Below are 230686 nucleotides of genomic sequence, written 5' to 3'. Positions count from 1 at the left end.
GCATCTATTCCGAGGTCGGTACTGGCGCTCAGATATTGCAGGATCTGGGTGTCGGCAAGCTGCGCCACCTCGGCCCGCCACTGAAATACGCAGGTTTGACCGGCTACGATCTGGAAGTGATTGAAAATATTCCGTTTCCCGGCTGACCGACAAAAGTACCGCGGGCACGCCCCACGGCCTGCGCTCGGCAGCCGCATGGGTTTACCGTAAAAACACCCGATGAAGGCATTTTGACAGGGCAAAACGCTTGCAGAAAGTTTGGAATACCATAATATGACATTCCATAAACACACGAATTGGTCAGGCGCGCCCGGCAAGGGACAGCACTAATAACAGCACCTGACCTGTACCAGGTTTCAAGGCCCATTGGACCTACTGCTCCCGATTACGCGGGCAAGAAAAGCCCGCTCAAAACACAACAAATGAGGGCGTGAAAATGGTGTTGAACAAACGTGCAGCAGCAGTTCTGGCGGCCGGCGTGCTGGCTCTCTCGAGTGTCGCCGCGAGCGCCGCCGAGAGCGTCAATTTCGTGAGCTGGGGCGGTTCCACCCAGGACTTCCAGAAACAAGCCTGGGCAGCTCCGTTCAGCAAGGCCAGCGGCATCACCGTCGTGCAGGACGGTCCCACCGACTACGGCAAACTCAAGGCCATGGTCGAAAGCGGTAACGTTCAGTGGGACGTTGTCGATGTCGAAGCCGACTTTGCCCTGCGTGCCGCCAGCGAAGGCCTGCTGGAGCCTCTTGACTTCAACACCATCAAACGCGACGAGATCGACAAGCGCTTTGTCACCGACCACGGTGCCGGTTCGTTCTTCTTCTCCTTCGTGCTCGGCTACAACGAAAGCAAAGTGGGCGCCAAACCACCCGTCGACTGGGCCGCCATGTTCGACACCAAAACCTACCCCGGCAAACGCTCGCTGTATAAGTGGCCAAGCCCTGGCGTGCTTGAGCTGGCCCTGCTGGCCGACGGCGTGGCCCCCGACAAGCTCTACCCGCTGGACCTCGACCGCGCCTTCAAGAAACTCGACACCATCAAGAAGGACATCGTCTGGTGGGGCGGCGGCGCGCAGTCTCAACAACTGCTGGCCTCTGGCGAAGTGTCGATGGGCCAGATGTGGAACGGCCGGGTCTATGCCCTGCAACAGGACGGCGCACCGGTGGGTGTGAGCTGGAAACAAAACCTGGTCATGGCTGATTTTCTGGTCGTGCCAAAAGGCGCAAAAAACAAGGATGCCGCGATGAAGTTCATCGCCAATGCAACCAGTGCCAAAGGCCAGGCAGACTTCTCCAACCTCAGTGCCTATGCCCCGGTAAACACTCAGAGCGTTGCACGCCTGGACTCAACACTGGCACCTAACCTGCCGACCGCCCATGTTGCCGATCAAATCACTCTCGACTTCGCATACTGGGCCAAGAATGGCGCGGACATTGCGACACGGTGGAACGAATGGCTGGTCAAGTAAAAATGACAGCGGTCGCGCCTCGTCAACCCATCCCGGCCGGTGGTGCTCCGCGCACCGCCGGCGCGGCACACGACAAGGCGACGAGCATGCAGCGATCTCCTTCCCTCGCTCAGCGCTGGCGTGGCAGCCGCAATCTGCTTCCGGCGCTGATCTTTCTCGGACTGTTTTTCTTCGCTCCGCTGATCGGCCTGCTGCTGCGCGGCGTGCTTGAGCCGGTGCCGGGCCTTGGCAACTACGAACAACTGTTCGCCAACTCGGCCTACTCGCGGGTGCTGCTCAATACCTTTTCCGTCGCCGGTCTGGTGACCTTGTTCAGCCTGCTGCTGGGCTTCCCGCTGGCCTGGGTCATCACGCTGGTGCCGCGTGGCTGGGGACGCTGGATTCTGAACATTGTGCTGTTGTCGATGTGGACCAGTCTGCTGGCACGCACCTACTCGTGGCTGGTGCTGTTGCAGGCGTCCGGAGTGGTCAACAAGGCGCTGATGGCGATGGGCATTATCGATCAGCCACTGGAAATGGTGCACAACCTGACCGGTGTGGTGATCGGCATGAGCTACATCATGATTCCGTTCATTGTCCTGCCGTTGCAGGCGACCATGCAGGCCATCGATCCGATGGTGTTGCAGGCCGGCTCGATCTGCGGTGCCAGCCCATGGACCAACTTCTTCAGGGTATTCCTGCCGCTGTGCCGTCCGGGACTGTTTTCCGGGGGCCTGATGGTGTTTGTCATGTCGCTCGGTTACTACGTTACCCCGGCGCTGCTGGGTGGCGCGCAGAACATGATGCTGCCCGAATTCATCGTCCAGCAGGTGCAGTCGTTCCTCAACTGGGGGCTGGCCAGTGCCGCCGCTGCGTTGCTGGTGCTGATTACGCTGGTGCTGTTCTACTTCTACCTGAAGCTCCAGCCGGAATCCCCGGTCGGTGCCAGTAACGCGAGGTAAACCGCCATGCTCCTGACACCCAATGCCATGAGCCCCGGCCTGCGTACGGGTCTGTACCTGACCACTGGCCTGATCGCGCTGTTTCTGTTGCTGCCGATCCTGTTCATCGTCCTGCTGTCATTCGGTTCATCGCAGTGGCTGGTATTTCCGCCTCCCGGCTGGACACTGAAGTGGTATCAGCAGTTTTTCTCCAACCCGGACTGGATGGCGGCCGCCATGTCGAGCTTCAAGGTCGCGATTCTGACCACCATTGCCTCGGTGGCGCTGGGCCTGCCCACCGCTTTCGCGCTGGTGCGCGGCCGGTTCCCCGGGCGCGATTTTCTGTACGGCGTCTTCACCTTGCCGATGATCGTGCCGCTGGTGATTATCGCTGTTGCCGTGTACGCCCTGTTTCTCAAACTCGGTTACACCGGCACATTGTTTTCCTTCGTCGTCAGCCATGTGATCGTCGCCTTGCCGTTCACCATCATCTCGATCATCAACTCGCTGAAACTGTTCGACCAGTCCATTGAAGATGCCGCGGTGATCTGTGGCGCGTCACGCTTGCAGGCGATCTACAAAGTGACCTTTCCCGGCATCCGTCCGGGCATGATGGCCGGCGCGCTGTTCGCGTTTCTGGTCTCGTGGGATGAAGTGGTGCTGAGCGTGATGATGGCCAGCCCGACCCTGCAAACCCTTCCCGTAAAAATGTGGACCACCCTGCGTCAGGACCTGACGCCGGTCATCGCTGTTGCCTCAACGCTGCTGATCGCCCTGTCGGTGCTGATCATGTTCATCGCCGCGACCCTGCGTCGCCGCAACGAAGCCAGGAGTACTTCATGAGTGCCGTGATCAAAGACCCCACCCATCAGGATCAGAAAACGCTGGTCAGCCTGTGCAACCTGAACAAGCACTACGGTGACTTCGCCGCTGTCGACAACATTTCCCTGGATATTCAGGACGGCGAATTCCTGACCTTTCTCGGCTCCAGTGGCTCGGGCAAAAGCACCACGTTGTCAATGCTCGCCGGTTTCGAGACGCCCAGCTCGGGCGAGATCCTGGTCAGCGGCAAATCGCTGGTCAATGTGCCTCCGCACAAGCGCGACATCGGCATGGTGTTTCAACGCTACTCGCTGTTTCCGCACCTGTCGGTACGCGACAACATTGCTTTTCCGCTGGCGATCCGCAAATTGCCTGCGGCCGAGCGCGAGAAGAAAGTCGATGCGATGCTCAAGCTCGTCCAGCTGGAAGAATTTGCTCACCGCCGCCCTTCACAACTGTCCGGTGGCCAGCAGCAACGAGTCGCCATTGCCAGAGCGCTGGTCTACGAGCCACGCATCCTGCTGATGGACGAGCCGCTGGGCGCACTGGACAAGAAGCTGCGTGAAGACCTGCAGGACGAACTGCGTCAGTTGCATCGTCGGCTGGGCATCACCATCGTCTATGTGACCCACGATCAGGAAGAAGCCATGCGCCTGTCCCAGCGCATCGCGATTTTCAGCCACGGCAAAATCGTCGGTCTGGGTTCGGGTTATGACCTGTATCAGGACCCGCCAAATGCCTTCGTTGCGTCGTTTCTCGGCAACTCGAACTTCCTCAGGCTCAAGGCACAGGGCAACGCAGTAGCAACGTTTGAAGGCCTTGCGCTGGCGATTCGCCTGACCCCGGGCCTGAAGACCGATCAGGACGTTCTGCTCATGGTTCGCCCGGAGAAAGCACAGGCGCTGAGCGTTGAACAAGCTGCTGACATACCACTTGAAGCAGGCTGGAACGAAGTGAGTGCCAAGGTCACTGAGGTGCTTTTTCTCGGCGAGAGCCAGACCTGTTCGGTGGTCACCACAGGCGGCACTGCCATGACTGTCAAAGCGCTTTCAGCGACCGGCATGCTGCTCCGGGCTGGCGACCCGGTGCGGGTGCGCTGGGCCGCTGCCGACGCGTGTATCTACACCGAATGGATGGACAGCGACCTGAACAAGGCAGCGGGGGCGCACTGACGCAGGTAGGCACGCGTCAGTGGTTCGCCGGTGACGGATGCAAAGCGAGGTAGTCACGCAGAAACTCCACCGTGACGCGGACCTTGGCCGAACTCATCAGCGGTGAGGTATGAACCGCCCAGATGTCCGCGTCCTGGCGGTATTCCGGCAGCACCTGAATCAACCGGCCTTCGGCCAGATCAGTACGTACATCCCAAAGCGAACGCAGCAACACGCCGCGCCCGTCCAGGCACCACTGGCGGGCGATTTCGCCGTGGTTGCTGGAAAGGCTGCCGGTCACCTTGACGGTTTCAGCGCCTTGCGGCCCGTTGAGATGCCAGATGCCGAACGGCCGGTCGCGCTCCTTGATCACCAGGCAATCATGGTTGGCCAGCTCACCGATGCTCAGTGGCGCCCCGTGATGTTTCAGGTAAGCGGGGCTTGCGCACAACACGCGCCAGTTACTGGCCAGGTGCTTTGCACGCAGATGCGGGGCAATTTCGTTGCCGACGCGGATGTCCAGGTCGACGCCCTCCTCGATCAGGTCGACCAGCCGGTCCTGAATATCCAGACGTATATCCAGCTTCGGATAAAGCGCCGCCAGCTCTGACAAGGCAGGCGCTACGAAACGGCGACCGAAGCCCTGGCTGCTGACCACTCGCAGCAAGCCGCTGGGCTCGCCGTGCAGCGCAGCAACTTCATCGCCCATCTGCTGCACCGACTCCAGAATGCCCTTGGCCCACTCATAGACTCGCTCGCCGTCTTCAGTGATCGATACTTGCCGCGTTGAGCGGTGCAACAGCACCACGCCCATATTCTGCTCCAGCAGTTTGACCCGCTTGCTGACATAAGCAGCGGACATGCCCAGCTCATTGGCGGCACCCACGAAGCTCGAGCGTCGAGCAACGTGGATGAACACGTTCAGGTCATCAAGATTTGGATAATTCACGATTCGTGTTTTCTCAATCCATTAATCAACTGATTATCTTTATATCGTGTGCTTATAGCATGGATGGCCTGTGTGACTCATCCCTGACAAACCGCCCGACAAGAGTGCCCGACATGAACAACAAGAAACTGCGTATTGCTGCCATCGCCGGTGACGGCATCGGCCTTGAAGTACTGCCCGAAGGCGTACGTGTGGTTCAGGCTGCCGCCGCGAAGCACGGTCTGGAGCTGGAGTTCGAATACTTCGAATGGGCCAGCTGCGATTACTACCTGAAGCACGGCAAGATGATGCCGGACGACTGGTTTGAACAGCTCAAAGGCTTCGACTCGATCTTTTTCGGTGCCGTGGGCTGGCCGGAAAAAGTGCCAGACCACATCTCCCTCTGGGGCTCATTGCTCAAGTTTCGCCGCGAGTTCGATCAGTACGCCAACATCCGTCCGGTGCGCCTGTTTCCCGGCGTGCCCTGCCCCCTGGCCAATCGCGAACCGGGCGACATTGATTTCATCGTGGTGCGGGAAAACACCGAAGGTGAATACTCGTCGCTGGGCGGGATCATGTTTGAAAACACCGAAAACGAGTTCGTGTTGCAGGAATCTGTGTTCACCCGTCGCGGTGTGGACCGTATTCTCAGGTTCGCTTTCGAGATGGCCAGCAAACGCGAGCGCAAGCACGTGACTTCCGCGACCAAATCCAACGGCATGGCGATCAGCATGCCCTATTGGGACAAGCGCACCGAGGCGATGGCCAGTCAGTACCCGGACATCAGCTGGGACAAGCAACACATCGATATTCTGTGCGCGCGCTTCGTGCTGCAACCCGAGCGCTTCGACGTGGTGGTGGCATCCAACCTGTTCGGCGACATCCTCAGCGACCTCGGCCCGGCGTGTGCTGGCACCATCGGCATTGCGCCGTCGGCCAACCTCAACCCGGAGCGTAATTTCCCCTCGCTGTTCGAACCGGTGCACGGCTCGGCACCCGACATCTTCGGCAAGAACATCGCCAACCCGATTGCGATGATCTGGTCCGGCGCGCTGATGCTGGAATTCCTCGGCCAGGGCGATGAACGCTTCACAGCAGCTCATGACGAGATCATCACCGCTATCGAGCAAGTGATTGCCAGTGGCGACGTCACACCGGACCTGGGCGGTAAGCATTCGACCCAGGAAGTGGGTGCAGCGATTGCCGGACGGGTATCTGCCGCGCAGTAACTGCCGACGTTACCTCATCCGGCTTGCGGCGGTCTGGCCTGTTCTTCCAGCAACTCCACGAAGCGGGTCAGGCTGCGCGATACGGTGCCTCGACGCCAGATCAGCCAGGTGCGCAGGTAACGAAACTTTTCGGACAACGGCCAGACACTGACTGTGGCACAACCGGGCATGCTTTCCAGCATGCTGCGTGGCATCAGCGCCAACCCGGCACCGGCGCTGACGCAGGCGAGCATGCCGTGGTAAGACTCCATTTCGTGGATCTTGCCCGGTACTGCGGCGTCCTCGGTAAACCAGCGTTCGAAGTGGTGCCGGTACGAGCAGTTGGCACGAAACGCGTAGATGCTTTCACCGCTCACATCCCGCCCGCGCTTGACCGGCGCATGGTTGAGTGGCGCGATGATGACCATTTCCTCTTCGAATACCGGCACACCCTCGAGTGATGGATGCAGCACCGGCCCGTCGACAAACGCGGCAACCAGGCGCCCGGCAAGCACACCGTCGATCATGGTGCCGGACGGCCCGGTGGACAGGTCCAGTTCGACCTTGGCGTTTTGCTGGTTGTAGACCGCCAGCAACGCAGGAATCCTCACGGCCGCCGTGCTTTCCAGCGAGCCCAGTGAAAAAGGCCCTTGTGGTTCTTCGCCAGAAACCGCCAGCCGCGCTTCCTGTACCAGGTCCAGTATGCGCCGCGTGTAATCGAGAAAATTCCAGCCGGCAGGCGACAGTCGCAAACGGTGTTTTTCGCGAATGAACAGGTCTACGCCCAGATCCTGCTCCAGCTGTTTGATACGCGTCGTCAGGTTCGAGGGCACGCGATGAATATGCTGCGCAGCGGCGCTGATGCTGCCGTGTTCAGCCACCGCCTTGAACATCTCCAGCTGAACCAGATCCATTTCATTCTCCAATCATGAACGATACGCTCATTATTATTCAGTTTTAGAAAGCATTGCACACCTATATTCTGGTCCCACTTCCCACCTCAACAGGATGGCGCAATGACTACTGTCACCAGCAACACCCACGCAATCTCGATCAACCCTGCCACCGGCGAGCAGATCGGCCACTATGCCTTCGAATCCGCCGCTGCGCTGGATCAAAGCCTGTCGCGCGCGGCGGCCGGTTTTGCCGGCTGGAAGCGCACGCCGGTTCAGCAACGTGCGCAACTGATCATCGCCATGGGTCAGGCCCTGCGTGATGACGTCGACAACATTGCACGCATGATCAGTCAGGAAATGGGCAAGCCCGTCGCTCAGGCCCGAGGCGAGGTCGAAAAATGCGCGCAGCTGTGCGACTGGTACGCGGCACAAGGCCCGGCAATGCTGGTGGCCGAAGCAACTCAGGTCGAGAATGACAAGGCGCGGATCGAGTACCGTCCGCTGGGCCCGATTCTCGCAGTGATGCCATGGAATTTCCCGATCTGGCAAGTCTTGCGCGGCGCAATTCCAACATTACTGGCGGGTAATACCTACGTGCTCAAGCATGCACCCAACGTTATGGGTTGCGCTTACCTGATGCTGGAAGCTTTCAAGCGTGCCGGTTTTCCGGAGGGCGTGTTTGAAGTCATCAACGTTACCGCCGAGGGCGTCTCGAAGGCCATTGCCGATCCGCGCATTGCAGCCGTCACGCTGACCGGCAGTGTTCGCGCGGGCCAGGCCATTGGTGCTCAGGCCGGTGCGGCACTGAAGAAGTGCGTGTTGGAGCTGGGCGGTTCCGATCCGTTCATCGTGCTCAATGACGCGGACCTGGATCAGGCTGTGAAAGCAGCTGTCATCGGTCGTTTCCAGAACACCGGGCAGGTCTGTGCGGCGGCCAAGCGTTTGATCATCGAGCAAGGTGTGGTCGAGGAATTCACGCGCAGGTTCGTTGAGCAGACTCGCCAGTTGGTGATCGGCGATCCGTTGTCCAGCGAGACCTACATTGGTCCAATGGCACGCTTTGATCTGCGCGATGAACTGGATGCTCAGGTTCAGGACACTCTTGCCGAAGGCGCGACGCTGTTGCTGGGCGGCAAGAAGGCTGATGGCCAGGGCAACTACTACGAGCCGACCGTACTGAGCGACGTGACCGACCAGATGACTTCCTTCAGGCAGGAGCTGTTCGGCCCGGTAGCATCGATCATTACCGCCCGCGACGCGCAGCACGCTCTGGAGCTGGCCAATGACAGCGAATTCGGCCTGACCGCGACGATCTACACACGTGATCTGCAGTTGGCAGAACGCATGACCGAAGAACTGGAAACCGGCGGTGTGTTCATCAACGGCTACAGCGCTTCAGACCCACGCGTGACGTTTGGCGGCGTGAAGAAAAGCGGCTTTGGCCGTGAGCTCTCGCACTTCGGTGTACGCGAGTTCTGCAATGCACAGACCGTGTGGCGGGATCGTCACTGAGGGTTCAGCAGGTACACAGCCGTTACGGGAGTGACCGGGGCGACCATCCGCGTTGCTCGCGAAGGCCGCTGAATGTCTGCTGATCAGTCAGTCCGCCTTCGCGAGCAAGCTCGCTCCCACGGAGGCGGTGTGTGCTTGCTCATGACAAGGCTGGTGCAGCCGCTGACTATTTGCGGAGCAGTCAGTCCGACTTCGCGAGCAAGCTCGCTCCCACGGAGGCGGTGTGTGCTTGCTCATGAAAAGGCTGGTGCCGCCGCTGACTATTTGCGGAGCAGTCAGTCCGCTTTCGCGAGCAAGCTCGCTCCCACGGAGGCGGTGTGTGCTTGCTCATGAAAAGGCTGGTGCCGCCGCTGACTATTTGCGGAGCAGTCAGTCCGCTTTCGCGAGCAAGCTTGCTCCCACGGGAACGATGAGTGTGCTTGTGTGGGAGTGAGCTTGCTCACGAAGAGGCCTTTACGGCCAGTGGAGATCGTCAGGGCCAGACATCGCGATCATTCGTCGCCCGTTTCCACAATCGCAGGCTCACCAATCGTATAGAAATGCCCGCCCGCCACGTAATGAAGGCTGCGCCATTTCGGGTCGGCCTTTTCGAATTCCCAGTGCCCGTCGTTGAACACACGGGTGTCAGCCCAGGCGCCGATGACCTCGCCAATGAACAGGTCGTAGGTCTGTTGATTGTGCGGCTCCGGGATGACCTTGCAGATCAGCCAGGCAGAGCAACCGACAACCAGCGGCGTGACATGATCTTCAATCAGAAACAGGTCGACATTGGCTTTATCAAGCTTGTCCGGGGTGAAGACCTTGCTCTGGGTGCCGACGTCGAAGGTCATCTGCAATTGATCCAGATTGGGCACCTGCAACGCAAAATAACCACTCTTCTCCACCAGCTCGCGGGTTTTGGTCATCTTGTCGATCACCAGTGTCACCTTGGGCGGCGAGAAATCCAGCGCGCAGGCCCATGCGGCAGACATGACGTTGTGAGTGCCTTCATGACTGGAGGACACCAGCACAGTCGGGCCGTGATTGAGCAGACGGTAGGCTTTTTCCAGCTCGACAGGACGAATGTGATTGTCCACTTGAAACCCTCGAAAACATGATTCGTACCGCTACCGGCAGAGCAGCGAAATAAGGCATTCTGCTTACGCCAGCCGTACTGCATGGTGTGGCTGCACGCGAACCCTCTCACGACTCATAAGGCATCGGATTGAGCAGCATAGACAGCCAGAACCCCAAAGTGTTCGCCCTGGTACTGGCGGCAGGCCGAAGCAGGCGTTTTGGTGGCGATAAACGACAGGCTGCATTGCCCTGTGGACATACCTTGCTGACCGCAAGTCTTGAAAACGCTGGAAGAGAATTCAGCAATGTAGGGCTGGTACTGCGTACCGACGATGACGCTGAAGCACTGGCTATTCCCGCACACGTAACAATCATCCGTAGCGAACATGCCGACCTGGGCATGGGCCACAGTCTCGCCAGCGGCATTGCCGCCGTAATGGACTCCGCTGCCGAAGCCGTCGCCATTCTGCTTGCAGACATGCCCTGGATAACGCCGCAGACCCTGCGCGAACTGGCCGCACTGGCCAGTCCTCAGCGCATTGCGGTGCCAATGCATGGCGGCCAGCGCGGCCATCCGGTGATCATTGGTCGGCAGTTCTGGCCGGCACTGCTGACGCTGAAAGGCGATCAGGGCGCTAAAGCCTTGATCATGAACAACCCGGAGGTGTGTGACGTACTGAATTGCGATGACCCTGGCATTCTGCGCGACGCCGACACACCGTCAGCGCTGGCGCAAGCCTGTGCGCAACACCTCAAACCTCGGCACGACTGACACCGTTGGCCACGCGCAGGATGTCAGCCATCACCGCAATGGCGATTTCGGACGGCGTCTTGCTGCCCAGGTTCAGGCCGATGGGGGCATGGATTCTCTCCAGCACCCTGGCATCCAGCCCGCCGATCCGGCCCAGACGCTCCAGACGTTTGCTGCTGGTGCGCATCGAGCCCATCGCGCCTATGTAGAACGCATCGGTGCGTACGGCTTCGAGCATGCTCAGATCGTCCAGTTTCGGATCATGGGTCAACGCCAGTACCGCCGTCGAACTGTGACAGCCACCTTCGGCAATGAACACCGCAGGTAATACACCGCGGACCTCGACACCCGGCATCGAAAACCCTGAGGTGACCTCGACACGCGGGTCACAGACGATGACTTCATAGCCCATCGCGACGGCAAAACTGGCGCAGAACTCCGCCACCGGCGATAGCCCGGCAAGCAGCACGCGATACACCGCCCCCATACGAATGCTGATGCGTTCGCCGTCCACCTGCACCCGCGCCTCGCCCATCGTTGCAGGCCCGATTTCTCTCTGCCCACCGCCCAACTGCACGTGCCTGCTGATCAGCTCACGTCCAGCGAGCGCCTGCTCGATAGCCCCCAGATGTGCATCCGCTTGCGGGCTAGGTGCAATGAACTCGATCAACACATCCAGCACACCACCGCACGGCAAGGCCCGCGTTGGCACAAAACCGCCGTCGCCGTAGCGGACCACCTGATTAACCGGCTGAAACTGCCCTGCAGCGACCCGCTCGAGAAAGTCCTCCTCCACACAGCCGCCAGACAGGGAACCGCGGTGCTCACCGCTGCTCAACGCCACCAGCATCGCCCCGGGCCCGCGCGGGGCCGAGCCGAATGTGGAGAGAACCGTGCACAGCCAGACGGCTTTGCCGCCAGCCAGCCAGTCACGAGCCTGTTGCACTACCTGCAAATCGAGCTGTTTCATTGCTACAACCCCGCCATCAGTTTTTCCTTGCTGATCGGCAGGCTGCGCACCCGTTTGCCGGTCGCGTGATACACCGCATTGGCCACGGCAGCTGCAAGCCCGGTCACACCGATTTCGCCGATGCCACGCGCACCGAACTCACCCAGGTTGTAGTCCGGATAATCGAGCAGCAAGACGTCGATATCCGGCTGATCCGCATGCACCGGCACTACGTACTCGGCATAGTTGTTATTGACCGGCATGCCACTGCGCGGGTCATATTCACCGGCCTCGAACAACGCCATACCAATTCCCATCACGATTGCGCCTTCCACCTGATTGCGTGCTGCCAGCGGGTTGATGACCTTGCCCACATCGATGGCGCTGACTACTCGAGACACGCGCAGGCTGGAAACTCCAGGATCCCAGCGCACCTCGACGAAATGCACACCGAACGAGCGGAAGGAATACTTGCCCGCCTCAGGCATGCCACTTTGAAAATTACCCTCAGCGCGCGACAGGCGCTGCCCCTTCAGCACATCGACAAAGCTGGCGCGCTGTTCGCCGATCACCAGTTGCCCGTTTTCGACCTTGATCGACTCGGCGTCCTGCCCGGCGAACACCGCATCCTTGCTGACAGCGTACTGACGCAGCTTCTGCAACGCTTCACGCGTGGCCCCGGCAATCGCCGGCATTACGCTGGCCGTCACCCATGAACCACCGGAAACAGGGCCGGCCGGGAATGACGAACTGCCCAGCTCTACTTCAACACGCTCAACGGGAATGCCGGTCAGCTGGCTGACGGTCTGCGCCACGATGGTGTACGTGCCGGTGCCGATGTCCTGCAAGCCACACTGGGCCAGCGCCGTACCGTCAGAACGCAGAATGACCCGCGCATCGGTGGGCACCTGATAGGCTTCCCAGTTGCAGGCGCCCATGCCGTAACCAATGATTTCATCGCCTTCGCGCATTGAGCCGATATCGGCCTTGCGCGCGTGCCAGCCGAATCGCTCGGCGGCTTTGTCGATGGCTTCCGGCAAGTGATTGCTGGACCACGGCAAGCCGACGCTCTGATCCTTGTCGGCCAGGTTCAGCTTGCGAAATGCCAGCGGGTCCATGCCACTGGCCAACGCCATCTCATCAATGGCCGACTCCAGCGCAAACAGGCCCGGTGCCGCACCCGGCGCGCGCATGGAGGTCGGCGTACCCCGGTTGATAGAGCTGATCTTGTGGCTGACCAGCACGTTGTCGCAGGCATACAGGCTTTTGGTCACGCCACCGCAGTTTTCGGTGTAATCATCCAGCATCGACGTGTTGTTGAACGACTCGTGACGGATCGACACCAGCTTGCCGCTGGCATCGGTGGCCAGACGCAAGCGCTGGCGGGTCTCCGGACGATGGCCCACGGTGGTAAACATCTGCGCGCGTGGCAACACCAGTTGCACCGGGCGACCAGTAACCCTGGCCGCGGCGCAGGCTGCCACGGAGTGCGGCCACGGCCACAGCTTGCCGCCAAAGCCCGAGCCTATGAACGGTGCGCGCACTTCAACGCGATCAGGCGAAAGGTCGAAAACGTTGGCCAGCAGGTTGCGGTGGTTGACCACGCCCTGAGTGCTCTCGTAGACAAACAGCTTGCCGTCCTGCCACCACGCGGTGCTGGCGTGCATCTCCATCGGGTTATGCACTTCAACCGGCGTGGTGTAAGTCTGATCGACTTTGACTTTTGCACTGTCAAACGCACTGTCCGGCTTACCCCGGTTGTGCCCGGCACCGCCATCACGGGCACCGTTGACACGCATGCCTTGGTCAAGGTCCTTGACCGCCGGGCGCTCGTCATACTCGACCGTCACTCGGTAGGCAGCCGCCCTCGCCTGCTCGAAGCTCTCGGCAACCACCAGCGCCACAAACTGCCCGGGGTAATAGATACGGTCATCTTCGAACGGCAGGCGGTGCTCGTCCGCCTTGCTCGCCGAAAGCATTTTGGCAAAGCTCAGCTTGGTGTTCGGGGTACGGTGCAAAGCAGGAAAATTGCCATGATGGAAGATGTCGATCACGCCAGGCATCGCCTTGGCCTGCTGATCCTGCACGGCAACCACGCGCCCGTTGGCAATCGTGCTGTAGACGCCATAGGCATACAGCATCTTGACCATCGGGTGGTCAGCGGCATAGCGCGCCTGACCGCTGACTTTCTTGCCGCCGTCGATACGACGCTGCGGCACACCAATGATGTTTTCGCTCATGAGAGATTCCTACGCCGTGAGATCACGAAGATTGCGGACAATGACCTGCTGACCCAGCGGGATCTTGAAGGCGTTATGTTCATAGGCCCGTGAGCCCTTCATGGCCAGCGCTGCGACCCGCGCAAAGGTGTCCATGTCGGCACGCTGACCGATCAATGCGCGTTCAGCCTCCACGGCCCGCCATGGCTTGGTGCCCACGCCACCCAGCGCTATGCGCGCATCGGTAATACGTTTGCCGTCCATCACCAGAATCACCGCACTGGACGCCAGGGCAAACTGGTAAGAGGTACGGTCGCGCAGCTTGAGATAAGAAGAACGACCGCCTGCCAGCGGTGCGTCGAGGGTCACATGGGTGATGAGCTCATGGGGCGCCAGGGCATGTTCGCGCTGCGGCGTATCACCGGGCAGCAGATGAAAGTCGGCAAAAGGAATGTCCCGCGAGCCATTGGCGCCCTGAACGGTAACCTGCCCGCCGATGGCCGCCATGCCGACGCACATGTCCGAAGGATGCGTAGCAATGCAGTGCTCGCTGGTGCCCAGCACGGCATGCACACTGCGGTTCATGCCGCCGATAGCCGCACAACCGGAGCCCGGCTGGCGCTTGTTACAGGCTGAAATACCATCGCGAAAATACGGGCAGCGCACCCGCTGCATGACATTGCCAGCGGTGGTGGCCTTATTGCGCAACTGGGTCGAAGCACCTGCCAGAATCGCTTCAGACAACACCGGATAGCGCTGCTGCACCAGTGGATGCCTGGCCAGATCAGTGTTGCTCACCAGCGCGCCGATGCGCAGACGCCCATCGGGCAGCGACTCGACCTGTTTCAACGCCAGATGATTGATGTCCACCAGTTGCTGCGGTTGCATCACATCCAGCTTGACCAGATCAAGCAACGTGGTGCCACCTGCCAGATAGAAGCGCTGCCCCTCACCCGACGCAGTGCTGAATGCCTGCGCGGGCGATGCAGCCCGAGCGTAATCGAACGTTCGCATCAGGCAGCGCCTCCCATCTTCGAACGCGCAGACTGCACGGCCGAGAGAATGTTCTTGTAGGCACCGCAGCGGCAGATATTGCCGCTCATGGCTTCTCTGACGCTGGCGTCATCGGAAGGGATGTTCGGGTCCTGGAGAATCGCGACCGCGCTCATTATCTGTCCAGACGTGCAATAACCGCATTGATAGGCATCGTGTTCCCAGAAGGCTTCCTGTACCGGGTGCAGCTTGCCGTTCTCGGCCAGGCCTTCGATGGTGGTGATGCTGTCGCCCTGATGCTGGACGGCAATGGACAGGCAGGAATTGATCGCCACGCCATTGACCAACAGCGTGCAAGCACCGCACTGGCCATGGTCGCAGCCTTTTTTGGTGCCAGTCAGTTGCAGGCGGTCACGCAGCACGTCGAGCAGAACGGCGTTGGCCGGAACGTTCAGGGTATGAACCTGGCCATTGACCTTCAACTGGATGCGCTGCTCGCCCGCTGCAGGCGCGTCACTGTCTTCGATTACAGGAGCCACCGGGGCTGCCTGCAGCATGCCGTCGGAGGGTATCCAGGTAGACAGCGTGGCCGCAGCAATGCCGGAAGCACCGAACTTCAAAAAGTTTCGGCGCGAAGGCTGCACGGCACTGCTGTCCACAGCAGAATCCTTGTGCTTTTTGGGTTCACTCATCAGGGTCACTCGGTAATAGCCGACGCTGCTGTAAAGCGCCGGGCGTTATTGTCTGGTCAGCCGCCTGGGCGTACTCCTGCTCAACGGCGTGCTGCCTTGATCTTTCATCGGGCTTTCATGGGTGATCAGAGCCAAAACGCTATCACCGGTTAAGTGTTTAACTGGCCAGCGCTGGTAAAGTTCCAACTGTTTGACGGGCGTCTGTATCCGGAGATTGCAGCCACCACACACCACAGTCGTGTATTGACACTAGCAGGTGGTCGGGATGCTGATTAGCCAGGCAAATCCACACACCCTTGTGAAACTGGCTCATGAATGCCGTGCGGCAGTTAAAAATGTGCGCGGGCGACGGGGTCCGGCGGATTGCCACATTCTGGCAAGCGGCTAAAGACCCGCGCATAAACGACGATATAGAGGGGGGCAGGCTGTGAAGCGTCTAAATCAAGGCATTCGCGCCCGATTTGATGATGGCATCTCGCAACCGAGGTGCACATTATGCGAAAATGCCGCGTCTTTGCCGGTATGCCACCGTGGGAATGTCGCAGCACGCGTGCATTAAATTGCACATCAGGCGTGCCTCCATGCCCCGATGCGGCGTCTCAGACTCCGTGAACAGGCTGACCAGGTGTGTTTTCTGGAGGATGCCGAGGGGTGATATTCCCGGGCGTCGCCGCACACCAACAGAGCAAATGTCACTCATGACGCTGAATCCAATGATGATAAGAAGTCAGCGCAGCAGGACATAAATTGAGGTCTCGAGCGGTATTATATTGGCCTTGTATGTCCACCTCTAGTCCCTGTGGGTGCGAGCGTTTGTCGCAGGCTTCGATGCATGTGACAGGCCGTTTCTTCAGGAGTAGTCGGCGGATGGCGTTTATCAGATGGATGACAGAATGTTTAAAAAAGTGAACACGGCCCTGCTGGGTCTGGCCATTTCCATGGGCCTGATGCCCGTGCAGGCGGCTGAAACCAAGAAAGTCGACGTATTGCTCGTCGGCGGCGGCATCATGAGTGCAACGCTTGCGGTCTGGCTCAACGAGCTGGAGCCGAGCTGGTCGATGGAAATGGTCGAGCGCCTCGATGGCGTGGCCGAAGAAAGCTCCAACGGCTGGAACAACGCTGGTACCGGCCACTCGGCCCTGGCCGAGCTGAACTACACCCCGGAAGACAAGAACGGCAACGTTGACATCTCCAAGGCCATCGAGATCAACGAAGCGTTCCAGATTTCCCGTCAGTTCTGGTCGTGGCAGGTCAAGACCGGCGTTTTGAAGAACCCGCGTTCGTTCATCAACTCCACGCCGCACATGAGCTTTGTGTGGGGCGACAACAACATCCAGTTCCTGCGCAAGCGTTACGCAGCATTGCAGGCCAGCCCGTTGTTCAGCGGCATGCAGTACTCCGAAGACCACGAGCAGATCAAGAAGTGGGTCCCGTTGATGATGGAAGGTCGTGACCCGGCGCAGAAGCTGGCTGTGACCTGGAGCCCGATCGGCACCGACGTCAACTTCGGCGAGATCACCCGCCAGTTCGTCGCCAATCTGAAAGCCAAGCAGAATTTCAATCTGCAGTTGTCGAGCGAAGTCGAAGACATCAATCACAACGACGACGGCACCTGGCGCGTCAAGTACAAGAACCTGAAAGACGGTACTGTTACCGAGACCGACACCAAGTTCCTGTTCATCGGCGCTGGCGGTGCTGCCCTGCACCTGCTGCAGGAATCCGGTATTCCTGAAGCCAAGGAATACGGCGGCTTCCCGGTCGGCGGTTCGTGGCTTGTCACCGACAACCAGACTCTGGCCATGCAGCACATGGGCAAGGCCTACGGTATCGCGTCGACTGGCGCGCCACCCATGTCGGTTCCGCACCTGGACACCCGTGTTCTGGATGGCAAGCGCGTAATCCTGTTTGGCCCGTTCGCAACGTTCTCGACCAAGTTCCTGAAAAACGGCTCCTACTTCGACCTGCTGACCAGCACCACCACGCATAACGTGTGGCCGATGACTCGCGTTGGTATCGAACAGTACCCGCTGATCGAATACCTCGCCGGTCAGGTGATGATGTCTGACGACGATCGCTTCGCTGCCCTGCAGCAGTACTTCCCGAACGCCAAGAAAGAAGACTGGCGCCTGATGCAAGCCGGTCAGCGCGTACAGATCATCAAGCGTGACGAAGAAAAAGGCGGCGTTCTGAAGCTGGGTACCGAAATCGTTGCTTCCAAGGACGGCTCCATCGCCGGTCTGCTGGGCGCATCGCCAGGTGCTTCGACTGCAGCGCCGATCATGCTGGGCGTGCTTGAGAAAGTCTTCAAGGACAAGGTAGCGACTCCGGAATGGCAGGCAAAACTGCACCAGATCGTGCCTAGCTACGGCACCAAGCTGAACAACAACCCGGATCGCGTTGCCGAGGAATGGGCTTACACAGCCGAAGTCCTGCAGCTGACTCCACCGCCGCCGGTGAACAAGACAGGTAATGCTCCAACACCTGCACCTGCTGCCCAGCCAGCGAAAAGCAATCCAGCCAGTGACATGGCGCTCTAAGGCTTTCACAGCTTGAAGCAAAGCCCCGCCAGACATTGTCTGGCGGGGCTTTTTTGTAATTGGCACCTGCTGGCCGAAAAAACAGTTAAAACCACGCATCCTCTTGGCACCTGTTATGGTGGCAAGCTTCCTACACTCTCTGGCTTGCATCAGCAGGGCTGCCTTATTCAGGTCTCCACGCCGCACCTTCGCGGCAACCTCGCATTTCTTGCGCTGTCCACCCGGGCCGCTGGCCGTTCAAAGTCTTGTTGCGGCTGACAAAAACCTGTCCGAATCGCTCTTTGTGCCTGACGACTGCATGTCGTACCAAGGCGGCGGCAGGCTGTTTCCGGTTGAAATACCCTATGGAGTTCACGCAAATGATCGAGCCCATTCTGGATGCAAGTCCTGATGCAGCGCTTGAAGCTGCGCTCGCCGAGTGTGCCAGTGAACCAATTCGGGTCCCCGGCGCAATTCAGCCCCATGGCGTATTACTCAGCGTTGCAGGCAACCCGCTGTGTATCGAGCAAGTCAGCGCCAACTGCGCAAACGAGCTTGGGCTGGACAGCGAAGCGTTGCTGGGCAGGCCTCTGTCAGTGCTGTTATCGCCCGAGCAGGCGACGATTATCGAAAACGCGTACCACCACCCTGCTATCCCACACATTGATCCGATACGACTGACGCTGGGAAGCGCTCACTACAGTGCTTCGCTGCACCGTACCGATGACGTGCTGATTATCGAACTGGAACCCTTCGTCGAAGCCGACCACGAACAGTCCAGAATCATTACCCGTGTGTTGCGCAACCTGCAGGCAGCGACCACGCTGGAAACGCTGTTCGATATCAGTGTTCACGAGATTCAGGCACTTACCGGTTATGACCGGGTGATGATTTACCGGTTCGAGCCCGAGGGGCATGGCAAAGTCGTTGCCCAGGCGTTGACCGGGCTACTACCCAGTTACAGTGGTTTGAACTTCCCAGGCTCGGATATTCCTGCCCAGGCGCGAGAGCTGTATCGTTTGAACTGGATTCGGGTGATTCCGGATGCAACCTACGTTCCGGCCCCCCTGATACCGACACTGCGACCGGCAACAGGTCAGCCACTCGATCTGGGCTTCTCGACGCTGCGTAGCGTGTCCCCTGTTCACTGCGAATACCTCAAGAACATGGGCGTGCGCTCATCGATGAGCATCTCGCTGCTGGACGGCGGCGAACTCTGGGGCCTCATTGCCTGCGGGCATCCTGAACCGCTGCTGGTGCCCAGAGAGCTGCGCGATGCCTGTGCAATGATCGGGCAACTGTTGTCGGTGAAAATTTCCGCAATTGTCGCAGCGGATATCCGGCGCGAACGGGAAGAGAAAGTTGCCCTGCTCGGGCAACTGGCAGATGCAATGAGTCGTGCCGACCATGACATCCTCGACGGGCTGGTGAGCCGACCCGAGCTGCTTCAGTCCTTGACGCTGGCAGACGGCGCCGCGGTTCTGATTGACGACCGGGTTCACCTGTTCGGCGTGTGCCCTGCCACCGAGCAGGTGCAAGCGCTGTACCTCTGGATTCGGGACACAGGCCTGGCACGCCAGCAGTCGGCGCAGCGCGCGACAGGCTTGCAGGGGCTGGGCGTTTTTCATACCAACGCCATGCACAAGGAGTATCCCGAAAGCGCCGCCTATAGAGACGTCGCGAGCGGCGTCATAGCCTTTACATTGCCCAAGCCGATTGATAACGCGGTCATGTGGTTTCGTGCCCAACTCACCTCGACAATGAACTGGAGCGGTAACCCGGCCCATCATGTGAGTACCAGCCCGGAGGGCTCCGCACCCCATCGCCTGCACCCAAGACAGTCTTTCGACGTATGGGAACAGCAGGTAACAGGCATCGCCAGCCCCTGGTCGCGGGGCGATCTTTATGGTGCCGAAGACATACGCCGCTCAGCGCTGGAGAACGACCTTGAGCGCCAGGTCCAGCGCGAAAAGGAGGCGGTGCGTTTGCGCGATGAACTGGTCGCGGTGGTGTCCCATGACCTGCGCAACCCGATGTCGATCATCATCATGCAGTGCGGCATGATGCAGCGATGGGCAGTCGGCGATACGCACGCTGAAAACCGCAACATCCGACGCGCACTGGGCACCATCGAGAAAGCGACAACCCGCATGAACAGTCTTCTTGAAGACTTGCTCGATACCGCACAGATAGAAGCGGGCCGTTATCAGCTTTCGCGCTTGCCGCTGGGTGTCACCAGCCTGCTTGAAGAGGCGTGCAGCCTTCTGGTCATGCTGACTACTGAAAAGAATATCGAGCTCAATTGCACCGCCGCGCAGGGCCTGGTCATCAATGCGGATCCGGAGCGAATCTTTCAGGTGCTTTCCAATCTGGTCAGTAACGCCATCAAGTTCACCCCCAAAGGTGGCCGAATCAACATCGATGCGGTCGCCAGTGAAAACGAAGTCCTGTTCAAGGTCAGTGATGACGGGATAGGTATTCCGGCGGAGCACTTGCCCTATATTTTCCAGCGTTACTGGTCTGTCAAGGAAGGCAACCCGCGAGGCAACGGCCTGGGTCTTTATATATGCCAGGGTATTATTACCGCCCACGGTGGGCGCTTGTGGGCCGAAAGCTCACTCGATTCGGGAAGTGTATTTTCCTTCACGCTGCCTATGCATCAGGGGCAGGATATCGTTGGCGAGGCGACGTTTTTAAAACAGAGCGGCACGACTCATCGACTGGCGCAATCGATCTCCAGCAAACTGGAGCGCCAGCAACTGGAAGATCGCCTGACCCGCGCGGGGCTGCTGAACGAACTGAACCATCGGGTCAAAAACACCCTGGCAACCGTTCAGGCCATCGCCTCTCTCACGGTCAACAGCTCTGCCTCACTGGAGTCCTTTCGCAAAAGCTTCGATGCACGTCTGTTTGCACTGAGCCAGGCGCATGATGCCCTGGCCCGGGCAGAGTGGATATCCACTGAACTGGTCGACCTGATCGAGCAGCTTCAAGCGGTAAACGCGGGGGCGCACAAGATCAGCTTCACAGGCGATCCGGTCACTCTGGAGCCGCGTTTTTCATTGACGCTCTCAATGGTTCTGCACGAACTGATGACTAACGCGGTGCAGCATGGTGCACTTTCATCAGCAGCAGGCCAGGTGACGGTGATCTCCACCCTGGACGCCGGGCACAATCCTCCCACGCTGAAGATCGAATGGAAGGAAACGGGCGGCGCGCCCGTTGCCGCAAGCACAGTGAAGGGCTTTGGCTTTCGCTTGATACGCCGCAGTATCGAGCGGGAACTCAAAGGCAAGGCCGACATTCGGTTCGCCGGCACAGGCATCATCTGGTCGATGCTGATCCCGTGGCCAGACAAACCGGAAAGCAGCTTATGAGTTCAGAATCAGACGACCAGACCTCGCTCCCCAAAGTGCTGCTGGTCGAGGACGAAACAATGCTCGCAATGCTCATGGAAATGATGCTTGAGGACCTGGGGTTCGCTACCGCTTACCACGCCAGTTCGCTTGGCGAAGGCATTGAATACGCGCGCAACGGCGACTACGACCTGGCCATTCTGGATATCAATATCATCGGCGGTAACTCATTCGCGATCGCAGCGGCCATTGCCCATCGCGGCATACCTTTCATGTTTTGCTCCGGGTATGGGCGACTGGGCATTCCCGAGGTATGGGTTGACCGGCGCTGCGTCGCCAAACCGTTCAGTGCAGAGCAGTTGAATGAGGCCTTGAGCGAACTGCTTCAGGCCTGACCAGGTCCGCTCTCAATCAGCCTGTTATCGGCTGGCGAAGGTTTACGCTCGCGGTAAGTCGCCACCACCACCAGCACCAGCAACACCGCGAGCAACACGGCGGACGACCCTACCGTGCCGAAATCAAGCCCGCCCTTCTCGTAGGGCTTGGTCAGCACATCGCCCAACGTCGCCCCGAATGGCCTCGTCAACACAAAGGCGATCCAGAAAAGCATGATCGAGGACAGTCTGGTGGTGAAATGCAGGACAACGACCAACGCTATCGCAGAACCGATCAGCACCGCACCTCCGGCAAAGCCGAGCCCCGAGTCGTCGGCCAGGTAATCGCCGAGCGCTGTGCCCAGCGTGTTGGAGATGAGAATCGCGAACCAGTAAAAAAGCTCACCTTTCAGCGTCGAGACTCTGTCTACCGACAACGATTTCTCGCTGACATACCACGCGCAAAAAATGGCCATCAGCAGGGTAATCAGAATTGCAGAACCCGTTGCGTAGCCAAGCCCGAGTGTCCGGTCCATGAAGTCCGACATCGTGGTGCCTGCGGTACTGGTGGAAAGAATGACCAACCAGTAAAGCATCGGGTGATAACGTTTTGCGGCGAGCTGTGTCACGAGCGTGGCTACAAACAGGCTTATCAGTATCAGAGAGCTGATCGCATACCCGACATCAAGCGTCATCGACAATAAGTCGCCCGCCGTTTCGCCAAGTGTGGTCGCGCAGATCTTCATGATCCAGAACGCCAGGGTTATCTGGGGCAGTTTGTTCATTGTGTCTACCTGGATGATCAATGGAGGCGTGTTTCGCAGAGCGCGAATGTCGCCATGATCAGGCTCCAGATGTTTGAAATGTGTGAGGCCGAAATGAAAAACTGATTGAAGCAGGCAGGGATTCGCATAAAAAACAGGCCGGGTTGCCCCAGCCTGTTCACATCACGAAGCGATCGTGGTTTCCTCTGGGCCCGGCCACTCGCTGTCCGGCACATCATAGATGTCGCCGTTCTCGACGCCGTCGATCTCGTACTGGGTCAGGTAGTCCCTGAGGTGATCGGAGAAGCGGTCAACGCGCGTTTCCTGCTTGCCCTCCTCGATCAGACCGGGAATCAGCAACGCCAGAGCGCCCACGCCGGCTGCGGCAATACCAAGGCTGCCAGCGAGCAGTGGCAAGGCACGGACCACGCTGCCCGTCAGTTGCAGAACGCCCGCAGCGCCTTCAGCTGCAGACGCCAGACCTGCCATAGCGCCGAGAGATCCGGCAGTGATGCTCATGCCACCGGCAACCAGCTCGCCTCTTCTGATCGACTTCACTCCATCAAAGATGCCGTAAGCACCCGCAGCCACACCGGCAAGTCCACCGAGCCCCTTCGCAGCGTTTTCCAGTTTCGACAGGTTAGTCGTGATGTCCTTGTAAACGTCCGGCTCCAGTACGTCCTTGATGTCCTTGAACATGGTCGTGACGTTCTTGATGCCGCCCTCGACCAGCAACGTTGCGCTTTGTACCGAACCGGTAGTGATGTCGACGATTTGCCGATCAGTCAGGGCCCCCGCGCCATTTGCGCCTTTGGCGATGGTGATACCGGCCATGAACAGGCCGCTGACACCATGCAGGACTCCGGCACCGGAAGCGGCCTTTATCGACGAGTTATCGCTGAACAGGCCCAGCTCGGAAATGGACTTGGTGCCCTGACGCAGCAAATCCCAATTGCCCCTGAAAACGCCAAGAATCTGGTCAGACGTAGCGGGTTTGCCATCGGCATTCATCAGCAGTTCGGGGTTGCTCTTGCTGATCTCGTCGATCAGTGCCTTGACCTTCTCCTCATCCAGCGCTTCACTGCCTTCCTTGCCGAACGCTTTTTTCAGGTCCTCGAAGCTGGCATCGTTGAAGACGTTCTCCTGAGCAATCGCGGTGTAGTTCTCTGTCAGCTTGTCGTCGTATTTACCCGTGAACTCTGGGTTCAGCGCGGCGTTGTACATCGCCACTTCCATGCTGAACTGGCTGGTCGCCACTTCAAAGCTTTCAGTTTTCAACAGCTCTTTGAGGCGCTCACCGGACACCAGCGATTTTTCATAGAAGGCCTCGAAATCCTTGTTATGCGAGGATTTCTGCACTGCTTCCTGAATTTCGCCCGGTTTGCTGAAACCCAGCGCGCCCTGAACGCTTTGCGCCGAGCTGTAGAACTGAGCAAGCGCTGTCTGCTGGTCGGTCTTGCCATCCTTGGTATTGGCGTCCCACAGCTTGTCCAGCGCAGCACCGGTCTTGATATCGTTGTCGTAAGTACTTTGCAGCGCGCGCTTGAGCCCGTCGCTGCCCTCCAGCACCTTGTTTGCCTCGCTGGTGGCATTCTCGTTATAGAACTTGACTACTGCGGCATCCTTTTCAAGCATCGCTACATGTTTGTTGACATCATCGAGGAGCTTCTGCGCATCGGGATGACTGCGTACATTGTTGGCGATCTGGACCTTGGATTTGTCGTCCTTCCACATCCCGGCACCGCTGCCCTGCACGATCAGACTCTGTGCAGCCTTGAGTTCCTGAAGTACGGCAGCCTTCTGCTCTGCGCTGTAATTTTGCGGGTTATCGAACACATCCTTGTTGAGCGGGTCGGTGTTGACCTTGTCCAGCAGATTGCCTTCGGCAACGGCTTCCAGCAATGTACCTACCGCCCCGACGTCCTTCGGCGAAGCCGTCTTGATGAAGGCCTGAATGTCACCGCGGCTGGCCTTGCCATCTGTGCCCTGCTCCAGGGGACTCTTCGCATTGTCGAGCAACGCAAAGGCACCGGGTTGCGACCAGAAGTCCAACGCCTCCTTGACCTCATCACTCAACTGAGGGTTTTTCTCTTTGTAGGCTGTCAGTGCTTCAGCGTTGAAATCCGAAGAGCCGGTCTTGCCTTTGATCGCGTCATAATTTTCGTCGATGATCGCCGCATATCTGGCGATCTGCTTTGAAGCCTCATCGGCGTCAGGGTTGGCCTTGAGAAAGTCCTTGTAACTACCGATCTCCTCGGTCTTTTTCAGCTCGGGCAGCGCGGCGAAGCCCAGCTTGCCAAAATCCTGCAACCGTCCGGCCTCGGTGCCATGCTTTGCCTCGGCGCCCTTGGTGAAGCCATCAATGCTGCTGTTGAACACCTGGCCACCTGACTGAGCCTCGCCCTTCTCGTTGTACAGGGTCACCCGGTCAAGCACCTGGGCCGCACGAAACGCGGCATTGGCATCTTTTTCGAAATCGCCGACCCGCTCCTTGAGCATGTCCTTGACGCCGCTCTGGTTGCCCAGATTCTTCAACAACGGATTAGCGTCGATGATCTCTTCGGCCGAACGCTTGTCATCCTTGGGCAACTCCCACAAAAAACCGAGTTTCTCGGCCTGTTCACGTGCTTCCTTGTTGTCACCCGCTGATGACACATTGGTCATCTCGCCCTTGAGGCTTGCAAACCCGTCCTTGCCAAAGTCCTGCAGGCGACCGGCTTCAGTACCGTTCTTCGCCTCGCCACTCTTGGTGAAACCGTTAATGCTACCGTTCGCTACATCGCTACCGACAATCCGCACGCCGTTGCCATCGAACTGTTCGATGTGAGCCAGCACCTGGGTCGCGCGATAGGCTGCGTCGGCATCGCGCTCGAAATCGCCGACCTGCTCCTTGAGCATGTCCTTGACGTCACTCTGGTTACCCAGATTTTTCAACAACGGGTCACTGTCGATTATGGCCTGCGCGTCGCGCTCGTCACCTTTCGGTCGCTCCCACTGAATGCCCAGTTTCTCGGCCTGCTCACGGATGGCAGGGTCGTCAGCCGGGGATCGCACCTCATGCAGTTTGCCTTTCAGACTGGAAAAACCGAACTTGCCGAAATCCTTCAAACGACCAGCTTCGCTGCCATGCTTCGCGTCGCTGCTGCTGGTATACCCGTCGATGCGATTATTGCCGATGTCGTTGCTGGCCAGACGGTTACCATTGGCGTCAAAGGTCTCAATGTGTTCAAGCAGTTGCACAGCCCGGAATGCGGCGCTCGCATCCTTGGTGTAATCGCCCACCTGAGCGATCAGGTTCTCTTTGGCTTCGCCACGGTCGCCTCGTCCGCCCAGACTTTTGAGCAACGGGTTGTCGTCAATGATTTCCTGTGCAGAGCGCTTGTCATCTGAAGGTAACTCCCACTGGATACCGGCATCCCTGGACTGCTGCACGGCCTGCTCCCAGGCCTTGGCGTCTACCGGGTCTTTTGGCTTTTCAGTGGTGATTTTGCTGACGGAGGTCATTGTCTTTATCCTTCCATTGGTCACCAGAAAAATCACAGCGACAACTGCTGCCCGCGCAAAAGAGCGAGCTGCGCCATGAGTCAGACTGGTGCGAGCTGGGCCTGACTAAAAGGCAGAGGCACGGGACCTGATCAAAGACCAGGCATCCGCTATCACACGCGATTAAATCGAACTTGCGTTAAGAAGGGATGACACAGACCGGAAAGTTACCTCGAACAGTTATCTCAGCGACCTCATTACGCAACGCGTTACGGGTAACAAGACGGTTTACTTCTGATGACACGCTGACAAGCCATACAGCTTGAAGGCAGGGTCAATACAGCACATTGCCGGTTTTTCGCATGAATATCTCAACCGTCCAGGGCCCGAAGTCGTCGAACTCACCGAGACGCTTTATGAGGGTTGTAGAAAATTATCGCTCAGTCGACAGACGGTACTCGGGTTGACCGGCAAATGATGTCCATTACTACGGGCGTGGTTTATGCATGGCTAACTAAACGGTCACATCAGCTAATTAAGATTCAGCGTCCCACCCGAACAGGCGCGTCAAGCTCACCGAGCTGACGTTACGGGATGTAAGCAGATCAAAAAAACCGTTTACAGATCAATACCTCATGCTCCTGCAAGGTGCGGTAGCACGGCTGTTACTTCTGATACAGGTCTAAGCATGGATTTTGAAACAGGCGGCCCGGGTACAACGGTCGATATCAGAACACGTGACGCTCTCCAGGGGCAGGAAGCTATCCGCTTCGGCTCTTTTGTGCTGCACCCGCAGCAGCAGCTGTTGTTCAGGCACTCGCAGCCGGTACCGCTGGGCAGTCGCGCCATGTCTCTGCTGGTGGCATTCGCAACACGCCCCGGCGAACTGCTGGAAAAGGCCGAATTGCTGGCACTGGCCTGGCCAAAGGCAGTGGTGGAAGAATGCAACCTGCGCGCGCAGATCGTGACGTTGCGCAGAGCGCTGGAAGAGCAGGACGATTTCACTTATATCGTCACCGTGCCAGGCAGGGGTTATCGATTCAGCGCACCGGTGAGCGTGCAACCAGCAACCGCTCCTGCACTACCTGCACCTGCAAAGGACACATTTGCTGCGGCACCGGCGATAAAGCGCCAGGTGCTTGGCCGTGACGCGCTGATCCGGCAGCTGCATGAACTGACGCTGGAGCGTCGCTTGCTGACCTTGACAGGTCCTGGCGGCGTGGGCAAGACCACCGTGGCGCTGGCGCTGGCTGATAGCCTGGCTGCACATGCCTCGTTGAGCACCGCGTTCGTCGACCTTACACCGGTCAGCTGCGCTCAGCCTGTCGTGGGCAGGATTGCCTTCGCCCTGGGTTTAAGCACTGAAAACGAACAGCCGCTGCGTGACATCCCGCCCTCACTGGCAAAGCGGCCGCAATTGCTGGTACTGGACAACTGCGAGCATGTACTTGATGAAACCGCCTCTGCCGTAGAAACATTATTGGCCAATGCCCCACTGTGCTGCGTAGTGGTCACCAGCCGTGAGCCCTTACGCGTACAAGGCGAATGGGTGCATGAACTCAGCCCCCTGCAAGTACCGGACGAAAACCAGACTATCAGCGCCGAGACTGCCATTGCCTACTCGGGTGTGGAACTGTTTGTCACACGTGCCCGAGAGCAGGACCCCGCATTTGTGTTGACTGACAGCGATACCGGAGCGGTCGCAGCCATCTGCCGCAAACTGGACGGCAATCCGTTGGCAATCGAGCTGGCCGCTGCACGCGTCAGGACATTCGGCATTGCCGATCTGGTCGGGCTGCTGGACGGGAGTTTTCGCTTGCAGATGACCGGACTGCGCACCGCGTTACCGCGTCAGCGTTCGCTAAGCGCCACGCTGGACTGGACCTACGGCATGCTCACCGGGCACGAGCAGGCACTCCTGCGTCAACTGTCCATTTTCAATGGCTCGTTCACGCTTGATGGCGTCATGGCAATCGTCAATATCGGCTTGCCGGATGTACGCATGACGCTACCGATGCTGGAAAGCCTGCTCGAAAAATCCCTGCTCGGAACCTTTGACCACAGCCAGGGCAAGCGCTTTCGACTGTTGGAAACCACGCGTCTGTATGCTCATGACAAGCTCGTTCAGCTCGATGATGTGCCGCGTTTGTGCCGCGCCCACGCCCAGTGGGCACTGCGCCTGCTCAACCAGGCCAGAATCGATCTCGATCAGCTGACACAAGACGTCTGGACCCAACGCTACGCCGCAGAGATCGACACCATTCGCGCAGCACTGACCTGGGCCTTTTCGGCCGCGGGTGATCGACAACTTGGTGTAGAACTGACCCTGAGCAGCTCACCCCTGTGGCTCAGGCTGTCGCTGGTGCGCGAGTACCAGGACTGGGTCAGCCTCGGTACACCGCGTCACGTCGAAGAAAAGGCGCAGATGGATCGTCGTCAGCGTATGCGCTTGTTGACCATGTCCGGCAGTATTTTGATGCTTACCTACGGCGCCGGGCAGAAAATGCGCGAGGTCTGGCAACAGGTCAGTGAGGATGCCGAAGTGCTCAACGACTCCGAGTATCGCCTGCGCGCTTTGTGGGGCCAATGGAACGACCACACCTGTAGCAACAGGCACCGCGAGGCTCAAGAGGTAGCCTTGCGATTCCTCGCGCTGGGCAAGGATTACAGAATCGCCGACTGCCAGTTGCTGGGCAGGCGAATGCGCGCCACCAGCGCGTTTTACATGGGCGATATGAAAACCGCCGGGCAGGCGATCGAAGAAGCTCTGGGCGCTTCAAGGTCTGCTTCGTCACATATCATCGACATGCATTTCGACCAGCGAATTGCCGCACAATCATTGCGTGCCCAGGTACAGTTGCTGGTTGGCAATACCGGCCAGGCGATGGTTGCCCTGGACACCAACGTGAAGCAGGCCATTGCCCTGAGTCACCCCGCAACGCTCTGGTATACCCTGGCCATCAGTGCGATACCCGCAACGCTGATTGCAGGCACGCTGCACAAGACACGTCACTTTCTGGATGTGCTTAAAAAAAGCAGCGAACGGCAACCGCTGCATATCTGGCGTCAGTTGACCAGTTGCTACGAGAGTATCCTGCTGATCCGTGAAGGCAACCCGGCAGCAGGCGTGCCATTGCTGGGAGAAGCCCTTCAACAGCTGCGCAACCATGTGGAAACGCCGCTGTGTTCGATGCTGCACACCGAGTACGTATCAGGTCTGGCCGCACTGCGGCTTGAACCCCTTGCGCTGGAAACGCTGGATGAAATTCACATCAACGCTGTTGAACACCATGATCGTTGGTATTTGCCGGAGATCATGAGAGTCAAGGCACAGCTGATGCTCAGTCAGCCACACACTCATGCGCTGGAAGAGGTACGCAAGATGCTGACCCAGGCGCTGGACATCGCTCGGCAGGACGGTACACATTTCTGGGCCTGGCGCATCAACGCAGACCTCAACCGCCTGAAAATCGCGCCCGGTACACCAGCCCCTCGCCATTGCCCGGCGGTACATTGAAATACGGCGTCAGGCGTCAGATCAGCCGCTGCGCCACCAGCGCATCGGCCACTGCCTGAAACGTATTTTCCGGCACCGGATCACCAGCTACGCTGCGCCGGGCGATCATTTCGGCGAGACTTGCGTCGGGCCAGCGGGCAATGCCCAGCGACAAGGCCTCTGCCAGCAAGGTGCTCGAATCCTGTGACGAGGCACGACAGACCACTATCGGCACCGGTGTCTCACCGCGCACATAGCGTACGCCCACCACCCAACCTCCGCTGTCGCCAATCATCAAGGAGGCGCGCCCCAACCCAAGCTTTGTGGCCAGTGCCTGCATTTCGCGACGCTGACGCTGGCGTTCGCGCTTGATCATGGGGTCGCCATCAATATCTTTGCGCTCGCGTTTCTGCTCGCTATGGCTCATTTTCATTTCACGGCCGAACAGCCAGCGTTGCATCAGCACGTCTACCGCGCCGACCAGCAGAAACGCTGCAAGCACGGTGAATACCAGTGGTTTGAGGACCAGATAGAACGTCGACTCGATACAGCCTTCGCCGCATCGCGATGACTCCATCAGGGCCTGAAGCGCCTGGCGGCCGACGACGTAGAATGCCAGTGCCAGTAACACAACCTTGACCAGTCCCTTCAAAAACTCGATCAGGTTGCGCACGGCGAAAATGCGCTTGAAACCCTCGGTCGGGTTGATACGTTTGATATCCGGCTGAATCGGCTCGATCGAAAACACCACGCCGCGCATGGTCACGATGTTGGTCAGGATCACCGCGCCGACAGTCACGGCTACCACTGGCACTGTAATGCCGATGACAATCTGCTCGGCGTGATCGAGCAGCCGTGGCCAGACCTCTGCAAACGGCTCGATATAGATCAGTGCGCTCAGATCTATCAGTGCCTCGACCTGCGCACGTGCCTTGGGCAGCAGCACCGAGATGCACAAGGTACACAGCAGGATGACCATGCCCGACACCAGGTCCTGGCTCTTGGCAACCTGCCCCTTCTTGCGAGCGTCGCGCAGCTTCTTGTCCGAGGCCGGCTGGCTTTTTTCCTCGCTCGACTCACTCATCCCGGGCCCTCGCTGGCCAGCGTTTTCAGAACCTCGACCGTTCCTCGAAATTGCGCCAGCTGGTCAATCATGACCGGAATCAGAAACCCGATATAAACCACCATCAACACCGCAAAAAACAGGTTCTTGACCGGCAATGAAAGGTCAAAAATATGCAGGCTGGGTGCCATGCGCGACAGGTACGCGAGCATTAGATCAGTGATCAGCATCGCAATCAGCAAGGGCGCGACCATCAGCACACCAATGCGCATCACCTGGTCGAGAATGGCCAGAATGGAGGTCAGGGCAGCGCTGCTGAACAACGGCGTGAACTCGGTGACTGGCCAGAGCTGATAGCTGTGGTAGTAACCATCGACCATCAGAATAAAGCCGCCCGACATGAAAAACAGTGTAATGAGCATGACGGTCAGCAGCGTGGCCATCACGCTCGCTTCCCCCTGCCCCAAAGGGTCGACCAGCTGCTCCATGGTCGAACCCCGTTGCAGGTCGATCAGTTCGCCAGCCACCTCGGCAGCCCAGAACGGTATGCCGAACAACAGGCCGATCAGCAGCCCGATCAGCAACTCCTTGATCATCAGCCCCGCGAGGAAAAAACCGCTGTGCTCGGGCATAGAAGTGAACGCCGAGAACACCGGCAAGATCATCGGCACCGAGATCGCCACTGCCACGCAGCCACGAATCATGCCGGTCAGGCCCAGACGATTGAATGCCGGGGTAATGATCACCACACCCATCGCCCGCGAAGCTGCCAGCGATGCGGAACTGATCACCGGATAAGCGATTTCGATGAACGCATTGGTCAGATCAGCGCCCATGACGACTCATCGGGTCCACAAGGGAAAGTTGTCCAGCACCTGATTGCCCAGCTCTGCCACCTGCCCGGCCAGCAACGGCCCGACAAACACGATCACCAGCAATACCGCTACCAGCTTGACCACTTGCGGCAGTGTCTGGTCCTGGATCTGGGTCAGTGCCTGTAACAGGCCCACACTGAGGCCGACGACAATGGCCACGATCAACGCCGGAGCGGAGAGCAGCAAGACAGTCATCAGCGCCTTGTTCATCAGCGAGAGAAAAACATCCTGGCCCACGGCGTCAGCCTCCGTAGCTCAGGATCAGACCGTGCATCAGTCTTGACCAGCCACTGAGCGCCACAAACAGAAAAATCTTCAACGGGATTGAAATCAAGGTGGGCGAGACCATCGACATGCCCATCGCCATGAGCACATTGGAGACCAACAGGTCGACGACCAGAAACGGGATATAGAGCAGAAAACCGATCTCGAAGGCACGGGTCAGTTCAGAACTGACGAACGCCGGAATCAGCACGACAAGATCGTCATCGCGCAGATCGGCTCGCGCCTCGGGCGACCATATGGTTTCGGTGGCCTGGACGAAAAAACCGCGTTCGCTTTCATTGGCGAACTTCGAAAGGTGCGCCTGTAATGGCGGGCGCAAGGCGCTGCCGAGTTCCTCCAGTTGCTGGACATTCTGCAGGCTCAGATCGCGGCCTTGCACCTCCCGGTACATGTCGCCGATCAGCGGCGTGGTCACGTACACCGACAGAATCAGCGCAATGCCGTAAAGCACCAGATTGGGCGGCGTCTGCTGCACGCCCAGCGCATTGCGGATCAGAAACAGCACCACGGATATCTTCATGAATCCCGTCAGCGTCACGACGGCCAGAGGAATCAAACCGATAGTAGCGACGACCAGAATGATTTCGATCAGGTTCGGCTGGTAACCGTTCATGAGGCAGTGAAACCCAGCAGTCGCACACCCAGACCGTCGCCGATACTCACCAACTCGCCACGGCCTATACGGCGGCCATTGACCATCAGGTCCACCTCATCGTGCCTCGAACCGGCCAGCGGCAACAGGCTGCCCGGCGCCATCTCGCGAAGTTGCGCCAGCGTCAGTTCAACGCTGCCCAGTTGGCAGACCAGCGTAAGCGGCAGCTCATCCAGCGAAGTATCCAGATCGGAACCGTCGGTCATTTCACTCATCGAATCGTTCCTGTTGAAAGTGTGGGAAACATAATGGGGACTGACGGTGCGCAGAGGACCCAGCCATTCGAGGGTTTCACCCTGGTGCCTGGCAACCGTCTGGTAGCGCTTGCCCAGCCGCAGCAGCACCTGCGTGTCGGCCAGGGTGTCGAGCATGACCACATCGCCCGGCACCAGACTGTGCAGCTCTGTGGTGGTTAATGGCGCCTGTCCGGCCTCGACACTCAACGTGAGCACCAATGCATCAAGCGGCTGCGGTCTTGTAACGGCGTTACGGTCGAGCAGCGCGATGACGTGCCGGGCGCTGTCAGCATTCAAATGTATTTCCAGCGTCTGTGCCTGCCCCTCATCAGGCCGCACTTCCAACGCGAGCCTGAGTGGATTTTCGAGCGGATGTGCAGGCCACGGGAGCACCTGAACAGGCTCGCCCGATAATGCTTCCAGAGGCTCGATCCAGCTCAGCCAGGCCTGCTCCAGTAACAAGGTGTCGGTCTGGGTATCGACTGACGCACCTGGCAGCCAGCCCAGCCCTGACAGCTCGAAAAGACGCGACGGAACGACAAGTTCGAGGTAGACCTGTCCGAACCTGATGGCCACCCTCACCGGTCGGCGACACTCGCCACCTGCGCTGGCCAAGCTCACGTGCATGGGGCGCTGCCCAAGAACGATCCGCCACGGTGCTGTCTGGCGATGCAACAGGTTATGCAAACTCAGCAGATCAGCATCGAACCGGGCAAGCCGGCTTCGGACTGAACCAATACCTGGAGGCGAAGGCATTGGCTGTACGCACACCGTCATCGCTCGTCTCCAGGTGGGGATCCTTTGACGGGCAGGTCTGCCTGATCGGCCTCATCGCGCTGCTCACTGGCCCGCGCATCGTTGCGCATGCGCTGTTCGACGAGGTTCTGCCAGGCTCGGGACTTTTTCAGCTGTTCAAGGTGCGCCTGCCTGAGCCGCTTGCGTGCCTGCTCTTCAGTCTCAAGGTTCAACACCGCATTATCGGCATCGGCCTGCAATGCCTTGCGTTCGTCATGCAGTTGCTTCAAGCGCTCCTGAACGACCTTCCACTCGCTGACCGACAGGCCCTCGCTGAGCTGGCCGACCGCCTGCTCGGCCTCCTGAGCCAGTTGTTCCCGGTGCAGGCGTAACTTTTCCCGAGCCTGATCCAGCTCGGTGTGGCTATCACGGCAGCGCTCCCGTTGAGCGCCAAGATGAGCGGCAGCGCGCTGCTCACGCAACAGACGCAAGGCTTGCAGGCTATACAGGTCGGCCTTCTTCATCGTTTTTTTCCATAGCAAAGACCAATCGGCGTCGAGTCGTAGAGTGAAGCAGGAGCCGAATCGAAAAACGGGCTCATGCCAGCACCTTGCGCAGGCGGGCCAGAGTTTGCGCAAGGCTGTCATGTTCGGAGGGCGGCTGACGCAGAAATGCCTCAATCAGCGAATGGCGGGCAATTGCCTCGTCGGCTATCGGGTCACTGCCAGCCGCGTACTCACCCACCTGAATCAACAGTTCGATTTCCTGACGACGGGCAATCAACTCACGCAGCCGTGATGCCAGTTGCCTGTGTTCGGCAGTCGCAATGTGGTCCATCAAGCGGCTGCGACTGCGTAAAACATCGATTGCCGGAAAGTGATCCCGCTGCGCCAGTTCGGCGCTCAGCACGATATGGCCATCAAGGATTGAGCGAGTCTCCTCGGCCACCGGGTCCATGGCCGCATCACCTTCGGTCAACACGGTATAAAGAGCCGTGATGCTGCCCTGCGGGCCAGGGCCGGCGCGCTCCAGCAGGCGCGGCAATGCCGAGAAAAAAGAAGGCGGATAACCGCGCCGGGTCGGCGGCTCCCCCACTGCCAGACCAATTTCGCGCTGGGCACGGGCAAAACGGGTCAGGCTGTCCATCAACAAGAGCACATTGCGCCCCTGATCACGGTGATACTCAGCCAGAGTGGTCGCTACGTAAGCCGCCCTGACCCGCTCGGCGGCAGGCCGGTCAGAGGTGGCAACCACCGCCACGGTACGTGCCCGGGCCGTGGCATCGAGTTGCCCTTCAAGCAGTTCGCGTACTTCACGGCCACGCTCGCCAATCAGCCCGATGACGATCACGTCGGCATCGCTATTGCGAACGATACTCGCCAACAAGGAAGACTTGCCCACCCCCGGCTCGCCAAAAATACCCATGCGTTGCCCCTGGCCAAGGGTCAGCAGGCTGTCGATAGCTCGTATGCCCAATGACAGTGGCTTGACGATTCGCTGGCGGCTGAAGGGCGCCGGAGGTTCTGCATGCAATGGATAATGCTGCATCCCGAGCGTGGCAGTCGGCGCAGGTCCGTCGAGAAACTCGCCCATAGGGCTGATCACACGACCCAGCAAGGCATCGCCAACCTGCACGCCGAGCGCCTGGCCTGTGGCGATGATCTGGGTGCGCGTCGAAAGGCCCTCCATCGAGCCGATAGGCGACAGGATCGCGTCATCTTCATCGAAGCCGATAACTTCCGCCGACAGCTCTCGGCCGTTACCCGGATCGCGCAGCACACATAACTCTCCAATGCCTACGCCGGCGACGCTGGCGCGCAGCAACACGCCACGAATACTGCGCAGCGTCCCACGCATGGGCCTGGGCTGGGCGAATTGCAAGCGCAAACCGAGGTTGGGCAGCAGCGTCGTCAGGGCCTCAGTCATCGCGAATCACCTTCTGCCAGCGGCAACAGCGCACGGCGCAGATTATCCAGCTGGGCCTCCAGCCCGAGCTCCACGGACCCCGCCGGGCCATCCAGCCGCGCCTGCCCTGCATCAAGCTGATCATCGCCTTCGATACTCAGCGAATGCAGGGGCAGCGGCGCGTGGGCCAGGTGCTGGCGCAGACCTTCGACTTCAGCGCCGGGCACATGCAGAGTCAACGCCTGATCCTGACGAAACGCTGCCAACGCGTGCGCAGTACAGCGCAACAGCCGCTCGCGCTCGTCAATCTCTCCCAGTACCTGTCGGGCGATACCCAGTGCCAGTTCAGCCAGCGAGGTTTCCAGCCCGGCAAGGTAGCGGTCGACATCGACGCTGGTCTGTGCCAGCAATGCAGCGGCCCGTTCGGCGCCCTCCTGTCTGGCATGCTCGAAGCCTTCGGCGCGAGCCTGTTCGAGCCATTGCGCGCTGTTTTCCCGCACGCAACGTGCCTCTTCATGTGCGGCTTCGATGAAGGCAAATCCGTCGATCCAGCGAGCGGCGTCCGCAGCACGCAACACCCGGGAGCCTGGTCGTGTTGGCAGATCACTCATGGCTGCTGATCTCCGTCAGGTGTCGAGCAACGGTTTGCACCACCGTCACCTGTTTTGCATCATCTTGTGCAGCGTGCACAGGTTCAGCCAGCCGCAGCCGCAACCAGGCCTGCAGTTGTGCAGGACAGGACTGCAGCCAGGCGGCCACACAGGCAGCGCCATCGCGATCGATGGCCTGGAGCAACTCGGCAGGTGCACGCAATAGATTGGCCGCACCGGCCAGATGCCGATGAGTGAGGGCCAGCGAGAATGTGTCGTTACCCAGCAGACGACGGTACTCGCTGACCACTTCGCCACGAATTTCCTGACTCAGCGTTGCCGCGTGCCAGACCGCACCACACAGGCGTGGCAAATGCGAAAAATCGCTTTCGCTCAGCAGCAGTACAGCCAGATCCTGTTCCGCAGGCAGGTCCAGCTGCGCCAGCGGCTGTAGCTTGAAATGTCCGGTCAGCAATTGTTCAAGGCGTGCGGTAAAGCGCGGTGAAGCGCGTAACGCTGCAAGTCGGGCCGCATCAACGTCACGTTCAAGGCATTCGGCCAGACAGCGCTCGCGGACAAAGACCAAGGGACGTTCGGCCAGTGCGTGCCACTGGCTGGTCAGCGCCGTGTTCATGACGCTTCACTCAACACGTATGAGCCCTCGCCCCGGCGTCGCTGCCAGAACTGTCGGCCCAGCAGTCCGGCAAGCACCAACGCAACCAGCAGCAGAGTGCCAAACAGCCAGCGTGCCGCTGGCAGGTCATCTTCAAGCATCCACAGGCCCAGAAAACTGCCCAACTGCGGCTGGGCACTGGCCTTGTCGGGAATGACTGCTTTGATCGCCGTGACTGAAACACCGTCGTAGCCCAGACCGGAGATACCGTTGGCAACCAGCGTCTTGATCTGCGGGATCAGCACATTGATGTCGGTTCGCGGGTCAAAACGGACCAGCACCGATGCCGAGGACGGCGAAATCACCCGTTTGAGTAAATCATTGTCAGGCAGCACGACATGCACCCGCGCGGACAGAATGCCATCGATCTGCGAAACGGTATGGGACAGCTCCTCGCTCAGCGCATACACCATCTGCGCGCGCTCCTGCACCGGCGAGGACACCAGGCCATTGCCTTTGAAAATCTCTCCCATATTGGAAAAGCTCTGCCCTGGCAGGCCTGCGTCGTCCAACGCCGCCATCGCCTGGGCAAAGCGCTTTTCGTCGACCATCACCTTGAGCTGACCGTTGTCCTGAACCTTGCGTGACGCCGGGATGCCATCACGCAACAGCACCGCCAGCATGGCGTTGGCCTCACGCTCGCCGAGGTTGGTGTAAAGATCGATATCGCAGGCCTGCAACAGGCTGGCAAGCGTTGCCACTATCAACAGGCGCAAAACACGGCGGCGTTTGGACATGGTTCATTGACCTTTTAGAAGGGTGTTGGCAGAACCGGATATCTGGGTTGCCCCGCGTACCACCATCTGGGTTTCGATGGAGTAATCGAACATCCGTCCAAGCGACTGGACGATGCGATCGACCTGCGGCTCACCTACCTTGCCCGGCGCCTGAGCAGCGCTGCTGGCTGGGCTCGGAGCATGATTGGCGGACTGCAGCGCATTACCCTGGGTCAGCGCATCGGCCCGCTCTGAGAACTGCCGCGAGCGGTCAATAAAACCATCCAGTCGCTCCATCAGGTTGCTACCGATCTGATGCGGGCTGGCGCCCTGCGGCATGCCTTTGGAAGTCTCGGCCATGTGTTCGAAGAGGTTCTGGGAAGCCTGCGGAACCCCGCCTCCTCCCGGCGAAGGCAAGGCAGCCGCCGCCGGTGATGCAGCTGGATTGACGGTCATGGTCGGAACCTATTCAGAGTCGTCGTCAGATTGGGCTTCGTTGAGCATTTCCTGAGCGCGCGGCATGATAATGAACTGCCCGCCAATGGTGACCGCCTGGGTAATCAGGGCATCGTTGAACTCACTGTCGCTGGCAGCCTGCTCGGCGTTTTCGACGGCGGCGTTGAAGCGCGATTCCTGACTGGAAACATTGATGTCTACATTGCTGTCTACGGCGTTGATGGACATGGGTAGTGCTCCTTCTTCGGTTTACTGACGGTCGGTAGCGACTTGAGTGACGACACCGCCACGAAACACCCGCACGCCGCGTTCACGCACTACAGGCGCGATTTCGGCGGCAGGTTGACGATCCACATGGTGCTGAATCTGCGCCAGCCAGGCTGGCGGCCCTGAAACAAAAAGGCTGTCGCTATCGGGGCTGACGCGGCTGGACATCGGCTGGCCGGACACTTCCAGCCGCGCCATATAACGCTGCAACTCTTCAAGCCGCGGCCCTTGCAGGTCGAACACACGGGTGGCGACCTCATCGGCACCGGCGATGTGCAGTACGTTGCCGTCGAAGTACCAGCTCAGTTGATTCGCATCGCACAAGCGGGTGAGAAACTCACCGGCATCCTCGCCACGTACCGTGCCTCTTGCGTTGCCCCGGACCTTCTCGGAAAACACCACGATCAGGCCAAGGTGCTGACCGAACTCAGTCAGCGCACCGCGAATATCCTGGTCGACCAGCACGTAGGCGTAAGGCTCTGAGAACCAGTCTGGCTGACGTTCCGAGGCGGCCTTAAGCACACCGGATAACAGGCACAGCAGGATCAGCATCAGCAATTTTGAAACTGGCGGGTCAGCCCTGAAGTGCTTCATGACGCCCTCCGTGACAATGCGACGGCCGCTGGCAGACAGGCTTCAGAAAACGGTCGCTATTCAGCGCAGGGGCTATAAAATGGCGCTCGTCCTCAAAGGCTGTCGATGGCTGAAACGCCTCGCCCCGCCCCCTTTCACAAGAGCCCTGCCCATGCCACCTCGTTCCGTCCCCACGTTGTTGTTGCTCGGCTGCCTGAGTCTGGCGGCGTGTTCGACTCAGCCCAAATCCGACGCCAGCTACGAGCGCTTCATGCAACTGGCCGCCGACCTGGAGAAACGCGGCGACTCGACGACGGCAGCGTCGTTCTACCAGCGCGCCACGCAGCAGCCCGAAGCGGGTGTCGAGGCGTGGCGCAAACTCGGTGCAGCCCTGCTCGTCAGCAACGACACGCGTGGCGCAGAGCGTGCTTATCAACGGGCGCTTGAGCTGAAAGCCGACGACCCGGATGCGCTGCTGGGCCTGGGTACTGCGCAGTTGCGTCAGGGCAAGCTGGAACGCGCAATCGCTGCGCTGACCCAGGCCGCCAATGCGTTGCAGCAGCCACAGGCCTGGAACCGTCTGGGCATCGCGCACATTCTGAGTGGTCAGGCCGACGCCGCTCAAAGCGCCTTCGGCACCAGCCTGCGCCTGGCCCCGAACGACCTCGACACCCGATGTAATCTGGCTCTGGCATACGCTCTGGGCGATGACGACCAAAAGGCCCTGGAGACCATCCGCAGCGTCAGCCAGTCGCCCCTTGCGCAACCCCGGCATCAACGCAACCAGCTGCTGGTCATGGTCCTGGCCGGAAAAGAGAAAGATCTCAAAAACATGACCTTCGACGACATCCCCAAGGCCGAACGCGGCAAGCTGATCGCCGAAGCCCGGCGCGTCAAGGCCATACCGGACCGCACCGAGCAGGCTCGTGAACTGGGGCTGATTGACGCTAACTGAGGTCATCGGGCCTCCTGTGTGTCGGTGCTGGCCTGTTGCTCCGCCTGACGCCGACGCAGCTCTTCGCGGTCATACCCGTCGATGTAAACCTGCGCGGCGCGCCCGACCGGTGCAGCCATGACAGGCCCGGTGTTACGGCCGTGCATGACATCTGCGCGCTGCTCGACCATTTGCAGCAGAATCAGGTTGCTGGCACAGCCCGGCGGCAACAACGGCTGAAAATCCTCACCTACTCCGATCTCGTCCTGTGCAGCTGGTTGCACACAGGCCTGGGGCACCAGCTCCACACGGCCATCGGCACGGGTGATCGCCGCATAATCCGGTGAATAGCTCACTGGGTCGAGGTGGGTCTTGCAGCCTGCCAGCAGACATAAAAGCATCAGAACCGGCGGGCGTGACATAGCGCAGATAAGGTTCATGGCCATTCCCTTTCAGTTCATGTAAAAGCCGAATGCGCCACCACTGCGCGGACCTGCCGACGCGGTACTGGCGGCGCGCTGTTTGTCCAGCGGCGTCGCCACCACGCGATCCTTGACCGGCTCGACCAGATATGGAGTGATCAGAATCACCAGTTCGGTTTCGTTGCGCTGAAAGCGCTTGGAGCGGAACAGATTGCCCAGAATCGGCATGTCGCCCAGCATCGGCACCTTGTCCATGTCCTGGCTGCTTTCACGCTGGAACAGCCCGGCGATGGCAAACGTCTGACCACTGCCGACTTCCACACGAGTGTCGGCACGTCGTACCCTGAACGACGGCACCTGATAGCCGTTAACGTCCAGTGTGGTGGTACTCATCAGGCTGCTGACCTCGGGACGCACCTGCAACGCAATGCGCCCGTTGGGCAGCAGCGTCGGGCTGAACAGCAACGACACGCCGTAAGGCTTGTATTCGATACCGACCACTTCACGGTTGACCGGCACCGGCACCGCCACTTCACCGCCAGCCAGAAAGCTCGCAGTCTGCCCGGTCATGGCGGTAATGTTCGGCTCGGCCAGAACTTCGAGCACACCGTTGCTTTGCAGCGCCTCCAGCATCGCGTCGATGTTGACATTGCCCGACGCAAGCCCGGCGCTGATCACGTTCGACGCGCCGCCCGCTGCATCGGCGGCCAAAGCGCCCCCCGTCAGCAGACCGAATGAAAAAGTGCCGTTATTGAACAAGGCATTCCAGTTCACGCCATAGCGCAACAGCTCGGAGCGCGAGACTTCGGCGAAACGCACGCGGATATTCACCTGGGCCGACCCTGCGTAAGTGGCACTGTTTACCGTCGACTGAAAGTTCTGCCCCTCGGTGCTCAGCAAGGCATTAAGATCGGTTGCTTCACCGACATCCTGCACGGAGCCACTGGCAATCACCCGGCTGCCGGAGGCATTGATCCGCGCCTGACTCTGCGGGTGCAACGCCTTGAGCGGGCGTGTCACAGCAGCAGTGCCGCTGCTTACCGCCAGACTCAACGCAGCGGTCTCCCGGCCCCCACTGTCCAGGGCAATCAGACTGGTCTGCCCTGCGGCCTTGCCGAACACGTAGATGACGCCGGGTGACACCACCTGCAAGTCGGCAATACCCGGCTCGGCCACCATCACCGAGTCCACGGGGGCTGAAAAATGCAGAACGCGGCCTTCACCGATGGCCAGATCGACTGTGCCTTTGGCTCCTTTGGCAATGTTTTCGGCAAACGAACCTGTGGCCATGAGCAACGCGCCCACACCCACGAGAAACATCCGGATTACGCTTACTGAGGTCATGAGGCAGTCGCCAGAGGAGTGGCAGCACCGGCCCTGGATGCCGGGCGTGCAAGGACATCGGTCAGGCTGACAGTGCCGACCGCTTGAAGGTTGTATTCACTGGCTAGCTCGCGAAAAGACAGAACCGCCAGTTGCAGCTCGCCGCGCACGATGAGACGGCGCATGCACCGACGCAGCTCCGAATGCACAAGCAACACCGTCGAATCATGTTCCGGCAGCATGTCGCACAGGCGACGCAGCTGTACCAGTACGGTCCGGCCGATGTCATCGGGCAGCGAATCACGACTCTTTTCCTGGCGAGCCAGCGTGGCGCGCAGTTGTTCTTCGAGCGCAGGTGCCAGTACAAAGGCGCTGATCACCCGGTTGCGATCGGCATACTGATGACTGATCTGCCGCGCAAGTCCTGCGCGCAGATGCTCGGTCAGTCTGCCCGCGTCAGATTCAATACTGCCCCACTCCACCATCGACTCCAGCAGGCCGCGACGATTGCGTATCGATACCCCTTCAGAGACCAGCAAACGCAAGGCCTCTGCGATACGCTGCAGCGGTAGAATGCGCAGCACTTCCTTGATCAGCTCACCGTACTTACCCTCAAGCTGTTCCAGCATCAGGCGGGTTTCCTGAATACCCAGAAAGTCGGCGGCATAACGGCGCAACATACGGTCCAGTACTTCGCGCAACACTTCATCGGCGAACAGAAAACCAATACCGGCATCCTGCAAACGTTCCGCATGCTCACGCCCTGCCCAGCGGCCGGGACGGGAACCGATCGGCGAAGGCGCTTCAAAGATTTCGACAGAAACCAGTTGTGCATGCACCGGATCGTCCTGCAGCAGAAGCGCCTTGCCGCTGAATTCGCCCTCACTGACGGGTACACCTTCAAGCTCGACCTGAAAGCCATCGACTGGCAGGCTGCGGTCCAGATAAACCTCGGGCAGCGGCACCTCGACACCCAGATCGATGCGAATGTCGTGACACAACGCTTCGATACGCTGACGCAGGGGCTGCAACGGGGCGGCCTCAGCCAGTCCGGTTCCGATACTCAACAGCACCTGGCTATCGCGTGGCCGCTCGGCGCTTTCCAAGGCATCTTCCGCAGCATCGTTCGAAGCCCCGGAAGCGCCAGAGGAAGCACCGGGCTCGGCCATCGTTTCATACTCTGGCAGCTCGTCCTTGACCAGTGACCGGGCAGCACGACGATCCCGGCGCCAGAGCACAAACGCACTGCCGCCCAGTACGGCGGCCAGACCGACAAACACCAGCAATGGAAACCCCGGCAGCATGCCTACGCCCAGCAGGATCAGCGCAGTCAGACCCAGCGCACGATGGCTGGCGCTCAGTTGCCTGACAATCTCGGTGCCCAGGTCACGCTCTTCGCCGTCGCTGTTGACGCGGGTCACCACGGTCCCTGCGGCTACAGAAATCAACAGTGCCGGGATCTGCGCGATGAGGCCGTCACCGACGGTCAGTAACGAATAGACATGCGCGGCTTCGGCGAACGGCATACCGCGCTGGACCATGCCGATCATCATGCCGCCCAGCAGGTTGACGAACAGAATCACCAACCCGGCAATGGCATCACCCTTGACGAACTTCATGGCGCCGTCCATGGCTCCGAACATCTGGCTTTCACGCTCCAGGCGTGAACGACGACGTCTGGCCTCGAACTGGTCGATGTCACCGTTGCGCAAGTCGTTATCAATGCTCATCTGCTTGCCGGGCATCGCATCCAGGGTGAAACGCGCAGCGACTTCGGCGACCCGCTCAGCGCCTTTGGTAATGACCACGAACTGGGCAACCGTAATGATCAGAAATACGACCAGCCCCACAACGACCTGACCGGCAATCACGAAATCACCGAACGCCTTGACGATATGACCGGCATTGCCGTCCAGCAGAATCAGGCGAGTGGTGGTGATCGAGAGCGACAAACGAAACAGCGTGCTGAGCAGGATCAGCGGCGGCAGCGCGGAAAACTCCACCGAGTGGTTGATGTAGAACGCGACGATGAGAATCAGCAGGCTCAGGGCGATGTTGACTCCGATCAGCGCGTCCACCAGATAGGTCGGCATCGGGATGATCATCATCGCGATAGCCATCAGCATGAAAGCAACGATGATCACATCTGTGCGTTTAGACGCAGTTACCGCCAGGCGATTCAGGGCATTCATGAGGGTCATTGCGCAGCCCTCCGTGCTTCCAGGTAGCGTCTGAAGCATTGCCGCGCGTCGTCCTTGCGGCCGGCCTTCCACAACGCGCGGCTACGCAACAGAAGCAGCGCGGCGCTCTCGCCTTGCTGCTCGACCAGCCTGTCCAGTGCCGCAATGGCCCGGTCGGTGTCTCCGCTGTCGGTGAACGCCAGCACCAGGCTGTGCAGCAGCGCGCTGTTCGTGGGTGCCAGCTGTACTGCAATCAGCAACATCACCAGCGCACGTTGTGGCTGGCCGCTGCGCCGGTACAGATCACCCATACCGTGGAGCAACTCTATGCATTCGCGATCCTGACTGATGCTCACGACTGCACCTCGGCGCGTTGCTGTTCCAATAGCAGCCGCATGTCGATCTCTTCACGAATCACGTCTTCGGCGAGCTCGCGGATCTCCGGCTCGGCGTCCAGTGCCGGTAATACTTCGTCCAGCACATAGCGCAGTACTTGTAGCGAACGCGCCGTACCAAAAAGCTGCGCATTGACACCAGAAGCCTGCCCGGTCTGCTCCAGCTCGCCACGCAACGAACGACGAACCTTGCGCTCGCGCTGATCAAGCAGCGCTTCGAAACGGGTTCCCTGACGCGGCTGCGCCGGAGCAACGCGCTCGACTGCGGGCAAAGAATCGGCTGAAGGCGGCGCTACGGGCCGCAGATCGACTTTCATAAAGTGAAGGCAAACCTTTCATCACCGCGCACAAGACGGACCTGATTGCCCTCAATGCTCTCCAGCCTCCAGTTGTCAGGTAACAGTGCGCCGGGATAAACACGCTTGCCATGCTCATCGATCACGTAGGGATTGCGACCAAACCACACCGCCTGAAAACGCACGCGAGGTGCCGCAATCGCCGCGCTTGCCTGCACGTTGGGCGTCAAGACAATATGCTGGCCAAACCGAGTGTCAAAGGCCTGTTGAATCTGCAGCCAGCTGCTTTTTTGGGCAGCGGGAAAAGCGCCCTCGACACTGAGCTGCCCGCCCTGTTCCTCAACCCGCAATTGCGTGAGCCTGGCGTCCTGCAACGCGCCCTCGAGCCAGCTTCTAGCCTGGCTAAGTGTAGGGGCGTTCTTGCCGGGCACTGACGAACCAGGGACGGGATCTGCAATGGAGTGCCGGGCCGACTCGGCAGGTGCACGAAAGGCAAATGCAGTGGCACATGTCACCAGCAACAAAAGTGCAGCCAGTGCTGGCCATTTAAGCAGCACCAGGCGGCGGGACACAGAGGGGATGGCTCGGGCACTTCGTGTGCTGCGCAAGCACAACCTGCTCTGTCCGACCAGCAACTCGACAGGCAAGGAGATTCGTTGACCGTGGCCGACGTTGACAACCCGACGTTGGCCAAGGCTATCGAAAACCGTCACATCGCCGCCCAAGGCTTCTATTGCGACGTATTCAACGGAGAATCGCAGACGAACATGTTGCTCGGCCACATCAGCATCGCCCAGCACAAGGTCGGCCGGGGCGGCACTGCCAATCACATAGACAGGATTGTCCAGGAGCAGCGAAACGCCCTGATGCAAACCATGAAGAATTTCGAGCCGGGCTACGCCGCTTTCTTGCACAGAAGCGTCGGGCGTTCCGCTCAATGAGATCAAGGCTGTCATGATCGAGTCACCACCGTGTGATCTACCGGAAACGGCATGTCAAAGCCGGGCAAAACTGTCGATCGGAAGAATTTCGATGCGCAGTGAATGCAGGCAGCTGTAGCGCTGCCTGCATGACAACGTCAGTTCTGTGGACGTTGCTTGGTAGCATCCAGCTCTGCTTTCTTGGCAGTGGAGATTTCAGTGATCTTGGCCGATTTCTCGATAGCCATATCAAAGGTCGCCGACATTTTTTCGATTGCTGCGTCTGAATTGCCGGAGCTTACGGGTGGAGTCGAACTCATGTTGTTTCTCCTTGCTTCGAGTAGGGATCTATCTGCGGATTAACAACCGGCTCAAGAACAGGTCAATGTGCCATTACACAACAGCGATGCAGAGACACTACGCTATTTGCCGCGTTGCCAATTAATAGTAATCAGCGAAACTTGTTCGATGCTGTGAAACGTTGTGAAATCAGATTTCACAACAAATTAATACCGCAAACCAACAGTGATATCAAAGTGATATTTATTTCTGGTTTATTTCTGGTGATATTAATTTTTTATGTACCACGAGACGGGGCTCCAACGTTTACGGGGTGTTCGCCAGGGCCTTTATTATTTATCGACGCGTGTGAATTGTTGTGAAAAGAGATTACCGATCCGCCACTTCACTTGTCGGAATGATAGTGTCGGCCCATAAGCCCTGTTCTTTTGATTTGAAAACGAGACGCCGTTCAAACTATTCACGCGAATAAAGAGTTCGTCGTTGAACACAGGGTTTCGTTTGCCTCGCGGCACTCAGTTATTGAGTCGCCTGTTCCACGTCCAGCGGTTAACAACAGGAGTTATATGCTATGTCGACGTCCACGATCAGCCCGGCGCCTGGCCCTCTTCCGCCCCCCGCACCGGGCGCGAATGCCCGAACGCGATTCAACCAGGTGCTGCAGACCAGCAACCGCAATGGCGGCCAATACCGGCCGGCGGGCGCAGACGAAAAGGCACCTGCGCTGGGCAGTTACGCATCGATAGAAAAGCCCGGCACTGTGGCGGCTGACACCGTGCGCTACGTCACCCAGGAAGGCGATCAGGTACTGGTAAGCAAATCCACCAGCCCGGAGCTCTACCGTCAGGTCGTCGAAGACCAACCCCGAGTGGCAGGCTTCAGGGCCAGTGTGGCTGCTGGCTACTCCCCGGCCAAGGCTGATACTGCCGCGCCAGCGACGCTGAGCGGCTATGCCCGTATCGGAGCACCGGACGAAATGGGGCCGGGGCTGATTCGCTATGAAGCCGCCGATGGCAGCAAGGTCATCGTTTCGCAGCAACAGAACCCGGAACTCTTCAAACAGGTGGCGTCGGATTTCAAATCGCTATCCGGCGTAGGCAGCAGTCAGCGGGAAGGCTACAGGGTGGCAGGTGCGGACGAAAAGCCGCCGGAAAACATTGCAGGCTTTGCAGTGGTCGGCCCGGTGGATGAAGTCGGGCCAGGCGTGATGCGTTATGTCGACCGTGACGGCAATAAAATCGTCGTGGCCAAGAGCGACAATCCTGAGCTGTACAGTGCGGCCAAAGACGCTTTCAATACCCTGACCGGGCTGAACACGAGCGAAGCGCAAGGTTATCGCAGGGCGGGTGACAACGAAGTATGGCCACCCGTATTCGGCACCACCGTCGGCCCGTTGAATGAGGTCGGCCCGGACACTATCCGTTACGAGCACAACGGAGAGAAGGTCGTGGTCACCCGTGACGACAATCCGAAGTTGTTCGATTATCTGGCAGCGCTGCAAACCATAGTGTCGGACCCGCAAAAAAGAACTGCGATGGAAACCGCAGTCAACGAAGGGCAGATTCTTGCTGACCGCAACACCCCCATTCCCAGCTTGAACGACATTACACAGTTCACTTGGGTGTCTGGCCAGGAAGGAAGCCAGATCAGCTATCAGAATCAGAGCGGTGAACGGATTGTCGTCACTGAAGCCTTGACCCCTGAACTATTCGACAAAGTAACCACCCTCCATGACGCCTGGAACAAGATCAACAGCAGCCGGGAAGAAGGTTACACGTTGGCTGGGCCTCATGACTTTTTGAAGAATCAGGACATAACCATCGGTTCACCGGACGAATTGGGCGCGGGTCTGATTCGTTTCGAGAACAGCGATGGCAAGTTCATCGTCTCCAGGGATGCCAGCCCGCAGTTGTACGATGATGTGGTGGAGAAATGGAATGAGCTGGGCACCGGCAATATTGGTGAAACCCGCAGTCGGCATAACCTGCCGCCCGTGGCAGAGCTGGATCTGATGGGGCAGAAAACCGGCGTGAAAGCCGATAAGGATGATGAGAATTCCGAAGAGCTGAATGTCGGCGAACTGGCGACCAAGGAACTGCTCGACCAATACCGCGACGGTGTGAACAAAGGGGATATTGCCAAGGATGACCCACGCGCAAAACTGGTCAGGGCAATCGAGGCGCAGGCTGCTTATGACAACGGTCGCGGCCTGACCGGTTATGAAGAGGCCAAAGGCGCCTTCGGCGGCACCTGGCGCGAATTCGACAGCAAACAGACCCAACTCAGTTCGGCCGACATGCACGACATCATTGATGGCGGCAAGCTGCAAGAACAACTGACCACACTGTTCTCTGATCCGACCGTGCAGCAGGACTACCAGAGCAAGATGACCGATGCACTGGGCAAAGTGCCCAACAAGGACGAAATCAAGCAGAAGCTGCTCGACCTCACCGCCAATCCCGATTACGTACTTTACCTCAAGGACCTGAAAAAGCAGGGCCTTGGCCAGGAGGCGCAGAAAGACCTGAGCGACACCCTGTCCTCACTTGCGCTGGTCGATCCAGAAGGTGCCAGCAAGGCGGCACAGTCTATTCAGGCCGATGGTTTGACCAGCGATCTCAACGATCTGGTCGCCGACCCGTCGAAGATAAGCGACGAGAATAACGCCCTCGCCACCAAGGACCTGTTCGGCCTGCTCAAGGCAGAGCTCAAGGGCTTTCTGGTCGATATGCCGCGCTTCCTGCAGCCCACCTTCGAGAAATTCCTTCAGGAAGGTGTCGTGGGCAACGCCAAGCCGGCAGACATCGCCAAGGCGCTCAAGGAGGTCGGTGATGCCTATCAGAAAAACGGCAAGGTCAGCGAAGCAGACATCAAGACAGCCCTTTCCAAACCCTACATACCGGTCGCTGATCGCGGCAAACTGGGCGAAATTTTCAATACGCTCAATAGCAAAGGCGTCATGGGCTCCGTTGCAGCAGGCGTGTCGCTGTTCTCGGCGATTTATCAACTGGTCGGCAACGGCGGCAAACTGGGCGAGACACCGATTCAGCGCCTGGGTATTGCCAAGGACTTCCTGAGCTTTGCCGGCGGTGCCAGCCATTTCGTACGCCTGGCTGATCAGGTTGGCGACCTGATGGGCAAAGGCGGCCTGGTGGACATGCTGGGGCTGGACAAGACGTTACCGGAGATCTGGGGCAAGGAAAGCTTTGGCAAGGCCAAGGAAGTCAGGGTCAGCGGCATTTCCGCAAGCAAACTGAGCGAGATCCGCACCGCACTGGATGCGACTGATGAATATCGGCTCAATTCGACGCTGGGCGACATGGCTGGCGGTGCAGAAGCGGAACGCCAGGCCATGGGCGGCATCACCCAGCGGCTGGATGATGCCGTGCAGGCTTCAGGGGCCAAGCTGCCCTCTGGAACTGCCAATAAAATCGCAGGCTCGGTCGTCAAAGTGCTGGGGCCTGCAACGGATCTGGCTGGTGGTTTTGCCGATATCGTACTGGGTGCATTCACCATCAAGGACGGCGTGAAGTCAGGTGACAAGCTGGCTCAGGCCGCAGGCGGCCTGCAAATTGCCGGCGGTGCCTTCGGCGCGTCAGCCGGCGTACTGGGAACCGCGGCGCTGGTGGGTGCAGGCGGCGCGGCGGCCACCGCGCTGGCCGGGCCATTCTTCCTCGTCGGCGTTGTGATTGCTGTCGTCGGCGGGATCATTGGCTATTTCGTCGACCATAACAAAAAGCAGAAAGCATCCGAAAAGGAAAACGACTGGTATCGCGATCTGGCGGCAGACGGTTTGCTGCAGTCCGACTGGGGCGACAAGGTCGAATATGCACACTACTCGATCCACCACTATCGCGAACGCGAAGCGCCTGAAGACGACAGCCTGTTCCGCTTCCAGAGTGCCGAGTGGAAGCATTTCGACGAAACGCCGCAGGAAGGCGGCTCTTCCACCAACCGCCTTGATGACACGTTACACGTGGAATACGGCGAGCCACACAAATCGCCGGATCAACAGAAGCGTGACGAATTGAGAGAAGCACCGCGCTGGAGCGGCTCGAAGGTCTGAGCCATTCATGCATGTTCGACAAGCCGCCGTTCAGGCGGCTTTTCGGTTGATCAGGGAGCGCCGAACAGCATTGTCCAGTACACACCGTAATCCGCGTTGGTAGCCGTCGCGTAGGCCGCGCCGACCTCGGTAAACATCGGGTTCATCAGGTTGGCGCAATGTCCCGGGCTGGCCAGCCAGCTGGCCATTGCCTTGCTGACGGTGCTCTGCCCTGCTGCGATGTTTTCACCGATCTGCCGTCCGCCGTAACCCGCTGCACGGGCGCGATCTGCCGGTGAGTCGTTATCAAAGCCGCGATGCGTGAAGTAATTCTCACTGGCCATCGACTGGCTGTGCCCCTGTGCAGCCATTTCCAGGGTCGTGTTCCAGCTCAGCGGTCTGGCCGAAGGAAACGGCTGCTTGCCACACATGCGCGGCTTGGCACGCGCGGCATTGACCTGCGCCAGAAGTATGCGGCCCGCCGAACGTGCATCTTCCAGGCTTTCGTCGATCAACGGTTTTGCCAATACCACACGCCAATCGCCCCGCTCGCGAGTGATACCGATGTCGGCGTATTGCGGGTCAAGCAAAGCGCCGCAATAGCGTTTTTCGAGCATGCCGAACGCTTCACCGGCGCTCTGCGCGCCAGCAAGTCGTATGGTCCGGACGGTGACCGCCTGATAACCGGATGCCTTGAGCGCATCGCGTGAACTTCCAGCGAAATTGATCGGCAACGCTACGCTGGCGTTGAGCGTCAGCGCTCTGGAGATTTTTGTCATCCGTGCTTCGCAGCGCTGAGGTTGCCCACGAAAATCGTTGATGGCCTGGACCAGCTGTCGCTCGTCACTGGCACTGGCATGGCTGGCGTACATGGGCAGCAGAGGCACGAAGTACAGGCACATGCGCCAGAAATAACGGTGCGATTCAGGCATGAAGACAGACTCGAAAAGTAAAAGGCATGCCATGAATTTCAAGGCCCGAATAAGACCCTGAAAAAACCTCTTGGTTCATGCTGCATTTTCAAATGCAGGGGTTATTCAAATACCTGTTCGGGCAAAAAACACCGCTGATCCGGGCCTTTTGCGATCACGTTGAATTTACCCTCGCCCTGACGATCTTCCCTTACACACCTCTTGTACCTGCCGAGAAAGGATTCTTTCACCATGGCCACTCCTCCCGAAACTCCATCGCTGCGCCGGGCAATCACGGCGCCGATGCTGACACTGTTCATCCTCGGTGACGTGCTGGGGGCTGGCGTCTATGCGTTGGCAGGCACTATCGCCGGACGTGTCGGCGGAGCCATCTGGGCACCCCTGCTGATTGCCCTGTGCTTCGCCTTGCTGACCGCTGCGTCCTATGCGGAACTGGTGACCAAATACCCTCGTGCGGGCGGTGCAGCGGTGTATGCCGAAAAAGCCTTCGGCAAACCGCTGCTGTCGTTTCTGGTCGGCTTTTCCATGGTGGCGGCAGGCGTCACCAGTGCTGCCGGGCTGGCAGTCGCGTTTGCCGGCGACTACTTCCAGGCGTTGGTAAGCTGGCCCGCGCAGTGGGTATGTGTGGGTTTTCTGGTGATTGTCGCGCTGTTGAATGCGCGTGGCATCAAGGAGTCGTTGTCGGCCAATCTGGTCATGACCCTGATTGAGTTGAGCGGGCTGGCGATGGTGATTGCGGCCGCAGTCTGGTTCGTCAGTCAGGGCAATGGTGTGCCGCAACGTGTATTCGAACTGGACACGAACTCACCGGCCACCGCGATTCTTGCCGCATCGTTGCTGGCATTTTATTCATTTGTGGGCTTCGAGACGTCTGCCAACCTGGCCGAAGAGATCAAGGATGTGCGCAGGGTTTATCCACGGGCGCTGTTTGGTGCCTTGCTTATTGCAGGCGTGGTTTACATGCTGGTCGGCGTGGGCGCGGCCATGGTGCTGCCCGTCGAACAGTTGAAGGCTTCGCAGGCCCCGTTGATGGACGTGGTCAGTGCGTCGGGGCTGGGGATACCTGCCCCATGGTTCGCGGTGATCGCGCTGATTGCGGTTGCCAATGGCGCACTGCTGACCATGATCATGGCCAGCAGACTGACCTTCGGGATGGCTCGTGAAGGGCTGTTGCCCGCTGTGATGGGCTCGGTTCTGCCTCAACGGCGCACACCCGGCGTGGCCATTTTCGCAACCACAGTGGTTGCCATCGCACTGTCGTTTACCAGCACCCTGACTACGCTCGCTGAAACCGTGGTGCTGTTGCTGCTGTTCGTGTTTCTCAGCGTCAATATTGCGGTTCTGGTGCTCAAGCGCGACAAGGTCGACGCCGGCCATTTTCAGGTTCACTGGGTGATTCCGGTATTGGCGATCCTTTCCTGCCTGCTTTTGCTGACCCAGCAAGGCCCTGAAACCTGGCTGCGTGCCGGCATGATGCTCGCTGTCGGAGCCGCGCTTTATGGGCTCACCCGGCTAGGCAGCTCAGTGCTGGTTTCACACCCGCGCTGAACGGCATTTGTGATGCATGCCACGCGCGTGATTCAGGCTCTACTTCAGTGTGTAACGACAATGTCTGAAATCGAATTGCGCCACCGCTCTTCGATTCTCGCGTCGTCTGCTCGATAGCCAAGAGCGATAACCAGCGGTATGACGGCACCACGTGGCAGCTTGAGAAGTTTGGCAACTTTCGCGCCTGAAAACCCTTCCATCGGGCACGTATCGATGCCCTTCGCAGCTGCGCCAAGCATGATGGTTTGAGCTGCAAAGATGGCATTGCGTGCCGCCCATTGCCGACCGCCGATATGGCCGATGGGGAGTAGCGAGAGGGTCGGTCGGATCAGCGCTGCAAGCGCAACAATCGGCGACCACAAGAAAGAAGATCCCACTCCGAGAACCTTCTGAAACATACCTATCTGTTTGCGGTAGTAGGCCTTCGAATCTGTTCCCAACACAGACGAACTTTCAACGTGGTCAAGTCGTGCGTTGGCTGTACGCAACCCCAGCGCAGGACTCGCCACGATCACGATGAGCTCGGCCGCTGATGCCGCAGCTTTCTGGCCGTTACAAGCAACCGCCAAATTCGCTCTGAGCCCAGGATCGCGAACCCAGTGCAGTTGATAAGGCTGCATGTTCCCGCTGGAGGGGGCTTCGACACTGCGCAGGCGTCCCTCCACTACCTGTCTCTGCTGAGAAACTCGACCAGAGCGGGCACCGGGAAAGGCCTGGGGCTTTTTCTGGTGCGGCGCATCTGCGAACGATTTCGGTGGACGCTGACCCTGGAGTCGATGCCGACGCTAGGCACCAGAGCGGAGCTGGATTTCCGGACTCGGCTAGTGCAGTACCGGTAAATTCGACAGCAAGCCTCTATAACTTCAGCGTCATGAATGGCATGAGAAACATCATGAGATTAACGGTGCGACACTATTAATAAGCACGCTAAGTTAAATTTTTTTCACAGGCAAAAAAACAGCCTTACCGTCATAAAAAAAATAGACATTATTCACGTGGCCAACAACCTGCTATTCAGCAACTTTAATGCAGTTATTTGTAGCCACCCCATCATTAAGCCACGCAGAGAAAACATCATGAACCGAGTAACAGCAAAGTCCGCATTGAAAGCTCTCGTTGTGACAACCATTGCAATCATCGGCCTGCAGGGCACGGCATTTGCCGCCACCGGTATACAAACCGCACCAGCTGTCGATGGCAAACACGCGCTCGTGCAAGAGGCCGGCAAGACTGAAGCCACTCGCACCACATCTGCACCACTGCAAGTAGCGACGAGGCTGAAAAACGGCTTCCGTATCAACAACGCCTGTGACGATACCGGCCTCCCTTGCCCGCCTCGCGGCTAAAAGCACCGGTTAAAAACAGCCGCAAAGTAGTCACTTTGCGGCTGCACTGTTATAGAACAATACCGTTGTTACCTGTCCACTCTGCAAGTGATCAGCCCCCTGAACTCAGCCGCTACTTGCATCTCCATCCATGTCGCTCATGCCCTCGCGACTAAACAGCAATGCCATAACAGCGGCCAACAGGTTCAGCGACGTTTCAGTCGGTCGATGATCACCGCCAGCAACAGAATCGTGCCGCGAATCACGTATTGGTAGAACGTATCGATATTCTTCAGGTTCATTGCATTCTCGATGATCGCCAGAATCAACACACCAGCGATTACATGGCGGATCATGCCGATGCCGCCGCTCAGCGAAACACCGCCCAGTACGCAAGCCGAGATGATGGTCAGCTCGAAACCCTGACCGATCATTGGCTGCCCCGAGGTCATACGCGAAGCCAGAACCACGCCAGCCAGTGCCCCGACAAGCCCGTGAACCGCGAAGATGATGATCTTGGTGCGATCGACATGCACACCCGCCAGCAACGCAGCTTCCTGGTTGCCGCCGATGGCCATGGTGTTGCGCCCGTAGGTGGTGTAGTTAAGCAACCAGCCGAAGAATATGAAGCAGGCGATGGTGATCAGGATCGGCACTGGCACGCCATATATCTGGCCGTTGCCGAAGATGAAGAAATCCTCGTTGGAGACGCCGACGGCCTTGCCGTTGGAGAAGATATACGCAAGGCCGCGCACGATCTGCATGGTCGCCAGAGTCGTGATCAGGGCATTGATGCGCAGCTTGGCAATCACGATGCCATTGATCAGGCCAACCACCAGCCCCAGCGCTAGCGCGGCAGAAACACCGAGAAACACGCTGTCGGTGTCGCGGATAACAATCCCGGCGATCACCCCGGAACAGGCCAGCACCGAACCGACCGACAGGTCGAAGTGCCCGGACGCCAGGCAAAAGAGCATGGTGCAGGCAGCAATGCCTACAGTGGAAATCGCAAGGCCTAGCCCCCGCATGTTCAGCGGTGACATGAAGTTGTCGATGAACACGGCGCACAGCAGGAAGATTCCCACGGCAGCCAGGAGCATCACCCAGTCATCGGCAAAACGACGCAGGTTCATGCCCTGACGGGGAGCCTGCAGGCTGGATTCGGTAGACATATGCACCTCTTTCTTATTGTTCATGGTCAGGGGACCGGTTATCAGCTGCGCGTACGAGGCAGAGCCAATTGCAGGAGTCGCGATTCATCAGCCTCATCGCGGTTGAGTTCACCGGTGATCGCGCCTTCGCTCATCACCAGAATGCGGTCGGAAATACCCATGACTTCCATCAGGTCACTGGACACCACGATGACCGCAATCCCGTCGGCGGCCAGGTTGTGAATGATCTCGTAGATCTCGGACTTGGCACCGACGTCTATCCCGCGGGTGGGCTCGTCCAGCAACAGGACCTTCATCGGCATCGACAGCCAGCGACCGAGAATCGCCTTCTGCTGATTGCCGCCAGAGAGGAACATGATCTGTTGCTCGGGCGATGGTGTCTTGACGTTCATCGACTTGATCTGGCTGCGCGCGTTGTCGCGCTCCCAGCGGCCCTGGATCAGGCAGCCAAGATTTACATGCCGGGGCCGTGCACCGATGTTGATGTTCTCCGCGACGCTGGACAGCGGCACGATACCTTCCTTTTTGCGGTCCTCCGGGCAGAGCAGAATGCCCGCTTCGATCGAGTCACGCGGGGACTTGAGCGTCAATGGCTTGCCGTCCAGCTGCAACGTGCCTGCCGTGCTGCGTGTCAGACCCGACAGCAGACGGAACAGCTCGGTACGCCCGGCGCCCACCAGCCCGAAGAAACCCAGCACTTCGCCCTTCTCTACGGCAAAACTCACCGGTTCGTGCAGCCCCGGCCCCAGTAACCCGGTCACTCGCAGGCTAGGCCCTTGATGCTGACGCGGACGGTAGTTGTAGATGTCCTGAATATCCCGGCCGACCATGCAGGTCACCAGCCGGTCATGATCCAGATCGGCCATCTGCTCGAAGGTTTTTACAAACCGACCGTCCTTGAATACCGTTACGGCATCACAGACACGGAAGATTTCTTCCATGCGATGAGACACGTAAAGAATCACCCGCCCCTCGTCGCGCAGCCGCACGATGATCGCCATCAACCGGTCAATTTCACGTGCCGACAGGCTGCTGGTGGGTTCGTCAAAAGCGATGACGTGCGCATTGCGTGACATGGCCTTGGCGATTTCCACCAACTGCCGCTGGCCCAGTGAAAGATCACCCAGGCGAGTGCGCGGGTCGATTTCGTCAGCCAGGCCTTTGAGCAGCTCGCCTGCCCGACGGTACATCGCGCCACGATTGATCAAACCGAAACGATTGGGCATGTGCCCAAGCAGCAGGTTCTCGGCGACAGTCATTTCCGGGACCAGATGCAATTCCTGGTGAATCACCGCCACACCCGCCGCAATGCTCTCGGCGGTGGATTTGAACTGGTAGCTCTGCTCACCGATCTGCAAGGTGCCGCTATTGGGCTGATAAGAGCCGCCGAGGATTTTCAGCAGCGTGGATTTACCGGCACCGTTCTCGCCCATCAAGGCGTGAACACTGCCGGGGCGCGCTTCGAAACTGATATCCGAAAGCGCCTTTACGCCGGGGAAAACCTTGCCGATACCGTTGAAGCGCAAGGCACCGTTTATGGATGTTTGCTCGATAGCCTGTTGCATGAAACCAACCTCCTCGCACGTGTGAGGGGCCTGAAAATCAGGCCCCTCAGTCAACTCACTTCCACAGACCGATCTTGGTCAATACTTCCTGGAAGTTGGCGCGGGTGATCAGTGTCACATCGTCCATAGCGGTATATTTAGGCGGTTCGACGCCCTCGGTGACCCACTTATACATATACAGCGCGGTGTTGTAGCCTTCCTTGTCCGGGCTTGGCAGCATGGAGCCAAAGAAGCCACTCTCTTTTTTCTTCAGTTCATCAATGGCATCGGTGCCGTTGATGCCGATCCCGATAACGTTTTTCGCGCTGAAACCATTACTCGCCGTCGCGCGTACGCCACCCAGCACAGTGTTGTCGTTCATGCCGCCGATGATCAGGTTTTTCGCATCGCCCGGCAGTTTTGGCAGCGCCGAGTTGGTGGCATCCATGCTGCCTGGTACATCAAGGGTTTTCTGCGCGGTGAACAGGATGTGATCTTTTGGCAAACCGGCCTCTTCAAGCGCCTTCACCGAACCGTCAGTGCGTTTCTTGCCGGTGTCCAGCTCGTTGTAAGTGTTGATGATCGCGTAGGTGCCTTTCCACCCGCCCTCATCCCACTTGCGGTTCTTCGCTTCGGTGGCCATGGCGGCACCTTGCTTCTGGCCCACTTCAAAGGCTGCCATGCCCAGATATGGCACGTCCTCCATGAAGTTGCCTTTGGCGTCGACAAAACGATCGTCCACGGCCATGACTTTCAAACCGAGCGCCTTGGCCTTGGCCACGATTGCAGGGCCCAGAGAGACATCAGGCGGGCAGATCACAAAGCCCTTGGCACCGTTGGCGGCCAGGCTGTCGATAGCGGAAAGAGTCTTTTCACCGTCTGGCACGGCAATCTTGAGCACGGTAAAACCATGCTCCTTGCCTGCCTTTTCAGCAAATGCCCATTCGGTCTGGAACCAAGGCTCTTCAGCCTGCTTGACCAGAAAGCCGATTTTGACTTCATCAGCAGCGGAGGTGATGCCACTCATGCCCAGAATGGCGGTGGTGACGGCGGCACAGCACAGGGAACGAATCCCGTGACGACTCAACATAGCTAACTCCTTATTTTTATTGAATAGCTACAGCGTTCAGCGAGGTGGCGGTTGCAAACGCATAGGCGTTCGAGAACCGATTAAATAGTCATACCATATAATGAATGACCGCTATGTAACCGAATGTCACTCCTGCATTTCCCATCGCGACGCCGCTGCAGAAAAGGCGACAGCGCTGCACTTTTTTCAACCGCTGAAGCGCTGACACAGCGTTCCTTTGACGCCGACCTGCGCCATCAGCACCGCGCCATCGAACCGCCCATGAGCATCGGCAGGCGCTGCACTGGTGACATACAGCGTCTCCAGGTCAGGACCACCGAACACGCAACTGGTGGGATGGCTGACGGGCAGCTCGATAACCCGGTCGACACTGCCGTCGGGGGCAAAGCGGATCAGGCAACTGCCTGCCCAGCGCGCATTCCAGACATAACCTTCGGCATCCATTGCCGAGCCGTCGGGCGAACCCTGGCTCTGCTCGGCCGCCCATACCTGACGTGGTCCCAGCAAACCATCTTCCAGCACAGGGTATTGGTAGATCACTTCGTCGAGGGTATCGGCGCTGTACAGCACGCTGCCGTCGGTATTCCACAGCAGGGTATTGACGATGCCCTGCCCGTCCAGCAAACGCGTCACGCGGGCGTCGGGTTCAACCCGGAACAGCCCGCCTGAACGACGGACCAAAGGTACGTCTTTGCCTTCGGCATCGATATTGTTTTGCATGCTGCCCAGCCACAGGCGGCCGCGCGCGTCGCAACGGGCCTCGTTGGCGCGATTGCCAGGGGTCGGGTCTGCCACGCAGAACAACGCCAGTGAGGTTTTTTCGGATTTGAGGTCAAGGCGATACACACCGCTGGCCAGAGTCACCAGTGCGTCGCCCTGCTCGGTCGGTATAAACGCAGAGACCGGCTCGGGCATGCGCCATTGGCGATACTCCCCGGCAACCAGCCGACAAGCCAGAAAACCGGCAATGTCGACCCAGTACAAGGCCTGCTCTGCGGCGTCCCAGAAGGAGCCCTCGGCCAGCTTGAAACGGTGCTCGGAAACGGGCAACCAGTTCATGAAAAATGTCCTTTGTTATTGTTGTAAAGGCACTTTTTGGATGTTTGCGTCGCAGTCTTGTCCAACCTGCGTGCCCAGTCGACCTGTTTCGCAGGCACCCAGCGGATCGACCGCCACGGGCACCGCGCCTCAGTGAAGCTGGCACTACTAAATAGTATTACAATTTATTTTTCAAGTGGCATTTTATAGGCTATAAATCCATGCATCGGCTTTAATCCGATCAAATAGTCTTACCAATAACAATAAAAGCAGGCAGATCAGATGAAAACACATGCTCTCCTCAGCACCCTTGGACTGTCCTTGATGATCAGCACCTTGACTGCACAGGCCGCGGCACTCTCCAGCGAACACAGCACTTTCGGCCAACTGCCCGACGGCACTGCCGTCGAGAAATTCACCCTGCGCAACAGTCACGGCGTGCAGGCCAGCATCATCACCTACGGCGCGACGCTGCAGTCGCTGCTGGTACCTGACAAGGCCGGAAAGGTCGAGGACATCGTCCTGGGCTTCGACGATGTTCAGGGCTACCAGAACAACGGCACGGTTTACTTCGGCGCGACCATCGGCCGATTCGGCAACCGTCTGGCAGGCGGCAAGTTCAGCCTGGATGGCAAGACCTACCAGGTCCCGCTCAACGACAAGACCAATGCCCTGCACGGCGGCACTCAGGGTTTTGATAAACGACTCTGGAAGGCAGAAGAAACCAAGACCGGTGATTCGGTCGGCGTGAAGCTCACCTACATGTCGCCGGATGGCGAGATGGGCTTTCCGGGCATATTGAAAACCGAAGTCACTTACAGCCTGAATGAGCAAAACGAGCTGAAGATTGACTACCGCGCCACCACTGACAAGCCGACTGTGCTGAACCTGACCAACCACAGCTATTTCAACCTGGCGGGTGCAGGCAGTGGTGATGTACTCAAACAGGTCGCCACCCTGCACGCTTCGCACTACACACCGGTCAACGACAAGCTGATCCCGACCGGCGAACTGCCTGCCGTCGCGGGCACGCCGATGGACTTCCTCAAGCCCACTGCGTTCGGCAAGCACATCAAGGAGGATCACCAGCAGTTGAAATATGCCGAACCCAAACAAGGCGGCTTTGATTTCAACTGGGTACTCGACACTAAGGGTGATGTGAAGAAACTGGCCGCCGAGGTCAGCGACCCGCAATCAGGCCGCAGGTTGCAGCTGTTCACTACCGAGCCAGGCGTACAACTGTATACCGGCAACTTCCTGGACGGCAGCATTCACGGCAAGGCGGGCAAGGTCTACCCGCACTGGGGTGCCTTTACCCTGGAGACCCAGCACTATCCTGATGCGCCCAATCAGCCGAAATTCCCCAGCACACGACTGGACCCAGGCAAAACCTATACCCAGACCACCGTGTTCAAGTTTCTCAATAACTAGTGACGTTGGTTGAAAGTCGCCCAGCCCCTGAAACCCAGGGGCTGGCGACTCTCAAGGTTACTGATTGCGCTTCATTGCCGCAGTCAGGGTGTCGACGTTGTAACGGAACATCTTGGCGTAGGTCGACGCAGGGCCATCGGCTGGCGACAAGGCTTCAACGTACAACTCGCCGCCTGGCTGGGCACCACTGGCTTCGGCAATCTGCTTGACCAGACGCGGGTCGCTGGAGTTTTCGAAGAAGTAGGCACTGACATGCTCGGCCTTGATCTGACGAATCAGTTTCGAGACATCAGCTGCCGACGCTTCCGATTCGGTAGACAAGCCCAACGGTGACAGGAAGGTTACGCCATAGGCATCGCCAAAGTAGCCGAACGCGTCATGAGAGGTGAGGATCTTGCGCTTGGCGGCCGGAATCGACTGAATCTGATCGCGGGCGTAAATGTCCAGTTGCTGCAGCTCGACGATGTAGCGATCGCCATTGGCCTGATACTCGCTGGCCCCGTCCGGGTCGGCTTTCTTCAGCGCGGCGATAATGTTACGCACATAGATCACCCCGTTGGCGGCGCTGTTCCAGGCGTGCGGGTCGACAATGCGCTTGCCGTCTTCGTCCATGCTGCGGGTCTTGATCCCTTCAGAGAGCACTACCGGCTTGCCCTTGTAGCCCGACGCTTTGATGAGACGATCCATCCAGCCTTCCAGATGCAGGCCACTGACAAACGCCAGGTCGGCATTTTTCAACGCCTGGGCATCACCTGGGGTTGGCTCGTAGACATGCGGATCGCCGTTCGGGCCGATCAGGGACTTTACGTGAACACGGTCGCCGCCGACCGTACTGACCATGTCCGCGATGACCGTGAACGACGCGACGGCTTCCAGCGGTTTGGCCTGGGCCAGGCTGGCGAATGCAGACAGCGCCAGTGCAGCTATGGAACTCAACACCATCAATCGTTTCATGACGTACCTTTTCAGTTAGCCAGGTGAGGTTTGGGAAACAGCCGGCGCACGATGCCCGTGCGCCCGAACAACAGGGAAAGGCCGTAGAACGCACTGGCGGTAAGCACGATGGCCGGGCCCGAGGCGACGCCAAGGTGGTAGGAAACGATCAGGCCGATCAGGCCTGACAAGGTCGCCAGGAGTGTCGAAATCACCATCAGGCCACTCAGCGAGTTGGTCCAGAAACGAGCCGCGGTTGCCGGCAGCATCATCATGCCCACGGCCATCAAGGTGCCCAGCGCCTGAAAACCTGCGACCAGGTTCAGCACCACCAGCAGCAGGAACAACACGTGGTACAGCGAGCCGCGTCCGCCGACCGCACGCAGGAAGCCCGGATCGAAGCATTCCAGCACCAATGGGCGATAGATCACTGCCAACAGAATCAGCGTGAAGGAAGCGATGCTGCCGACCATGTAGATAGCCGTGTCATCGATGGCCAGAATGGTGCCGAACAGTACATGCAGCAGGTCGACACTGGAGCCATGCAGCGAAACGATCAGCACCCCGGCCGCCAGAGAGGTCAGGTAAAAGCTGGCAAAGCTGGCGTCTTCACGCAGCGAGGTCAACCGACTCACCAGCCCTGACAGCAAGGCCACTGCCAGCCCGGCGATCAGCCCGCCGAAGCCCATCGCGGGCAACGACAGCCCGGCGACCATGAAACCCACCGCCGCGCCGGGCAGCACCGCATGGCTCATGGCATCGCCCACCAGACTCATACGGCGCAGCATCAGCAGCACGCCCACCGGCCCGGAACCGATCCCCAGCGCCAGGCACGCCACCAGCGCGCGGCGCATGAAACCGAATTCGATAAAAGGCTCGACGACCAGGCTATAGAGCATCATGAGCGCTCGTCCTCACTATCACACAGCAAGGCGTCCGGGCTCCAGTACTCGGCCATGTTGCGCGCCTTGCGCAGGTTGGCGGCACTGAGCACTTGCGAGGTTTCACCCCAGGCAATGGCTTCACGGGCCATCAGCAGGGTTTGCGGAAAGTGCTGACGCACCTGTTCGATATCGTGCAGGACCGCGATCACTGTGCGTCCCTGCCCGTGCCAGGCGCGCACCAGTTCCAGAAGATCACGGGTGGTGCGTGCGTCGATGGCGGTAAATGGCTCGTCCAGCAGAATCACCGAAGCATCCTGTAGCAGCAGTCGGGCAAACAGCACCCGCTGGAACTGGCCGGATGACAACGAACCGACGCTGCGCCCTTCAAAGCCCTCCAGGCCGACCGTGCTCAGCGCTTCCCCGGTCAGTCGTGCATGATTGCGTGTCAGGCTGCGAAACGGCCCGATGCTGTGCCAGGCCCCCATCGAAACGGTATCGGCAACGCTCAGCGGAAAACTGCGATCGATTTCTGCGGCCTGGGGTAAGTAGCCTATCGTGCGGGTCGCCAGGCGGCCACGGTCGACGCGCCCCTGAGCGGGCTTCATGGTGCCGGCGATGGCCTTGATCAAGGTCGATTTACCCGCCCCGTTCGGGCCGACGATGGCCGTCAGGCTGCCCGCCTCGAAACGCCCGCTGATGTGGTGCACCGCCGGGCGGCGCTCATAGGCCACAGTAAGGTTTTCCAGAGCAATGGCTGCACTCATGGAATGGCCACCGACCAGCCGATGGCCAGCCAGAGCAATATCAGCACCGCAAGAGAAAACAGGACCCGCTTCCAGGCCGATTGGGCCAGCACGGAGCCTGCTATCGAGGCAAAAGGAGTTTTCACGCGAAAGTAACCTGCAACTATTTGTTACAGTATTACATACCGATCACGTAAATGTTATTAAATAACATTCATCCTTGAGTGCGCCCGTCCGGACAAACCTTCACCCTCGCTGAAAATCGTTAACCCATAGCGATACGTGCAGGCCCGCTGTACGGTACTTGTCGAGCTGCACCCGACCCTATACTGTACATGCAAACAGTAAAGGGGCACTTCATGCAGCTTATCGACAAGCTCAGCATTCTGGCGGACGCCGCCAAGTACGATGCGTCGTGCGCCAGCAGTGGAGCACCCAAGCGCAGCTCGCAGGACAAATCCGGGCTGGGTTCCACCAACGGCATGGGCATCTGCCATAGCTATACGCCGGATGGGCGTTGCGTGTCGCTGCTGAAAATCCTGTTGACCAATTTCTGCTTTTACGACTGCCAATACTGCGTCAACCGCCGCTCCAGCGACGTGCCTCGTGCGCGCTTCACACCCGAAGAAGTGGTCACCCTGACGCTGGACTTCTACCGTCGCAATTGCGTCAGTGGGCTGTTTTTGAGTTCCGGGATCATCCGCTCTGCGGATTACACCATGGAGCAACTGGTCGAGGTCGCCCGGCTGTTGCGCGAAGTGCACGAGTTTCGCGGTTATATCCACCTCAAGACCATCCCCGACGCCGATCCGGCGCTGATCGAAAAAGCGGGTCGCTATGCCGACCGCCTTAGCGTCAATATCGAGCTGCCGACCGACCTGAGCCTGCAGACCCTCGCACCGGAAAAAGACGTCGCGTCGATCAAGCAGGCCATGCAGACCATTTACACCGGCGAGCAGACCGTGCGCAACGAACCGCGGTCGCCGCGCTTTGCCCCGGCCGGGCAAAGTACGCAAATGATCGTCGGTGCCGATGCTACCGACGACAGCACCATCCTGCACAGCGCGCAGTCGCTGTACAGCAATTTCAAACTGCGCCGGGTCTACTACTCAGCGTTCAGCCCGATCCCCAACAGCCCCAACAGTGTGCCATTGGCTGCACCGCCGCTGATGCGCGAACACCGGCTGTATCAGGCCGACTTCCTTTTGCGTGGCTACGGTTTTACTGCAGGCGAATTGCTCAACGGCCCCGGCGACCTGGCGCTGGACATCGACCCCAAGCTGGCCTGGGCGCTGGGCAACCGACAGGTGTTTCCGCTGGACCTGAACAAGGCCGACGCGGCGCTGATTGCCCGGGTGCCAGGCATCGGCATTCGTACCACACAGCGGCTGGTCGAGCTGCGCAGGCAACGGCGTATCCGCTATGAAGACCTCACCCGCATGCGCTGCATACTGGCCAAGGCCAAGCCGTTTATTATTACCAGCGATTACCATCCGCCGCATGCGGAAACCACCAGCGAATTTCTGCATCACCAGTTGCGTGACAGGCCGCAGCCTCAGCAAATGGGGTTGTGGGGATGATCTGCCTGGACTGCGACGACCTGTTCGGCACCTGGCGGCAACAGGCACGCTGGCTGCTGAGCCATGAAATCGACCCCAGCCAGGTCAGCTGGAAGTCACCGGATGCCGCCGACCTGTTTGGCAGCGAAGAAGAGTACCCGCGGGAACATGGCCCCTTTCAGGCGAGGGTTCCACTGGAATTGGTGCAACTGCTGGAAAGCGCCTCGCGCTACCGGGGCGATCAGCGCTGGAGCCTGTTGTACGAAGTACTGTGGCGCGTCACCCACGGTGATCGCACGGCCATGATGGCTGGCGACAAGCTTGGCAGCGAGCTGCACCGTCGTCTCAAGTCGGTCAGACGTGAGGCGCATCATCTGCACGCATTTCTACGCTTTGTCGCCTTGCCGCCTGTCACTGATGACGCGGCCATCATGCGCCCGCATTACGTGGCCTGGCATGAGCCAGCGCACGATATTCTGCTCAGTGCCAGTGAGCATTTCATCGGCCGCATGGGCCAGCACCGCTGGATGATCGCGACTCCCCAGGACGGCGTGTATTACGACGGCAAACAGCTGATCCACGAGCGCCGCTGCCCTGAAGCGTGGCAGACCATGGCCCGGCAGGTCGAAGACCCGCATGGCGAGTTGTGGCTCACCTATTACAGTCACATCTTCAACCCTGCACGTCTGAACCCCAAAGTCATGGAAGGCCACTTCCCTTCGCGCTTCTGGAAGAACCTGCCCGAAGGCCCTTTGATTCCAGCGCTGATCACCCAGGCCCGGACTGGCAAACAACGCGACGGCCAGGCCAGCGATATCGCCGTCCGACGTGGCAAAAAGATTGCGCACAGGGATTGAGTCTTTCGCTCTCGGGCTCTTGTTACCCGGTATTCCGAGCTCTTCAAGTGTTGTTTATGACGATGAGCGCCTAAAGCGAAACGCGCCCTTCAATACAGGTAACCGTCGAGCCGCCCACCCAGATATCTTCACCTACACGCTGAATGGAGACTCGTCCCTTGCGGCTGAGCGCGGCACCCTGGCTGACGATGTAATGGTCCGGTGCCAGCCCCTCTTCCAGAAACCAGCGAGCGATTCCGGCATTGAGGCTGCCGGTCACCGGGTCTTCCACCATGCCGTCGCCCGGTACAAAAGCGCGCACTTCAAACTGCGCCTCATCACCATCGACTGCCGGGTCCCATGGCGCAACGACGCCGAGTTTCAGGCCGCTCAATAGTGTGTAATCCGGCTGCAACCTCAGAACACTGGCGCGATCTGCCAGCCGGAAGGCGACCCAACCCGGGCCGTTATCTACCCAGCGCGCATCCAGAATCTCGCCCGCCCCCAGCTTCATACCGAGGCGGATCTGCTCGATCAATTCAGGGTCTACGGTGCCCGAACGCAACAAAGGCGGCGCAGTGAATGCCAGCCCGCGGCCCTCGCGACGAATGCGCACCAGACCGATCCCGCACTCCTGGATAATTTCCTCACCCTGCGCTGCACCACCGCTTTCGAGCCAGGCATGGCAACTGCCCAGAGTGGGGTGACCTGCAAACGAAAGCTCTCTAAAGGTCGTGAAAATACGAACACGATAGTCGGCGCGCGGGTCTGTCGGTTTGAGCAGAAACGTGGTTTCACTCAGGTTGGTCCAGCGTGCAAAGGCGGCCATCTGTTCATCACTCAGCCCGTCCGCGCCCAGCACCACCGCCAGCGGATTACCGAGCAAAGGCTGATCGCTGAACACATCCAGTTGTTTGAAATGAAACGAGCGCATTTGAGCTTCCTTGGCAAGGCGTTAAAGAACCAAGGTTGCCACGTGTGCCCCCGGGTGGACAACGGTCTATTGAACCAACGCCCGCCTTGGCCGCTCACAGCTCGCACCTGCCTGCTAATCTCGCAGGCACAGGTCCGGACAATACGGGTCATTCGAGGTTTGAAGATGCTGGACACTACAACCCACAGTCAGCTCGAAACGCTATGCGAGACAATGACCGACAAGTCCTTTCTGGTCGTCACCGGCGCAGGCATCAGCACTGCGTCCGGCATTCCGGACTATCGCGACAAGGACGGCGTGCGACGTGGCAAACAGCCGATGATGTATCAGGAGTTTGTCGGCAACCCCGCTGCGCGCCAACGTTACTGGGCGCGGGCGATGCTGGGCTGGCCGCGTATTCGCGCGGCGCAGGCCAATGCCGCGCATCGGGCACTGGCTGCGTTGCAAGTTGAAAATTCCATCAGCGGGCTGATCACCCAGAACGTCGATGCACTGCACAGTCAGGCCGGAAGCCAGGACGTCATCGAACTGCACGGCAGCCTGCACCGCGTGCTGTGCCTGGATTGTCAGCAGCGCAGCGAGCGGGCGGATATTCAAGAGCAAATGCTCGAGCAAAACCCCTATCTACTCGGCGTTGATGCCAAACAGGCACCCGATGGCGACACCCTGCTGGACCCGGCTTTCGAGGCCGGTTTCAAGGTACCCCGCTGCCCGCATTGCGACGGCGACAGACTCAAGCCGGACGTTGTGTTCTTTGGTGAGAACGTCGCGCCGCAGACCGCTGCCAAGGCAACGTCGAGTGTCGAGCAGGCGGAAGGCTTGCTGGTGGTCGGCACGTCATTGATGGCCTGGTCGGCGTTCCGTCTGTGCAAGGCAATGGTCGAACAGGGCAAACCGGTCTTCGCCATCAACCACGGCAAGACCCGCGCAGACGAATTGCTTGAAATGAAGATCGACGCCTCATGCGAGCAGGTACTGCCGTGGATCGCCGAGCAGCTCGGTGCGCGTTAGAACAAGCCTAATTGCCCGCCGATCAACGTGCTGAAATCGTCGTCGACAAACGGCAGGATCGCATCCGCCAGTGGTTGTAACTGGCGCGTAACGTAATGATCGTAGTCAATCGGCGCGTGACGAATCTCAAGAGGTTCCGGTCCGGCGGTGGTCATCACGTAGCTGATCCAGCCGCCGCTCTGGTATTGACGCGGACGACCCTGCTGATCGTTGTATTCATCGGCGAGCCTCGCGGCGCGCACGTGGGGCGGCACGTTGCGCTGATAATCATCGAGCTTGCGACGCAGGCGCTTGCGGTAGATCAACAGGTCATCCAGCTCGCCTGACAGGGTGCGCTGCACGTAGTCACGAACATAATCCTGATACGGCTGGCGCTTGAAGATGCGCAGGTACAGCTCCTGTTGAAACTGCTGAGCCAGCGGCGACCAGTCGGTGCGCACGGTTTCCAGGCCCTTGTAGACCATCTCCTCGGAACCGTCAGCGCGAGTGACCAGTCCGGCGTAGCGTTTCTTGCTGCCCTCCTCCGCGCCGCGCACGGTTGGCATCAGGAAGCGGCGGAAATGTGTTTCGTATTGCAGCTCCAGCGCACTGTGCAAGCCATATTCATTGTGCAGATGCTCGCGCCACCACTGGTTGACCTCTTGCACCAGCGTCTTGCCGATACTTGCCGCTTCTTCCTGCCCATGAGGACGGCCCAGCCAGACAAACGTCGAGTCGGTGTCGCCATAAATCACGGTATAGCCCTGTGCCTGGATCAGGTCGCGGGTCTTGAGCATGATTTCATGCCCGCGCAAGGTGATTGATGAGGCCAGCCGCGGATCGAAGAACCGGCAGCCGCTCGAACCCAGCACGCCGTAGAAGGCATTCATGATGATTTTCAGAGCCTGGGACAACGGCGCATTCTGCTCGCGCTTGGCGGCCTCACGACCTTGCCACACACGTTCCACTATCGCTGGCAGGCTATGGCGAGTGCGGGAAAAGCGCGCGCCGCGAAAGCCTGGCACCGACGCGCTGTCCTCGGGATGACGCATGCCTTCGATCAACCCCACCGGGTCGATGAGAAAGGTGCGAATGATCGACGGATAAAGGCTCTTGTAGTCCAGCACCAGCACCGATTCATAAAGCCCAGGCTGGGAATCCATCACAAAACCACCAGGGCTTGCCTCCGGCATGCGTTCGCCCAGATTGGGCGCGACGAAGCCCTGGCGGTGCATCAGCGGAATGTACAGATGGCAGAACGCGGCCACCGAACCACCGCTGCGGTCAGCGGGCAGGCCCGTTACGGTGGCGCGTTCGAGCAGAAAGGTCAGCAACTGGGTCTTGGCGAAGATGCGCGTCACCAGCTCGCAATCCTTGATGTTGTAACGCGCCAGCGCAGGCTTGTCCTCGGCGAACATGCGGTTGATTTCGTCCATGCGCTGGTAAGGCGTATCAATGGCCTTGCCCTCGCCCAGCAGGGTCTGCGCGACATTCTCGAGACTGAACGACGGAAAGCTCCAGGTCGCGGAACGCAAGGCCTCGATCCCGTCGATGATCAGCCGCCCGCTGACCTCGGCAAAAAAATGATTGTTACGGCTGCCATGCTCGCGCCAGCCCATTGCTTCACCGCCACGCCCGAGTCGCAACGGCACTTGCAGACGCTGGGCATGTTCATGCAGAACCCGCAGGTCGAACTGCACAACGTTCCAGCCGATGATTGCGTCAGGGTCGTGCAGCGCCAGCCAGCCATTCAGGCACTCCAGCAGCTGCGCGCGGGTATCGCAATAATCGAGCTGAAAATCCAGCACCTCGTCGCCACCATTGGGTGGCCCCAACATGTAAACCTGGCGCTGACCACAGCCCTCCAGCGCAATCGAATACAGCTCGCCACGCGCCGTGGTTTCGATATCGAGCGACGCCAGCTTCAGGTTGGGACGGTAATCGGGGGCCGGCTTGATCTGCGCGTCGCAAAGCACGCCCTCAGCATTCGGCGTACCGCTGAATTGCACCGGCGCGGTGATGAAGCGCTCCATCAGGTAGCGCTCGGGCGGGCGAATGTCCGCCTCGTAAACGTCGACATTGCCTCTGCGCAGCAGTTTTTCGATGTTCATCAACTGGCGGTGCTGCTGGCAATACACACCAAGCACAGGTCGATGGCGAAAATCGCAAAGCTCCAGCGGACGCAATTGCACCCCGCGCTCGGTACGCAACAGCGAACGCGCACGCTCGCCCTGCTCGGCAGGAATAAAGGCGACAGAGGGCTGGCAAGGCAGGCGAATATGGCGAGGCCCCTGATCGGTGGCCAACCAGAAGTCGACCTCGGTCCCGGCGGGCGTATCTTGCCAGTGCCGACTCAGGATGAAGCCCTGCTGTAAATCCAACGCTGCTACCTCGACCGCATGGCGAAACCGTTGATTCTACTTGGCTGTGAGGTCAAGCGCGCGGTCGGCAGTCGAATTCAGGCCATTTTCAGGTGCCGTCAATTAATTGCGTCTATGCCCCTTATCCCTATTTATTTGTTGCTCGACTCTGCGCGCTGCACGATTCTGTAGTGCGCCTGAAAATGCACTACAGTCTTACAGGTCCCGATCACGGAGAGCAGCATGAAAACCGTCGCCCAACTACTGAAATTGAAAGACCTGCAAAACCAGCAAGTGCATACCATCGGCCCGGACCAGATGGTGCTGGATGCGCTCAAGCTGATGGCGGAAAAGAACATCGGTGCGCTGCCGGTGGTCGAGGGCAACGTGGTGGTCGGCGTCGTCAGTGAACGCGACTATGCACGCAAGGTGATCCTCAAGGGGCGTTCCTCGGTCGGCACGCCGGTCAGAGAAATCATGAGCAACAAAGTCATTACCGTCGACTCGCAACAGAGCGTCGAAGCGTGCATGGGGATCATGACCGACAGCCATCTGCGCCATCTGCCGGTCGTGGAAGACGGCCAGCTGCTGGGCCTGCTGTCGATCGGCGACCTGGTGAAGGAAGCCATTGCCGAACAGGCCAGTCTCATTCAGCAGCTTGAGCAGTACATTCGCGGCGAGTGAGCTGAACGGCACACCAGGCGCAGCGCGCGATCACCGCGCGCTGCGCCGGTCACTCAGTCATCCAGCGTCTTGCCAGGTGCCCCGCCCTTGACTGGCTTGGCCGGTTTTTCCGCCGGTGCAGGCTTGGCTTCCGGTTCTGGTGGCGGCGCGGAGGCCTCTTTCTCGCGCATTGGCATCTGGTCAACGGTGGCGAAAATCTCTTTCAGGTCTATCGACTCTGACTTGCCGATAGTCTTATCGATCTTTTTCTCGCCGTCCTTGCCCACCAGAATGACCTTGGTGCCGACACCCGCGCCCAGCTTCAATTCACGAATCAAGGCCATGGTCGACTGGGGGTCCATGCTCTTGCCGTCACGCTCGCCGATGGTGTTCACCACCGTGAACAGCACCATATTGCGCTCTGTGAAGTCTTTATGATTGGCAGACTCCTTCAGCGCGTCCTTGAGGTGGCTCAGCGCCGGATCAGCCGGGCTCGGTGCGATGATGATCAGCGGGCGCGACTTGCCGCGCTCCTGGGCCAAAGGGCCATCGCTGTCAGCGGCAAGCGCTGTACCGGCAGCGACAAGCAGGGTGGCGAGGGTCAGGGACCGGATTAACATGGTGGGCTCCTTTCAAATCCATTGGGTAGCCATCGCGTGCAGACATACGCGATGCTGGACTGTTCTACCGCATATGGGTCATCCCGGTACAGCCCGATGTAGTCCTTTTCCTTAATCCGTTGCTTCAGGCAGAGCGCTCAAGCGATTTGAAAAGGGCGCTGTCGAGGCTTGCCAGCAGGCCTTGAACGATCTGTTTCACCTCGGCAGCGTTCAGCACCAATGGCGGCAGAAGACGGATGACCTTACCGCGCGTGACGTTGATCAACAGGCCGTATTCCTCCGCCGCGATCCGGGTCAACTCAGGTATGGCCTGCCGCAATTCGATACCGATCATCAGCCCGAGGCCACGAATCTCCAGCACCTGCGGGTGAGCGCCAAGCACGTTGCGCAGCCGCTCCAGCAAGCGGCTGCCTTGCAGGGCAGCGTTCTCCACCAAGGCCTGCTGTTCGATGATGTCGATTACCGTGCAGCCGACCCGACAGGCCAGCGGATTACCACCGAAGGTGCTGCCGTGGCTGCCGGGGGTGAACAATTGCGCCGCCCTGCCCCTTGCCAGACAGGCTCCTATCGGCACACCGTTGCCCAAACCCTTGGCCAGGGTCATGACGTCCGGCACGATGCCTTCGTGCTGAAAGGCAAACCACTTTCCGGTCCGCCCCATGCCGGTCTGGATTTCGTCGAGCATCAACAGCCAGTCACGCCGCGTGCAGCGCTCCCTCAGCGCCTTGAGATACCCGGCTGGCGCGACCTGTGCGCCGCCTTCGCCTTGAATCGGCTCCACCAGTACGGCGGCGATGCGGTGCCCGTGAGTCACGCAGACCTTGTCAAACGCTGCCAGATCGCCAAAGGGTACTTTGACGTAATCCCCCGGCAAGGTGCTGAAGCCCAGGCGCACAGCCGGTCCGTCACTGGCCGACAGTGTGCCCAGCGTGCGGCCGTGAAAGGCGTTCTCCATAACCACCACCAAAGGCCGCTCGATGTACTTGTGCCAGCCGTGCAGGCGCGCCAGCTTCAGCGCAGTCTCGTTGGCCTCGGCACCGGAATTGTTGAAAAACACCCGATCCAGCCCCGACAAACCGGTCAGTTTCTGCGCCAGACGCTGCTGCCAGTCAATGCTGTAAAGATTGGAAGTGTGCAACAGCAAGCCCGCCTGATCCCGAATGGCCTCAACCAGCAGCGGATGCGAGTGGCCGACATTGGTCACTGCCACGCCCGCCACAGCATCCAGGTATTGGCGCCCGCTCTGGTCCCACAGGCGCGTACCCAGGCCACGGGTGAAACTCAGGGCCAGAGGTTGGTAAGTGCTCATCAGGCAGGCAGTGGTCATGACGTGAAGCTCCTTGGGTATGTATCGGTTTTTGCAGTATCGTTAACCACTCCTTATGGATAAATAGCCAAATACTTCAATCATTTTAAAGCAGGGCTTGATAATGGATTTGTTTCAGGCGATGCGTGTGTACGTAAAGGTGGTCGAAGCAGGCAGCCTGACGGCGGCAGCGCAGGCGTGTTCGATTTCTACCACGATGGTTGGCAACCACCTGCGCGCACTGGAACAGCGCCTTGGCGTCAGCCTGTTGCAGCGCACCACCCGCCGTCAGCGCTTGACGGAATTCGGCACCGCATATTACGAGCGTTGCCTGGAAGTACTGGGGCTGGTGGCCGAGTCCGAGCAATTGGCCGAGCAGGCCCAGGGCGATCCCAGCGGCACGTTGCGCATCACCGCGCCGCTGACGTTCGGTTCGGAAGTGCTGGCCCCGGCCCTTGCCGGGTTCTCGCTGCGCTTTCCCGAGGTCAAACTTGATCTGGTGCTGACCAACCAGCGTCTGGACATGATCGACCATGGTTTCGATATCGCCATACGCTTGGGAAACATCCCGCAATCCTCGCCACTGATTGCGCGCCCCATGCAGGACTACACCCTGACCATCTGCGCTGCGCCGAGTTATCTGGCTCGCAATGGAGCGCCTGCGCACCCCGAGGACCTTGGTGCGCACAATTGCCTGGCGTTCTCCTACCCGGCAGGAGACGAGTGGCGCACGGCTGGCACCCAATGGCGTATGACCGGCCCCGAAGGCGAAGTGCTGGTGGATGTGGGCGGCTCGATGGTTGCCAACACTTCTGCCGGTCTTTATCAGGCTGCATGTGCTGGAATGGGTGTAGTGATGCTACCGGATGCGCTGGTTCAGCGAGACTTGCAGGAAGGCCGGCTGGTTGCACTGCTGCCAGGCTATCACTTGCCCAGACGACCGATGAACCTGCTGTATGTGCAGGATCGTTATCGGCTGCCTAAAGTGAGAAGTTTTGTGGAGTACGCGATCGGGCTCTGGGGGCGGTAAGCGCTTACCGCCCAACTATCATCGAACCGATTCCGGTGCGTGGCATTGCCGACCGCACCGGAGTTTGTCGGGGCTGACAGTCAGACCTTGAAGCGGCTGACCATGCTCTGCAGATGCACACCCAGGCGAGCCAGCTCGACGCTGGATGCCGCGGTCTCTTCACTGGCGGACGCCGTTTGCTCGGAAATGTCGCGCACGTTCAGAACGCTGCGGTTGATCTCTTCGGCAACCGCACTCTGCTCTTCGGCGGCAGCGGCAATCTGGTGATTCATCGTCTCGATGGTCGAGATCGCCTGGGTCATGTTGTTGATGGAAACGCCAGCATTGCGTGTCAGCTCGACACTGTTTTCAGTCAGGGCCTGGCTGTTGTCGAGGATCGTAGCCACCTGCGATGTACGGCTGTGCAGGCCACTGATCAACGCGGCGATTTCCTCCGTCGATGTCTGCGTGCGCTGGGCCAGGCTTCTGACTTCGTCAGCCACCACCGCAAAGCCTCGTCCGGCTTCACCTGCACGCGCCGCTTCAATGGCCGCATTGAGCGCCAACAGATTGGTCTGCTCGGCAACCGCCTTGATCACGTCCAGCACGCCGCCAATCTTGTTGCTTTCGCTCTTGAGCTCGTCCATTGCAGATTTGGAGTGTTTGACTTCAGTCGCGAGTTTCTCGATCTGGGCAACCGCCTTGGAAACCACACCTTCGCCATCACGGGCTTCCTTCGAAGCATTAACCGCCGCATGGGAAGCCTGCTCTGCGTTGCGCGCGACCTCCTGAACAGTCGCAGACATTTCGTGCATTGCAGTGGCAACCTGATCCGTTTCGCTCTTCTGGCTATTCACCCCGGCACTGGTTTGCTCTGTGACGGCCGAAAGCTGTTCGGCAGCGCTGGCGATTTGTGTCACGCCATCGCGCAGGCCGCCAATCAGCTCACGCAGGTTGCTGGTCATGCGCAGCATGCTGCCTTGCAACAAGCCCAGTTCATCCTTGCGCGTGACCGGCTGGTTGTACGTCAAATCGCCATCCGCTACACGCTCGGCCAGCTTCAGTGTGTCCAGCAACGGGCCGACGATCAGGCGAGTGATCACCCAGGCCGCCAAGGCGCTCATGATCAATGCTGCAATCAGCCAGACGGACAGAAGGGTCTTGGCCTCGCCCACGTCTTCTATTCTCAGGTTGACCTGATTGGCCGAAAGCTTGTCGGCGGAATCAAACAGAATGGCGATAGTTTTAGTGATCCCCGCCTGTGCCTGATCGATCTTCTCCTGCGCCGCAGTGAACTGAGTCAACGTGTTCTGATAGCCGAGCAGCGCGTCCACAAGGTGCTTGATCGTCGCTGCCTGGCCGTCGAAGCCTTTCAGATTTTTAACAAAATTAATCACCGCGTTCATCGACGCTTCCGCCGGTGCCCGGTTCTCGGTTTTCAGGGAATAGGTGTAACCACGCAAGTCGAAGCGCATTTTCTGAAACAACGTCATCGCCTGAATGATGTCGTCGCGCTGTGAGGCGCTGCCGTCATCGGATCGGGCAATGGCGTTCAGCTTTTGCAAATCATCAGCGGCTGCATCAGCGTACTGGCCAAACACTGAACGGGTCGCCTCGCGGGCGGCAGTGGCCTGCATCAGATTGTCGTAGTGGACACGATAATCCTTCATCCCTTCAGCAGAAGCATTTACCAGAGGGGTGTTGAGCGGCGAGTCGAAAACCTTCTGCGCATATTTCACATGGTTTTCGAGACTATCGATAGCTTTCAGCCAGTTGCTGGCGCGCTCGGCATCGTAGTTGAGCGTATAAGCCAGGCGGGCTATACGGACATCACGGGTCAGCGTGCTCAGCTTGCCGATATCGGCAATCCTCTCGCTTCGTTCGCTCAGCGAACTGATCCCCGACCAGCCTGTGAGTGCAATCAGCACGGTCAGCACAATGACCAAAGCAAACCCGAGCACAAGCTTGGACCTGACAGAAATATTATTCAGCATAGCGTTCACCCTAAATTGCTCTTGTCTGGTCATCGTGAGGGTTATAAGAGGCTCGTCCTTGCCGTTGATACAACCCACAGTTGTCGGCAGGGCAGCCTCAAACTTTAAAGTTGACGTCAATATTCATGTTCGAAAATAAACCGCGACGCTTCGAATAACTCCTGTGGCCTTTCATGCGAGTCGGTTAGCATGGGCCGCTGTACCTACACATCGAGTATTTCGGAGAATTGCATGAGTCTGGAGTTGACAGCTTCTCGAGACGGCCTGACCACAGAGGAACGTTCTGCGATTGCCGAAATAGAGGCAACGACCAACATTTTAAGGCTGGTCACCCGACTGACAGGCATGCGCTTTGCAAGTATCGCAAAGTTCACCGACGCGGACTGGATCGCCTGTTCTGTATACGACCCGACTGACCTGGGCATCGACGATGGGGACGTGTTCAAACTGGAGACCACGCTGTGCAGTGAGTTTTGCGTCAACCCCGAAGCGTTGTTCGTACCGCAGATCAGCAAAAACGGCCGCTACGCGAACCGGCCGGTGGTAAAGCGCTACGCCATCGAGAGTTATGCAGGCGTGCCTATCCATCTTCCGAACGGACAGTTGTACGGCGCGCTATGTGCGCTCGACTCCGACGTGACGTTGTTTGACGACCCCGATCTGGCGGAAACACTGACTCTGTTTGCCAGATTGATCGGCTGTATTTTCTTCGCCAACATCAGCGAAACAGACTGATGTAGCTGCCGCTTGATGCGGGTGAAAAACACGTTTCATGCGGACGAAGCGTTGATTTTGCAGGAAAGGATGAAGCCGCTCGACTGAAAAATCTCTTCGCCCTGTGTGAAGTTTCCGAGAAGACTTCAGTTGCTTGCGCGGGCTGTATCGAGGATTTAAGGTGCGCCGTCGCTGCAAAATCAGCGGCCGGATTTAGCGATCCGAATCTCTATTCTCGACATCGCGTTTCATGCTCAACATGAACATCGCGTTATGGCGGCTGTGCGTCGGAGACCTTCGGGTCTGCCGGTGTGCGAAAGATTAGAGACCGGTTCGCTAACCTTCGCACAGCTGCCACCTTCTCGTTTAGCGACGTGATTGGGGCTCTATGTTCGCTATGGAGCGTTTAATCAATGGATCTCCCATTCCCCCTTCTTCCCTGCACCGAAAACCACGAACCCACCCTCTTCCTGCGCCACCGTCGCATGTTGCGCGCTGTTGTCATGCATGCAGAAGCCTGGTTCCCGCTGGAAGATATCGCCCGCCTGATGGGCAAGCGTCTGGACGAGCGCAACACCCGCAAGCTCGACGCCGATCAACGCCGCACCGCATGGTTGTTGACCCACGGCGAATGGCAAAAATGCCTGCTGATCAGCGAGTCTGCGGTATTCGCCCTGTTGATTCACCATTACATCCCGGAAAACCGCGCCCTGCGACGCTGGCTGACACAAGACGTGCTGCCCGCACTGAGCGCCCGCGCTTTTGATATCAATAACGACGGCCCCACTCACTGCCAAATGCAGTGGCAGGGCACAACCTTGGGTACGCTGCAATGGCGTGGGGATATCTGGGTGAAGTTGCGCGACATGCCGGAAATCGTTCAGGTCCAGACGACCGGCAAGAAAGATGGCTGGCTGAAACGCCTGAAGTTGCTGGGCAAACGGGCGGCCTGAGCGCTTCAAGCAGGCTCTGTACAAAAAGTGGCCTCGCTGGCCGACTTTTCGTACACAGCCTTAGGATTACTCTACGGTCGCATACATGGGCACGAGTTCAAGCATGGCGCTACTGAACTGGCTTTCATCAAATTGCGTTCGGTGTCGGGGCGACACAGGTTTGACCGGGCGCTCCCCTTCCAATAACGCCTCGGCAGGCAGATCAATCCCGAAATGAGGAAATGGCTCCTGAGCCACCCAGCCTCCGGCAGCCAGAACCAACAGTAGAAATACGCCCGCAATGGGCTCTTTAGGTCTGCACATTCTCGTTTCTCCAATCCGGCAAAACGATTCAGCTCACAATGAGCAACTCGATATAACAGCCACGGCGTCACCCGTGTGTCGCGCCCGGCAGATCACTCGAAAGGCTCTTCGCCCTGCAACTTGGTGCGGTGCATCATTCGCCCGCACGCGGGGTCGTAAGCTTCCGCACGGTGCATGGTGCCGGTGTTGTCCCATATCACCAGATCACCCGTCTGCCACGCATGGCTATAACTGAACGCCTCGGCTGTGGCCCACTCGCGAAGGCCAACCAGAATCTGCGCGCTTTGCGCCAGGCTGACGCCAACGACCTGCTGCGCAGTGCATCCCAGAATCAGCGACTTGCGACCGGACCGGTGCCTCCAGACCAGCGGCAACTCCTTCTCGCCGATAGCCTGCATGGCCTTGAGCATCGCAAGGCCAGGCTCGGGATTGTAATAGAGTAACGATGCCCATGGCGCGTGAATTACTCGTAAGCTTTCGTAACGTTGTTTATCAGCGCTCGATAACGCTTCGTAAGCCGCATAGGTATTACAGAAACCGGTGTTGCCTCCCCAACTGGCGGGCACCTTGCAAGACAGCAACGATGCCAGGATGGGCACATTGCTGCTCGTACCGTCGATATGCCAGTAGAGCGAGCCCTTGAGAAACTCAGCGCCTGCCGGGTTCTCTTTGACATCAAGGCTGATCTTGGTGATGTTCTGGCCATCACTGGCTTCCGGACAGAAAGTGCCCAGCGTGCGGGTGAAAGCGATCTGCTCTGCATCGGAAAAATCAATCTGCGGAAACACCAACACACCTCGCTGCTCCAGCAGTTCCCGGATTTCCCCGGCGAATCGACCCGACAGCAGCTCCTGCTTGCTGTTGAAAATACGCGTGCCAATACCTGGCTTGATGGGCTCCTGGGACAGCTGAACGACCGAAGTGGCTAACATGATGCGACCCTCTTCATAAGTGAACACAACGGTACACTTATGGAAAAATCTGCGCAACATCTTATTGAGCAGACTGGCCGCACACCTTGCCTGCGCCTTACACTGGCCAGCCACTGACCGTTCAAGGAATGAATCAACGTGCACGCCCCTGCTCCGCAAATCCTCATTCAGCGCATGGCCGAAACCCACCTTGAAGGCGTCACTGCGCTCTACAGCGAGCCTGCAGTCTGTCGTCAGGTGCTGCAAATGCCTTATCAATCCATCGAAGTGTGGCGCAAACGCCTGGCAGCCAGCACAGAGCGACATGTGAAGCTGGTCGCGCTCAGTGGCGGCGAAGTGATCGGCAGCCTTGGCCTGGAACAATACTCGCGCAGCCGACAAAGCCATGTCGGCGCTATAGGCATGGGCGTAGCGTCTGCCTGGCAAGGCAAGGGCATCGGCTCGAAACTGCTGGCGGCGGCGCTGGACATCGCAGACAACTGGATGAACCTGCACCGGGTAGAACTGACCGTGTTTGCCGACAATGAGGCAGCACAAGGCCTTTATCGCAAGTACGGTTTTGAACAGGAAGGACGCCTGCGCAACTACGCCGTGCGCGATGGCGTATTCGTCGATGCCTTGAGCATGGCGCGGCTGAGGTGAGCGGTGCCCCTGAAGCTACTGATTGAGCGATAGCTGAAAGCATGCAAGGATCAGCCATGAATCAATTTTCTCAAAGCAACCGACATCACCCTCACGGCTCCACCTCAGGTGCCGCGGTTGCTTGTGCTCATCGATTGGCCAGACATAGACCCACGTTCTGACCCATCAGTGAAACAGACCAAGGCGCCCACGGCGCCTTTTTTGTTGCCTGTCTATTACCTGCCCACAACCCAAATACCTGGAAAACAACGGAGATCACCACCATGACCATGCTACGCGGAACCCGCATCGGGACCGGAACAGAAGCCGCAACCCTGCGTGAAACAGAAAGCCGCTTCCGGAGCTATCTTCATCGAAGCGGGCGCTGAGGAAGCGATAGTGCCCGCGTTATGGGGTCAATTGCATGGACTTGACCAGTGCACATGATGCTTACGTAAACCGTGGACAGGGTGCGTAGGTGTATTTGCTCAGGTCTTGCTCGCCTTGTTCAGCGAGGCGATACACGGCGAGACGAACAAGTTGCCGCGATAGGCACCCGCCAGCGTTTTGGCCGCGACGATCATCCACATGACTGTCAGCATCAACACCAGCACCACGCCAAAGAAGCTAAAGAACGTGAGGTGCAGCATAGAGCCCAATTTGAGGGTTGTTACGGCGTACACCCCCAGCGGAAAGGTGAAGCCCCACCAGCCGAGGTTGAAGGGGATACCCTCCCTGAAGTAGCGCCCGGTAATTAGCAGCGCCAATACCATCCACCACAATCCCAGCCCCCAGAACAGCACACCACCGATCAAGCCAATGCCCTCGGCTACACCGCCGATGCTTGCCATTCCATGAGCAGCAAAGATCGCTGGAGCATCGTTGCCCAGCACCAACATCCCCAAAGCCCCGGTACCGATCGGCCCTAAAGACAGCCAGCTCGATGCTGCCATGCTTTCATGAGGTAGTTTGTGCAGCGCCATGCGCAGTAACAGGATCACCAGGATACTCAAGGCTACAGGGACCGAGTAGGCCCACAGCACGTAGCTGGTGATGAGCATGGTGAATTGTGCGCTCGCGTCAGCGAGGTGCGGAGCCAATAGACCGCCACTGGCGGCAGCCACCTCAGCCGCAACTACTGGTAGCAACCATACCGCTGTCATCTGATCGATGCTGTGCTGCTGGCGAGTAAACATCATGTACGGGATCAGCACCCCGCAGGCCAATGCCATGGCGACATCGATCCACCACAACACTTCGGCTAAAGCGACTAACCCATCCCCCCAACGTGGCAAACCATAAAGGAGAAAACCGTTGATGATGGTCGCCAATCCCATGGGGATGGTTCCAAAAAACATCGATACAGTGGAGTGGCCGAAGATCTGCTTGGCCTCATCGAAGAACAACACCCAACGGCTCGCGTACATCAGCGTAAACAGGCAAAACAGCACGATATTAAAAAACCACAAGGCTTCCCCTAACGCTTTGGGCCACTGCGCAATGAAGGGCAGTTGGCCCAGAGCCAGAGCAAGAATCCCGGTGCCCATCGTGGCGGCGAACCAGTTGGGTGTGAACTGCCGGATCGCTTCTCGTGGATTGGACAAAGCGGCCAGTGGATGGCTGCCGCCCATTATAGATGCGAGTCGTGTATCACTCATTTTCGCGCTCCCGCGTCAGTGTGCGTTCAATATGACATGGTTGGAGTGTAGCTTGATGGGCATAGCGCTAAAAACGGATAGTATAGGTTTATATTACCTATTAAGAAGGTAGATCCCTTGAAGCTTAGCCTACGTCAGCTACAAATTTTCTGCGCCGTCGCGCAGCACGGTAGCACCACCAGCGCAGCCATTTCGGTGTCACTGTCCCAATCTGCAACCAGCGCCGCACTCAACGAGTTGGAAAACGCCTTGGATACCAGGCTGTTCGACCGTGTGGGCAAGCGTTTAGTGCTGAACGATAACGGCCATGCCTTACTGCCTCAAGCCAGAAGGATGCTTGAGAATGCACAACAGATAGAGGCCAGTTTCTTACCAGGCCATGCCGGGCTGAAAACACGCTTGCGGGTAGGATGCAGTACCACGATAGGCAATTATGTTCTGCCATTGATTCTCGGTGAACTGCGTCGATCAGCATCACATTTGAGGGTCGATGTCGACATGGCCAACAGCATGGCTATCGCAAGAAGAGTCGCTGATTTCGAGATTGATATGGGCCTGATCGAGGGGCCTTGCCACCTCCCCGAACTCAGTGCCGAGCCTTGGCTTGTTGATGAGCTGCTTATTGTCGCAGGCCAACGGCACCCATTGGCACTAAAGCAGCAGGTCACACTTGATGACCTTCGTACTGCTGAATGGCTACTGCGCGAGCCAGGTTCTGGTACCCGCGAAGAAGTCGAGCAATTGCTGCTGCGTCATCTGCACGATCTCTCCGAAACGCGCCAGATCGGCAGTTCAGAGTCTATCAAGCATACCCTCGCACAAGGCATCGGCATCAGTTGCCTGTCCCGCTGGGTCGTCCGGGATCTACTGGCCTCTGAAGTCCTGGTTGAGCTGCCGCACGCCTTGCCTGCACTGACCCGACGTTTTTTTCTGATCCGCCACCGGGACAAATACATCTCGCCTGGGCTTGAGCGATTCTGGGAAAACTGCAGTCAATTCGTGAGCCAGAAATAGCCAGACCTATTTATAAAACAGGTAAGAGCTACCAAAACAAGTTGTTTCCGGCATTTATCAAATACGCATAAGGTCAACTCATCGTCCTGCAGCGATGAACGAGTTGTATCTGCCAAGGCGCGAGTGGACGCCTGGCTTACCCTTATGAGGAAACCCTGATGAATATGATAAAGAAAACCGTCACAGCCCTGACGTTGGGTGTTGCGTTGGCCACAACGATGAGCGCGTTGGCCGCGGAAGATCGCTGGACGTTCGACGGCGATATTCACAACAACTCGCTGGCTGTCAGCCCTGATGAAACGACGGCGGTAGTCTCTTACAGTCAGCGTCCAGATGTAGTGGTTTATGATTTGAAAACCGGTAAGGCTCGCCAGGTTCTCACCGGCTACGTCACGCCGCGAAATATTGTGTTTTCGCCAACTGGCGATGTGTTCTACCTCTCCGACAGCAGTTTGGGGGTCGTGCGCAAGATTGACACCAAGACTTTGAAAGTGATCGCAGATATTCCGTTGGGCGCAGGTGCTTTTGGTACTACACTCAGCAAGGACGGAAGCCTGCTGTACGTCAACAATGAGGCGGCCAGCACGCTGTCGGTCATTGACCTTGATCACCAGCGACCAGTAGCTGTGGTACCTGGCTTCTCCCAACCGCGCCAAGGCATCCGAGTAAGCCCTGACGGCAAAACCGTCTATGTCACCAACTTTCTTGGCGACAAAATTACCCTGGTCGACAGCAAGACCAATACGATCGAAGGTGAGATCACTGGCTTCAACAAGTTGCGCGCCATCTCCATATCGGCGGACGGCAATACGCTGTACGCGGCTAACAGCGGCAGTAACAGCATCGCAGTTGTCGACACTCAAAAACGCGCCATCACAACCACCGTCATGGTTGGCAAAGACCCCTACGGCGCAGCCCTGACTCCAGATGGGCTGCACGTCTACTCGGGTAACCTCGGTGACAACAGCCTTTCAGTGATCGACACCAAAACACTGAAAGTGACCACCACTGTGACCGGTTTGAAGGCACCCCGCCAGGCCATTGTCTTCACCAAAGACAAGTCGAAAGCGTATGTCCTCAATGAGGACTTGAGTATCTCCACAGTCGATCTCGCCAGCAACAAGGTGGTGTCGACGCTGAAGCCCGACTGATTGAACAGCGCAGGCCTTCATGGAGGCCTGCTGATACTCCACGACCAAGTGAATAATAATGAGTGAACGTGATGAGTTCTGGATGATGAATCGCCGTCGCTCATTGAGATGAGCTAGTGATGCTTGACCGTGAGCGTCGCTTTGCTAAATTGAGTAAAGCACAGGGTCGGGGGAGCTCAGGATTCCAGCAAAAAATGATATCGGGACGTTTTTTCTACGGAGTCGAATAAAACTGTTTGTGGAAAACGCAGCGGCCTGTGCAGTTTGAGATCACTGAGTAAACACGATCTGCTCTCGGGGCCTGGATACATCGCGCCCAGCTACGCAGCTAGGACTACCTTTTTCCTAACCGGTTGCATACTTCAGACTATCTATCTACTCGTCAATACGCTCGTATCGTCAAAGGCTGGGTGAAAGCCGTGGGTCTTGATCCGGCCATGTATGTCACACACAATGAGACGTACGAAGGCATCACTGATTTATCGTAGGACGAAGAGCCTGCGGGCGGTTCAATTGCTGCTCGGTCATACGAAGCTTTATGGTATTGCAAGCGATGTCATAAGTACCTAGCCGAACGCATGTGATCAGCGCTACGGTAGAAAAACTCATGTGAATTGACCAATTTTACAATAGTGCATAATATAATATTTCAGAGCGCTTTTTAGCCATGAGGCACTTTGCGCTATGACTGATCTTTATTTGATCAGTGCTGCATCAAAATCAAAGGTTATGCAGCAGGGTAAGGTATCTCAACGGCAAGACTCTTAGCCAACAAAAACCAGTAACTTTAACTGCCAAATGAGGCATGCGAAATGGACTTCTCAGGATTTACAAGTTTTATATTTCAGTTCAGCATCAGGGCTAATCAAGCTCTCGAAAACTTCATAGACTCGATAATGACTGCCGCGCAAGCAGCAATCCTAGACGAAAAGAGCGCGATCTGGGCAACATTAGTAACCGATATAATTACCATTGCCGCAGCCCTCGGTGCGCTTGCACTTCCAATATCTTTAAATGTCATCGAGACAACTAGAACGCGTTACAGAAGCCCCTCACTATTAAAAATAACCTCCTCGCTTTCAGGAATAGATGCCAAAAGGCTAAATCGACATCTATTTATGGTTTTAGCTATTTCCCTCGTAGCGAAGCTTCTTATTTCAATTCGAGCATTCGATTTGATTTCCTTAGTCCCATATTTATGTGGGCTAACGGTTGTGTTCGGCTTTGTGGTGCGCCAAATATACTGCCACCTCAGGTTCACTTACACTTTCATGTCCAATATAGAAGTGATTCACGAACGTATTTATCGGGATATAAATAATTACGCGAAGTCTAGTTTTTTACTGAGCGATGGTAAACATGGCCTGTTTGCTAGGAAGCTGCTAAAAATAAACGGCCTATTCTCTAGTCGGGTAAACATACGGGATAATATCACTGCCTTGATTGAATTGGAGTCATATCTGCTCTGCGTAGACCCGACCAAAACCGACTTGGATAGCAGAATCAGAACTATTTCGTATAAAGCGTTCAACAATCTAGAAAACCATGATGCAAATGAGTTCGCACGTCATTTGCTAGCCTCCCTTCCTTCTGTCTTAGCGACAGTTGAGGTTTCTAGAGAGGTAGACGTTTATCAATCCATCGCGGGCTTTTATTTGAGTCTTGCCATGATGGCAATTCTCGCCAAAGAAGAATACAGATCACAGATTGGGGTGATTGAAAGAATAGCGAGATTCAGAGAGGACAAACTTCCTTCATACGGTCGTTTTTGCCGAAATGGCCGTTTATTCCTTAGCTTCGCTAACAAAGCTAAATCTGGCAATGAAGCATATACATATCTCCAAGCACACTTTAACTTACTGATCGAGACTTCCGCTCGCGACCAGCCAGAAAACATTCCGGAACTATTGAGAAATATCCGTCAAGTAATACAATTCAAGAGCAACTACAACAAAGGCGCCTGGGATCTTCCTGAAAAGGTTACAGAGTTGTGGGGGTACTCATCCATGCCAGAGCTTGATCAAGACGTTGGCAATACTTATGCTGGAAGAATAACAACAAACGAGCTTGATGAAAAAATAGAGACAAAATACAAGCCCGAGATGCGAGCATATATCGAAGAAAAAATATTAGACAAGATAATAGTCAAAGAAAAGTTTGATGCTATAGATACGGCCTTAGAGGAGTGTTGGCAAGGTATAGCACTAAATAGATTTTCTAGCGAAATAGAAACAGAAACCCTTAGAGCTCTAGCCACTTTGCTATCCACACATCCGGAGATATTCGTAGAGTGTAGGGAATTACGCAATCCAGCAGGATCGCGTTCATTCAACGTGGGTCATTCACCAGTCCCAACTTCGTTGGGCGAGTGCATCGAAGCATTTTTATCCGCGAAGAATTTTTCTGATTTTTATACGGTTCGCAATGACCTCCAAGAATATAAAATAGTAGATGCCATAGGGGCACTTGTAGTATATGAGCTTTGGAACATTTTCATATTGCGTGCAACTGGCGCAACTATCAAGCCTGAGATGTCTACACCAGTGATACCAGGTTGCCAGCTGGGCGAACTAAAAGCTGCAGCACAAAGGGTCCCCCTGCTTAAAACATCACTTCTAAAAACACTGATCAATGCTAGATTTATAGATCGACTTGGAATTCTACCAGAGCAAGCATTAACTTTGCGGGAGTATGCTTGTGAGTTTTGCGACTTGCTGAGTGTTGCACTCAAAGAAAAGACGATATCTCAGATTGCAAATCAAAAGCTGGATACTGCATCTCTAGAAAGATTTAAGTGCGAAGTTACTGAAAAGTTTAGCTCGTCAGTAAAGAGATTTGATTTGTTTAAAAGGCTCATAATAGGTCAAGTATCGCCAATAGTTTCAAATATTAGCCTCCCACGAGAAGCTTTTCTTTCGGGAACCGATACTTATTACGTATTCGACACATACGGCCCAAATCTGGCTCAAGAAGTTCACAGCTGGCTGAGCGCTCAAATACTACTCCACAATCACCGAACTGAAAACTCAGAAATCACACTTCCCACCCGCAAAGCTGAATGGATGATTTGCTCCTCTCACGCGCTGAAGAAATTTCGAGCAGCTGGGTTTACAACTTCGGGTCGAAATATTACATGGCCTGACGGGAAAGGCAGTATGAATTTCTTTGAAATAAATTGTGATGGCTATGGATATTACTTGGTCTTATCTGGCGAAAGTCTGATTACAGTTAGCTACGCTCATCGAAAAAACGAACTTCCGATGAATATCAGCTTTACCGATAACGGTGAACACGTCAGCTTTAAAATTGAATATTATGTTGGTGCGCGGCAATGATACGTAACACTCTGCCTCATATTGTCTCAAAAAATACTTTGGGGGTTATATTGTGATATCAAGTGTTAAACCATCCCTAAGATAGACGCCTAGCATTATGTCGAATATATCCAGCTACCACACTGTCGTGCATACCCTCATACTAGGGCATGGAGTCGAGGGGCAGAGCCACTATGTACTCTATCTCTTTGATGACTATCAGGGCCAACCAACTGCCATGTGGCCATTGCTCGAATATTTTCTTGACCTGGGGCGTACCCGTTCTGCTGCTTGGCAACGAGATGCCTGTAGGGCAGTTGGCCTATTCGTCGACTACCTAAAAGCAAACCAGGTTGACTTCCGCGAACAAAGTTCTAGACCGCAGGTTTTAGCTAGCTTCGCAGAGTCCCTGCTTGGGGAAACTGTAGACCGCAATGGCAACGACCTTACGGGCATATACTGGCAACCAAAATCAATTAACCGTACGACATTCCTGCTGATCGAACCCATCCCGAGTGGGCAGACGAAGTAGTGAAACTCACCGACGGCAAGGGTGTGGACCTATTACTGGACGTAGCCGGTGGCGACGGCATCAATCATTCGATTGCGGCCACCAAAGCGGGCGGGAGCATCGCGCAGATCGGTTTTCTGACCGGCCAGACTTCGGCGCTGAACCTGATGCCAATGATCTTCCGCCAGACCACCTTTCGCGGTATCGCCGTAGCACCTCGCTCGTCGTTTGATCGGATGAACGCCTTTCTCAACGAGCACAAGATTCGTCCGGTAATCGATCATGTCTATTCATTCGAACAAGCTCGCGAGGCATATGAGCACTTGGCCAGAGGCGCGTTTGGCAAGGTGGTGATCAAGGTTGGTCAGGCCTGACACGGTCTTGAGGTTGCGACGCGCGGGTACTTCCTGAGCGTCGCACGCTACAGTCCCCCATCAACCATTCGAACTCAAAGGGTTACACTGCCTCCCTACCCCGCTCCTGACCCGAGGCCCCTGATGAAAGTTGGCGTGATTTCCGACACCCACGGACTGCTTCGTCCTGAAGCCGTTGCGGTACTTGAGGGCTGCGAAGCCATCATCCATGCCGGTGACATCGGCAGCCAGGACATCGTCGACCAACTCAGCGCCATCGCCCCGCTGCACATCGTGCGCGGCAACAACGATGTGGACGCCGAGTGGGCAAAAAACATAGCCGATCACCTGCGCTTCGACATCGAAGGCTGGCAAACACTGCTGGTCCACGACATCGCCGATGTTCCGGCGCTACTGGATGACAGCGTGAAACTGGTCGTTACCGGCCATTCACATAAACCCCTTATCGATTGGCGCGGCGACACGTTGTACCTGAATCCGGGCAGCGCCGGGCGGCGGCGTTTCAAGTTGCCGGTGACGCTGGCGCTGCTTGATATGGGCGCGAATTCGATGGAGCCTGAGCTGGTGCAATTGGTTGACTGACAGGTCAGATCGGCGTCGAGTGCGAGTTCGCTTTCGGATGTCATCAAAGCTGAGCAGGCATACGAAAATCACGTAATACACTCATATCGAACGGATTGGGCGCACGCTGGCTCGACAACAGATAGTTCGCACGCATGCCACCGACATCGGCCTTGAGCACAAGAACATCACGGCCCTTCAGGGGCTCGGTCTGCATCAGGTCAAAGAGGCGGAACAATGACCATGGGCCGCTATTCTTTTCGATGCCCAGCGGCCGGCCGACCATGCCTTCCATCACCAGACTTGTACGTCCATCCTCAGTATCAGCGGGCCACCTGAATAGCATCGGTACGATGGGGCCGTGACGATACTCAAGTGACTGATCACCCAGGCGGAACTCGGCGCGGCGTACAGCAGGGTCGAGGGTGTGAGGTTCAAGAGTGAATTGCACCTGCGGTTCCTGCGTTCGGTGAGCAAAGAAGCTACTGCGGATTTTATAAACACCCGCCATCTGATCCAGATAGGCACGACTCATCGGCAGACTGTGGCCGTCAATCGTGCGCAGTCGATAACGGCCAGGATCGCCACTGACGAAGGGCTTCAGGTAGCTATCGAAGAAGCGCTCGGCTATGCCCTGCGCGCCGAAGAACTCGCGAAAATCATTAAGCGCCACATCACTGCTGCTGTGCGCATGGAACGGATAGCGTTTGGCGAGAGACTGCTCATAGAAACTGTAAAGCTCTGCCTTGTAGCGTTGGTTGAGGTAATGGTGAGACTGATACAGCACAAAGCTCCAGGTATCCTCAGCCAACGCGTTCAACCAGCCGCCCAGAGGCTGGGGTAACACAGTCGCGGCATTGCGCAGATTGCTCAAGGCGTCTCGCTGCCCGGACATTCGTCCCTTTGCCATCTCGTAGGCCGCCAGTTCAGGCTGACCGGAGCGACCCAATGCGGCCATTTGCATCTGCAATTCATTGATGGCGTTCAATGCTGTAATCAGATCGGCGGCAGGACCATTTTCGGCATCCAGCAAGCGGTGCAAAGGATCGAAGCGACGCTGCAATGATTGCTTCGCCGTTGTGGGCAGGCTATCGGTCACCGTCTGCTGCAACGTATCGCCAATCGCGGCAACCTGGGTGAGCGCCACAGGCCCCGGTGCAATCTTTTCAGCCTCGGTTTTCATAGCACCGAGACTGTCTGCAAGGACCGGGAAAAGTGTGTTGTCACGCACCTCGACAAGCAACTGCAGCAAAGGCGAATGCGCTGCCGTCAGCCCGGCCAGTTGCACGGCAGCCTGGCTGGCTCCTTCAAAGGGCTGCAGCGAAACCCGACCGATCGCTTCGGCCCAATGATCGGCATAATCACGAAAGTACAATTTTTCCAGTTCGACCATCAATGCTCGCAACTGATGTGCGTTGTACTGTTCACTTTCACCCAGGACCCAGTTGTCACGCATGATTTCAGTTACCACGGCTGTACCACGGGTAACGAAATACTGCTCGTAGCCCTGGCGTGTATAGAGCCCGGGAATCCGATAGTCAGTACCAGCCAAATGCTTTGCCTGAGGGCCGGTGTGGTGGCCAAGGCTGTAGTCCGGAAGTACACGCGCTTTTTCACGCAATACCCGATAAACCACGTTGGCGAAGGATTCGTTACGCAGCACCTGCCGAGCCTGCGCCACTAATGCGTCGTTTAGCGGATAGGCAAAAGACTGTTCGAGCAAACGCCCAAAATGCTGATTCAACTCGTGCTGAGCCTGTGCATGCCCGACATAACGAATTGACCAATCGGTCGCCACCCGCTCCTTCAGCGCAGAAGGTATCCGGTGTTCACGCTGAACCAGCATCAGATAGGCGCGCAAGTTGTCCAGTAACTGCTCGCGATCCTGCAGGCTGGCCATTATGCGGGCTTCAAACATCCGCGCCACTCGAGGCAGCAACTGACCCTGCAACTGGGCATGATAAGCGCGTAAAAGCACATCATTTGCAGGCTCGCCCTGATAAAGACCGTTGCGCTCATACAGAGTGACATCACTGCGGTCCGGAAAGACTTGAGCGGCCTGATAAAGGGTGTTCAGGCTATCAAGGACTGTCAGTAGATCATCCTCGGCGGTGAGCGATGAACGTTGTTGCGCCCACTGCTCACCCAGAATACGAAGCCGTTCCAGCCGGTCGTGGTTAGCACTGAAACCGGTCGCCCATAGCACACCAAACCCAGACAAAAACAATAGCGCAGCGCAATACACTGCCCTCTGACGCCAAAGAATCTTTCCGCGTGCTTCCTTGTTGAGCACAGCGAGATCGGACTCAGGGAAAATCACATGTCGCAACAGATCGTGAATGAACCGTGCTTTTCCAGGTTGTGGAACCTGTAATCCGGTACCACCCTCCCCATCAGCTCTTTGGGAGCTCTGAGCAAGTTGCGGCGCACGGGTCAGATAGAACCCACGAAGGTGACTGGCGCGCTGATAGCGATTTCCGGAGAACGCGAGTTCGACAAAAACACCCAGTCTGTGTGCGATACCTCCAAGCAAGTTGGGGAATTCAAGCATTTTGCCGCGGCGCTGGCTGTCTCGTTCCTGATGAATGCGGGTAATGACCTGGCTGCCAAGCCGTTGCAGCAACGTTTCAAACTCCTGAATGAGAACACCGCTATCAGTGCCACTCTGACCGTTTTGAAATGTGCCCCCAAGGACCTGCTCACTTTCCTCGCGGGACAGTTGATCAAAAAAATCATCGAAACCTGCTATCGAATCGGCCTTGGTCAGTATCAGATAAACCGGTACATCAACATGCAGCTGCTGAAAAACTTCGTCCAGGCGCGCGCGCACATCTTCAGCCATTTTCTCCAGACGCTTGTCACGCTCGTCAACCAAAATGTCCACTGGCAATGTCACCAGCACACCGCTGAGCGGCTGTACGCGGTGACGGCCCCGTAACAACCCCAGAAGGGTCATCCAGGCGCTGCCGTCGACCTCGGGTACAGGCTGGTCAAGATAGCGGCCCGATGTATCCAGCAAAATAGCCTGCTCGGTAAAATACCAGCCACAACTGCTGGTGCTGCTCGTGTCGTGCGTCAGTTTTCGCCCGACCCTGTCGAGGGGAAAGTCGAGTCCGGAAAAATCCAGCAGGCTGGTCTTGCCGCTGCCCTGCGGGCCGATCAGTGCATACCAGGGCAGCTCGACTCGACCCCGGGCACCCAATTCGCCATACAGCGCAGAATCCTTGAGCACGCGCAGGGCATCCTTGAAACGACTGACAAGCTCCAGGTGCTCTTTTTCAACGGCGACAGACTTACGCAGAAGTTCTTGACCTGCATGACTGCCTTGCGCTTGTTTTTTCTGCAAACCAACGCGCCAGTTGTTGAAGACAATCCCGAGCCCCCAAACCAGAAACAACACACTGATCGATACGAGACGCGCAATGGGGCTCTCCCAAAACCTGTTATCCGCCACCGCCAGCAGTGGCCCGAATATCCAGATACAGACAGCCAGCACAAGCACCAACAGCAGCGACCAGGCCCAGGTACTGCACAGCAGCGCGATGAATTTTTTGAGCAGGGTTTTCATTGCATTTCTCATTTCAAGATCGGAGCTCAAGCGCTGCCAGATATGCTGACTGATAGGATTTGAGTACGACCTCACGCTGCTCGCCGAGTACCCAGGTAAATCCGCAATACAGCACAGCCAGGCTGATAACGGTGAACAGCACGACCAGCCATACCGGTACGACACGCAGCCGTTCAGAAGCCCTGGATGGTGCGCCCTGCCAGCGAGGTGAAAGCGTTCGGGACACGTCGCCTCTCACATGCCTTATCTGCCGATAAAGGCTGTCGCGGATGTCTTCCAGTTCATGGCCATTAAGGCGGTGCGAGCGGTATTTCCCCTCGAACCCGAGCGCCAGACACAGGTACATCAGCTCGAGCATGGGCAGATGCTTGAACGGATTGGCAGAAAGCTTTTCGAGGAGTTGAAAGAATTTTTCGCCGCCAAATGTCTCCTTGTGAAAACGGCTCAGCAGACTGATCTTCGACCAGTCACTCTTGCTGCCCCAGGGCGTGTTCAACACAGCTTCATCCACGACCGTACACAGCACATAGCGCGCAGCCAACAGCTGATCATTTTCTATAGCGTTTCGCCGGCCCACGGCCTCGAACAGCTTGATCTGGTCCGACAGCTGTACGTTCAGCAGTGCAATATCGCCAAAGCCTTCGGCTGCAGACAGCCTGGACACCTGAGCCAGCAGTTCGCTCGCGGCAGCAACCAGTGGATTGACATGGATACTGACCCGCTTTTCGGATACCTGCCGGGGGTTGTTGATCAACCGTTCCTGCAGACCTTCGAAAAGATTCGCATCGTGGGGACTCGTGAACATGTCATCACCCGGCCAGACATTGTCCCGGCCATAGGTAACGGCATGGTCTTCGCGACTGCTTTGCATATCCATCACCCTGCTCAATTTCTGATCGCCCAGAACTGCAACTCAAGCCCCGGAAATTCACCTGATACATGGAAAGCAAATCCCCCTGACTTATTAATTCCGCTTTGGTCCCGGTCATCGATATCGAGAATGAAATAGGCTTTTGCAGCGTGAAACGGTATTTGCCGCGGAGCCACAGGCAGCGGCCTGAGCCGCATACCCGGCAAGTGCAGACTCACCAGTTCGCGAATACTTTCCACAGAGCCTACTTTGAGGTGCGAAGGCAGTCGCCCACGCAGCTCTTCGGTATCGCAATCAGCACGAGCGGCAATGACAAATGAGGCATCCCCCAGCAACTCACGATCCACCCGAGGCGACACCAGAACGCCGTACTGTCTGGGCTGCAACTCAAGCTCCTGCGCGTGCTGCTCGATAACCATCGACAGCATTTGTCGAATGGCAAACATTAAACGTTTGAACGTTGCGCCCTGATCACTGTGCTGATAGCTGCCCTCCAGTCGAGGACGTCTGCTTTCATCGCCGAACGTCGACAACTCGCCAAAAAGAGACAACAGCGCCCGATACAGTTCTTCGGGGTGCACCTGCCGGGTATCGAGATAGTGTTGAAGTACCAACGCATTGCGGTTGATCAGTTGCAACATCATGAAATCGCCCGTCTCTGCACCACGCGCCTGGCCGTATGTACCGATGCGCTCGGCGATGATGTCGCCTCGATGCTGCAGCAGACCTACAACCTCCTTGAGGCACGACATCAAGTAGCGTGAACCACTGGCGCTGATGAAAGCCGGTGAAAAACCGGTGTCCAGCGTTATTGCCTTGTCAGGGCTGCAGATAAGAATATGACCCAACTTGAGCAGGGTGTAGGCGTGCTCTCCCCGAGGCTCTCCCACTAACAGACGAAATTCCGGGCGCGCGCAAAACACCGAAGTGGAACAGTCTGCTCCGGCGTTCGAATCCAGGACATCCGTTGCGTAGGCTGTAAAGCGTGCGATCACTTCCGCCTGTTCATGGCTGCGTGCCTCAATGCAATTGCCCGCCATTGTCGGCAGCGCTATGTACACCGGCATGTTTGAAGTGTTTGCAGGAATATCCAGCGCCAATGGACTGTTACGGTCGCGTATGTCGAACACGCTACCGTCCGGCAGGATGCCCGAGGCCTGAGCAAGTACGATCTGTCCCGAGCCCAAAAAGTGCGGATCAATTTCAAGGGCTGTGAACCCCCAGTTGTAGGCGCCCGCCAACTGAGTGCGAACCCGCAATTGATGGTCGTAGTAACGATCGTTATGTTGAAAGTGCTGCGGCCGCAGCAACATGCCTTCCTGCCAGATAACCTTGTGCGCGTTCATGTCGGATTTCCTGTGCCTGTCTGGCTATCTGCCCGTTGAAGGCCGGATTCACCCAGTACGAAAACGGCTCGATTCTGCTGTTTGGGGTGAACCTTGATCACGTGACGCCATTGGGTTTCCGGCAAATTTCGATAGGCAGCCAGTACACCGATGTAACGACTGCCTTGATCCAGTTTCAGCTTCAGTTCAATACTCTCGCCTGGACGAAGTTCAAACTCTTCGCTTGCAATCAGGTCTTGCCCGAGTGCCTGAGCAGTCCGTTGGTAAAGCGAAAAGAAATCCATATTCTCGAAGGTCACCGGACGCCTGAGTTCCAGGACCTTGAGAACAATCGGCGAGGGCCTGCCATTGACATCAGGGTTAAGCTGATTGTCTGCATCCAGTCGAATATCCATACGGGTTTGCGTTGAGTACGGTGAGAGAGCTGAACAACCGTTGAGCATGAGTAACAGCAGTAACAACAGTGACCGTTTGACTCGGCTAACGTGAAGAATCATTGAATTCAGCCCTGTAAATCCTGATGGAGGCAGCGATACAACCGAACGGCGGCTCATAACAGCTCACGCCCATAGAATGCGCTGACACGGGGGTGGGCAATGTCCAGGAGCCCCACACTCGATTCGGCTGCTACTTCGTTTCGGCTGGTGGGTTCTGGGCTGCCCAAAGCCCGGTATTGATCATCGCTGAACTTGAAATGGCCAGTGCACCCTCCAAGGCAAATCATCGCAGCGAGCATAAAAGGCGCAGAGCGCCGACAATGAACGTTCATTGGAAAAAGGTCCCAGATAATGAGTTAGGCAATCGTGGTGATTCAGCAGTTAATCAGGCCGTCCGTGAGCAGCACCGATCTTCAAATGCGCCAGGCGATAAAGCAGCGTGCGTCGTGACACCCCGAGAGTGCGTGCTGCACGACTCCGGTTGCCGTTACAATCGCGCAAACACTCAAGCAGTACGTCGCGTTCGAACTGTTCGATGCGCTCACGTAGCGAAAGGCAAGTCGGATTGCTTATCGGGTTGGCGGGGATGGGAAAGTGTTCCGGTTTCAACTCACCGTCTTCGCATAACAACACTGCCCGCTCGACGAACCCCTTCAACTGTCGAACGTTGCCCGGAAAGGCGTATCCCGATAAAGCAGTCACGGCAGCCCGCGACCATTGCAACGGATCTCGTTGTGAGTGCTGGCATGCCTTATCGGAAAAATGCCGGGCCAATATTTCTATATCACCCACGCGTTGACGTAACGGAGGAAGCTCAATGGGAAACTGTGCCAGACGGTAGTAAAGGTCTTCACGAAAACGCCCTTCTGCAATGAGCGTTGGCAAATCGCGATGAGTAGCGGCAATGATTCGCACATCGACCTTGCGAACCTTGTTGGCGCCCAGCGGCCGAATCTCTCCTTCCTGTAACACTCGCAGTAGCTTTGCTTGCAGCAGCATCGGCATATCGCCAATTTCGTCGAGTAGAAGCGTGCCTCCATGAGCAACATCGAACAGGCCAGGTCGATCACGATCAGCGCCGGTAAACGCCCCTTTGCAATAGCCAAACAGCTCGCTTTCCAGAAGAGCTTCGGGAAACGCAGCGCAATTCTGTACAACAAATGCGTTGGAACGGCGAGGTCCGTACTCGTGGATAGCACGAGACACGACCTCCTTGCCCGTTCCGGTCTCGCCAGTAAGCAATACAGTGCAGGTGCTGTCGAGAATCTTGCCCAGAAGATGGGTTGTTCGGCCCAGGGCAGCGCTACGTCCTGTAAGCCCATAGTTATTCGAATTCACAGACAACTCCGCCTGAGCTGTCCAGCGTCGCATGAACCCTGCACAAGGCTTTACCGCTGCTCATGGCGCTGAGCAAACGGTCCGCTATCAAAGGGGTCAGGGAGGACTCGAGTAACTGATCGATCAGTCGGGCGCCGCTGTGGCTTTGTGTGCAATGCTCCAGTAGATGACAAACCAGACTCTGCGAGTAGCTGAAGGTGAGGCCACGGGATTCAAGTCTCTCTCCAAGGCGACTCAGCTTTAGTTCGACCAGTTCACGAAGCGCTACACCCGTGATGGGGTAGTAAGGCACAACGCGCATTCTGGCCAGCAATGCCGATTTGAAATGTGCGCTGAGTAATGGCTCTAGGTGAATCGCCAGCTGTTTGGCATCAGGGAGTGTGCTCTCGTGGCAGTTGGCATGGATCACCTCGGCGCCGAGGTTGGAGGTCATCAGAATGAGTGTGTTGCGAAAATTGATTTCCCGGCCCTCTCCGTCGTTGGCTACGCCTTTATCGAAGATCTGATAGAACAGATTCAGTACATCCGGGTCCGCCTTCTCCACCTCATCAAGCAGAATCACCGAGTAAGGCTTCTGTCGAACAGCGTCAGTCAACATGCCTCCCTCGCCATAACCGACGTAGCCCGGCGGTGCGCCGATCAAACGGGAAACGGTATGTTTTTCCTGAAACTCGGACATGTTGATCGTCGTGAGAAAACGCTCGCCGCCATACAGCAGGTCAGCCAGAACAATAGCTGTTTCGGTCTTGCCGACGCCGCTGGGCCCTACCAGAAGAAATACTCCGGTTGGGGCACCGGGTGTATTCAAACCGGCAGCCGATGCCCTCACCGATTTCTCGATGGTCTGCATCGCCTGCTCCTGGCCCCTGATGCGCAAACGTAGTTCTGAAGAGAAACGGTCAATCCGTTCACTGTGTTCCTGAGCCAATCGCGACACCGGAATTCCAGTCCAGGCACTCACCACTTCTGCGATCAGTCTGGGGCACACTTCAAAGCTCACCAGACGCTCATTCACTTGCGTATCGATCAGGGCCTGTCGGACCTCAGTCAACTCGGACTCCAGCGCCTGCGTGTATTGAGAGTCGCTACCCTCGCCTGCCTGCTGTACTTTTCGGTCGGCCAGTTGACTGCGCAGATCAATGAGCCGCTTGACGGCTGCGAGTTGATCAACCCACCTGCGCTCAAGCGCATCCGCGTCGCTCTGCATTAGTGACAGGTCAGAAACCAGCGTATTCAGCAAGCTTTCATCAACCGACAACCCGGCATTGGCATCACGCTGTATTGCCTCGAAATGCCTTCGTTGCCGAGCAAGTTCACCTCGCAGATGCTCAAGACGTTCAGGCACGGCAACCAGACCGATTCGCACACGAGCACACGCTGTATCGAGCAGGTCAACTGCCTTATCCGGCAACTGACGCCCGGAAAGGTAGCGGGCCGAAAGCCGGGCAGCGGCAACCACAGCGTCATCGCGCAGATAGACGCCATGACTGCGTTCATATAACGGCGCGAGCCCACGCAGAATGGTGATGGCCTGCTCCACCGTGGGTTCCATTACGCGGACCGGTTGAAAGCGACGTGCAAGCGCCGGATCCTTTTCGAAATATTGTCTGTATTCGGCCCACGTTGTCGCTGCAATGGTACGCAGCTCCCCGCGTGCCAGCGCAGGCTTCAACAGGTTGGCCGCATCCGACCCTCCGGCCTGAACACCGGCCCCGATGAGCGTGTGGGCTTCGTCAATGAACAGAATGACAGGCCTGAGTGAAGACTGGACTTCCTCAATGACCCCCTTCAAACGACGCTCGAACTCACCCTTGATACTGGCGCCCGCCTGGAGCAACCCCATATCCAGCGACAGTAGCTCGACATTCTTCAACAGATCAGGCACTTCACCATGAACGATCCGCAGCGCCAGTCCCTCGACAACTGCGGTTTTGCCGACACCCGCCTCGCCCACCACAATCGGATTGTTCTTGCGTCGACGAGCCAGTATGTCGACCATCTGGCGCAAGCAGTCATCACGACATAGTACGGGATCCAGCAAACCCTCTCGGGCCTGCTGCGTCAGGTTATGAGTGAAACGTGCAAGTAGCGATTCACTTTGATTCAGGGCTGGCTTTGCTACGTCCGGTGATTGCTGGGCAAGGGCGTAATCGCGAAAGCGTTCAATGTTGATCCTGCCCAATAACGGCTGGTATGGACGGTCCGCATAGCGCGAAGGATTGCGCAGCAAGGCAAGAATCAACGCAGCCTGGTCAATGAGGCTTTCGCCCAAATCCAGATTGGAAATCAACAGTGCGTCTTGAAGCCACTGAACAAGCTCGGCAGAGAATACCGGGTTACGGATTGCACTTTGCTCGATCGGCTGGCGAAGGAAGCCTGCAAATTCGTCAGCTGCAACATCGGCCTCCAGCAGCGCACGCGCAAGCATTCCATCAGGCCGTTCCAGCAGGGCAACCAGCAGATCCTCAACCGAAATTTTACTACTGCCTCTGGAAACACAACGTTCGGCGGCCCCCTCAAGCTCGCTGCGTGTAGGGGCATCAAGGGCTCTGACGAGCTGCTGCAGGTCTACATCGATCATGAATAGTCCTTATTAGTCGGTCTGTTGAACGTCACAAGCCCTTGGGCATGCTCGCGCCCGAGCCAACTGGTCCAACCCAGGTGGCAGGTGTTCGATTGGCCAATGCGCAGATCCCTGATATCCGAATTAAGAAGCTCGAGACAAACGTCGTAATCCAGTGGATCGCGCAACGTGAACCGCACAAGTGCGCCCAACGGTTGGTAGCTCCGGCCGGCGGGTAGAAATTCGTGGAAGCGCTCCCAATCAAGCTGTTTTATATGAATGCGAAACTTGCCACTCCGATCTGGAACACGAACACCCAGCACCATATTCCGCCCTGGCTCGTTGTTGGCTTTGCCAAGGCAATTGAGCTCAGCACGACTGATCTCAACCGTTCGCTCGACACATTGTTCGATGAACATCCGGGCATGCTTGAAGTAGTAACGAAGCACCGACTCGATCAACGCGGCAGAATGAGCACGCAGACTCAAGAGCCCCAGATAGGGCAACAGCCGCTTCCAGTTCAACTCGGTTGTTTCTCGAATGCGCGCGCCATGTAAACCGATCAATGCAAAGAGATGTTCGGAAAAAGGATCGGTTGCGCCACTGGCAAACACCGCGTGATAGCGGTACTTGCGCCAGACAGGCAACATCAGTTTTTGCAGGCGATGATTAAAAATATCCAGGAAATCCCGAGTGGCATTAGGCTTGTCCCGTTCCCCCAACGCCTGCTCGGCATAGAAAGCCGGCAGCGGTGAACCGGACCCGACCAGGCTCATCACGTTGAGGTACAACCGGACATACAGGTCAGTGTGCTCATGAAAAAAATCCAGACGTTCTATGTCGCTACAGGGAAATCCAAGACTGGGATTTGCCCTTAATTCAAGAAAAGCATGCAGTTGCTCATCATCGGCATCCGGGTGAACTTCACGTAAAACCCCGAGGATCAAAGGTATCGCCTGATACACGGAATATTCCCGTATATGCTGGCTGAGCGTAGTCAGAGCAGCGGCTGCTGCCCCATGCGTGGCGTCCATTCGTAACCACCTCCCTGAGCGGTTTTTACATGCAGTTCATGGAAAGAATTCAAACTGGCATAAAGCGCAAAGAATTCGTTTAGGACTGACGCAAACAGAAACAGACTGGCTTCGTCTGCAAGCGCGCCAGGGGCAATGAGCAGCTCGGTTTTAATGCCTCGCACCGGCCGGCCATCATGCAAGCGATCAACGTGCTGGTGACGTATCGATTTCAGCCCACTTAACAAATGCTGACTGACCTTCTCCGCTTGCTTGTCGTAATAACGCGGCAAGTCGTAGGTCTCGATAATGACCTTTAAAGCTTCGATACTTGCCAGAGACAGATAATTCAGCGACATGTTACTAATGACGCGCCATAGAAAGTCACGTCCAATCGGCGGCGCATAGCTTTTAGTTGCTGGTGTAATATTTCTGAACCGCAGGAAGTCTGGAGTGCCTTCGCACGGCTTGCATATCCCGCCGGCCCTGATCTGCTGTGGAAGATTATGGTTGGTGCAGGTCAATCCAATCGAGATCGTTTCGTTGTCTCGGTCGCCACGCGTATCGAAACTCAGGTAAGTATCCAGCCCTCCATGCGCTACGGAGTCACGATGACGCACGCTGTAATAAGGGGCGTTGCTCTGCACATCGACGGCCGGATCATGTTCGAAGGACTCAAAGGGCACATAGTTCTGATATCCCCTGCCTCCTGGCTGACATCCGGTGACGCTATCAACCGAGTAAACCCCGCACTTGCCATGACCGTAGTGCGCAGGAATCAGCAGATACTCATCCTGTCGTGCGTCGGCCAAAATGGGGAGTGCATCCTGTTTGAACAAGTTGACCACGGGTGTGCAATATAATTTTATATGTTCAACCTTCGGCCGAAGGTGCAGCATATCCTCGCCATGCATTTCAAAGATTAGCTGAAAGCCACGAGCAACTTTCAATAGATCTTCACCCACTGATGTGATGATCTGAAGACCGCCAATATCAGAAAAAAGGAATTTTTCCGGAAAGCAAAAGTACTCTTGCAGGTAGCGATAACCGCGAAAAGTGTTCAGCGGATAAGGGATCAATGACTCATCTTCCGCAAAACCCACTGGCCGTACTTGATCTGCAGAAATGCTCAGTTCATGTGATTTGCCATCCCCATTCAGAAGCGGCTTGCCCTGTTCATCCAACAGTAATAACTTAACGCTTTTCAGTTTGCGCATGAGGCCAAGATACAGCGCTTGGCTAATAGCGCGATCGCCTGCAAAGTGCAGGCGTAGCCTATTCAGCTCCAGCGCCCCCAGGTGCCCGTCACCTGTCATCTCCAGAGACAACGTCAATGTCGCCGCCTCCGCGCTGGCCGAGTAGGAAACATTTGCCAACTTCAGTGGAAGAATATCGGTTGGAAAACAGGTACGAAATTGACAGACCTGCCCCTTCACGGGCTCACTTTCTACCGGGGTATCGCGCTCGACCCTTATACCAGGTCCTACAGCCATCAACGGATCGAACTGCAACATGCTCACTGCCGGCATCGGTCGCATATAATTGGGCCATAACAATTGCATAAGCGAATGAGTCAACTCAGGCAGATCATCATCGAGTTTTTGACGCAAACGACCCGTCAGGAAAGCAAACCCTTCAAGCAACCGTTCAACGTCGGGATCCTGACCTGCCTGACCCAAAAAAGAAGCCAATGCCGGATTGCGATCAGAAAACTGCCGGCCCGACTGGCGCAGGGCCATCAGTTCCTCTTGATAGTAATGGTTAAATGACAATGCTCACCCGCCGGATCTTGTTTTATGAATGAATAACGAAGTTTAGGTAAAGAAACAGAAAGCAACTGATTCGCGAGAATCACTTGGCATACTCAACTCACCCTCACCTTCCCGAATTCGCTGACAGTTGCGGAAAACCGAACAGCCTTTTTAATGCCGTCAGCTTTTAAAGTTGCGTCAATAAAAAATTGCAGTGTCAGCCTATTTTCCGAGTGCCCTTCAGACATAACGTAAACCTCTGACAAGCGTGGCTCATAGAGCCTGACAGCTTTCTCGATTGCCACTCGGGACTGCCTCAATATATCGTGAGCGCTCATGCTCATGTCATTCAAGTCAGGCAAGCCATAATCAGGTAGCATTTTCACGCTTCCTGCACGAGCGCCAAGCATGTTCGACAAATGTGTCGCTATCGATGCCGTTAACTGTTCTTCCTCAGAAAAGCCTGGCGGCTGTAACCTCACTTCGGCAAGGCGTTCAAAAAGACTACCGAGGCCTCTCATGGCATTACCTATTCCTTTTCCATTTTCCCGACCAGCGACAGAGTAAAATCAGCACCCATATATTTGAAATGAGGACGGATATTCAAACTGACACGGTACCAGCCAGGATCACCTTCAACGTCGCTAACAATAATTTGCGCTGAGCGTAACGGGCGTCTTCCTCGCACTTCCGCGCTCGGGTTTTCCTGATCTGCAATGTACTGGCGAATCCATTTATTAAGTTGACTCTCCAGATCCGCTCGCTCTTTCCAGGACCCGATCTGCTCTCGCTGCAACACCTTGAGGTAGTGCGCGAGGCGGTTGACAATCATCATATAGGGCAGCTGGGTCCCCAGCCTGTAATTAAGCTCGGCTATTTTGCCTTCCGAATGGTTGCCAAAGAACTTGGGCTTTTGCACCGAACTTGCGGAAAAGAACGCGGCGTTATCGCTTCCTTTGCGCATGGTCAGCGCGATAAACCCCTCTTCTGCGAGTTCATACTCTCGGCGATCAGAGACCAGGACCTCCGTCGGAATCTTTGTCTCGATTTCACCCATGCTGTGGAATCGGTGCAAGGGAAGGTCTTCCACCGCACCACCACTCAGTGGCCCGATGATGTTGGGACACCAACGAAATTTGGCAAAACTGTCTGTCAGCTTCGTCGCAAATGCATAGGCCGTATTTCCCCATAGATAGTGCTCGTGGCTATTCGCAACGTTTTCCTTGTAGGCAAACGTTTTTACCGGGTTTTCCTCTGGCTCGTAAGGACTGCGCAGCAGGAAACGCGGCACGGTCAAGGCAAGATACCGAGCGTCTTCTTGCTGCCGGAAGCTCTGCCATTTGGCGAACTGCGGCCCTTCGAAATGATCGCTCAGATCCTTGAGGTCAGGCAGACCGGTGAACTGCTCAAGCCCGAAAAAATTGGCACCCGCAGCAGCGATGAAAGGTGCATGCGCCATACAGGCAACGCTTGAAACGTATTGCATGGTTTTGACATCAGGGGCGCTTGGCGAGAAGAAATAATTGGCGATGATTGCGCCAACGGGATTACCGCCAAACTGGCCGTACTCAGCGGTGTAGACGTGTTTATAGAGGCCTGACTGAACCACTTCAGGTGAATCTTCGAAATCCTCTAGAAGATCCTGTTTGGAAACGCTTAATAACTCGATTTTTATATTTTCACGAAAATCGGTTCGATCAATCAGTAACTGCAACCCACGCCATGAAGCTTCCAACGCCTGAAATTCTACATGATGGATGATCTCGTCCATCTGGCGACTCAGCTTGACGTCAATCTCGGTAATCATCCGATCAACCAGCGCTTTTTTGACAGGCTCGTTGTTATTACGCGGCTTCAGCAACTCTTCGATAAATGCTGCCACCCCTCGTTTGGCAATGCCATAGGCGTCGTCACAAGGCTCTAATCGGGTATGCGCAATAATCTGATCGAGAATTCCATGGTGAAGCTCATTTGCGTCGCGCTGCGGTATGGCTTTTGTGTTCATATATTAATTCCTGACAATAAATCCGACATTACCGTTGCGACGCGACATCCAGGCCAAGCTCATCCAGCACGTTCTTACGCGATGTTTCATCCGTAATGACATGCTCGATGGCCTTGCGAAAAGAAGGCATGTTCCCCAGCGGCCCCTTGAGCGCCATTAGGGCGTTGCGGAGCTCCATCAGCTTTTTAAGCTCCGGAATCTGTTCGACGAGACTGGCAGGGTTGAAGTCTTTCATCGAAGAGACCTTGATGCTGACAGTCAGCTCGTCAGCCCCGCTATCACACTGCAAGCGGTCAGGCACATTCAGTACCAGTTCAAGCTCCTGTTTCGCCAATACATCATCGAAATTATTCTTGTCGATACTGATTGATTTACGCTCTTCAAGCTTTCGCTCGTCCGCGCGTTGTATGAAATCGCCAAGAACCAGCAACTTCAGCGGCAGCTCTATTTCTTCCTGCGCGTCACCAACAGCAGGCTTGAACGTCACGTTAATCCTTTCTTTGGGCGCTACAGAGCCTTCTCTGGCCATTTTATTTCCCCTCAATTCATTCAACTGTACATTAGCTATCAATAAATCGTTCAAGGTCGTAATGACACAGCCTCTGGTAAATTACTTCTTTGCGCGCTGCTGCCTTATCGTTCAGAGCAATTCGCTCATAACAGCTATATAACAAGCGCGATACATCCAGGAAGACCGTGGGTTCCCATACCGGCAAGCGTGCTATTTTAAGTTCTTGATCAAGGTACTCAAGTTGAACCTTCGCCAACTCGTATTTTTTTGCATCTATACAGAGACGTGCGATGCATAGTTTGCAGAAAAATCGCTCTCGCCCACCCTCTACGCCGTTCAAATGATCATTCACCAATCGCACAGCGGCCTTAAGCCCTTTTTTCTGCAAAACAGGCAGGACGTCTTGGTACAACGAACTTTGTTCTGACACGTCATTCTGACGTTCGCTGCTATGTGCGTTACTGACATGGACCTCGGGAAGCAGAATATAAGCGGCGATCCACTGTAACGTCTCCACGTCTGCAAACGGCACACCATCGTGAAAGCGAAGTTCAACAAGGTCTGGAACGCGATTTAAAAGCAAAGCAAATTGAACCTCCACCTCGCGCATTGCCGCTTCGCCACCTAAAGCTTTCAGACAGCTCCAGACCATTCGCTGACCATCAAACCAAAAAGGCGAGCCTGCAAGACTTGCTTCAATATCTACAATAAGGTCTGCGTAAAGACCCTGTTCGAATCGCTCTTGGTAATTACTCAGCTTGTCAGCCGGCAATCTCCTTAACTGCGTTATTTTCTCACTGTTTCTCTCAGGAAGACTGTCCACCGCGTACCAGACCTGCGAGCGACCAAGGCGAAAAGCCCGTGGGTCTGTAGTTTTTTGCTTGAGCCACCATCTGCAAAGGCTGCGTACGGTACTCTCTTGCAGACTTAAAGTTCGCTGAGCATCTCTCTCGTTGTCAATGTCGGAGTCACTTGAAAATAACTGAACCGCAGCCTGCTTGACGCGCTCCACCACCTTGACAGGCTCTTTCTCAACCTGCTCAGCGCGCAGAATCATACGGGCGAGCCGTCTTCTCAACGGCAGCAACAACGGGGCATCACTTCCCAGATACAGATTGAATATTTCATCCAATCCATCAAGCTGTCTGAGCAGTTGCTGGAATTCAGGAAGCTGGTGAGTAATGGAAATATCTTCTCCCAGTGCCTTTTCAAGTTTTAGCAAGAGCCATTGCATGCTCGCCGAACGTGTTCGTAACTTTCTGGGATGAAAAAGCAGCCAATGCTCCTTGCACAAATAATGAATCAATCCCAGGCCCGCAGATAACCCAATAACAGACTCGCATTCATATAGAGCCCAAGCCAGCCAGCTGGCGACGCGTAAGTCTTTGGAGTGGTTTGAAAGAATATGTTCACAGCCCTCTCTGATCCGCAGCCAGTCTACGTTCACCTCCCCGAAAATAGCCTGCGCACCGCCCAACTCACGCTCCAGGACTTCAAATGCCGTAGAAAAACGAATGTCTTCGCCTGCGTAATCGCCCGTCGCGACAGGGTGCCGAGCCAGATCCAGATATAGAATGGAGAGCTTGTCTTTACTGGCCACTGCTCACACCCCCACATAGCGTGCACTTCATTGTGAAAAACTTTTCCAGCCACTCATAAAACCAGGCAGACTTTATCGCCATAAAAACCAGCAAGCAAGGAGACACCCGAAAGATATTAAACTTTCGGAAAATTCTTACACCCGAGCAGAGCAAATATGTAGGAAGCAATTAATTTATGTACCAAAATATTTATAGCTTTAATCATCCATTGACCGGATACGCTGCCACATGCCTATCAGAACTCACAGATGTATTCGATCTAAAATTCACCGAAAGGGACTACTGAACGGCCAACAACCTTGTCAGGAGAACGTGCGAAAAATGTGACCCTCCACACAGAAAGACCAGATATGAAAATATTAATATTTTTAGATGGCCGCTTGGAAAACTGCGCAAAAAAATGATAACGGTGCGCAAAAGCTTGCACAATTTACTTGAAGAAAACTCACTACAAGCGTCTTCTGCATATCCTGTAAATGGCCAAACCAGCTGACATTACTGACTTAAGAGATACCTGGCACGTAACTTGTTATAGCAATGCTTCGATCTCCAAGCCGATTCGCTTGTGAGGCGCCATCGACTGCAAGGAAGGACGTTAATGCCTACACCCGCCTATATGACTGTCATAGACGCCAATCAAAAAACGCTGACAGCTGGAGCTTTCACAGCAGACTCTGTCGGCAACGTCTATCAGGAAGGCCATGAAGATGAAGCGATAATCCAGGCATTCAGCCATAACATTATTACACCCTGTGATACGCAGTCAGGTCAGCCTGCTGGCCAACGCATTCATGGGCCTGCTTGTGTCACAAAAATTTTTGACAAAACCTCGCCATTGCTTCTGGAGGCCCTTTGTTCGGGCTCAACACTGAGCAAAGTCGAAATCAAGTGGTACCGGACGTCTATCGATGGCAAGCAGGAACACTATTACACCACCACCCTTGAGGATGCGGTCATCGTCAACATCAAGTCTTACATGCACAACTGCCAGGATCCAAAGAACTCGCACTTTGGACACCTCGAGGACGTTCAATTCAGCTATCGCAAAATAACCTGGGATCACGTAAAGGCCACTACTACCGGATCTGATGACTGGAGAAGTCCAAAGTCGGCTTAACTCCACTGCCCCGTCGGTCCGACAGGATCGGCGGGGTTTTCATAAACCGGCTAGGCACGGTGGTCCATATGACGCTGAACCCCGCTGATCGACCTTACTTCAGCCTGAGCGTCGACGGCTTTGAGCATGACTTTCAAATCCTTTCATTTACCGGCCATGAGGCCATCAACAAGCCCTTCTGCTTTACGCTTGAGCTGGTCAGCGAGCGCATGTCGCTCGACCTTGAAGATCTGCTGAATCGTCCTGCATTTCTGCAGTTCGCGCCAGATGCTGGCGGCATTCATGGCTTGATTGATCAGGTATCCCAAGGCGACTCCGGCACACGCCTCACGCACTACTCGATCACCCTGCGCCCGCATCTGGCCCGGCTCAGGCATCGCACCAATCAGCGTATTTTCCAGAATCGCACCGTGCGGCAGATCATTGCGCAGGTACTGAAAGAACATCACCTGCTGACCAATGACTACCGCTTCAAACTCGGCACCACATACGCCAAACGGGAATACTGCGTGCAGTACAACGAGTCGGATCTGCATTTCGTCCAGAGACTGTGCGAAGAGGAAGGTCTGCACTATCACTTCGAACACAGCCCCACAGCGCACCAACTGGTGTTTGGCGATAACCAGATGGTGTTTCCTAAACTCGATTCGGTGATCTATCGCCGGGACAATGGCCTGGTGGCCGATAAGCCGGTCATAAAGCGTTTCAAGCTGCGCCTGGAAACCCGCGTCAACCGCACCACTCGACGCGATTACCACTTTGAAAAACCCCTTCTGAAGATGGAAGGTTCGGCGGATATCACTACGCAGCCTGATCTTGAGGACTATGACTACCCCGGCGGTTTCACCCACCGTGATCAGGGTCTGCAACGGGCGAATCGAGCCCTTGAACGCCACCGCCATGATTACCGGCTGGGCGAAGGTCAAAGCGATCAGCCTCGCTTGGTCAGCGGTCATTTTCTGCCATTGGATGGACACCCCAACGAGGACTGGAATGATCGGTGGTTGCTCACTGAGGTGCGTCACGAGGGTCGCCAGCCTCAGGTTCTTGAAGAGTCCGCACATAAAATTCAGAGCCCTGACAACTTTCAACAGGGCTATCGCAATACCTTTTTCGCTACTACCTGGCAGGCCTTGTATCGCCCGCCTCTGCACCATCCCAAACCGAGAATATTCGGCAGTCAGACTGCAGTGGTTACTGGCCCGAAAGATCAGGAAATTCACTGCGACCGGCATGGCCGGGTCAAGGTGCAGTTTCATTGGGATCGTGAAGGCAGCGGCGATGACAAGAGCAGTTGCTGGGTGCGCGTGTCGTCCAGTTGGGCTGGTAATCGCTACGGTGGCATGACCATTCCGCGGGTCGGCATGGAAGTGCTGGTGACGTTTCTGGAGGGCGACCCTGACCAGCCATTGATCAGCGGTTGCCTGTACCACGCCGAACACATCCCGCCCTACGACTTGCCTGCGCATCAGACGCGCAGCGTGTTCAGAACTCTGAGCAGCCCCGGCGGCAATGGCTCCAACGAACTACGCATCGAAGACCGGGCTGGTCAGGAGCATATCTACATCCATGCACAGCGCGACTGGGACCAAAACATCGAGCACGAGCAGAAAATAAGAGTTGGTCATGAGCGACACGACCGGGTCGAGGGCAACAGCTACAGCGAGTTCAAGGCTGAGGAGCATTGCACTGTCGATGGCAACCGGCTGACCGAAGTCAAAGCGGACGATCACCTGACGGTGGGTGGAACACAGCACATCAGGGTAGTTGATGGGTTACTGGCACACGCCGGGCAGGAAATTCATCTCAAGGCCGGTAACAAGCTGATCATCGAAGCAGGGCTGGAGATCACCTTCAAAGCCGGTGGCTCCTTTATCAAAATCGATGCCGGCGGCGTGACGGTCAACGGCTCGCAGGTGAAGCTCAACTCAGGAGGCAGTCCTGGGAAAGGCTCGGAGGCGGCCCCGATCTTGCCAGATTTGGCAGTAAAGCCAGATGGGGGCGATTCAGGTGAAATGCTGGTTCCCGCACAGACACAGGCGATAAAACGCACGCCATTTTGTGAGGAATGCGCACAAGCAGCCGAGAAGGCAAACAAATGAATCATGCCAATTATCTGTTGGTTGATGGCATGTTGCGGTCTGGGGCCGTAAAGCAGCTTTATCGGCGTGACGAGCATCTTGAGATCGTTCCGCTGTATCTGGGCACACGTTGGGCTGGAGTCATGGATCTAGGGCCGATACTTGTACACGCACCTTATCCATCCAGACTGATAGAAGAGTGGCACCAACATCCTGAACAGCGGGCCGACGGCTGCATTTTTTTCAGCGATGCGCCTTTGAAAATCGTCTCGGCGCATTTGCAGCAGTTTCTGAACCCGGTCGATTACCTGGGTAACTCAAGTCTGCTGCGTTTTGCAGATCCGCTGGTGATGCATTACTGGCTATCCAGCTACGGAGCTGAACAGTTAAGCCCGACGCTCGGGCCTATAGATCAACTGTGGGTCCAATCCCCTTTACGCAGTTGGCAGCGTAGTCTCGGCTCAACCATCACCACATTTGTTAATCAACGTCCGCAACAAACCTCTCAGCAGGGCTTCACTCTGCTGTGCGATCCGCAGTTGAAAGCCTTTGAAAGCTGTTATCGATGGCTGTTCGAAGAACGCATTCATGACTGGGTCAAGGCTCACGATCCGCAAGCCTTCGTGAAGCAAAGTGATGATCAGATCGAAAGCTGGCTGAATCAAGCTTTGGACAGCGGGCTCGCGTGGGGACTTATCAGTGAATACGCATTAGCGACATGGGCCGACATCTGCCACAACTGGGGTCTGGATTTCATCAACTCGCCACAAGGTCACTACACCTCCTGGCAGACTTTATACCCCGAGCATCAGCACCTGGCCCCGGAACTGCGCATAGCCGCGCTTGATGAACACCGTCAAAAAGTCCGTAACGACAGGGATGCCCCGCATGACCGATAAACACGGCACACACCAGCAACGACGCGCCGCACTGTTCCCCAAGACTCCGGCGACGGCCATCAGCCTTTGCCCGTTCAGAGGACCGAACGTCGCCATCGTGCCAGTGCGCTACGCGCTGGATAGATCCCGCTACGACGTCACGCCGGAGCAACTGAAGCCGTTGCCGAAACAGGGCAAATGGGCGCTGATGCCGACACTGACAACACGCAGCTACACCCTTCGCCAGCTGTACGACGGCTACGTCTATGTGTTCGACGAAACCGCCGGGACGCTGCATGAATATGTCGTTTCAGCAAACAACGGCCATCTGAGCCGCATCGTCTGGACGGACGCGCAGATCGGCAGTGACCAGCGAAGCGGCACCAGTGATGGCGAGCCCTTTCTGCTCTACCCGAGACGTAACACACTGCACATCGCCTTTTCCCCGCAGCAATGGACGTGGCGAATTTGCGAGCACATGCGTTCCAGCGCCCCAAGCCGCGCGCTGTGGATGAAAGCGCTGGATCTGGCCAGCTACTGCATCACCATGGCCGAGCCGGACACTCTGCCGTTGAACCGTATCGCCGAGGCGGTGGCGGACATCGACAAGGGCCATGCCATTGACGACGGCCGTTTCGCTGACTCGGCAATACCCACTGCTCGCCCGCTGTCGGAAGACACCGAAACACGCCCGTTATGGGCACCGCTGGGTGCTGATGTTTTTTGGCAAGGCAGCGTCGACGATCAGGACAGTTCCCTGCTCATCGCCCTTGATGACCCACTGGCCGTTTTCAATGATCTGGGCATGCAACTGGCCGCTGATCAGGCGGCTTTTCGCGACTGGCAAGCCAGGCACGAACACAAAATCCAGATCGCCCAGACTGTCTCCGGACTGTGTGGTGCCGAGAGCGACCCGCAAAAACTACCAGCGTCGGTGCGCGGCAATGCGGCTCGCACGCACCAGTACCTGAGCGAGGTCGAAGCGTACTTCGAGCAATGCATCCTTGAAGAAGCACAGATCAGCAGCAGCAACGTTCCCGGAGATTTTCTGCTGCTGCCGGACATGTTCAAGAGCCTGGACATGCGCAAATCGATCGAAGCACGTTACGGCAGCGTCCCTACCGAAGAGGCCGCACAGACCTGGAAAGATCGCCACAAATGGCGGCGCGAAGTCGATCTGGCCAGCGCGCGCCAGTATCTTCAACAGCATCTGCCAAGCGGAGACGCACTGCTGCAACAGGTACGTGACACTCAACGCGATTTTCAGCTCTGGGCAACACATATCGGCACAGCCCCGTTCAAACTGTTTATCGATACCACCCGCCCGACACAGCTGCTGTACCTGCAAACGATCATGCTCAACCTGCAGATCATTTACGCCCAGGACAGCGCAGCCACCACCTGGCTGGCCGAGCAGGAAGCAAACGCAAGCACGCTGTTTGGTACCTTGCGCTACGGCTTCTCACCCGCGCTCAAACAGGCGTTGCACCAAGAGGCCGACGCGCTGTTGAACGGCCTCGGCGACGTCACCAACCTCGCCACACGCATTGGCGAACTCAATGGCGCCCTCAATCACAAAGGCTTTGCCGACAAGCCGTGGATGAAGGCGCTGAAGCAACCTGTTCAAGGTACCTTCAAGGCTCTCGGCGAACTGGCCAGCGGCGCAGGCAAGGCAACGCTCGAGAGTATCCTGCTGGCCTGGGTACCCATCGACAGCCGCATGGCTCTGGGCAAACAGCAGAACATCGTCGCATTGCTTCGCACCCTGTTGATCGGCCAGATTTTGCTTGATTCGAAGGCGCGTATTGCAGTCGACCAACAGGTATTCACCAAGCTCAAACAGTGGATACGCGAGTGGCAGGTCCTCAACAAGCAGATCAGCGATACCCGTCGCCGGTGGCTATATCCGAATGCCTACAACACACGCCAAAGCACCGCTCGCAACCTGCACGCCCATAAACAGAAACTGCGCGTCCACGAACTGAGCATCCCCGCCCTGCTCGACTATCAGAACAACCAATACGCAAAGCAGTTGCAGGACGAGATTCGCCTGCACTTCCAGTCCGGCAAAACCATGGCGAAAGACTGGCTGACCACCGCCAAGCGCTGGATCGATGGGCTGGGAGGAATTGCCGGGGCAATCACTTGGGGCGTGATCATGCTCAACTTCATCAATACCGCGCTCACTTACCGGGACCTTACTCGGGATGGAGACTTCAGTGCCAAGGATATTGGCAAGGTTACCTATGGACTGGGGTACAGCTTCAATCTGTTGATGGCGGTGTTTGTTGAAGCGCCGTGGAGCGTGATCAGGGATGCGAAACCGGTGCTGATTGACGGCAAGAATGTGGCAATTCTGGACAGGTCCAGTGCGTATTGGAAAGCCAAGGGAAATGTAACCTGGGGTGATGCGATACGTGGGTTCAGGGTTTCGATGGTGGCGATGGGTGGGTTTGGGGTAGCGGCAGCTACGCTTGAACTATTTGATATCACAGATGATTTTTACGCAGCTAAAACATCAGAGGAGGAATATGGACTTCGTATAAAGTGGTCTTCTGCATTACTGATGGGATTAGGTTCTGCAGCGCAGTTATTTGCAGGAACTTTTCCTGCTAGCGCTTTTACGATTATCGCGATGAATCCATGGTTCAGCGTAGCCCTGCTGGCAACTGGCTTAATTTATCTCATCGCTACGATGGCCCTGAATTATTTCAAGCAAGACAGTGTCGGCTGGTGGCTACGCAAGTGCTGTTGGTCCAGAACCCTAAACTATCGCTACGCTGAGACTGCGGAAGGTGAGCAGGAAGAAGTGCGCGCATTGATGGAAATTCAATTATCTCCGCAGGTTCATGTAAAAAGCACCGTGCATTATGAAAATCGTTATCTTGGCAAAGGCGACCACTACAGCGTAGCGGTACAAAATGGCGCTGGAGTACAAGTGTGCTTGCCCAATCTGGTGCGCGGGCAGCCCGTGCATTTCAATGTCATTAGCAGCAAGCGACCATGGGGAGTGCTACCGGTAGAAAAAATAGACGACCCTCTGCATGAAGCTTTTCTGGCCCACGGGCAATTCAGGAAGGCCGAACAGTTCGGAACGCTAACCAACAAGCCTGCTGGCAAGGCGAGTGAAGACTTCACCTACCCGTTGATGCCGCCCGAAAACGAAGACCTCATCTGGGAAACCTGGGTGCCGCTCGACAAGGACGCAACGTACCTTGAGCTGCAACTCTGGTACCCGGCTAATCTTTTAAATTCTGGCGAAGACGATAGAAGCTATCTGTTTCAGATGGAGCTTGGCACAAAAGGCGATACCGCTATTGACGGCCTGGCTACTTTTGAACTTGAAGTAAAGACATCAAGCAGGGTTGGCGCTCTGACCCTGGAAGTCGCAGAGGGCACGCCTGTATGACTCAGAGAAAAAAAAATCTGGATCTGCCGAAGGGCAAAGATGTTCTAACCTGGAAAATTAAAACCCTCGCAAGGTCACCTAAAGAGATCATGATCACGCAGCTTGGATTTACGGCCTTCTATTTAATGGCAAGCTCACTTTTTATTTGGGTAGGCTGGGTAATGTTTTCAGACAGCCCGTCCTCCCTAGTGTGCGTAATACTCGCACTTGGAGGCCATCTTGCGTATTTCATAGGCCTGCTCATACGCCAAAAAACCATCTACAACTACACCATAAAAACCAACTGCGCCCACCTGGAGTACTACCTCCATTACCCCGACTTCGCCTCGTCCTTCTTCAAGGGCATTGCCATAGCCGTCATCCTGATATTCATCTTCATAGCCGCCCTCACCGGCTCACTGCTCTTCCTGATCGGCCCGGCAGCCATGGCCTGTATCGCAGCCCTCAAGCTACTAAACTGGGAAAACCCCATTCACCATGAACAAAGCCTGCCCTGGGATGAGTACAACTTTGTAACCGTCGACCGTAAACGCCTCATGATCATCACGCACCGCACTGACGTCACGCTAGGCTTTGAGGCCCGTTTCCAGCACGAAGTACTGTTCAACAAATACCTGAGCTTTCTCCACACCGTGCTCCCCCCAACAACCGAGTTCACGGAAAAAGCCTGGAAATGGTAGTCCCGTTGCCGACCTCAATAAGCACTCCATTAAGGCCGCACAATGAGATCACTGATATTCATCCTATATGGCTACTCGCTTGCATAAACCAGCGGTTGCAGGACGAGATTCATCTGCGCTTCAAGTCCGGCAAAGCCATCGCCAAGCGCTGGATCGATGGACTGGGAGGGATTGCCGGGTCAATCACCTGGGGCGTGGTCATGCTCAATTTCATCAATACCGCGCTCACTTACCGGGACCTTACGCAGGATGGAGACTTCAGTGCCAAGGACATTGGCAAGGTTAGGTATGAACTGGGGTATAGCTTCAATCTGTTGATGGCGGTATTTGTTGAAGCGCCATGGAGCTTGATAAGGGATGCGGCGCCAGTGCTGATCGATGATCACCTTAAGGAGCCGGATCAGCAGAAGGCCGGCTACTTATTTCAGCTTGAACTGAACAGCAAGGGCCGGACGGCCGCCGACGCACTTAATACCATCGAGCTGGAAGTAAAATTGACAAGCCGGATCGACACCTTAACTATTTTAGTTGCGGAATAATACGACATGAGCAAGTATGAAGAACCAGAAACCCACATAAAGAAAAATGAAAATACAACAAGCAAGCTTCAGAAAGCTCAAGATAATACGCCGTATTTCATGGACAAAGAGAGCTTGAGCTGGTCAATAAAAACCATCGCAAGATCGCCAAAAGAAACCTTGCTGGCTGAGCTTGGGGTAATTTTCTTATGCGCCACAATGCTGATTTTTATTTTATGGGCAGGCTGGTGCTATTACTCAAAAGAACCAATGCATTCGTTATACCAAATAGTTACACTAACGGGCGCTGCAATTTACATTATAGCTCTGGGTGTTCGCCAAAAAACCATCTACAACTACACCATAAAAACCAACTGCGTCCACCTGGAGTACTACCTCCATTACCCCGACTTCGCCTCGTCCTTCTTCAAGGGCATTGCCATAGCCGTCATCCTGATATTCGTCTTCATAGCCGCCCTCACCGGCTCACTGCTCTTCCTGATCGGCCCGGCAGCCATGGCCTGTATCGCAGCCCTCAAGCTACTAAACTGGGAAAACCCCATTCATCATGAACAAAGCCTGCCCTGGGATGAGTACAACTTTGTAACCGTCGACCGTAAACGCCTCATGATCATCACGCACCGCACTGACGTCACGCTAGGCTTTGAGGCCCGTTTCCAGCACGAGGTACTATTCAACAAATACCTGAATTTTCTCCACACAGTGCTCCCCTCCACCGCCGAGTTCACCGAAAAAGCCTGGAAGTGGTAGCACACCCAAGCTAACGTACACGCCGGAATTCAAGCCATACCCACCAAGGCCCCACCATGATCCAGATCCGCCCCATGACCCCGGAAGACTTTGAGCGCTTCTGGCCCACCTTTCAGGCTGTCGTCATCGCTCAGGAAACCTACGCCTACGAACCTGACGTCACTCAGGAGCAGGCCCGCAGTCTGTGGATGGAGCTGCCGCTGCACACGCTGATTGCCGAGGAAGACGGCCAGCTGTTGGGCAGTTACTACTTGAAGGCCAATGCAGCGGGTCCGGGGAGTCATTTCTGCAATTGCGGCTATATGGTGACGGATGCGGCGCGGGGTCGTGGTGTAGCGCGGTTGATGTGCGAGCACTCGCAGCAACTGGCGCGCGACAGCGGTTTTTTGGCGATGCAGTTCAATTCGGTGGTGGCCAGCAATGAAGTAGCTGTCGCGCTGTGGGCCAAGCTGGGTTTCGAGACAGTCGGGCGTTTGCCCAAGGCTTATCGTCACGCCCGATTGGGGCTGGTGGATTGTCTGGTGATGTTCAAGTGGCTGGCTGATGCGCCGATGGCCAAAGAACCTGCGCAGCCCAAGCTGATCGGCCGCAAGAATATCGAATCTGTGGTGTCGCGTCCGCGTCGAAAGTAAGCGCGACGCACACATGAAAACGGGGCCTGCTCACCATGAGCAGGCCCCGTTTTTTATTACAGCTCCGTGCTTATTTGCCAGCCCCGACCTCAGGCTGTTTCTGCAACAACACCCGAGTTACCCGGCGCTCTTCCACGCCGACAACCTGAAGGTTCCAGCCCTGCCAGTCCAGGCTATCGCCGGTGGACGGCAGGCGATCCAGCAGGCTCATGACCAGTCCGGCGAGCGTCTGATAATCCTCGGTGGCCTTGGCCTGGAAGCCGGTGCGCTCGCGAATCAGGCTCAGGTTCAAGGCACCCGATACCACGAAGTCCTCGCCCTGCTTGACGATGTCCGGACCTTCCACTTCGCTGGCGTCCGGCAGTTGGCCAGCGATGGACTCCAGAATGTCGGTCATGCTCAGAACGCCGATGAAATCACCGAATTCGTTGACCACAAAGGCGATGTGCGTCGACTCCTTGCGCATCTGTTCCAGGGCATTGAGGATGCTGAAGCTTTCCAGCAGGTTGATTGCCTTGCGCGACATCAGCTTCAGGTCGGGCTCGTTGCCGGACAACAATTCCTTGAACAGCTCTTTCTTGTGCACGAAGCCCAACGGCTCATCGATGCCTCGCTCGCCAATCAACGGCAGACGCGAGTAGGACGAGTGCATCAGTTTCAGGCGGATTTTCTCGGCATCGTCTTTCAGGTCGATGTAGTCGATTTCGGCCCTCGGCGTCATCACCGTGCGAATCGGACGCTCTGCCAGTTGCAGTACGCCGCTGATCATCACCCGCTCACGACGGTCAAACACCGGCTCGCTGCTTTCGCCTTCCAGCATGTCGGTGATTTCCTCATCGACATCGCCAGACTCCAGCTTGCGACCGCCCAGTAGGCGCATCACCGCATGGGCAGCCCGCTCGCGACGCGGCAGGTGGCCATGAGCAGACTTCTTGCTGCGCTTGCGAGCGATCTGGTTGAACACCTCGATGAGGATCGAGAAACCGATGGCCGCATACAGATAGCCCTTGGGAATATGGAAACCCAGGCCCTCGGCGGTCAGGCTGAAACCAATCATCATCAGGAAGCCCAGACACAGCATGATCACTGTCGGGCGGCTGTTGACGAACTTGGTCAGCGGCTTGCTGGCAATCATCATCAGGCCGATGGAGAAGATCACAGCAATCATCATCACCGACAGGTGCTCAACCATGCCGACGGCCGTGATTACGGCGTCCAGCGAGAACACCGCGTCGAGTACCACAATCTGCGCAACGATGGGCCAGAACAACGCATAGCCTGCGTTACCGGCGCGCTGGGCAACATGGCCTTCCAGCCGTTCGTGCAGTTCCATGGTGGCCTTGAACAACAGGAACACACCACCAAACAGCATGATCAGGTCACGACCGGAGAACGTCTTGTCGAAGATCTCGAACAACGGCTCCGTCAGCGTCACCATCCAGGAGATGCTCGCCAGCAGGCCCAGGCGCATGATCAGTGCCAGCGACAGGCCGATGACGCGCGCCTTGTCGCGTTGTTCAGGGGGCAGTTTGTCCGCCAGAATGGCAATAAACACCAGGTTATCGATACCCAGCACCAGTTCCAGCACGATGAGGGTCAGCAGGCCAAGCCATGCCGTGGGGTCAGCGATCCATTCCATGGTAGTTATGCAGCCTCACGAGAAAAATGGCGGGAAAACTCATCGTTGGCCACAGCTGGCCACGCACTGCAATGAATTGCCATGCGCAAAGGTACCTTGCGACCATGCACAGGCATGTCGGGGCCATTACAATACGAGAGAGAGGGTAAACCGGCGTTCGAATCAAACGGCCTGCCTGGTGAATGGGATATCACTGGCCAGCCATCAGCGGTGAAGGGAAGGCAACTCGGAGGCTCCTGGAGGGTATTCATACGGTCCTGAAAATCAATACGGGCGTTGATCGTACAATACACACAACTGTTTCGTATTTTGTATAAGTATTACAAGACTTGACCAAAAGCACGGCGTATTCCTAAGCCTCGCTCAACCCGGAGCGACGTTTTGCCGCACCTCTAGGTACGACCAGTTGTCTGACAACGGCAGTGTCCGGGTAGATCACCCAAATCATTTGTTTTAAAATGTTGCAATAACGTCAGGCCTGCGCAGTGTCCAACGCGACTTGTGTGAATGCACGATCCCCTGCCCCCTGACCAGAATCATAAAAAGAAAGCCCGTCATAGACGGGCTTTTTTCGTTTTCAGCTTTTGTACCCCGATGCCGGTGAACGGTATCGCGGACGACCCGTTTCTTTTAACCTTTGAGGTGATTCCCATGCTGCGTATCGTCGTCGTTCATTTGTTCCAATGGCTCAAGCGCCTGTCGTCCGCGCTGTTCTTCCGCAGCGCCGAGGACAACTATTCCCGCAGCTTCACTCGGGAAAACGATGACGAAGGCCGCTGGACCTTTGTTTCAATCGTCATCGTTCTGACCCTCAGCCTTTACTGCCTGGCTGGCCTGGGTTACTACGCCAAGACCAATATCTGGGACGGTTTCACCCAGGAGCAGAAAGAGAATATCGCCCAGGCGATGGTGGTCAGTTCGCAGAATCTCTGACGAACGACACAATCGGAATACGACGGGGAAGCGAAAGCTTCCCCGTTTTCGTTTCGCCCGCTTGTCACAGGCATGCTTTTCTGCGAGAAAGCGCTGCGAAAATGCCCGCTCGCGCCATTCATTGAGCGCGCTTTAAACGGAAGCCTTGTAATGAGCAAAGAATTACAGATTACCGACCTGCATCCCGGCGAAGGCAAGGAAGCGGTCAAAGGTGCGCTGATCACCACGCATTACACCGGAACCCTCGAAGACGGCACTGTCTTTGATTCCTCTCACCAGCGTGGCAAGCCGTTTCAGTGCGTGATCGGCACCGGACGCGTTATCAAGGGCTGGGATCAGGGCCTTATGGGCATGAAGGTGGGCGGTAAACGCAAACTGTTCGTGCCTGCCCATCTGGCCTATGGCGACAGAACGATGGGCGCGCACATCAAGCCGGGTGCCGACCTGACGTTTGAAATAGAGCTGCTGGAAGTGCTGACCCGCGACGATTGAGCGAGCCGCCTTGCAGATCGCCTTGAATCGGCCGATAACCCTGGCTGACAGGCATAAGCCTGATTGCTTGTTATCGCGGAAAAAGCCATGCTCCGGGTATGGAATTCAAGGTCTTGGCACAGGAACACGTATGGCGCTCAATAAGTCGACTCAGGAGCTGAAGCGGCACTTGAAAGGGACAGCAACCAATCTGGAAAACACGGCGGAAGAAATTCTCAAACTCGCCTCACAAATGAAAGATGTCGACGTTACGGCAGTGCTGCAGATGGTCAACCGCCTTTACAGCGATGCCGATCAGCTCAAGGCCTATGCCGATGAGGTCAGGGCCAAGCGAATCGTACGCGCCAAGCCACTATGAACTGCTGAACCAACGATCAGACGCACTTCCATCGGTCCAGAGGGCCTTCGATGCTGCCACAGCCCGCCAGAATCAGCGCCAGCCCCAGGCACCTGCACATGCAGAAATGGCGGGGCCGGGTTGGAATGTGTCTGGTCGCAAGCCTGTCGGTACTGGCCGGCATGACCGATGCCATCGGTTTCATGGCGACCGGCGACTTCGTTTCGTTCATGAGTGGCAACACCACCCGGCTTGCCGTCGCGATCAGTGCCGGCGACCTGAGCGTGACCCTTCGCCTGGCGCTGGCCATCTTCGCCTTTATTGCCGGCAATGCGCTGGGTGTCGTCGTTGCGCGGCTTGGCGGTCGGCGCGCCCTGCCCCTGCTGCTGGGGATCGCCACGCTGCTGTGTGCCGCAGCCGCATGGCCGCTGGAAAGCAATATGCTCGCACTGATCTGGGCCATTCTGGCGATGGGCATGCTTAACGCCGCCGTGGAACAGGTCAACGGGCTGCCGGTCGGCCTGACCTACGTAACCGGCGCGCTGTCGCGTTTCGGGCGTGGCCTTGGCCGCTGGATACTGGGCGAGCGCCGGGAGGGCTGGCGCGTGCAACTGGTGCCGTGGGTTGGCATGTTCATCGGGGCGGTCATCGGCGCAATGCTTGAACAACGCCTGGGGCTCAATGCCCTGTTGGTCAGCGGCAGCCTGTCGGCATTGCTGGGGCTGGTTTCATTGAAAATCCCGCATCGCTGGCAACGCCAATACATGCCACGCTGAACCCTGCGATTCCCATCTGCTGAAATACGTTTACCATACGCCGCCTTTCATAACCGACCTTCGTCATGACCCCTGAAGCACTCGCCATCCTGCAACAGCATCTACTCGCCGCCCTGAACAACGTTCCGACTGAAACCCGCCGCCTGTTTCATGGTCGTGGTCGCGTATGGCCGGGGCTGGAGCACATTACCGTCGACTGGATGCAGGGCGTGGTGCTGGTCTCCGTGTTCAAAGAGCCTCTTGAGCCCGAACTGGCAGCATTGACGCAGCTGTTGAACGAGTTGATCGACACGCCGCAGTGGCGACAAAGTCAGGCCCATACCCTGTTGTTGCAACACCGCTATTTGCCGCAAAGCACTACGCAATGGCTGACCGGCGAGGTCGTCGATGAATGGGTAATCACCGAGAATGGCCTGCGTTATAAAGTCGATTTCGGCAAGAAGCAGAACAGCGGTCTGTTTCTGGACATGCGCTATGGCCGCGAATGGGTGCAGGCCCAGGCAAAAGGCAAGCGCATCCTGAATCTGTTCGCCTACACCTGCGGCTTTTCGGTCGCAGCCCTTGCCGGTGGTGCAGACCATGTGGTGAACCTGGACATGGCCCGCGCGGCATTGAATCGCGGTCGTGAGAATCACCGGCTCAATGATCAGGATCTGAGCCGGGTGACTTTTCTCGGGCATGACCTGTTCAAGTCATGGGCCAAGGTCACCCGCTCCGGCCCTTATGACCTGATCATCATTGACCCGCCGTCTTTCCAGAAAGGCAGCTTCATGCTCGACAAGGACTACCAGCGAGTCCTGCGCCGTCTACCAGAGTTGCTGGATGAAGACGGTTCGGTGCTGGCATGCATGAACGATCCGGCACTGGGGCCGGACTTTCTGATTCAGCACACGGCAATCGAGGCACCGTGCCTGCGCTTCGAGCAACGCCTGGAGAACCCGCCGGAATTCCCGGATGCGCGGGTCGATGGCGGCCTGAAGGCTTTGGTGTTCAAGGCTGAAGGCTTGAGTCGCACAGGGTGGGCGTGAACCCCGTAACGACTTTCAATCAAGCCTTCAAAACAGGGGCCCGTGCTCGGACCGGGTTTGGATCAGACTGAAAACCTCGATACCAGGCGACTCAGATCCACAGCCAGGCGGGACAGCTCCTGACTGGCTGTGGAGGTCTGGCTGGAGGCAGAAGAGCTCTGGACTGACAAATCGCGAATGCTCACCAGGTTCTCATCGACAGAGCGGGCAACATGCGCTTGCTGCTCCGAAGCCGTTGCAATCATCAGGTTGCGCTCATTGATGTGGCTGATCGATGTGGTGATCTCCTTGATTGCAACACCAGCCTGCTGAGCGATCAGCAACGTCGCGTCGGTCTCCGCATTGCTCTGCTTCATCGACTGGACGGCACCGCTGGAGTTTTTCTGTATACCCTGGATCATCTGTTCTATTTCCTGGGTAGACGTCTGAGTACGATGGGCCAGCGCCCTGACCTCATCGGCGACCACGGCAAATCCACGACCCTGTTCACCCGCGCGGGCGGCTTCGATAGCGGCGTTGAGCGCCAGCAGATTGGTCTGCTCGGCAATCGCGCGGATGACATCGACCACCTTGGCGATATCCTGCGCCTGATGGGCCAGTCCCTCTACTTCAACGCCGGTCTTGTCCACTGTGGTACTGAGTTTTTCCAGCGCAGCGATGGTCTGGCCGACGCAATCCTGGCCGGTCTGCGCAGACTTTTCACAGGCTTGCGTGGAGGTCGAAGCAGCGACCGCATTGCGTGCAACTTCTTCAATGGCTGCGGTCATCTGGTTGACCGCCGTGGCGGCCTGCTCGGTTTCCATTGTCTGGCGTTGGATACCTTGTGTGGAGTCCTGAGTGATGGAGCTCATTTCTTCAGCAGCCGACGCCAGCAGGCCCGAAGCATCGGAAATGTGCTGAATGGTGCCCTTGAGGCTAGAGAGCATGGTTGCGGTGGATTTTTGCAGTTCGGTCAGCTCATCGGCCCCGTTGACTTCCACCGTGGTACGCAAGTCGCCCTCGGCGATTTTGCGTGTCGACTCGAGCAATGCCTGAACGGGTCTGGCGATGCTGCGGGTGAATAAAGTGGCAACAATCAAGGTAATAATCACGGCCAGAACAACAAGTGTAAGGGTGACGGTTAGTCCACTTTCATAGTTTTTGTCTGCTATGGCCCCTGATTGCTCTGCACCCTTGACGTTGACTTCGATCAATTGTTCTATAGATGATTGCAAGGCCTTCGCCTGCGGGCTGGTAACATCACGGATAAATACGAATAGTTCGCTGTCGGATTTGCTTTTGCTAAGTTCAACCAGCTGGTCGATCTTGTCGCTGTAGGCCAGTGCATCGGCTTTGACTTGTTTCCAGACCTGTTCTTCCTGTGGGCTCGACACCAGCGAGCCGTAAGTGTCGGCTGTTTGCAGTAAGGCGTTCTTCAATCCGTTCAGCTTATTGACAGACTCCGGCGACTGCCGCTGGTCATCCATCACAAAACGTCGCGCGTCGAGGCGATACAACAGGCCCGCCGTCTCTATGCGTCCAGCCTGTCTGACGCTGGGCAGCCAGTCTGTCTGCAACTGGTCGGCGGACTGGTGTAACCCGTTCATTTTAAAGACTGCGTTCGTGCCAACCCCGGCAAGCAGCAGGCAAATAATGCCGAAGCTGAGAAGCGCCCTCAAGTTCAAACCTATATTTCTTATTGGCATTTTATAGATCCCCTTGCTGTCACAACGGTAGGGCGGGAACCATGCAAAAATGATGGCGACCCGACATCACTTTAATGATTTAAAAATAAAAAAACTACTGTTTAGTGCAAAAACTCCTGACGCCACATAACGCCTTTAATAGTGCTTTAAACCCACCAATAGTCAGACTTTTCAGTTGAGACTATACTTTTAGTATTACTACCTCATCAGGGTAAATCCCGTAACGCTTGATGCTCTGTTTATACTGACAAATAACACCTGCAGTGTTACCTCTCTCCATGACCGGAGAGCGGTAACACTGTTAAGCGGATCACGCGCTCAAGCGCGAGATCACATCGTTAAGGCCAGCTGAAAGGCCTTTCAGTTCATGGCTGGCGTTCTGGGTACGTTTGACGTTGTCCTGATTGGTCACCGCGATTGCGGTGATTTCAGTCAGGTTGCGCGAGATGTCCTCTGCTACAGAAGTCTGCTCTTCGGCAGCAGTCGCTATCTGGCGATTCATGTCGCGAATATTCTCGACTGCCACGGTAATGCGCTGCAGTGTCGCGCCGGCATGCGTAACCTGCTCGACACTCTCTTCGCTGCGCGCCTGACCGCCCTGAATAGCCTGCACCGCGTCGCTTGCGCCGGTCTGCACCGAATTAATGATCTGATTGATCTCGGCCGTGGACACGGCGGTACGTTGTGCCAATGTCCGGACTTCGTCAGCCACCACGGCAAAACCGCGCCCGGCTTCACCTGCCCGCGCAGCCTCGATGGCGGCATTGAGCGCCAGTAGATTGGTCTGATCAGCGATCCCGCGAATCACCTCAAGCACCTTGCCGATACGACCACTGTCTGTTTCAAGGCGCTGAATGACGTTGGCCGTCGAGGAAATCTCACTGCGCATCCGGGTGATGGTGGCGATGGTCGACTGCATGACTTTCTCACCGTCCTGCGCGCTTTGGTCAGCCTCATCCGCAGCCCGTGCAGCATGTGCCGCATGGCGGGCAACTTCCTGGGCAGTAGCGGACATTTCGGTCATCGCGGTAGCGACCTGATCGGTACGCTCAAATTGCTCGTGAGTGCCCTGAGCCATTAACTCAGCAATGGCATTCAGCTCGCCGCCAGCAGTATCGAGGTCGGTGGTACTGCGCTTGAGGCGACTGAAAGTATCTGCCAGAAAATCACGCAGCGTGTTCGCTGCGACGGCCAGACGGCCGAGTTCGTCCTGGCGCGTCACGTCAACGCGTGCAGCAAACTTGCCTTCACTCAACTGGGCGACGTATTCGATAAGCATGCGAATCGGCGCAACCAGATTGCGATTGACAATCCACAGGGCAAGCAGGCCTACCAGCAGCGCAGAAACCAGCATTACAACGGCACCAGTCAGGATCGTGCGGTCAGCTTGCTGACTGATTGCAACCGACTGGGCATCGCTGGACTTGTGCAGTTGATCAACCAGGCTGGCCATCTGCTCGCTCGTCGGACGGTCTACGCCTTTGACTGCGGCGTCGCCAGCAGAAGCATCGTTGCCCGCCGCGATGAATGCATCACGGCCAGTGCGATAGGCAGTGCCCAATGTGCGGTGCGCCTGCTGCAGTGCCTGCACCTGGCTTTTCAACGATTGATCGGTGCCTTCCATTTCTGCCAGCAGGCCCAACGTACTTTGCACCTTGCGTTCCTGCTCTTCGAATTGCCCCCAGAATTTGTCGCGGTCTGCCGATGCCTTGCCGCGCAACAGAACGTTTTTCCACTCCTGGACCTGAACCTTGAATTGCAGGTTGGCCTCATCAACCAACTGCGAGGCACGGACCGGACCTTCAAGAAGACTGCGATAGGACTGCACGTTACCGGACAGGAAGTTGAAACAGGCCAGCGCAATGATCAGCACCAGTACAAGACTGCCGCCAAGCAAGCCAAGGATTTGGAGCCTCAGGGATTTCGACATCATGATGATCTCTGGAGAAAAGCGGGTCTGCGTCAGCACGCAGAATATGACGAGCTTCATCCCTTACGGCCGAGCCAGACAGCCCGGCACGTGTGCTCTATGAGATCATCATCGGCTTGCGCCAATTTTTCTTTAAAAACAGCGACAGTCGGTATAAATGTCAGAAATACGTCAAAAAAACGCCAAAAAGAGAGTAAAAGATCTAATCCGCCTGCCCGAATACCTGACTGGGCCGTCGCAGCGAAGGATCGAAGGGATTGATTCTGGCACTGATGGCCGTGGCTTCACGCTTGAGCAGCTCCACCACGGTCATCAGGCGGTCAGGCCCCAAGCGGTCGGAGATAGTTGCCACGCTGAGCGCCGCCACTGCACGGCCGCTGCGGTCCAGGATCGGCACGGCCAGCCCGGCCATGCCCGGTAACGCGCCGGTGTTGCGGCCGGCGTAGCCGAGGCGGCGCACGTTTTCGACCTCTGAACGCAGAAACACTTCGTCGTACAGGTGAAAATCCTTGAGCCGTGGCAGGTTGTAGGCAATCACCGTTTCCCGCTCGTCCTCGGGAAGAAACGCGAGAATCGCCAGGCTGCCCTGCCCCACACCCAACGCAACGCGGCCGCCAATGTCGCCGGTGAACGTACGGATCGGGTACGGGCCTTCGCTGCGGTCCAGACAGATCGCATCAAAACCACTGCGTGCCAGCAGAAACAGTGAATCGCCCAGCGATGCAGACAGGCGTAACAGACTGGGGCGCACGACGTCGCGCAGATTGCCGGTGTTACCCGCCTTGGCGGCCAGTGCAAAGAATTCGATGCTCAACCGATAGCGCTTGCTGAGCAGGTCCTGCTCGACCATGCCTTCATCCATCAGGCTGCGCAGCAAGCGGTGCGTGGTGGGTTGCGAGAGCCCGACACGCTGGGCGAGTTGCGTGACCCGCTCGCCGCCTTCGTCGCAATCGCCCAGGCAACGCAATACGGCGAACAGACGCGACACAGCGCCGACGCCCACTTCTGCAGAAGCAGTATTCCGATCAGTGGAATTATTCATGAATATATCTCGCTATTTTTCCACTAAAAGAACTAATTCAAAGAAAGATGTTATTCAGTGAAATTCCTTGTTGAGCCCATCCTAGCCTTCGCCCTACTCTCAGTCCACAGGGGCGATTTGAACAATCATCGGTAGCCGACTCAGAGCGAGCACCAACGTCCACAGAACTGCATGACTTCATTTCGCATCTGCCCATGACAAACGCGTGCCTCGGCGCGCATGCACACAGGTGGAAGCAGGCATGGCATTTCTGCAGCTCGAAGGTCTCTCCAAACGTTACGGCTCCATAGACGCGGTCGTTGCCACCAACCTGGCCGTCGACAAGGGCGAATTCGTTTCACTGCTCGGCCCTTCCGGCTGTGGCAAGACCACCACTCTGCAAATGATCGCCGGCTTCGTTGAAGTCAGTGACGGGCGCATAGTGCTCGACGGCCGCGACATTACCCATGCCAAGCCCAGCAGCCGGGGTCTGGGCGTTGTATTTCAGAGCTATGCATTGTTTCCGCACATGACCGTGGCCAACAACGTTGCGTTTGGCCTGCGCATGCGCAAGGTGCCTGCTGCCGAGCTGCAACAGCGTGTCACCCGGGTGCTGGAGCTGGTTCGTCTCGCTCAGCATGCCGAGCGCTACCCGCGCGAGCTGTCTGGTGGGCAACGGCAGCGGGTCGCGCTGGCCAGAGCCTTGGTGATCGAGCCGCCGGTGCTGCTTCTGGATGAACCGCTGTCCAACCTGGACGCCAACCTGCGCGAAGAGATGCAGTTCGAAATTCGCCGTATTCAGAATGAAGTGGGCATCACCACGCTGATGGTTACCCACGATCAGGCCGAAGCCCTGTCGATCAGTGATCGGGTAGTGGTCATGCAGGCCGGGCGTATCACGCAGATCGACGAGCCCTACACACTCTACGAACACCCGCGCACGCGCTTTATCTCGGGGTTTGTCGGCAAAGCCAATATGCTGCAGGGTGACCCGGACAGCAGCGGCAACCCGCAGATCCGCCTGCTACCCGGCGATGGCACGCTGACCCTCAGCCTGCGTCCAGAAAAAATTGATCTGGTCGAACCCGGCTGCGGACAGCTGTCGGGACGTATCGTCACGCGTTACTTTCTCGGCAGCCAGTGGCTGTATCGCATTCAAACCGGCATCGGCGAAATAACCGTAGTGCGTCGCAACGACGGCCAGGCACCGCTGGAACAAGGTGCTGCGGTCGGCATGGATTGGCCAGCCGAATTGCTGCGCGTGCTGGACGCCGACGAGGTGCGCGCATGAGTCTGATGAGCGAAATGCGTCAGTGTAGCCGCGGTTATTGGCTGTCAGCCCCGGCACTGGCGTTGTATATCGGCTTGCTGGTGCTGCCGCTGGGCCTGACGCTGCTGCTGTCGTTCAACGTGTTCGACTATCAGGTCGGGGTGAAAAGCGACAGCTACACGCTGGCCAACTATATGGCCGTTGTCACCGACTCGTATTTCTATGAAATCTTCCTGCGCACCTTCTGGATCAGCGCGCTGGTGACGTTGCTCTGCGTGCTGATCGGCGTGCCGGAGGCCTACATTCTGAGCCGCATGGGCACACCGTGGCGCTCGATCTTCCTGATTCTGATCCTCACGCCGCTGCTGATCTCGGTAGTGGTCCGGGCCTTCGGCTGGAGCCTGCTGCTGGGGGCAGACGGCCTGATCAATCAGGCCATCCAGTTCATTGGCGGTCGACCGGTGAAACTGCTGTACACCCCGTTCGCCGTGATCATCGCGCTGGTCCACGTGATGTTGCCGTTCATGATCATTCCGGTCTGGACATCGTTGCAAAAGCTCGACCCCACCGCAGAACAGGCCGCGCTGTCGCTGGGTGCCAGTCAGGCGAAAGTCATGCGCCTGATCGTCCTGCCGCAAGTCATGCCCGGCGTGCTGTCCGGCTCGCTGATTGTTTTTGGCCTGGCCGCCAGTTCGTTTGCCATTCCCGGCCTGCTCGGTGGTCGACGTTTGAAGATGGTCGCTACGGTGATCTACGACCAGTACCTCTCGGAACTCAACTGGCCGATGGGCGCGACCCTGGCGGTGGCGCTGCTGCTGGTCAACCTGCTGGTCATGCTGTCCTGGAACCGCATGATCGAAGGCCGCTACAAAAAAACTCTGGGGGAATGATCCATGTCCAAGAACGGTCCTTTGGCCCTATCGTTTCATGCGCTGGTAGTGATCTTCATGATGGCCCCGCTGGTGGTGGTGTGCCTGGTGGCTTTCACCCCGGAAAACACCCTGAGCCTGCCCACTACCGACTTCTCGCTGCGCTGGTTCAGGGCGGTGTTCGAACGCGCCGACTTTATCGACTCGTTCTACAACAGTCTGATTCTGGCGTTTGTATCCGCAACGCTGGCGACGTTGATCGCGGTGCCTGCTGCGCTGGCGATCACCCGCCATACATTTCCGGGCCGCAACTTTTTCAATGCGCTGTTTCTTTCGCCGATCATCATTCCGCACCTGGTGCTGGGGGTGGCGATGCTGCGCCTGTTTGCGCTGATGGGCGTAAACGGCAGCTTCACCTGGCTGATCTTCGCCCACGTGCTGGTCATCACGCCTTACGTACTGCGTCTGGTGCTGGCGGCGGCGATCGGTATCGACCGCAGCGCCGAACACGCCGCCGAGTCATTGGGGGCCAACCGTTTCACCCTGTTTGGGCAGATCACCCTGCCGATGATCCTGCCCGGCGTGGCAGGCGGCTGGTTGCTGGCGTTCATCAACAGCTTCGATGAAGTCACGCTGTCGATCTTCGTCACCTCGCCTGCTACCCAGACCCTGCCGGTGCGCATGTACGTTTACGCCACCGAATCCATCGACCCGATGATGGCCGCCGTATCGGCACTGGTCATCGCCCTCACCGCCGCCACCATGATCCTGCTCGACCGGGTCTATGGGCTGGACCGGGTGCTGGTCGGCAAACACTGATCCGGAGCTTTCACGTCATGGCATTGCTGAAACGACTGGCTGAACATGATCGCCCCGTTCTGCCCTTCACCCTCGATGGGCAACCGGCCAATGGTCTGTTGGGCGACACCGTGCTGACTGCGGTATTGACCGCCAGTGAGCACCTGCGCGGCAGTGACTTCAGTGCCGAGCCGCGCGCCGGGTTCTGCATGATGGGCGCCTGCCAGGACTGCTGGGTAAGACTCGGCGACGGCCAGCGAGTGCGTGCCTGTTCGACGCTGCTGGAAGCTGGCCAGGCGATTATTCGTGAACCGGGGCGGCGGCCATGAGCAATGACCGCGTTGCCATTATCGGCGCCGGCCCAGCCGGGATTCGCGCTGCCCAGACGCTGCTGGAGCACGGTGTCAAAGCCTGCCTGATCGACGAAGGTCTGCGCGGCGGCGGGCAGATCTATCGTCGCCAGCCAGAGAACTTCCAGCGTCCGGCCAAGGCGCTTTACGGCTTTGAAAGCGGCAAGGCCGTTGCACTGCATCAGGCACTCGATGCACTGACAACACAGATCGACTACCGACCGCAGACGCTGGTGTGGAACGTCGAAGGCAATCAACTCGATACCCTGCACAACGGAACAGTCGCAACCCTGGATTTCACCCGACTGATTGTCGCAACAGGTGCCACCGACCGCATTCTGCCAGTGCCCGGCTGGACACTGCCCGGCGTGTATAGCCTGGGTGCAGCGCAGATCGCACTTAAATATCAAGGTTGTGCGATTGGCGAACGCGTGGTGTTTTGCGGCAGCGGCCCCTTGCTGTATCTGGTCGCCTATCAATATGCCAAGGCTGGCGCGAACGTGCTGGCGGTGCTCGACAGCGCGCCGTTTTCAGCCCAATGCAAGGCGCTGCCTGCGCTGCTCGGCCAACCGGCAACCCTTGCCAAGGGCCTGTATTACCGCGGGTGGCTGAGTGCGCATGGCATTCCCGTGCACCAGGGCGCACACCTCACACGCATCAACGGTGACAAACGCGTAGACGGCATTCACTGGCAACGCGACGGCCAGTCAGGCCACTTGGCCTGCGACGCAGTAGCCTTTGCCCATGCGCTGCGCAGCGAGACACAACTGGCCGACCTGCTCGGCTGTGAATTCGGTTGGAGCCCGCTTAACCGAACGTGGCTGCCCATTCGCGATGACTGTGGGCGCAGCAGCGTGCCAGACGTGTATCTGGCAGGCGACGGTGCTGGAATCATGGGCGCAGACGCGGCGGAAATGGCCGGAGAACTGGCCGCGCTCGGGCTGCTGCAAGACAGCGGTGTCACCGTCGACGCCGTGCGTATCAGTGACCTGCAAACCGCACTGCAACGCATCGAACGCTTCCGCCACGGGCTGGAAACCGCTTTCCCGTTCCCCGAAGACTGGGCTGCCAATGTAGCGGATGACACGCTGGTGTGCCGCTGTGAAGAAGTCTCTGCGGGCGATATTCGTACCACCGTGCAGGACGGCCATTGGGAGATCAACCGGGTCAAGGCCATGTGCCGGGTCGGTATGGGCCGCTGTCAGGGCCGGATGTGCGGCCTGGCAGCCGCCGAGATCATCGCCCGCGAGAGCGGCCGGCCAGTTGAGCAGGTCGGCCGTCTACGCGGCCAGGCTCCGATCAAGCCACTGCCGTTCGGCCTGGGGATGCTGCCCGTGGACAAACAATCAGCGGAGACACAACCATGAGCACGCTGATTGAAAGCGATGCGATTGTCATCGGCGGCGGCATTGTCGGCTCGTCGGCAGCCTTGGCGCTCGCACTGAAGGGCAAGCGTGTGGCTCTGCTGGAGCGCGACTTTTGCGGCTCACACTCCAGCGGCGTCAATTATGGCGGTGTGCGCCGTCAAGGCCGGCCCTTGTCGCAACTGCCCTTGTCGCAACGGGCGCATCAGATCTGGAGCGGCCTGCGTGAGCTGATCGGTATCGACGGCGAATACCAACGCTCCGGCCACCTCAAACTGGCGCGCAGCGAGCTGGACATGGATGCGCTGCGCAGCTACGCCGAAGCCAGCCAGGGGTTCGGGCTGGATTTGCAACTGCTGGATCGAGAGCAACTGCGCGCCCGTTACCCTTGGGCGGGCGATGTCGCCGTCGGCGCATCGCTGTGCGCCGACGACGGGCACGCCAATCCGCGTCTGGTATCGCCCGCCTTTGCCAGCGCAGCTCGCCGGGCGGGCGCTCAGGTATTCGAGCAGGCGCCGGTCAGCGAAGTCAGTCACGACGGCAACGCCTTCATCGTCACGACCGACAGCGGCCTGACACTGCGAGCCCCCTGGCTGCTTAATTGCGCGGGCGCCTGGGCCGGAGCGCTGGCGGCACAATTCAACGAACCGGTGCCGATGTATTCAGGGCATCCGGCGATGCTGGTGACAGAACCACTGCCGATGTTCATGGACGTCAGCACCGGTGTCGAAGGCGGCGGCATCTATGCCCGGCAGGTAGCACGCGGCAATTGCGTGCTGGGCGGCGGACAAGGCTTTGCCCTCGGCCCGGCACACGCCAGACCAGGACAGGCGGCAGTGCTCGACATCCTGCGCAACGCCGTCGAACTCTACCCGCCACTGGCCGGTGCCCAGGCCATTCGCACCTGGAGCGGCACTGAAGGCTACCTGCCTGATCGCGAACCGGTGCTGGGCCCGAGCCTGACAAGACCAGGCCTGCTGCACGGCTTCGGCTTTGCCGGGGCAGGCTTTCAGATCGGCCCGGCCGCGGGCGAAGCGCTGGCCGAATGGGTCTGCGGCGGTGCCTCAACGATCTCGCTCGAGGCCTTTTCCATCGGCCGCTTCCGCCAGGCAGCTAGCCAACCCACTGCGATAGAACCCGCTACTAAAGTCATCCCATTGCACAGAGGAAGGTCGTCCCTATGAAAAGCACCAAACGTCTCGCCCTCACCGGCCTGTCATGCCTGCCCTTGGCGGCCGCACTCGTGTCGTTGCCTGCCCAGGCCGAAACCACGCTGTACCTGGGCATGAACGGCGGAACCATGGAGCGCCTGTACGCCGATCAGGTGCTGCCTGCTTTCGAGAAGGCCAACAACGTCAAGGTGGTGATCGTGCCCGGCACCTCGGCCGATATCCTTGCCAAGGTGCAGGCGAGTAAAGACAACCCGCAGATGCACGTCATCTTTCTCGATGACGGCATCATGTACCGTGCCATTTCCATGGGCCTGTGCGACACCCTGCAGCCCAGCGCCAGCCTCGCTGACCTGCCTGCCAAGGCGAAAATCAAGGAACAGGCAGCGGCTGTCAGCCTGGGTGTGACCGGCCTGGCTTACAACACGCGGATGTTCAAGGAAAAGGGCTGGGGCGCGCCCACCTCATGGATGGACCTGGCCGACAAACGCTTCAAGGACAAAGTGGTGTTCCAGTCACTGGCCTCCTCGACCTTCGGCCTGCATGGCTTTCTGATGTTCAACCGTATCCAGGGCGGCAGCGAGAAAGACGTCGAGCCAGGCTTCAAGGCCTGGCCGAAGACCATTGGACCGAACGTGCTGGAATACATCGCCAGTTCGGCGAAGATCTCGGAAATGGTACAGACCGACGAAGCCGCGCTGTTCCCGCTGACGCCGACGCAAGTGACCGCCTTGAAGATCAAGGGCGTGCCTGTGGAATACGCCTCGCCCAAGGAAGGCGGCGTGGTGTTGAACGTGGCTGAATGTGCAATCGCCAATAACAACCAGCCAAAGCTGGCCCAGAAGCTGGCGGCCTACCTGCTGACACCGGAAGCACAGGCACCTGCGCTGGAGTTCGGCGATCAGATACCGTCAAACCCGAAAACCCCGACCTCCGAGAAGACGCGCGCGCAGGTCGAGGCCATGGAGAAGTACCTGGAAACAGCGGTGACCATCGACTGGGATCAAGTCAACCAGATCCGCCCCGAGTGGAACGCACGCTGGAGCCGCAGTATCGAGCGCTAGCCGCAAGCGGCAAGGTCGAAAGGCCGTGCCATTTACAGGCAAGCACCGACTGATCACCGCCCGGCAAATTATTTCAACTTATTACCGCACAAGAGAGTCCCACCGTTACGCCCTCTTCTTCGGGCGCATTTAACGGTGGTTCTTTCTTTATGAGTTTTATTGTCTGCATGGGCGTGCTTGGCGTGCTCTTGATGCTATTGGCGCTCACGTCCTCGTACCTGCGCTGGATGCCAGTCACCACGTCAGCGGTGTGCCTGGGATTTGGCTTTGGCATCGGGCCGATGGGCCTGGATATCGTCAATCTGGATTTCGAAAAATCCTACGAATGGCTGGAGCGCCTGACCGAGGTGGCGGTGCTGTTTTCCCTGTTCGGGACGGGCATCAAGTTGCGCCTGCCCCTGCGCGGCAAGGCCTGGCACTCTGCCTACTGGCTGGCCGGACCGGTGATGCTGGCGACCATTGCTGGCGTGACGGTCGCAGGGCACTACATCATCGGCCTGGATTGGGGCGTGTCGTTGCTGCTCGGTGCCATGCTGTCGCCGACCGACCCCGTACTGGCCGGGATGGTCCAGGTGAATAACGCCCAGGATCAGGATCGCCTGCGGTTTGGTCTGTCCGGCGAAGCGGGCCTCAACGACGGAACCGCGTTTCCATTCGTGATCTTTGCCTTGCTGTACCTGAGTTCCGGGGGCGCAATGAGCGACTGGGTCCAGGGATGGCTGATCAAGGATTTGATCTGGGCGGTGCCGGCCGGTTTGTTGATTGGTTACGGCATGGGCCGCGGCGTTGGCCATCTGATGATCTTTCTGCGCATCAAGAACGCCGACAGCACCACATCACCCAATGACTTTCTGGCGCTGGCATTGATCGCCCTGGCCTACGTGGTCGCGCAAGGTGTGGGAGCCTTCGGTTTTCTTTCGGTCTTTGCCGCCGGATTCGGGCTGCGTCAGGCTGAAGTACGTGTCACGCGCTCAGAGCTGCCATCGGAGCATGTCGCGCAACCGGTACTGGGGCATATGACTGCATCCCTTGAACAGGGCACAGTAGCGCAGGGCGAAGACATGAGCGACTCGCAACTGGCTGCCGGGGTAATGATGGGCGATATGCTCGCGTTCGGCAGCCTGGTGGAACGCGCAATGGAAGTGTTGCTGATCACCCTGCTGGGCGCGGCGCTGGCGATGTACTGGGATTGGCGCGCGATTGGTCTGGGGCTGGCATTGTTTTGCGTGATTCGTCCTGCGAGCGTCTGGCTGCTGGTCAGCCGTCGCCTGCTCAACGGCAGGCAAAAAGCGCTGGTCGGCTGGTTCGGCATCCGCGGCATCGGCAGCCTTTATTACCTGTGCTTCGCCTTGTCACACGGTCTGGCACACGATGTCGGCCATGTCGTGATTGGTATGACCCTTTCGGTCGTAGCGCTGAGCATTCTGGTACACGGCATCAGTATCCAGCCTTTACTGGAACGCTACGAGCGCAGTGCCGCTGCCAATCCTGATTGACAGGCTCATTACGGCAAAGGGCCATAGAGGGGATCGATGAGGGCATTGGAAGAAGCAATTGGACTGCGGCATTTCGACTCGGTAGCGTGGCGGCCACGTAGCAGGTGCATGGCCGCCAGTGCAAAGCTTGAGGCGTGCAGCTAATATGTGAGCAGGCTTGGGCACTTTGCCAGCCTGCGCCGAGGCCCGGATACTGCACCCTGCAAAAAGAGCTGAACCCCTGTAGCACGCTGGCCTCCAAACCTGGAATACAGCTCTCTCGATCATTTAGAAGGTGAAATGTCAGAACCCGTCCTGATGGACCGCTTTGCACGTAAAGTCGATTATTTGCGCATGTCGGTTACCGACCGGTGCGATTTCCGCTGCGTGTACTGCATGGCCGAAGAGATGACGTTTTTGCCTCGGCAACAGATTCTGTCGCTGGAGGAAATCCTTCAGGTAGCCGAGCGCTTCGTGGCGCTGGGTACGCGTAAAATTCGTCTTACCGGCGGTGAGCCACTGGTACGCTCGGGCGTCGTGGGTTTGTGCGAAAAGATCGCCGCCCTGCCCGGCCTGCGCGAACTGTGCATGACCACAAACGGTTCACAACTGGACAAACTGGCCGCCCCGCTGTTCAAGGCGGGCGTCACCCGTTTGAACATCAGCCTGGACAGCCTCGACCCGCAACGTTTTCGCGAGCTGACCCGCACGGGTGATCTGCACAAGGTCATTGCCGGTATCGACGCCGCCAATGCCGCAGGTTTTGTGCATACCAAGCTCAACTGCGTGGTAATGCATGGTCGCAACGATCACGAGATAAACGACCTGCTGGCGTTCGCCATCGATCGCAATCTGGATGTCTCGTTCATCGAAGAAATGCCGCTGGGCATCATCAGCGAGCACAGCCGTGCCGAGTCCTTTTACTCCAGCGATCAGGTTCGCGAGCGCATTGCCGAACGTTACACGCTGGTGCCTTCCACCGACTCGACCCAGGGGCCGTCGCGCTACTGGCGTCTGGCCGAAGCGCCGGGCATTCGCATTGGCTTCATCTCACCGCACAGCCATAACTTCTGCGGCACCTGCAATCGCGTGCGTCTGACGGTCGAAGGTCGCTTGCTGCTGTGCCTGGGCAACGAGCATTCCGTGGATTTGAAGGCGGTATTGCGCGCCAATCCAGGCCAGCCGGAAAAACTCGAAAAAGCCATCATCGACGCCATGCAGCTCAAGCCGTGGAGCCACAACTTCACCCACGACGATGGCGTGCAGGTGGTGCGCTTCATGAACATGACGGGCGGCTGACAGCCGCCCTGGTGGATAACGCCTCAGCTCATGAGGCGCGGTTTATTTGCCCGACTTGCGAAAGAACAAAGTGATCTGCCCGACTTCCACGCCCAGTTTGGTCATGGAAGAACGATTGGCCATGGTCTGCTTGTCGATCAGGTACATCCAGTCATCCAGGCTCACGTCATACTCGGTGCCATCCACCGGCAACCTGAGCACATAGTTCCAGTGGAAGCTGTTGCCTGACACTTCGCCATAGGCCTCGCCAACCACGTCACCTGCCGTGCCCTTCCAGCGCCCCGGACCATCGGGACGCAAGCGCCACTCCCGGACCTGTTTGGTGCCATCGCTGTAGCTGAAGGCCTCGTGCATAACCAGCACTTCGCCTTCGCTGTGCCCGTCGATCACCACGGTAAAGCGCTTGGTGACTTCACCGGAGCGCTTTTGAAACATTCCCCAGGCCTCGACACGCCCGGTGAAGTACTGGCGCAGATCGAGCTTGGGCTCTTCCTGACTGTAACGGGTTACCGGCACACCGCCGCAGCCGCTCAGTACAAGCCCCGCAAACAACATCAACATCCACTTTCTCAGCATGCGCCCTCCTTGATGGGTCATGAGCCGGTACTGCCGAGCAACTGCTCGCGAAGTTCGGGGTTACGGGTTTTCGGGTCAAGCCAGATAGAAAAGAAAGCCTTGGCGAACTGCTCGTCAGGCACAACATGCTGGAGTTTGTCGCCGACATAGAAACGCGCTTCGCGGCCGGGCAGGTAAACCCCGGTAATCTTCATGCCCGGCTTAACATCGACAAATGACTGGTTCATTTGCTGACGCCATTGCACCAGTTGCTGTTCGTTCACCTTCGACCCGGAAATACGCTTGATCTCATCGATACTGGCATCGACCAGATCTTCGCGGTCAATATCGCGATGGTAAGTCAGCTCAAGGGCCAGCGGCGCATCCGCTACAAAGGGCTTGGCGGGGCTAAGCAACCTGGCCGTGTAGACACGAAAGCCGAACAAGCTGAGATCACCGCCACCGACAACCTGGGCATTGGGCAATGCCTCTCGCCAATCCGCCGAAGCGCCAGCGCTGAGCAACATCACCAACCATAGCCATCGTGGCGCACGCATCGGCAACCTCTGTGTATGTCAGGTGCAGGCGCTGCCATGAAAGCATCGGCAGGCCGGGAATGAGAGAAGCCAGATAACTGACTCATGGCCGGAATCTATACCAGCAAAAACACTTTGTACAACCAATAAGGCAATTACCCTTTCGGGCGCTGAAAATAAAAAAGCCTGTTCCCGATCAGGTTCGGGAACAGGCTTCAGGGCTCAATACTCATCGCACCTTGAATTCAGGCGACCTGAGAGTGCGCCTGCCGACGGCTCTTCTGCCATTCGCCTTTCAGCGTCTGCAACGTATTTTCCACATACGTGCAGTCGGCCGCCGCTTTTTTGCCGACATAACCCTGACCGCGACGAAACATCTTCAGCGCAGTGCGCATCTGTGGATGAGCGTCACGGAATTCGTCTTCCTGGGTGAATGGCGACATGGCGTCGACATGGACTTCACCTGAATCGGCAATCCATACAATGTGGTTGTCCAGCGTGTCTTTGCATGCTGCAAACAGACGAGCCAGTTCATCAATAGTCGGTTGCTTGTTGATATTCATGTTGATGCTCCTTCGCTCGTAGACTGTTCAATAATTGATACATCAAGTTCATGCGCCAGAGCGTCATCAATGCAACACACGTAAGTGTTGGTCGAATACCGCTCCAGCCCCTCAAGGACATGCAGGTAGCCTTGATGAAGAGCCGCTACACAGCGGCATCAGCGTAGAGAGAAGAAGTCACGAAACCCAAAGACCTGACCCAGGATCGGCAATCGATCCATTACAAGCATCATGAGGACGTTTCGCCAGCTTCTCGCCCATATCGACGACAAATGCCAGTTCAGCTCCATCAATCTGCCTTGTGGGCAGCCTACATCCGGGAACATCTCGACGGCTTGCCGAGCCTGTTCAGTACACTTTTGCAGCGCTCCCGATCGGGGAGACAGCTGCATAATGCAAAAGGAAAACGGGTACGTCAACGATTATGTAGTGAATATTTTATAGCACTACACAATTGTATAAGGGGCTTGTAGTTACGTTAAAACCTGACTGAATAGTCACTGCTCCAGGCAGATATTACGGATGTTCAAGGCTCTTGCTCAGCCTGCAATCCCGCCTCACTCCTCCCACCGCAACACCGTATAGGCCTTGCCTCGCCCCTCCATCGAATTCAACAACACCGTCACTTGCAGACGCGCCATAGACCCCTCTGCCCTCTGCGCCCGGCTCTCGATCACCAGCACCTCCCCAGGATCGACGCCCACCGCGTTTCCTGTTGGCAGATTGAGTGCCATGCGCATCAGCGGGCTTGCGAAGGCCGGATCAGGTCGGTCGAAGCCGCTCCACAGCGTGATTTCAGGCAACAGCCTGCTGTACAGCGCTTGCGTCATGCTCGGCAGTTGCCGAACTTCTTCAAGCAAGCGAAATGGCGGCTGGCCGTTATTTCGCCGAACTTCGAGTTCACTGGCTATTTGACTGGCTTGTGCCTGACTCGCGCCGCACGCCATTGCCAGACGGGAAAAGTCTTCCGCTTGAGCGTTGTTCAGGTAGAGCTTGCCGTTCTCGCTGTGCAGGCTGATGTAGAGCTGCGTGTCGTCGAATGTCAGGGCTATTTCACGTCCGTCGGCGACCCACTTTTTGCGCTGCACAGGGTCAGCCAGGGCCTGCACCGCCAGCTCGACGCCAGCCTCTGCGGCCAGCAGTGCCTGGCTGTGCTGGCGAAGATGCAGCGCCTGGCGATTCTCCAGTTGCACCCAGCCGGCCAGTGACCCCAGCAGCAGGCTGAGCAAGGCCATGACCCAAAGCACCACCAGCAATGCAATGCCACGCTGCTGCATCATGCACACACGCCATAGTTGGGGATTCACAGGTGCACCTGATCAGTCGCCGGACGCAGTCTCAAGGTACTGAAACGCGCCTGATGCCGGGCGTCGCTTACCGTCAGGTCCAGGCGAAACAGGCGCAGTTGGCCTTGACGTGTCGGTTGCCGGGCGACGCTCAGTTGCCAGTCGATACCGCCACCCAGACTGCCCTGGCGGATACCGTCAGCCAACGGCCCTGCTGCTTCCTGATCCATCACGCTCATGGCCGCCTCGGTCAGGCGGTCGCTCTGCTCGGCCTGCGACAGGGAATGCACGCTTTGGCCGAAGGCGACCAGCAGGACCGTGCTGCAAATGGCCATAAGGGTCAATGCGGCAAGCATCTCCAGCAAGGTGAACCCACGCTGGTAGCGTGCGGGGTCGGCTCGGCTCTCACACATGCGGTTCAGCCTCGGGGGCGGGCCCTCCAGGACGATGCGTTAAAGGCGAACCGCCATGGTCACGAACGCACTGCGCGGGTTGCCTATCTGAAGTATCTGCAAGTCGCCAGTGGGATCACTCGCAGCACTGGCGTCCGTGTTGATAGTCGAGATGTAGCGCTTGTCGAACAGGTTCACTACGTTCAGCGACAAGGTGGTGTCCTTGACCGCGCCCAACTTGCCGAAGTCGTAGCCCAGCGTGGTGTTGGCCAGCCAATAGCCTGCAACGCTCGAGTCGTTGGTGTAGGTGTAATAACGCTTGCTCATGTAGCTGCCCTGCAGGCCCGCGTTCCATTGCTGCCAATGCCAGTCCAGACTGCTTGAATACATCAGCCTGGGCGTGTCGACGACCGTCTTGCCTTTGACATGCACCTCGCTGGTACCGCTCTGATAATCATCGTCGTAGGTGCTGTGGTTATAGGACGCCGTGTTGGACCAGCTCCAGTTCTCGTCCGGGGTCAGTGCGAAGGTCAGTTCCAGGCCTCGGCTGGTCACCGAGCCGACGTTGGCTACGCTGTTCTGGCAGATCACGATCCCGGTGCAATTGGTAATAGCCACCAGGCGGTTGTCGAACCGGGTGTTGTAGACCGCGGCCGAGGTTGAATAAAGCGCGTTGCTGCGACGCACACCCACTTCAACCGTCTTTGAGGTTTCCGGTTTGAGGTTCTTGAACCCGCCTGCCGCGTCGACTGCCGTCTGAGTGGTGAAAAACGGGCCGTAGCCGCCACTGGGGAAGGCGGCGACGTTTTCCGAGTAGGAGGTAAACACCTCATCCTGATCATCAAGCTTGTAGGTCGCCCCCAGTTGCGGCAGGAAACGGTCTCGCGCCTCCAGCGAACCACTGGCGTAACCGCCACCCTTGCCTTCCACCGTCGAGGTAGTGACTGTGTTCTTGGCACCGAACTCGAGTTTCAGGCGGTCGTCGAGCAAGGTGTAGCTGTCGCGCAGATAGAATTGCCGAGTCAGGTCGTTGTAATCCTGAGAAAGAATGGTCGCGACCTGCGGCAAACCCTTGGTTCTCACGATGTGATTCTGCGGTGCCGTGCCGGTCGGGTCGAACAGGTAGCGGGAGACGTCATTCTTGTTCGACTGAATCCAGAACCCACCCTGAATTTCGTGCTGACCCAGAAAGTAAGTCAGCGAGGTCTGGAAGCCCGAGCGGTTGATACCGTAGACCGTGCTGCGAATGGAGTTGGTAGGTACGGTCGTGCTGCCACTGGTGTACACGAATGGATAGTAAGAGTTGCCCCGCCCCGAGTCGTGGTGGTGATAAACCGTGGCATCCAGCAGCAGATCATCGCTGAGGGAAAAGTTGCCACTGAGGATGTCCAGTTCATCATCACGCAAACTGCTGCCGTTATAGGTCGCGTCTGCTGCACGGGTGACACCGCCGGTGAAAATACCGTTGGCGGCGTTCACAGCCCGGGTCCAGTCCGGCGTGTAGTAACTCCAGTTGTACCCCAGACGCCTGATCATGCTGCTCGACATGGCAGGCAGGTTGGCCTCGTTGTGCGTTGAGGTACTGTGATAGAAGCTCAGGTGATTAGCGTCGAAATCGTAGGTGACCTTGGCGTTGAGCGCGTCGGATTCCTGCGGATTGTCATGACCTTTCCAGGCATCGGCATCGTATTTTTCGCCTGACACATAAGCCGCCAGCCCGTTGTATTCGCCGGTATCAACGCGCACATACGTGCGCGTGGTGTCATAGCTGCCGAGGGTTTGCGAAAGGCGCGCGCCAAACTCCTTTTCGGGGTTTGAACTGGTGAACGCGATTGTGCCGCCCAGGTTGCTGTTGGAGGCAGTGCCCAGCGCACCGATACCGGCCGCGACTTCACTCTTGGCGATATTTTCCGCGATGATTGCGCGGGTGATACTCAGGCCGTTGAAATTGGCGAAACTCATGTTGCCCAGCGTCACACCATCCAGTGTGTAGCCCAGATGATGCATGTCGAAGCCACGCAGACTGATGCGCTGACTGCTTTCTTCACGCCCGAGCGGGTCGCCGGCTTGAAAGCTTACCCCGGCAAGACGCTGGAGCACCTTCATCGGGTTGGTGCCCGCTGAATAGGCCTTGATGTCCTTTTCATCGACACGCTGTACCTGGCGCGTTTCCCCTTGGCCAATCACTGAAACGGTACCGAGCGTGGTATCGGCTGCGCCGGTGGCAGGCTCCTGCGCCGGGTCTGTCGGCGTCGCGCTGTCCTGCGCATAGCTCGTCAGGCTAAGTGCATGCAGTCCGATCAGTAACACCAGTCGTTGAAGGGGAAAACGTGACGCACGCGTAGTCGATAGCATGATCATGAAAACGTTTCCTGAAGGCGTAAGAAGTCGGCAGGCTCTGGCCCTGCGCCTATTAATCGGAATTGCCGGAATCAAGGGCTTTCGGTGATTACCGCCAGGCGCGTTATGCCGGATCGCTGCACATCGGCGAGAACCCTGGCAACGCGTCCGTAGTCAGTTGCCGTGTCGGCACGCAGGGTCAGCGCCACGTCGGGGTCATTGGTATGCAGATTCTGCAGGGCGTCCGGTAATTGCTCTTCGGCTACAGGCTGGTCGTCGACAAACAAACCGCCTTTGGCGTCAATGCTGATGGCCACTGGTTTGGCGTCGTCCAGCGGCGCGGTGGCCGCTGTCTGCGGCAAATCAAGCGGTATGGCATTGGTCAATAACGGTGCGGTCACGATAAACACCACCAGCAGCACCAGCATCACGTCGACCAGAGGCGTAATGTTGATATCGCTGATCGCGTCGTCGCCCTGGCTTGAGGAGAAGGCCATTTCAAGCAACCCCGCTGAGGCTGCGAGTACCGTCGCGCTCGCCTTTCAATCTGAAGGCATGGCGCTGGGCGCGGTTCAGCAGATCGATTGCAAAGGCGTCCAGATCGGCCACCATGAGCTTCAGACGGCGGTTGAAAAAGTTGTAGGCAAGTACCGCCGGTACTGCCACGGCAATGCCGATACCTGTGGCGATCAAGGCCTCGCCGATTGGCCCGGCGACCACGGCAATGCTCGCTGACTTGGCGGTACTGATGGCCTGAAGGGCATGGATGATGCCGAACACCGTACCGAACAGGCCGATAAAAGGAGCCGTGCTGCCGATTGAGGCGAGCACGATCATGCCGCTTTCAAGGTTGCGTCGCTCAGAGTGAATCTGTTGATGCAGGCTACGCTCCAGCAGCTCCTGGCGGCTCCAGCTGTCAGCCGGTTCGTGACCGTCCTGACCGCCGGAAAGCGCTTGCGTGGTCACTTGCGCAAGACGTGCCAACTGGCTTTTCTGCGGACCGCTGTGCAGCGCTGCGTCGAAATCCTGAGCTGCCCAGAAGGCCTGCGTGTAGCGCTTGTTCTGGTTTTTCAGCCTCCCCTGCTGCCAGGCTTTGAGCAGCAGCACAGCCCAGGTTGCCAATGAGAACAACAGCAGGATGCCCATGGAGCTTTGCTGAATCAGTGTTGAATAATCGATTGTCATGGTAAGGCGCCTCAAGGAGCGAGCGTGAAGGCAAGCGGAACGTTGACCCAGCCATCGACCGGGCTGTTGCCGCGCTTGGCAGGAGTGAATGACCACTGTCGAACGGCCGCCTTGGCCGCATCGTCCAGCGCCGAAAAACCACTGGACTGAGCCACCTCAATCTGGTCCGGACGACCGCTGGCCAGCACATGCACGCGCAGCAGTGTGGTGCCTTGCTGATGGCGTTTGGCGGCCGCAGGCGGATACACGGGTGGCGGATTGTTCAGATAACCGGCGCGGCCGATGGGTGCCGTGGCAGGCGGTTCGCTGCTGGCTGGCGGTGCAGGCATGGGCTGCTGTGCCGGTATCGATTGGGGCGCAGCAGCAGGCACTTGCCTCTCGGCTACCTGTTGCTGTGCTTTTTGTTGTGGCTTGGCCTGTGGCTTGGCAGGCTGCGGACGTGGTGTCTCAGGCTTGGGTGCGGCGGCCAGGGGTTTGGCTGGCTCTGCCGGTATAACGGGTGGCGGTGCCGTGGGTTGCTCAACCGCAGGAGCCGCTGCGGCGGGCGTTGCTGGAGCAGGCGGCGTGGGCCTGGCGACCATTTGCATCGCGATTGGCATGGGCCGGGTTATCGGCGGTAACGGTTGCGCGGGCGCACTGTTGCGAAACCAGAGAAAACCCGCAGCATGGACAGCCAGTGCAATAACGCATGCCAAGGCAACATGACCCACGCCAATGCGCGGCACAGCGATTGCCGGTAACGGCACCGCCGGGGCATCGAACCTGCCTGCTGGCAACATGGGCAGCAGATCGTCGCGACAGGGTTGTGGCGGACGACGAGATAGAAGTAACGCGGGCATGACATCACCAATCCGGGACGAAATAAATAACGGCGCGCCGCTTTCAAAAGGTTTTAAAAAGCGTGCCGATGCTACGCTTTTCTATATGTACTTATTGTGACGAGAGGGAAGTTAGTTGACGAAACAACAGTAAGATTATTTCATGTTGCGTTTCAGGAAAATCGTTAGATAGCACACTATCTAGTGTGAGCATGTTTCGAAACGAGTGTCGCCCTCGCTGTCGGCCGGACACGGCATGCGCGTCCGGCCGGCGCGATAAAAATGTTCGTTAACAAGACCGTCATTAAATAATCAGTTTGAAATCAGGCTGGTATTTCGACGGCCATCATTTCTGAGCGCCGACACGGCGGTAACAGGATCGTCGGTAATGATGTAGCTGAAACTCTTGCCTGCGGTGTTCATGATCCAGTTGAGGCTTGTCCGGTTGTCGCCTGTCTCCTGCCCATAGCCCTTCTGGGACTTCCAGAGCCAGTACTTGGGTTCCGTACAGCAATGGCCATCCGCGGCAAAGAAGCTATAGTATTTGGTTTCCGCCACAGGCTGATAGGCACCCATGGTTTTTACATCGTGCTGGGTTCTCATCGCATAGTAGCTGTTCATGATGTTGTTGAGCGGGAATCTGAGCGTGCTGTCATATTCCTTGAGGCGCACCTCGGTCGCATAGACATAATCCTTGTTGTAATAGCTTTGCCAGTTCAACAGCGAATTGGCCGCCCCGCCGCTGGTGTCGATAAAGTCTGCACCGAACACCGGAATCAGGCGAAAACGGCCAGCTTCGCTCTGGGCATTCATGATCCCTTTGGATTCGAAGCTGGCAGCGTTCATGCCAATCGAGTTGACAGGCATTTTGAAGTACACCCAACGCTCGGCCGGTGTTCCCCACCAGTTACTGTGAGTCTTCACGCTCTGCCAGGCTTTTTTCGCCGCGTCGATGTTCTTGACGTCAAGCAACAGGATCATCGCGATCTTGTCGCGCTTGATCGCGTCCAGAATGGCATCGAAAGACGGCAGTTTCTGGTTGCTGTAGCCATTCAAGGAGGGATGCCGAAGCGAAAGATTCAGGGTGTTTCCAAAGTAATTCGACAGGTTCGGGTTATAGCCGCCATGACCGTAAGGGTCATATTCAGTCGAATTCGCGGTCGTGTAAGCATTGGTGGTCCGACCGAGGTTGGTATCATGCAGGACGATTACATTCCCGGCCCGGTCCAGCTGAAGATCGATTTCCGAACACTCGATTCCATTGGAGGCAGCCTGCTCAATGGAGGCAATCGAGTTCTCAGGCACATCACGCAACCAGTCGGGGTGAGAGTTGGTACCGATGGCGGTGCCGTGCAGCCCCCGGTGCGCGCAGACAATCGTAAGGTCATTATGGGCATCTTTGAGTATCCCGCCGATCTTGTCAGTGTTGTACTCTGCCAATGCAATAGAGGGCGCTACTATCAATACCGCCGTGCACAGTAGAACTATTTTCGGTAAGCAAAACATAATGTTGACTCCCATAAGGTCAGAATGGAATTAACTGCTGTACGGGCGAAGGCAAGACAAAAAAAAGGCAAGGAACGGGCGGAGTCGTGCTCGACTCTTCTGGCTTTAACAGACTTTAAATGGTCATTTTGCTCGAGCTACCGCGTGACATTTCGTTAATACAACTTCACGCGTGCAGCCACTTTGTTTACCGGAGCCTAGTCAGATGGCTCCGATGACCAGTCCTTTACTGACACCCCTTGCACATACACCGAAGGTGGTGCGGGAGGTGCTTGCGTGGGGGACAGCAGAGCGCCGGTATCAGGGTCGTAGTAGAAGATCTCCTCGATGCTGTCGATGCTGACTTTCAATCGACCTCTGTGCAGGTCGTCATCGACGTTGACGATGCGTTTGGTCCCAGTGGAACAGGTCACGCTGGCGCCACCCGCAAAGCCTTGCCCCTCTGCCCCGGCGGGTTCGATCAGGCACATTGCACCATCCGGACGAGCGATCTGCAGCGCGCCTTGTGGCGTGATGCGATGGGTGTAGACCGGACGACCATCAGGGCCGACCGTGGTAAATGACTCGCCGCGCTCAAAGCGCCTTTCCGGGGTATCGATACCTTTCACGCCCACGATGTTATGCAGCAGCAAACCGTCCGTGCCGATGTAGTAGTGAGCGATTTGCGTGCCGGTGTTCGCGGGCCAGCGCAGGTGCATGTGCATATGGGGCGGTGCATCTTCATGGCCGTGTGGGGCATTGGTGTCGAAGCCCATGATCTGGATTTTGCCCAGCCCCTGGCTTTGCACGTATTGGCCAAGCCCAAGATCACGTACCGCCTCGCGCTGCGCGAACTCCAGCACGTTGGCTGCAGCACGCTGAACGGACGGAAACGAGTCCTGCACGTAAAGGCCCGCGCGGCGTGCCGGGTCGGCATGTTCAAAGCGCAGGACCATGCCCGGCTCAACGATGTGCGTAGAGACCTCGGATGCTGTTATCGCATCCACTGCCAGAGGCGGCAATACCACATACAAACGTCCGCCATCGAGCCTGAACGGTATATCACCACTTTCCAGAATCACGCGCGAGGTATTCGCCACCGCTCCGTCGAAACCCAGTTCAAGCGTCCTTGAACGCGGTACTTTCAGCGCTATGACCGTCTCGCGCGGGTTGTCGGCGTTCCAGTAAGGGTCTGCCACCAGCCTGCACGTGGCACAACTTGCCGGGTCAAAGCGCAAGCCAGGACCTTCTTCACGCTTCACGAATTTGATGACGGCAATGACTGACTCGTCGCTGGCCGGTGCAGAAGCAGCTAACGCGAGACTCGCGCTCAGCATGGCGCTCGCCGCCAGTGCCATTGTTGTTCCATACGTCGTCATGCGTCAGACATCCGTTGCGGCATGCCTACACCTGCAATCAACTGAACAACCATCAAAAACTGCGCGTTCATAGGCAAGCCACTATTCAGGTGGGACGGATAAACCAAGTCTCGCAGTGGGCATTGGATCCGCACACTATCAAGACGAAACGGGTGGACTCGGAAAGTAACGCATCAATAAAGCTTCTGACCTAAACAGGGTCAGGGCATTCTCACGCCGACGTACTCACCAGCGCGAACACGGCAATGTGCCAGTGAACTAACGCGTCGAAAATACTCCCTTACATTTGATATTACTGTAGGGAAGCGATGTGACAGATTGAGGACATTAACGCACGAAACACCGGCATGGTTAATATGATCAGGCAACTAACAATATGACGCGCAGCATGTAGTGAACAGCGTCGAACATAAACTTTTTTTTAAAATTGTAGGCGTGCGTGTCGATTACCCACTTATGTCGAAAAGATGACCGTCCACTTTATATTCTTTGAGTCCCGAAAGCATGCCGAGCCAAGCCGTCGCACAAGAACTGCCACGCGAATTCCTGCCGCCCGACGACCACTACAAAAAAGCCCGAGAGCTAACGCTCCCAGGCCTCTGAACACCCAACAAACCCCTTATCGTCAGCTCACTTTAAAGCGTCCCACCAGCCCCTGCTGCTGCTCAGCAAGCCTGGCCAGTTCACGACTCGTGACTGCTGTCTGCTCGGCACCTGCACTCACCTGAATGACCAGCGCGTTGATGTCATTCACGTTGCGGTGGATTTCTTCGGCCACCAGGCTTTGCTCTTCGGCAGCAGATGCAACCTGGATGTTGCGGTCACTGATGGTCGCGATGCCTTCGGCGATTTCTTCCAGCAGTTCGCCAGCGCGTACGACGTTGCTGGCGCCCTCTTGCGCCTTGCCCAGGGTTTCCTGCATGGACGCGGCAGCACGTTCGGAGCCGGACTGCAGGTTGGCGATCATGTTCTGGATGCTGACCGTGGAGTCCTGAGTCTTTTTGGCCAGGTTGCGCACTTCGTCGGCCACCACGGCAAAGCCGCGACCTTGTTCGCCCGCACGCGCTGCTTCGATGGCTGCGTTGAGGGCCAGCAGGTTGGTCTGGTCGGCGACGCCTCGGATGACATCGAGCACCGAGGAAATGGCGTTGCTCTCGCCCTTGAGCTCGTCAATGATTCGTGAAGTCTCTTCAGCCTGGACCGAGAGCCCTTGAATCAGGCCGATGGTGTTGTCGATCTCGGTCTTGCCCTGCACGGTACTGTTATTGACGCGCTGCGACATCTCGGCCGCGTCGGTGGTGCTGCGCGCAACGTCCTTGACGGTGGCGCTCATCTCGCTGATGGCTGTGGCGACCTGATCGGTGCCCAGGCGCTGCTGCGCGACGTTCTGGCTGGTCTGCAACGCCACCGCAGAAGACTGCTCGGCGGCGGTGGCGACCTGTGAGGTAGCGCTGCCGATTTCGCGGATGACCTCGCTGATCTGTTGCGCCATGTTGTCCAGATTGCGTGATATCTCGCCGAACTCGTCTTTACCGGTGTAACGGGTTCTGGCGGTCAGGTCGCGGGTGGATAGCGCAACCAGCGTGCGGTTCACGTCGACCACTGCAACCTTGATATTGCGGATGATCACCGACGCCAGCCACAACACTACGATCAGCATCACGATGACAGTGGCAACCGCTATGTAAAGGCTGCTTTGAGCGGCGCTGCGTGCATCGGTGGCCAGGCCTACGACAGTCTGACCCAATTCCGCTTCAACCCTGGCCATCAGGTCTATGCGGTTGGTGGAAAGGTTGAACCAGTCTTCGGGCTTGATGTTGAGCGGGTCGCCCAGGGGTGTATCGAAACCCAGACGTTGCAGGCGGGCAACTTCAAGTGATCCTGGTTGTTGCAGAACATCATTCAGCCTGGTTTTGAATGCTTCCGGGGACCAGCGCTGGAAGGCTTCGAAGTAACCGGAGAACTCTCCAAGGTTACGACTGAAGCGTGATAACAGCGCTGCGTCGAAGCGATTCTGGTTGAAAGCCAGGCCCAACAACACCCGTTCGCGACCCGCGCGCTCTTTCATATCCACGAACTGATTGAGCGAACTCAAGGCGCGCAGTATTTGCGGGTCTTCAATGCTCGCTTCCATCGAATAAGTAAACCCGATGAGCGTTTTGATGATGTCAGTGAAACGCGTGCCGGATTCAGTATTGTTGATTGCCAGCGCATCGACTTTGAGGCGTAACGCGATCAGGTCATCCAGCGCGCGGTTTACTTTTTCCGGCCCGGGAATTCCCTCCGTCGATTGCGCACGCATCTCGCCCATCGCCTGGTCGGTTTCCTGACGAAATGATTTCAATTTGTCTTGCATGGACTTGCCGCCACTGCCCAGGAACACGCCACTGGCACCGCGCTCGCGCTGGATGGTGGTGACGACGTTGCTGAGCTTCTGTGCGGCACTGGTGGCCGTCACTGCGCGCCTCATATCGCTGAGGTTCTCGCTTTTATCAGCGACGAAAATACCTGCGAAGGCAAGAAAGCCCAGCAGGGGAAACATTAAAATAAGCAGCAGTTTCATACTCAAAGGAGCATTTCTAAGCATTGCAGACCTCATGACGTGCAGACGTTCTATAAAGACGATCCGAGGCCTAACGTTCTGTATTTTTCGACGTTTTTTAATAGCCAGAGATGATTCGGTAATTAGCCTGCCTTAGCCGGTCTTGCTTCCGTCCCATTGTTTCGGCTGAGGGCAGCCGAGCTTTACCAAACTATTTATCTTGACAATTCACACCACAAGATTAATGAAGACGAGTATTCGAAAATGCGCGGGAAGTTTGGATCCACAAGAAGTGCAATTAACATTAACGGCAATAAACCAAGATGCAAAACATAACGCCAGACAACGTGGTCACCTATAAATGAGATGACCACAGTGTCTGGCGAGAGGAAGGCGGTTTTTCTGATTCCGCCTGTCACGTTGCCCGGATTATTAGCGCAAGTTGGTCTTGGCCAGTTCCAGCACTTCACTGCCGCGCCCGCTCATGATCGCGCGCATCATGTACAGGCTGAAGCCTTTGGCCTGTGCCAGTTTGATTTTCGGCGGGATGCCCAGCTCCTGCTTGGCAGTGACCACGTCGATCAGCACCGGGCCTGGATGATCGAACGCCTTGCGCAACGCTGCAGGCAGCTCTTCGGCGTTCTCCACGCGCAGGCCGAGAATGCCTGCGCCCAAGGCGATACCGGCGAAGTTGGTTTCATGCAGGTCGGTGCCGTGCGGCACATAGCCGCTGGCTTTCATTTCCATGTCGACAAAGCCCAGCGAGCTGTTGTTGAACACCACCATTTTGATCGGCAGGTTCAGTTGGCGGATGCTCAGCAGGTCGCCCAGCAGCATCGACAGACCGCCATCGCCACACAACGCCACCACCTGACGATCAGGGTGCTCGGCCTTCGCGCCCAGAGCCTGAGGCAAGGCGTTGGCCATCGAACCGTGGTTGAACGAGCCCAGCAGACTGCGTTTGCCGTTCATGTGCAGGTAGCGCGCAGCCCACAGCGTTGGCGTGCCGACATCGACGGTAAAGATCGCATCAGCGTCCGCTTGCTCGTCGACCAATCGAGTGAGGTACTGCGGGTGAATAGGCGTACCGTCTGGCGTAGGCGTGGCCAGTTCGTCCAGCTCTTCGCGGGCCTTGGCGTAGTGCTTGAGGGCCTTGTCGAGGAAGCGGCGGTCGGCGTGCGGCTTGAGTTTCGGCTGCAATGCGTCGAGGGTTTCCCGCACCCCGCCGACCAGACCGAGCGCCACAGGCGTACGGCGACCCAACTGCGTAGGGTCGAGGTCGATCTGGATGATGTTGGCCTTTTCCGGGTAGAAATTCCGATATGGGAAGCTGCTGCCGAGAATCACCAGCGTGTCGCAGGACAGCATGGCGTGGTAGCCGGAGCTGAAACCAATCAGACCGGTCATGCCGACGTCGAACGGGTTGTCGTACTCAACGTGCTGCTTGCCGCGCAAGGCATGGACAATGGGAGCGCCCAGCGTGTCGGCCAGTGCGAGGATCTGCTCGTGAGCACCCGCACAGCCTGCACCGCACAGCAAGGTCACGGCTTTCGAGTCGTTGAGCATGTCGGCCATCGACTGCAAGTCGTTGTCCGCTGGGACGACAGTGGGCGGCGTGGCCTCGATCCATTTCGCAGCTACATCAGGGGATTCGCTGAGCGCCACATCGCCGGGCAAGACGATAACGGCCACACCTTTCTGGCTGATCGCCGCGCGCATGGCACGCTCCAGCACACGCGGGAATTGCTCGGGGTTGCTGACCAGTTCGACGAAGTGGCTGCATTCCTTGAACAGCTCCTGCGGGTGAGTTTCCTGAAAGTAATCCAGGCCGATTTCCGAGGAAGGAATGTGCGCAGCAATCGCCAGCACCGGCACGCGGTTGCGATGGCAGTCGTACAGGCCGTTGATCAGGTGCAGGTTGCCCGGTCCGCAGCTGCCTGCGCAGACCGCCAGCTTGCCGCTGGATGCCGCCTGGGCACCGGCGGCGAAGGCTGCGACTTCTTCATGACGGGTGTGCATCCAGCGAATCGAATCGGTACGTTCCAGGCTGTCGGTCAGGCCGTTGAGGCTGTCACCGGACACCCCCCAGATGTGGGAAACACCTGCCGCTGCGAGGGTTTGCGCAAGATGGTCGGCGATGGTCTTGGACATTAGGGGTTCCTTGTCGAGGCAATAATGAATTCGGTAAAACGCGCGCAGCGCTCTGCCACGCCTATTGTGGTCGACCCGATGAATTCTCGACAGTTCAGAAAACCTGAGCCCTGTTCAGGGCTCGGTCAGACAGTTTGCCTTGGCAAACAATTCAGGCGTGCGGGTTGCCCGGCGCCTTGGCAGGGACTGCGTATTGCGGTTTGAGCTTGCCCTCGCTGTCGAGCAGCCAGGCATCGAGAATTTCCCGGACCACAGGGCCCGCGACTCGACCGCCCGCTTCGCCGTTCTCGATGGTCACCGACACCACGATCTTCGGATGATCGGCCGGCGCGAAGCCGACGAACAAGGCGTTGTCACGGTTACGCTCCAGCGTCTTCAGACGGTTGTAACGCTCACCCTGCTTGATCGCCACCACCTGCGCCGTACCGCTTTTGCCGGCGATACGGTACTGCGCGCCCTTTGCGGCATCGCGCGCAATGCCGCGCGGGTCGTGCATGACCATCTGCATGCCGGTGTTGACCTGATTCCATTCGTTGGGATCGCGCAGCACGATGTTTGGCATCGGGTGCTCATCAAGCGGCACGTCGTGGCCTACTTCCATCGCCAGGTGCGGCCGATGCCAGACGCCTTTGCTGGCAATCAGTGACGTTGCCTGAGCCAGTTGCAATGGCGTGACCTGCATATAGCCCTGGCCGATACCGAGAATCACCGTTTCGCCCGGGAACCACGCCTGGCGGCGTGTAGCGCGCTTCCATTCGCGGGACGGCATCAGCCCGGCCGATTCCTCGAACATGTCCAGCGAGACCTTTTGGCCGATGCCGAACATGGTCATGTAGTCGTGCAGGCGGTCGATGCCGAGCTTGTGCGCGACGGTGTAGAAGTAGGTGTCATTAGACCGCATGATCGCCGTGTCCATGTCCACCCAGCCATCGCCGCTGTGGTTCCAGTTGCGGTATTTGTGGTCAAAGTCCGGCAGCTGGAAGTAACCGGGGTCGAAGACCTTGGTCGAGGCCGTGACCACACCGCTGTCGAGACCGGCAATCGCCACTTCCGGCTTGACCGTCGAGCCCGGTGCGTAAAGGCCACGCAGCACCCGGTTGAACAGCGGCCGGTCAATGGAATCGCGCAGCGCAGCGTACTGCTTGAAGCTGATGCCGGTGACGAACAGGTTGGGGTCGAAGCTTGGTTTGCTGACCATCGCCAGCACTTCGCCGGTTTCCGGGTCCAGCGCAACCACCGAACCACGTCGATCACCCAGAGCGTTTTCCGCTGCGGCCTGCAAATGCGCGTCCAGCGTGAGGGTGATGTTCTTGCCCGGCACCGGGTCAGTGTGTTTGAGCACCCGCAGCACGCGGCCCTGGGCGTTGGTTTCGACCTCTTCGTAGCCTACGTGGCCGTGCAGCTCGGATTCGTAGAAGCGCTCGATACCGGTCTTGCCGATGGATTGAGTGCCGCGATATTCATTGTCGAGATGCGACGCTTCTTTTTCGTTGATACGCCCGACATAGCCAATCGAATGGGCAAAGTGCGCGCCCAGCGGGTAGTGACGAACGAACTGCGCTGCCACATCCACGCCCGGCAGCAGGTACTGATTGACCGCGAGTGTGGCGATCTGCTCTTCGGTCAGCTCATACAGCAGGGTCGCAGGCTCAAACGGGTGACGAACCTGTTTCAGTTCCTTGTCGAACAGAATCCGGTCTTCGTCGGGCAACTCCAGCAGGGTCATCAGTTCATCGATCACCTTGTGCCAGTCACCGGCGCGCTCACGGGTCAGGGTCAGGTTGAAACTGGGGCGATTGTCAGCGAGCACTTCGCCATTGCGGTCAAAGATCAAACCGCGCTCGGGCGGGATCGGCAACACATGCACGCGGTTGTTTTCGGAAATGGTCGAGTGGTAATCGAACTCGGTGACTTGCAGGAAATACATGCGCGCGACCAGACAGGCAGCCAGCAGGCCGACCAGCACCGCGCAGGCAATCAGGCGCTGATTGACCAGCCGCGTCTCTTTTTCGTGGTCTTTCAGGGGGATTGGATTGGGCATTTCTACAGCTTCTCGGTGAAGGGCAAACGGCGCAACTGAACGTGTATATAAAGATTTCGGCGCGCACCATACCAAGAAGCGGCTGATTGCAGGCGATTGAGCCGACAATCGCAGGATGAAAAATCTGTCAGAAACGGCTCATTCAAGCGTGGTCTGCACCGTGTTCGCGGCCTCGCGGGCCTGCATGATGCGTGGCAGATTGGTCTCGATCCAGGTGGCGAGTGTTTCAACCTGCAAGGCGACTTCTTCACCCATTGGGGTCAGCCGGTATTGAACATGCGGCGGCACCACCGGCAGTGACTTGCGGCTGACGAAGCCGTCCTGCTCCAGATGCTGCAAGGTTTGCGCGAGCATTTTCTCGCTGACCCCGCCAATTTTGCGCCGCACCTCGCTGAAACGATGCATGCCACCGCGCAAAACCACCAGCACCAGCACGCCCCAACGGCTGCAAACATGGTTGAGCACCACCCGTGAAGGGCAGTCGGTGGCCAGTACCTGCCCCTGACGAACGAAGGCCAGCATGGACTCGACCGTTTCAGACTGTGGATGCGAGGCAGATTCACTCATGACACTTACCTTTTTGTACGTACTTACGAAAGGTAAGCATCATGACTATGCTGGCGCTTCCTTTCAACCTGATTCAAGGAATCCTTCCATGATCGTTGTCACCGGTGCCACTGGCCAGCTTGGCCGTATCGTCATTGAACAGCTGCTCACTCGTGTACCTGCCGGGCAGATCATTGCCGCAGTCCGCAGCCCGGAAAAGGCCAGTGACCTCTCGGCAAAGGGCATTCAAGTGCGTCACGCCGACTATTCGCAGCCGTCGACGCTGGACAGCGCGTTTGCCGGTGCCGACAAAGTGCTGCTGATTTCTTCCAGCGAAGTGGGCCAGCGCTTGCCACAGCACAAGGCCGTGATTGATGCGGCAAAACGCGTCGGGGTCAAACTGCTGGCTTACACCAGTGTTCTGCATGCAGACGCCTCGGCACTGGGCCTGGCCAGAGAGCACCGCGAAACCGAAGACTACCTGCGCGCCAGCGGGCTGCCTTATGTCCTGCTGCGCAATGGCTGGTACACCGAAAACTACACAGCAGGCATTCCCGGCGCGCTGGGCCATGGCGCGGTCATGGGCTGTGCCGACGAGGGCCGCATCAGTTCGGCGTCGCGCCTCGATTACGCTGAGGCTGCGGCGGTGCTGCTGACCTCCAGCGAGGATCAGAGCGGTCGCGTGTACGAGCTGGCTGGTGACGATTCCTACACACTTGCTGAGTTCGCTGCCGAGCTTTCAAAGCAGGCCGGCAAGACTCTGCCTTACGTCAACCTGCCGCAAGCCGAATTCAAAGCCGCGCTGATCCAGGCAGGCTTGCCAGACTTCGTTGCGCAGTTGCTGGCTGATTCCGACGCGGCCGCAGCCAAAGGCGCGCTGTTCGATGACAGTCACCAGTTGAGCGCACTGATCGGCCGTCCGACCACCAGGCTCTCTGCAACCATCGCCCAGACCCTGCAAGGCTAAGCGCGGCAAACCCGATCGAATGATTTGCAAACGTGAGGGTCCCAGTTGTTACGAGGCATTAAGCCATCGCCTGATACCAAAGACTGGGAGTCTTTACATGAATAGCAAATCGTTGATCGCCTGCATGACCTTGCTCGGCTGCTTCTCCGCCGTCGCCCTGCCCGCTCACGCAGCAGAGACGGCGGACCCGAAAGTAGCCGAATCCAAAGACAACATGCATGAACTGGAAATCGGTTCCCGCGTGCCGGAAAAATATCGCCGCAGCGATCTGGAAGTAAAAGACTGGAAAAGCAAAGGCCTGGAAGCACCGGCCAAGGAAAGCGAGTGGGTCAAGATCAATGATAAATACGTACGCTTTCAGAAGGTCAACGGCAACATCATGGATATCGTGCCGGTGAAGAAGTAAGTATCAACAAGTAAGCACAGCGCTATAGAGCACAAGCCTGGCGCTAGTGATTCATATATAGGCTCATCGCAACCGAGCCTGGTGCCAATGCCACGCATTGGCACGCTGCACTGCGGGCGTAGCTTGTCGCAAACAGCCCCTCCACCAACCAAAACCATTGCTTTTTTGTCCGCATGCCTTACAAATGCAGTGTTGCCAGCCTGTAACATCACTGCCACCTTCTCTGCGAGCCTGCTCCATGTCCAGAACCGTCGCCATTGCCTTCGCCTGCCTGCTTTCATCAACGGCCCAGGCCGCCTGCCCCGCCGCGACCCCGGTCGATACAGCGCGCTGGGTCTACGAAAAGCATCAGGACTTCTACCTCAGTGGCAAAGGCTCGGCTGATTACCTGTCCAAGCCTTTGCTGGGCTTGCTGAAAAAAGACTGGGCCTGTCAGAACGGTGATCAGTGCGCAGTCAGCGCCAACCCCTGGACCGACGCGCAGGATGGCGATGTGCAGAAGCCCATCGACTGGAAGCTGGTGTCCAATTCCGACAAGCAGGCAGTGGTCGAGATGACCTACAACCTGGGCTACAAAGACGCCCCGCAGCAGCCGGTCACCAGCCAGACCACTCGTCTGTTGTTGACTAAAAATGCCAGCAGTTGCTGGGTGCTGGACAATCTTCAAGGGCCGCAGGGTGTCGCACTGATGCAGACCCTGGAAGAATTTCCTTACGAAGGTGATTGATCGGCCTTGAAACAATCCGTCATTCTCGGTATCACAGGCACTTGAATTTCACGAGCGAGCACCATGAATACCTTTGAGCAATCGATTATTGAGGCTGCGCAGGCCGCCACGCCCAATAACACCGATGCCGAACGCGAAGCTGCCAGAATTGCCGCCACGCAGGCAGTGGCCGAAATCATGTCCAGCCGCAGCGGGCTGGACCGTACCCTGGCATTGGCCGAGTTGCTGGATTCCTACTCGGAACATGACGATCAGGAAGACGATTAGGCTGGGCGGCAGCGGGCAAAAATTTATTACCTGTTTATTTACCTGCGACGCTAAAGAAAGCTACTGTAGCGGTCGATAATTCGATTGAGGGGGTTCATCACAGCCCCCATTCATTTAGTCATTTAGTGCGCTCGGATGCGACCTATAGGGGAACCATCCGTGCAAGTCGAACAACTGAAAGACATCCAGGCCTACGTCAGGCGCACCGCCGACGACCTTGAACGCGTCTCGGCCAATCTTGCCGGACATCTTTTGTACCTGGAGCGTACTTCTCGCCCGCATGAAGCGCAGGAAGTCAGCGAGCGGATCGTCGGCTTGCGTGCGTCAGTCGATGGCCTTCGTGGCGTGTTCCGGTAACTGACCATTTACCTTTCCCCGGCCTGCGACAGCGGCCTCGCTACTTCCTCCAGAGACTTGCGCTCGGCAGCCGCGCCCCATATCGACTGCACCAGCGCCGCGAACATCATCAACCCTGCCCCGATCAGATAGCCGATCAGCACATTGCTGCGTTCGCCGGTTTCTATCAACTCACCAAACAACGTCGGGCCTATCATCCCGCCCAGCCCCGTACCGAAGGCGTAGAACACTGCAATCGCCAATGCGCGGATTTCCAGCGGAAAGGTTTCGGCCACTGTCAGGTAGGCCGAGCTGGCCGCTGCCGAAGCAAAGAAAAAAATCACCATCCAGGCAATGGCCTGCTGGGTTACGTCCAGCAGACCTTGCTCGAACATATAGCCACTGATCGCCAACAGCACGCCTGACACACCGTAGGTCAGGCTGATCATGACCCGCCGCCCCACCACGTCAAACAACCTGCCCAGCAGCAGCGGACCGCAGAAATTACCCAACGCCAGCGGCAACACATACCAACCGACGCGCTCGGACGGCACGCCATAGAAGTCGGTCAATACCAACGCGTAAGTGAAGAAAATCGCATTGTAGAAAAAAGCCTGGGCCGTCAGCAGCGTCAGGCCAACCAGCGAACGCTGGCGAAACGTCACCAGCAAGGTTCTGGCAACCTCCCCCAGCGGCGTGTGGTCGCGCACGTGCAGGCGCAAGGGTTTGCCCTGCACCGCGGGCAGCACATGGCCCTGGCGCTGAAGATCGGCCTCTATCTGCTCAACGATCTTTTTCGCCTGCGCGGCCTGGCCGTGAATCAACAGCCAGCGTGGGCTCTCCGGCAGCCACAGACGCATCAGCAGCACCAGCAGGCCCAATACCGCACCGATCCCGAAACACAGGCGCCAGCCCAGTTCGGCACCTACCCATTGCGGATCGAGCAACACAATCGAGCCAATCGCGCCCAGCGCAGCACCCAGCCAGAACGTGCCATTGATGGTCAGGTCGACCCAGCCCCGGTAACGCGCCGGGGTAAATTCCTGAATGGTCGAATTAATTGCGGTGTACTCGCCACCGATACCCATGCCGGTCAGAAAACGGAACAGCATGAAGCTCCAGACACTGAATGAAAACGCCGTGGCGGCCGTGGCACCGACGTACAGCAGCAAGGTGATGAAGAACAGTTTGCGACGCCCGAGACGGTCCGCCAGCCAGCCAAAAAATAACGCGCCGAGTACGGCACCGGCGATATACGCGGCACCCGCCAGGCCCACGTCACTGTTGGTCAGGTTGAGCGCCGGACTGGCTTTCAGAGCGCCAGCCACCGAGCCTGCAAGGGTCACTTCCAGGCCATCGAGCAACCAGGTGATACCCAGCGCCACAACCAGTAAGGTGTGAAACCGCCCCCAGGGCAAGCGGTCCAGACGGGCCGGCAAATCGGTTTCGAACACTGCACCCTTTTCATCGGTTGTGGTCATTTCCGGCTCCCTGACAGCGAACATTGGTGTCAGGTTTGAGAGTGACTTACGGCGATCAAGTTCAGCTCACCCAGAACCACAGCAGCGTCAGATTGGCCGCCGAGATCAGACCGAACAGACCCCAGGCGGCAATCTTGACCAACCGACTGTTGACGAACGGCCCCATCAACTGCGGATCACTGGTAAAGCGAATCAGCGGCCAGAGCGCAAACGGCAGTTGCAGGCTCAGCACCACCTGGCTGAGCACCAGCATCTTGCCGACCGAACTGTCACCCAGCCAGATCACGCCGATCAGCGCCGGAATCAGTGCCAGTGCGCGAGTAATCAAGCGCCGCTGCCAGCAAGGAATTTTGGCCTGCAGAAAGCCTTCGAGCACCACCTGCCCGGCGATGGTTCCCGTGAACGTCGAACTTTGCCCTGCCGCCAGCAAGGCGACGCCGAACAGCACGCTGGCAATGGCACCGCCGACCAATGGATCAAGCAGGTGATAAGCGTCCTGAATCTCGACAACTTCGGTATGCCCGGTCTTGTGAAACGCCGCAGCCGCGAGGATCAGAATCGCCGCATTGATCAGCAGCGCAAGGCTCAGCGAACCGATAGTGTCCAGTCGGGCGTAGCGAATGGCAGTGGCTTTGCTGGCCAGATCAGCACCATTGACGCGGGTCTGCACCACCGACGAATGCAGATAAAGGTTATGCGGCATGACTGTGGCACCCAGAATACCGATGGCGATATACAGCGGCTCCTGGCTGCTCAGTACATCCCAGCTCGGTTTCAGGCCCGCCACCACATCCGGCCAGAATGGCTTGATCAGAAACAGCTCGACGGCAAAACAACTGGCAATGGTTGCAATCAACCCCAGCACGATAGCTTCCAGACGCCGGAAATTGGCGCCCTGCAAGGCCAGCACGATCAGGGTATCGAAAGCGGTCAGCGCTACACCGGTGGTGATCGACACGCCCAACAACAGATGAAACGCCAACGCCGCCCCCAGCACCTCTGCCAGATCGGTGGCGATAATCGACAGCTCTGCCAGCAGCCACTGGCCTTTGGCGACATTACGGCTGTAGCGGGCAGCAGACAGCTGCGCCAGATCACGCCCGGTGGCGATGCCAAGGCGGGAACAGAGGTTTTGCAAGACCATTCCCGACAGACTGGCCAGCACCACCACAAACAACAATGAATAGCCAAAGCGCGACCCAGCCTCGATAGCCGTCGCCCAGTTGCCGGGGTCCATGTAACCGATGGAAACCAGCAGGCCGGGTCCCACGAACAGCATCATCTTGCGCAGCAAGGACGCATTCGGCGGGATGGTCACGCTGTCAGTGGTCGCCGAGGGGCAGAAAGGGGCTGTTGCAGTGGTGGGCAGTTTGTACGTCACGGGAACCCGACAGGCAGAAAATCAAGACCTTCATCCTAAGGTTTTGCGACACATGTTGATACATGCTTGGTGGCTTCATGCCTGTTGTTTTGACGCTTGCTGGTCTTCAAGGCTGGCGCTGCATGGTTAATCACACGCTATCTCAACGGCGTACAGCCTGTCTAAACCGGTATAAACACTCAAAAACCATACCAACTAAACAATTATTAATCTTTTAGAGTCCATTAACCGCATTAAAAGACCATTCATTACAAATTGTAAAGAGTACTATTCAGGCCTCTACAAGAACTCAGGATCGCCATCGATGAACTCATCACCTCGCACAGGTGCACCCAAGAGCGAACAGCTGCGGGCAGCGTATATCTCGGCGCGCATTGATCGACTGCCTGCGGTTGCTACTATCTGGAAACTGGTTGCCCTGCTGTCTATCGCCGGTTTTTTCGAGCTTTACGACCTGTTTCAGACGGCCTACATCAGCCCCGGTCTGATTCGCGACGGGATCTTTGCCACGGGAAGCCAGGGCCTGTTCGGCTTTTCCGATCAGGCAGCCTTTGCCTCGGCGACCTTTCTGGGCCTGTTTTTCGGTGCAAGTCTGGTCAGCCCGATTGCCGACCGTTACGGTCGCCGCGCAATTTTTACCTTCGCGCTGATCTGGTACACCATTGCCACGGTGATCATGGGTCTGCAGACCTCCGCCCTGGGCGTGATAGGCATGCGCTTTGTGGTCGGCATCGGCCTGGGCGTCGAGCTGGTGACCATCGACACCTACCTATCGGAACTGGTGCCCAAACGTATACGCAGCTCAGCGTTCGCCTTCGCATTTTTCATCCAGTTCCTGTCAGTTCCCAGCGTGGCGCTGATGTCGTGGTGGCTGGTGCCTCAGGCACCCTTCGGCTTTTCCGGATGGCGCTGGGTGGTGATTGGCAGCGCGGTATTTGCGCTGTTTGTCTGGTGGCTGCGTTCAGCCCTGCCGGAATCACCACGCTGGCTGGCGCAGCAAGGGCGTTTCGACGAAGCCGAGCTGATCATGGACGGAATTGAAGCACGTTGTATCAAAGACCAGGGCAAGCCGCTGGATGAACCTGAACCGGAGAAAGTCGCGCTGTCAGGCAACGGCCGCTTCGCCGATATGTGGCAACCGCCTTACCGTCGTCGTGCACTGATGCTGATCGTATTTCACATCTTCCAGGCGATTGGCTTCTTCGGCTTCGGCAACTGGCTGCCCGCCCTGCTTTCTGGCCAGGGCCTGAGTGTTACACACAGCCTGGGGTATGCGTTCGTGATCACGCTGGCCTACCCGCTCGGCCCTTTACTGTTCGTGAAATTTGCCAACCGCTTCGAGAATAAATGGCAAATCGTCGGCTCAGCGTTGGGAGCAATGATCTTCGGCAGCCTGTTTGCCTTCCAGACCAGCGCAGCAGGCCTTATTTTCTGCGGAATCATGATCACATTCTGCAACGCATGGCTGAGCTTCAGTTATCACTCATACCAGGGTGAGTTGTTTCCGACCAACATCCGCGCACGTGCCGTGGGTTTTTGCTACTCGTTCAGCCGCCTGTCAACGGTGTTCAGCAGCCTGCTGATCGGGATTTTCCTCGACCATTTCGGCACACCGGGCGTACTGGCGTTCATTGTTGGCAGCATGCTGATCGTGATCATCACCATTGGCCGGTTCGGACCACGTACACGCGATCTGGCGCTGGAGCAGATAGCCCATCGTTGAGTGACCTGAGCGTGGAGCGGGTTCAGGCCTGAGCCCACTCCACATTGGTGACACCAAAGTGTTCCGCATAAGGTTTGGACACTTTGGCGACTTTCTCCAAACGGTATTTCGGTATGCGCGCAAGACCCGCGTCGACACTTGCACAGTGCCATGCTTCAGCGTTGTCCATATTCTCGGTGCGTATATAAAAACTCTTGAACGAACCGTTCAGCAGATAATCAATGCGGTAATGCTTTGGAAGTGCCATTGAAAGCCTGATCCTTTTTTCAGCAGTGGCTTGAAGTATAGGTGACTGCATTCACTGCAAAGAAATTCATTCTTTTTTCAATATCGGCGACCAACGAACATCCGCATTCGGATATATCAGCGAATACCCAGGCGCTTGGCAAGTCGATTGAGATTGGCTCTGTCCACCGCTAAATCGCGCGCCACTTCTGCCCAACGGCCTTGATGTCGTTCAAGACAATCAACAATCAAAGAACGCTGAAAAGCATCCACCGACGCCTTGAGCCCTGCCCCCTGCACAGCCGCTGAAAGGGCTTTTTCAGCCGTGGGTAGTGGCGTGGCAGACGCCGAGCCGTCGAGACCCAGCGCTGCCCCTTCGACCGTCAGGATGCGCGGCTTTTGCGGATGGGCAGACAATGCCTTGAGCACCGCCCGGCTGATCAGGTGCTCCAGCTCACGAACGTTACCCGGCCAGTGGTGCGCGAGTAGCAGCCGCTGTGCCTCGGCGCTCAGGCGCAACCCACGCAGCCCCATGCGCACACGGTTTTCCTCGAGAAAATAGCCGGCCAGCAGCAACACATCCCGTCCGCGCTCGCGCAGTGCTGGCACGAGCAGCGGGTAGACGCTCAGTCGATGATAGAGATCCGCCCGAAACCGGCCGGAGCGCACTTCCTCGGCCAGATCACGATTGGTGGCAGCGATGATGCGCACATCCACATGGTGTTCCTGATCAGCACCGACCCGTTGCAACTGACCGCTTTGCAGCACACGCAACAGCTTGGACTGCACCGACAATGGCAGCTCACCCACCTCATCAAGGAACAGCGTGCCGCCATCCGCCAGCTCGAACCTGCCGCTACGCCCGTTGACCGCTCCGGAAAAAGCGCCTTTGACATGCCCGAACAATTCGCTCTCGACCAGCATTTCAGGCAGCGCGGCGCAGTTGAGGCTGATCAGCGGCTTGTGTGCCCGCGGCGAGTGTAGATGGATGGACTCGGCCACCAACTCCTTGCCGACACCGGTTTCTCCCGTGACCAGTACCGTCAGCGGGCTGTTGCCGACCAGTTCAATCTCCTGCTGCATACGCTGGTGAACCGCGCTCTGACCAATCAGCTCGCGAGGTGCTCGCCCACCGGCAGCGCGCTTGTAGACCTCGGCCAACTGACGCTGATCTTCAAAGCCCCGCGCCAACTGGTTGATACGCTCGCCCGCCATGACCGTTGCCGCTGCGAGACTGGCAAAGGCCTGCAGGTTATCCAGATCGACGCTGCCAAAGCTGGAAGGGTCCAGCGAATCCAGGGTAATAAGCCCCCAGGGCCGCCCTTGAACAGACAGCACGCAGCCCAGGCAATCATGCACTTCCAGCGCACCATGACCGTCGACCAGCCCGTCATAAGGGTCCGGTAAATCGCAATCGGCAGCAAAGCGCAGCGGCCCGTCACTCGCAAGCAACGCCTCGAAGCGCGGATGCTCGCTGACCCGGAAGCGACGGCCGAGCGTGTCCGGACTGAGGCCGTCGACCGCCAGCGGAATCAGCACATCACCCTCTAGCCTGAGCAGTGCAGTAGCGTCGCAAGGCAACCAGTGGCGCAGCGAGCACAGCAGACGCCGATAACGCTCTTCGTCCGGCAGTTCTCTGGACAGGTCGGACACCAACGGTATCAGCTCACGCAACAGGGGATGGGTCATTACGACTCCGGCAGACGGTCAACAAAGGCGTCATTATGACTCGCCATGCCGAACAAGTGGTCACCGCGATGTTTATCCAGGCTCGCCCGTTCTGCCACCTTATGCCGAACGCCTTGTATCAACGCGCGAATAGAGTCCTCCGGGTTAATCAGCTATTTGAAATGACTCATTAACTTTACAGTTTCCGCACCAGACTCCGTGAGTTGATCAATCAATGAATCAATAGCGTTCATGCAGTCATAGTTGCCCGCCCCTTAATTTTTCTGACGCCACAGGCACGGCTGAATGATGGATATCGTTTAATTTTATTGATGTGGCGATTGTCCGGCTTTGTTCCATAGTGCGCTCACTTTTACAGGAGCAACTGTCCATGCCCGGCACTCAAGGAAGAGCTCTTGAGGTTGATACACCTCTGGTTGTCGACCTCGATGGAACGCTGCTGCGTTCAGATTTGCTGTTTGAAACTGCGGTGGCCTTTATCCGCGGCCGACCACTGCAGGTATTCAGGCTTTTTACCTGGCTGTTACAAGGCAAGGCGCTCCTAAAGCAAGGGCTGGCTCTGGGCACCAACATCGACGTTGCGTTACTGCCCTACGACGCTGCGGTCATTGCTTATATCCAGGCCAAGCGGCAGCACGGGCGCAGGGTGATTCTGGCAACGGCCTCTCACGAAACCCTTGCCAACCAGATCGCAGCTCACCTGCAAATGTTTGATCAGGTCTGGGCCTCGGACGGTAAAACCAATCTTTCTGCCCATCGCAAACGCGATTTGCTGGTCAGCCATTATGGTGAGGGCGGCTTTGATTACATCGGTAATTCCCGGGACGACCTGTGCATCTGGAAAGTCTCACGCAAGGCCATCGTCGCCAGCCCACTCGCAGGTGTGGAGCGCGCGGCGCGGGCACAAGGAAACGTCGAACAGGTGATCAAATCCACATCGTCCCGACGCAGTGCGTGGTACAAGGCGTTACGCCTCCACCAATGGCTGAAAAACACACTGCTTTTTGTGCCTCTGCTCGCCGCTCACCAAGTCCAGAGCACGCAATTGCTGCTCGACGGATTGCTCGCATTTTTGTGTTTCGGGCTGTGCGCATCAAGCGTCTACCTGCTCAATGACCTGCTTGATCTGGCAGATGACCGCCACCATCGCAGCAAACGCGAGCGCCCGTTCGCCAGCGGTCAGTTGCCGATCGAGTCCGGCCTGCTGGTGATCCCGCTGTTGCTCGCAGCAGCCTTCGCCCTGGCGGCAATCATGTTGCCATGGCAATTTGCGGCGGTGCTGGCTGCCTATTACCTGCTGACGCTGGTCTACTCGCTTTACCTCAAGCGCCACATGGCAGTCGATGTCATTGTTCTGGCGATGCTCTACACCACGCGCATCCTGGCCGGTGCAGCGGCGTTTCAGTTACCGCTGACGTTCTGGATTCTGGCATTTTCAATGTTTCTGTTTCTCAGCCTCGCGCTGGTCAAGCGCTATGCCGAACTGCGCGACGCGAGGCTGTGCGATGTGACCGTCAAGACACGCGGCCGCGGCTACTACCCGGGCGATCTGGACATGATCGCCTCCCTGGGTGCATCGTCGGGCAATCTGGCGGTAATGGTCCTGGCGCTTTACATCCATGAGGGCGCGACGGTTGCCCTGTATCAGCATCCGCATGTGATCTGGCTGGCCTGCCCGTTGCTGTTGTTCTGGATCACGCGGATCTGGATGCTCACCCATCGCGGCCAGATGAACGAGGACCCGGTAGTTTTCGCAATCCGCGACCGGATCAGCCAGGGGATCGGTTTTCTGTTCCTGCTGGTGTTCTGGATCGCCGCATGAGCGCGCCTCTCTACTCCTGGGGGCGCTACCCGCAGGTTGCCCAGCAAGGTCATGACTGTGAGGCGGTAAATCGCTTGCCGGCGCACATCTCGGAAACACTTGCGCACCATCACACCAGCCTGCCGTTCGGCAACGGCCGTAGCTACGGCGACAGTTGTCTGGCCAGCAGTGGTCACGTACTGGACATGCGCAAGCTGGATCGCTTCATCGCCGCAGACTGGCAGAACGGCGTGGTGCAACTGGAAGCAGGCATGACCCTGTCACAACTGCTGGCGGCAGCAATCCCGCGCGGCTGGTTTCTACCGGTCACACCGGGCACGCAGTTTGTGACGATAGGCGGCGCACTTGCCAACGACGTGCACGGCAAGAATCATCATCTACGCGGCACCTTCGGCTGTCATGTCATGCGTTTCGAATTGATCCGTCATGGCGAGCCGCCGATGGTTTGTTCGGCCGTGGAAAACCCTTTGTTTTTCGCTGCCAGCATCGGCGGCCTGGGCTTGACCGGCGTTATCAGTCGGGTCGAGCTGCAATTGATGTCGATCCGTACCAGTCAGATCAACAGCACGGTGGTGCGCTTCGCCAATCTGGCAGAATTTTTTACCCTGTCGCACGAGCTGGACGCGCAGCACGAATACAGCGTGGCCTGGATTGATTGCCTGGCGCAAGGCAGCAATAGCGGCCGTGGCGTGTACATCGTCGGCGACCACGCTCGTTACGGGTCGCTAACGGTCGATGCGCCCAAGCGTCTGAGCATACCGTTCATTGCCCCGCTTTCACTGGTCAACCATCTGTCCTTGCGTGCATTCAATTCGATCTACTGGCACGCCCATCCACAACAGGCCAAGGCCCACCGCAGCGCGTGCGAAGCGTTCTTCTACCCGCTGGATCGCATCCAGCACTGGAATCGTCTTTATGGTCGCAAAGGGTTTCAGCAATATCAGTGCGTGATCCCCGAGCATTGCGCGCCCAAGGCCATGCAACTGCTGCTCGATGCGATTGCTGCATCGGGCCGGGGTTCATTCCTTGCGGTACTCAAGCGCTGCGGCGATATCGCTTCGCCGGGGCTGCTGTCCTTCCCGATGCCGGGTACTTCGCTGGCACTGGATTTTTCGCAGACGCGCGAGCTGGCCGAAACACTGTTCCCACGCCTGGATGCCATTGTCCGTGAGGCGGGTGGACGTCTATATCCGGCAAAAGATGCACACATGACCGGGAGCGATTTCCGCCAGGCCTATCCAGCCTGGGAGCAACTGGAAGCCCTGCGTGACCCTTCCTTGATGTCCCGCTTCTGGAAACGAGTGATGCCATGAAAAAAATTCTGATCATCGGCGCGACATCAGCCATCGCCCACGCCTGTGCCCGACTCTGGGCTGCGCAGGGCTGTGATTTTTTTCTGGTGGCGCGCGACATGGAGAAGCTCGACAGCAATGCAGTCGATCTCAAGGCGCGCGGTGCCGGACGTATCGACACACACCGTCTGGACGTTACTCACTTTTCGGAGCACCCGGCGATGCTGGCCGGCTGTCTGGCTGCATTGGGGCAGATCGATATCGTCCTGGTGGCTCACGGCACCCTGCCCGACCAGAAGGCCTGCGAACAATACGCAGGCCTGGCCATACAGGAATTCATCACCAACGGTGCATCGGTTATTGCCTTGCTGACCCTGCTGGCCAGGCATTTCGAAGTGCAGCGCTGCGGCACACTGGCAGTGCTTTCCTCCGTCGCTGGTGATCGAGGACGCCCTTCCAATTACCTGTACGGCTCGGCCAAGGCTGCCGTCTCGACGTTCTGCGACGGGTTGCAGGCGCGGATGTTCAAACTCGGCGTACACGTAGTGACCATCAAGCCGGGTTTTGTCGACACGCCCATGACCCACGGCCTGCCGTTGCCTGCCTTGCTGGTTGCGCAACCGGCAGCTGTTGCCGAGCGCATCGTCAAGGGCATCGCGCGCCGGTCTACAAGCCTTTATGCGCCGGGCTTCTGGGCATGGATCATGTGGGTGATTCGCACGATTCCACAGCCATTATTCAAAAGGCTCGACCTTTGAGCGACATGCCGCTGCTGTCAGGCTGGCGCTATCGGGCAGTGCTGCTGTCGGTCGTCGTCTCGGCACTGGGCTATCTGGGATTTTCCCTGTGGGGCGGTTGGCAGGCAGTCAGCGCAGCAACCGGCAAGGTCGGGGTGCAGGGCATTGGCTTGGTCTTGCTGATGTCGGCAATCAACTACGCGCTGCGCTTCGGACGCTGGCAGCTTTACCTTGAGGTGCTGGGGCATCCGCTTGCCTGGCGGCAAAGCCTGCGGATCTACCTGGCCGGCTTCGCCCTGACAACCACGCCCGGCAAGGCCGGCGAAGCACTGCGTGGCGTATTGCTCAGGCCGCTGGGCGTACCGTACCCACAAAGTTTTGCTGCATTTTTCAGCGAACGCCTGTCCGATCTGCTGGCCATCGTGCTGCTGACGCTGTTCGGTCTGTCGTGGTACCCGCAGGCGCAACCCATGATTTTTATCGGCCTGGCGCTGGTTCTGGCGGGGCTGCTGGTGCTGTCTCAGGGTCATTTGCTGAAGCGCATGCGAGGTGCGCTGCCGACGGAGAAGAGCACACGACTGCACAGGCTGCGGCGGCAGCTGTTCGACATCCTGCTCGCCGCCCGTCAATGCCTGCACGGAAGAGTGTTGCTGACCGCCAGCCTGCTCAGTCTGCTTGCCTGGAGCGCCGAGGCACTAGCGTTTTACTGGATGCTTGGCTGGATGGGCGCGCAGATCCCACTGACGTTTGCCGTGTTCACCTATGCACTGGCAATGCTCGCCGGAGCGTTGAGCTTCATGCCGGGTGGACTGGGCAGTGCCGAAGCAGTGATGGTCGGACTGCTGATGTTCAAAGGCATGCCCGGTGCTGACGCGATTGCCGCCACGCTGCTGATACGTCTGGCGACCCTGTGGTTCGCGGTGGCGATCGGTGCCGTGATGCTTTCCCGGTTCAACGCTGCAACACCACCGGGGCGTCAGCCTTGAGGCAGTAAAACAGGCACCCGCCATCTTATGTTCACCTCACGGAGGAGCTGTTCAATGCCACCCGATTCGCGCACCTCGATTGCCATACCCCTGTTTCTGCTAGGTGCCGCCATCGCCGCAAGTTTTCTGGCCTCCAGCGGGCCGGTGCAATGGATGGACAATGGCATGTTTCTGGCCAACGCCCGCGAGGGCGATTATTTCAGCCAGTCGCTCGGACCGCTGGAACATCCGCTTTATCAACTGCTCAACTCGGTATTCTTCACACTGTTCGGCTCACCTGCGCTCAGCCTGCTGAATTCGTTACTGCTCCTGCCGTTGGCATGGATCGTCTATCGACTGGCGCAAAGCCTCGGCGCCGGGCCACGTCAGGCCGTACTCGCTGGCGCAGCAACGGTATTGGCGCACGGGATATTCTGGGTGTCGACCAAAGCAGAGGTTTACCTGCTGCACACGCTGTTCGTACTGCTGGCTTATACACTGCAGTTCAATGACAGCAAGCGTCTGACGCCGCTGAAAAAGCTGTTCATGATTGGCGTGCTGACTGGAATGGCGGCCTCGACTCATCAACTGACCTTCGTGGTCCTGCTGCCGCTGTACCTGCATGTGCTGTACCTGCATAAGGCGCGCGTTTTGATCACCCTGCCCGGCTTCATGCTCGGCTTCGCGGCAGCCGCTGTTGCGCTGTTCAATGACCTGAACAGCGGAATGGGTCTGCTGGATATTGCGCGGCGTTACCTGACCGGAGCCTCCGCAACCGTTGCGGGGCCGGAGTGGGAAGGCAGCCTGTTGCGTTTCGACGAATTCTTGGAGGAAAGGAACGCAGCCATACTGGTGCTGCTGTCACTGATAGGGCCGCAGTTGGCGGGGCTGCTGCTGTTTCCCAAGGAGAGTCGGCTGCGGTTGTTGTGGAGTGCGGCGCTGTTGAATCTGGTTTTTGCCATTTCCTATAACGTGACCGACCGTTTCACCTTTTTTCTACCCGGCGTGGCGATGCTGAGCATCATCGGCATGATCCACCTGCGGCGGGTTTTGCCACGCAATTCGACACGCGGCATCTTGCTCAATCTCTCGGTATTGTCCTCGCCGACAGTGATTCTGTTGGCGTATTCACTGTACGCAAACGGAGTCATACATTTTCCTGAGCATAAGGAGAAGCTGCCCTATCGCGACGATATCCGTTATTTCATGGTGCCTTACCTGCGCGACCGCTCTGCCGAGCAGTTCGTACGCGCGTATGAGCAGGTCGTACCCAAAGGTGCGTTAATCATCGCCGACTGGACACCGATGGGCGCAATGCGCTCCGGGCAAGCTATCGGGCTGCTTGGCGGTCGCAGGCTGGCCATGTGCGACGACAACATTGCCATTCGAGCAGCCTTGAACAGCGATGGCGTCTATCTGCCACGGTTGAGCTATTGCGGGACACTTACGCAGCACTACCGGGTGGAAGAACAGCCGGTAGGGTATTCATTGCAGGCGAACTGATCATGAATGAACCTCTGACTCTCATTCATGATCAGTTCGCGCACACTCTCAAGGCTGCCAGAGCGCCTGCCCGCCGCCCAGTTTGCGGTCCAGAAAACTGGCCGCACTGATCAACGCCAGATGGCTCAGGGCCTGCGGTGTGTTACCGAGATGATGAGCATGCGCGTCGAATTCTTCGGCGTACAAGCCCAGCGGGTTGGCGTAACGCAGCAATTGTTCGAACTCCAGATGCGCCTGCTCGACCCGACCGGCGCGGGCCAGACATTCGACGTACCAGAACGAACAGGCGACGAATGCGCCCTCTTCGCCTGCCAGACCGTCATCGTGATCATCATCGTTGCGGTAGCGGAACACCATCCCGTCACGCACCAGTGCTGCTTCGATGGCGTCCAGCGTCGCCAGCCACTTCGGGTCATTGGCGCCGACAAAGCGCACCAGCGGCATCAGCAACATCGAGGCGTCCAGATTGCGGCTGCCCTTGTGCTGCACGAAGTGGCCCAGGTCTTCGTTCCAGAAGTTTTCCCAGATGTCGTTGTGGATCTCTTCGCGTACTTTGGTCCAGCGCTCGAAGGGTCCTGACAGCGAGCGCTTGAACGCCAGGCGCAGTGCCCGGTCCAGTGCCACCCAGCACATCAGCCGCGAATGCAGAAAATGCTGATCGCCACCGCGCATTTCCCAGATGCCCACGTCCCTGTCGTTCCAGTGCTCGCACACATAGTCGACCTGACGCACCACATGCTGCCAACCGTCGTGCGAGATGGCGTCGCCGTACTTGTTGGCCAGGTACACGGCGTCCATCAGTTCGCCATAGATATCCAGCTGAACCTGCTTGTAGGCCTCATTGCCGATGCGTACCGGCTGAGCACCGCCGTAGCCGGACAAATGATCGAGATTGTCTTCCGGCAGTTCTGCGTGGCCATCGAGGGCATACAGAATGCCGAGTTTCTCGGTCTGTTCACAGCAGTCATCTAGTCGCCCGCGCACCCAGCTCATGAAGGCATTGGCTTCATCGGTGTACCCCAGGCGCATGAACGCATACACGGTGAATGATGCGTCACGTATCCAGGTGTAACGGTAGTCCCAGTTGCGCTCGCCGCCCTCGGTTTCCGGCAGACCGAACGTCGCGGCTGCGACAATGCCACCATGCTTGCGCGAGGTCAGCAGCTTGAGCGCAAGCGCCGAGCGGGTGACCATTTCACGCCAGCGGCCCTTGTATTGCGATTGCCCGGCCCAGCGCCGCCAGAATTTCAGCGTGTCGTCGAAATAGCGCGAGCATTTGCCTGCGGCCACGTTCGGGTCATCGATACCACCAAGAATGAACTCGATGGTCTGGCCTTTGTGCATGTGAAACTCGGCCACAGCATCCTGCTGCTCCAGCTGTAGCGGCGTAGCGGCCGACAAGCGCATGCCTGGCTGCCCTTCGGCCTCGAAACAGATGTCCTGGCCATCGATACGCGCGGTGGTTTCAGCTCGGCTGTAGTCCATGCGTACCCGGCAGCGCATGCGAATCGTGGCCTCGCCAAAACGCACTTGAACCCTGCGCACGATGCGCGGCAGATCGTCCTGATCTTCACCAATCGGCATAAGGTCGGTGACTTCCACCACTGCGTCCTCGGAAATCCAGCGGGTTTGCAGGACATTGGTGTCGGGCAGGTAAATCTGCAGCCTTCTGGCGTCCGGCAAGTCAGGTGCCAGTTGAAAAATCCCGGCATCGGGCGTATCCAGCAGCGCGGTGAAAATCGACGGACTGTCGAAATCCGGCCAGCAGCAGAAGTCGATACTGCCCGTGTCGGCGATCAGCGCGGCGCTGCGCATATCGCCAATGATGCCGTGGTCTTCGATACGGTTTTGCGCTTCTTGGGGAAAATCAGCCATTGCCACGGAACTCCGGATAGAGGGTCATCCCGCCGTCGATGTACAGGGTGGTGCCGTGCACATAATCCGAGGCATCGGAGGCCAGCCAGAGCACGGCATTGGCGACGTCTTCGGGCTCACCGATACGGCCATAAGGGATCAGCTTGAGCATTTCCTTCTCGGCGTCGCCCTTGCGTGCGTCGGCATTGATAGGCGTGCGAATGGCACCCGGCGCAACGCTGTTGACGCGAATTTTCAGCTCGCCGACTTCCTGAGCGATGCTGCGCATCAACAGATCGACGCCGCCCTTGGACGCTGCGTAATTGACGTGCCCGGCCCATGGAATCAGCTGGTGCACTGAACTCATGTGAATGATCTTGCCCATCGCCCGTGACACATCAGGGCGCATGCCTTGCTTGATGAACTGGCGCAACGCAGCGCGGGCACAGAGAAATTGCCCGGTCAGGTTGACGTTGATGACTGTGTTCCAGTCTTCCAGGCTCATGTCGACGATGGCTGCGTCTTTTTGCAGGCCCGAGTTGGCGACCAGGATGTCCAATGCGCCAAAGTGCTCGATGGTCTGCGCAAACAGGCGCTCGACGTCTGCTTCTTTCGACACGTCGGCGCCGACAGCAAGGGCACGACCGCCCGCTGCACGAATCTCTTCAGCCAGCTTCTCGGCAGGTTCAGCCTTGGAGTTGTAATTGATCACCACCGCTGCACCGGCGTCCGCCAGCGCTCGCGCAGCACCTGCGCCCAGACCGGAGCTGGCGCCGGTAACGATTGCGACTTGTTGCTTGAGTGAGATATGCATCGAATTTCAGCCTCGGAGTAAGCGTACTAGTGCTGACTGACGAGGCTGAAAGTAAGTTCAGTTCGGCTTATGGGGCCGGGTTGGGCTGAGCGGTATGAATGGCTTCGATACCGGCGATAACCTCATCGGACAGCGTGACGTCGATGCTCTCCAGATTGATCTTCAGCTGATCCAGTTTCGTGGCACCAATGATGTTGCTGGTTACGAACGGACGGCTGGTGACGTAGGCCAGCGCCATCTGCGAAGGGTCCAGGCCGTGTTCGCGGGCCAGCGCGACGTATTTGGCGGTGGCGCTGACCGCCTGCGGGTTGTTGTAGCGCTGGAAGCGCTCGAACAGGGTCAGGCGGCCATCGGCCGGACGTGCACCGTCCAGGTACTTGCCAGCCAACACACCGAACGCCAGTGGCGAATAGGCCAGCAAGCCGATCTGTTCGCGAATGGCGATCTCTGCCAGACCGACCTCAAAGGTGCGATTAAGCAGGTTGTAGGGGTTCTGGATCGAGACAGCACGCGGCAAGTCAAGGGTTTCGGCCAGGTGCAGAAAACGCTGGGTGCCCCACGGCGTTTCGTTGGACAGGCCAAAGTGGCGAATCTTGCCCGCCTTGACCAGATCGCCCAGTACCGACAGGGTTTCTTCGATTTCGACGGCCTGATCATCCGGGTCGTGGGTGTAACCGAGCACGCCGAAGAAGTTGGTCTTGCGATCCGGCCAGTGCAGCTGGTACAGGTCCAGATAATCGGTATTAAGACGCTTGAGGCTGGCTTCCAGCGCCGCAGTGATGTTCTTGCGGTCAAGCCGCGGATTGCCATCGCGGATATGATCCATGCGACCTGGACCGGCGACCTTGCTGGCCAGTACCCAGTCGTTGCGGTCAGCGTACTTCTTGAAGTACTCGCCGATGATGCTTTCGGTCTTGGTATACGTCTCGCCACGCGGCGGCACCGGGTACATTTCTGCCGTGTCGAGGAAGTTGACCTTGGCATCCTTGGCCATACGAATCTGTTCGAATGCTTCATCCTGGGTGTTCTGCTCGCCCCAGGTCATGGTGCCCAGACAGATCGCGCTGACCGACAGATCGGTTTTGCCCAATTTACGAAATTGCATCGATGTCTCCGTTTGATTCAAAAAGATACAGCTTGAAACAGGGCTCCCATAAAACGCCGACTGGTCATTGACTGCAACACTTTTTATCTAGCGATAGCCTTGCGCTTGCAGATCGAACAGCGCGGCGTAGCGCCCTGCCGCGGCAATCAGGCTGTCGTGATCACCGCGCTCCAGCACCCGCCCATGCTCCAGCACGACGATATGTTCGGCGTTGCGCACACTGGAAAAACGGTGGGAAATCAGCAGCGTCATGCGTCCCTTGGCGTACTCGCGAAAATGCTCGAATACCGCAGCTTCTGCCCCGGCATCCAGCGCGGCAGTGGGCTCATCGAGAATCAGAATATCGGCATCGCGACGCATGTAGGCGCGTGACAGCGCGATTTTCTGCCACTGCCCGCCGGACAGCTCCTGACCGCCTGCGAACCAGCGACCCAATTGTGTGGCGTAACCCTTGTCGAGCTGTTCGATAAACTGCGCTGCCATGCCTTGCGCAGCGGCTTCGCGCCAGCGGGTTTCGTCGTGAAAGGCCTGGGTATCGCCGACCCCGAGGTTTTCACCGACCAGAAACTGATAGCGAATGAAGTCCTGAAAAATCACGCCGATGCGTGAACGCAGGGCGTCTTCGTCCCATTCCTGCAAATCGCTGCCATCCAGCAGAATGCGTCCTTGGTCGGGCTGATAAAGGCGCGTCAGCAACTTGATCAGGGTGGTCTTCCCCGAGCCGTTCTCGCCCACCAGCGCCACGCTACGACCCGGTGCAAGATGCAGATCGATGTTTTCCAGTGCTGCGCGGCTGGTGCCAGGGTAAGTGAAGCTGACGTTCTCGAAACGCATGCCATCGCCGGGCAGTGCACCCTGGGTCAGGCTGCCAGCAGACGGCGTGACCGGCTGACCGAGGTAAATGTACAGGTCGGCGAGGTACAGCCCGTCCTCGTACAAACCACTGATCGCACTCAGGCTGCTGCTCACAGCGGCCTGCCCTTGCTTGAACAGCACCAGGTACATGGTCATCTGCCCCAGGGTAATACGCCCATGCACCGCATCGACCACCACCCAGGCGTACGCCAGATAGAACGAAGCAGTGCCCAGCAAGCCGAGCAGAAAGCCCCAGCCATCACGGCGCACGGTCAAGCGGCGGTCTTCGGCATACAACCGTTCAAAGGTGTCGCGATATCGTTTGAGCAGCAGCGGCGCGAAGCCGAACAGCTTGACCTCTTTGATGTAGCCCTCGTGGGAGAGCAGTGTTTCGATGTAGTTCTGCCGACGGGTTTCCGGAGCACGCCGGGTAAACAGGCGGAACGCGTCGCCGGAAAAATGCGCCTCGGCAAAGAACACCGGCAATGCGCCGAGCACCAGAATCAGCAACGCCCAGGGCGAGAAATGCACCAGCAGTACGGCAAAGCTGATCAGCGAAATGAGGTTTTGCAGCAATCCCAGGGATTTGGTCACCAGTGCCAGCGGCCGTGTCGAGGCTTCACGCCGGACGCGCACGAGCTTGTCGTAAAACTCCGAGTCTTCGAACTGCGACAGTGACAGGGTCTGGGCCTTCTCCAGAATCAACGTATTGACCTTCTGCCCCAGCAACACCCGCAACAGCGCCTGCTGCACCGACAGCCCGCGTTGCGCACCGGCCAGCAGGGCCAGTACACCGGCCTCAAGCAACACATAACGCAACACCGGCCATAAAGGAGCCTCGCCAGTGCTGGCATGCAGTTGCATGGCACTGACCACCGCATCGACAATCCGCTGCCCCAGCCAGGCGGCCAGCGCGGGCAGCAAGCCTGCCACCAGCGTGGCAACGATCAAGCCAACGGAGAGCGCTCGGGACGTGGTCCAGACCAGATGCATGGCCCGTAAGGCCTGCTGCATGAACGACGTGAAGCGTTTGAAAACCGGCATACGTTAAAAAATCCTGAAGAGCCTTACATATAGGGGGCAGTTCACTGAAGCGCTCATCGTTATACACAAAGCCTTGAGATGACTATCGTGCCAATGCTCCGCGTTGGCATGCAGTTCGTGACGCTCTGCGTCGCACATCTTCAGTCTGGTGAAACAGCAGGCGTAACCGGAGCTCAGGCCTGCATCTCGTACGGCCTGAATCAGGTGTCAAGGCTCTAATGTGTGACGCGGAGCGTCACGAACTGCATTACCACGCGGAGCGTGGTAACGATAATCGATGTGTGATCGCTTATTCCGGACTCACCCTCACTTCGGTGCGCGCTGTACGCAGCGTTCGCGGCGGTCGTCGACGCGCTCGGCGAACCAGGCGGTGGTCAGGTTGCGGGTGATTTTCGGGCTTTTCAGGGTGATGCCGGGCAGGATGGCTCTTGGCAAGGGCTTGCCTGCTGCCTTGTCCGCCAGTGCAAACACCTTGCTGTACAGATCGGTCTCTTCGAACTCCAGGGTATCGCCCTGCTTGAGCTGGTTCCATATCTGTGACTTGTTCATGCCCAGCCGGTCAGCCAGGGTTCGCACTGCCAGCTCGGTGGAGCCTGGCGAGGTGGAGTCGAAACGAATCAGATCGCCATCCAGCGCCAGCTCGATGCCGGTCGCACGACTCACCGCGTTCTGAAACGCGGCATTGCGACTGGCGTACCAACCGGCATTGAAATCGGCAAAGCGGTACAGGGACTGGGTGTAGTTCACCGGGTAACCCAGTAGATGAGCGATGCCGAAATACATGCCGCCACGGCGAGTAAAGACTTCGCGTCGGATCGAGCCATCCACCGTGTAGGGATAATCTTCCGCATGCTTCTCGGCAAAGGCGATGCTTACCTGCATCGGGCCGCCGGTCTTGACCGGGTTGAAATTGCCGAACAGTGCCTGGCCCAGCGGTACCATGCCGATGAAATCATCAAAGATCGCGCTGAGGTCTTTCTCTGTGCGGGCTGAATCGAGGCGTTTGCCATAGGTCTTGCCGTCTGGTGAACGTACGCGCAATGCAGTGGCTATCAACGCATTGGGGATATGCAAGCGCGCCGCGCGGCGGTTTATTTCGGCACGGGCAATGCGGCCCATGTCCGGCACCGCAGGGTCGACCTGAAAGGTTGACTCCTGTTCGGTCACAGCCAATACCGAGCACAGGTTTTCGGTGGTCATCGGAATTTTCTGCGCGGCAAATGCGGCATGGATATCTGTTGCCCAAGCCTGCCGATCCGTAACAGTGGCAGGCATCAGGCGCACGATCTGCGCACGCGCCTGTTCCGGGCTCAGTTCAGGTTCCTGCACACGCTGAGTGCCACAACCTGCCAGCACCAGCAGCCCGACGCTCAGCATGAGCGATTTGCTTAGCCTTCGATTCAATCCATGACTCCTGCCAGGTTCGCGATTTACCGCACCGTTCACTTCAGAAGGCTTTAAAACACCGACCAGTCGATCCTCGCGCTGAGTTTTTCCAGCGCAGCCATACCGACAAGGGAATTGCCCGCCGCGTTCAACTCCGGAGACCACACACAGACCGAAGCGCGCTCCGGCACAATCGCAACGATACCACCCCCTACTCCGCTCTTACCTGGCAGGCCGACGCGATAGGCAAAGTTACCGGCTTCATCGTAAAGACCGCTGGTGGCCATGATCGAATTGACCTGAGTGGCCTGGCGCGCGGTGAGTATCTGCTCGCCACTGTGAGTGCAGAAGCCCTGATTGGCCAGAAAACCGAACGCCTTGGCCAGATCAATGCAATTCATGCTCAGCGCGCAATGGTGGAAATAGCTGCGCAGCACGTCTTCCACATCGCCATGAAAATTGTCGAATGACTTCATCAGATAGGCCGCTGCGGCGTTGCGCGAACGGTGCTGGTATTCGGATTCCGCAACTTTGGAATCGGAGGTGATCGCCCGGTTGCCGCACAGGCGTCGAACGAAGTCACGCATTGACAGCGACGGTGCCGCAAACCGTGCCTGATTGATGTCGCAGATCACCAGCGCGCCGGCGTTGATGAACGGGTTGCGCGGCCTGCCCCGTTCGAATTCCAGCTGCACCAGCGAGTTGAACGGCTGGCCGGAGGGCTCGTGCCCCAGGCGCTGCCAGATGTCCTCACCGGAGTGCCCGATGGCCTGCACCAGGCTGAACACCTTGGAAATACTCTGTATCGAAAACTGCGTTTCGGCATCACCGGCGCTGAACACCTGGCCGTCGTTGCCGTACACCGCAATGCCCAGTTGATCAGGCCGCACCCCGCCCAGCGCCGGAATGTAATCGGCCACCTTGCCCTGACCAAGCAAGGGTCTTACTTCATCGAGGATTTCGTTCAGCAGGTCTTGCATGTGTGCGCCCCATGTTTTGGCTGCGCACACTACACCAACCCCAGGCGCCTCGCATCACTGTGTTGCAGGCTCAGTCCCGGTAATCGGTGCCGCTACGCTCCAGCTCGCGGATCAGCGCATTCCAGTGTCGGGCGACACCCGGACCATTACCGTCCTTGATGGCCTTGGCCTGCTCTTCCACTTTGGCGATGACCTCCCGGGGCGGAAACACCAGCTCTGCGTTGCCGGCAGACTGCGCTGCAATCTGGATATTGCAGGCGTACTCGAGGGCATGCAGCTGCTGGAATGCGTGCTCTACACTCACCCCGCCGGTGAGCAAGCCGTGATTGCGCAGGATCATCACGCTCTTGTCACCCAGGTCCGCGACCAGTCGTTCACGCTCGCTCAGGTCCAGCGCAATGCCTTCGTAACCGTGATAGGCCACGCGCCCGGAGAAGGCAATGGAGTGCTGGGAGATCGGCAGCAATCCGTCCTTTTGCGCCGACACTGCGATACCGTCACGGGTGTGGGTGTGCAGCACCGCTTGCAGGTCATGGCGCGCAGCGTGAATGGCACTGTGAATCACGTAACCGGCGTAGTTGATACCCAGCCCTGTCGGGTCATCGACAATCGTGCCGTCGATGTCGACCTTGACCAGATTGGATGCGGTGATTTCATCGAACAACAGGCCAAACGCGTTGATCAGAAAGTGCTCGTCCGGCCCCGGTACCCGCGCCGAGAAGTGTGTATAGATATGGTCGGTCCAGCGCTTGAGCGCGGCCAGCCGATAGGCCGCCGCCAACTTGACCCGGACTTCCCATTCCTGCGGCGAAACCCTGTCACGCACACTGCCGCCACCCGACGGCGTAGTACCTGGCTGGAGTGGCAAAGCGCTGACGTTGCTCATAATGTTGCTCCTTGGTGACTGCTGACTGGCCAGCCAGACTAGGCGCATTACAAATCAATTAAAAATTACATTTACTTCTAAGCTAATTATAAAAAATAAGAATATTAAAAATGACTGCCATACAGGTTTCCCAAGCGCATCAGGCGGTCTATTGATATTCGGTAAGGTTATTTAAATAAATTTTTATATAGCGATATGCTCCAGAAAATTCCGTTTCCGTTTTGGAGCCATGCATGTCAAAACCTGTCCTGTTTCTACCCCGTTTCAGCCGCCTGGCAGCGGCCATCGGGCTTGGTGCTGCGCTGTTGACCGGAACGCTGGTTGCGCCCGCCAGCGCACAGGCTGAAGGCGAAATTCGCATTGCCGAGCAGTTCGGCATCGTCTACCTGCTGCTAAACGTGGTGCGCGATCAACAATTGATCGAGAAACACGGCAAGCAAGACGGCCTGGAGATCAAGGTGGACTGGACCCAACTGTCCGGAGGTTCGGCGGTCAACGATGCCCTGCTGTCAGGCTCCATTGATGTTGCCGGTGCCGGGGTTGGCCCGTTGCTGACCATCTGGGACCGCACCAAGGACAGGCAGAACGTCAAGGCGGTCGCGTCGCTGGGCAACTTCCCCTATTACCTGGTGAGCAATAACCCCAACGTCAAAACCATCGCCGACTTCACCGAAAAGGACCGCATCGCGGTGCCGGCAGTCAGTGTTTCAGTGCAGTCACGCTACCTGCAGTTCGCCGCCGCGAAACTCTGGGGCGACAAGGAATACGCACGCCTGGACAAGTACACCTTGAGCCTGCCGCACCCGGACGCCGCCGCCAGCCTGATCGCTGGCGGCACCGAGTTGACCGGGCACTTTTCCAACCCGCCTTATCAGGATCAGGAACTGAAAAACCCCAACGTGCATGTAGTGCTCAACACCTATGACCTGCTGGGGCCTAACTCTCCCACCGTACTGTTCGCCACCGAGAAATTTCGCAACGAAAACCCGAAAACCTACAAGGCCTTCATTGAAGCGCTGGCCGAGGCAGAAGCGTTCGTCAGTAAAGACATTGGTGCTGCCGCCGACATCTACCTGCGCGTCACCAAGGCGAAGATCGACCGTGCCGAACTGTTGAAGATCATTGATCAGCCGGAGTTTCAATTCACCATCACGCCGAAGAACACCTACCCGCTGGCCGAGTTTCTGTACCGCGTCGGCGCGATCAAGAACAAGCCAGCGTCGTGGAAGGATTACTTCTTTCAGGATGCCACCCCGTTGCAGGGCAGTTGAGAGTGAAACGCAGAGCATTTTTGTGACGCTCTGCGTCACACAGGTTCTGCGAGGTCAGATAGATTCAGATAAGACTCAAGTCCCCTTTTCGCCCCTCGGCGCCTCACTTTGAGGGACCAAAGTGAGCAAAGTCCTCGCTCCTGTTTCCGGCCCGACTTCGTCGGGTTCCTTCGCCCTGTCACTGATCCGGGGGCCGCCGCAACGGGCCATCCTTGGCCCAGAGTGTGTAAAAACTCAAGGTAAACCTTTGCTATGATTTCTCAGGATTTCATTGCAAGGGTTGCCCATGAAACGCTTCATCCAAGGCGAACACCGAGGTCAAAGTACCTTGCTTCCCGAGAGTCTCGACGATTACGTCAGCGACACCAATCCGGTGCGCGTGGTCGATGTCTTTGTGGATGAACTCGACCTTATCGCCTTGGGTTTTGAAAGCGCTGTCCCCGCTGAAACGGGCCGACCGGCTTACCATCCTGCAGTCATGCTGAAGATCTACATCTACGGCTATCTCAACCGGGTCCAGTCAAGCCGACGCCTTGAGCGCGAGGCGCAGCGCAACGTCGAGCTGATGTGGCTGACCGGTCGCCTGATGCCGGATTTCAAGACCATCGCCAACTTCCGAAAGGACAACGGTAAGGGCATTCGAGGCGTCTGTCGGCAGTTTGTCGTGCTGTGTCAACAATTGGGGCTTTTCTCGGAACATTTCGTCGCCATCGATGGCAGTAAATTCAAGGCGGTGAACCACCGCGACCGCAATTTCACCAGCGCCAAACTGAAGCGTCGGATGGAAGAGATTGAATCAAGCATTGCCCGTTATCTAAAGGGGCTGGATGCGGCTGATCGGGAAGAGCCCAAAGCTTCAGACCCCAAGGGCGGCCTGGAGGAGAAAATCGCCAAATTGAAGGAGCAAATGAAGGCGTTGCAGGCCATCGAGGTACAGCTTGAAGAATCTCCGGACAAACAAATTTCGCTGACCGATCCGGACGCGCGCTCAATGATGAGCAGTGGCGGAAAAGGTATCGTGGGTTACAACGTACAGACCGCAGTGGATACCAAGCATCATTTGATCGTCGCGCACGAGGTGACCAATGTCGGTCACGACCGTGATCAACTTAGCTCGATGGCCCTGCAGGCCCGTGAGGCGATGCAAGTCGAATCGTTGTCGGTGGCGGCAGACCGTGGGTATTACAAAAGCGGAGAAATCCTGGCCTGTCATGAGGCAGGGATCACAGCTTATGTGCCGAAAACGCTGAGCTCGCGGGCCAAATTTGATGGCCGCTTCGGCAATGAAGAGTTTGTTTACGATGCGAACAACGATGAGTACGTCTGTCCCGCCAATCAAGTGCTGATCTGGCGCAACTCTTATGTCGACAAGGGCAAGAAGCTGGACGTTTACTGGCGCTCCAACTGCCAAGTCTGCTCGATAAAGGCGCAATGCACACCGGCCCGAGAGAGAAAGGTTCGGCGCTGGGAACATGAGACAGTGCTAGAAGAAATGCACGTCCGCCTGGCCAGCGCGCCGCAGGTAATGACCCTGCGCAAGCAGACCGTGGAGCACCCCTTCGGGACTCTCAAGCAGTGGATGGGTGCAACGCACTTTCTGACGCGCCGGCTTGGCGGAGTGAGCACCGAAATGAGTTTGAACGTGCTGGCTTATAACCTGAAGCGGGTGATGAAAATCATCGGCATGCCTGACTTGATGAGAGCCTTAGCGCCCTGAAAAGGTCGTTTTTGCGGCTATTTATCAAGCCAGGTACGCCTTCTCAAAGCTAATCAGGGTTTCCGTAGCTCAACCAGAAGCTCTTTGGCGCTAAATGCCCGACAACCGACAATAGGCGATTCGCGCCGACCACATTCTGACGGGTTTTTACACACTCTGGGCCCGGTGCGGCTTGCTCGGCGTCCTGCCTCGCATCCCCCGGATCAGCGTCAGGACTCAGCCGTCACTAACGTCGCACTCTGCGTCGTCAGTGCCGTCGCGACAAAAAAGCGCTTTCATTTATGTGCAGTGACTACGGGCAAGACATGCCGTTGTGTTGCAGCACAGATATGACGCGAAGCGTCACGAGCTGTATGCCAACGCGCAGCATCGACATGAGAATCAGCGGCAAATTACCAGTTGTACGTCACCTTGCCGTAGTAAAACGCCCCGCTATACCCGTAAGGCGAGAACGTGCTGTAAGCCAGGTTGCCGCCGCTGGACGAGAAGTCGTTGAGCTTTTCGGGGTACTTGTCGGTGACGTTATCGCCGCCCAGGGTGAAGACCCAGTTCTTGAGTGTGTAGTCTACTGCGAGGTCCAGCAGCCACGCAGCGCTGAAGGTCTGATCGTTGACCTTGTCGGCCTGGTAGCTGGTGAACTCGCCGTAGCGAACCAGGTTGGAATGCAGTGCCCAGTTACCGAACGTCAGATCATTGCCCAGCGTCAGTTTGTGCTGCGGGGTGGTGTCACCCAGCAGACCGATACGCTCCCTGCGATCCACCCGAACCAGATTCACCCCTAACTGATCGAGAATCGCCGGGTTGGCTTTCACGTCGGTGACTTTAGTGTGGTTGTAGTTGTAGCCCACTGTGCTGTTCCAACGGACGCCGTTATCGAACTGGTAGCGGTAATTGGCGACCAGATCGACACCATCGGTGCTGGTGTCTGTGGCGTTGGTGAAATAGCGCGCGCTGGTGTAGTTGATATCACCCACGCCATTGCTGCGCAGGTAGTTGGTGGCCGTGTTGTTGAGCACCAGGTTAGAGGACAGCGAGATACGATCCTGAATATCGATGCGATAGACGTCGGCGGTCACAGTCAGGCTGTCCAGTGGCTGGAGCACCAGGCCCAGGCTGTAGTTGCGCGACTTTTCGGGCTTGAGGTCTTCGGCGCCTAACAGTTGCGCAACGTTACTGCCGGCCGGGAACGTGCCCGCTTCCTGAACAGTGTTGCCAATCAGTTGCGACGAGGTGAAGGTGAAATTCTGCTGCGCCAGTGAAGGTGCGCGGAAGCCTGTCGACACGCTGCCTCGCAAGGCCACCTGCGGGGTGAAGTCATAACGAGCAGAGAGCGAGCCGCTGACGTTGGAGCCAAAATCGCTGTAGTCCTCGTGGCGAACGGCAGCCGACACACCGAGCTTCTCGGTCAGGTTGGTTTCCACATCCAGATACTGGGCGAAGTTGTGTCGCGAGTAGCTGCCTGCATCGGCGGAACGGAAACCGCCCAGCCCGGAACTGCCGGTCTGAAAATACGACTCGGCCTGCCCTGCCTCGATCTGATAACCCTGGCGCAGGTATTCGGCGCCAAACGCGACCGACACCGGATAAGGCAGCCATGCCGCGCTGAATTCCCGCGACAGGTCGAAACTCAGTTGCTTCTGGTCGTTGGTCAGCGTGCCGTTATCGAAGGAGCGCGGCGTATTCAAGCCCAGTGACGTATTGATGGTTTTGGTGCGCAGTTCATAGGTATTTTTCCCGTAGTTGGCAGACACGTCGTAGTGCCAGTCATCCGCCAGTTCGCCGCGTAACCCCGCTACCAGCGAGGTGTCTTCCAGAGTGCCGTTAATCAGTGGCAGATAACCGTTGGGGTAAATTGCAGCGATATTGTTGGAGGCGTTGCTCGGCCGATAAAACGCGGCAGTTTCACCACGGCGCTTGCTGTAGCCCCCGAAGCTGTAGAACTCCGCTGCATCGTTGAAGCTGTACTCGGCGTTGTATTGCAACTTGCCCTCGTGGGTTTGCGGCTCACCCTGACGGAACACCTGCTGACCGTAAGTCGTGGAGCCTATGCTGGAAGTACGAAGATCATCACCGGCACGGTTGGTGTAGTCGTTGTTGGAGCCTTCACCCGACAGGTTCAACGTGCCGTTGTCGCCCAGCGCGAAACCCGTGTTACCGGACACCTGACGCTGAATCCCGTCGCCCTTCTTGTACTGTCCGTACTTGCTGGAAATCGACCCGCCATGATCGGCGCTCTTGAGGATGATGTTGATCACCCCGGCAATCGCATCGGAACCGTAACGCGCTGAAGCACCGTCGCGCAGCACTTCGATGTGGTCAATGGCAGACAGCGGAATGGCGTTCAGGTCGGCAGGTGCCGAACCGCGTCCCACCGCCCCACCCAGGTTGACGAAGGCCGATGTGTGGCGGCGCTTGCCATTGACCAGCACCAGCACCTGATCCGGCGACAGCCCGCGCAATTGCGCCGGCCGGGTCAGCTCGGCACCGTCCACCAGGCTGGGCCGCGGAAAGTTGATCGAAGGGATCAAGCGCGCCAGCACCGTGCCCAATTCGCTGGAGCCGGAACTGCGCAGGCTGTCACCGGAAATCACATCAATGGGCGACAGCGAGGCACTGGCCGTGCGCTCCTGCGCCCTGGTGCCGGTAACGATTACCGTGCCCAGGGTGGATGCGCTTTGGTTGTTTTGTTCATCTGTTGCCTGTGCAGCGTGAGCGCTTGCACTGATGCCTGCGACGCTCAGCAAATTGGCTGAAAAAATCGCCGTGGCCAATACACTCCGCTTGAAATTCCCCATACCACTACCCCTTGAAAATCCTTGATCCAGAAACTCTGTTCTGGTTACAACGAGCGATCCGTGCGGCGGACGGTAGCGATCATTACAGTGTCTGATTGGTGTTCCGGAGGTCCGATGCTTTATAGCTTAATGACATTGATTTAAATTTTTAAATATCAATAAAGAATAAGCATCTACATTTGTGTCCAGACTGAAAAATGCCTGAAACGCGGACAAAAAAAGGCCGCACCTGCCTGAGGATGCGGCCCAAAACTGATGAAGCTGATGGACGAAAAAGCGCTTATTTGGCAGTGATTACCGACAGCTTGGTGATACCTGCGCGTTCGATGGAAGCCATGGCTCGTGCCACTTCGCCGTAATTCACGCCATTGTCCGCCTGCAACTGCACGCGCACGTCAGGGGCCTTGTCCTTGGCCGCCTTGAGGCTGGTTTCCAACAGATCTGGTTGAATTTCATCCTTGTTGATGAACAGCTTGCCCTGCCCGTCGATACTCACCACCAGCGGGTCTTTCTGCTCCACTGGCGCAACCGATTCGGTCTTGGGCAGGTTGATCGGGATCGAGTTGGTCAGCAGCGGCGCGGTCACGATGAACACCACCAGCAGTACCAGCATCACGTCCACCAGCGGCGTGACGTTGATCTCGCTCAGCACTTCATCGGTATCTTGTGTGGAAAAAGCCATCTCAGGACGCCTCCTTCACTTTCTGCCCGGCCTGCCCGCCTGTAGCGCCAGACTTCAGGACCGGATGCAGCAACACGCGGAATGCACTCTTCTGCGCCAGGCTGTAGAAGTCGTGGGCAAAGTCATCCAGGTCAGCAGCGGTCAGCTTCAGGCGCCGCAGGAAGTAGTTGTAGACCAGCACCGCAGGCACGGCGACGGCGATGCCGACACCGGTTGCCACCAGCGCTGCGCCGATCGGACCAGCAACGGTTTCCAGGCTTGCCGAACCGGCAGCACTGATGCCCTTGAGCGCCGACATAATGCCCCAGACCGTACCGAACAGGCCGATAAACGGCGAGGTGCTGCCAATACTGGCGAGAATCGCCAGACCGGTCTCCAGCGAGCGGCGCTCCCGAACGATCTGCTGACGCAGGGCACGTTCAAGGCGGTCCTGATGGTTGATGGAATGACTGAGGTCGTTAGCCTGCGCGCCGTCCGGCACCTGAATGGCGGCGTAACCGGCCAGCGCAACACGAGCAGCAGCGCCGGGCTGTTCCTGGGCCAGTTGCGCGGCCGAATCCAGGCTCGATGCAGCCCAGAATTGCTTGTGGAACTTGCGGTCCTGGGACTTCAGGCGCGAGAACTGCACGCCCTTGAGCAAAGCAAGACCCCAAGTGGCAACGGAGAAGATCACCAGCAGCCAGATGACCGCGTGTTCGATGGATTCAAAAGGCGAAGCAAGTAGGTTCATGGCGCAGCTCTCTTTATGAACGAAGTCTGAACAAGGCATTGGGTGTATCGCGATGCGCCTTTGGTTCAGGTAGCTCGCCGGGTCAATCGAATGTCCTGGTTATTGGAACTTGAAACGTTATTTGATCTTGAAATCAATGGGCACGCTGACCCAGCCGTCCTGAGCGACATCGCCCTGCTTGGCGGGCACAAAGCTCCAGCGCTTCACCGCTGCCAGCGCTGCGTCATCCAATTGATCGCGGCCGCTGCTTTTCTGTATCTGAATCTCGCCGGGCTTGCCGCTGGCCAATACATGGACGCGCAACAGCACGGTGCCTTCCCAGCCGCGGCGCATTGCCAGCGACGGGTATTCCGGTGCCGGGTTGCGCAGATAGCCAGCGCTGGCAGAAGCCGGAGTTACCGGTTTTGGCGCGGGCGGTGCGGGAGCGGCAGGTGCAGCGACAGGTGGCACGGGCACCGGTGGGGCTGGTTGCTCGACCGGTTTTGCCACTGGCTTGACAACCGGTTTGACCACCGGCTTGGGCGGCTGCGGCTTGGGTTTTGGAATCGGTTTGGGCGGTGGCGGCTTGACGGCCAGTTCATCTTCGACCGGGGGCGGCGGCTCGACCACAGGCTGCACGACAGGCTCGGGCGGTGGTGGCGGCGTCTCCACAACCGGCGGCGCGGGCTGAGAGAACTCGATGGTCATCGGCGGAATTTCCGGCGGCACGACCGGCAATGCGGGTGTCGGGTTCTGGCTCAACCAGTAGATGACCGCGCCATGAAATACCAGCGCCAGTGCACCCAGCAGAATGGCTTCGCGTCGTCCGAGTATGGGTTTGGGGGTGCTTTGCAACCGCGATAACGCCAGAGGCGCACGGAAAGGACGCCCCAGATCGACCAGGTCGCCACTCGGCGTCTGGCGCCAGGGCACTTCATGTGCGCTGGCTGCGGTCTGGACATTGCCCATTGATACACTCCTGCATTTTCATGATAAAAATCCAGGTTCTGTTGGTATCAGTCACCTTTCCAAAGTTGATGTGGCAAGGCAATCATCGCTGAAAGAGGCTTGTTCCTGAAAAGAATATTTGGTTCGCCGGTTAGACTTTAAATGAATATATGAACCAGCGTATACCGTGATGCGAGAGCGTGAGGAACGATAACCTCAACTATCGTGCGACGCAGAGTTGTGATGCGGAGCGTCACGAGAGGCATTCCCACGCTGGAGCGTGAGGAACGATGGTCGTCAGGTAGATCAACTATCGTGCGACGCTCCGCGTCGCATGCCGTTCTGGACGCTCTGCGTCCTCTCTTGAATTGCAGTGCGGCGCAGAGTTGTGACGCGGAGCTTCACAAGAGGCATTCCCACGCTGGAGCGTGAGGAACGATGGTCGTCAGGTAGATCAACTATCGTGCGACGCTCCGCGTCGCATGCCGTTCTGGACGCTCTGCGTCCTCTCTTGAATTGCAGTGCGGCGCAGAGTTGTGACGCGGAGCGTCACGAGAGGCATTCCCTCACTGGAGCGTGAGGAACGATAGCCGTCAGGTAGATCAGGCTCAATGACCGCTGTGATCACCATGCCCGCTGTGCTCGTCGCTGGTCAGTGACTTCGCAATTGCGGTGACTTGAATCGACTCTTTCACGCCCTTGGCGTCTTCCACGGTCAGGGTCAGAGGCACCTGATCACCCTCTTTGACCTGCGCTGCAAGGCCCATGAACATCACGTGGTAGCCGTCGGAATCGAGCATCACCGGTTTGCCGGCTGGCAAGTCAACCGAGTTGACGCGCTGCATGCTCATCACGTCGCCTTTCATGCTCATCTCATGGATCTGCACGGTTTTCGCAACAGGTGAAGCAACGTCGACCAGCTTGCTGTCCGTGTCCGAAGTGATGCGCATGAACGCACCAGTGGCGGACTGGCCCGGCACGGTGGCACGCACCCAGGCGTCATCGACTTTGGTTTCGGCCAGCGCCTGAGCGCTCAGGCCCAGCAGCGAAAGGGTCAACAACAGCGGCTTTGCGACGTTACGAATCAGAACGGTCATCAGCATACTTCCATCAAAGTGAGCAGATCTTCAGTGCATTGTTGGGCGGACAGCCTGTGCGACAAGCCCAGGCGCAGCACGCCGCGGGTGTCGTAGACATAACTGGTGGCGGTATGCGAGATCGTGTAGGTGTCGCCCAGCGGGACCTTTTCGAAGAATACGCCGAACTCCTTTGCCGTTGCGGCCGTTTCTTCAAGCGTACCGGACAGGGCGACGAAGGTCGGATCGAAAGCCTTCACGTAGGCGTCGATCACCTCGGGCGTATCACGCTCCGGGTCGAGGGTAATGAACACTACCTGGAGGGTCTTGCCCTCTTCGCCCATCAGCTTTCTGATCTGTGCAGCTCGCGCCAGTGCCGTCGGGCAAATGGCCGGGCATTGGGTGAAGCCGAAGAAGATCATCGGCATCAGGCCACGAAAACTCGACAGGGTCTTGACGTTGCCTTGTGCATCCTTGAGTCGGAAGTTGCGGCCAACTATCTCGTTGCTCATGTCTTTGCCGTGCTTGAACGGCAAGGCATTGGAATTGCCGCAGCCAGTCAGCAGGCCAAGGCTCAGCAACGAGAGGCCTGTGACCACCTCGCGGCGGGTCGGTTGGTACGTCATGTCTTGCGTCCCCTGGAGGGTTAGGCGCGTGGGTTCTGACACATTCAAAGGCCGCGAATTTACCACCCCAAGGCAACAGGGAATACCGCCAATCCTGTTTCAAACCATGAGCAGGCGCGCAAACGTCGGCCTCATGGGCTGCAATACGTCGTGCGACAAAACAGCACAGGCAGCTTTACCTCCCTCAAGTACTGTTACCGACCACCCGTGCGCAACGCTTTAAATGCATATAAAACATATAACAAATAAAAATAATTCAATATTTTTATAATTAACATATAACCAAAAGGCCTTTCACAGGCTCGTTTCATAACCCTATATTCGCCAGCAAACCGACCCTTGCCTTGTGGAGGTGCCCAAAACTTTCTCAGCATTGCCCAAGGATCACTCCGTCATGGCCTTACCCGCTCACGCTTCCCGCCACGCCCCGCGCAACCCGCTGATCAAAAGCATAGCGCTTGTCGGCCTTGGCCTGATGAACCCCGCTCAGGCCGCCGATGAAACCCTCGACCGTGAGGCCCGGCTGGAGAAGGTCACGGTGATTTCCACCGGGGTTCGCGGTACACAGCGCACCGTGACTGAAAGCCCGGCCCCGATTGATATCGTAACCAGCGATCAGTTACTGAAAACCGGTCGCGCCGACCTGACCGAAGCCATCGCCAAACTGCTGCCTTCGTTCAACTATGGCACCAACGTCGCAGGCTATAACTCGACCATCCGCCCGTTGTCCAACCGCAGCCTTGCACCGGCCTACACACTGGTGCTGGTCAATGGCAAACGCCGCCATAACAGCGCCCTGCCCGCCAATGGCTCGACCGACAGCAGCGGCGCGAACTCGGTGGACATCGACATGATCCCGATCAGCGCGGTGGAGCGCATCGAGGTGCTCAAGGACAGTGCCGCTGCGCAATACGGCTCGGATGCGATTGCCGGGGTGATCAACGTTATTCTCAAATCCAGCGCCGAGGGCGGCCATCTGGGGGTGACGTACGGCAAGCTGTACAGCGGTGAAGGCGAAGTGACCAAATTCGAAGGGGACACCGGCTTCGAACTGGGTGACGGCGGCTTTCTGCATCTTTCGGCCGACGCACGCAAGCGTGGCGATGCCAGCTGGAACGAAAAAGCCACCAATAACGCCTACTTTCCCGGCGACCCTCGAGAGGCGACGTGGGACCGGGTCGGCGTGAAGAATGGCGACCCGCAGATCAAGGCGTTCAACCTGGCCTACAACGCCGAACTGCCGCTGAATGATCAGATGAAGCTGTATTCCTACGGCACTTACGGACAACGCGACGCCATCATCAACAACTACTTCCGCTATCCCAACAGCAACGCCAACGTTCCCGAACTGTTTGCCGACGGCTACTACCCGCTGAACAATCTGGACGACACCGACTATCAGTACCTGATTGGCGCCAAGGGTGAAGCGCTGGGCTGGAACTGGGACCTGAGCACTACATACGGGCGCAACAACAACCATCAGTACAGCGATCTGACCATCAACCCGTCGCTGGGACCGGCCTCGCCGACGTCGTTCGACGACCTGGCGACCTACCGATTCGAACAATGGGTCAACAACGTCGACATCACTCGTGCGTTCGACGGGCTGTTTGGCGTGCCGCTGCAAGTGTCCGCAGGGCTTGAGCATCGCTGGGAACGGTTCCGGACGTTTTCCGGCGACGCGCAGGCCTATCAGGTGGGCGGCTATCGCTTTCCGGCTACTCTGCCCAATGGTCAGGCCAACCCGCTGGCCGGACAGCTGGCGTCGATTGCCGCCCAGGCCGCAGCGGTCATCTCGCCGCAGGATGCCACCAGCCTGCAACGCAACAACTACGCAGCTTACGTCGATTTCGGTATCACCCCGATAGAACCTTTGTTTGTCGACCTGGCGCTGCGTGCAGAGCATTTCGACGATGACTCGGGCAACACAGTCAGTGCCAAGCTCAACTCGCGCTACGAATTTACCGACACCTTCGCCGTACGCGGTACCGTCGGCACGGGCTTTCGTGCGCCCTCGCTGACCCAGGTCGGCTACAGCATCTCGGACAACCGGGTCGGTGCTGCGCCGGATGGCACCATAGTGCCCGCCGTGACGCGCATCGCGCCGGTCAACTCGGCGCTGGCCCAGGCGCTCGGCGCGACCACCCTGGACCCGGAGAAATCGCGCAATCTGGGGTTCGGCGTGACCTGGCAACCGGCACCGCGCACCAGCCTGACCGCAGACGCCTACTGGATCGAGATCGACGACCGCATCGCCCGTACCGAAAGCCTGTACGGCCCAGCGCTGGCGCCCATCCTGGCGGCTCAAGGTGTGGACACCAGCACCTGGACTTCGTATTACACCAACGCGTTTGACACCCGCACCCGCGGCCTGGACATCGTCCTCGACCATTCCAGCCAGTACGGTGCATGGGGCAACGTGCGCTGGAGCGCCGGGTTCAACTACAACAAGACCATTATCACCGACGTCAAGGACGCACCGGCAGCCTTGCAGGGCTTGGGCAGCAACCCTGGCGGCAGCCTGACCTGGGTCGGCCGGGCCCGCGAAGGCGACCTGACCGATGCTCAACCGAAAACCAAATGGGTATTGGGCGGCAAATGGACGCTGGGCGACCTGGGCGTGAATCTGCAAACCACCCGTTACGGCAAGGTCAAGACCCTCCAGCAGCTGGAAAGCGGTGATCGCAGCTTCGGGGCCAAGTGGATCACCGACCTGGATGTGTCCTACACCCTCTACGACAACATCACCCTCAGTGTTGGCGGCACCAATATCTTCGATGTGCGCCCGGACAAGAATGCAATCCCCTCCGCCGTCGGACTCAACCTGTACGGCAATTCACCGTTCTATCCGGGCGGTGGATTCTGGTACAGCAAGATTGCCTATGATTTCTGACGTCTGCACAGACTTGCTTAGCGTGCCGCCGCGCCGTGCAGAAAAAACTGCGTCACCAATGCGCCCATACCGGCGCGAGCCACACGGCCGCGGCGTTCGGCGTCGACCATCCCGGAGAGCAGCGCTGCGAACATTTCGGTAAGGACGGCGGCACTGACGTCGATCCGGAACAGACCTTCATGCTGACCACGCAGGAAAAACGCATCGAGGGCGTCGGAGTAAGGCAACCAGCGGCGCCCTCCGCTGCTTTCATCGAGCGAATCCGGGCGCCACTGAAATACCAGAAAGACCAGCATTTCGCGGTGCATGAGGTGGTTGTCGACCAGTCGTTGAAGCGCTTCCAGCGGCGGAGCATGCTGCAGATCCGCGTCGGCGACCACCTGGTTCATCAGGTCCGAGGCGTGATTGAGCAACAGTTCCACGAGGTTGGCGCGGGTGCCGCAGAAGCGGTTGAGCGTCGCCTTGCTGACGCCAGCCGCTTGAGCAATATCCTTGAGCGTACCGTTGGAATGGTCAACCAGCGCAACGGCCAGGGCTTTCAGAAATTTGTCGTCAGCGGCAGGTAATTCCATCGGGTACGTCTTCAACTCGTGTTAAGTGGCAGGCGGCGCATTGTGCAGAAACCTTACCGCGTTCTCAAAGCCTATACACAATTAGTCACTAAAGTCTCACATGAGTCAATGTTGACTCACTCTCTTACACAGTAGATCATTCGCGGCTTTAGTGTCTGATGGGCTGCGCCCGGGTGAGCGATGAGTGGTTTGAGCGATTGGCGTGTCATGCCTGCGGTAGCGCTACTGGCAGTGTTGGGTCTGGCCGGGTGCGAGCAGAAACAGCAGCAGGATCACGCTGCATCGACAGCACCCAAAGAGGTGGAGGCCATTGCCGTCAAAGCCGAATCGTTCACGGTCGTTGATGAACTGCCCGGCCGTATCGAACCGGTTCGTGTGGCGCAGGTACGCGCCCGGGTGGCCGGTATCGTGCTCACGCGCAATTTCGAGGAAGGCGCCGATGTGAAAGCGGGCGCGGTGCTGTTCCAGATCGACCCGGCACCGTTCAAGGCCGCGCTGTCCAAAGCTCAGGGCGACCTGGCCCGCACAGAAGCCACACTGTTCGAAACTCAAGCTACGGTCAAACGTTACGAGTCGCTGGTCGAAATCGAAGCGGTCAGCCGTCAGACCTTCGACACCGCCCGCTCTGCGCTGCAAAACGCCATCGCCGCTAAAAAGTCGGCTCAGGCAGATGTCGAAACCGCCAGGCTGAACCTGGGCTATGCCACGGTCAAGGCGCCTATTTCAGGACGCATCGGCCGCGCGATGGTCACTGAAGGCGCGCTGGTCGGTCAGGGCGAAACCACCCTGCTGGCAACCATCCAGCAACTCGACCCGGTCTACGCCGACTTCACCCAGCCGGTTGCCGACGCCTTGCAAATGCGCGCGGCCATTCAGGAAGGTCGCCTGCCCAAGGGTGGCGAAGACGCGCTGTCGCTGAGCGTCGACGGTACTGACTATCAAAGCACTGGCACCCTGTTGTTTACCGACGTTGCAGTAGACCGGACCACCGGCCAGGTTTCGTTACGCGCCCGCTTCGCCAACCCCAAAGGCGTGTTGCTGCCGGGCATGTATGTGCGGGTGCGCACACCGCAGCGGGTCGATGCCAACGCCATCCTCGTCCCGCAACGTGCCGTTCAGCGCTCCAGTGATGGCGCAGCCCGCGTAATGGTGATTGCCCAGGACGGTACGGTCGAAGTCCGCCCGGTCAAAACCGGCGCAATGCAGGATTCGCGCTGGCAGATCACCGAGGGGCTGAAGGCAGGTGAACAGGTTGTCGTCGGCAACATGACCGGGCTCAGTTCCGGTGACAAGGTCGTCGCCAAATCGCCCTCCGCCCAGCCGCAATCCAAGTCGCAATAAAGCCGCCTTCAGCGCGATCGAGGATCACCGTTCATGTCTCTGTTCTTTATCAAGCGACCCAACTTTGCCTGGGTGCTGGCCCTGTTCATTCTGCTGGCAGGCCTGATGGCCCTGCCCGCCTTGCCAGTGGCGCAGTACCCTGATGTGGCACCGCCGCAGATCACCATTACCGCTACTTACCCCGGCGCATCCGCGAAAGTGCTGGTCGATTCGGTGACCAGCGTCATCGAGGAAGAGCTGAACGGTGCCAAGGGCATGCTGTATTACGAGTCGACCAGCAACTCGACCGGCAGCGCTGAAATCAACGTGACATTCGTACCGGGCACCAACCCGGACCTGGCACAGGTTGAAGTCCAGAACCGTATCAAGAAAGCCGAAGCGCGCCTGCCGCAGACGGTGCTCAGTCAGGGCCTGCAAGTCGAACAGGCCAGCTCCGGGTTCCTGTTGATCTTTACCCTGAACTACAAGGACGGCTCGGCTACCAAGGATACGGTCGCGCTGGCCGACTACGCGGCCCGCAACGTCAATAATGAAATCAGCCGGGTGAACGGCGTCGGCCGGTTACAGTTTTTCGCCGCCGAAGCCGCAATGCGGGTCTGGATCGATCCGCAGAAGCTGGTTGGTTTCGGGCTCTCCATCGATGACGTGAACGCGGCCATTCGGGCGCAGAACGTGCAGGTTCCGGCAGGCAGCTTCGGCAGCAGTCCGGGCTCATCACTGCAGGAATTGACCGCGACCCTGGCGGTCAAGGGCACGCTGGACAACCCGGAGGAGTTCGGCCGCATCGTTCTGCGCGCCAACGAAGACGGCTCTGCTGTGCATTTGTCCGATGTGGCACGTGTGGCCATCGGCAGTCAGGATTACAGTTTTGAATCGCGCCTGAACGGGCAGCGTGCAGTGGCCGGTGCCGTGCAACTGTCACCAGGTGCCAATGCGATCCAGACCGCCCGGGCAGTCAAGCAGCGCCTCACCGAGCTGTCGGTCAATTTCCCGGAAGGCGTCGAGTTTTCGATACCGTACGACACCTCACGCTTCGTCGACGTGGCCATCGACAAGGTGATCTACACCCTGATCGAGGCCATGGTGCTGGTGTTCCTGGTGATGTTCCTGTTTCTGCAGAACATTCGCTACACGCTGATCCCGACCATTGTGGTGCCGGTGTGTCTGGCCGGGACCCTGGCGATCATGTACCTGATGGGCTTCTCGGTGAACATGATGACCATGTTCGGCATGGTGCTGGCCATCGGTATTCTGGTCGACGACGCCATTGTGGTGGTGGAAAACGTCGAGCGGATCATGGCCGAAGAAGGCCTTTCTCCGGCAGCCGCAACGGTCAAGGCAATGCAGCAGGTCTCCGGCGCGATTTTCGGTATCACGCTGGTACTGGCCGCCGTGTTTCTGCCATTGGCGTTCATGGGTGGCTCGGTCGGGGTCATCTACCAGCAGTTCTCGCTGTCGCTGGCCGTGTCGATTCTGTTCTCGGGTTTCCTGGCCCTGACCTTTACCCCGGCACTGTGTGCCACGTTGCTCAAGCCGATTCCTGCCGGGCACAGTGAGAAGCGTGGGTTCTTCGGCGGCTTCAATCGGCTGTTCGGTAAATTCACCGACCGTTACGAGCGGGCCAGTTCCAGCATGATCAAACGCGCTGGCCGCTACATGCTGTTGTACGTCGGTATCGTCGGTCTGCTGGGCTTTTTCTACCTGCGTCTGCCGGAGTCCTTTGTGCCCGTGGAAGATCAGGGCTACCTGATCATCGACGTGCAACTGCCGCCCGGCGCGACCCGGGCGCGTACCGACGCCACCGCGCAACTGCTGGAAAACTACATGCTGTCACGCGAGGCAACCGGCGCGGTGACCATGCTGCTGGGCTTCAGCTTCTCCGGTATGGGTGAAAACGCCGGTCTGGCGTTCCCGACCCTGAAGGACTGGTCGGAGCGCGGCAAGGGCCAGTCGGCGGCTGAAGAAGCGGCAGCGTTCAACCAGCATTTTGCCGGGCTGGGCGACGGTACGGTAATGGCGGTGACGCCACCGCCCATTGACGGCCTGGGCACCTCGGGCGGCTTCTCGCTGCGCCTGCAAGACCGCGCAGGGCTGGGCCGTGAAGCGTTGCTGGCGGCGCGCAACGAGCTGTTGGGCAAAGCCAACGGCAACCCGAAAATTCTCTACGCGATGATGGAAGGTCTGGCCGAAGCGCCGCAATTGCGCCTGAATATCGACCGCGAAAAAGCCCGTGCGCTTGGCGTCAGTTTCGAGTCGATCAGCAACGCGCTGTCCACTGCATTCGGCTCTTCGGTGATCAGCGATTTCGCCAATGCCGGGCGTCAGCAACGTGTGGTCGTGCAGGCAGAACAAAGTTCGCGAATGACCCCGGAAAGCGTGCTCAAGCTCTACGTGCCTAACAGCAGCGGCACGCTGGTGCCGCTGGGCGCGTTCGTTTCGACGCACTGGGAACAAGGCCCGGTGCAGATCGCCCGCTACAACGGCTACCCCGCCTTCAGGATTTCCGGCGATGCAGCACCGGGGGTCAGTACCGGTGAGGCGATGGCGGAAATCGAGCGGATCGTTTCCGAACTGCCGCAAGGCATCGGCTATGAATGGACCGGCCTCTCCTATCAGGAACGAGTCGCCAGCGGCCAGGCAGCCGGCCTGTTCGGCCTGGCGCTGCTGGTGGTGTTCCTGCTGCTGGTTGCACTGTATGAAAGCTGGGCGATTCCGCTGGTGGTGATGCTGATCGTACCCGTCGGTGCGCTGGGCTCCGTGCTGGCAGTGACTGCGGTCGGCATGCCCAACGATGTGTACTTCAAGGTCGGGTTGATCACCATCATCGGGCTGGCAGCGAAAAACGCGATTCTCATCGTCGAATTCGCCAAGGAGCTGTGGGATCAAGGCCATTCGCTACGTGACGCGGCACTTCAGGCTGCGCGACTGCGCTTTCGGCCGATTGTCATGACATCGCTGGCCTTCATCCTTGGCGTCGTGCCGCTCACGCTGGCGACCGGCGCAGGCGCAGCGAGCCAGCGCGCGATCGGTACCGGCGTTATCGGCGGCATGCTCAGCGCTACGCTACTGGGCGTGATTCTGGTGCCGATATTTTTTGTCTGGGTCCTGTCAGTGTTGCGTCGCAAGCCGCACGTACAGCAGGTTGGTGACGATGCACAGCTGCCCGAGAAGCCATAAACGACGGGTGGGCAGCGGGCTGGCGGGCTTCAAACCCGTCACTCCGCCGTTGGCCCGCTGCCGGTTTGCGAGTCCGCCGATGCCTTGACGCGGGTCCAGGCCGGCAGTGTGCTGGTAGCGATTTCCGACGCCACATTCACCCGGTTGCGACCTTGTGACTTGGCGGCATACAGCGCACGGTCGGCAAGTTCGATCAGGCTGCGCTGGTCGAGTTGTCGATCCGTGCCGACGAAGGTGGCAACGCCGAGGCTGACCGTCACGATGCCAAACGGGCTGGCGGGATGCTCGATCTGCTCGTCGCGGATAGCCTGCAGGATGTTCTCGGCCACCTGACGAGCACTCGACTCGTCAGTGCCGGGCAGCACCACCGCGATCTCTTCACCGCCATAACGAGCAGCAACATCACCGGGGCGGCGGATGCATTGTTCGACCACACGGGCCATTGCCACCAGGCACTCGTCACCAGCCAGATGGCCGTAATGATCGTTGTAGCGCTTGAAATGATCGGCATCGATCAGAATCAGTGAGAGCAGGCTGCGCTCGCGTCTGGCACGCTTGAATTCAACCTCCAGAAACTGATCGAACCTTCTACGATTGGCCAGCCCGGTGAGCTTGTCTTCCGAAGCTATGAACTCCAGGTGCTGATTCAACTGGATGAGGGCTGCCTGAGAATCGAGTAACTGATCTTCAGCGCGTATACGGCTGTGAATGTGCCCTATCAGGCGGATGCCGAGGCCGACCACCAGCCCGAGCAGCACCAGCATGACCAGAATCGACTGTTTGGTCTGACCCAGCCAGTCGAGCATGGCCTCTTTCTGGCCCAGCGCGACGACAGTGACAATCGGGTACACGGCGCTGCGCTTGAACGCATAAAAGCGCGCAACGCCGTCGATTCTGGAGACAAACTGAGTGGTGCCAGAGGGTCGATTGCGCTCAGAAGTAAAGATCGGCGTCGATGAGAGGTCACGACCTATTTCCGCTTCCAGGTGCGGATAGCGCACACGCAACTGCCCGGCCGTCGACGTCAGGCTGATGATGCCGGTTTTGCCGACCTGAATATCCGAATAGAACTTCAACAGATGATCGACACCAATGGTCACGACCATCAGCCCGGCAAAACTCGAATCAGGGTGGTTGATGCGCCTGCTGACCGATATGACCCATTCGCCGGAGGCGCGACTGCGAATCGTCGGGCCGATGTAAGGTGCTTTGTCAGGCGTCTGCAGGTGGTGCTGAAAGAACTCGCGCTGGGTGCTGTTGACGCCAATCGCCTTGGGATTGGTTGAAAAGGTGCAAATACCATCAGCGTTGTACAGCGAAACCGTACCGATTTGCGGCAACGCGCCCATCTCACGGGCAATGACCCATCTGAGACGCTCGATCTGCTCGGGCCCGGCACCGTCTCTTTCGACACGCTCCGTCAGGCCGATCAGCATCAGCTCGCTTTGTTTGAAAATCCCGTCCGTGTAAGTGCTCAGCGCCCCAGCCAGATTAATCGTGCTGGTCTGGATGTTCTCCAGCGTGTTACGGCGCGCGGTCCATGCTTGCCAGGCCATCAACATCACCACGCAGGCGCACACTACGAAGATCAGCCATGACGCAAGCCGAAGGTCGCGTTTCAAAACTTGCCTCCACAACAGGTGAGAACCAGTGCATCTGGTTTTTCTGAAAACCGGACCTGATTGCTCAGGGGCCATCGACAATCCTTTCGCTATCAACTGCCATTGTCGGCAAGCGCTCGGCCGTACCTGAAGGCCTGGCATCAATGAAGCATGCCAGAGAGTGGCATCATAATGCCACGTACAGCGGTCTATTGGTTGATCGGGGTTCAACATACGCAGGCAGGCACGCACTGGATCACAGTGGTGCCTGATTTTCTGGAGGGCTGCTTACTGAAGGGGCTGGAAGCGAAGCTCGCTTACAGGGGCAAGGCAGGACGCTGGTATTGGCGAGGCTTCAGGCCGTTTCGGCGACAGGTTTGCGCAGTGCTGCGGCTTCCAGTTCGCGCACTAAAGGCAAAACATGCTCGCCGAAATAGGCGACTTCTTCCTGGAAATGCAGAAATGCGGAAAGTACCAGGTCGACACCAACGGACTTGAGCTCGACGATGCGCTCGGCAATCTGGCGCGGCGTGCCGATCAAATTGGTCTTGAAGCCATCGTTGTACTGCACCAGATCCTGAAAGGTGGATTTGGCCCAGTTGCCCTCGCCTTCCGGGCTGGCCTTGCCGGCCTGTTTCGCGGCATCACCAAACGCATTGACGGCTTCCGGGTCTGCCTTGTCGACAATTTCGGCCAGCACCGCTCGCGCTTCTTCTTCGGTGTCCCGGGCAATGATGAAAGCATTGACGCCGATTTTCACCGAATGGCCGTTCGCGGCAGCCTTGGCTCGAATGTCATCGACCTGGGCCTTGATGCCTTCGACGGTATTGCCATTGGTGAAATACCAGTCCGACACCCGGGCCGCCATATCCCGCGCAGCACGTGAACTGCCGCCCTGAAAGATCTCGGGATGAGGACGCTGGATCGGCTTGGGTTTGAGGGTGTAATCGTGGAAGCGATAGAAGTCGCCCTTGAAGGTAAAATTGTCGGTGGTCCAGATACCCTTGAGGGCCCGAATGAACTCTTCGGAACGGCGATAGCGCTCGTCGTGCTCCAGCCAGGGTTCGCCAATGGCCTGAAACTCGCCCTTGAACCAGCCGCTGACAATATTGACCGCCACGCGCCCGGCGGTGAGCTGATCAATGGTTGCCAGTTGCTTGGCCGCAACAGAGGGCGTCCATGGACCTGGCAATATTGCTGCAATGACTTTGAGCTTTTCGGTGGCCGCCAACAGAGCATGGCTGAACGCTACGGACTCATGCTGGAATTCCGCCCCGTAACCGGCAGTGAAGCGAATTTGCGTCAGCGCATATTCGAAACCGGATTGTTCGGCGATCTGCGCCAGCTTGCGGTTGTAGTCGATGGTCCAACTGGTACGCTGTTCGATCTTGCTGACGACCAGACCACCGCTGACGTTCGGCACCCAGTACGCAAATTTTATGGAAGATTGGCTCATATCGGCACTCCTCTGACTGCAGGCTTCCCGAGCGCATTAGTCGAACGGGCTTGCAGAACCACAGAGCAGCAACCGTGCCAGACAGTTAAATGAATACAGATCAAAGAGTTGCAATGCCTGGAGGACAGCGTCAACTGTTTGCACTTCGGCAAGCTGTCGAAACACTGTTGCCAGGGCAACAGTGTCTGGCCGGGTTGCGCATTCATGCAGTGTTTAATTTAGCGGAAACAAACCGACGGAAGGCTGACCGCGCAGCTATCCAGAATCAAATGGCTAGGGTATTTTTGGATCCAATGAAACCGCGTTCATCCGCAGGAGCACCGATGAAACTGCATGCCTTTTTACTGGTCTTGATGATCCCCGCACTGTCGGCGCATGCCGAAGCCAAAACCATAAACGTCCCCCATGACCCGACCGGGCAGCACGCGCTGGTGGAGAAAAGCGGCAGTCCCCAAGCGCGCGTCGTCGTTACTCGACGTGAAGGTCTGCTGGGCGTGATCTACTCCAAGCGCGTCTACAACTGCGCCAATCACACAGTGAACCTGGTGGGTACCGGCTCTACTCTGGAAATCATGGAACAGGCTCGCGCCGTCAGCGGCATGGGTCCGGTGATACGCGATTCCACAGCCGACTACATCGAGTCCGAAGCCTGCAGTTGATGTCGCACTGATCAAGCACCTCCCCGGCTGAATTCACTACGCCCGAAAGCGCCTCTCATGAGGCGCTTTTTTCGTTTCGGCTGCCTCGCCATTCAGCCAACACGTCGGACGCAAAAAACGCTTGCACGTAAAGTATTACGGTATACCATCAGACAGAAATAACTCACCATGCCCGTGCAGGCAGCAGGATTCAAGCGAGGTAAGTGTCATGAAGTTTTCGTTGTTCGTGCACATGGAACGCTGGGATGAAAGTGTCAGTCATCGCCAGCTTTTCGAAGACCTGACCGAGCTGACGCTGATGGCCGAGCAAGGCGGTTTCAGCACCGTATGGATCGGCGAACACCACGCGATGGAATACACCATCTCGCCGAGCCCCATGCCGCTGCTGGCGTATCTGGCCGCCAGAACAACGCGCATTCATCTGGGCGCGGGCACCATCATTGCGCCGTTCTGGCATCCGTTGCGGGTGGCAGGAGAATGCGCGCTGCTGGATGTGATCAGCAACGGGCGCATGGAAGTCGGCCTGGCGCGCGGCGCCTATCAAGTGGAGTTCGACCGCATGGCGGGCGGCATGCCGGCCTCCGAAGGCGGCAAGGCGTTGCGCGAAATGGTGCCGGTAGTCCGTGCGCTGTGGCAGGGTGACTATGCCCACGACGGCGATATCTGGAAATTCCCGACTTCGACCTCCGTACCCAAGCCAATCAACACGCCACCCATGTGGATCGCTGCTCGCGACCCTGATTCGCATAACTTCGCCGTGCAGAACGGCTGCAACGTGATGGTCACGCCATTGATGAAAGGCGACGAAGAAGTCGTCGACCTGAAGAACAAGTTCGAAGCAGCGCTGGCCAATAACCCTGACGTACCTCGGCCACAACTGATGGTGTTGCGCCACACGCATGTGCATGCTGCGGACAACCCTGAAGGCTGGAAAACCGGTGCTGCCGCCATCGCGAAGTTCTACCGCACCTTCGACGCCTGGTTCGGCAACAAGCAGACGCCGGTGAATGGTTTTCTGGCACCCAGCCCGGAAGAGAAATTCAAGGAGCGTCCGGAGTTCGAGCTGGAGAATATCCGCAAGAACACCATGATCGGCACGCCGGAAGAGATCATCCCGCGCATCCGTCATTACCAGGAGCTGGGGGTCGACGAGTTCAGTTTCTGGTGCGACAACAGTCTGCCGCACGCCGAGAAGAAAAAATCACTTGAGCTGTTTATCAAGCACGTGGTGCCGGTGTTTCGTTGAGTGTTGAGATGGTCTGAGGAGCACTGAAAATGCTGCTCAGACCACAATATTGATCGTTCCCATGCTCCGCGTGGGAATGCAGTTCGTGACGCTCTGCGTCACACGGCGGTTTTTATGCGCAGTGATTACGGGCAAGACATGACATTGGCACGACAGTCATCTCAATGGTTATAAGCCCGTTCATTATGCTCAGCCAGGTCCAGGCCCATTTCTTCCACTGATTCATGCGCACGCAAACCGATCAGTGCCTGCACGGCCTTGAGGATGATCCAGCTGACTGCGAAGCAATATACCGTGGTGAACAACACGCCTTTGATCTGGGCAATCACTTGGGCTCCCATGGTCACGTCCGGCACCAGCCCGCCCATTGCCGGCACGCAGAACACGCCGGTGAGCACTGCACCGATCATGCCGCCGATGCCGTGCAGGCCGAAGACGTCGAGGCTGTCGTCGTAACCCAGGCGTTTCTTCAGGACGGTCACGCTCAGGTAGCAGAACACCCCGCACAGCACGCCAATCGCCAGTGCTCCACCGACTCCGACGTAAGCACACGCCGGGGTGATGCCGACCAGACCCGCCAACGCACCGCTTGCCAGGCCCAGCGCGCTGGGTTTGCCGACCTTGAACCACTCGGTGAACATCCAGCCGAGTATTCCGGCGCAGGCACCCACCTGCGTGTTGAGCATGACGATGCCTGAGGTGCCGTTCAGGCCGCCACCGGAGCCGATATTGAAACCAAACCAGCCGACCCAGAGCATCGCCGCGCCAGCCATGGTCAGGCTCAGGTTGTGTGCAGGCATCGGGGTATTCTGATAGCCCTTGCGTTTGCCCAGCACCAGACACGCCGCCAGTGCCGCGACACCGGCATTGATGTGCACGGCGGTGCCACCGGCAAAGTCCAGCACGCCCCAGTTGTGCATCAGTGCACCTGCCCCGCCCCAGACCATATGCGCCACCGGCGCATACACCAGGGTGAACCACAGCGCCATGAACAGCAGCGCGGCCGAGAATTTCATGCGTTCGGCAAAGGCTCCGGCAATCAGCGCAGGCGTGATAATGGCGAAGGTCATCTGGAAGGTCACAAACACGCCTTCCGGAATGTCACCGACCAGACTGTCGGGGGTCATGCCGGCCAGAAACGCGCGGCTCAGTCCGCCGACAAAGCTGTTGAAGCTCACCTGCCCTTCGACCATGTTGCTGGTATCCACCACCATGCTGTAGCCGTAGATGACCCACAGTACGCCGACCACTCCGGCAATGCCGAAGCACTGGGTGAACAGCGACAACATGTTCTTGGCCCGCACCAGCCCGCCGTAAAACAGTGCCAGCCCCGGAAGGCACATGAACAGCACCAGCACGGCTGCGGTGATCATCCATGCCGTGCTGCCGGTGTTCAGTACGGGGGCGTCAGTTGCCTGCGCAATCGGAGCAAAGGCACCTAGCGCGAGTAAAGCTGTAAGGGATTTGCCGTGTAGACGATTGACCATGTTCAAAGCTCCCGCAAATGAATGGAAAGTGTCTGGCAGCAAGGAAGGTCATCGAGACAGGCGAGGCTCTTCGGCCTCTTGGGGGTCAAGTTCTCGTTCCCACGCTCCGCGTGGTAATGCAGTTCGTGACGCTCTGCGTCACACAGCGGTTCTGCGACTTCAGATGCATTGAGGTTCGACTCAGGTCACCTTTTCGCCCCTCGGCGAGTGACTTTGACGGGCCAAAGTAACCAAACCCCCTCGCTCCTGTTTCCGGCCCGACTTCGTCGGGTTCCTTCGCCCTGTCACTGATCCGGGGGTCGCCGCAACGGACCATCCATGGTCCGGTGCGGCTAGCCTGGCGTCCTGCCAGGCTACCCCCGGATCAGCGCCAGGACTCAGCCGTCACTAACGTCGCACTCTGCGTCGTCTGTGCCATCGTGATCGAAAAGCACGTTATGGCATCAGTCGGTGCCATCGCGGTCGAAAAGCACGTTATGGCGTCAGTCGGTGCCATCGCGGTCGAAAAGCACGTTATGGCACTAGTAACCAGAACCCGGAATCCACGATGTCCCGGCCAGGGGCACTCGGGCCATGGCCGCTGATTCGACGGTCAGTGCCACCAGATCTTCCGGGTCGAGGTTGTGCAGGTGTGATTTACCGCACGCGCGGGCCATGGTCTGGGCTTCGAGGACGAGTACGCGCAGGTAGTTGGCAAGACGCCGCCCGCCTTCGACCGGGTCGAGACGTTTGGACAGTTCCGGGTCCTGCGTGGTGATGCCCGCAGGGTCGCGGCCGTTCTGCCAGTCATCGTAGTAACCCGCTGCCGAGCCGATCTTTTTCAGTTCTTCGTCGAGACGCGGATGGTTGTCGCCCAGGGCTATCAAAGCGGCTGTACCAATTGCCACAGCATCAGCGCCCAGCGCCATGGCCTTGGCCACGTCGGCGCCGTTGCGGATACCGCCGGAGACGATCAGTTGCACCTTGCGGTGCATGCCCATTTCCTGCAATGCCTGAACCGCCTGCGGGATGGCAGGCAGAATCGGAATGCCGACGTGTTCGATGAACACTTCCTGAGTGGCCGCAGTACCGCCCTGCATGCCGTCGAGCACAATCACGTCAGCACCAGCCTTCACCGCCAGCTTGACGTCGTAGTACGGGCGGCTGGCACCGATCTTCACGTAGATCGGTTTTTCCCAGTCGGTGATCTCGCGAATCTCGGCAATCTTGATCGCCAGATCGTCGGGGCCGGTCCAGTCCGGGTGTCGGCACGCAGAACGCTGATCGACGCCGACCGGCAAGGTGCGCATGCCAGCCACGCGCTTGGTCACTTTCATGCCCAGCAACATGCCGCCGCCACCGGGTTTGGCGCCCTGCCCCAGGACGATTTCGATGGCATCGGCCTTGCGCAGATCGTCGGGATTCATGCCGTAACGCGATGGCAGGTACTGATAGACCAGATGCTGCGACTGGCCACGCTCTTCCGGGGTCATGCCGCCGTCGCCGGTGGTGGTACTGGTGCCGGCAATGGTTGCGCCGCGGCCCAGCGCTTCCTTGGCGTTGGCCGACAATGCGCCGAAGCTCATGCCTGCGATAGTCACCGGAATTTTCAGGTACAGCGGCTTTTTGGCAAAACGATTACCCAGCACCACGTCGGTGCCGCACTTCTCGCGATAGCCTTCCAGCGGGTAGCGCGAGACGCTGGCGCCAAGCAGCAGCAGGTCGTCGAAGTGCGGCAGTTTGCGTTTGGTGCCGCCGCCGCGAATATCGTAGATGCCGGTTTCCGCAGCACGCTGGATTTCCTGAATGGTCAGGCGATCGAAGGTGGCCGACTCGCGCAGGACTGGAGCAGGTTTGTGGCTGATAGGGTCGCTCATGGTAATGCTCCTGGATCAGTACGCGGAGGCGTTATCGACTTTGAAGTTGTAAAGCTGACGGGCCGAGCCGTAGCGTTTGAAATCCGCGGCCTTTTCGTTAAAGCCCGCGCGATTGAGCAACTCCTGCAACTCCTGCAGATGCTCTTCGCGCATCTCCTTGGCGATGCAGTCAGAGCCCAGCGACTCGACCTTGCCTTTGACGTAGATCCGCGTTTCGTACAACGAGTCGCCCAGCGCATCGCCTGCGTCGCCGCAGACCACCAGCCGACCGGCCTGGCCCATGAAGCAGCTCATGTGGCCGATGCTGCCGCCGACCACAATGTCGATGCCTTTCATGGAAATGCCGCAGCGTGCCCCGGCATCGCCTTCAATCACCAGCAAACCGCCGTGCGCTGTGGCACCTGCGGCCTGCGAAGCGCTGCCCTTGACGCGGACTGCGCCGGACATCATGTTCTCCGCGCAGCCAACACCGACGTTACCGTGCACGGTAATTGAGGCTTTCTGGTTCATGCCCGCGCAGTAATAGCCGGCATGGCCCTGAATATCGATGGAGATGGCCTCGTTGACGCCGACCGCCAGGTTATGCGCGCCATCGGGATGCGTCACCAGCCATTCGCGGTCCTGCAATGCCTTGACCTGGTCGTGCAGGGCCTGATTGAGATCACGCACGGTGGCGCTGGAAAGATCGACGGTTTTCATGGACGTGCTCCCTCGGCTGGCTCGCGTTCCCAGATATACATGGTGGCCGGGACCGGTTCCCAGACCCTGGCGTTTTCGATCCCCGGCAGGCTGGACAGCGCCTGGTATTCCGAGGCCATGGCGACGTAATCGTCGGTTTCGGCGAGAATGGCCGGTTTGCAGGCAATCGGATCGCGAATCACCGCAAAACCGTTGCGCGTGCCGATGGCGAAGGTGAAAAAGCCATCAAGGTCCTCCAGCGATTTGTCGAGCGCCTGCTTGAGGCTGTCGCCCTGTTGCAGGCGCCAGGCCAGATAACCGGCGGCCACCTCGGTGTCGTTGTCGGTCTCGAAGTGAATGCCTTCGCGGCGCAGGTTCTGGCGCAGACGATAGTGATTGGATAACGAGCCGTTGTGCACCAGGCACAGGTCGGAGCCCGTGGAAAATGGATGACTGCCCTCCATGGTCACGGCGCTTTCGGTGGCCATGCGCGTGTGGCCGATGATGTGACTGCCTTTCATGGACGCCAGACCGAAGCGTTCGGAAATCTCCCGCGGCAGGCCCATGCCCTTGAGGATCTCGATGCTCTGCCCGGCACTCATGATGCGTACGGTAGGCGCCAGCTCCGCCAGCGCGGCACGCACCGGGGCTTCTTCGGCCTGAATCTTCAATACCACGGCGCTGGCGTTCTGAAACCAGTCCAGTGGTGCATCCAGTGTGCTTTGCAGCGCCGCGATCAGCGCCTTGAAATCATACTGTTCGGTGGTGGCCTGCAAGGTCAGCTTGACCCAGCCCTGCGCCACTTCATCGCCATAAATGGCAAACCCGGCGCTGTCCGGCCCGCGGTCCGTCATAGCCTCGAGCATCGGCTCAAACAACCTGCCGAGTTGTGATTCCAACGCCGGGTTCTTCAGATACAAACCAACGATTCCGCACATAAGCCTCACCTTGTTCGGGAGCGGCAAGCTTTTAGCTACAAGCTGCAAGCCAACCGCATAGACAGAAAAATTCAATACGCCGCAATCCAGCTTCTTATTGCAGCCTGAAGCTTGAAACGTGCAGCTAGAAAAACTCGATATAACGCTTCACTTCCCAGTCGCTCACGTGGCGGCTGTACTCCACCCATTCCATACGTTTAAGGCGGATGAACTCACCAACGATCTCGTTGCCCAGCACCTCGGCGAACAAGGGGTCGGCTTCGAGTGCATCGCAGGCTTCCTTGAGCGACTGCGGCAGGGTCTTGATGCCCCGTGCGGCGATTTCTTCGAGGCTCAATGTGTAAAGGTTCTCGTTGCAGACGTGATCGATCTCCAGCTGCCGGTCGATACCGTCCAGCCCTGCGGCGATGATCGCGGCGCTGACCAGATAAGGGTTGCAACCGGCGTCCGGCAGGCGAAACTCCAGACGGCCATAGGGCACCCGCACCATCGCCGAACGGTTGTTGGCGCCGAAGGCAATGAACGCTGGAGCCCAGGTCGCCCCCGACAGCGAGTTGCCGACCACCAGGCGTTTGTAGGAGTTGACCGTGGGTGCCGCGAAGGCACACAGCGCGGGGCCGTGAGCAAGCAGGCCAGCCGCAAAGTGATAGGCCATTTTCGACAGGCCCATGCCGTTGGGATCGCTGGCGTCGTGGAACAGGTTCTTGCTGCTGGCACTGGCGATCGACAGGTGGAAGTGCATGCCATTGCCGGCACGCTTCGGATCGGGTTTGGGCATGAACGAGCAGATCATGCCCATGTCGTTGGCGATCTCCCCGGCCGCCATGCGGAAGAAAGTGAAGCGGTCCGCCGACTCCATGGCCTCGCTGTAGGTGTAATTGATCTCGAACTGGCCGTTGGCGTCTTCGTGATCGATCTGATAAATGTCGAAGCCCACCGGCTGTAGCGCCTCGGTCAAGCGCTCGAGAAACTCACGTGAACGCGACAGCCCCTTGTAGTCATAGCAAGGCTTGTCGAGGTTATCGCTGGCATCGACCATTTGCAGGCTGCCCGCAGCATCGCGCTTGAACAGGCTGAACTCGGGCTCCAGCCCGGTATTGAGGGTCCAGCCACGCTGGCTGAGGCGTTCGACCTGCTGTTGCAACACATAACGGCTGTCATAGGGCCACGGCTTGCCATCCACATGACCGATGCACACCACCCGCCCATACCCCGGCTGCCAGGGCACAGGGGTCAGCGACGACAGGTCGCCCCTGGCCATGAAGTCCGGGCCGTGGGGTTCCATGCCCATGCCGCAGATAGCGAAACCGGCGAACCCGGCACCGTCCTCTGCAACCATTTCCAGGCCCGTCACAGGAACCGACTTGGTCTTGGCCGAACCATGAATATCCACGAACTGAGCCAGCACGTACTTGATGCCGTGCTGTTCGATCAGGCGCTGTGTTTCGGGTGGCAACATGGGACGTGTCTCCTGGCATGGCAAAACGTTTCAGGGAAGGAGCGTTGTTTCACTACCTGCCGAGAATATATTCTGAACAGGAAAGTTACTTTCCCTTTAGGAATGCAAAGCGCTTGCCAGCTTGGTATGCCAGCAAATCGACGAGACGTGAAAGGGGCAATTCAGCTGTTTATATGGGAAACTCGTTTTCTCTCCGGGAATAATCTGCAACTGAAGCACGCGATGACAGCGGCGAAATGCACATTCCCAGTGCGAAATAAAAATCATTGAACGGAAACTGTGCGCAGCCGATGAATATGCCGACCGAACCGCATCCGAAATTGAAGCTTGAGCAATACCTGGGAATTCAGATCAAACGCCAGCGCCAGGCTCAAGAACTGAAGCTAGCCGACGTGGCGCGCATTGCCGGTATCAGCCAGGGCATGCTGAGCAAGATCGAGAATGCGCAGGTGTCGACCAGCCTCGACAACCTCAGCCGTCTTTGCGACGTGCTGGGCATGCCCATGTCCAAGCTGTTCAGCCAGTACGATCAGCAAGGCAGCAGTGCACTGCTTGTGAAAGCCGATGAAGGGCTTGAGGTGGTGAGGCGCGGCACCGAGAAAGGCCACACCTATCACTTGCTCAACCATACCCGTGGGCCGAAGAAGAGTTTCGAGGCGTACATGGTGACGATGGACGATGCCAGCGAGGAGTTTCCGACCTTCTCACACCCCGGCACCGAGTTTCTCCACCTGCTCGAAGGCGAACTGATCTACCGCCACGGCAACCAGCTGTATCCGATGCAGGCCGGTGACAGCCTGACCTTCGACGGCGACATTCCCCACGGACCCGAGCAACTGGTGCAGGTGCCGATCAAGCTGCTGTCGATCATGAACTATGGTGCGCAGGGCGATTGAGGCCAGACCGGCAGCGGCGCGCCTGCTGGCGCGCCGTGCCTACGGTGGTTACAGGTATTTCAACCAGCTGATATCGCGACGACGCGCCTTCAGCGCAGCGAACCAGCGCACCGCTGGAAACAGCAGCACCGCCAGTACCACCGAGGTCAGCCAGACACCCCACATGTGGTCGAAACCGAAGTACTTGCCCTGATTGGTTCCCCAGATCGCTACGGCAATCAGGTACAGAATCTTCAGGACATAAAGATGCAACAGGTAGAAAAACATCGGTGCCGAGCCGAGCACCACCAAGGGCCGCAACCAGCTTTTTTCCTGACTGCGTTCGAAGGCGATGAGAATCAGCAGACCGATCCCCAGCGTCAGGCTGATGAACAGCAACGACGGTGGGTATTTGGTGATGTTGAAGAAGCTCATGAACGTTTGCATACCGGTCTCGCCAACGCTCCACGGTTTTTCACCGTAGCCGTTGATCATGCGCAGGACCACAAAGCCCGACAGTGCTCCCCCACCCCACATCCACAGGTTTGCACGTCGTTTCGCAGCGTCGTAACGACCGGCAAACCAGGGGCCTGCTGCATAGCCCAGCGCGATAATGCCGATCCACGGCAATAACGGGTAAGAGGTACGGAATCGCAGGTTATCGGACACTTCGATCCAGCCCCGATCATGCAGAATCGCCCACGGGATGTGCATGGCCGACTCGACGCCGAAGTGCAGTGAGTCCAGCAGGTTATGCCCGGCAATGATCACCACGCCAATGACCACCAGCGCCCAGCGCGGCAGATACACCATCAGCGACAGCGCAACCATGCTAAGGCCGATGGCCCAGATCACTTGCAGGTAGATGATGGTCGGCGGGAACTGGAAGGTCCAGGCGAAGCTCACCAGGGTGAACTCCAGGGCAATCAGGAACAGCCCACGCTTGAGCAGAAACGCCGACACGTCGGTCCTGCCCTGGTATTTCTCGCCATACAGGTACGCCGAAAGCCCGGTCAGCAGAACGAACAGCGGCGCACATAGATGCGCCAGTGTGCGGCTGAAAAACAGGGCGGGCTCGGTGCTTGCGACCTCCATCGGGTCGAGGACCTGGCGGTGCAGGAAGAAGGTTTCCCGTACGTGGTCCAGCAGCATGAAGAGAATGATCAGCCCGCGCAGAGCATCGATAGAGCTCAGCCGTGATGCTGGCGCGCGGGTTGGTTGAACAACTGCTGTCATGAAAAATCCAGATCCGTAGCCGGAAGTGCAATGAGTCGATTGTGTTCTGTGTCAGAGCTCGTTCTGAAGTGCCTTGTAGCCGCGCACCAGGTCAATGTTGGTGTGCGCCACGTCTTCGGAAAATTCCGAGGCCGAAATGCTCACCGGCGGGAATTGCGAAAGATCAGTATTAGGCCCGATCCGGGTGGTGGACGGCACGTAAAAATTCTCCGGCAAATCGCGACCGTCTACCACCGAGTTGTGTCTGACCACACTGCCGTTGCCGACCTGGCAGTTGAACAGCACGCTGTTGAAGCCGATGAAGACGCGGTCTCCGACCATGCAAGGTCCGTGCACGATGGAGCGGTGGGCAATCGAGGTGAACTCGCCGATGGTCACCGCAGCACCCGATTTGGAGTGAATCACCACGCCATCCTGAATATTGGAATTGGCGCCGATGACGATCGGCTCCATGTCCCCTGTAGCGTCGACTTCGTCGGCGCGGATCACGGCATAGGGACCGACAAACACGTTGTCCTTGATGATCACCTTGCCGCAGATGATCGCGGTCTTGTCGATGTAGGCGGATTCGGCGATGACCGGCAGATGGCCGGAAGGATTTTTACGGATCACGGTATGAAGCCTCAGGACAGGTAGTTGGAGGTCTGGGCGGCCGCATCGTGCGGATGCAGGCTTTCGAAGTGACGCACACTGACGCTGGAGGCTGCATAGCGGCCTTCCAGGGCTTGCTGGACCTTGCGTGCGGCGTCTTCGACGTACATCAGGTTCTGACCGTTGAGCCGGGCGAATGCCTGCTCGTCGGCACGCTTGACGGCAGTTTGCACCGGGGTGCCCAACGCCTGCTCGACCGCGTCGATCAGCGTCATCAGGCCCAGTTCGGTCGCCTGCTCTGCCACCCGCACCTGAACGGTAGCCACGCTGCGCTGGCTGTGCGGCGTGGCGAACGAGGCGTTCTCGCGCAGCCAGGTCGCAACCTGCATCGGGTCGACAAACGACTGCCTGCCAAAGCGTGCCGTAAAAGCGCCTTCCAGCAATTGTCGAGACAGTGCAGCCGAGCACGGGCAAGTAGACGAATAAGTGATGTCGGCTGAAACGTCGAGGCACAAACGGCCAGCGTGCCAAGTGGCGTCAAGCTTCACAGGGTAGGATTTCCAGCCGCTGAGCCCTTCGGTAATCAACGCCGGGCGACGGCACAGCAGATTGAAGCTCAGGGTGATCCGGGCGCGGCTGGAATGGCAGTCCAGGTGACTTTCGACCATGGCTTCCATCAGCGCAGACAACGTATCGGGGCTCAGTATCTGGTGCTCGGCAAACCTGTCGAGGAGCCGGTAGAGCCGCGACATATGGATACCCTTGACACTCGGATCGGCCAGATCGACTTGCAGATCGACATGCGCATGGACCGGGTGCCGGACGCCCGCTTCGGCCAGCCTGACAGGCACTTCGACGCCCTGCATGCCGACCCAGTCAAGTGAAACCAGGGCCGAGGAAACTTCCGTCAGGGCAACGTCTGGGAGGGGGTTGTTCATGTGCGTCAGTCGTCTCTTTGGCAAACCTCGCCCAAGGGCGAGGCCTGATGTTGGCGGTTCACGGCTATACAGCGTGCAGCCGTAAATTCGTTACACTATAACATCATGCTTGCGAACTTCATCAACCAAACGCTCCCAGCCCGTTACCGCGCACCACCGACGCCACCTGCGTGTCAGGTCTTTGCCAGTTCCTCGATCAGAAAATCCCTGAAGGCCGCAACCGCTGCGGGCAAGTTGCGCCCGGCCATGCTTTGCAGCTCGATACGACGCGCCTTCATGCCTTCGTCGCTTATCGGCAGCGACTTGAGCTGTTTCTCATGGGCGCGTTTATCCAGGGTCATCTCGCTGGACAGGCTGATACCGCCCTCCTCACGCACGAACCGCAACAGCGCGCCAATGTAATTGCTGGTCAGCACCGGATCGAACAGCAGGCCCTGCACCCCGCAGCAGATGTCGAACAACTGGCGCAAGGTCGTATCGGTATTGGTCAGGGCGATGGCATAGGGTTGCAGCTCGGCCAGCGAGACTTCTGTGCGTGAGGCCAGCGGATGGTTATGACTGACCACCGCGCAGATCGCGCCGCTGTGAATGTGCTCGACCTTGATTTCGTTCTGCGGTGTCAGGCTGAAGGTCAGACACAGGTCCGCATCCCCGGAGCGCACCCGCTCGGTGGCCTGGGCCGGCGCGCAGACCTCCATCGAGAAATGGATGCCCTGATACAGCCGCCGGAACCGCGCAATGCACTGTGGCAGGAAATCCAGGGCAAAGCCCTCCGAGCAGGCAATTCGCACATGACCACGCTGCAAGCCTTGCAGCTCGGTGATTTCCAGCACGACCTGCTCGGCTTCCAGCTGTGATTTGCGCGCATAGGCTGCCAGACGGATACCCGCCTCGCTGAGCATCATGCCGCGTGCCTGGCGCTCGAACAGCACGGCATCCAGCTCGCGCTCCAGCTTGCTGATCTGTCGACTGACTGCCGAGGACGCGACATTGAGCCGTATCGACGCCTCGCTGATCGACCCGCAACGCGCCACTTCGAGGAAGTAGCGCAACGCGGTGGACTGTACGCCGTAGAGTTGCATCGCGGCTCCTGCGTTGCCTTTTCGGCAATTAAAGGTTCGAAATATTGTGCTTGTGGCATTGATACGCTTTGCCTAGAGTCATGTCGAGGCGCAACATCAACACAACCCAATCAAAAGAACACTACAGCCTCGCTTCTCCCCTCTTCTCGCATTTGCGACCCCACTGCCCTTTGATACATCCACTTTGCCTATTGGAGACGACGGCATGGGAATCAAGGGTTTCGCTCGCAGCATCGCGCTATTGAGCCTGTTCAGCAGTTTTTCCGCACTGGCTGGCAAGGCCGACGACACACTGGTCTACGCCTCCGACAGCGAACCGGAAAACATCAGTCCGTATCACAACGACCTGCGCGAGGGCGTGATTCTCGGTCGCCTGATCTGGGACAACCTGGTCTATCGCAACCCCGACAACGGCGAGTACCAACCGATGCTCGCCACCAGCTGGAAACAGGTCGACGACACCACCATCGATTTCCAGCTGCGCCAAGGCGTGAAGTTTCACAACGGCGACCCGTTTACCGCAGATGACGTGGTGTTCACCCTCAATTACGTGGTATCGCCCGAATCCAAGGTGGTCACCGTACAAAACGTCGACTGGATCAAGAGTGCCGAAAAACTGGGTGACTACAGCGTGCGCCTGCACCTGAAAAAGCCTTTCCCGCCTGCGCTGGAATACCTCTCCAACGCTGTGCCGATGTTCCCGAAAAAGTATTTCGAAGAGGTCGGGATGGCAGGCTTCAGCCGTAAACCGATTGGCACGGGGCCTTACAAGGTGACGGCCATTGCTACCGGTGAAGGCGTGAAGATGGACAAGAACCCGGATTACTTTCAGGGCAGCCCACAAGGCCAGCCGAAGATCGCTCACATCAATTTTCGCGTGATTGCCGATGCTGAAACACGTCTGGCCGAACTGATGACCGGTGGCATCGACTGGACCTGGCGCGTAGCGCCGGATCAGGCAGAAAACCTAAAAGCCATGCCCAACCTGGTGGTCACCAGCGGCGCGACCATGCGTATCGGCTTTCTGATTCTGGATGCGCGCGGCACCTCCAGCGCCGACTCGCCGATGAAGCACCTGAAAGTACGCCAGGCCATCAACTACGCGATCAACCGTGACGGTCTGGCCTCGCAACTGGTCGGCGGCGAGAGCAAGCCATTGCAGGTCGCCTGCTACCCCGGTCAGTTCGGTTGCGACACCACGGCAGCCACGGTCTACAACTATGACCCGGCCAAGGCCAAGGCGCTGCTCGCCGAAGCGGGTTACCCGAACGGCTTTGAAACCGAAATTTTCGCCTACCGCGACCGCGACTACGTCGAAGCCATCATCGGCAACCTGCGTGCAGTCGGCATCAACGCCAAACTGCGCTACCTCAAGTACGCGGCCCTGCGTGATCAGCAACGTGGCGGCAAAGTGCCGATGTCGTTTCAGGCCTGGGGTTCGTTCTCGATCCTCGATACCTCGGCCTCGGCCGGCACCTGGTTCAAGGGCAACCCGGACGACAACATCAAGGACCCGCAAGTCCAGGGCTGGCTGCAGACCGCCGACAATGCACTGGACCCGCAGGTGCGTAAGGACAATTACCGCAAGGCGTTGCAGCGCATCAGCGAGCAGGCCTACTGGGCGCCGCTGTTCAACTACTCGATGAACTACGCCTACGTCTCGGACCTGAACTTCAAGCCGTATCCGGACGAGCTGCCGCGCTTCGTGCTGTCGAGCTGGAAATAGATCGTTAGTGAAGTTATTTGGCGAGACCGGCTGTGAGGTACGTGACGTGCCTTGCAGCATCGGCAGCCAACCCGTCATTCCCTGAACACAAGGTCACTTGCCATGTTCGGATTTCTCTTGCGCCGCCTGGGCATTGCCCTGTGCGTAGCGATCACCGTGTCGGTGATCAGCTTTTCCCTGCTGCACCTGTCCGGCGACCTGGCCACCGCCATCGGCGGGCCGGAAGCCAGCAGCGAGCAGATCGAACAGATCCGTGTGCAATACGGCCTCAACAAACCATTGGTGACCCAGTATTTCGAATGGTTGGCCGACGTGGTACGCCTTGATCTGGGCGACTCGTTCTTCTTTCAGGAATCGGTCTACAACCTGATCGCCTCGCGCCTGTCGATTACCCTCGGGCTGGGCGCAATGGCCCTGAGCATTGCGCTGCTGATTGCCATTCCGTTAGGCGTACTGGCCGCCGTGAAGCGCGACACGTGGATTGATCGCCTGGCGCTGAGCATCGCGGTACTGGGTCAGGCGATGCCGAGTTTCTGGTTTGCGCTGATGCTGATCGTGGTGTTCTCGGTCACCCTGAAATGGCTGCCGGTATCGGGCAACTCGACCTGGGCGCACTTCGTCATGCCTGCCATCGCGCTGGGTTATTACGCCACACCGGCGATCATGCGCCTGACTCGCGCCGGCATGCTCGACGTGCTCAATTCCGATTACATCCGCACCGCGCGTGCCAAGGGCCTGCGCCCCGCCACCGTGCTGTTCAAGCATGCGTTGCGCAACGCGTTGATCCCGGTGGTGGCACTGGCCGCCGTGGAGTTCGGCTTCATGCTTGGCGGCTCGGTGGTCATTGAAACAGTGTTCTCGCTGCAAGGCATCGGCCAACTGGCCTGGGATGCGATTGCCCGTGACGACTTCCCGGTGGTGCAGGCGGTCGTGCTGTTGATCGCGGTGATCTACATCGTCCTCACCCTGCTGGCCGACGTGCTCAACGCATTGCTCGACCCGCGCATTCGCGTGAAATAGGAGGCCACATGAGCACAACCACCTCATCGCCGCTGCTGATCAACGATTACCAGCCACCGGCGCGCAGTGTCTGGCGCACCCTGCGCAACAGCTTCGCGCACCGCGGTTTTGCCATCGGCGCGGTGTTGTTGCTGATCATCCTGTTCGGCGCACTGTTCGCCCCCTGGCTGGCCCCCTACGACCCTTACACGCAGGATGTAATGCTGCGCATGAAACCACCGGTATGGATGGCCAACGGCACCTGGGACTATGTGCTGGGCACCGACAAACTGGGCCGCGATTACTTGTCACGCCTGCTGTACGGCGCACGCATCTCGCTATTCATCGGTTTCTCGGCGGCGCTCATCTCTGGCGTCATCGGCACCATCATGGGCCTGCTGGCTGGCTACTTCGGCGGCAAGACCGACGCTGTGATCAGCTACCTGATCACCACGCGCCTGGCAATGCCAGTGGTGATGATCGCACTGGCCTCCGCATCGCTGATCGGTGGCTCGCTGAAAGTGGTGATCGTGCTGCTTGGCTGCCTGCTCTGGGACCGCTTTGCCGTGGTGGTCCGCGCTGCTGTGCAGCAGATCCGCGACGCTGAATACGTTGCCTCGGCCCAGGCGCTGGGCTGCTCGACGCTGCGCATTCTGGCCAGCGAAATTCTGCCTAATCTGGTCGGCGCACTGATCGTGGTTGCCACGCTGGAGATGGCCCACGCGATCCTTCTGGAATCGGCGCTGTCGTTCCTCGGGGTCGGCGTACAGCCACCGATTCCGTCCTGGGGACTGATGATCGCCGAAGGCAAACCGTACATGTTCTTTTCCCCCTGGGTTATCGCGATTCCCGGCATCGCCCTGATGGTGCTGGTGCTGGGCATTAATCTGGTCGGTGACGGCCTGCGCGACCTGATCCTGCCCGACGGGCGCAACTGACAGAGGAGATACGCACATGGCGCTGTTGCATGTTGAAAACCTGCGTGTCGAGATTCCTCTCGGCCAAGACACGCTGCACGCAGTGCGCGGCCTGGATTTTCAGGTCGAGCGCGGCGAAATGCTGTGTATCGTCGGCGAGTCCGGCTGCGGCAAATCCCTGACTTCGCTGGCACTCATGGACCTGCTGCCACGCAAGGCCCGGCGTACCGCAACGACGCTGAGCCTGGACGGCATCGATATGCTGACCCAGAGCGAGCGGCAGATGTGCGACCTGCGTGGCAACCGTCTGGCGATGATTTTTCAGGAGCCGATGACCTCGCTGAACCCGGCCTACAGCATTGGCGATCAGCTCAGCGAAGTGCTCACCCGACACCGCAAGGTATCGCGCAAGGAAGCGCTGCAACGTGCGGCGCAAATGCTTGAAAAAGTCGGGATCAGCAACGCTGGCGAGCGCCTGCGTCAGTACCCGCATCAATTGTCGGGCGGCCTGCGCCAGCGGGTAATCATCGCCATGGCCCTGATGTGCGAACCGGACGTGATCATCGCCGACGAGCCGACCACTGCGCTGGACGTGACCATTCAGGCACAGATCCTGCGCCTGATTCGCGACATCCAGAAGGAGCTGGGTCTGGCCGTGATCTTCATTACCCACGACCTTGGCCTGGTGGCGCGCATTGCCGACCGGGTTGCGGTGATGTACGCCGGGCAGATCGTCGAAACCGCCCCGGCCGTCGAGTTGTTCGAGAACCCGCAACACCCCTATACCCGCGGCTTGCTGGCGAGCATACCGATCCCCGGGCACACTCAACCGGGTCAGCCGCTGGGTTCGATTCCGGGGCTGGTGCCCAGCCTGGTCGGCGAGCAACACGGCTGCGCATTTCGCAATCGCTGCCCGCAAGCAATCACAGCGTGTGCTGATAGTGTCCCTCAGGTTCACAGCCACGACCACATGACCCGCTGCCTGTTTGCTTCAACGGGCGTAGAAACTGTATTGCACCGTGAGGGCATGACGTCATGAACAATCAGGCCCTTAACACGAGTGTCAAAAAAGACATTGCTCTGGAGCTGTGCGACATCCGTCGCGAATTCAGCATCAGCCGTGGATTTTTCAAACCCAATGCCACTTTGAAAGCCGTCGACGGAGTGTCACTGCGCCTGATGCGCGGCGAAACCCTCGGGCTGGTCGGCGAATCGGGATGCGGCAAGAGCACCCTGGCCAAGATGCTGCTGGGCCTGCTCGCGCCCAGCAGCGGCGATGTACTGGTCAACGGCAAACACCTCGCCGGAACCGACCGCAAGGAGATGGCACGGCGCATCCAGCCGATCTTTCAGGATCCTTACTCGTCGCTCAACCCGCGCAAGACCCTGCGCGAAATCGTCACTCTGCCACTGATCGTGCATGACATCGGCACCCATACCGAACGTCGCCAGCGTGCCGAGGCGATGATGGACGTGGTCGGTCTGCCCAAGCGCGTGATCGACAGTTACCCGAGCCAGCTTTCCGGTGGCCAGCGCCAGCGGGTAGCGATTGCCCGGGCCCTGGTGATGCGCCCGGATGTGTTGATTTGCGACGAGCCGACCTCGGCACTCGACGTTTCGGTGCAGGCGCAAATTCTTAATCTGCTACAGGACCTGAAACAGGAATTCGGCCTGACGTACCTGCTGATCAGCCACAACCTGGCCGTCATCGAACACCTCGCCGACCGCGTCGCGGTGATGTACCTGGGGCGGATTGTCGAAGAGCGCAGCCGCGAATCGCTGTTCGCCAGACCCGGTCATCCCTACACGCAAGCGTTGCTGGACTCGGTACTGACCCCTGACCCGCATCTGGGCATTCCCGATCTGGGTTTGCACGGGACCTTCCCCAACCCTATGTCGCCGCCATCCGGCTGTGCCTTTCACCCGCGCTGCCCGGCCTGCATGGCGGTGTGCAAGGAGAAGTCTCCGGTGATTGGCCGCATGGAAGGCGGAACCGTGCGCTGCCACCTGCGCGACACCTCGAAAACCCTGGAGCTGATGCCCTCATGAGTAGCCGTTCGCACGCCATCGAAAACGTCACTGAACAGTTCGACAACGGCGCATTTTTCGCCCTGCTTGGCGAAAGCGTCGCCTATCCGACCCAGAGCCAGGAGGCCGAGAGCCTGCCGGAGCTTTATCGCTATCTGCACGAGTTCATTACACCGCATGTCGAGCGTCTGGGTTTCAGCGTCGCGGTGCATGACAACCCGGTCGCCGGGCGTGGCCCTCTGATGATCGCGACCCGCATCGAAGACGCGGCGCTGCCGACCCTGCTCAGTTATGGTCATGGCGATGTGGTTCGCGGTTATGACGCGCAGTGGCAACCGGGCTTGTCGCCGTGGCAGGTCATCGAACGTGGCGAACGCTGGTACGGACGTGGCACTGCGGACAACAAGGGCCAGCACCTGATCAACCTGACCGCTCTGGAGCAGACCCTCAAGGCACGCGACGGCAAGCTGGGTTTCAACGTCAAACTGCTGCTGGAAATGGGCGAAGAAGACGGTTCCCCCGGCCTCAGCGCGTTCTGCCAGGCCCACGCAGAAGAACTCGCCGCAGACATTTTCATCGCCTCCGACGGCCCACGCCTGGCAGCGGCGCGCCCTACCCTGTTTCTTGGCTCGCGCGGGGTGTTCAACTTCGAGCTGACGGTGAACCTGCGTGAAGGCGCGCACCATTCCGGCAACTGGGGCGGGCTGCTGGCCAACCCAGGCATCATTCTGGCCAACGCAATTGCCAGCATGGTCGATCAGCATGGCCGCGTGAAAGTCGCGGGCCTGATGCCGACAGCCATCCCCGATGCCGTGCGTACTGCGTTGGCGGATATCGAGGTCGGCGGCGGCCCCGGCGACCCGGACATCGACGCTGGCTGGGGCGACCCGGCACTGTCGCTCAGCGAAAAAGTCTTCGGCTGGAACACCCTCGACGTTCTCGCCTTCAAGACCGGCAACCCGGACGCCCCGGTACACGCCATTCCCGGTAAAGCGCACGCGCTATGCCACATTCGCTTTGTGGTCGACAGCGATTACAACGCGTTCATTCCCGCCGTGCGTGCGCACCTGGATGCGCACGGTTTCACCCAGGTCGAAGTCCGTCAGACGCGCATGGACGTGATGCATGCCACGCGCCTGTCACCCGACAGCCCGTGGGTCGGTTGGGCACTGGAATCGCTGGCCGCCACCACCGGCAAGAAGCCGGCACTGCTGCCCAATCTGGGCGGCTCGCTGCCCAATGACGTGTTCGCTGAAGTGCTGGGCCTGCCGACCGTCTGGGTGCCACACTCGTATCCAGCGTGCTCGCAACATGCCCCCGACGAGCATTTGCTGGCACCGGTGGTCAAAGAAAGTCTGCAAATCATGGCCGGACTGTTCTGGGACCTGGGAACGGACGGCGCACGGCTGACCCGCGAGCATCGGGCACAGGAGCTGAGTGAATGAATGAAGCACAGCGGCAGGCCAGAGACTGGCTGAGCGGGCAGTACGAGGCGATGGAGGCGCTGTTGCAGAGCCTGGTCGATACCGACTCCAACAGTTACGACAAGGCCGGAGTCGATGCGGTCGGCGAACTGCTCGCCGCGCAATTGCAGGCCGACGGGATCAGCGTCGAACGTATCCCGGTTGAGGGTTTTGGCGATGTGCTGTTGGCTGAATTGCCCGGCGGCCCCGGCAAGCCGGTGCTGCTGCTTGGCCATCGCGACACGGTATTTCCCAAAGGCACCACGTCTGCTCGCGGTTATACCAAAGATGCTGAACTGGCTTATGGCCCTGGCGTGGCGGATATGAAAGGCGGACTGGTGCTGAACTGCTTTGCGCTGAAAGCGTTGAAGCGCATCGGCCCGCTGCCATTTCCGGTACAGATCCTCTATACCGGAGACGAAGAAATCGGCTCCGCCAGCGCTCGTGTTCACATCGAAAAGTACGCACGCCAGGCTCGCGCGGTGCTCAACCCGGAACCGGGACGCGCCAGCGGCAACGTGGTCAGTGCCCGCAAAGGCGGTGCCACGCTGATCATCGAAGTCAGCGGCCGCGCGGCGCATTCCGGGGTCAATCACGCCGACGGTGCCAGCGCGATTCAGGCGCTGGCGCACAAGGTGATCAAGCTGCATGCGTTGACCGACTACGCAGCGGGCGTTACCACCAACGTCGGCTTGATCTCGGGCGGCACCTCCAGCAACACCGTTGCGCCCAGCGCGACGGCGAAACTCGACGTGCGCTTTGTCGAACTGCGCCAATGGGATGAAATTCTCGCCGCCGTCCAGGCCATCGTCGCCGAAGAGGAACTGCCCGGCACATCGGCCAGACTGCTGGAAACCACGACCTTCCTGCCCATGGAAGCCCGGCACAGCACTGAACTGTTGAGTATCTATCAGGGGCTTGCGCAGGAACTGGGTTTCAGCGTGGAAGGTGAGTTCACCGGCGGCTGCGCCGACTCTGGCTTCACCGCTAGCCTGGGCATCCCCACGCTATGCGGCCTCGGCCCGGTCGGCGGCAAGGTACACACCGACCATGAATATCTGGAGCTTGATACCCTGGTGCCCAGAGGCCAGGCGCTGGTGGCGACGATATTGGCGCTGGGGGATGCTTGAAGAGACTGCCCACGTGCTGCGCACGACCTGGAAAAAGAGGCGCGACGCAGATGTGTGACGCAGAGCGTCACGAAATGCATTCCCACGCGAGCGTGCGGAACGATGAAATTCGGGAGAACACTCCATGCAAAACCCATCCGAGCTGCTCGGCAAATCCGCCACCGAACTACGTGCGTTGATCGGCAGCAAACAGATCTCGCCAGTGGAATTGCTCGACGCCTGTATCGAGCGGATTGAAAGCCTGAACCCGAAAATCAATGCGTTCGCCGCGACCTGTTTCAAGCGCGCCCGCGACGAGGCGCTGCTGGCCGAGCATGCAGTCCTGCAAGGCAAACCGCTGGGGCTGCTGCATGGTCTGCCAATCGGCATCAAGGACCTGGAAGAAACCGCCGGAGTACTCACCACTTACGGCTCACAACTGTTCCGCGACAACATTCCAGCGCAGGACAACCTGTTCGTCGCGCGCCTGCGTGCTGCCGGGGCAATCGTCGTTGGCAAGACCAATGTCCCGGAGCTCGGTGCCGGAGCCAACACCCGCAACGTCGTCTGGGGCGCGACCGGCAACCCGTTCAATCCGGAACTCAACGCAGGCGGTTCCTCGGGCGGTTCAGCCGCCGCATTGGCTGTAGACATGGTGCCGCTGTGCAGCGGTTCAGATACCGGTGGTTCGTTGCGCATTCCCGCAGCACTGTGCGGCATCGTCGGCCTGCGACCTTCACCCGGCTTGGTACCGAGCGAACGCAAAAAACTCGGCTGGACGCCGATTTCCGTTGTTGGCCCGATGGGTCGCAATGTCGCCGACACGCTGTTGCAACTGCGCGCCAGCGCCGGGCTGGGGCAGTCCGATCCGTTGAGTTATGCCATTGCCGATGACGCGTTTGCAACACGCACCGTCGACCTCAGCCAACTGCGGGTCGGCTATAGCGAAGACTTCGGCGCGTGCGCAGTCGATGACACAATCCGTGCCGTCTTCCGGGAAAAAATCAACGCACTGAAGCCGCTCTTCAAATCCTGCGAAGCCATCGACCTGAACCTGGGCAGCGCCCATCGCACCTTCGATGTGCTGCGTGCCGAAGCCTTCGTTGCCGGGTTGCAGGACGCCCATGACCGCGACCCCGATGCTCTGGGACCCAACACCCGCGCCAACTTTGAGATGGGTGCCGCCATGTCGCTGCAGGACTGCGTAAAGGCACATGGCGAGCAGAGCCGGCTCTTCCGCGGTTTCCAGAAGCAATTCGAACACTACGACCTGATCCTCGCGCCAACCACACCAGTCTCGCCCTTCCCCTGGAGCGAACTGTACCTGCGCGAAGTCAACGGCGTGCCACTGGACAATTACTATCGCTGGCTGGCGCTGTGCTACACCATCACCCTGACCACCAACCCGGCCCTGTCCCTGCCCTGCGGCACCGACCACAACGGCATGCCGTTCGGGCTACAGATGATCGGCGGGTTCCGCGGCGACGCAAAACTGCTCGCCTGCGCAGCGGCGCTCGAGCAGGCAACACTGAATGATCCACGCCTGTCACGTCCGCGTCCCGACCTGCAGAAACTGCTGGCCTCGGCGGTCGACCTGACGCATATCGTCACGCATCCACCGGTTTACGGCGGGTCGAGAACGGGCAAGCCGGAGATTGGTGCGATGTAGTTGGGGATGTGTGAAGGAGCAAGACCAATACCAGGCGTTCAAAAAACGTGCCGCACTTCACTTTTTAGCGATCAACCAAAAAAACTTTCAAACCACAGCGGTGAGGAAAAGCGCCGGGAATTCAATGCGTCACCTAGCTATCACAGTCGTGAACACCCAACTGCTATCTCATTGACATCATTGCGATCGTCGCACAAATGAGAAAAATGGCAGTATCTGAGATCGAATTGGCATGCCAGACGATCAGGCAAAGGTTACCTCTAGCGCAGGCTGTAGTCCGATGACTCAAGGATCGAGAATCGGAATTTACTCTTTTCAAGGACAGAGATGAATAAATGGATCTTTTAGCCAACGTCCCCAAATGGGAAGACATCGAGCGAACCCTCGATAACAAATTCAACCATCTGAATCAGTCTTTCGATCAAGGCTGGGAAAGCGCTTTGGATGGTTGGAACGGTTTCACTCGACGAGTCAGTAACGAGGCCACACTGGCCTTTGGCAGTATCGGCGGAAACCGCATTGAGTCGGTGAAGCTGGCGATGTCCAAGTCTTACCCAATCATCCAGCTGAATCTGATGCGCAAGTGGGCTTCCATAGACATTACGGAAATCCTTCCCGTCTTGCTGCAACTGGTAAAAGAGGTCGCCATGATCATGGGCGGCAGCGTAGCCGTAGGAACTCTTGTTGGTGGTGCGGCTGGATCGCTAGCATTCGGGGCGGGCGCTGTACCAGGGGCCATAGCAGGCAGCGGCATAGGCTTACAGGTCGGCAACCTAATTCTGCTGGGCATGGGGCTTTCAGCCATTGCCGAGTACTTTTATCAAGGGCTCCCTGCCTGTCTTGCAACTCTCTATGAAGGTATTGTGACTGCCTGGAATGCAGAGGAAGGTGTCAAACCGCCAGGGCTTGATCCCACAGGAGCCTCCGCGTGGCTGATTGATGAGCGTATAGATGCCGCCGCGCGGCAACTTGCCAGAGGTCAGGAGCAATTAGTCATGCTCCTACTGACTGCCATCGTTACCTACATCACACGAGGTCAGGTCAAGGCTGGGATCGTAGGCAGTCTGGACGGCATCGCCGCAAGAAGCGCGAAGCTTCAAGCAGACATGACCAATAAGCAAATTGCGGGTTGGTTGGCTCGAAATGAGCAGAGATTGCTGGCTCATCCTGAGTTGCAGAGGAGTGAGCCTTCACCGTTCCGGGGAGTAATGGACACCCAAGAGCCGCCAACTACACCCTCGCCATCTAATCGGCCAGATGCAAAAAAAGAATCCAACGACGTGGCAAATACCTCATCAAAACCAGAGTGGCTGCAGCGACTCGATGCAGGTAACGAGTTTAATAGAGTTCAATCAAAAAATTACCCCTACAATGAGGTCTACATACAGAGGCCTGACGGCAATGGCTATTACCGACTAGATTCATACAACCCAACAACTGGAGAAATCATATCACGTAAATTAACTCAATTTTCAAAAATATCTGAATCCACCGCCAAAAGCTATATAAATGAAGCAATATCAAAGTACCCGAGCGGCTCTACTATAGCGAATGTTCCATCCAGTGGCTCTTTGGCAGGACAAAAATTACAGGGCGCTTTGATACTGGAAGTTCTACCTCAAACAGGTATAATACCCCAAACTATTTTAGACTCTGCAGACAAAGCAGGAGTTTTAATAAGAGATATCAACGGAAAGGTGTATTGATGAGTCCTTCTATTTTTTATTGCAAGTCCTGGTTCCGCCTCAAGCATCGTGCAATCGACCCTATTGACGAGGCTACCTCCAACGCTTTGCATTTGGCTAAAAAGCCTTATACAGCGTTGATAGGCTCAGACTCTAAACCAGCTTGTTTCGTAGAAATGATTTTAGACAAGAACATGGTGGGCGTTGGATTTCTGGATGACCATCAGCGCGAATACCTTACCTATCAGTTTCAATGCCTGGATTCAGAAACGCTTTTCCTCACGATGGCAACCCATCGTGAATTTGATGACGCTGGGAAAATCTCAGTTGGAACCAGCTACATCTTCAAAGAAAGCGGCGAGCTTTTGATTCGTCGGGAGCAGCTAAACCCACATAAGCTTGAGGAAGCCAAATCGCATTTCGAGCCTAAAGACAATTACGAAAAAATCCCCGAGTTCGGCGATTACTCAAACGTAACCAAAGTCAACAGATGAGCGTGGAAAGCCTCTAGCAAATACTGAACTATTTGAATTTTCAGGAGCAGATAAAGGAGGTGGAACTAGATTTAACTGCGCGAATACTCACGAGTAATGAAATGACTAATTTGACAGCATTTGATCTTGGAAACCTTATGAAGACAAATGAGGATGTAGCAGCATTCGGAACACCTGCCGACGCGGTGGCCGACGAGTGGATTATTAAGGCAGAACAGCGTTTAGGTCACCCATTGCCTGACTCCTACAAATGGTTTTTACGAAATTATGCGGGAGGAGAAGTAGGCACCGAGGAAATTTACAGCATCTACGGCATGGACTTCGATGACATAAATGGTGGAGATATTGTCTTCCAACATATTAACGGACTCAAAAACAAGTCGACAACTCCAGAAAAAGTAGTCATCAGCAAAACGGACCTGGGCGAAGTTTTCTTCTTCAACTATGACACCTACAAAGATAATGAATGTCAAATCTTCTTGCGAATACCTTCAGGAACAGCGATCCACTATGCAGAAAATTTTTATGAGTATCTTGCCAAAAGAATAATAGCCAACGCCTAGACATATAGCCAAACTGCGGCCTAACAACACTCTACCAACAAGGCCGCTCCGCCCCCTATTAGATAGATTCGCACCAGACATCAACAATAATCAAAGATTGAAGCCAGCTCCCAATAATAAAAAGCCGGACATCATGATGAAAAAAGAACAATACGCCAACTTGAGCCGATTACTAGGCTGCTATTTTCATCAGGACTGGACGGAAGAGTTCTTGGACAGCAATCATGTGTTTGAAGAGATCGTAAAATGTGAACCCTTGAGCTGTTTGCGAGATAGCGTAAAAGAAATTGAGCATCTGTTAAGCCAGCCCATGACGGAAACAGACTACAGCGAAATAATGACAACCACATTGGGGTGCTATTTCGAGCCCAGCAGTGAACACACTCATTATTCGGATTGGCTATCCAAAATGGCCATTTACTTCAAAAGCCAACAATAGCATCCATCTGTCCGCGAGACATTGAGCGTGTGACATAACAAATCGAGGGGCAAAATCTGCCCCTCAACGTTGAAGCACGTTACTTGGGCAACGCGTAGGCAATCACGTAATCGCCACGATCCGGCGATTGGCGGGCGCCGCCGGCGGTGAGCAGGATGTACTGCTTGCCGGTCTTGGGCGACACGTAGGTCATCGGGCCGGACTGGCTGCCTACGGGCAGACGGGCCTTCCAGATTTCGTTGCCGTTGCCGCTGTCGAAGGCGCGCAGGTAGAAGTCCTGAGTACCGGCGAAGAACAGCAGGCCCGACTGGGTGGACAACGAAGCGCCCAGCGTCGGCATGCCGATCGGAATCGGCAGGCCCATGCGGATGCCCATCGGGCCTGTGTCTTTCACGGTACCTACCGGAACCTGCCACATCAGTTTTTTGGTTTTCAGGTCAATCGCCGACATGGTGCCGAACGGCGGTGCCTGGCACGGAATGCCGACGGCAGACAGGAAGCGCTGGCGCATGGCACCGAACGGTGTACCGGTCTGCGGCACGACGCCCATTTCGATACCGCTGGCACCGGCGGCGATCTTGTCGCGCGGGATCATGTAGTTGGCCAGGCCCAAGCGCATGTCATTGACGAACATATAGTTGTTGGTCGGGTCGACCGAGACGCTGCCCCAGTTCATGCCGCCCAGCGAGCCGGGGAACTGCAACGCGGGGTCCAGGCCTGGCGGCGTGTAAACACCCTCGTGGCGCATGCCTTTGAAAGCGATGCGGCACATCAGCTGGTCGAACGCCGTGGCACCCCACATGTCGGACTCTTTGAGGGTCTGGTTGCCAATCGACGGCATGTCCACCGAGAACGGCTGGGTTGGCGAATAGCGCTCGCCCGGCACATTGCCCTGCGGCACAGGGCGTTCTTCGACACGCGAGATCGGCACACCGGTTTCGCGGTTGAGCAGGAAAATCTCGCCCTGCTTGGTGACTTGCGCCAATGCTGGCTGCGTACCGCCCTTGCCGTCCGGGATGTCATACAGCAACGGTTGCGCCGGAATGTCGAAGTCCCACAGATCGTGGTGGGTCATCTGGAAGTTCCAGCGCACCTGACCGGTCTTTACGTCCACCGCAACGACTGACGAAGACCATTTGTCGTCCTGCTCGGTACGCGTCCCGCCGAAGAAATCGGGTGTGGCGTTACCGGTCGGCAGGTAGATCAGGCCGAGCTTGTCATCGTAGGACATTGCCGACCAGACGTTCGGCGTACCACGCGTGTAGGTTTCGCCCGCTGGCGGACGCTTGTTGGTATTCGGGTTACCCGGATCCCAGGCCCAGACCAGCTCGCCGCTGTGTACGTCGAAAGCACGCACCACGCCTGGAGGTTCGCCGGTGGAGAAGTTGTCGGCAACACGACCGCCCACCACCACTACATTACCGGCCACCAGCGGCGTCGAGGTCTGCTGGTAGTAGCCTTCCTTGACTTCGCCCATGTCGGTTTTCAGATCGACTACGCCTTGATTACCAAAGTCCTTGCAGGTCTCGCCGGTCCTGGCGTCGAGTGCGATCAGGCGAGCGTCGCCAGTCGGCAGAAACACGCGTGTGGCGCATGCGGCGGCTGGCTGGGCTGGTGCGTCGGCTGCGGGCGCGGCAAAGTAACCCAGGCCGCGGCAGCGCTGCCAGTTGGGCGCACTGCCCTGCGGGTCGAACTTCCAGCGCTGGGTGCCGGTGTCAGCATCCAGTGCGAACACTTTGCCGTAGGCGGTGCAGGTGTACACCGTGTCGCCGACCTGCAGCGGGGTGTTCTGGTCTTCTGCACCGGCACCTGTGCTCTGCGGAATGTCGCCGGTGTGGAAGGTCCAGGCAACCTGAAGCTGGTCGACGTTGCTCTTGTTGATCTGATCCAGAGCCGCGAAGCGGTTACCTGCCGGGGTATTGCCCCAGTGTGCCCAGTCCTTCTGCTCGGCACCCGGTGCCACCGGGACAATAGCCGGCACGCTGCTGGCGCTGACCACATGGCTCGGAACGAACATGTAGCCGATGGTCGCCACAACACCGATGGCCAACAGACCGGCCAGACCATAGGCACCGCGGCCTGCCTGAGCACCCGAAGCGCGAACCAGTGTCGGGTAGATCAGCGCAATCACCAGGCCGATCACGGCAAAGGTCAATAGGCGGGACACCAGCGGCCAATAATGCAGGCCTGCATCCCAGACAGCCCAGACGGCGGTCAGTATCAGGGCGATGCCATACAACACGGCACCTTTGGGTTTGCGCACGGCGATCAGCGCACCACTGACCAGCATCGCCAGCCCCATCAGCAGGAAGAACCAGCTGCCGCCCAATGTCACCAGGTAGCCGCCGCCACCTGCCAGACCGAGCCCGATCAGGGCGATCAGTACTCCCAGCCCGAGCAGCAGCAACCTGCCGCCAGTTCCTGTGTCTTGCTTGTTTGTCATTTTTCAAACCTGTCGGATTTTTACAGCCGAACAGAATGTACCAAACGGTTCATAATGACAAATTGTCGCAGCCTGCCAAGCGTCTGAAACAGGCGTTTGCGGGCGATCAGCGCACAGTTTTTGCGTTTATGCGCACGCCTGTAGCGACATACCGTCCCGACCGATCAGTACATCCCCTGGCAGTCCTTGCGGCTGCCCCATCAACCACGCATCCAGCGTGTGACCGATGTGCGTCAATACCGCCTTGCCCGGTCGCAACTGGTCGATGGTTTGCAGCGCCAGGGTCAGGTCATTGTGATTACGTGGCGGCTGAAGCTGTGGAGGCATCGAGCAGTCGAGCACCAGCAGATTCAGCGGTGCACGTTGCAGATACTCGCGGGTGTCGTCAGGCAAGCCGACGGTGTCGGTCAGGTAGGCAAAACGTAGCCCGTCGCCTTCAAACATGTAGCCGAACGTGGGCTTGGAGTGCGTCAGCGGCAGCGCCGTGACGTGCAGTGCGCCCAAGGCTCTGGTTTCGAAGGCTGCAAACGGCTGGCTGAAATCGAGAATACCGGGGTGCTTGTAGAGGTCGGCCAGGCCTTCCGGATCCGCCGGGCCGTGGACCGGAATTACCAGCCCCTGCCCCCAGCGCAGATGCAACAGCCCCTGGGCATGGTCGGCATGGTAATGCGTCTGCAGGATGCCACTCAGGCTGCGCGGTGGGAAACGGTCGGTAAGGTCGGTCAGGCCGCTGTCGATCAACCAGCGCTGATCGGCGCATTCAATCAGCGCACTGCACGGCAAGCGCCGCAGGTCCTGATTCGCCCGCGCCGCCGAGCAGGCCGGGCACTGGCAACCGTAGACCGGCACCTGTCGTGCATCAGCGGTGCCCAGCAGGGTCAGGCGCATGCGTCACGTCGCTCCATCAAGCCGATAAGCGTGGCGACGGTCTGTTGCAGATCGCCCGAATTATCCAGCGGGAAGACCTGCGGATTGTTCGCCAGTAAATCCCCGGCAAAGCGCGAGTTGCGCGCTAGTCGCTCCTCGATTTCCGCAAGGGTTTCCCTGTTGCGCGCCAACAGCCGTTGGCGCAGCACGTCCTGGTTGACGGTCAGCAGCACCGCCAGCAGCGTCGGGTAACGTATTTGCGCCTTCTGCAGATGCGCCCGGGAGCCGTTGATCAACACGTCGTGGCCCTCCAGCAGCCACTGATCGATCTCGATGGGGATGCCGTAGTGCAAGCCATTCGCCTGCCAGCTCAAGGCAAACGCGCCACGCTCGCGCATCTGCTCGAACTGTTCGACCGTCACCGCCTGTGCCGCCTCCCCCACCGCTTCGGCAGAACGGGTGATCACCCGCCGTACAACCCGGCAGTTGCGTTGTGCCAGCGTTTCACGGGCTGCATCCAGCAGGCTGTCCTTGCCTGAACCGGACGGCCCGATGAGATAGATCAACCTGCCAACCATCAAAACACCCTCTTGCCTTGTCGCCAGACCTTGTCGATCACCGGCAGGCCTGCATGATTGCGCGCCTGGATCAGATCAGCGCGCAGACCGATGCGAATCTCGCCACGATCCGCCAGCCCTGCCGCAACAGCGGGCGTGCGGCTGACCATATTGATCGCGTGCGGCAGCTCGCAGTCGTTGTCCTGTTCGGCCAGCATGAACGCGGCCTGCAACAGGCTGGCCGGGTAGTAATCGCTAGACAGAATGTCCAGCAGCCCATTTCGGGCCAGCGATGCTGCCGCCACGTTACCGGAGTGCGAGCCACCGCGCACGATGTTCGGTGCGCCCATCAGCACGCTCATGCCCAGTTGCCGACAGCCGCGGGCCGCTTCGAGAGTGGTCGGGAATTCGGCAATGTTCATGCCGAAACCTGCTGATTCCTCGACATGCGCCATGGTTGCGTCGTCGTGGCTCGCAATCGACAGGCCACGCGCCAGGCACAGCTCGACAATCGCGCGCCGGTAGCGGTCGGCGTACTCGGTGGAGTTGGCGACCTGTTCGACGATGAAGCGATCCATTTCCTCATGATTCATGTGGTACTTGCCCATGTAGTACTCGCGGTACTTGGACTCCAGGGCAAACTGACGCTGGCCAGGCGCGTGGTCCATCACCGAAACCAGTTGCACCAGCGGCTGGTCCATCAGGTCACGAAACACGCTCAGGGTATCCGGATGACTGACCTCGCAACGCAGGTGCAACAGGTGCTCGGCGCGGGTCAGGCCCGCTGCGTTGGCGTCGGCAATCGCCTGAAGCATCGCGGGCAGTTGCTGCATGCGCTTGCCCTTGGGGTTGATGTCGCCAATCGACAGCGCATCGAACACCGTGGTAATACCGGCCGCGACAATTTGCGCATCATGGCTGATCACCGCCGACATCGACGGCCAGTCGACACCCGGCCGCGGTGACAGGTGCTTCTCCAGGTTGTCGGTGTGCAATTCCACCAGCCCGGGCAGCAGGTAATCGCCCTGCATGTCCTGAGCCTGGCTCAGTTGGCTACGCCCGCTCTGAACCTCGGCAATCAGGCCGTCACGGACCACAACTGTGCCGACGAACACCTGCTCGGCAGTCACCACATGGGCGTTACTGAAGATCTGTTCGTTCAGCATTGCAGCAACTCCTTGGCGGTGAGGTCCACCGGGCTCATGTCGAGTTGACGATTGGCGACCGCCTCGCGGGCGTCGCGGTCATGAAAAATACCGATCAGTGCGGCACCGGCCTGTTTGGCCTCGTCGACCAGCTCCAGCACCACCTGACGGTTGGCGTCGTCCAGCGAAGCCGTCGGTTCGTCGAGCAATAAAACCGGCCACGGCACCATGAATGCCCGGGCGATGTTGATACGCTGCTGTTCACCACCGGAAAAGGTGCTGGGAGCCAGTGGCCAAAGGCGCTGGGGAATATTCAGCCGGTTCAGCAGCAGTTGCGCGCGCTCCTGAGCCTGTTCGCGCGACCATCCGCGTGCGAGTGCCGGCTCCATCACTACATCCAGGCTCGATACACGCGGAATGACGCGCAAGAACTGGCTGACATAGCCGAGCGTTTTGCGCCGCACCTCAAGCACCTGGCGCGGGGTTGCCCCGACCAGTTCGGTCCACTCGCCTTCGTGCTGTACGCGGATGCTGCCAGCGGCAGGCAGGTAGTTGCCGTACAAAGTGCGCAACAATGTGCTTTTGCCCGCGCCGGACTGCCCGCTGAGAACCAGGCATTCGCCAGCGCGCACCGAAAAATTGAGCCCGCGCAGCACGTTGAGGACCACGCCATTGTGCTGATGCAGGGTGAAGGTTTTCGACAGATCGCGGACCTCGATCAACGTCGTCATCGGATTCACCTCTTGTCTGTGAACGGTGTCTGATCGGGTTGTCTGGTTCATGGCTGCAATACCGAGGACACCAGCAGTTGTGAATACGGATGCTGCGGGTCATCGAGAATCTGATCGGTCAGGCCGCTCTCGACCACTTCCGAGCGACGCATGACCATCAGCCGGTCAGCCAGCAACCGCGCGACCGCCAGGTCGTGAGTGACGATGACCACCGCCAGGTCCAGCTCCCGAACCAGGCCACGCAACAGATCGAGCAACCGCGCCTGCACCGACACATCCAGCCCACCGGTGGGTTCGTCCATGAACACCAATCTGGGACTGGACACCAGGTTGCGGGCGATCTGCAGGCGTTGCTGCATGCCGCCGGAAAACGTGCGCGGCAGATCATCAATGCGCAGCGGGTCGATCTCGACCTGGCTCAGCCAGTCCACCGCCGCACTGCGCAATTGCTGATAATTGCGCACGCCCTGGGCCATCAGACGCTCGCCGATATTGGCTCCGGCAGAGACGCCCATGCGCAGGCCATCACGCGGGTTCTGCTCGACAAAGCCCCACTCTGTACGTAACAAGGTGCGACGTTGCGCCTCACTGGAACTGTACAAATCAAACCAGTTGCCATCCTTGCTTCGATAATCGATGTTGCCGCGATCCGGCGGGCAACGTCCGCTCAACAGCGACAGCAGCGTAGATTTACCCGAGCCGGACTCGCCGACGATGCCCAGCACTTCGCCGGGATAAAGGTCAAAACTGACGTCCTGACAGCCCTTCTGTACCCCGTACAAACGGGTCAGGCCGCGCACCTTGAGCAGCGGTTGCGCAGGTTCGGGCTGGCGGTCGCCCGCCGGGTTCAATGAGAGAGCACTGATCATCGGGCGTTCTCCTGCTGTTTGACGCGTTGGGCGCAGTAATCAGTGTCGGAGCAGACAAAGCTCTGCGTCCCGGCGTCGTCAAGAATCAGCTCGTCGAGAAAGGACTCATGGCTGCCGCAGATTGCGCAGCACTGCTCCCAGCGCTGTACTTCAAACGGGTGATCTTCAAAATCCAGACTTACCACCTGGGTAAACGGCGGCACGGCGTACAGACGCTTTTCCCGTCCAGCACCAAACAGCATCAGCGCAGGGCTCATGTGCAGCTTGGGGTTGTCGAATTTGGGAATCGGCGACGGGTCCATCACGTAGCGCTCATCGACCATCACCGGGTAGGCGTAACTGGTCGCGATGTGGCCGAAGGTAGCGATGTCTTCGTAGAGCTTGACGTGCATGACGCCGTAATCATCCAGCGCGTGCATGGTGCGGGTCTCGGTTTCCGAAGGCTCGATGAAACGCAGCGGCTCGGGAATCGGCACCTGATAGACCATGATCTGATCGGCGTGCAACGGTGTTTCCGGAATGCGGTGACGGGTCTGGATGACAGTCGCCTCGGGGGTGCGCTCAGTGGTGGCGATGCCTGCCGTACGGGCAAAAAAGCGCCGAATCGAGACGGCATTGGTGGTGTCGTCAGCGCCCTGATCGATGACCTTAAGCACGTCATCGGCCCCCAGGATTGCAGCGGTCAGTTGCATCCCGCCGGTGCCCCAGCCATAAGGCAGCGGCATCTCGCGCCCGCCGAACGGCACCTGATAACCGGGAATCGCCACCGCCTTGAGCAAGGCACGGCGAATCATGCGTTTGGTCTGCTCGTCCAGATACGCGAAGTTGTAGGCGTCATCCCGTGCGGGCCTTTGCTCTGCGGTGTTCATGGGTGCATTAGTCATTGGTCGCTCTCCGGTTGCGGTGCGGACTTGCGCAGCTTGCGGATCAACTCCAGCTCGGACTGGAAGTCCACGTAATGCGGCAGCTTGAGGTGCGAGACAAAACCGGCCGCCTCGACGTTGTCGCAATGCGCCAGCACGAATTCCTCCTGCTGGGCCGGCGAGCGGACTTCTTCGTTGAATTCCCCGGCGCGCAACGAGCGGTCCACCAGTGCCATGCCCATTGCCTTTCGCTCTGCGTTGCCGAATGCCAGACCGTAGCCACGGGTGAACTGCGCAGGTTCGCTGGCCGAGCCGACGAACTGGTTGACCATCTCGCATTCAGTCACTTCGATGTCGCCGATCACAATCGGAAAACCCAGTTCTTCAGGCTCTATCCAGACCTCTACTTCGCCGATGCGGATTTCTCCGGCGAACGGATGGTTGCGACCGTAACCGCGCTGGGTCGAATAACCCAGCGCCAGCAGGAAACCCTCGTCGCCACGGGCCAGCGCCTGCAAACGCTGGGCACGACTGGACGGATACTCCAACGGCTCGCGAGTGATGTCCGCAACGCTCTCGCCATCGTCCACTTCAGGTTTGATCAACCCTTCTTTGGCCAGCAACCCCAGCACTCGCGGACAGGGTTGCAGCGTTGCGTCCGGTGCCACGTCCGGGCCAGGGTGCTCGCCTTCGGCCAGCAAGGTGAAATCCAGCAAGCGGTGGGTGTAGTCAAATGTCGGGCCCAGCAATTGCCCGCCGGGCACGTCCTTGAACGTGGCGGACAAACGCCGGTTGAGCTGCATGTTCGAGGTGTCGATGGGCACGCTGGCGCAAAAACGCGTGAGCGTCGTGCGGTACGCGCGCAGCAGAAAGATCGCTTCGATCAAATCCCCCGCCGATTGCTTGATCGCCAGTGCGGCCAGCTGCGGGTCGTACAGCGAACCCTCGCTC

194 protein-coding genes and 8 pseudogenes (2 of these 202 cut by a window edge) are annotated in these 230686 nt (G+C 58.0%); 86 read left to right on the top strand and 116 right to left on the bottom strand.

The genetic code is table 11. The annotated features are described in order from the left end of the window. The 5 genes from ribBA to KP808_RS11495 all read left to right on the top strand — a co-directional run. Nucleotides 1-146, top strand: partial view of a bifunctional 3,4-dihydroxy-2-butanone-4-phosphate synthase/GTP cyclohydrolase II gene (ribBA, locus tag KP808_RS11515; protein WP_230018498.1) — the final stretch only. 964 nt of this gene lie to the left of the window's left edge; the window shows 146 of its 1110 coding nt (coding positions 965-1110); its start codon lies off the left edge, out of view; its stop codon occupies nt 144-146. Nucleotides 147-436: 290 nt separating this feature from the next. Then, complete coding sequence (locus tag KP808_RS11510; protein ID WP_122281354.1) at nt 437-1462, top strand: ABC transporter substrate-binding protein; 1026 nt, start codon at nt 437-439, stop codon at nt 1460-1462. Then, nucleotides 1447-2403: an ABC transporter permease gene (locus KP808_RS11505; RefSeq protein WP_005743539.1), complete on the top strand. Its 957-nt coding sequence runs from the start codon at nt 1447-1449 to the stop codon at nt 2401-2403. The genes KP808_RS11510 and KP808_RS11505 overlap by 16 nt, the downstream gene beginning before the upstream one ends. A 6-nt stretch (nt 2404-2409) precedes the next feature. After that, the gene (locus tag KP808_RS11500; protein WP_005733390.1) at nt 2410-3225 is read left to right on the top strand and encodes an ABC transporter permease; all 816 of its coding nucleotides are present in this window, start codon (nt 2410-2412) and stop codon (nt 3223-3225) included. Beyond that, on the top strand, nt 3222-4376 hold the full coding sequence (locus KP808_RS11495) for an ABC transporter ATP-binding protein (RefSeq protein ID WP_058428007.1): 1155 nt from the start codon (nt 3222-3224) through the stop codon (nt 4374-4376). Before KP808_RS11500 ends, KP808_RS11495 begins: the two co-directional genes overlap by 4 nt. A 16-nt stretch (nt 4377-4392) precedes the next feature. Here KP808_RS11495 and KP808_RS11490 read toward each other — a convergent pair whose 3' ends face one another. Continuing rightward, on the bottom strand, nt 4393-5304 hold the full coding sequence (locus KP808_RS11490; protein ID WP_057401419.1) for a LysR substrate-binding domain-containing protein: 912 nt from the start codon (nt 5302-5304) through the stop codon (nt 4393-4395). Nucleotides 5305-5417: 113 nt separating this feature from the next. Between KP808_RS11490 and KP808_RS11485 the strand changes: the two genes are divergently transcribed. Next, complete coding sequence (locus tag KP808_RS11485) at nt 5418-6512, top strand: tartrate dehydrogenase (protein ID WP_004658150.1); 1095 nt, start codon at nt 5418-5420, stop codon at nt 6510-6512. Between the two features lie 14 nt (nt 6513-6526). On the opposite strand, the gene ptrR is transcribed toward KP808_RS11485, so the two are convergent. Beyond that, nucleotides 6527-7405 (bottom strand): putrescine utilization regulator PtrR, encoded by an 879-nt coding sequence (ptrR, locus tag KP808_RS11480; protein ID WP_230018496.1) that lies wholly within the window; start codon nt 7403-7405, stop codon nt 6527-6529. Between the two features lie 102 nt (nt 7406-7507). Between ptrR and KP808_RS11475 the strand changes: the two genes are divergently transcribed. Next, complete coding sequence (locus KP808_RS11475) at nt 7508-8899, top strand: aldehyde dehydrogenase family protein (RefSeq protein WP_230018494.1); 1392 nt, start codon at nt 7508-7510, stop codon at nt 8897-8899. Between the two features lie 491 nt (nt 8900-9390). Here KP808_RS11475 and KP808_RS11470 read toward each other — a convergent pair whose 3' ends face one another. Further along, entirely contained in the window at nt 9391-9975 is a 585-nt protein-coding gene (locus KP808_RS11470) for a flavin reductase family protein (protein ID WP_230018492.1), read from the bottom strand. Nucleotides 9976-10103: 128 nt separating this feature from the next. Between KP808_RS11470 and KP808_RS11465 the strand changes: the two genes are divergently transcribed. Then, nucleotides 10104-10727 carry a nucleotidyltransferase family protein gene (locus KP808_RS11465; protein ID WP_230018490.1) on the top strand — a complete coding sequence of 208 codons (624 nt, stop codon included), beginning with the start codon at nt 10104-10106 and terminating at the stop codon, nt 10725-10727. Here KP808_RS11465 and KP808_RS11460 read toward each other — a convergent pair. Genes KP808_RS11460 through KP808_RS11445 form a run of 4 tightly spaced genes read right to left on the bottom strand, consistent with a single transcriptional unit; the run spans nt 10708 to nt 15559 of the window. After that, nucleotides 10708-11676, bottom strand: a complete 969-nt coding sequence (locus tag KP808_RS11460) for an XdhC family protein (protein ID WP_230018488.1) — start codon at nt 11674-11676, stop codon at nt 10708-10710. The two genes, KP808_RS11465 and KP808_RS11460, sit on opposite strands and share 20 nt — an antisense overlap. Nucleotides 11677-11678: 2 nt before the next feature. Next, entirely contained in the window at nt 11679-13895 is a 2217-nt protein-coding gene (locus KP808_RS11455) for a xanthine dehydrogenase family protein molybdopterin-binding subunit (protein ID WP_230018486.1), read from the bottom strand. A gap of 9 nt (nt 13896-13904) precedes the next feature. Next, complete coding sequence (locus KP808_RS11450; protein ID WP_058401424.1) at nt 13905-14888, bottom strand: FAD binding domain-containing protein; 984 nt, start codon at nt 14886-14888, stop codon at nt 13905-13907. After that, on the bottom strand, nt 14888-15559 hold the full coding sequence (locus KP808_RS11445; protein WP_005777646.1) for a (2Fe-2S)-binding protein: 672 nt from the start codon (nt 15557-15559) through the stop codon (nt 14888-14890). The genes KP808_RS11450 and KP808_RS11445 overlap by 1 nt, the downstream gene beginning before the upstream one ends. A gap of 893 nt (nt 15560-16452) precedes the next feature. Between KP808_RS11445 and mqo the strand changes: the two genes are divergently transcribed. The 3 genes from mqo to KP808_RS11430 all read left to right on the top strand — a co-directional run bounded on the left by mqo (nt 16453) and on the right by KP808_RS11430 (nt 21826). Continuing rightward, nucleotides 16453-18096: a malate dehydrogenase (quinone) gene (mqo, locus tag KP808_RS11440; RefSeq protein ID WP_058401565.1), complete on the top strand. Its 1644-nt coding sequence runs from the start codon at nt 16453-16455 to the stop codon at nt 18094-18096. 359 nt (nt 18097-18455) lie between these two features. After that, nucleotides 18456-21452 (top strand): ATP-binding protein, encoded by a 2997-nt coding sequence (locus tag KP808_RS11435; protein WP_230018484.1) that lies wholly within the window; start codon nt 18456-18458, stop codon nt 21450-21452. Continuing rightward, nucleotides 21449-21826, top strand: coding sequence for a response regulator (locus KP808_RS11430; protein ID WP_230018482.1), 378 nt, complete (start codon nt 21449-21451; stop codon nt 21824-21826). Before KP808_RS11435 ends, KP808_RS11430 begins: the two co-directional genes overlap by 4 nt. Here the strand turns inward: KP808_RS11430 and KP808_RS11425 are convergent. Both KP808_RS11425 and KP808_RS11420 read right to left on the bottom strand, forming a co-directional pair. Next, complete coding sequence (locus KP808_RS11425) at nt 21817-22590, bottom strand: COG4705 family protein (protein WP_004658161.1); 774 nt, start codon at nt 22588-22590, stop codon at nt 21817-21819. The genes KP808_RS11430 and KP808_RS11425 overlap by 10 nt on opposite strands. 162 nt (nt 22591-22752) lie before the next feature. Beyond that, nucleotides 22753-26073 carry a type III effector HrpK domain-containing protein gene (locus KP808_RS11420; RefSeq protein ID WP_230018480.1) on the bottom strand — a complete coding sequence of 1107 codons (3321 nt, stop codon included), beginning with the start codon at nt 26071-26073 and terminating at the stop codon, nt 22753-22755. A gap of 667 nt (nt 26074-26740) precedes the next feature. On the opposite strand from KP808_RS11420, the gene KP808_RS11415 reads away from it, so the two are divergent. Continuing rightward, nucleotides 26741-29569 (top strand): ATP-binding protein, encoded by a 2829-nt coding sequence (locus tag KP808_RS11415; protein ID WP_230018478.1) that lies wholly within the window; start codon nt 26741-26743, stop codon nt 29567-29569. Between the two features lie 16 nt (nt 29570-29585). Here the strand turns inward: KP808_RS11415 and KP808_RS11410 are convergent, their stop codons facing one another. From KP808_RS11410 to KP808_RS11350, 13 genes are all read right to left on the bottom strand, one after another. Beyond that, nucleotides 29586-30632 carry an EscU/YscU/HrcU family type III secretion system export apparatus switch protein gene (locus KP808_RS11410; protein WP_230018471.1) on the bottom strand — a complete coding sequence of 349 codons (1047 nt, stop codon included), beginning with the start codon at nt 30630-30632 and terminating at the stop codon, nt 29586-29588. Further along, the gene (sctT, locus tag KP808_RS11405; RefSeq protein ID WP_004643252.1) at nt 30629-31447 is read right to left on the bottom strand and encodes a type III secretion system export apparatus subunit SctT; all 819 of its coding nucleotides are present in this window, start codon (nt 31445-31447) and stop codon (nt 30629-30631) included. Before sctT ends, KP808_RS11410 begins: the two co-directional genes overlap by 4 nt. A gap of 6 nt (nt 31448-31453) precedes the next feature. Continuing rightward, a complete protein-coding gene (gene sctS, locus KP808_RS11400) occupies nt 31454-31723 on the bottom strand; it encodes a type III secretion system export apparatus subunit SctS (RefSeq protein ID WP_002553581.1) in 270 nt (89 codons plus the stop codon). A 4-nt stretch (nt 31724-31727) separates the two neighbouring features. Then, nucleotides 31728-32384, bottom strand: a complete 657-nt coding sequence (gene sctR / locus KP808_RS11395) for a type III secretion system export apparatus subunit SctR (RefSeq protein ID WP_004658168.1) — start codon at nt 32382-32384, stop codon at nt 31728-31730. Beyond that, complete coding sequence (gene sctQ / locus KP808_RS11390) at nt 32381-33436, bottom strand: type III secretion system cytoplasmic ring protein SctQ (protein ID WP_122258428.1); 1056 nt, start codon at nt 33434-33436, stop codon at nt 32381-32383. The genes sctR and sctQ overlap by 4 nt, the downstream gene beginning before the upstream one ends. Next, nucleotides 33433-33918: a hypothetical protein gene (locus tag KP808_RS11385; RefSeq protein WP_057401729.1), complete on the bottom strand. Its 486-nt coding sequence runs from the start codon at nt 33916-33918 to the stop codon at nt 33433-33435. The genes sctQ and KP808_RS11385 overlap by 4 nt, the downstream gene beginning before the upstream one ends. Before the next feature lie 73 nt (nt 33919-33991). After that, nucleotides 33992-35320, bottom strand: a complete 1329-nt coding sequence (locus KP808_RS11380; RefSeq protein ID WP_122258429.1) for a FliI/YscN family ATPase — start codon at nt 35318-35320, stop codon at nt 33992-33994. Continuing rightward, on the bottom strand, nt 35317-35910 hold the full coding sequence (locus KP808_RS11375) for a FliH/SctL family protein (RefSeq protein WP_122281368.1): 594 nt from the start codon (nt 35908-35910) through the stop codon (nt 35317-35319). The genes KP808_RS11380 and KP808_RS11375 overlap by 4 nt, the downstream gene beginning before the upstream one ends. After that, nucleotides 35903-36523 carry a type III secretion protein gene (locus KP808_RS11370; protein ID WP_122281369.1) on the bottom strand — a complete coding sequence of 207 codons (621 nt, stop codon included), beginning with the start codon at nt 36521-36523 and terminating at the stop codon, nt 35903-35905. Before KP808_RS11370 ends, KP808_RS11375 begins: the two co-directional genes overlap by 8 nt. Further along, entirely contained in the window at nt 36520-37299 is a 780-nt protein-coding gene (gene sctJ, locus KP808_RS11365; protein ID WP_057412399.1) for a type III secretion system inner membrane ring lipoprotein SctJ, read from the bottom strand. The genes KP808_RS11370 and sctJ overlap by 4 nt, the downstream gene beginning before the upstream one ends. A gap of 3 nt (nt 37300-37302) precedes the next feature. Next, complete coding sequence (locus KP808_RS11360; protein WP_058407503.1) at nt 37303-37734, bottom strand: hypothetical protein; 432 nt, start codon at nt 37732-37734, stop codon at nt 37303-37305. A 9-nt stretch (nt 37735-37743) separates the two neighbouring features. Then, nucleotides 37744-37962: a hypothetical protein gene (locus KP808_RS11355; RefSeq protein WP_002553572.1), complete on the bottom strand. Its 219-nt coding sequence runs from the start codon at nt 37960-37962 to the stop codon at nt 37744-37746. Nucleotides 37963-37983: 21 nt separating this feature from the next. Beyond that, nucleotides 37984-38595 (bottom strand): type III secretion protein, encoded by a 612-nt coding sequence (locus KP808_RS11350; RefSeq protein WP_230018469.1) that lies wholly within the window; start codon nt 38593-38595, stop codon nt 37984-37986. A 151-nt stretch (nt 38596-38746) separates the two neighbouring features. Here KP808_RS11350 and KP808_RS11345 point away from each other — a divergent pair, with 151 nt between their 5' ends. Then, a complete protein-coding gene (locus KP808_RS11345) occupies nt 38747-39529 on the top strand; it encodes a tetratricopeptide repeat protein (protein ID WP_230018468.1) in 783 nt (260 codons plus the stop codon). Nucleotides 39530-39531: 2 nt separating this feature from the next. Here KP808_RS11345 and KP808_RS11340 read toward each other — a convergent pair whose 3' ends face one another. The 7 genes from KP808_RS11340 to KP808_RS11310 form a co-directional block, all read right to left on the bottom strand. Beyond that, the gene (locus KP808_RS11340; RefSeq protein ID WP_054072669.1) at nt 39532-39948 is read right to left on the bottom strand and encodes a hypothetical protein; all 417 of its coding nucleotides are present in this window, start codon (nt 39946-39948) and stop codon (nt 39532-39534) included. A 12-nt stretch (nt 39949-39960) separates the two neighbouring features. Continuing rightward, nucleotides 39961-41274 carry a type II and III secretion system protein family protein gene (locus tag KP808_RS11335; protein ID WP_230018466.1) on the bottom strand — a complete coding sequence of 438 codons (1314 nt, stop codon included), beginning with the start codon at nt 41272-41274 and terminating at the stop codon, nt 39961-39963. Continuing rightward, nucleotides 41271-43454 (bottom strand): type III secretion system export apparatus subunit SctV, encoded by a 2184-nt coding sequence (gene sctV, locus KP808_RS11330; RefSeq protein WP_230018465.1) that lies wholly within the window; start codon nt 43452-43454, stop codon nt 41271-41273. Before sctV ends, KP808_RS11335 begins: the two co-directional genes overlap by 4 nt. Next, on the bottom strand, nt 43451-43789 hold the full coding sequence (sctY, locus tag KP808_RS11325; protein ID WP_230018463.1) for a type III secretion apparatus assembly chaperone SctY: 339 nt from the start codon (nt 43787-43789) through the stop codon (nt 43451-43453). Before sctY ends, sctV begins: the two co-directional genes overlap by 4 nt. Further along, the gene (locus KP808_RS11320; protein WP_004660832.1) at nt 43786-44145 is read right to left on the bottom strand and encodes a hypothetical protein; all 360 of its coding nucleotides are present in this window, start codon (nt 44143-44145) and stop codon (nt 43786-43788) included. The genes sctY and KP808_RS11320 overlap by 4 nt, the downstream gene beginning before the upstream one ends. Continuing rightward, nucleotides 44142-45080: a SctD/MshK family protein gene (locus KP808_RS11315; RefSeq protein ID WP_230018461.1), complete on the bottom strand. Its 939-nt coding sequence runs from the start codon at nt 45078-45080 to the stop codon at nt 44142-44144. The genes KP808_RS11320 and KP808_RS11315 overlap by 4 nt, the downstream gene beginning before the upstream one ends. Nucleotides 45081-45202: 122 nt before the next feature. Then, nucleotides 45203-45364 (bottom strand): hypothetical protein, encoded by a 162-nt coding sequence (locus KP808_RS11310; protein ID WP_003377029.1) that lies wholly within the window; start codon nt 45362-45364, stop codon nt 45203-45205. A 551-nt stretch (nt 45365-45915) separates the two neighbouring features. Between KP808_RS11310 and KP808_RS11305 the strand changes: the two genes are divergently transcribed. After that, the gene (locus KP808_RS11305; protein ID WP_230018459.1) at nt 45916-49410 is read left to right on the top strand and encodes a hypothetical protein; all 3495 of its coding nucleotides are present in this window, start codon (nt 45916-45918) and stop codon (nt 49408-49410) included. A gap of 50 nt (nt 49411-49460) precedes the next feature. Here KP808_RS11305 and KP808_RS11300 read toward each other — a convergent pair whose 3' ends face one another. Then, nucleotides 49461-50354 carry a CAP domain-containing protein gene (locus KP808_RS11300; protein ID WP_230018457.1) on the bottom strand — a complete coding sequence of 298 codons (894 nt, stop codon included), beginning with the start codon at nt 50352-50354 and terminating at the stop codon, nt 49461-49463. 198 nt (nt 50355-50552) lie between these two features. Between KP808_RS11300 and KP808_RS11295 the strand changes: the two genes are divergently transcribed. Continuing rightward, nucleotides 50553-51869, top strand: coding sequence for an APC family permease (locus KP808_RS11295; protein WP_230018455.1), 1317 nt, complete (start codon nt 50553-50555; stop codon nt 51867-51869). A 44-nt stretch (nt 51870-51913) separates the two neighbouring features. Here the strand turns inward: KP808_RS11295 and KP808_RS11290 are convergent, their stop codons facing one another. Then, nucleotides 51914-52489 carry a nitroreductase family protein gene (locus KP808_RS11290; RefSeq protein WP_230018453.1) on the bottom strand — a complete coding sequence of 192 codons (576 nt, stop codon included), beginning with the start codon at nt 52487-52489 and terminating at the stop codon, nt 51914-51916. A 6-nt stretch (nt 52490-52495) separates the two neighbouring features. Between KP808_RS11290 and KP808_RS11285 the strand changes: the two are divergent. Together KP808_RS11285 and KP808_RS11280 are read left to right on the top strand one after the other, a co-directional pair. Further along, nucleotides 52496-52708: pseudogene (locus KP808_RS11285) on the top strand (ATP-binding protein); the annotation flags it as partial. Between the two features lie 264 nt (nt 52709-52972). Continuing rightward, nucleotides 52973-53215 carry a hypothetical protein gene (locus KP808_RS11280; protein WP_057403681.1) on the top strand — a complete coding sequence of 81 codons (243 nt, stop codon included), beginning with the start codon at nt 52973-52975 and terminating at the stop codon, nt 53213-53215. Nucleotides 53216-53400: 185 nt separating this feature from the next. On the opposite strand, the gene araH is transcribed toward KP808_RS11280, so the two are convergent. From araH to KP808_RS11260, 4 genes are all read right to left on the bottom strand, one after another. Then, nucleotides 53401-54366 carry an L-arabinose ABC transporter permease AraH gene (gene araH, locus KP808_RS11275; RefSeq protein WP_004664988.1) on the bottom strand — a complete coding sequence of 322 codons (966 nt, stop codon included), beginning with the start codon at nt 54364-54366 and terminating at the stop codon, nt 53401-53403. A 41-nt stretch (nt 54367-54407) separates the two neighbouring features. Then, nucleotides 54408-55931 carry an L-arabinose ABC transporter ATP-binding protein AraG gene (araG, locus tag KP808_RS11270; RefSeq protein ID WP_002553558.1) on the bottom strand — a complete coding sequence of 508 codons (1524 nt, stop codon included), beginning with the start codon at nt 55929-55931 and terminating at the stop codon, nt 54408-54410. 55 nt (nt 55932-55986) lie between these two features. Further along, nucleotides 55987-57000 carry a substrate-binding domain-containing protein gene (locus KP808_RS11265; protein ID WP_003410036.1) on the bottom strand — a complete coding sequence of 338 codons (1014 nt, stop codon included), beginning with the start codon at nt 56998-57000 and terminating at the stop codon, nt 55987-55989. A gap of 186 nt (nt 57001-57186) precedes the next feature. Beyond that, complete coding sequence (locus KP808_RS11260; RefSeq protein ID WP_230018452.1) at nt 57187-58059, bottom strand: SMP-30/gluconolactonase/LRE family protein; 873 nt, start codon at nt 58057-58059, stop codon at nt 57187-57189. Between the two features lie 261 nt (nt 58060-58320). Between KP808_RS11260 and KP808_RS11255 the strand changes: the two genes are divergently transcribed. Then, nucleotides 58321-59469, top strand: coding sequence for an aldose epimerase family protein (locus tag KP808_RS11255; protein WP_230018450.1), 1149 nt, complete (start codon nt 58321-58323; stop codon nt 59467-59469). A 57-nt stretch (nt 59470-59526) separates the two neighbouring features. Here KP808_RS11255 and KP808_RS11250 read toward each other — a convergent pair whose 3' ends face one another. Genes KP808_RS11250 through KP808_RS25915 form a run of 4 tightly spaced genes read right to left on the bottom strand, consistent with a single transcriptional unit; the run spans nt 59527 to nt 62175 of the window. After that, nucleotides 59527-60423: a metal ABC transporter substrate-binding protein gene (locus KP808_RS11250; RefSeq protein ID WP_058407520.1), complete on the bottom strand. Its 897-nt coding sequence runs from the start codon at nt 60421-60423 to the stop codon at nt 59527-59529. A gap of 11 nt (nt 60424-60434) precedes the next feature. Further along, entirely contained in the window at nt 60435-61304 is an 870-nt protein-coding gene (locus KP808_RS11245) for a metal ABC transporter permease (protein WP_002553554.1), read from the bottom strand. Beyond that, on the bottom strand, nt 61301-62050 hold the full coding sequence (gene aztA, locus KP808_RS11240) for a zinc ABC transporter ATP-binding protein AztA (RefSeq protein WP_005733071.1): 750 nt from the start codon (nt 62048-62050) through the stop codon (nt 61301-61303). The genes KP808_RS11245 and aztA overlap by 4 nt, the downstream gene beginning before the upstream one ends. Continuing rightward, nucleotides 62047-62175 carry a hypothetical protein gene (locus KP808_RS25915; protein ID WP_002553552.1) on the bottom strand — a complete coding sequence of 43 codons (129 nt, stop codon included), beginning with the start codon at nt 62173-62175 and terminating at the stop codon, nt 62047-62049. Before KP808_RS25915 ends, aztA begins: the two co-directional genes overlap by 4 nt. Before the next feature lie 213 nt (nt 62176-62388). Between KP808_RS25915 and KP808_RS11235 the strand changes: the two genes are divergently transcribed. Next, nucleotides 62389-63609 carry a putative DNA modification/repair radical SAM protein gene (locus KP808_RS11235; RefSeq protein ID WP_122258445.1) on the top strand — a complete coding sequence of 407 codons (1221 nt, stop codon included), beginning with the start codon at nt 62389-62391 and terminating at the stop codon, nt 63607-63609. Next, complete coding sequence (locus tag KP808_RS11230) at nt 63606-64445, top strand: TIGR03915 family putative DNA repair protein (RefSeq protein ID WP_230018448.1); 840 nt, start codon at nt 63606-63608, stop codon at nt 64443-64445. The genes KP808_RS11235 and KP808_RS11230 overlap by 4 nt, the downstream gene beginning before the upstream one ends. A gap of 70 nt (nt 64446-64515) precedes the next feature. Here the strand turns inward: KP808_RS11230 and KP808_RS11225 are convergent, their stop codons facing one another. Next, the gene (locus tag KP808_RS11225) at nt 64516-65358 is read right to left on the bottom strand and encodes a PhzF family phenazine biosynthesis protein (RefSeq protein ID WP_058401401.1); all 843 of its coding nucleotides are present in this window, start codon (nt 65356-65358) and stop codon (nt 64516-64518) included. 165 nt (nt 65359-65523) lie between these two features. On the opposite strand from KP808_RS11225, the gene KP808_RS11220 reads away from it, so the two are divergent. After that, nucleotides 65524-66369 carry an NAD-dependent protein deacetylase gene (locus KP808_RS11220; RefSeq protein WP_122281385.1) on the top strand — a complete coding sequence of 282 codons (846 nt, stop codon included), beginning with the start codon at nt 65524-65526 and terminating at the stop codon, nt 66367-66369. Here KP808_RS11220 and KP808_RS11215 read toward each other — a convergent pair. After that, the gene (locus KP808_RS11215) at nt 66366-68729 is read right to left on the bottom strand and encodes a DNA polymerase II (protein ID WP_219171472.1); all 2364 of its coding nucleotides are present in this window, start codon (nt 68727-68729) and stop codon (nt 66366-66368) included. The genes KP808_RS11220 and KP808_RS11215 overlap by 4 nt on opposite strands. Before the next feature lie 222 nt (nt 68730-68951). Between KP808_RS11215 and KP808_RS11210 the strand changes: the two genes are divergently transcribed. Further along, on the top strand, nt 68952-69392 hold the full coding sequence (locus KP808_RS11210; protein WP_058401398.1) for a CBS domain-containing protein: 441 nt from the start codon (nt 68952-68954) through the stop codon (nt 69390-69392). Between the two features lie 53 nt (nt 69393-69445). Here the strand turns inward: KP808_RS11210 and KP808_RS11205 are convergent, their stop codons facing one another. Together KP808_RS11205 and KP808_RS11200 are read right to left on the bottom strand one after the other, a co-directional pair. Beyond that, nucleotides 69446-69991 (bottom strand): DUF4174 domain-containing protein, encoded by a 546-nt coding sequence (locus KP808_RS11205; RefSeq protein WP_057402320.1) that lies wholly within the window; start codon nt 69989-69991, stop codon nt 69446-69448. Nucleotides 69992-70115: 124 nt separating this feature from the next. Next, entirely contained in the window at nt 70116-71318 is a 1203-nt protein-coding gene (locus KP808_RS11200; RefSeq protein WP_230018445.1) for an aspartate aminotransferase family protein, read from the bottom strand. 103 nt (nt 71319-71421) lie between these two features. On the opposite strand from KP808_RS11200, the gene KP808_RS11195 reads away from it, so the two are divergent. After that, nucleotides 71422-72327, top strand: coding sequence for a LysR substrate-binding domain-containing protein (locus KP808_RS11195; protein ID WP_058401396.1), 906 nt, complete (start codon nt 71422-71424; stop codon nt 72325-72327). An 80-nt stretch (nt 72328-72407) separates the two neighbouring features. Here KP808_RS11195 and KP808_RS26140 read toward each other — a convergent pair. Continuing rightward, a pseudogene (locus KP808_RS26140) lies at nt 72408-73007 on the bottom strand (methyl-accepting chemotaxis protein); the annotation flags it as partial. Between the two features lie 303 nt (nt 73008-73310). Further along, a pseudogene (locus tag KP808_RS26135) lies at nt 73311-74300 on the bottom strand (methyl-accepting chemotaxis protein); the annotation flags it as partial. A 231-nt stretch (nt 74301-74531) separates the two neighbouring features. Between KP808_RS26135 and KP808_RS11185 the strand changes: the two are divergent. Both KP808_RS11185 and KP808_RS11180 read left to right on the top strand, forming a co-directional pair. After that, nucleotides 74532-75035: a GAF domain-containing protein gene (locus KP808_RS11185; RefSeq protein ID WP_057402324.1), complete on the top strand. Its 504-nt coding sequence runs from the start codon at nt 74532-74534 to the stop codon at nt 75033-75035. A 392-nt stretch (nt 75036-75427) separates the two neighbouring features. Next, nucleotides 75428-75967 (top strand): BRO-N domain-containing protein, encoded by a 540-nt coding sequence (locus tag KP808_RS11180; RefSeq protein WP_230018443.1) that lies wholly within the window; start codon nt 75428-75430, stop codon nt 75965-75967. A 66-nt stretch (nt 75968-76033) separates the two neighbouring features. Here KP808_RS11180 and KP808_RS11175 read toward each other — a convergent pair whose 3' ends face one another. Next, complete coding sequence (locus tag KP808_RS11175; RefSeq protein ID WP_054077285.1) at nt 76034-76270, bottom strand: hypothetical protein; 237 nt, start codon at nt 76268-76270, stop codon at nt 76034-76036. A 92-nt stretch (nt 76271-76362) separates the two neighbouring features. Then, nucleotides 76363-77202 carry a TauD/TfdA dioxygenase family protein gene (locus KP808_RS11170; protein WP_230018442.1) on the bottom strand — a complete coding sequence of 280 codons (840 nt, stop codon included), beginning with the start codon at nt 77200-77202 and terminating at the stop codon, nt 76363-76365. Nucleotides 77203-77340: 138 nt separating this feature from the next. Here KP808_RS11170 and KP808_RS11165 point away from each other — a divergent pair, with 138 nt between their 5' ends. Continuing rightward, entirely contained in the window at nt 77341-77844 is a 504-nt protein-coding gene (locus tag KP808_RS11165) for a GNAT family N-acetyltransferase (RefSeq protein WP_122281390.1), read from the top strand. Nucleotides 77845-78162: 318 nt separating this feature from the next. Next, a pseudogene (locus tag KP808_RS26325) lies at nt 78163-78243 on the top strand (ATP phosphoribosyltransferase regulatory subunit); the annotation flags it as partial. A gap of 68 nt (nt 78244-78311) precedes the next feature. On the opposite strand, the gene KP808_RS11160 reads toward KP808_RS26325, so the two are convergent. Beyond that, a complete protein-coding gene (locus KP808_RS11160; protein ID WP_230018440.1) occupies nt 78312-79481 on the bottom strand; it encodes a TDT family transporter in 1170 nt (389 codons plus the stop codon). A gap of 117 nt (nt 79482-79598) precedes the next feature. Between KP808_RS11160 and KP808_RS11155 the strand changes: the two genes are divergently transcribed. The 6 genes and pseudogenes from KP808_RS11155 to KP808_RS11130 all read left to right on the top strand — a co-directional run bounded on the left by KP808_RS11155 (nt 79599) and on the right by KP808_RS11130 (nt 86427). Further along, nucleotides 79599-80495, top strand: coding sequence for a LysR family transcriptional regulator (locus KP808_RS11155; RefSeq protein WP_058402559.1), 897 nt, complete (start codon nt 79599-79601; stop codon nt 80493-80495). Nucleotides 80496-80653: 158 nt separating this feature from the next. Further along, the gene (locus tag KP808_RS11150; RefSeq protein WP_230018438.1) at nt 80654-81646 is read left to right on the top strand and encodes a beta-propeller fold lactonase family protein; all 993 of its coding nucleotides are present in this window, start codon (nt 80654-80656) and stop codon (nt 81644-81646) included. 242 nt (nt 81647-81888) lie between these two features. Then, nucleotides 81889-82183 (top strand): annotated as a pseudogene (locus tag KP808_RS11145) (tyrosine-type recombinase/integrase); the annotation flags it as partial. A gap of 275 nt (nt 82184-82458) precedes the next feature. Then, the gene (locus tag KP808_RS11140; protein WP_230018436.1) at nt 82459-84981 is read left to right on the top strand and encodes a hypothetical protein; all 2523 of its coding nucleotides are present in this window, start codon (nt 82459-82461) and stop codon (nt 84979-84981) included. A 480-nt stretch (nt 84982-85461) separates the two neighbouring features. Further along, nucleotides 85462-85845: pseudogene (locus tag KP808_RS11135) on the top strand (zinc-binding dehydrogenase); the annotation flags it as partial. A gap of 123 nt (nt 85846-85968) precedes the next feature. Continuing rightward, nucleotides 85969-86427, top strand: a complete 459-nt coding sequence (locus KP808_RS11130) for a metallophosphoesterase family protein (protein ID WP_230018434.1) — start codon at nt 85969-85971, stop codon at nt 86425-86427. Between the two features lie 43 nt (nt 86428-86470). On the opposite strand, the gene tssM is transcribed toward KP808_RS11130, so the two are convergent. The 12 genes and pseudogenes from tssM to tssA form a co-directional block, all read right to left on the bottom strand. Then, a complete protein-coding gene (gene tssM / locus KP808_RS11125; RefSeq protein ID WP_122281398.1) occupies nt 86471-89974 on the bottom strand; it encodes a type VI secretion system membrane subunit TssM in 3504 nt (1167 codons plus the stop codon). 13 nt (nt 89975-89987) lie between these two features. Further along, entirely contained in the window at nt 89988-90851 is an 864-nt protein-coding gene (icmH, locus tag KP808_RS11120; protein WP_219171456.1) for a type IVB secretion system protein IcmH/DotU, read from the bottom strand. An 8-nt stretch (nt 90852-90859) separates the two neighbouring features. Further along, on the bottom strand, nt 90860-92191 hold the full coding sequence (gene tssK, locus KP808_RS11115; protein ID WP_219171454.1) for a type VI secretion system baseplate subunit TssK: 1332 nt from the start codon (nt 92189-92191) through the stop codon (nt 90860-90862). Beyond that, nucleotides 92188-92688, bottom strand: coding sequence for a type VI secretion system lipoprotein TssJ (gene tssJ / locus KP808_RS11110; RefSeq protein ID WP_219171750.1), 501 nt, complete (start codon nt 92686-92688; stop codon nt 92188-92190). Before tssJ ends, tssK begins: the two co-directional genes overlap by 4 nt. Nucleotides 92689-93009: 321 nt before the next feature. Beyond that, nucleotides 93010-93951 (bottom strand): annotated as a pseudogene (locus KP808_RS11105) (sigma-54 interaction domain-containing protein); the annotation flags it as partial. Between the two features lies 1 nt (nt 93952). Next, a complete protein-coding gene (gene tssH, locus KP808_RS11100) occupies nt 93953-96547 on the bottom strand; it encodes a type VI secretion system ATPase TssH (protein ID WP_219171453.1) in 2595 nt (864 codons plus the stop codon). Continuing rightward, nucleotides 96544-97563 (bottom strand): type VI secretion system baseplate subunit TssG, encoded by a 1020-nt coding sequence (tssG, locus tag KP808_RS11095; protein ID WP_058401383.1) that lies wholly within the window; start codon nt 97561-97563, stop codon nt 96544-96546. The genes tssH and tssG overlap by 4 nt, the downstream gene beginning before the upstream one ends. Continuing rightward, nucleotides 97527-99314, bottom strand: coding sequence for a type VI secretion system baseplate subunit TssF (gene tssF / locus KP808_RS11090; protein ID WP_219171451.1), 1788 nt, complete (start codon nt 99312-99314; stop codon nt 97527-97529). Before tssF ends, tssG begins: the two co-directional genes overlap by 37 nt. Nucleotides 99315-99406: 92 nt before the next feature. Further along, the gene (gene tssE, locus KP808_RS11085) at nt 99407-99814 is read right to left on the bottom strand and encodes a type VI secretion system baseplate subunit TssE (RefSeq protein ID WP_058401381.1); all 408 of its coding nucleotides are present in this window, start codon (nt 99812-99814) and stop codon (nt 99407-99409) included. An 8-nt stretch (nt 99815-99822) separates the two neighbouring features. After that, nucleotides 99823-101298, bottom strand: coding sequence for a type VI secretion system contractile sheath large subunit (tssC, locus tag KP808_RS11080; RefSeq protein WP_058401380.1), 1476 nt, complete (start codon nt 101296-101298; stop codon nt 99823-99825). 28 nt (nt 101299-101326) lie between these two features. After that, nucleotides 101327-101827, bottom strand: coding sequence for a type VI secretion system contractile sheath small subunit (gene tssB, locus KP808_RS11075; RefSeq protein WP_058401379.1), 501 nt, complete (start codon nt 101825-101827; stop codon nt 101327-101329). Between the two features lie 31 nt (nt 101828-101858). Further along, nucleotides 101859-103409: a type VI secretion system protein TssA gene (gene tssA, locus KP808_RS11070; RefSeq protein WP_058407539.1), complete on the bottom strand. Its 1551-nt coding sequence runs from the start codon at nt 103407-103409 to the stop codon at nt 101859-101861. A 599-nt stretch (nt 103410-104008) separates the two neighbouring features. On the opposite strand from tssA, the gene KP808_RS11065 reads away from it, so the two are divergent. The 8 genes and pseudogenes from KP808_RS11065 to KP808_RS11030 all read left to right on the top strand — a co-directional run bounded on the left by KP808_RS11065 (nt 104009) and on the right by KP808_RS11030 (nt 113496). After that, entirely contained in the window at nt 104009-104527 is a 519-nt protein-coding gene (locus KP808_RS11065) for an Hcp family type VI secretion system effector (RefSeq protein WP_058401377.1), read from the top strand. A gap of 68 nt (nt 104528-104595) precedes the next feature. Continuing rightward, nucleotides 104596-106629 carry a type VI secretion system Vgr family protein gene (gene tssI, locus KP808_RS11060; RefSeq protein WP_230018432.1) on the top strand — a complete coding sequence of 678 codons (2034 nt, stop codon included), beginning with the start codon at nt 104596-104598 and terminating at the stop codon, nt 106627-106629. Beyond that, entirely contained in the window at nt 106626-107507 is an 882-nt protein-coding gene (locus tag KP808_RS11055) for a DUF4123 domain-containing protein (protein ID WP_230018430.1), read from the top strand. Before tssI ends, KP808_RS11055 begins: the two co-directional genes overlap by 4 nt. Further along, complete coding sequence (locus KP808_RS11050; protein ID WP_230018428.1) at nt 107497-110895, top strand: toxin VasX; 3399 nt, start codon at nt 107497-107499, stop codon at nt 110893-110895. Before KP808_RS11055 ends, KP808_RS11050 begins: the two co-directional genes overlap by 11 nt. After that, nucleotides 110892-111575, top strand: coding sequence for a permease (locus KP808_RS11045; protein ID WP_230018426.1), 684 nt, complete (start codon nt 110892-110894; stop codon nt 111573-111575). The genes KP808_RS11050 and KP808_RS11045 overlap by 4 nt, the downstream gene beginning before the upstream one ends. 92 nt (nt 111576-111667) lie before the next feature. After that, a pseudogene (locus KP808_RS11040) lies at nt 111668-111955 on the top strand (hypothetical protein); the annotation flags it as partial. Between the two features lie 165 nt (nt 111956-112120). Next, nucleotides 112121-112864, top strand: coding sequence for a hypothetical protein (locus tag KP808_RS11035; protein WP_058428103.1), 744 nt, complete (start codon nt 112121-112123; stop codon nt 112862-112864). A 56-nt stretch (nt 112865-112920) separates the two neighbouring features. Beyond that, nucleotides 112921-113496 (top strand): GNAT family N-acetyltransferase, encoded by a 576-nt coding sequence (locus KP808_RS11030; protein WP_230018424.1) that lies wholly within the window; start codon nt 112921-112923, stop codon nt 113494-113496. Between the two features lie 70 nt (nt 113497-113566). On the opposite strand, the gene KP808_RS11025 is transcribed toward KP808_RS11030, so the two are convergent. Continuing rightward, nucleotides 113567-115135 (bottom strand): TerC family protein, encoded by a 1569-nt coding sequence (locus tag KP808_RS11025; RefSeq protein WP_057403377.1) that lies wholly within the window; start codon nt 115133-115135, stop codon nt 113567-113569. A 651-nt stretch (nt 115136-115786) separates the two neighbouring features. Between KP808_RS11025 and KP808_RS11020 the strand changes: the two genes are divergently transcribed. The 5 genes from KP808_RS11020 to KP808_RS11000 all read left to right on the top strand — a co-directional run bounded on the left by KP808_RS11020 (nt 115787) and on the right by KP808_RS11000 (nt 118701). Next, nucleotides 115787-116068: a hypothetical protein gene (locus KP808_RS11020; RefSeq protein WP_002553776.1), complete on the top strand. Its 282-nt coding sequence runs from the start codon at nt 115787-115789 to the stop codon at nt 116066-116068. Nucleotides 116069-116218: 150 nt separating this feature from the next. Beyond that, nucleotides 116219-116560 carry an FKBP-type peptidyl-prolyl cis-trans isomerase gene (locus KP808_RS11015; RefSeq protein WP_002553777.1) on the top strand — a complete coding sequence of 114 codons (342 nt, stop codon included), beginning with the start codon at nt 116219-116221 and terminating at the stop codon, nt 116558-116560. Between the two features lie 130 nt (nt 116561-116690). Beyond that, on the top strand, nt 116691-116918 hold the full coding sequence (locus KP808_RS11010; RefSeq protein ID WP_002553778.1) for a hypothetical protein: 228 nt from the start codon (nt 116691-116693) through the stop codon (nt 116916-116918). Nucleotides 116919-116968: 50 nt separating this feature from the next. Then, on the top strand, nt 116969-117673 hold the full coding sequence (locus KP808_RS11005; RefSeq protein ID WP_058408423.1) for a YoaK family protein: 705 nt from the start codon (nt 116969-116971) through the stop codon (nt 117671-117673). 65 nt (nt 117674-117738) lie between these two features. Beyond that, on the top strand, nt 117739-118701 hold the full coding sequence (locus tag KP808_RS11000; protein WP_122258211.1) for a class I SAM-dependent methyltransferase: 963 nt from the start codon (nt 117739-117741) through the stop codon (nt 118699-118701). Between the two features lie 62 nt (nt 118702-118763). Here KP808_RS11000 and KP808_RS10995 read toward each other — a convergent pair whose 3' ends face one another. The 3 genes from KP808_RS10995 to KP808_RS10985 form a co-directional block, all read right to left on the bottom strand. Then, nucleotides 118764-120323, bottom strand: a complete 1560-nt coding sequence (locus tag KP808_RS10995; RefSeq protein WP_407692676.1) for a methyl-accepting chemotaxis protein — start codon at nt 120321-120323, stop codon at nt 118764-118766. Nucleotides 120324-120696: 373 nt separating this feature from the next. Next, entirely contained in the window at nt 120697-122316 is a 1620-nt protein-coding gene (locus KP808_RS10990) for a methyl-accepting chemotaxis protein (RefSeq protein ID WP_058401166.1), read from the bottom strand. A 202-nt stretch (nt 122317-122518) separates the two neighbouring features. After that, on the bottom strand, nt 122519-123358 hold the full coding sequence (locus KP808_RS10985) for an IclR family transcriptional regulator (RefSeq protein ID WP_058401158.1): 840 nt from the start codon (nt 123356-123358) through the stop codon (nt 122519-122521). A gap of 241 nt (nt 123359-123599) precedes the next feature. Here KP808_RS10985 and KP808_RS10980 point away from each other — a divergent pair, with 241 nt between their 5' ends. The 9 genes from KP808_RS10980 to moaA all read left to right on the top strand — a co-directional run bounded on the left by KP808_RS10980 (nt 123600) and on the right by moaA (nt 132995). Beyond that, a complete protein-coding gene (locus KP808_RS10980; RefSeq protein ID WP_058401157.1) occupies nt 123600-124628 on the top strand; it encodes an ABC transporter ATP-binding protein in 1029 nt (342 codons plus the stop codon). Then, nucleotides 124625-125497, top strand: coding sequence for an ABC transporter permease (locus KP808_RS10975; RefSeq protein ID WP_058401156.1), 873 nt, complete (start codon nt 124625-124627; stop codon nt 125495-125497). Before KP808_RS10980 ends, KP808_RS10975 begins: the two co-directional genes overlap by 4 nt. A 3-nt stretch (nt 125498-125500) precedes the next feature. After that, nucleotides 125501-126295: an ABC transporter permease gene (locus KP808_RS10970; protein WP_058401155.1), complete on the top strand. Its 795-nt coding sequence runs from the start codon at nt 125501-125503 to the stop codon at nt 126293-126295. A gap of 17 nt (nt 126296-126312) precedes the next feature. Next, nucleotides 126313-126603: a (2Fe-2S)-binding protein gene (locus KP808_RS10965; RefSeq protein ID WP_057403372.1), complete on the top strand. Its 291-nt coding sequence runs from the start codon at nt 126313-126315 to the stop codon at nt 126601-126603. Then, the gene (locus KP808_RS10960; protein ID WP_058401154.1) at nt 126600-127991 is read left to right on the top strand and encodes an FAD/NAD(P)-dependent oxidoreductase; all 1392 of its coding nucleotides are present in this window, start codon (nt 126600-126602) and stop codon (nt 127989-127991) included. Before KP808_RS10965 ends, KP808_RS10960 begins: the two co-directional genes overlap by 4 nt. Further along, nucleotides 127988-129172 (top strand): NAD(P)/FAD-dependent oxidoreductase, encoded by a 1185-nt coding sequence (locus KP808_RS10955; protein ID WP_058401153.1) that lies wholly within the window; start codon nt 127988-127990, stop codon nt 129170-129172. Before KP808_RS10960 ends, KP808_RS10955 begins: the two co-directional genes overlap by 4 nt. Further along, entirely contained in the window at nt 129169-130221 is a 1053-nt protein-coding gene (locus KP808_RS10950) for an ABC transporter substrate-binding protein (RefSeq protein WP_058401152.1), read from the top strand. Before KP808_RS10955 ends, KP808_RS10950 begins: the two co-directional genes overlap by 4 nt. A 149-nt stretch (nt 130222-130370) precedes the next feature. Next, nucleotides 130371-131717 carry a cation:proton antiporter gene (locus KP808_RS10945; protein ID WP_058401151.1) on the top strand — a complete coding sequence of 449 codons (1347 nt, stop codon included), beginning with the start codon at nt 130371-130373 and terminating at the stop codon, nt 131715-131717. Nucleotides 131718-131996: 279 nt separating this feature from the next. Continuing rightward, nucleotides 131997-132995, top strand: coding sequence for a GTP 3',8-cyclase MoaA (moaA, locus tag KP808_RS10940; protein WP_058401150.1), 999 nt, complete (start codon nt 131997-131999; stop codon nt 132993-132995). A 42-nt stretch (nt 132996-133037) separates the two neighbouring features. On the opposite strand, the gene KP808_RS10935 is transcribed toward moaA, so the two are convergent. From KP808_RS10935 to KP808_RS10865, 15 genes are all read right to left on the bottom strand, one after another. Then, nucleotides 133038-133571 carry a DUF3833 domain-containing protein gene (locus KP808_RS10935; protein WP_005783065.1) on the bottom strand — a complete coding sequence of 178 codons (534 nt, stop codon included), beginning with the start codon at nt 133569-133571 and terminating at the stop codon, nt 133038-133040. A gap of 17 nt (nt 133572-133588) precedes the next feature. Continuing rightward, complete coding sequence (locus KP808_RS10930) at nt 133589-134107, bottom strand: chalcone isomerase family protein (RefSeq protein ID WP_058408431.1); 519 nt, start codon at nt 134105-134107, stop codon at nt 133589-133591. 224 nt (nt 134108-134331) lie between these two features. Then, nucleotides 134332-134649 carry a hypothetical protein gene (locus KP808_RS10925; protein ID WP_058408432.1) on the bottom strand — a complete coding sequence of 106 codons (318 nt, stop codon included), beginning with the start codon at nt 134647-134649 and terminating at the stop codon, nt 134332-134334. A 557-nt stretch (nt 134650-135206) separates the two neighbouring features. After that, a complete protein-coding gene (locus tag KP808_RS10920) occupies nt 135207-135929 on the bottom strand; it encodes a type II secretion system minor pseudopilin (RefSeq protein WP_058408433.1) in 723 nt (240 codons plus the stop codon). A gap of 23 nt (nt 135930-135952) precedes the next feature. Then, the gene (locus KP808_RS10915) at nt 135953-136348 is read right to left on the bottom strand and encodes a type IV pilus modification PilV family protein (protein WP_057430691.1); all 396 of its coding nucleotides are present in this window, start codon (nt 136346-136348) and stop codon (nt 135953-135955) included. Nucleotides 136349-136387: 39 nt separating this feature from the next. Further along, nucleotides 136388-138688, bottom strand: a complete 2301-nt coding sequence (locus KP808_RS10910) for a TonB-dependent receptor (protein ID WP_058401145.1) — start codon at nt 138686-138688, stop codon at nt 136388-136390. Nucleotides 138689-138759: 71 nt separating this feature from the next. Further along, the gene (locus KP808_RS10905) at nt 138760-139164 is read right to left on the bottom strand and encodes an ExbD/TolR family protein (protein ID WP_058401144.1); all 405 of its coding nucleotides are present in this window, start codon (nt 139162-139164) and stop codon (nt 138760-138762) included. Nucleotide 139165: 1 nt separating this feature from the next. Continuing rightward, nucleotides 139166-139852 carry a MotA/TolQ/ExbB proton channel family protein gene (locus KP808_RS10900; protein WP_058401143.1) on the bottom strand — a complete coding sequence of 229 codons (687 nt, stop codon included), beginning with the start codon at nt 139850-139852 and terminating at the stop codon, nt 139166-139168. Between the two features lie 11 nt (nt 139853-139863). Next, nucleotides 139864-140691 (bottom strand): energy transducer TonB, encoded by an 828-nt coding sequence (locus KP808_RS10895; protein ID WP_058408434.1) that lies wholly within the window; start codon nt 140689-140691, stop codon nt 139864-139866. 291 nt (nt 140692-140982) lie between these two features. Further along, nucleotides 140983-142176, bottom strand: a complete 1194-nt coding sequence (locus KP808_RS10890; protein WP_227449353.1) for a glycerophosphodiester phosphodiesterase — start codon at nt 142174-142176, stop codon at nt 140983-140985. A 197-nt stretch (nt 142177-142373) separates the two neighbouring features. Next, the gene (locus KP808_RS10885) at nt 142374-143513 is read right to left on the bottom strand and encodes a hypothetical protein (protein ID WP_058401141.1); all 1140 of its coding nucleotides are present in this window, start codon (nt 143511-143513) and stop codon (nt 142374-142376) included. 646 nt (nt 143514-144159) lie between these two features. Next, nucleotides 144160-146076 (bottom strand): methyl-accepting chemotaxis protein, encoded by a 1917-nt coding sequence (locus KP808_RS10880; protein WP_058401164.1) that lies wholly within the window; start codon nt 146074-146076, stop codon nt 144160-144162. 432 nt (nt 146077-146508) lie between these two features. Beyond that, entirely contained in the window at nt 146509-148227 is a 1719-nt protein-coding gene (poxB, locus tag KP808_RS10875; protein ID WP_058401140.1) for a ubiquinone-dependent pyruvate dehydrogenase, read from the bottom strand. 151 nt (nt 148228-148378) lie between these two features. Next, a complete protein-coding gene (mrdA, locus tag KP808_RS10870; RefSeq protein WP_044322311.1) occupies nt 148379-150268 on the bottom strand; it encodes a penicillin-binding protein 2 in 1890 nt (629 codons plus the stop codon). 138 nt (nt 150269-150406) lie between these two features. Then, on the bottom strand, nt 150407-150835 hold the full coding sequence (locus KP808_RS10865; RefSeq protein ID WP_058401139.1) for a winged helix-turn-helix transcriptional regulator: 429 nt from the start codon (nt 150833-150835) through the stop codon (nt 150407-150409). Between the two features lie 88 nt (nt 150836-150923). Between KP808_RS10865 and KP808_RS10860 the strand changes: the two genes are divergently transcribed. The 5 genes from KP808_RS10860 to KP808_RS10840 all read left to right on the top strand — a co-directional run bounded on the left by KP808_RS10860 (nt 150924) and on the right by KP808_RS10840 (nt 153538). Then, entirely contained in the window at nt 150924-151781 is an 858-nt protein-coding gene (locus KP808_RS10860; RefSeq protein WP_230018420.1) for an SDR family oxidoreductase, read from the top strand. A gap of 97 nt (nt 151782-151878) precedes the next feature. Continuing rightward, nucleotides 151879-152187 carry an RcnB family protein gene (locus KP808_RS10855; protein WP_219171429.1) on the top strand — a complete coding sequence of 103 codons (309 nt, stop codon included), beginning with the start codon at nt 151879-151881 and terminating at the stop codon, nt 152185-152187. A 238-nt stretch (nt 152188-152425) separates the two neighbouring features. Next, the gene (locus tag KP808_RS10850) at nt 152426-152914 is read left to right on the top strand and encodes a DUF3828 domain-containing protein (RefSeq protein WP_005733540.1); all 489 of its coding nucleotides are present in this window, start codon (nt 152426-152428) and stop codon (nt 152912-152914) included. A gap of 63 nt (nt 152915-152977) precedes the next feature. Beyond that, the gene (locus tag KP808_RS10845) at nt 152978-153181 is read left to right on the top strand and encodes a hypothetical protein (RefSeq protein WP_002553810.1); all 204 of its coding nucleotides are present in this window, start codon (nt 152978-152980) and stop codon (nt 153179-153181) included. Between the two features lie 159 nt (nt 153182-153340). Beyond that, nucleotides 153341-153538 carry a hypothetical protein gene (locus tag KP808_RS10840; protein ID WP_002553811.1) on the top strand — a complete coding sequence of 66 codons (198 nt, stop codon included), beginning with the start codon at nt 153341-153343 and terminating at the stop codon, nt 153536-153538. 8 nt (nt 153539-153546) lie between these two features. On the opposite strand, the gene KP808_RS10835 is transcribed toward KP808_RS10840, so the two are convergent. Together KP808_RS10835 and KP808_RS10830 are read right to left on the bottom strand one after the other, a co-directional pair. Then, complete coding sequence (locus KP808_RS10835; protein ID WP_230018418.1) at nt 153547-154998, bottom strand: MFS transporter; 1452 nt, start codon at nt 154996-154998, stop codon at nt 153547-153549. A gap of 61 nt (nt 154999-155059) precedes the next feature. Further along, nucleotides 155060-156316: an Nramp family divalent metal transporter gene (locus KP808_RS10830; protein ID WP_057403838.1), complete on the bottom strand. Its 1257-nt coding sequence runs from the start codon at nt 156314-156316 to the stop codon at nt 155060-155062. 367 nt (nt 156317-156683) lie between these two features. Between KP808_RS10830 and KP808_RS10825 the strand changes: the two genes are divergently transcribed. Continuing rightward, complete coding sequence (locus tag KP808_RS10825; RefSeq protein ID WP_230018416.1) at nt 156684-158102, top strand: MFS transporter; 1419 nt, start codon at nt 156684-156686, stop codon at nt 158100-158102. 22 nt (nt 158103-158124) lie between these two features. Here KP808_RS10825 and KP808_RS10820 read toward each other — a convergent pair whose 3' ends face one another. After that, complete coding sequence (locus tag KP808_RS10820; RefSeq protein WP_004658504.1) at nt 158125-158349, bottom strand: DUF6555 family protein; 225 nt, start codon at nt 158347-158349, stop codon at nt 158125-158127. Between the two features lie 116 nt (nt 158350-158465). After that, nucleotides 158466-160016: a nitric oxide reductase transcriptional regulator NorR gene (gene norR / locus KP808_RS10815; RefSeq protein ID WP_230018414.1), complete on the bottom strand. Its 1551-nt coding sequence runs from the start codon at nt 160014-160016 to the stop codon at nt 158466-158468. Nucleotides 160017-160386: 370 nt separating this feature from the next. Between norR and KP808_RS10810 the strand changes: the two genes are divergently transcribed. Genes KP808_RS10810 through KP808_RS10790 form a run of 5 tightly spaced genes read left to right on the top strand, consistent with a single transcriptional unit; the run spans nt 160387 to nt 166335 of the window. Beyond that, complete coding sequence (locus tag KP808_RS10810) at nt 160387-161838, top strand: UbiA family prenyltransferase (protein ID WP_230018412.1); 1452 nt, start codon at nt 160387-160389, stop codon at nt 161836-161838. Beyond that, entirely contained in the window at nt 161835-163151 is a 1317-nt protein-coding gene (locus KP808_RS10805; protein ID WP_230018410.1) for an FAD-binding oxidoreductase, read from the top strand. The genes KP808_RS10810 and KP808_RS10805 overlap by 4 nt, the downstream gene beginning before the upstream one ends. After that, nucleotides 163148-163888 (top strand): SDR family oxidoreductase, encoded by a 741-nt coding sequence (locus KP808_RS10800; protein ID WP_230018408.1) that lies wholly within the window; start codon nt 163148-163150, stop codon nt 163886-163888. The genes KP808_RS10805 and KP808_RS10800 overlap by 4 nt, the downstream gene beginning before the upstream one ends. After that, nucleotides 163885-164853: a lysylphosphatidylglycerol synthase transmembrane domain-containing protein gene (locus KP808_RS10795; RefSeq protein ID WP_230018406.1), complete on the top strand. Its 969-nt coding sequence runs from the start codon at nt 163885-163887 to the stop codon at nt 164851-164853. Before KP808_RS10800 ends, KP808_RS10795 begins: the two co-directional genes overlap by 4 nt. 54 nt (nt 164854-164907) lie before the next feature. Next, nucleotides 164908-166335 carry a DUF2723 domain-containing protein gene (locus tag KP808_RS10790; RefSeq protein ID WP_230018405.1) on the top strand — a complete coding sequence of 476 codons (1428 nt, stop codon included), beginning with the start codon at nt 164908-164910 and terminating at the stop codon, nt 166333-166335. Between the two features lie 48 nt (nt 166336-166383). Here KP808_RS10790 and KP808_RS10785 read toward each other — a convergent pair whose 3' ends face one another. The 7 genes from KP808_RS10785 to KP808_RS10755 form a co-directional block, all read right to left on the bottom strand. Then, nucleotides 166384-168210, bottom strand: coding sequence for a glycoside hydrolase family 15 protein (locus KP808_RS10785; RefSeq protein ID WP_230018403.1), 1827 nt, complete (start codon nt 168208-168210; stop codon nt 166384-166386). Continuing rightward, nucleotides 168203-169003, bottom strand: coding sequence for an SDR family oxidoreductase (locus KP808_RS10780; protein WP_005733527.1), 801 nt, complete (start codon nt 169001-169003; stop codon nt 168203-168205). Before KP808_RS10780 ends, KP808_RS10785 begins: the two co-directional genes overlap by 8 nt. Nucleotides 169004-169070: 67 nt before the next feature. Beyond that, a complete protein-coding gene (locus KP808_RS10775; protein WP_058401124.1) occupies nt 169071-170108 on the bottom strand; it encodes an NADP(H)-dependent aldo-keto reductase in 1038 nt (345 codons plus the stop codon). An 87-nt stretch (nt 170109-170195) separates the two neighbouring features. Beyond that, on the bottom strand, nt 170196-172007 hold the full coding sequence (locus KP808_RS10770) for an ABC transporter ATP-binding protein (RefSeq protein ID WP_122258188.1): 1812 nt from the start codon (nt 172005-172007) through the stop codon (nt 170196-170198). A gap of 306 nt (nt 172008-172313) precedes the next feature. Beyond that, nucleotides 172314-173384 (bottom strand): DUF1615 domain-containing protein, encoded by a 1071-nt coding sequence (locus KP808_RS10765; RefSeq protein ID WP_004658518.1) that lies wholly within the window; start codon nt 173382-173384, stop codon nt 172314-172316. A gap of 80 nt (nt 173385-173464) precedes the next feature. After that, nucleotides 173465-174373 (bottom strand): glutaminase B, encoded by a 909-nt coding sequence (glsB, locus tag KP808_RS10760; protein WP_002553827.1) that lies wholly within the window; start codon nt 174371-174373, stop codon nt 173465-173467. 70 nt (nt 174374-174443) lie between these two features. Next, nucleotides 174444-175259 carry a class II aldolase/adducin family protein gene (locus tag KP808_RS10755; protein WP_002553828.1) on the bottom strand — a complete coding sequence of 272 codons (816 nt, stop codon included), beginning with the start codon at nt 175257-175259 and terminating at the stop codon, nt 174444-174446. Nucleotides 175260-175492: 233 nt separating this feature from the next. Here KP808_RS10755 and KP808_RS10750 point away from each other — a divergent pair, with 233 nt between their 5' ends. Continuing rightward, the gene (locus tag KP808_RS10750) at nt 175493-176530 is read left to right on the top strand and encodes an ABC transporter substrate-binding protein (protein WP_122281157.1); all 1038 of its coding nucleotides are present in this window, start codon (nt 175493-175495) and stop codon (nt 176528-176530) included. Nucleotides 176531-176816: 286 nt separating this feature from the next. Beyond that, complete coding sequence (locus KP808_RS10745; RefSeq protein ID WP_230017536.1) at nt 176817-178247, top strand: IS1182 family transposase; 1431 nt, start codon at nt 176817-176819, stop codon at nt 178245-178247. 392 nt (nt 178248-178639) lie between these two features. Here KP808_RS10745 and KP808_RS10740 read toward each other — a convergent pair whose 3' ends face one another. The 6 genes from KP808_RS10740 to KP808_RS10715 form a co-directional block, all read right to left on the bottom strand. After that, a complete protein-coding gene (locus KP808_RS10740; RefSeq protein ID WP_122281156.1) occupies nt 178640-181042 on the bottom strand; it encodes a TonB-dependent receptor plug domain-containing protein in 2403 nt (800 codons plus the stop codon). Between the two features lie 280 nt (nt 181043-181322). After that, nucleotides 181323-181724: an ExbD/TolR family protein gene (locus tag KP808_RS10735; protein WP_002553831.1), complete on the bottom strand. Its 402-nt coding sequence runs from the start codon at nt 181722-181724 to the stop codon at nt 181323-181325. Nucleotide 181725: 1 nt separating this feature from the next. Then, nucleotides 181726-182454 carry a MotA/TolQ/ExbB proton channel family protein gene (locus KP808_RS10730; RefSeq protein WP_057420663.1) on the bottom strand — a complete coding sequence of 243 codons (729 nt, stop codon included), beginning with the start codon at nt 182452-182454 and terminating at the stop codon, nt 181726-181728. Nucleotides 182455-182571: 117 nt separating this feature from the next. Further along, nucleotides 182572-183402 carry an energy transducer TonB gene (locus KP808_RS10725; RefSeq protein ID WP_122258185.1) on the bottom strand — a complete coding sequence of 277 codons (831 nt, stop codon included), beginning with the start codon at nt 183400-183402 and terminating at the stop codon, nt 182572-182574. A 587-nt stretch (nt 183403-183989) separates the two neighbouring features. Beyond that, nucleotides 183990-184484 carry a copper chaperone PCu(A)C gene (locus tag KP808_RS10720; protein ID WP_031596194.1) on the bottom strand — a complete coding sequence of 165 codons (495 nt, stop codon included), beginning with the start codon at nt 184482-184484 and terminating at the stop codon, nt 183990-183992. Further along, a complete protein-coding gene (locus tag KP808_RS10715; protein WP_004658527.1) occupies nt 184478-185083 on the bottom strand; it encodes an SCO family protein in 606 nt (201 codons plus the stop codon). The genes KP808_RS10720 and KP808_RS10715 overlap by 7 nt, the downstream gene beginning before the upstream one ends. Nucleotides 185084-185477: 394 nt before the next feature. Between KP808_RS10715 and KP808_RS10710 the strand changes: the two genes are divergently transcribed. Further along, nucleotides 185478-187976 carry a TonB-dependent receptor plug domain-containing protein gene (locus KP808_RS10710; protein WP_122258605.1) on the top strand — a complete coding sequence of 833 codons (2499 nt, stop codon included), beginning with the start codon at nt 185478-185480 and terminating at the stop codon, nt 187974-187976. 17 nt (nt 187977-187993) lie between these two features. Here KP808_RS10710 and KP808_RS10705 read toward each other — a convergent pair whose 3' ends face one another. Beyond that, nucleotides 187994-188548, bottom strand: a complete 555-nt coding sequence (locus KP808_RS10705) for a TetR/AcrR family transcriptional regulator (protein WP_230018401.1) — start codon at nt 188546-188548, stop codon at nt 187994-187996. Between the two features lie 180 nt (nt 188549-188728). Here KP808_RS10705 and KP808_RS10700 point away from each other — a divergent pair, with 180 nt between their 5' ends. Further along, a complete protein-coding gene (locus tag KP808_RS10700) occupies nt 188729-189889 on the top strand; it encodes an efflux RND transporter periplasmic adaptor subunit (protein ID WP_230018399.1) in 1161 nt (386 codons plus the stop codon). A gap of 33 nt (nt 189890-189922) precedes the next feature. Further along, on the top strand, nt 189923-193066 hold the full coding sequence (locus KP808_RS10695; protein WP_219171409.1) for an efflux RND transporter permease subunit: 3144 nt from the start codon (nt 189923-189925) through the stop codon (nt 193064-193066). Nucleotides 193067-193104: 38 nt separating this feature from the next. Here KP808_RS10695 and KP808_RS10690 read toward each other — a convergent pair whose 3' ends face one another. Both KP808_RS10690 and sfnG read right to left on the bottom strand, forming a co-directional pair. Next, a complete protein-coding gene (locus tag KP808_RS10690; RefSeq protein WP_058401114.1) occupies nt 193105-194688 on the bottom strand; it encodes a sensor domain-containing diguanylate cyclase in 1584 nt (527 codons plus the stop codon). A gap of 334 nt (nt 194689-195022) precedes the next feature. Beyond that, complete coding sequence (gene sfnG, locus KP808_RS10685) at nt 195023-196123, bottom strand: dimethylsulfone monooxygenase SfnG (RefSeq protein ID WP_044322159.1); 1101 nt, start codon at nt 196121-196123, stop codon at nt 195023-195025. Between the two features lie 323 nt (nt 196124-196446). Between sfnG and KP808_RS10680 the strand changes: the two genes are divergently transcribed. Next, nucleotides 196447-196782 (top strand): hypothetical protein, encoded by a 336-nt coding sequence (locus KP808_RS10680; protein ID WP_005744221.1) that lies wholly within the window; start codon nt 196447-196449, stop codon nt 196780-196782. Between the two features lie 208 nt (nt 196783-196990). After that, nucleotides 196991-198028 (top strand): LLM class flavin-dependent oxidoreductase, encoded by a 1038-nt coding sequence (locus tag KP808_RS10675; protein ID WP_004660551.1) that lies wholly within the window; start codon nt 196991-196993, stop codon nt 198026-198028. A 161-nt stretch (nt 198029-198189) separates the two neighbouring features. Here KP808_RS10675 and KP808_RS10670 read toward each other — a convergent pair whose 3' ends face one another. From KP808_RS10670 to glnT, 5 genes are all read right to left on the bottom strand, one after another. Continuing rightward, entirely contained in the window at nt 198190-199515 is a 1326-nt protein-coding gene (locus KP808_RS10670) for an ammonium transporter (protein ID WP_122258609.1), read from the bottom strand. Nucleotides 199516-200036: 521 nt separating this feature from the next. Then, a complete protein-coding gene (locus KP808_RS10665) occupies nt 200037-201371 on the bottom strand; it encodes an FMN-binding glutamate synthase family protein (RefSeq protein ID WP_230018397.1) in 1335 nt (444 codons plus the stop codon). Nucleotides 201372-201386: 15 nt separating this feature from the next. Continuing rightward, nucleotides 201387-202070 carry a GltB/FmdC/FwdC-like GXGXG domain-containing protein gene (locus tag KP808_RS10660; RefSeq protein WP_058400284.1) on the bottom strand — a complete coding sequence of 228 codons (684 nt, stop codon included), beginning with the start codon at nt 202068-202070 and terminating at the stop codon, nt 201387-201389. After that, nucleotides 202067-202987: a class II glutamine amidotransferase gene (locus tag KP808_RS10655; RefSeq protein WP_230018395.1), complete on the bottom strand. Its 921-nt coding sequence runs from the start codon at nt 202985-202987 to the stop codon at nt 202067-202069. Before KP808_RS10655 ends, KP808_RS10660 begins: the two co-directional genes overlap by 4 nt. A gap of 124 nt (nt 202988-203111) precedes the next feature. After that, nucleotides 203112-204446, bottom strand: coding sequence for a type III glutamate--ammonia ligase (gene glnT / locus KP808_RS10650; RefSeq protein WP_122258610.1), 1335 nt, complete (start codon nt 204444-204446; stop codon nt 203112-203114). Nucleotides 204447-204736: 290 nt separating this feature from the next. Here glnT and KP808_RS10645 point away from each other — a divergent pair, with 290 nt between their 5' ends. Beyond that, a complete protein-coding gene (locus tag KP808_RS10645; protein WP_004665568.1) occupies nt 204737-205342 on the top strand; it encodes a helix-turn-helix domain-containing protein in 606 nt (201 codons plus the stop codon). A 48-nt stretch (nt 205343-205390) separates the two neighbouring features. Here the strand turns inward: KP808_RS10645 and KP808_RS10640 are convergent, their stop codons facing one another. From KP808_RS10640 to KP808_RS10625, 4 genes are all read right to left on the bottom strand, one after another. After that, complete coding sequence (locus KP808_RS10640) at nt 205391-206557, bottom strand: DUF1624 domain-containing protein (RefSeq protein ID WP_230018393.1); 1167 nt, start codon at nt 206555-206557, stop codon at nt 205391-205393. Between the two features lie 51 nt (nt 206558-206608). Beyond that, nucleotides 206609-207169, bottom strand: coding sequence for a gamma carbonic anhydrase family protein (locus tag KP808_RS10635; protein WP_230018391.1), 561 nt, complete (start codon nt 207167-207169; stop codon nt 206609-206611). An 11-nt stretch (nt 207170-207180) separates the two neighbouring features. Continuing rightward, entirely contained in the window at nt 207181-208086 is a 906-nt protein-coding gene (gene folE2, locus KP808_RS10630) for a GTP cyclohydrolase FolE2 (RefSeq protein WP_058400281.1), read from the bottom strand. Nucleotides 208087-208259: 173 nt separating this feature from the next. After that, on the bottom strand, nt 208260-209168 hold the full coding sequence (locus KP808_RS10625) for a LysR substrate-binding domain-containing protein (RefSeq protein ID WP_058400280.1): 909 nt from the start codon (nt 209166-209168) through the stop codon (nt 208260-208262). 205 nt (nt 209169-209373) lie between these two features. Here KP808_RS10625 and KP808_RS10620 point away from each other — a divergent pair, with 205 nt between their 5' ends. The 12 genes from KP808_RS10620 (at nt 209374) to KP808_RS10565 (ending at nt 222260) form a co-directional block, all read left to right on the top strand. Beyond that, nucleotides 209374-210894, top strand: coding sequence for an ABC transporter substrate-binding protein (locus tag KP808_RS10620; protein WP_230018385.1), 1521 nt, complete (start codon nt 209374-209376; stop codon nt 210892-210894). 102 nt (nt 210895-210996) lie between these two features. Then, complete coding sequence (locus tag KP808_RS10615) at nt 210997-211914, top strand: ABC transporter permease (protein WP_003348343.1); 918 nt, start codon at nt 210997-210999, stop codon at nt 211912-211914. Nucleotides 211915-211922: 8 nt separating this feature from the next. After that, nucleotides 211923-212831 (top strand): ABC transporter permease, encoded by a 909-nt coding sequence (locus KP808_RS10610; RefSeq protein ID WP_016981365.1) that lies wholly within the window; start codon nt 211923-211925, stop codon nt 212829-212831. Between the two features lie 16 nt (nt 212832-212847). Further along, nucleotides 212848-213849 (top strand): ABC transporter ATP-binding protein, encoded by a 1002-nt coding sequence (locus tag KP808_RS10605; protein WP_230018383.1) that lies wholly within the window; start codon nt 212848-212850, stop codon nt 213847-213849. Continuing rightward, nucleotides 213846-214859: an ABC transporter ATP-binding protein gene (locus KP808_RS10600; RefSeq protein ID WP_004665574.1), complete on the top strand. Its 1014-nt coding sequence runs from the start codon at nt 213846-213848 to the stop codon at nt 214857-214859. Before KP808_RS10605 ends, KP808_RS10600 begins: the two co-directional genes overlap by 4 nt. Further along, nucleotides 214856-216283, top strand: a complete 1428-nt coding sequence (locus KP808_RS10595) for a M20 family metallopeptidase (RefSeq protein ID WP_230018381.1) — start codon at nt 214856-214858, stop codon at nt 216281-216283. The genes KP808_RS10600 and KP808_RS10595 overlap by 4 nt, the downstream gene beginning before the upstream one ends. Then, the gene (locus KP808_RS10590; protein WP_230018379.1) at nt 216280-217431 is read left to right on the top strand and encodes a M20 family metallopeptidase; all 1152 of its coding nucleotides are present in this window, start codon (nt 216280-216282) and stop codon (nt 217429-217431) included. The genes KP808_RS10595 and KP808_RS10590 overlap by 4 nt, the downstream gene beginning before the upstream one ends. Nucleotides 217432-217555: 124 nt before the next feature. Beyond that, a complete protein-coding gene (locus KP808_RS10585) occupies nt 217556-219079 on the top strand; it encodes an amidase (protein ID WP_230018377.1) in 1524 nt (507 codons plus the stop codon). A gap of 335 nt (nt 219080-219414) precedes the next feature. Further along, nucleotides 219415-220785 (top strand): DUF6861 domain-containing protein, encoded by a 1371-nt coding sequence (locus KP808_RS10580; RefSeq protein WP_230018375.1) that lies wholly within the window; start codon nt 219415-219417, stop codon nt 220783-220785. Further along, on the top strand, nt 220785-221258 hold the full coding sequence (locus KP808_RS10575; RefSeq protein ID WP_058407555.1) for a hypothetical protein: 474 nt from the start codon (nt 220785-220787) through the stop codon (nt 221256-221258). Before KP808_RS10580 ends, KP808_RS10575 begins: the two co-directional genes overlap by 1 nt. Nucleotides 221259-221359: 101 nt before the next feature. Beyond that, on the top strand, nt 221360-221821 hold the full coding sequence (locus tag KP808_RS10570; RefSeq protein ID WP_058407556.1) for an SMI1/KNR4 family protein: 462 nt from the start codon (nt 221360-221362) through the stop codon (nt 221819-221821). A gap of 133 nt (nt 221822-221954) precedes the next feature. Next, nucleotides 221955-222260 (top strand): contact-dependent growth inhibition system immunity protein, encoded by a 306-nt coding sequence (locus KP808_RS10565; protein ID WP_306824544.1) that lies wholly within the window; start codon nt 221955-221957, stop codon nt 222258-222260. A 79-nt stretch (nt 222261-222339) separates the two neighbouring features. On the opposite strand, the gene KP808_RS10560 is transcribed toward KP808_RS10565, so the two are convergent. The 8 genes from KP808_RS10560 to KP808_RS10525 all read right to left on the bottom strand — a co-directional run. Continuing rightward, nucleotides 222340-224703, bottom strand: coding sequence for a glucose/quinate/shikimate family membrane-bound PQQ-dependent dehydrogenase (locus KP808_RS10560; RefSeq protein WP_058407557.1), 2364 nt, complete (start codon nt 224701-224703; stop codon nt 222340-222342). Nucleotides 224704-224829: 126 nt separating this feature from the next. After that, the gene (gene phnP, locus KP808_RS10555; protein ID WP_219171390.1) at nt 224830-225591 is read right to left on the bottom strand and encodes a phosphonate metabolism protein PhnP; all 762 of its coding nucleotides are present in this window, start codon (nt 225589-225591) and stop codon (nt 224830-224832) included. Beyond that, nucleotides 225582-226148: a phosphonate metabolism protein/1,5-bisphosphokinase (PRPP-forming) PhnN gene (gene phnN / locus KP808_RS10550; protein WP_122258624.1), complete on the bottom strand. Its 567-nt coding sequence runs from the start codon at nt 226146-226148 to the stop codon at nt 225582-225584. Before phnN ends, phnP begins: the two co-directional genes overlap by 10 nt. Continuing rightward, complete coding sequence (locus tag KP808_RS10545) at nt 226148-227293, bottom strand: alpha-D-ribose 1-methylphosphonate 5-triphosphate diphosphatase (protein ID WP_219171388.1); 1146 nt, start codon at nt 227291-227293, stop codon at nt 226148-226150. The genes phnN and KP808_RS10545 overlap by 1 nt, the downstream gene beginning before the upstream one ends. Then, nucleotides 227287-228003 (bottom strand): phosphonate C-P lyase system protein PhnL, encoded by a 717-nt coding sequence (phnL, locus tag KP808_RS10540; protein ID WP_230018373.1) that lies wholly within the window; start codon nt 228001-228003, stop codon nt 227287-227289. The genes KP808_RS10545 and phnL overlap by 7 nt, the downstream gene beginning before the upstream one ends. Nucleotides 228004-228050: 47 nt before the next feature. Then, a complete protein-coding gene (phnK, locus tag KP808_RS10535; RefSeq protein ID WP_054076594.1) occupies nt 228051-228872 on the bottom strand; it encodes a phosphonate C-P lyase system protein PhnK in 822 nt (273 codons plus the stop codon). Next, nucleotides 228869-229741 (bottom strand): alpha-D-ribose 1-methylphosphonate 5-phosphate C-P-lyase PhnJ, encoded by an 873-nt coding sequence (locus KP808_RS10530; RefSeq protein ID WP_371875235.1) that lies wholly within the window; start codon nt 229739-229741, stop codon nt 228869-228871. The genes phnK and KP808_RS10530 overlap by 4 nt, the downstream gene beginning before the upstream one ends. 11 nt (nt 229742-229752) lie before the next feature. Next, nucleotides 229753-230686, bottom strand: the 3' portion of a protein-coding gene (locus KP808_RS10525) for a carbon-phosphorus lyase complex subunit PhnI (protein WP_002553868.1). It continues 146 nt past the right edge of the window; only the last 934 of its 1080 coding nucleotides appear in the window; its start codon lies beyond the right edge, outside the window — the gene reads right to left on this strand; it ends in the stop codon at nt 229753-229755.

Origin of the sequence: Pseudomonas savastanoi, from assembly GCF_020917325.1 — a bacterium.
In the GTDB taxonomy this organism is placed as follows: Bacteria; Pseudomonadota; Gammaproteobacteria; order Pseudomonadales; family Pseudomonadaceae; genus Aquipseudomonas; species Aquipseudomonas amygdali.
This window is presented reverse-complemented; position numbering and strand designations above follow the sequence as displayed.

Bases quoted from the DNA above. Each gene is read 5' to 3' on its own strand.
- KP808_RS10610 (WP_016981365.1), top strand. From the start codon at position 211,923: ATGAGCACAACCACCTCATCGCCGCTGCTGATCAACGATTACCAGCCA.
- KP808_RS10985 (WP_058401158.1), bottom strand. From the start codon at position 123,358: ATGAATAATTCCACTGATCGGAATACTGCTTCTGCAGAAGTGGGCGTC.
- KP808_RS10620 (WP_230018385.1), top strand. From the start codon at position 209,374: ATGGGAATCAAGGGTTTCGCTCGCAGCATCGCGCTATTGAGCCTGTTC.
- KP808_RS10865 (WP_058401139.1), bottom strand. From the start codon at position 150,835: ATGAGTGAATCTGCCTCGCATCCACAGTCTGAAACGGTCGAGTCCATG.
- KP808_RS11025 (WP_057403377.1), bottom strand. From the start codon at position 115,135: ATGGAATGGATCGCTGACCCCACGGCATGGCTTGGCCTGCTGACCCTC.
- KP808_RS11460 (WP_230018488.1), bottom strand. From the start codon at position 11,676: ATGAAACAGCTCGATTTGCAGGTAGTGCAACAGGCTCGTGACTGGCTG.
- KP808_RS10770 (WP_122258188.1), bottom strand. From the start codon at position 172,007: ATGCCGGTTTTCAAACGCTTCACGTCGTTCATGCAGCAGGCCTTACGG.
- KP808_RS10750 (WP_122281157.1), top strand. From the start codon at position 175,493: ATGTCAAAACCTGTCCTGTTTCTACCCCGTTTCAGCCGCCTGGCAGCG.
- KP808_RS11300 (WP_230018457.1), bottom strand. From the start codon at position 50,354: ATGGCATGCCTTTTACTTTTCGAGTCTGTCTTCATGCCTGAATCGCAC.
- KP808_RS10920 (WP_058408433.1), bottom strand. From the start codon at position 135,929: ATGATGCAGCAGCGTGGCATTGCATTGCTGGTGGTGCTTTGGGTCATG.
- moaA (WP_058401150.1), top strand. From the start codon at position 131,997: ATGTCAGAACCCGTCCTGATGGACCGCTTTGCACGTAAAGTCGATTAT.
- KP808_RS10885 (WP_058401141.1), bottom strand. From the start codon at position 143,513: ATGGCACTGGCGGCGAGCGCCATGCTGAGCGCGAGTCTCGCGTTAGCT.
- phnK (WP_054076594.1), bottom strand. From the start codon at position 228,872: ATGATCAGTGCTCTCTCATTGAACCCGGCGGGCGACCGCCAGCCCGAA.
- sctJ (WP_057412399.1), bottom strand. From the start codon at position 37,299: ATGTCCAAACGCCGCCGTGTTTTGCGCCTGTTGATAGTGGCAACGCTT.
- KP808_RS10900 (WP_058401143.1), bottom strand. From the start codon at position 139,852: ATGACAATCGATTATTCAACACTGATTCAGCAAAGCTCCATGGGCATC.
- tssC (WP_058401380.1), bottom strand. From the start codon at position 101,298: ATGAACACAAAAGCCATACCGCAGCGCGACGCAAATGAGCTTCACCAT.
- KP808_RS10530 (WP_371875235.1), bottom strand. From the start codon at position 229,741: ATGAACACCGCAGAGCAAAGGCCCGCACGGGATGACGCCTACAACTTC.
- KP808_RS11385 (WP_057401729.1), bottom strand. From the start codon at position 33,918: ATGAAGAAGGCCGACCTGTATAGCCTGCAAGCCTTGCGTCTGTTGCGT.
- KP808_RS11150 (WP_230018438.1), top strand. From the start codon at position 80,654: ATGAATATGATAAAGAAAACCGTCACAGCCCTGACGTTGGGTGTTGCG.
- KP808_RS10715 (WP_004658527.1), bottom strand. From the start codon at position 185,083: ATGACGTACCAACCGACCCGCCGCGAGGTGGTCACAGGCCTCTCGTTG.
- KP808_RS11195 (WP_058401396.1), top strand. From the start codon at position 71,422: ATGGATTTGTTTCAGGCGATGCGTGTGTACGTAAAGGTGGTCGAAGCA.
- KP808_RS11200 (WP_230018445.1), bottom strand. From the start codon at position 71,318: ATGACCACTGCCTGCCTGATGAGCACTTACCAACCTCTGGCCCTGAGT.
- KP808_RS11030 (WP_230018424.1), top strand. From the start codon at position 112,921: ATGATCCAGATCCGCCCCATGACCCCGGAAGACTTTGAGCGCTTCTGG.
- KP808_RS10660 (WP_058400284.1), bottom strand. From the start codon at position 202,070: ATGAAAACCGTCGATCTTTCCAGCGCCACCGTGCGTGATCTCAATCAG.
- KP808_RS11435 (WP_230018484.1), top strand. From the start codon at position 18,456: ATGATCGAGCCCATTCTGGATGCAAGTCCTGATGCAGCGCTTGAAGCT.
- KP808_RS11305 (WP_230018459.1), top strand. From the start codon at position 45,916: ATGTCGACGTCCACGATCAGCCCGGCGCCTGGCCCTCTTCCGCCCCCC.
- KP808_RS10710 (WP_122258605.1), top strand. From the start codon at position 185,478: ATGGCCTTACCCGCTCACGCTTCCCGCCACGCCCCGCGCAACCCGCTG.
- poxB (WP_058401140.1), bottom strand. From the start codon at position 148,227: ATGTCCAAGACCATCGCCGACCATCTTGCGCAAACCCTCGCAGCGGCA.
- KP808_RS10625 (WP_058400280.1), bottom strand. From the start codon at position 209,168: ATGCAACTCTACGGCGTACAGTCCACCGCGTTGCGCTACTTCCTCGAA.
- KP808_RS10675 (WP_004660551.1), top strand. From the start codon at position 196,991: ATGAAGTTTTCGTTGTTCGTGCACATGGAACGCTGGGATGAAAGTGTC.
- KP808_RS10895 (WP_058408434.1), bottom strand. From the start codon at position 140,691: ATGCCCGCGTTACTTCTATCTCGTCGTCCGCCACAACCCTGTCGCGAC.
- KP808_RS11450 (WP_058401424.1), bottom strand. From the start codon at position 14,888: ATGCGAACGTTCGATTACGCTCGGGCTGCATCGCCCGCGCAGGCATTC.
- sctT (WP_004643252.1), bottom strand. From the start codon at position 31,447: ATGGGCGCTGATCTGACCAATGCGTTCATCGAAATCGCTTATCCGGTG.
- KP808_RS11345 (WP_230018468.1), top strand. From the start codon at position 38,747: ATGCCACCTCGTTCCGTCCCCACGTTGTTGTTGCTCGGCTGCCTGAGT.
- KP808_RS10740 (WP_122281156.1), bottom strand. From the start codon at position 181,042: ATGGGGAATTTCAAGCGGAGTGTATTGGCCACGGCGATTTTTTCAGCC.
- KP808_RS11170 (WP_230018442.1), bottom strand. From the start codon at position 77,202: ATGTTAGCCACTTCGGTCGTTCAGCTGTCCCAGGAGCCCATCAAGCCA.
- KP808_RS10935 (WP_005783065.1), bottom strand. From the start codon at position 133,571: ATGCTGAGAAAGTGGATGTTGATGTTGTTTGCGGGGCTTGTACTGAGC.
- KP808_RS11210 (WP_058401398.1), top strand. From the start codon at position 68,952: ATGAAAACCGTCGCCCAACTACTGAAATTGAAAGACCTGCAAAACCAG.
- phnP (WP_219171390.1), bottom strand. From the start codon at position 225,591: ATGCGCCTGACCCTGCTGGGCACCGCTGATGCACGACAGGTGCCGGTC.
- KP808_RS10575 (WP_058407555.1), top strand. From the start codon at position 220,785: ATGAGTCCTTCTATTTTTTATTGCAAGTCCTGGTTCCGCCTCAAGCAT.
- KP808_RS11015 (WP_002553777.1), top strand. From the start codon at position 116,219: ATGAGCAAAGAATTACAGATTACCGACCTGCATCCCGGCGAAGGCAAG.
- icmH (WP_219171456.1), bottom strand. From the start codon at position 90,851: ATGGATATGCAAAGCAGTCGCGAAGACCATGCCGTTACCTATGGCCGG.
- KP808_RS10990 (WP_058401166.1), bottom strand. From the start codon at position 122,316: ATGTCGAAATCCCTGAGGCTCCAAATCCTTGGCTTGCTTGGCGGCAGT.
- KP808_RS10820 (WP_004658504.1), bottom strand. From the start codon at position 158,349: ATGGCACTTCCAAAGCATTACCGCATTGATTATCTGCTGAACGGTTCG.
- KP808_RS10980 (WP_058401157.1), top strand. From the start codon at position 123,600: ATGGCATTTCTGCAGCTCGAAGGTCTCTCCAAACGTTACGGCTCCATA.
- KP808_RS10655 (WP_230018395.1), bottom strand. From the start codon at position 202,987: ATGTGCGGAATCGTTGGTTTGTATCTGAAGAACCCGGCGTTGGAATCA.
- KP808_RS10845 (WP_002553810.1), top strand. From the start codon at position 152,978: ATGAATACCTTTGAGCAATCGATTATTGAGGCTGCGCAGGCCGCCACG.
- KP808_RS10615 (WP_003348343.1), top strand. From the start codon at position 210,997: ATGTTCGGATTTCTCTTGCGCCGCCTGGGCATTGCCCTGTGCGTAGCG.
- KP808_RS11340 (WP_054072669.1), bottom strand. From the start codon at position 39,948: ATGAACCTTATCTGCGCTATGTCACGCCCGCCGGTTCTGATGCTTTTA.
- KP808_RS10605 (WP_230018383.1), top strand. From the start codon at position 212,848: ATGGCGCTGTTGCATGTTGAAAACCTGCGTGTCGAGATTCCTCTCGGC.
- KP808_RS10780 (WP_005733527.1), bottom strand. From the start codon at position 169,003: ATGCATATCTCACTCAAGCAACAAGTCGCAATCGTTACCGGCGCCAGC.
- KP808_RS11335 (WP_230018466.1), bottom strand. From the start codon at position 41,274: ATGACCTCAGTAAGCGTAATCCGGATGTTTCTCGTGGGTGTGGGCGCG.
- KP808_RS10855 (WP_219171429.1), top strand. From the start codon at position 151,879: ATGAATAGCAAATCGTTGATCGCCTGCATGACCTTGCTCGGCTGCTTC.
- KP808_RS11360 (WP_058407503.1), bottom strand. From the start codon at position 37,734: ATGACCGTCAATCCAGCTGCATCACCGGCGGCGGCTGCCTTGCCTTCG.
- KP808_RS10725 (WP_122258185.1), bottom strand. From the start codon at position 183,402: ATGGGCAATGTCCAGACCGCAGCCAGCGCACATGAAGTGCCCTGGCGC.
- KP808_RS10810 (WP_230018412.1), top strand. From the start codon at position 160,387: ATGCCCGGCACTCAAGGAAGAGCTCTTGAGGTTGATACACCTCTGGTT.
- KP808_RS11380 (WP_122258429.1), bottom strand. From the start codon at position 35,320: ATGACTGAGGCCCTGACGACGCTGCTGCCCAACCTCGGTTTGCGCTTG.
- KP808_RS11310 (WP_003377029.1), bottom strand. From the start codon at position 45,364: ATGAGTTCGACTCCACCCGTAAGCTCCGGCAATTCAGACGCAGCAATC.
- KP808_RS10960 (WP_058401154.1), top strand. From the start codon at position 126,600: ATGAGCAATGACCGCGTTGCCATTATCGGCGCCGGCCCAGCCGGGATT.
- KP808_RS11505 (WP_005743539.1), top strand. From the start codon at position 1,447: ATGGCTGGTCAAGTAAAAATGACAGCGGTCGCGCCTCGTCAACCCATC.
- KP808_RS10805 (WP_230018410.1), top strand. From the start codon at position 161,835: ATGAGCGCGCCTCTCTACTCCTGGGGGCGCTACCCGCAGGTTGCCCAG.
- KP808_RS10670 (WP_122258609.1), bottom strand. From the start codon at position 199,515: ATGGTCAATCGTCTACACGGCAAATCCCTTACAGCTTTACTCGCGCTA.
- KP808_RS10945 (WP_058401151.1), top strand. From the start codon at position 130,371: ATGAGTTTTATTGTCTGCATGGGCGTGCTTGGCGTGCTCTTGATGCTA.
- KP808_RS10600 (WP_004665574.1), top strand. From the start codon at position 213,846: ATGAACAATCAGGCCCTTAACACGAGTGTCAAAAAAGACATTGCTCTG.
- KP808_RS11265 (WP_003410036.1), bottom strand. From the start codon at position 57,000: ATGTTGAGTCGTCACGGGATTCGTTCCCTGTGCTGTGCCGCCGTCACC.
- KP808_RS10765 (WP_004658518.1), bottom strand. From the start codon at position 173,384: ATGCTGAGCGTCGGGCTGCTGGTGCTGGCAGGTTGTGGCACTCAGCGT.
- KP808_RS11065 (WP_058401377.1), top strand. From the start codon at position 104,009: ATGCCTACACCCGCCTATATGACTGTCATAGACGCCAATCAAAAAACG.
- araG (WP_002553558.1), bottom strand. From the start codon at position 55,931: ATGCAACAGGCTATCGAGCAAACATCCATAAACGGTGCCTTGCGCTTC.
- KP808_RS10695 (WP_219171409.1), top strand. From the start codon at position 189,923: ATGTCTCTGTTCTTTATCAAGCGACCCAACTTTGCCTGGGTGCTGGCC.
- KP808_RS11500 (WP_005733390.1), top strand. From the start codon at position 2,410: ATGCTCCTGACACCCAATGCCATGAGCCCCGGCCTGCGTACGGGTCTG.
- aztA (WP_005733071.1), bottom strand. From the start codon at position 62,050: ATGAGTGCAGCCATTGCTCTGGAAAACCTTACTGTGGCCTATGAGCGC.
- KP808_RS11175 (WP_054077285.1), bottom strand. From the start codon at position 76,270: ATGTGCAGACCTAAAGAGCCCATTGCGGGCGTATTTCTACTGTTGGTT.
- KP808_RS11290 (WP_230018453.1), bottom strand. From the start codon at position 52,489: ATGCAGCCTTATCAACTGCACTGGGTTCGCGATCCTGGGCTCAGAGCG.
- KP808_RS11415 (WP_230018478.1), top strand. From the start codon at position 26,741: ATGGATTTTGAAACAGGCGGCCCGGGTACAACGGTCGATATCAGAACA.
- KP808_RS11010 (WP_002553778.1), top strand. From the start codon at position 116,691: ATGGCGCTCAATAAGTCGACTCAGGAGCTGAAGCGGCACTTGAAAGGG.
- KP808_RS10735 (WP_002553831.1), bottom strand. From the start codon at position 181,724: ATGGCTTTTTCCACACAAGATACCGATGAAGTGCTGAGCGAGATCAAC.
- tssB (WP_058401379.1), bottom strand. From the start codon at position 101,827: ATGGCCAGAGAAGGCTCTGTAGCGCCCAAAGAAAGGATTAACGTGACG.
- KP808_RS10785 (WP_230018403.1), bottom strand. From the start codon at position 168,210: ATGGCTGATTTTCCCCAAGAAGCGCAAAACCGTATCGAAGACCACGGC.
- KP808_RS10975 (WP_058401156.1), top strand. From the start codon at position 124,625: ATGAGTCTGATGAGCGAAATGCGTCAGTGTAGCCGCGGTTATTGGCTG.
- KP808_RS10565 (WP_306824544.1), top strand. From the start codon at position 221,955: ATGATGAAAAAAGAACAATACGCCAACTTGAGCCGATTACTAGGCTGC.
- KP808_RS10545 (WP_219171388.1), bottom strand. From the start codon at position 227,293: ATGCTGAACGAACAGATCTTCAGTAACGCCCATGTGGTGACTGCCGAG.
- tssH (WP_219171453.1), bottom strand. From the start codon at position 96,547: ATGATCGATGTAGACCTGCAGCAGCTCGTCAGAGCCCTTGATGCCCCT.
- KP808_RS11225 (WP_058401401.1), bottom strand. From the start codon at position 65,358: ATGCGCTCGTTTCATTTCAAACAACTGGATGTGTTCAGCGATCAGCCT.
- mrdA (WP_044322311.1), bottom strand. From the start codon at position 150,268: ATGCCCAATCCAATCCCCCTGAAAGACCACGAAAAAGAGACGCGGCTG.
- KP808_RS11255 (WP_230018450.1), top strand. From the start codon at position 58,321: ATGAAAACACATGCTCTCCTCAGCACCCTTGGACTGTCCTTGATGATC.
- KP808_RS11455 (WP_230018486.1), bottom strand. From the start codon at position 13,895: ATGAGCGAAAACATCATTGGTGTGCCGCAGCGTCGTATCGACGGCGGC.
- KP808_RS11370 (WP_122281369.1), bottom strand. From the start codon at position 36,523: ATGAACACGGCGCTGACCAGCCAGTGGCACGCACTGGCCGAACGTCCC.
- KP808_RS10910 (WP_058401145.1), bottom strand. From the start codon at position 138,688: ATGATCATGCTATCGACTACGCGTGCGTCACGTTTTCCCCTTCAACGA.
- KP808_RS10595 (WP_230018381.1), top strand. From the start codon at position 214,856: ATGAGTAGCCGTTCGCACGCCATCGAAAACGTCACTGAACAGTTCGAC.
- sctV (WP_230018465.1), bottom strand. From the start codon at position 43,454: ATGACCCTCATGAATGCCCTGAATCGCCTGGCGGTAACTGCGTCTAAA.
- sfnG (WP_044322159.1), bottom strand. From the start codon at position 196,123: ATGAGCCAATCTTCCATAAAATTTGCGTACTGGGTGCCGAACGTCAGC.
- KP808_RS10915 (WP_057430691.1), bottom strand. From the start codon at position 136,348: ATGTGTGAGAGCCGAGCCGACCCCGCACGCTACCAGCGTGGGTTCACC.
- KP808_RS11205 (WP_057402320.1), bottom strand. From the start codon at position 69,991: ATGTTAATCCGGTCCCTGACCCTCGCCACCCTGCTTGTCGCTGCCGGT.
- KP808_RS10880 (WP_058401164.1), bottom strand. From the start codon at position 146,076: ATGTTTCCCCTGCTGGGCTTTCTTGCCTTCGCAGGTATTTTCGTCGCT.
- norR (WP_230018414.1), bottom strand. From the start codon at position 160,016: ATGACCCATCCCCTGTTGCGTGAGCTGATACCGTTGGTGTCCGACCTG.
- KP808_RS10720 (WP_031596194.1), bottom strand. From the start codon at position 184,484: ATGCTGATGACCGTTCTGATTCGTAACGTCGCAAAGCCGCTGTTGTTG.
- KP808_RS11510 (WP_122281354.1), top strand. From the start codon at position 437: ATGGTGTTGAACAAACGTGCAGCAGCAGTTCTGGCGGCCGGCGTGCTG.
- tssM (WP_122281398.1), bottom strand. From the start codon at position 89,974: ATGAAAACCCTGCTCAAAAAATTCATCGCGCTGCTGTGCAGTACCTGG.
- KP808_RS10645 (WP_004665568.1), top strand. From the start codon at position 204,737: ATGAATATGCCGACCGAACCGCATCCGAAATTGAAGCTTGAGCAATAC.
- KP808_RS10930 (WP_058408431.1), bottom strand. From the start codon at position 134,107: ATGCGTGCGCCACGATGGCTATGGTTGGTGATGTTGCTCAGCGCTGGC.
- KP808_RS11375 (WP_122281368.1), bottom strand. From the start codon at position 35,910: ATGAGTGATCTGCCAACACGACCAGGCTCCCGGGTGTTGCGTGCTGCG.
- KP808_RS10835 (WP_230018418.1), bottom strand. From the start codon at position 154,998: ATGACCACAACCGATGAAAAGGGTGCAGTGTTCGAAACCGATTTGCCG.
- phnN (WP_122258624.1), bottom strand. From the start codon at position 226,148: ATGGTTGGCAGGTTGATCTATCTCATCGGGCCGTCCGGTTCAGGCAAG.
- KP808_RS11160 (WP_230018440.1), bottom strand. From the start codon at position 79,481: ATGAGTGATACACGACTCGCATCTATAATGGGCGGCAGCCATCCACTG.
- KP808_RS11350 (WP_230018469.1), bottom strand. From the start codon at position 38,595: ATGAAGCACTTCAGGGCTGACCCGCCAGTTTCAAAATTGCTGATGCTG.
- sctR (WP_004658168.1), bottom strand. From the start codon at position 32,384: ATGAACGGTTACCAGCCGAACCTGATCGAAATCATTCTGGTCGTCGCT.
- KP808_RS11050 (WP_230018428.1), top strand. From the start codon at position 107,497: ATGACCGATAAACACGGCACACACCAGCAACGACGCGCCGCACTGTTC.
- mqo (WP_058401565.1), top strand. From the start codon at position 16,453: ATGTTTAAAAAAGTGAACACGGCCCTGCTGGGTCTGGCCATTTCCATG.
- sctQ (WP_122258428.1), bottom strand. From the start codon at position 33,436: ATGACGGTGTGCGTACAGCCAATGCCTTCGCCTCCAGGTATTGGTTCA.
- KP808_RS11430 (WP_230018482.1), top strand. From the start codon at position 21,449: ATGAGTTCAGAATCAGACGACCAGACCTCGCTCCCCAAAGTGCTGCTG.
- KP808_RS11130 (WP_230018434.1), top strand. From the start codon at position 85,969: ATGAAAGTTGGCGTGATTTCCGACACCCACGGACTGCTTCGTCCTGAA.
- KP808_RS10745 (WP_230017536.1), top strand. From the start codon at position 176,817: ATGAAACGCTTCATCCAAGGCGAACACCGAGGTCAAAGTACCTTGCTT.
- KP808_RS10860 (WP_230018420.1), top strand. From the start codon at position 150,924: ATGATCGTTGTCACCGGTGCCACTGGCCAGCTTGGCCGTATCGTCATT.
- KP808_RS11035 (WP_058428103.1), top strand. From the start codon at position 112,121: ATGAGCAAGTATGAAGAACCAGAAACCCACATAAAGAAAAATGAAAAT.
- KP808_RS11475 (WP_230018494.1), top strand. From the start codon at position 7,508: ATGACTACTGTCACCAGCAACACCCACGCAATCTCGATCAACCCTGCC.
- KP808_RS11315 (WP_230018461.1), bottom strand. From the start codon at position 45,080: ATGACAGCCTTGATCTCATTGAGCGGAACGCCCGACGCTTCTGTGCAA.
- KP808_RS11410 (WP_230018471.1), bottom strand. From the start codon at position 30,632: ATGAGTGAGTCGAGCGAGGAAAAAAGCCAGCCGGCCTCGGACAAGAAG.
- KP808_RS11005 (WP_058408423.1), top strand. From the start codon at position 116,969: ATGCTGCCACAGCCCGCCAGAATCAGCGCCAGCCCCAGGCACCTGCAC.
- KP808_RS11495 (WP_058428007.1), top strand. From the start codon at position 3,222: ATGAGTGCCGTGATCAAAGACCCCACCCATCAGGATCAGAAAACGCTG.
- KP808_RS11045 (WP_230018426.1), top strand. From the start codon at position 110,892: ATGACTCAGAGAAAAAAAAATCTGGATCTGCCGAAGGGCAAAGATGTT.
- KP808_RS10580 (WP_230018375.1), top strand. From the start codon at position 219,415: ATGGATCTTTTAGCCAACGTCCCCAAATGGGAAGACATCGAGCGAACC.
- KP808_RS10665 (WP_230018397.1), bottom strand. From the start codon at position 201,371: ATGAGCGACCCTATCAGCCACAAACCTGCTCCAGTCCTGCGCGAGTCG.
- tssI (WP_230018432.1), top strand. From the start codon at position 104,596: ATGACGCTGAACCCCGCTGATCGACCTTACTTCAGCCTGAGCGTCGAC.
- KP808_RS11260 (WP_230018452.1), bottom strand. From the start codon at position 58,059: ATGAACTGGTTGCCCGTTTCCGAGCACCGTTTCAAGCTGGCCGAGGGC.
- KP808_RS10890 (WP_227449353.1), bottom strand. From the start codon at position 142,176: ATGTTTTGCTTACCGAAAATAGTTCTACTGTGCACGGCGGTATTGATA.
- folE2 (WP_058400281.1), bottom strand. From the start codon at position 208,086: ATGAACAACCCCCTCCCAGACGTTGCCCTGACGGAAGTTTCCTCGGCC.
- KP808_RS11055 (WP_230018430.1), top strand. From the start codon at position 106,626: ATGAATCATGCCAATTATCTGTTGGTTGATGGCATGTTGCGGTCTGGG.
- tssE (WP_058401381.1), bottom strand. From the start codon at position 99,814: ATGAGAGGCCTCGGTAGTCTTTTTGAACGCCTTGCCGAAGTGAGGTTA.
- KP808_RS11420 (WP_230018480.1), bottom strand. From the start codon at position 26,073: ATGACCTCCGTCAGCAAAATCACCACTGAAAAGCCAAAAGACCCGGTA.
- KP808_RS10730 (WP_057420663.1), bottom strand. From the start codon at position 182,454: ATGAACCTACTTGCTTCGCCTTTTGAATCCATCGAACACGCGGTCATC.
- KP808_RS11425 (WP_004658161.1), bottom strand. From the start codon at position 22,590: ATGAACAAACTGCCCCAGATAACCCTGGCGTTCTGGATCATGAAGATC.
- KP808_RS10680 (WP_005744221.1), top strand. From the start codon at position 196,447: ATGAAACTGCATGCCTTTTTACTGGTCTTGATGATCCCCGCACTGTCG.
- ptrR (WP_230018496.1), bottom strand. From the start codon at position 7,405: ATGGATCTGGTTCAGCTGGAGATGTTCAAGGCGGTGGCTGAACACGGC.
- KP808_RS11180 (WP_230018443.1), top strand. From the start codon at position 75,428: ATGGATCTCCCATTCCCCCTTCTTCCCTGCACCGAAAACCACGAACCC.
- araH (WP_004664988.1), bottom strand. From the start codon at position 54,366: ATGTCTACCGAATCCAGCCTGCAGGCTCCCCGTCAGGGCATGAACCTG.
- KP808_RS11445 (WP_005777646.1), bottom strand. From the start codon at position 15,559: ATGAGTGAACCCAAAAAGCACAAGGATTCTGCTGTGGACAGCAGTGCC.
- KP808_RS10640 (WP_230018393.1), bottom strand. From the start codon at position 206,557: ATGACAGCAGTTGTTCAACCAACCCGCGCGCCAGCATCACGGCTGAGC.
- KP808_RS10700 (WP_230018399.1), top strand. From the start codon at position 188,729: ATGAGTGGTTTGAGCGATTGGCGTGTCATGCCTGCGGTAGCGCTACTG.
- KP808_RS10570 (WP_058407556.1), top strand. From the start codon at position 221,360: ATGACTAATTTGACAGCATTTGATCTTGGAAACCTTATGAAGACAAAT.
- KP808_RS11485 (WP_004658150.1), top strand. From the start codon at position 5,418: ATGAACAACAAGAAACTGCGTATTGCTGCCATCGCCGGTGACGGCATC.
- KP808_RS11355 (WP_002553572.1), bottom strand. From the start codon at position 37,962: ATGTCCATCAACGCCGTAGACAGCAATGTAGACATCAATGTTTCCAGT.
- KP808_RS11140 (WP_230018436.1), top strand. From the start codon at position 82,459: ATGGACTTCTCAGGATTTACAAGTTTTATATTTCAGTTCAGCATCAGG.
- KP808_RS10775 (WP_058401124.1), bottom strand. From the start codon at position 170,108: ATGCAATTTCGTAAATTGGGCAAAACCGATCTGTCGGTCAGCGCGATC.
- glnT (WP_122258610.1), bottom strand. From the start codon at position 204,446: ATGTTGCCACCCGAAACACAGCGCCTGATCGAACAGCACGGCATCAAG.
- KP808_RS11000 (WP_122258211.1), top strand. From the start codon at position 117,739: ATGACCCCTGAAGCACTCGCCATCCTGCAACAGCATCTACTCGCCGCC.
- KP808_RS10850 (WP_005733540.1), top strand. From the start codon at position 152,426: ATGTCCAGAACCGTCGCCATTGCCTTCGCCTGCCTGCTTTCATCAACG.
- KP808_RS11020 (WP_002553776.1), top strand. From the start codon at position 115,787: ATGCTGCGTATCGTCGTCGTTCATTTGTTCCAATGGCTCAAGCGCCTG.
- KP808_RS10800 (WP_230018408.1), top strand. From the start codon at position 163,148: ATGAAAAAAATTCTGATCATCGGCGCGACATCAGCCATCGCCCACGCC.
- KP808_RS11185 (WP_057402324.1), top strand. From the start codon at position 74,532: ATGAGTCTGGAGTTGACAGCTTCTCGAGACGGCCTGACCACAGAGGAA.
- KP808_RS10905 (WP_058401144.1), bottom strand. From the start codon at position 139,164: ATGGCCTTCTCCTCAAGCCAGGGCGACGACGCGATCAGCGATATCAAC.
- KP808_RS11245 (WP_002553554.1), bottom strand. From the start codon at position 61,304: ATGATGCTCTATAGCCTGGTCGTCGAGCCTTTTATCGAATTCGGTTTC.
- KP808_RS10965 (WP_057403372.1), top strand. From the start codon at position 126,313: ATGGCATTGCTGAAACGACTGGCTGAACATGATCGCCCCGTTCTGCCC.
- KP808_RS10955 (WP_058401153.1), top strand. From the start codon at position 127,988: ATGAGCACGCTGATTGAAAGCGATGCGATTGTCATCGGCGGCGGCATT.
- KP808_RS10560 (WP_058407557.1), bottom strand. From the start codon at position 224,703: ATGACAAACAAGCAAGACACAGGAACTGGCGGCAGGTTGCTGCTGCTC.
- KP808_RS10755 (WP_002553828.1), bottom strand. From the start codon at position 175,259: ATGAGCAACGTCAGCGCTTTGCCACTCCAGCCAGGTACTACGCCGTCG.
- tssK (WP_219171454.1), bottom strand. From the start codon at position 92,191: ATGAACGCGCACAAGGTTATCTGGCAGGAAGGCATGTTGCTGCGGCCG.
- KP808_RS11295 (WP_230018455.1), top strand. From the start codon at position 50,553: ATGGCCACTCCTCCCGAAACTCCATCGCTGCGCCGGGCAATCACGGCG.
- KP808_RS10585 (WP_230018377.1), top strand. From the start codon at position 217,556: ATGCAAAACCCATCCGAGCTGCTCGGCAAATCCGCCACCGAACTACGT.
- tssG (WP_058401383.1), bottom strand. From the start codon at position 97,563: ATGGACGCCACGCATGGGGCAGCAGCCGCTGCTCTGACTACGCTCAGC.
- KP808_RS10790 (WP_230018405.1), top strand. From the start codon at position 164,908: ATGCCACCCGATTCGCGCACCTCGATTGCCATACCCCTGTTTCTGCTA.
- tssJ (WP_219171750.1), bottom strand. From the start codon at position 92,688: ATGATTCTTCACGTTAGCCGAGTCAAACGGTCACTGTTGTTACTGCTG.
- phnL (WP_230018373.1), bottom strand. From the start codon at position 228,003: ATGACGACGTTGATCGAGGTCCGCGATCTGTCGAAAACCTTCACCCTG.
- KP808_RS11320 (WP_004660832.1), bottom strand. From the start codon at position 44,145: ATGAAAGTCGATCTGCGGCCCGTAGCGCCGCCTTCAGCCGATTCTTTG.
- KP808_RS11220 (WP_122281385.1), top strand. From the start codon at position 65,524: ATGCTGGACACTACAACCCACAGTCAGCTCGAAACGCTATGCGAGACA.
- KP808_RS10925 (WP_058408432.1), bottom strand. From the start codon at position 134,649: ATGAATATCAACAAGCAACCGACTATTGATGAACTGGCTCGTCTGTTT.
- KP808_RS10825 (WP_230018416.1), top strand. From the start codon at position 156,684: ATGAACTCATCACCTCGCACAGGTGCACCCAAGAGCGAACAGCTGCGG.
- KP808_RS10950 (WP_058401152.1), top strand. From the start codon at position 129,169: ATGAAAAGCACCAAACGTCTCGCCCTCACCGGCCTGTCATGCCTGCCC.
- KP808_RS10705 (WP_230018401.1), bottom strand. From the start codon at position 188,548: ATGGAATTACCTGCCGCTGACGACAAATTTCTGAAAGCCCTGGCCGTT.
- KP808_RS11230 (WP_230018448.1), top strand. From the start codon at position 63,606: ATGATCTGCCTGGACTGCGACGACCTGTTCGGCACCTGGCGGCAACAG.
- KP808_RS11250 (WP_058407520.1), bottom strand. From the start codon at position 60,423: ATGAAACGATTGATGGTGTTGAGTTCCATAGCTGCACTGGCGCTGTCT.
- glsB (WP_002553827.1), bottom strand. From the start codon at position 174,373: ATGCAAGACCTGCTGAACGAAATCCTCGATGAAGTAAGACCCTTGCTT.
- KP808_RS10590 (WP_230018379.1), top strand. From the start codon at position 216,280: ATGAATGAAGCACAGCGGCAGGCCAGAGACTGGCTGAGCGGGCAGTAC.
- KP808_RS10970 (WP_058401155.1), top strand. From the start codon at position 125,501: ATGTCCAAGAACGGTCCTTTGGCCCTATCGTTTCATGCGCTGGTAGTG.
- KP808_RS11235 (WP_122258445.1), top strand. From the start codon at position 62,389: ATGCAGCTTATCGACAAGCTCAGCATTCTGGCGGACGCCGCCAAGTAC.